This window comes from Paenibacillus sp. FSL F4-0125 (genome assembly GCF_038008565.1).
Classification (GTDB): Bacteria; Bacillota; Bacilli; order Paenibacillales; family Paenibacillaceae; genus Paenibacillus_AQ.
Window position 1 is genome coordinate 3,460,291 of sequence record NZ_JBBOZJ010000001.1, and the last position, 230,686, is coordinate 3,690,976.

Below are 230,686 nucleotides of genomic sequence, written 5' to 3' on the forward strand. Positions count from 1 at the left end.
CCATCGGCGTAGGGGGGATTCCCGGCTTCCTTTCGATATTCCCGAACCAGTGGGGCGTGTTCTTCATTGGCATGCTTATTGTTCTCATTGTGCCATTTGTCGCCACTGTACTCTACGGCCGTTCTGTGGTGGGGCGTTCCGAAAAGAACTCAGCTACAAAGGCTACTAGTACTGTGAGCGAGACAGACAATTTGCACAGCCGCCCTATAGTTCAAGAGTCACAGGACTCCGTGAATATTCTGGAGCTTATTTCGCCGCTCACTGGATCTGCAGTACCATTGGAACAAGTTCCCGATCCCGCCTTTGCCGAGAAGCAGATGGGCGAAGGCATTGCAATCGAACCTTCTGAGGGAAAAGTATATGCTCCCTTTGATGCTACTGTAGCTCATGTGATCAAGAGCAAACATGCGCTTATTCTGGAACATGCCAGTGGTGTACAGGTACTCATCCACGTGGGAATTAATACGGTGTCGCTTAAAGGCAGCGGTTTTACCACCTATATGAATATTGGAGACAAGGTGCAGGCAGGTGAGCTTCTGCTGGAATTTGATATGGAAGCTATCCGTGCAGCAGGTTACCCTTTGATTACTCCAATCATCATTCCTGCAGGTCAGGAAATGATCGAGAAGATTGAAGAGAAGACAGGACCAGCTACGGCTAAACAAACAAGTATCTTGACTATTCATCTCAAGGGTTGATAAAGGTTATATTGGCAAAGACTTTATACTATAGAAAGACAGCCCCCAGGGGCTGTCTTTCTATAAATTTATATGTTCCATGGTACAAATTCCTCTTATATTACTATGTAAAATGGTTTCGTCTTTAGAGGACGACAAAGTCATTTCTTCTTGTGTGCCGTATTCCAATTGAATCGATGCTTCCAAAGGCATGACGTGATACAATAAAGGGCGGTGATCAAAATTGAGAGAAAATAAATATTTGCAAATTTATAATGAGTACAGCAACCAAATTCATTCTGGGCAACTGCTGCCGGGAACCAAGCTGCCTTCCGAAAGTGAACTTGCTGAAGCTTACAGCACTTCACGAGAAACCGTGCGCAAAGCACTGAACCTCTTGTTCCGTGAAGGATACATTCACAAAATCAAGGGCAGAGGCTCCTTTGTGCTTGACATGACGAGAATGGATTTCCCCATTACCGGTTTGATTTCATTTAAAGAGATGTCCGATACACTGGGTACTGCCTCACGGACACTGGTAGACCGGACGATAAGTGAGCCGGCAGGCGCCGCGCTCGCCAGACATCTACAGATTCCACCTGAAACCCTGGTTTGGAAAGTAATTCGTGCCAGAGAGATTGAAGGAGATCGGATCATATTGGATAAGGATTATTTCCGAGCGGATATTGTTCCATTCTTAAGCGAGGAAATCGCAGAAGGCTCACTCTATGAATATCTGGAGCAGAAGTTGGGACTTAAGATCAGTTATGCGAAGAAGCTTATATCCGTTGAACCATCTACAGAGGAGGATCATAGACTGCTCGATTTGAAGGGCTTCTCACATATTGTAGTAGTCCGAAACTATGTTTATCTGGAGAATACAGTGCTTTTCCAATATACCGAGTCTAGACACCGGCTGGACAAATTTCAGTTCGTTGATTTTGCCCGAAGGGTGAGACGGTAAGCTTAAAGAGGGGTATTCCAGTTTGGGATACGCCTTTTTTTTGCGCGGAGTTTTTAAATTGGTCTTAATTGAATGAATTGATTATTTATTTAAAGCTGTCTTCACAGAAACAGAAAATAATCTTGCTCAATACTGTCTTTCCCAATTTCTACAGTTATCCATGTGGTAAAATTAGGATAATTGAATCTTGGGAGGAGAGTACATTGAGACTCGAACTTGTTATAATCATTTTTCTACTGTTCTTAAATATTCCGGTATATAAGGTATTGTTTCGCGTGTTCTTTGCGGATAATGATGATTATAACGAAACAGTTAGACATTCTTTTACACCTAACATCATTTCATTATTCCGAGGAGAGTATTGGAAGGATAGATTGAATACGGCAAGACTTCAGTTTTTTATAATGATTTGCGTCGGGATCGTAGTTTTAGAATATCTTGTTTTGACTAAAATAATTGATATTTTTCGTTAAATAGATCTTAGTTTTGAAACTTCTGCTTTGGGTGAGTAGGAGTTTTTTAGTTATAAAATAGGAATTTGAATTTTTTGCATAAGCACCGCTCAATTATGGAAAACTTCTGTAGTGCGAATAAACAGCATAATTCCATTTTGGGAGGATAGCATTATGACAAATCTGGATCCGCAAGAGCTTCTAAAAAGTAAACATAAGCTAGATGAGCAAAAAAGGCAGTTCACAAATTTTGCTCGAAGTGCTTCCGGCCATGGTGAAGTAGAAGCAGGCCAGGAATTCAGTAATGACCGAGTGCCTGACGATCAAAACCGCATGAAGTCTGTTGAGAACAGACAAGATTGACCTTAGGAAAACTTTAAAAATAAGCCGATCCTTTCTGGATCGGCTTAGCAGATGATTATTACTTTGTAATGTGTTGTTTCAATAAGTATTGAATGCCCGAAGAAATGAATTGTAGTCACGGACATAAATATGGACACTTTGAGTTTGTGTGGAGAAGGTTTATGTTTGGGAGTAAATCAAAGCCACATAGAAATAGATTTCGGAAGAAATAAAGATTAAGGATCATAATCATGCAGATTTCTTTGGAATTGAATAGAAAATAATTTTCTTTTCATGTTTGTCAATTCGATAATGTAAACCCAGACTCTTGGCGATAAGAGAGATCGGTAAATATATTCGGTCATTTATTATTGTTGGAGCCACAGCGAGTTTCACTTTTAAGCCATCATCTCCATATCCTTGTTCTGTGTATGGATTCATACCTTTAAGGTAAGCCGTTGTATTGCCTATTTCAAATTCTAATTTGGTATAACCATCTGTCACTATAATCAATTTGGTATTTTCCTGAGGTTTAATTTTAAAGTGATAAGCATTAAAGAAAGGTGCAGCGGGCAGCAGTGTAGTATTTGACTCATTAACAGCAGTTATATCTCCCGAAATCCTCTGTTTTTTAATGAAGATTTGGTAGTCTACCTCATCTGCAGGAGCTGCTGCCGCAGTTAGGATTGCAAGTGACAAAACAAAGATTGTTTTCATTATGAATCTCATTTTCATAGTTGTTCTCCCTGTTACAAATTAGTTATCCTTTTTACCCACATTTTAACACTATTCTGGCTAGTAATCATTTACAAGTATTTTGTGAAGAGGAGCTCAAATAAATATCTCGACTGTTATTGATAATGGTTATCATTTATGATGATCATTAGAAAGATAACGGAGGGGCAATTATTATGCACAAAAGCAATCAAATATCTCTTTGGGATCAAGCGACGGTCAAGTTATTGGACGTACGCCATATTGAAATGGTACAAGGCGAAACACTTCAAAAGTATAAGATTCCAGCCAACATATTTTTACTATCGATACATGGAAGTGCTCAAGTTCAGTTAGATCAGTCTGAATTTTCTTTTACAGGATTTCAATTTTTGCATAGCGGAAAAGGGGCGACCCTCAATATTGTTCCAACAAGCAAGAAATTTGTTTACTATATCATTTATTACCGTGCATGGATTCATGAAGAGGATCTCTTCCAAACTCAATATTGTTTTACTCCTGATTCACCCATTTTACTTTATAACAAAATTCAAATGATGTATCAAAAATGGAACGAGCAAGAAGAGAGACTCAACATAAAATCACTTTTTTATCAACTCATTCATCAGCAATTAAAAGAGTTACATAGAAAAGAGACTGAGGTGAAACAAACAAGTGTAGCAGTCCAAGTAATCACTTATATCCAAGAATACTACGCGGCGCCCATCACATTAGATTCTCTTGCGGAAGTATTTAATTTCAGTGCTTATCATTTGTCATCATTGTTTAAAGAGTACACAGGTATGAGTCCGATTGATTACTTAATTTGGTTTAGGCTTGATCTTGCAGCAAAGCTTTTATTGACAACAAATGCTTCTGTGGGGGAAATTTCAGCAAGCGTTGGTTATAAAGACGTATATTATTTCAGCAGAATTTTCAAGAAAAGAAAAGGTGTTTCACCTGCACATTTTAGAACAAGAGAGATACAGCGACATAAAGTTGCTGAAAATCCATCAAACTTCCCCACATCCTCTATTTTTGAACACATCGTTCAACCGTATATTAATAATGATAATCATTATCATAATACGGATAAAGGGGAATTACATATGTTTAAAATGACAAAATCTCAGACGACGGCAGCTTTGCTGCTTTGCGGTTCTCTATTATTAAGTGCTTGCTCCAGCGGGACGGGCACAGCTGCGAAGGAGCAAAGTGCAGGGAATGGAACCGTAAATCAAACAAAATCAGAAGAAATTTTGAAAACTCGAATAGTATCTACACCTAAGGGAGATGTGGAAGTACCCGCAGAGCCGAAAAGAGTGGCATCTGATCAATATATGGGACATTTATTGAGATTAGGTATAGTTCCAATCGGTGTAAGAACGTTTATGCTGGATGAAGGTTGGATGGAAAAGGCAGACATTCCCAAAGAAACGATCGAGAAAATTGAAGATTTAGGTAATTTCCCTTTAAACCTGGAAAAATTAACGATGCTAGATCCGGACTTAATTATCGGCTCAATCGATGAGAACATAGAACAATATGAGAAAATTGGACCGACTGTTTTTCTGCCATATTGGGAGGGATTAACAACAGCAGGGCCACTTGATAAGTTTAGGAGTGTAAGCAAGATTTTTGGTAAAGAAAAAGAAGCAGAAGAATGGATTACGGAATACGAACAGAGAGTAGCTGAAGCAAAGTCAAAACTATCCGGGGTGATCAAGGAAGGGGAAACCGTCTCGGTTGTTTCATTTTCAGAAAAAGCAGTGTACGTCTTAGCGGCAAAGGGCGGAAACTATGGATCTTCGACTATCTACAATATGCTACAGCTGCCTCCAACAGAAAATGCAAAAAATATGGCGGAAGGGTTTGAATCGATTTCACTTGAAGTTCTTCCAGAATACTTAGGTGATTATGTTTTTGTATATAATGGCGATGCTGATGCAACCAATAAGGCAATGGAAAGTAACATTTGGAAAGGCATACCTGCAGTGAAAAATGGCTAAGTTTATTTGTATGGTGATAACTATCATGATGAATTCGTAATGGAGGACCCATTTTCATTAGAGCTTCAACTTGATACAATTGTGAATTTATTACTGGGCAATACTTAATAGTTTAATAGATGCGGCATATGATTGAGCGAAACGACTTTTGTCTGTTTCGCTTTTTTACTGTTTATCAGAGTAATTTACAGGATAGAGAAGAAGCTGAAGGTAACTGCATGAAAATGGCAAAAAGTATTGGTATTCTGATAGGAAGTGGAGGCACTCTGAGCCTGTGGTAATCCGGTTCGACATAAGGCTTTGTCCTAAGAGTGAGTTCCATATGGAAGGCGTGGTCGACATCATCCTATTAAAAATTCCAAGTGCAGCTATCAAAAGAAGATTCTAATCAATGGATATTAATGACATTGACATCCAAAGGTTTTTCTAAAATAATAGAATGTAATTAAATACTGGTACCTTTAATTCAGTCCAGAGAGGCTGACAAGGACAGCGGATTTTTATAATCAGCTAAGAATCAGGGCATATTCCGTCAAGGGATGCTCTGTGTCTTCGCGCGGGTTATGATGAACAAAAGAGGCTACTTGTCAGTTTGATTTGACGAGTAGCCTCTTTTGTTTCTGCTTTTTTGGTATCAGGAGACTTTATATGGGGGTATTCTGATGAGTAAACAAGATCAAGAGTTTTCGTGGCAAGCGGTGCCGAAAACGCAAAGAAATCATTTTGGGAAGACGTTTTCCGTCATGTTGGCATTCACTTTCTTTTCCGCAAGCATGTTGGCAGGGGGAACGTTAGGGGTCAGCTTGACATTCATGGAGTTCATTGGAATCGTGCTTGCCGGTAATCTGGCACTCGGCATCTATACGGGAGCACTGGCACATATCGCTGCCAAAACAGGTCTTTCCACGCATTTGCTTGCAAAATATGCGTTCGGTGAAAAAGGATCGTACCTTCCTTCTTTCCTGCTTGGCTTCACACAGGTAGGATGGTTCGGTGTCGGTGTAGCCATGTTCGCGGTACCGGTCGCCAGAGCGATGGACTGGAATGTGTACCTTTTGATCTTCGTGTTTGGTCTCGCAATGACGGCATCAGCTATCTTCGGCATGAAGTCGCTTGTCATTCTGGGTTATATAGCAGTTCCGGCCATTGCTATTCTCGGTGGTTACTCCGTGTTCGAAGGAGTTAACACGCTGGGTGGTCTGCAAGGGTTGTTCGATTACTCACCAACAGAGTCGCTTACCGCAGCAGCAGCATTGACCATTTGTATCGGGTCATTCATTAGCGGCGGAACGCTGACGCCCGATTTTGCCCGGTTTGCAAGGACGTCCCGGCAGGCGGTTACAGCCACTGTCATTTCGTTCTTTCTTGGGAACTCACTTATGTTCCTATTCGGTGCAGTCGGCGCAATGGCTTACAATCTAGCTGATATCTCGGAAGTTATGTTCTTGCAAGGACTGCTCATTCCTGCAATCATCGTTCTGGGGCTGAACATCTGGACGACCAACGATAATGCACTTTACGCTTCCGGGCTGGGCTTTGCCAATATCACTAAAATATCGAAAAAGTTCTTCGTTATTGTGAACGGCATCGTAGGTACAGTATTTGCCATGTGGATGTACAACAATTTCGTCGGTTTCTTGAATGTGCTGGGTGCAGCGATACCGTCCATCGGAGCTATCATCATCGCAGACTATTTTATTGTGAAGCGCAGAAACTATAAACCATTTGCCGACATGACTTTCAAGAATGTAAACTGGATAGCGATGGTGGCATGGGCTATCGGTGTGGCCTTTGCCCAGCTGGCTCCAGGAATAACACCACTCAATGCACTTATCGGAACAGCGGTTGTATACACCGTGTTAATGCTGATCGTTTCTGCGAGAAAATCCAAAGAAAAGGGGAATTTAAATGATTATACAAAACGCAAAATTGCGGGGTAAAGAAGGTTTATGGAATATTGTAGTGAAAGATGGGAAGTTTGAGCTTATCACGCAGTCACTGGAATCAACTGCGAATGAGGAAGTAATTGACGTTAACGGCTCACTTGTGCTGCCGCCGTTCATTGAACCTCATATTCACTTGGATACAACGTTAACAGCTGGTGAGCCGGAATGGAATTTGAGCGGAACACTATTTGAAGGCATTCAGCGTTGGTCAGAACGTAAAGCCTTCCTGACGCACGAAGACGTCAAAACACGCTCTAAAACTGCACTGAAATGGCAGATCGCGCAGGGTATCCAGCATGTACGAACACATGTAGACGTCACCGATCCAAGCTTGACCGCCGTTAAAGCAATGCTTGAAGTGAAAGAAGAAATGGCGCCATTCATTGACATCCAGCTTGTCGCTTTTCCACAGGAAGGTATTCACTCCTACCCGAATGGCGTAGAATTACTAGAAGAGTCGCTGAAAATGGGCGTTGATGTGGTGGGTGGTATCCCACACTTCGAATTTACAAGAGAATATGGCGTCGATTCGATGAAGGTTGTGTTTGACCTCGCTGAAAAGTACGACCGCCTGATTGACATCCATTGCGACGAAATCGATGACGAGCAATCCCGTTTCTTAGAAGTTGTAGCCAAAGAAGCCTACGAACGCGGGCTTGGCTCCCGCACGACAGCAAGCCACACAACGGCGATGGGTTCATACAATGATGCCTACACGTACAAATTGTTCAGATTACTGAAGATGGCTGACCTAAATTTCGTCTCCAATCCTCTGGTTAACATCCATCTGCAGGGACGCTTTGACACTTATCCGAAAAGAAGAGGATTAACTCGCGTCAAAGAACTGCTGGAAGCTGGACTTAATGTATGCTTCGGTCACGATGACATCTTTGATCCATGGTATCCGCTGGGCACAGGCAACATGCTTCAGGTGCTCCACATGGGCATTCATGCTTCTCAGTTGCTCGGATACGATCAAATCGTAAATTCAATCGATCTTATTACGAAAAATAGCGCAAGAACGTTGAATATCGAGGATATGTATGGCATTGAAGAAGGTAAACCTGCCAACTTCATCGTTCTTGAAGCAGAGAACGAGTATGAGACTATTCGTAAACAGGCCGGAGTTCTTTATTCGTTCAGAGCTGGGTGTAAAATCGCGGAAACAAAGCCGCGGGACACTTCGATCATTCTTGAGAACGGTTCGGAGAAGATTAATTTCAATAAATAATGGAATGAAGCATGCGCTGCATCAAGCAAAGCCTGCTTTTTAGCCAAAAGTCCCCTCATGTTAGACAGGGCTATAAGAGATCACGTGATCGTGAACTCTTCCTGCATACATGAGGGGATTTTTTTGATTCTTGTATTTCGGCACAATAGCTTTGCTATAGGTACATTGCAAAGAGAAAAAAGTGTGGAATTTTATAAATATAGGTAGTTATATTCGTTTTTCAGTGAAACTACGGATGATACACTTAAGTAAGCGCTTTCTATTAATGGAATGGAAGAAAGGTGTAAAAAATACTTGAATTAATTTTATTACTAAGTACAAAAACAGGAGGTTACGAAGTAAATGATGACTAAAAAGCTAAGGCCACTCATGATTGCTCTTCTGTTGTTTTTTCAATCGCTTCCTATGGAGATTAGCGCCGCGGCCACGGTATCTGAGTAAAAAATGATATAGCGAATACTAGCCTTTCTGCGAAAGTCGGTGATTTAGGTCAGATAGAAGAACTTTATATCAATAATAACCCTACCAATAAAAACGGAGAGCCTATCAATTTTGTTCTGCCTAACGACACAATCCCTCAAAAAATATCCAGCACCAATGGATGGGCGAAATGATTTTTTCTTATCGCCACTGGTGACAGTGAACAATTCCCTAACAACAGAGAGGGCTTTCTAGAGGTAGATACCCATAAAACGCTTGCAGCCGGCGGATCAACAAAATACTCTGATATCAATCCTAATAATCCCTATATAGCGAAAACAGCCTCTGCGGACGGTAAGAAAGTGGAAGACAACTTTATCGGACAGAACCTGGACTCCACTGCCCAGCGCGTAATGAAAGGTTTTGACGTGAAGTCCGTATTTGATATGGATACCCAAGACGGTTCGATGCTGTGGGAAATCACCGTGAAAAACAAAAGCGGAAAATATATTGAATTCGGTGATATCGGTTTGTCCATGCCTTGGAATAACAAATACCAGACTTTATCTGATACCTATGACGACCGTGTAACCGTGCATAATTTTGCCGGCGCCGACAGCGGGTATGCCTATGCTATACAGCATGTAATTTCCTTCGCCGCTGGTGCGGCAGTCGGTACAAAAGAAGGCACATATACGGTCGAGCTCATTGCCAATGACGGACAGAAAACGGGTTCCGGCCAAGTAACCTTTCAACTGGCAGCAACTCCTGAGAAACTGCCGCCGGAAATTGGCCAAGTGACTGTAACTCAGGATGTTACGAATAACAGTAATCTGGTATTATCCGGCGAGGCAATACCTGATCCAGTTCACAGTGCGGTATTTGAACCTACTTTGTCGTATGCATGGACCGTTAAGCAAAAGCCTGATGGTGCTGGAGAGATTACTTTTGTAGGAGGAGACAAAGCAACGGCATATGCACGCGTCAGTAAGGCAGGCACCTATGTGTTTACCTTCACAGCGGCAGACGAAGATAAGAAGGATAGTAAGGATGTAACGATTGAGCTTAAAGAAGACACCAACGACACTTACCGGGCAATTAGCTTAGTGACAAAGAAAGAAATATCCCCGATACTTCCCGCCCAGGTGAATATTCTATCAGATTACGGATTCATGGAGAGGGAGACTAAGTGGGATGTAATTGATCCTGACAGCTATGCGAATACAGGTGAATTCGAAGCTAGAGGGACAGTCAAAGACAGCGATCTAGAAGTACGAACCACTGTATATGTCGTAAATGCAGGGCTGCAAAACGCAGCGCTGACAGCCACCCCGTCTGCTAGCTTCTCCGGCGGTGACGGGTATCCAGAAGCAATGAATAACGGCACCTGAGCCCTAAAGGCGAGACAACGAGAGCAGAAGCTGCACAGGTTCTGTATAATATTTATTTACATCAATGAAGATAAAAGGGATTTAACAATGAAATGGCTGTCCAATAAGTTCTAAAATGAAAAAGGTACGGAAAACGTGATGTTTTTCCGTACCTTTTTTCTGTTGCAGTTCTTTCCGAATAATAAGAACGATATTCCGGTTTGAACGCTTAGGACGTCCCGGACCAAAACTCCAGTATCACTAAGACTTTTTTCATAGCTTATTTCCAAGATTCGACCTTGTTTTCACCCACTGTATAGGCCCAAAGTATAAATTTACAACACTTTACATAAATATATGTTTTTCTTAATCCTTATGAGATAGCATATTAGACGAAAGCGGTGGACAATTATGGAAAAATCCGCCGATCTATTTCTTAAGGAGGAAGGATATGAAGGAGAAGCATTCAGGTTGGAAAAAGAAGCTGCTAAATAGCATGCTGGTTGCATCTGTTGCCGTACCTTTGCAATTGTTCGCATTCGGAGCCGACTCGGCGATATACGCTGAGGGGCCAAGTGACCCCGCGCCATTTATTGAAGCCAAAGTGGTCAACGAGCATTCAGGCCAGAAAATTCTGTTCGACAATACTCACGCGCAGACGGCCGGAGCGGCCGACTGGGTTATCAACGGTGCCTTCTCCGACTTTGGCAATGCACTTGCGCAAGAAGGCTATTATGTCAAGGAACTTCGTAAGACCACTCCCATTACGCTAGGCGATCTTTCCAGCTATGATGTCTTCGTCGTAGCCGAATCTAACATTCCATATAAATCCAGCGAACAGACAGCCATGGCGGAATACGTGGAAAACGGCGGAAGCATCTTCTTCATCGGCGATCATTACAATGCGGACCGCAATAAGAACCGTTGGGACGGCAGCGAGGCATTCAACGGCTACCGCCGTGGAGCTTGGGATAACCCGGCTAAAGGCATGAGCAACGATGAGGCTGGCTCTGCAGCCATGCAAGGCGTGGTCAGCTCCGATTGGCTGGCGGATGAGTTCGGCGTCCGGTTCCGCTTCAATGCGCTCGGTGACATTAACGCAAACAACATCGTGGCTCCCGAGCAAGCCTTCGGTATTACAGCAGGAGTATCAAGTGTAGCCATGCATGCCGGCTCTACGCTGGCAATCCTCGACCCAACCCGGGCGAAGGGCATCGTCTATCTGCCTAAAACCAACAATGCTTGGGGCAACGCAGTGGACCAAGGCGTCTACAATGGCGGCGGCGTAGCGGAAGGTCCTTACGTAGCCGTGGCGAAAAAAGGAGCCGGCAAAGCCGCCTTTATCGGCGACTCCTCCCCGGTCGAGGATGCCACGCCAAAATATTTGCGCGAGGATACCGGTGCCAAGAAAACGACTTACGACGGCTTCAAGGAAACTGACGATGCTGAGCTCTTGGTGAACACCGTTAACTGGCTCGCCGAACAGGAGAGCTATACAGATTTCACCCAGGTAAGTGGCTTAACGCTGGATCAGCCTACACAATTGCATCCGTTCGAAGAGCCGGCACTCTCCACCGAACCGCAGTCAGAGCCATGGGCCGCGCCGAACGCCGGTTATAAATGGTATGACCGCAGTACCTTCAAGGCAGGTTCTTACGGCGGAGCAGCGGCTACAGCAAGTGCGGTGTACAATTTCACACACCAGACTGTACTGCCGAACGCACAGGATTTCCAGATTCGTGTCAGCGCAGATAATCTGCCTGCCAATACCAGCGTATCAGGCTTCCAATTAGGCATCTACCAGGTGAGCAGCGGAGCCCAGATCGCCAAGATCCAGAACAGCGACGGCACTTGGCCGAGCAGCTATGGTTACAGCGCCAACTTTAGTCTGACATCAGACCTGAATGGCCATGCCTACAAAGATCTGACCGTGCAGATCAAACCGGGTACCACGGCTGCATCTAACCTGCGCTTGCGCCAGAACGGAACGAACCTGAAGACCGATTCGGTAACGCTCGGTAACGTCCCAGCAGAACCGCTTCCGGACGAAGAAGATCCGATTCCGGCGACCGTTTCCATCGGCGAAGCCCGAACCAAAATAGTCGGGTCGTTGGTGACAGTTGAGGGAATCGTAACGACTGAGCCGGGTATTTTCGGCGGGCAAACCTTTTATCTGCAGGATGAGAGCGGCGGTCTTTATGTCTACCAGAGCCAAAGTGGCTACCATGCCGGTGATACGGTCAAGGTAACTGCGTCCACGGCGCTGTACAATTCGGAGCTAGAGTTGACCGATGTTGTACAGATCGAGAAGACCGGCACAGTCGAGCTGCCTGAGCCCGTTGCCGCACCAGCGGTGAACGATACCAATCAAGGTCAGCTGCTCAAGCTTAATGACGTGAAAGTGTCGAATATCATCACCGCAACGCCAAGCGGTTCCTTTGAATTTGACGCCGTCGCCAATGACGGGACAAGCAATCATATCCGAGTAGATGTCCGGACGGGTATCACGAAGGACAGCTTCCCTTATGCGGAAGGACAGAAGCTTAATATTACGGGCGTAGCCGCGATCTTCAAAGGCGTATACCAGCTCAAGCCTAGAAGTCTCGGAGACTTCAGCGTGGTGGAAGCAGAGGCGGCTCCGGTAACGACAGCGACGTTGTCGGTGAATCCGAACGCTGCTGGCTGGTTGAACCAGCCCGCCGAAGTGACCCTGAAGGCCGACTCCGATACAGCAAAAGTTTATTACTCGTTGAATGGCGCCGCACAAGCCATATACAGCACTCCGTTGGCCGTAAGCAAAGACGGACAGAATACGCTGACTTACCATGCGGTTTCGGACAAGGGGAAGGCGGAAGAAACCAAGTCACTGAACCTTAATATCGACACGGGTTCACCGACAGCGGAGCTGACGGAGTCTGGTCATGCGGTCGGCGATGTGGATGAGGAAGCCCAGCTTAAGTTTGTATTGACTGCCGAAGATAACCTGTCTGGCGTAACCTCCAAACAGCTTCTACTGGATGGACAGCCCATAACCGACGGACAGACGCTGAACGCTGCGGAGCTGGGTGCTGGGCCTCATACTGTAAGCTATGTCGTGATCGATGCCGCAGGCAACACTACCGAAAAGAGCTACAAGTTCCAAATTACTGGCGGAGCTGCACTCGCAACTGACAAGCCTGGTCAGCCGGTGTTGTCCTCGAACAGCGGCTACGGTAATGGACTCAGTGAAGGCAACTTTACCGTCACCATGAACCTCTGGTGGGGCAATAACGCTACCAGCTACAAGCTTTATGAGAATGGCACGCTGATCGATTCCAAGTCGCTGAAGGATATATCACCGTCCGCCCAGACGACAAGCACAGTGCTTCACAGCAAGCCGAACGGCAACTATGTTTACACAGCGGAGCTGACCAATAAATATGGCACAACTAAGAGCCAGCCGCTCACGGTGACGATACGCGACGCCGCTCCGGGCAAGCCGGTTCTGGCCCATGACAACTGGGACGGAGACGATTCTTATAAAGTAACGATGAATCTGTGGTGGGGTACTAACGCCACCGAGTACCGCCTTTACGAGAACGGGCAGCTAATTGACACGCAAGCGCTAAACGCCAACACGCCAGCAGCGCAGAGCACTACAACTGATGTCACTGGCCGCGCTTCCGGCATGTATGAATACCGGGCGGAGCTGGTCAATGCAGCGGGAGAGACCTTAAGCGATACCATCAAGGTAACCGTCAGCCGTTAATGAGATGAGCGCTTAAGTCTTGTACGAAGTATTTCAAGGGCTGCATATGTAACAACATATGTAGAATCATACGATTAAAACAACCTAGGGTGCATGCCTTAGGTTGTTTTAGTTTTGATTTCAATGCATTTAGAGATTGCTTTCTTTTTGGCTTGTTCATATTCCGTTCATATTCTCGTCACGAAGAGTACATCTTGGTTGATTACACTTTGAACATGTAGTCAAGGCGGCACTTCAGATACAGGGACAAGGAAGGGAAGAGATGAACGTGGCAAATATGGTGGAAATAAAAACAACGGGGACTAAGAGCCACAAGAAACGAAACCTATGGTTAAAAATAATCGGAGGTATTGTAGGAGCGCTCGTGCTGTTCATGGGCATCGTTTTTATCGTTAATGTTATCAGCAACGGGGTCGAGAAAAAGAAAATCGAATCGTATGGCCAGTATGTCAATGTGGACGGGAAAAAGATGAATGTGCTCATTCAAGGCAGCGGAGATCAAACCGTTGTGCTCCTTCCGGGACAAGGAACCCCGACGCCTGCGCTTGATTTCAAATTATTGATCGATGAAATTTCCCCCAATTATAAAGTCGTGGTGGTCGAGCCTTTCGGTTATGGTTTGAGCGATGAAACCAAGAAAGAAAGAACGACAGAAAATATTGTAAGTGAGGTTCACGAAGCTCTGCAGCAATTGGGTATTAACAGATACATTCTAATGGGACATTCTATAACTGGACTTTACGGAGCATCCTATGTGAACACCTATCGGGATGAAGTTGTTGCTTTTGTCGGCATCGATAGCAGCGTTCCCAATCAACCTGGTATGGATGTCAAATTGCCTATAAAATCGATGCAGTTTCTCAAAAAATCAGGTCTTATGAGATTGGTCCAAAAAGTGAGCGGAGATCCGTATGAATCGCTTGCATTCGATGAGCATACCAAAGAACAGATGCGTTTGATTTCGAATCAAGTTGCGGTCAATCCAACGTTAATGAATGAATTGAGCCACCTCGGTTCCAATTTTAAAAATGGAGAAAAACTCACAATTCCAAATGACTTGCCGTTGCTTCTCTTTGTTCAATCGAATAATGAGCACAATAAACAGTGGATTCCGCTTCATGAGGAGCAAGTCAAACAATCCGCACAGGGAAAAATGATCCCGATGGAAGGTTCACATTACCTGCATCATACAAAATACAAAGAAATCGCCGAAGCATTCAAAGAATACATGAAGCAGATCCAATAGAATGGTTGATAACTAAACTGCGGAGCCGAACTTGGTTCCGTGGTTTCTTTATTTTGACATTAAAAAATACGATATTTAAACCTTATTCCTGGGACATTGGAGTTTGGTATACATAGAGACAAATCTTGGTCATCTCATCAATGGATTTTGTAAAGTCGGATTGTATCCATTTGAGGAGAACATTATAGAGGGCTCCCGCTTTAAAGTATATACGATATATATTCTCTTCGCTTTTGTCCTGAGCAGTAGAGAGCATCATTTCATTCAAGCAATCCAGAATCACATGATCAAACTTCGCGCTTTGAAGAGCCTTGTAGATGCTACGCTGTTGAAAAATAATTTCAAAAAGCACTTTAATAAATTTTTGAGGTTCTTTGGCTTTGCCTGTTAATTCATTGGTGTAAGGCAAGAGTTTTTGATTAATTTCAAAAATAAGCGAATCGACCAAATCCACCAGGATCTCTTGCTTGGAGGAATAGTTATTGTAATAGGCCGTTCGAGAGACTCCTGCGCGCTTCACAATATCGGTGATGGTGATTTTGTTAAACGGCTGTTCCTGGATCAAATAGACTAATGCCGTGCAGATGGCCTCTCTTGTCAAACGGTTGGTTTCTTTATTGGACTGATGCTGAGAGGTATTTGGACTGTATAATTCATGATTTGAGATGACATTTCCCCTCCGTTTGTACATTCTGGTGTTCGTTTCATTGTTTTTCATGAGTCTTTTCAATATGCTAAAACCATAAGGCATTACAAATGTAATGTCAAAATTGTAGTTAGATGAAATAGGAGGGCGTCATGTTAGAAAACTTATATAGACGATTGTCAGCGGTGCTGCTTTTGACCTTAGCACTCTGTGCTACGGTATTTATTGGCAAAGAGACGGTAATCTCGATAGTTACCATTATCTTTTTATTAGCAGAATTAGGCATCTCTTTTTTGCATTTAAAAAAGCGTGAGAAGTTACATGTGGTATTCATTAGTGTGGTGGCGGCGGAAGGGTTGTTTTTACTAACAGAGGAATTTTGGCTGCTTGCGCTTTCTATCCTGCTGCTGATCGTAGCGGGCATATGGAGAGGACTGTTTTGGCAAAAGGAGAGTAGAAGAGTCACTGCGTTTCTAGTGGTTCGAAGAGTGTTATTTAGCCTCGCAGCTCTTATCGTCACTGTACTTTGGGGTATTGGAATCTATGCAAAACCTATTACAAAGCCTGTGGCATTAGCAACGAATGCGGCAGTGACGATCGATGAACATACATTGGATTCTGCAGCAGTAATGCTGAAGGATATTGAGGTAATGAATTCTTTTGGAAGCCGTACAACCGGCTCTAAGGGTCACAATCAATTCATTACATGGCTGGAGCAGCAGGTAACGGATATGCGGTTGAATGTTTATCGTGATCGTTATACCTTTGACCGATGGGAAGAAAAGAGCAGTTCTTTAATGATTGATCAGCAGGAAATTCATGTCTCTTCAGCTTTCCCCTATTCCGGAGAGACTGACGAAAAGGGCGTAACAGGGGAACTGGTGTATACGAAGCGCGGTGAATATGACCAGGCCAGCGGGAAAATTGCTGTCATTGAAATTGAGAATTTTAGAAATTTCCCAAGTGGGATCGTAATGAACATGCGGGATTCATCTCCAATGGAAAGCCAAATTGCCCCAAATGAAGGCGATCTAGTTCTCACTACAGCTTTAAAAGAAGCTAAATTGGAGCAAGCGAAGGAAATGGGCGTAAAAGCAGTTGTTCTAGTCTGGAAAGGGGTCTCCGATGATAAGGTTGCAAAGCAATATGTGCCTTTTACCACCGATTATGCTGGAATCCCTGCGATCTGGGTTAATGAAACGGATGGGCAGAAGGTGATCAGCGCAGCTCAGGAGCATAAAGAAGGTACAGTTATTTTAGAAGCAGAAATACAAAAAAATGCTCCAACAGAATCCTTTTATGTGAAAATTGACGGTAAAAATAAAGACGAAGCGATAATCGTAAATACGCATACGGATGGGATAAATGTAGTGGAGGAGAATGGTGCTGTGGGCATGCTGTCCATGATTCGTTACTTACAGCAGGAGCAGCCGGAACGTACGATGATTTTCGCTTTTGTGACAGGGCATTTTAGATTACCGGATTTCAAAGGGTCTTCTCAAGCAACTTCCACCTGGATGGAGGGACATCGAGAGCTCTGGGATGGCAAGAAAGACCATTTAACAGCTGTAGCTGGAATTACGGTTGAACATTTAGGTAGCATGGAGTGGAAGGACGATATTACGGGTCACTATGGCCCTACTGGACAAATAAGTACTGAATATACTTATGCGGGCAATGAAATGATGGCAGCCATTTGGCTGAAGGCTATTGAAAAGACAGATAGCACACGTACTGTATTATTGCGTGGACATAACAAGTTTGAGTTTGGAGAGAGTCAGCCTTTATTTGAATCAGGTATACCTGTAATTGGCTTCATTCCAATGCCCGATTATCTACTAGTGAATAGTGAAAACAGAGAGATGGATAAGTTTGATGCAAAGCTAATGCATACGCAAATTGTATCGTTACTAAAAGCGGTCAAGCTAGTGGACGCAACGGAGACGACTAAGCTAGGGAAATCAGACGGGTATTCTTTTTTCTATGGCCGAACTAAATGAAGGAAGTTGACTGCATCATAAGTCATAAAACTAAAAGTAAAGGAGAGAAAACTACATGTTGATCAAAAATGTTGAGGACCTTGTATTAGAAGAGTTTACAACTTGCTTTAACGAAGCCTTCTCCGATTATGTCATTCCATTTCAAGTTTCTTCGGAGCAATTAGCTGATAAGTTTGCAGGTGCGGAAGTGAATTATCAGTTGTCGTTCGGTGCTTATGATCAAGATAAGCAGGTTGCATTTGTTATGCATGGCATCGGTGAACATAACGGTAAAAGAACTGCATTTAATACCGGTACAGGAGTCATTCCTTTATATAGAGGGAAAAGGCTAGTCGAACAAATTTATCGTCATGCTATTCCCTTTTTTAAAAAACATCATATTCAAAAATGCTTGCTTGAAGTGATCCAAACCAATGATAAAGCTATAAAAGCGTATACCGCCATAGGATTTCAAATTCATAGAGAATTGGTTTGTTTCAAGGGGCGCATTGATGTAACCCTTCCGGACGATCTTAGTTTTACTTCCATTGCTACGGTTCGACTGGAAGATTTGGATTGGACATCGGTACATTCTTACTGGAATTTCGAACCATCTTGGGAACAATCTGTTCATGCAATTTTACGAAACCCGCATTTATACGATGTGGTCACGATAAGGGAAGAGAATAAGATTTGTGGATACGCGGTAATAAAATCGGCCAACGGAGCAGTTCTACAGTTCGGTGTTTTGCGAGAAAAAAGAAACCGAGGATTTGGACGTTCCTTATTTCATTGGATCGGAAAGAGATATCCAACCATTACCGTCAATAATGTAGACAAAAGAGATAGAAATTCTATACGTTTCCTTCAAGGAGTTGGTCTTGACGTATACATCGAGCAATATGAAATGGAAAAAGATTTGTCATGACGAAGATGACATAGCGATGCCATTGGTAAGCATTACGATATTTAATTCAAAAACACTGATGATTTGAGTCAGTGTTTTTTATATTGAAAAAGGGAGTATATATTACGGATTAGGATGAGAAAATATCGTTTTTCTCTAACATCAAATTAGGAGAAGACTTGTGACATCACATATATACTAATGAATCAATAGCTCCTTCGGGTGATTTTTGTGTTATTCACTGAGTTGTTAGAAAGATTTGTCCCTTTCTTGAACGTTTAAGGATTAAGAGTTTTCTGTGATTGAATTACTTGCATTTTAAGATAAGATGATTTTAATCATTAGGTCACATTATTAATTTGACTGCTCAGTATCAGGTAAATCAGGATCGCCAACTCTTGATTTGTGAAATTTTTCTCTTTTTACATATCAAAGAACGAGGAACGTCATACTAAAACGAATAGGCAACGATGTCACTGAGCCCGGTTAAACCTGATATTGAATGCAGCCCAAGAGTAAGCCGGCCTAATCATAAGCATCAACTTATCACGAAAAATGAACAGAGTTTGAAGGGAGAAGTAAAGAATGGCAATTGATACGGTGCTATGGAGCAGGCTGGTGACAGGCTTGACTCTCGGGTTCCACGTTATTTTTGCGACGATTGGCGTCGGTATACCGCTAATGATCGCTATAGCAGAGTTCATCGGGATCCGAAAGAAAGATCCCCATTATACACTTATGGCGAAGAGGTGGTCTCGCGGATTTGTCATTTCTGTAGCGGTTGGTGTCGTGACCGGTACAGCGATTTCACTACAACTGGCACTGGTGTGGCCGAATTTTATGAAACTGGCTGGGAATGTTATCGCTCTTCCGTTATTCATGGAAGTGTTTGCGTTCTTTTTTGAAGCCATCTTCTTGGGCATTTATTTATATACGTGGGATCGGTTCAAAAATCCGTATATTCATTGGCTGCTGACGATTCCTATTGTCGCTGGGGCAGGCATGTCTGCCGTCTTTATTACGACGGTGAACGGATTCATGAACCAGCCTGGAGGCTTTGTCATGGAAGCAGGCCAATTCACAGCGATTGACCCAGTGCAAGCGATGCTGAATACGGCGACGTTCTCCAAGGTGTTCCATGTATTAAGCTCGGCCTATTTGACAGGAGCTGCCTTGTTAGCCGGGATTGCAGCCTTTGCGATGCTGAGAAAAGGGGTATCCGCATACCACAAAAAATCCTTGAATCTCATGATGGCGGTTGTTTTACTGTTCGGCTTGCTGAACACGTTAGCTGGAGATGTGTCCGCCAAGTTTTTGGCCGAGCATCAGCCGGAGAAGCTTGCAGCGGCAGAGTGGCATTTTGAGACGGGTAGCGGTGTGGATTTGGTTTTAATGGGATGGCTGAATGCAGAGCATGAAGTTCTAGGGGCTCTTCATTTGCCGAAGGTGCTCAGCTTCCTGGCTTTTGGAGACTTTAATGCAGAGGTAACGGGGCTGGAGGAATTCCCCAAGGATGAATGGCCACCGCTTCTGGTTCATTACCTGTTTGATTTAATGGCCGGAATCGGATTTGCTCTGCTCGCGATAGCAGTCCTATATTTCCTGTTTGTGTTCTGGAAAAAGCGCAATGCGCTTAACAAGTGGATGCTTGGCATCATCGCACTGATCGCACCGCTCGCTTTTCTAGCTGTAGAGCTAGGTTGGTTTTATGCAGAGGTTGGGCGACAGCCGTGGATTATCCGTGGATATATGCGTGTAGAGGAGGCTGCCACGACTTCACCGAATGTAAGAATTATATTCTTCGCCTTATTGCTCTTGTACATCGTACTCGGCAGTATGTGTGTAATCGTGCTAAGACGCTTGTTCAACAATAATCCGGCAGAAGGTGAGATGGAGAAATGGATGAAGGAACATCCTAATCCATCTACGGAAAAGGGGGGCACTGAATGATGAGTTACGAAATAATTGGCATCTCGGTGCTCTGGCTGTTCTTGTACGGCTATTTAATTATAGCTTCCATTGATTTCGGTGCAGGATTCTTCGCCTTTTATGCTCGTTTGACTAAGCAGGATCATCTCATTAATCGTCTGATTTCCCGTTATTTATCACCCGTTTGGGAGATCACAAATGTATTTTTTATCTTTTTCTACATTGGCATCGTCGGATTTTTTCCGGATACAGCCTATTATTATGGCTCCGCGCTGCTAGTTCCGGGAAGTATTGCAGTGATTCTTCTTGCGATTCGCGGTTCGTTCTATGCTTTTGAAAATTATGGTTCCAAGAAAAACATAGTCTATCTTTTTTTGTACGGAGCTACAGGCCTGCTTATTCCGGCTTCGTTGTCAGTGGCGCTAACTTTGTCTGAAGGCGGCTTTATTGTGAAGCAGGCTGAGTCAGTTTCTCTGGATTACTGGGCGCTGTTTACCAATCCGTTATCGTGGAGCATCGTTGGACTGGCAATCGTGTCCGTTTTGTTCATAAGCGGCTCATTTCTGACTTTTTACGCATCTCGTGCAGAGGATCATTCCGCGTTGAAGCTGATGCGGAACTACGCCCTGTTTTGGAGCACACCGACGATAATTCTCGCACTGACAGCATTTATCTATTTGGGCCAACACAATGAACGGCATTTTCAAAATATGATGGATTTATGGTGGCTCTTGGCACTTTCCGTTGCTTTCTTCATGATCGCGATGTGGCTGTTATATAACGGACGCCGTTACGGATTAGCTTTCATATGCATCATGTTGCAATTTTTCTGTGCTTTTTTCGCGTATGGGATTGGGCAATACCCTTATATTCTTGATCCGTATATCACGATTCAGAGCAGTGCAACTTCACCAGCAATGGGCTTGGCGTTAGTTGTTGTATTTATCGGCGGTCTATGCCTGTTGATCCCATCCCTTATTCTGGTCTTCAAACTCTTCCTGTTTGATGCGGATTATGTAAAAGGGAAAAAATAAAGCTGATTAATCCATTACGGCATGTTTGAGGGTTCTCTACAAGCCTATATATAAAGGAGGTGTGATCTGTGAAGAGGAAATCCAGTCTGATTTCTCAGCAAATGTCTTCACAAAGGAAAAATATGACCCTCCTCGCGGTCATTTCGCTTGCTCTTGGTACAGCTATTGTGAGTCAGGCAGGGCTGCTTGCTGAAGCAGTCCAAAGGATTTTTGTGGAGAGAGCTTCATTTTCATCGGTTATCCTGTTGCTTGGCATACTTCTGGCTGTTATGGCTGTACGCACACTGTTGTCGTATGCAAACGGTAAAGTTGGTTTGCACATGGCTGCCACTGCCAAGACGAATATGCGAGCGGCTGTGCTGCAAAACTTGACCCACGCTTCCATGCCGTCAACCCTTCGTGGACAGACAGGAGGGAAGGTCAGTATTGCTCTGGATGCTGTGGATGAGGCTGATAGTTATTTCAGTCAGTACATGCCGCGGATGATGGAAGCTGCTATCATCCCGATTCTAATTTTGGTCGTTACTTTTATCCAACATGCTAACACAGGTTTCATTCTATTGTTTACAGCTCCATTCATCCCGCTGTTCATGATTTTGGTAGGGCTGAAAACGAAGAACAAATCTGAAGAAAAATATGCACAACTTGCTGAGTTTTCGGGGACGTTTCTGGATTCTCTTCAAGGGCTGGTGACGTTAAAAATATTTGGACGGGCACACCGTCAGCAACAGAAAATTGAACACAGTAGCCTGAGTTACCGTGATGCCACAATGGGCATTTTGAAGATTGCGTTTACGAACACCTTCATGCTGGAATCGATCGTGATGCTAAGCATCGGCATTGTAGCTCTCGAACTGGCTATCCAGTTGCTCGTTTTCAAATCTATGACGTTCCACACCGCTTTTTTCGTTTTGCTGCTCGTTCCCGAGTTTTACAACCTGTTAAAGAATACGGGAACGGCCTTTCACAGTGGCCGAACAAGTATGGGGGCAGTTCGTAAGGTGGAACAGATGCTTGAAGAAACGGCAGGGGAGAGCATGGACGCGAAAGGCAATGAAGGAACATTAACCTTCGAGGGAATCGACGAGAACGTCAACAAGGGTAGAGTCGACAAGATAAGCAAATTGGAGCTTGCCCATACCAATGATCTTTTAGTTCCTCCATCCATGGAAATTGACCATCTCAGGTTTCAGTATGCGCCAGATTCATTCGAGCTTAAGACGGGTCGGATCCTGTTTAATCCGGGAGAACACATTGCGATTGTAGGTAAAAGCTGTTCCGGCAAAACGACTTTGCTCCATCTCATCGCCGGTTTGCTGAAACCTGCAACGGGAACGGTTCTGGTGAATGGAAGCCCACTCTCACAATACGATGAGTCTTCTTGGTTCGAACATGTTAGCTACATTACACAGCATCCGTATATTTTTGCAGGTACATTTTCTGAAAATATTGCGATTGGTGCTCGTGAGAGCATTTCCAAGGCAGAGATTGAGATGGCGGGGGAGGAAGCAGGACTCGCTGCGCTTACAGCCCAATTGGAGCATGGGTTCGATACCTTTGTTGGCGAAGGAGGCAGGGGTTTGTCTGGTGGAGAGAAGCAACGGCTTGCCTTGGCACGTGCTTTTTTGAAGCGGCCTGCCATCATTCTGTTTGATGAACCTACAGTTGGACTGGATTTGCACACCGAACGGGTACTGCAACGCTCCATTGCCAAACTGGCAAAAACGGCTACGATGATTACGGTGGCTCACCGATTATATACAATTCAACAAGCCGACAAGATTTTATTTATGGATAATGGGGTGTTAGTGGACTCTGGACGGCATGACGAGCTTATGGAGCGCCTGCCTCAGTATGCCGAGATGGTTGATGTTCAGCGGAAAGGGGGAGTATCCTCATGAATGAGCTGGCTGTTCTGACAAAAGCGATGATTCAGGAGCGCAAGGATATCATTCTTTCCATTTTGTGTGGATTTATTGCCGGCATAGCCGGTGTGGCACTCTTTTCCGCGAGCGGGTATGTAATTTCACAAACGGTATTTGCGCCACCACTTTATACTTTGATTGTACTAACCTCAATGGTCAAACTGCTGGGTCTGCTTCGGGCGGCGAGCCGTTATGGAGAACGCTTGTATTCTCACCGGGCGACATTTTCCATGCTTAGCCGTTTACGTACTTCCTTTTTTGCCAAGCTTATTCCTTTAACGCCTGGTATTTTGAACAAGAATCGAAGCGGGGATCTGCTTGCGCGGATCGTTGGGGATGTGGAAAGTTTGCAAAACTATTTTTTGCGAGTTGCTTATCCTCCGATCATGGTCGTCATGGTATTTTTGGCTACGGTGCTGTTTACTTCTACCTTTTCGATCTGGATTGCCGTTTTGTTTGTACTAGGTATGCTGATAACGGCATTCGTTGTACCAGGAATTGTGTTACTCGGGCAGCGGAGAGTACATGGACGCGTTCGTGAGCAGAGGGCGCAGCTGTCCACGGAAGTTACCGAAGTGTTGTACGGTTTCCGAGATTTGAAAGTATACGGGCAATTGGCACAGCGGGAGGAGCAGCTTCAGCATGCTTCCGCTGTATTGGCAACTGAACAGCAACGAGCAGCCGGGCAATTACTGCGCGGGCAATCGATGCACACTTTTGTTACGTTTCTCGTTTCCTGGGGAGTGCTGACGCTCGGTGCCTATTTGATTATGGAAGGAGCGCTTGCAGGCGTATTTCTTGCCATGTTGGTCATGGCATCACAAACCGTATTTGAAGAAGCGACGGCTATGGCCACATTACCCGCCTATAAAGAGGATAGCGAACATGCAGCCAAACGACTGACCGAAACGGTACAAACCATAGATGAGCAGTCTTCGCAGCCAAGCGGCATTTTGTCAGTTAATGATGCTGTTAGGATAGAACTATCTGGGGTTACGTTTCAATATGAAGGGGAATGGAGACCGGCACTTAGGGATATGTCTCTGCACATTTTACCTGGCTCCAAAACTGCGATTGTCGGGCCGAGTGGGTCAGGAAAATCAACAATTATCGAATTGCTGCTCAAACTGCGAACACCAACGACTGGAGACATACGTTTAAACGATATTTCGATAAAAGAACTGGATGAGGCGAGCATTTGGAAAACGGCTAATGTGGTGTTTCAGCAAAGTCATTTCTTCCGGGGAACGATCCGGGACAACCTGCTGCTGAATGGAGAAGAACATGCTGACGAACAATTGTTGGACGTGCTGGCTAAAATGCAGCTGCCCGATACATCTTTGACTGATAGGGTGTATGAAAAAGGGGAGAATCTGTCAGACGGCGAGAAGCAGCGACTGGCTCTGGCGCGAGCGATGCTCCGCAAAGGACGGTTATGGTTTCTGGATGAACCAACTTCATCACTTGATTATGTGACTGAGCAACATGTTTTTAAGCATCTCTACGCACAGGCGGCTGATGATACGCTTCTCTTGATTTGTCATCGGCTTACCGGCTTGGAGGAGATGGACCAGATTGTGGTCATGGACCAAGGCAGGGTTGTCGAAACGGGTTCCTATTCGGAGTTGATGAGACAAAAAGGTTATTTTTATGAGATGAAAAAAATTGAACAGCAAATGATCGGAGAAGTTGATGACTGATGATTTAGTAACCTCAACTTCCCCAAACTCCACCTCTTGTAACTATGTTACTTAAAGAAATCAGAGGTAACCCGAAGGGGAAATATCTCCAGCTTACTTCAGATGAATTCAAACAAAATAACATTTTCTATAGCCCTCGTAAAGGTTTAATAACTCTGCCTATAATTACCACCTTGCCGGGTGAGGGTGACTTTCTTATGCTCGATCTATCCAATTTGAATTTTGGAGAACTTTGTACCGATTGCCGAAAAAGGTTGTTTATCCGCAAAGGTAAAACCGCAATTCAATTTATCCGAGCGTCACTTACTTCGCGAGGCTAGAAAATCGAATGTCTGAGGGCTATAAAATCCTAAAGTTTTTTTAAAAATCATATTTTCTTCTAGAGTCACCAAAACTAACCTACTAAAGAATGACCCACAAGATTATCTTGAGGGTCATTTGTCTGTTCGCATCGTTTGCGACAGGGCCGTTCTTTTGTTTTTCGTAGGCTAGCTTCAAATTGCTATTCTTGCCAAACACTCATAGGGTCCCATGGCTTGATCTGATTGCCTTATTTTCCAGCCAAAAAAGCTTTCATGTCTTCCAGCTTAGCAGGCACCTCGTTCCAAACTGGAAGGGGTGGTAATCTTCGTTTGCTTTTCAATAGGATATCCACTGTAACATACAAGCGTTCTGGCTGAATCCAATGAAGGAAGCGGGAAATATCAATTTGCTTGGTCAGGGACAAGGAATCAATTTCATCATTGTAATGCTTGTTGAACTCGCTGATCAGGTTCAGGAGGTAATCTCTCTGCTCCTTCACGAAGTCCAAGCCGCAGATGGCGCCATGTCCTGGAACAACGATTTCGGGTTTAATTTCATCAATAATGCGATCAAGCACTTTTACCCAATTGAGGGTTCCCTCTTCGCTATATGCCGTACATAGGACCATTTCTGGTTACGCCGGATGAAATCGATAATCCGCTGGTACTGGATGTGGATGTATACATCGGGGAGAGACTGCACTGGAAGGGAAGCACATCCGAGTATGCTGCTCACCCTGCAAAACTGATGGAGGAGGTTCTCAAAGTTCTCACGGCGCTCCCGGGCACGATTATAGGAATGGGGACGGTACCGAATTGCTGCGCAATCGAGACCGAACAATGGCTGTTTCCCTCTGACCGAATCCAGATTACATTTTATAAATTAGACACGCTCACGCAATTGGTGCATGATCATGTCAAGATTACGGAACCAAGCCGCTGTGAAAAAAGAAGCGATTTGCCTTAAAAAACGTTTATCAAAATGATGAACGCCGACCCTGCTGCATATGCAAAACTTGTAGTAGAATAGGATTAACATATGCAAAAGGAGAAATACAATGCAAACTTTAAGTAAGGCATATTGGAAGCTATCATTGAAAGACATTCGGATATCCCGCAATTTGAGAAGCTGTTATAAGAGGACGCGACCGATAATCCGGAAGTTGATCTGCTGAATGTTAGCCAGCAGTACCGTTTGTTTTTCCATAAAAATGCGGACATCATTTTGATTGGCATCCGCGACAAAGGAATGCTTCCCGAATTAGACAGAGCGCTAGCCGATCCGCCGGCGAAGCTTCACTCCTTGCTGGTTGAATATTTTCAACGCTTTCAGAATAAAAAAGTTATAGCCAGACAGGATGAGCGTCTTGTCGCGATGTCTTTTCTCTCGATGTGCTACGGATTTCAGATGAGCGAGCTGATTCACCAGCAATATCAATCCCTACTCGTCACCGAGGAAGAGTTCTACAAGCACAGTGTCTCATTATTTGTTAAAGGAATTTTGTCTTAGTCCTAAGCATTTATTGATTTATTTAAAAATATAGCTAAGCTTATTAAGTTGGAGTATATCTATGAGTGTAAATTTTTCCGCTGATACGGCAGGGTATTATATGTATATGCCGTCTTCCTCTGATGAACTAATTCTCCTTACACCTATGCAAGGGACAGGTATTACTAAGAACGGACACCAATATGAGTGTCCGTTTTATTTTATGAATTAAAAGAAAAGTCTGGATTAATATCATAGACATGAATGTAGTTTTTAGTAATGGAAAATAAAATACGTGGATGCTTTATATAAAAAGTATGACTCATTAAGTTAAGCCCAATATTTATAGGGCTTTTTTTGTTATGCAAGACAAGGAGAAAAATAAGAAATGAGGAGATTGAAAAAGCCCAGTGTGTTGGAATTTTCAAAAGCCTCACTTACTTAATATCTTATAAGAAATTCTTGAAATTACAGAAATTTATCCAATAGGGGGATGCTATTATACAAATACAAATAAAGACGAGGTGATGATATGCAAGCGAAATTGGCAGCGGACGCCATTCCCCTCTCCAAAAAGCGGAACTCATGGATAAGAACGATAAAAAAGTATAAAGTGATGTACGCTCTCTTGTTCCCGGCATTAGTTTACTTTGCCGTATTCAAATACATTCCTATGGCGGGAATCATTATTGCCTTTAAAAACTATAACCTAGCTTTGGGACTATGGGATAGCCCATGGGTGGGATTTAGAAATTTCACAGATTTTATGAACAGCGTTTATTTCTGGGACATCATGAGAAATACGATTATCATATCCCTGTATAAGCTGTTGTTCGGTTTCTCAGCTCCTATCATACTTGCTTTGCTGCTCAATGAAGTTTATACCCAATGGTTTAAGAAAATCGTACAAACGATTACTTATTTACCCCACTTTCTATCATGGGTCATTGTTTATGGAATGATGGTGGCATTATTAGCCCCAGGAGATGGTCTTTTTAACATGATTTTGAAGGAAGCTGGAGTTGAACCCATCTCATTCCTAACGGAACCTGCCTGGGGCAGACTGCTGATCATCTTATCTGAAATATGGAAGGATATTGGATGGGGAGCGATATTGTACCTTGCAGCATTAGCAGGGATCGATCCAAGTTTATATGAAGCGGCTAGAATTGATGGCGCTTCCAAGTGGAGACAGCTATGGCATGTAACACTTCCCGGCATTCGAGGCGTGATGATTCTGATGCTGATCCTAAAATTAAGCCATATTCTGGATGCTGGTTTTGACCAAATATTCATGTTTGCCAACAGCTTTAATCAGGAGAAGATCGACATTATCGACACATGGGTATACCGTGAAGGGCTCGAGCGACTTAAGATTGGCTTGGCTACTGCTGTGGGATTGTTTAAAGCGGTCATCGGATTTGTTTTAGTGTTGGCAGCCAATAAGCTCGCCAAAAAATTCGATGGGCAAATTTGGTGAGGTGGTTATCAATATGATTAATTTGACAATCGGAGAAAAGGTCTGGCAAGCAGTCGTTTATTTTATTCTTATTTTGCTAGCTCTACTTTGCTTACTGCCCTTTCTATATGTGGTTGCTGTTTCAGTGACGCCAGAATCGGAAGTGTTAAGAAGAGGAATTGTTATTATACCAGAATCCTTTACCTTTCTAGCCTATAAAGAAGTATTCATTTCCCATGGTATCGGGCAGGCGTATAAAATTACATTGTTTCGAACGATAGTAGGTACTGCTCTCAATGTGTTCTTTACGGTAATAGCGGCATATCCGTTATCCAAAAAATATTTGCCGGGTCGAAGCCCATTTTTACTATTCATTGTCTTTACCATGATGTTTGGGGGAGGATTAATTCCGACTTATTTACTAGTCCGCTCACTAGGATTGCTAAACAGTCCGTGGGTATTGATTATTCCACATCTCATTAGTGCATTTAATCTGGTGATCATTAAAGGCTTTTTCGAGCAATTGCCTGCTGAAATCGAGGAATCAGCGAGGGTAGACGGTGCAAGTGAGCTTCAGTCTTTATGGCGGATCATTTTACCCTTGTCCTTGCCCGTCCTTTCCACAATTTCCTTATTTTACGCAGTAGGACATTGGAACAGTTACTTCGATGCTATTGTTTATATCAATGATTCCAACTTAATGCCGCTTCAAGTGATCTTGCGCAACATTCTGCTTAACGTCGCAACACAAAGTGCTGATTCGCTTGCCAATACCGGAGCTGTTAGTACGTTCGCTATACAAATGGCAGCAGTTGTCGTGACTACAGTTCCGATTTTGATCGTTTACCCATTTATGCAAAAGCATTTTACCAAAGGTGTACTCTTGGGATCAGTTAAAGGTTAAAAGAAATTCCAACCTGAGTTGTTACGGGGAAACCGTGATAATATAGAAGCAAAGGAGAGGTCATTATGCAACGTAAAGCGATTACATTTGCTATTCTGACAGCAATGGTCGGTGTGGGAACGGTATTGTCAGGATGTGGGGACAAAAAAGAGGTTACATCGTCAGCTACGGGTACTTCACAAGGCCAGTCTAGCCCCTTTGAAACCAAATTGAAAATTTCGATGTTTAACCAAGGAACTTTCAATGCTGCTGCTCCGATTCCTCCCCGTGAAGAAGATATCCAACGCCAAATGTTGGAGAAAGCAGTAAATATCGACTTAGAAATGATGATTCCTCAATCAGGGCAAGCAACGACTAAATTAAATACGCTCATTGCTGGAGGAGATATTCCAGATTTGATTTTCTTGAAGAGCCGGGCTGATCTCGCGCAATATTATGATCAAGGCGTTCTTGCGGATTTGACACCGTATCTGGATCAATTTCCTGAATTACAGAAACGTTTTAGCAACGACTCCTGGGAGGCGATGTCCTATCAAGGAAAAACCATTGGGGTTCCAGGTTATGATAATGTAAATGGTATCAGTCGAAGCTTCTTCATTCGCAATGATTGGCTGAAAAAGCTGAATATGGAAGTGCCAACGACACCTGACGAGTTATTCGAAGTTATGAAAGCCTTTACAGAGAAAGACCCGGACGGTAATGGCAAAAATGATACGTACGGATTCATAGGCGGCATGAATAAAGAAGGCAATCTGCAAACCTACGGCTTCGATAGTTTGATGTGGATGTTTGGCGTCAATCCTCCATCAGCCATTGATGTGAAAGACAATGAACCGGTGTTCCTGTATACCGACCCAAAAATGAAAGAGGCGCTCGCTTATATTAATAAAATGATGGAAGCCAAAGTTGTAGATCCAGACTGGGTGACGATGAATACTCCCGATTTATTGGACCAAAAGTTATTTAAGGGTAAAGTTGGCTTCATGATAAGAGATGCCCGCAGGCTGGAACCGGATTATCAGCAGAAAATGAAAGAAATCAGTGGAGAGGTGCCTGAATGGATCGTCATTCCTCCAATGACAGGTCCTTATGGTGATCAAATTGTAGAGAGAAAATCGTTCCAAGGCAATTCATGGGCCATATCCAAGAAAGCGGATAAAGACAAAATCATTCGGATCTTGTCCATGCTGAATTATCTCTTTACGGACAAAGAAGCATATCCGAATTTCGCATACGGAATTAAAGGGATTCATTGGGATTTGGTAGACGGCAAGATCAAGAATAAAACCTCCGAATTATCAAAGGAAATGAAAGAAAAGTACCTATGGGTTGACCATTATAGAATGCCGCGTCGTGGTGATGATGCTGAGTACTTCAGCTTCCAGAATCCTAAGACGGCAGAAGCATTTGAGAACAATCAGAAATACGTGGCGGCTACGTTGCCCGGGAATTTATTGACTGAAGACCCGAGCGATTCATTGGCAGCTGACCGCCAACGTTACATTAATGAAAGCTTGGTCAAATTTATGACTGGAAAAGAACCTCTTTCTAACTGGGAGAATTTCCTCAATACGTTGGATACCAAGTTTGACATGCAGAAATATAAGGACACAGTAATCAAGCAATTTAAAGAAGCGGGCTTAATCAAGTAAATCAAGTAGAAACGGCTTCGCCGTCCTTTTAAAGGACGGTACCGTTTCGGCGAGAAAGATAAGGAACATTTATGCGCGAAGCATATAAATTCTTATTTTTTAAACAAAGAGAGAGGCTATAAATAGCCCCTCTCTTTATTGAAATATAAGAAAGTATAAGTTTTACTTTATACTTTATCCTTCTATTTTCGAAGAAACGCTTATCGTCCTTAAAAAGGACGCCTAAGGCGTTTCTTCTTATCATATGCTATTATTTGTTTAATACAGATTTAAAAGGAAGATGATAGATGCGAAGAAGAATCAGCTTGCCTTTAAAATTATTTTTTATCGTGTTTGCATTTGTATTAAGCTGTATAATCTTGATAAGCCAATTGTCTTATCACTATGTCCAAAAAGAAATAAGAACCACTGACATTTATTACACCAACCAAATACTTGACAAGGTAGATCAGTATTTCACAGTTAATTTTTCATCCTTCCAGACGATCCTGTTCTCGGTCGAAACATCGGTGAAAGCCAACATCGACAATACAGACGTGATTAAAAAGCAATTAAGAGAGCTGTATGAACTCAACAGTAATTATGTCAGCAATATATATTTGATCAAAAGCGATTTATCCATTCTAGGTGGGAGTACACCTACCCGAATATTTGATGAACCTTTAGCTGAAAGAGGACCTTTGTTTGATGCGGCTGACGAGAACAGAAGGACTACATTTGTCAGTGATCCTTACAAATCTAAATATTCCGGCTGGACAGTTACGATGGTTCGATATCTGAACGATGCTCCGTTTCCTATGGCCATTGCGGTAGATTTGGATCTAAACGCCATTGAAGAAACCTTGTTCAAGATTAATAAAAAAGAACAAATGGATTTGGCTCTAATCACCGCATCGGGAAAAATCATTGCCGGATTTTCGGAAAATAAAGGACCAATGAATATTCAAGATCATACTTTTTCAATCGGGGAAACGTCAGCGGAACAAATTCTTAATACTACAGAAACAAGCCTCCAACTGCATACCACAGATGGTATTCCGGTCTCCCTTCTGAAAAAACCGACTGAAAAATTCAACTGGACCATCATCTCGATCAACGATGAATCACGCTTGAAAGCTGCTTTGTCCAGATTGGAAACCTATTATATCGGGCTTCTAGCTGCAGGTCTTCTCTTAAGTCTATTCATTTCCTTTTTTATTGCCAAATATATAAGGACCCCTCTCTATGCGCTCAAAACAAAAATGAAGCGTGTGGAGAAAGGCCTCCTCACAACTACAATATCGATTAACCGAAACGATGAGTTTGGAGATCTCTCCCGAGCATTCGATCGTATGCTGCAGCAAATTGTGGAACTGATACGGGGAGCGGAGCTACATAATGAACATGAGCGGAAGCTGGAAATCCAAGTGCTTCAGTCTCAAATAAACCCTCATTTTCTGTATAACACGCTTGGTTCTATCAGCAATGTCATACGACTCGGAAAAATAGAGAAAGTAGATGTGGTGATCGAGTCTCTCATTTCAATATTGGAATATGGGATAGCTGATGCTTCTGAGAAGGTTTCACTACGTCAGGAATTGCAAAATGTATCGGACTATATCGCGATCCAGAACATTCGATATAACAGGAACTTCCACTTGATTGAAAATATCGAAGCAGGGTTAATAGATTTTCCGGTTTTTCGAATGCTGCTGCAGCCCCTTGTGGAGAATAGTATCTTCCATGGTTATAACGGAGGGGGGATCGAAGGTCCTATTACTATTCATGCTTACAGGGAAGGAGGCATCGTCATCATAGAAGTAGTTGATCAAGGTGAAGGAATTCCAACTGATATAATAAAACATATTTTGATTTCAGATCCGAGTGATGTAGAAGTGAAACGGAAAAGAATCGGGTTAAATAATATTCATGAACGAATCAGACTTCACTACGGAGAACAGTTCGGGCTCCAAATCTTAAGCATACCTAAGGAAATAACCCGTGTTCGCGCCTTATTCCCAGCAGGCTCGTTTAAAGGAGATGCATGATGGTGAGAGACTACACCTGCTTCATTGTTGACGATGAAGATCTAATCATTCAGAGATTGGAATTGTTTTTTAACGAGCTCTCCCATAGGGATAAGCGATTTCTTTTAGTGGGAAAAGCGAATAATGGGCTGAAGGGGATAGAGGATATCGTAAAGCTTAAGCCGGATATCGTGATATCTGATATCGTCATGCCGCGTATGGATGGGATTTCCATGATTGAGCAGCTAAAGCCAAAGCTTCCCCATACCCAATTCATTCTTTTGACCGCTTATTCATCCTTTGAATACGCCCAGAGAGCTATTCAAGCCAACGTGTTGGAGTACATTGTTAAGGTTCCGCTCAGGGACGCGGATTTGAATCGAGCTTTAGATAAGGCAGCCGGGATTTTAAATGAGGTTAAGAAGAAAGAAGCGGAATTTCAATCATTAAACGTATCCGTGCTTGAAAATAAATATAGAGTCCGCAAGCAATTTTTTAACGAGCTTATCAGAGGCGAAATTCCTTCTCATCGGGCATCGGATTTTGCCAATCGTATGCAGTTCCATTTCTTTCAAGCCAACTATCGCTGCTTCATTGTCGAAATGAATATGTATGAAAGTTTCCGAAACGATTATTCAGCATCTGATCAAAACATCTTGAGATATGCGATTACAAATATAATCGAAGAAACGGTGATGAATGGTGGCAGTGGTGTAGCTGCGGATCTATCCGATAATCGTTTTATTGGCTTTCTTTCCTGGGAAAATAATCGCAGTGATCTGGAAACGGAATATGATTGCCAGACATTGGGGGGGCAGATCGTCTCCCATATACATCAATATTTGAATCAAAGAGTATCCGTCGCTTTTGGAGGTCCGCACCGAGGCTGGGAATCCATCAAACAAGCATACACGGAAGCACAAAATGTGAGTGATGATTTCTATTATCATACCGAGAAAGTAGTAAAAACACCCATGCATCGGTTCCAATACCGCAATGACAAAAAGGAGGACTTTCAGCTGAAACTGGCTGATTTTCTCACATGGGTACAAAGGAAAGTCTCTAAGGAAGAGCTGGAGAAAGAACTCTCTGATTTAAACCAATTTGTGACGAATTATAAAATTCATAAGTCCATCATGGCACCTATGCTTCAAGACTTGTACAGAGACATTACTGCGAAATTTAAATCGGGGAACTCGTTGACCACGGATGTATCAGAGTTTCCCATAAAATTCATGACATTTCGGGAGCAGCTTGCCTATATTGGCGACTTTACCTTCGAATATGTACACGCTGGCCAACTTTTACATCGTATAGAAATCATGAGTGCTATGCGGTTTATAGAGAAAAACCTGAAACAGAGATTAACGCTCGAGGTGATTGCCGAGGAAGTGAATTTAGCTCCATCGTATTTCAGCAGCTTATTCAAAAAAACAATGAACGAGGGCGTTATCAGCTACATCAATCGTAAAAAAATCCTCTTAGCTCTCGAGCTGTTAAATGTTCAGGATTATTCTTTATTAGAATTGTGTGAGGAAGTAGGAATTGTGAATGAAGGTTATTTTTGCAAATTATTTAAAGAATATACGGGTGATACGCCTAAGCAATATCGGATAAAAATGACACGGTATGAATCCAAATAAGGTTGCAAAAAATGTATAAATTTCTCGTGAAATCATGTAAAAAAAAGGGCATCAAAAGGCTTACCATGATAGAAGGATCTAATCATGGAGGTTATCAAAATGGAGCTTATTAAAGCAGATGTAACCGTCGTAGGCGGAGGTATTGCTGGGATATGCGCTGCCATTGCTGCCGCACGTCAAGGGCTGCAGGTTTCACTTATTAATGATCGCCCGGTTCTTGGAGGAAATGCGAGCAGCGAGGTCAGGGTTCATATCAACGGGTCAGCATATCTCGGAAACAGTCCATCCTATTATGCACGTGAGGGCGGATTGGTGGAAGAACTCAAGTTGAAGATTTTTCACTATAATCCGTTATACAACAAGAAGCTTATGCTTTCGCTTTCGGATACGGTCTTGTTGGATATGGTTTATGCTGAGCCTAACATTTCTCTATTTCTGAATACATGCGTGCATGAAACGGGCATGGAGAACGGTAGGATTAAATGGGTGGAGGGTCTTCAATTGGCTTCCGAAAGAAAATTTCGTTTTGAAAGCCGAGCCTACATCGATTGCTCCGGAGATGGAGTTATCGGATATCAAGCGGGTGCTCTCTTCCGGTGGGGGAGAGAAGCGAAGCATGAATACAAGGAAGAATTGGCTCCTGAAATGGCAGACCATTACACGATGGGTGATACGATCCTGTTTCAAGCCCGTGACGTAGAATATTCCGTTCCATACAAAAGGCCTGGCTTTGCATATGATATTACGAAGTTGGCTTTCTTCGATAGCATCAGAAAAGGCTTAAACCATCGGTCTTTACCAAGAAAAATCAACGGGCTTGGCGGATTGTGGTGGCTTGAATATGGCGGACATATGGATATTATCAAGAATAATGAAGACATCGCATTAGAACTGCGGAAATTGGTATATGGGATTTGGGATTATATCAAAAATAGCGGCGAATTTGATGATGTAGACAATCTCATCTTGGATTATGTATGCCCGATTCCTGGAAAGCGGGAATCAAGGCGGTTCATAGGTGACCACATGTTGTCTCAGAACGATCTTACAGCAAAGCCGCATTTCGAAGATGCTGTTTCCGTCGGTGGATGGTATATGGATTTACATGCTAATAAGGGCGTCTACGATGAGGGGCCGGCTACAGCATGGAATTTCGTGCCAGGATTGTACAATATCCCTTTCCGCAGTTTATATTCACGAAATATTCCTAATCTTATGTTCGCTGGTCGCAATATAAGTGCTACCCATGTGGCTTTCGGATCTACTAGGGTAATGGCAACCTGCGGTTGTATGGGGCAGGCAGTTGGAACGGCTGCTTCGTTATGCTTGAAATATGAGATAGACCCTGCGGCCATAGTCGAAGCTCATATGGAGGAGCTGCAGGCGCTGCTGCTCCGAGATGGCCAAACGATTGTAGGGCTTCAAGAGGAATTGAATCCTTACTTCGCTGACGGATTAACTATTCGTGCCTCTTCTCAGCGCAGCTATGATAATCTTCACCCAACCGAAGAGATCCCCTTAGAAAAAGGGTTATGTTTGGTCTTGCCGATTCAGACATCCGTGGCTGAAAGTGTACGGATCAAAATTAAAAATAGGTCCAATCATTCGGAAACTCTACTTGTGAAGCTGTTTGGCGGGGAACGGAAGGAAAACTACATTCCAACCAGCGAGTTGAGAGACTACCGCTTGGTTATTACAGCCGGTCATGACGACTGGATTACGCTAGACTTGAACTGCAAGAAACCGGCTGACGACAAAATCTACATCGTATTGGAGGGCACGGCGAGCCTTGCCATATACGGTAATGAAGAGAAATTGACAGGAGCTGTCAGCTTCCATTATAAGCCGGAAGAGCCGTCCAGGCTGAAGAAATTTAATAAGAGCATTTGCTTTAAGGACCTGATGCCAGCTCAGAATATGTATTTTCCTGAGAATGTCGTCAATGGCTACTCCAGACCTTATGGTCAACCGAACGGCTGGATTTCTGAACGTACGGAAGGACAGGAATGGTTGAATTTCAATTTTGCAAGCCCCAAAAATCTGGACGAAATCCATCTTGTTTTTAATTCGCAGCTGGATTTAGAGCATTTCAACGACCCGATCGAATCCCTTATCCAAGATTATGATATGACCTTGACCTTGGAAGACGGAACCGAGAGGACAATCATAACTCGTGGGAATTATCTCACGTTGAATAAACATAAGGTGGATGCGAAACGTGTAACCCGAATCCGGATTAATTTCTGCGCAACGTATGGTTCGCCTTATTTTGAAGTGTTTGCTGTAAAATTGTTTGCTCCAAAAATTGATAAATGAGGTCAGGTGAAGTAACGATGAAGGAATTATTCCCACGTAATGGGCTCCCCAATATAATTCAGAAATTGGAAAATGGGGATACCGTAACAATCGTCTATTTCGGCGGCAGTAATACCCGTTCTGAAGGCTACAGGGTCATGACGGCGGATTGGCTTCGTGAGAAATATCCTAAGGCGGATATCCGCTCTGTGAATGCAGGCATTAATGGGACAGGATCGGATTTGGGCTGTGCCCGTTTGGAGACAGATGTACTGCGTCATCGGCCTGATCTAGTATTTGTTGAATTTGTCGGTAACGATGGCGGAGATCCCGAATCCAAGTCGCGGATCGAAGGGATTGTCCGGCAGATCCGCAAGCGGAGCCGGTTTACCGATATCCTGTTCGTTTATACGCTGAAGGAGCGGGATGTGGCCTTATTTCAGTCTGGGGAATACCAGAAGGGGGCTCTAATGCAAGAGGAAGTGGCCGACTATTATGGTATTCCTTCGATTCATCTGGGCGTAGCGGTCAGTCACTTGGTGTCGGAGGGAAAACTCGTTTTTACCTCAAGGGAAGACGTGTCCATTTCTGGAGCTGTTGTTTTTACGCATGATTCGATCCATCCGACTATTCCCGAAGGACACCAGATTTACACGGATACGATTACCCGGTCATTTGAGGCAATTAGCGAACTCAGAGGTCATCAGGGAAGGTTAGTACATCACTTACCTCAGAACCCGTTGGTTCCGGCTAATCCTTGGGAATATGCGACCATGCTGTCACTGGATAGTCTCACTAGTTTTTCCACAGGATGGTCTTACATGACGCCCGAGGATTTTGCTTTAGTGCGCGAGTACAATTGGTTGTTCCCGGGCCTATGGCGAGCAGTCGATCCTGGAGAGGCTATTACGGTGCAGTTCGAAGGCACCCATATCGGGTTATTCGATATCGGGGGGCCTGATTCTGGCAGATTGAAGGTGTCGGTGGATGGTGGGGAACCCTTTATTGTCGATCGATTCACACTACACAACGATCATAATCGAAATCAGTATGTATTCTTGCCGGAGCTCCCGAATGGAAAACATACGGTTCGCTTTGAAATCGATACCGAGAAGACAGACAAAGCGGCCGTGTTTGAAGCATGCGGCAATGAAAGAAGTAGAGAGCACGTTAGGCAGCATCCCGATTGGTATGATCAAACGGTGATTCAGCTTGGGAAGTTGTTATTAGTGCAGCCGCCATTATAATTAATCATTAGGCTGTGTACAATTGGTAGACCTACATCATAACTGACTGCAGTTGAGCGGGCAGTTATGATGTAGGTCTCTTTTTTAAAGGACGACAAAGTCGTTTCTTCTTGCTTAAAATCTTATAAGAAATTCTTAAAATTAAAGAAATTTCACAGTTCTGTAACATGCTATGATAAAACCGACAGAGCGGGCTTAGCCAGAAGAATAAGGCTAATTGCTTCTTTACGATCTTTGAACAAAGGAGGGCAATATTATTTTGAAAGCGTTATCAACACAAGGGAGGCTGTGAGTTGTATGATAAAAAGGAAGCTGTTTTTCTTAATCGTTTTCATCGTGACGATATTAGTTCCTTTCAGCCTAGTCGGAATAAGGACCGCATACGCGGAGCCCTTACCGTATAAGACGATTATCATCGATGACGGGAGCATCACGATCAATGATGTTGTGACACCTGATGTGGATAACGAGAATAACGGATATTCAGCTCCAAATTGGACCACAAGTACAGGGGTGAAGGGATATGATAACTCCAGTTCTAAATATACGAGTACAGCAGGCAGAACGATATCCTGGAATCCACGACTGGAAGCGGGAACGGCGAAAATTTCGTTATACAAACTTAACTGGGAAGATAAAGCAGATAGCAATGTGAAAATTGAAATTGTCCACAATGGAACGACGGATGTTCTCTATATGGATTTGCGGCCTTCATTTGGTGCTCCTGCGGGATGGGTTGATTTGGGAGAGTACTATTTTTCCGGAGTTGGTAAAGAATTCGTTAGATTAACTCGGTCTACCAGCACAACCAGCACGATAATTACGCGAGCTGATGCGGTCAAGTTCGAAGGGAATATTCAGCAAAAAGAGCCGTATAAGACGATCATCATTGATGATGGAAGCATCACGATTGATGATGTCGTCACCACTGATGTAGATAACGCAAATAACGGGTTCTCCGCTCCTTATTGGACTACAAGTACGGGAGTGAAGGGATATAATAATTCCAGTTCCAAATTTACCGATGCAGTAGGAAGAAGCATCACATGGAATCCGCGATTGGAAGCAGGGACGGCGAAAATTTCATTCAACAAGCTTGATTGGGCGGATAAAGCAGACAGTAATGTTAAAATTGAAATTGTTCACAATGGGATTACGGATGTCATGTTTATGGATCTGAGGCCCTCGTCGGGCCCATCGGCCGGATGGGTTGATTTGGGGTCCTATTATTTCAGTGGTGATGATAGCGAATTTGTCAGACTGACTCGAACGCAACCTACGACCGGAAAGATCATTACGCGGGCCGATGCGGTCAAGTTTGAAGGGAATATCCGGCAGCAAGCTCCACCGTTGCCTCCGCTGCGCAGCCGTACATTGGCGAATCTCAGTTACACGGAAAAAGGCAGCATCGAGAATGCCAGCTATAAAGCAACCTTCTTTGAAGCAGCTTGGGATGGTGGCAAATCCATCGTTCGTGATATGTTCTACAGGGACACGGATACGGGGAACTGGGTGCCTGTCAATAATGTGGAGGAAAGACTTGAAGAGCAATGGGTCTTATTGGATGGGAATGCGGGGAGTCTGACCAATTACTACGATACGATGAACAAACGCTGGATTACATTCGACGAGATTGATTTCCCTGACAGCCACACGGCGATATTAACAGATTCTTCACATGAAAGCGATTACGATTTAAGAGTGAACTGGTCCATGTCAGGGGAGAAACCTGATGTTTCCTTCGCCTTTACACCTCGCAGGGATGGCAATTATGTCATCGGTTATCAGTCCTTCACAACAGAGCAAATCTCAGGCGTCAATGAAGTGTTAAATGGTTTCAGGTCACATGCCAAAATGGTAGGTTCGGTGGAATCAACAAGCTTAAGGGAGCTAAGCGCTCCGATGAGTCTGGTTGAGAAGAATGACGGTTTGGGGAATCCATTGACGTATGGGGTATTTGTACCTTTGGATGAGCTTCCGGTTGAATTTGAACCGACGGGAGGCATTACCAAACAAAGGCTTGGCATGAGCCTTGTCAACAACGAAGGCAGCGTGCAGCCAATCTTGTATGCTCCTCAATTAGGGACTTATTCGCAAATGACCGCAGAAAACACTTATCAATTTCATATGGGACTAATCGTTCAAAAAAGTAATTTGTATGAGTCCTACGCGGATGTTCTTCGGAATGAGTACGGTTATTCCGCATACCGGGAAAATGTATCAGATCAGTCGCTTACTGATGCGATGTTCAATATGATCGATTTACTAAAGATAGAGCCGCAAGGGGATGACTCTGTTAATTATGTCCCGTCACCCAGCGGATGGTGGAGCCGTGCCAAGGGCTTTATTGACATCGAAAACGAGGATAGTGTTCGAACAAGTTCGAATGCGGTTCTTCTGGGGGCTTACTATTTGACTGGGGATGACCAGCTTTACGATACGAGAGCATTGCCGTCCGTCCAGTATGGCTTATCGCGAAATGGTATAGGCTGGTCGCCGACGCAGAAGCCAGTATACGGTGTACCGTCGTTATGGAAAATGGCAACCTTGCCGTTTGATTATTCAAGCGTAGCCGCTGTCAATCAGATGATGGGAACTTCGGCAGGAATTGGGGCGCTGGCACAGGAAGAGTACCTCGTGCGTGATCCTGACCAGAAAGACCGGGGTCCTGTCATTCAGCCCCTGATGATGTATCGTATGACGGGAGATGCCCAGTATTTACAGGATGCCAAGGATGCAGCCGACAGCTATATCATCCAGCATATTGATACGCCTGCATCCGTAAATGTGAGTAAAAATGAGTTCATTTATTATTATAGTAAGCTGTGGATGGAGATTTTGGAGCTTTACGAGGAAACTCAGGATCCCAAATACTTGAATGCCGCTTATAAGGAAGCCAAACGGTATGCAACGATGTTCGTTGCTCGTCCGGTTCCTGAAGGTACCGTTACGATTCCGCAGCCTGAGACGTATAATTACGCGGAGTCGTTCCATTGGCCGGAAAGTGGTAAATATCAATATCCTCGGATCAAGCTCCCAGAAGATGTAGCCGGAGGCGTACAAGCGGATAGTTGGCTTGTCTCTCCCAATGGATTGACGTTTGAAGCGGGAAGTACAACTGGCTATTATCGGATGAATGCTCAGGAAGCTCCATTCATGCTGAGATTGTCGCTCTATACAGGTGATAAACTGCTGCAGGATATTGCTCATAATTCGGTCATAGGACGATATTCCAGTTATCCAGGTTATTACTATAAGGGCTTCGTCGTTAGCCAACTTGAAACGGAGTTTCCTCTGGAAGGCCCAAGCGGGGCTACATCTATCTATTATCACCATATCCCAGGACAACTTGGGCAAACGATGGATTATCTGATCAGCGAGCAATCGTTGAAATCGAATGGAAGTATTACATTTCCTTCTGTATTTGAAACTAATTTTTTATGGTTCAAATATCACCTCTATGGAAATAAACCAGGTCATTTTTACGGTAATTCCAACGTTTGGCTCTGGATGCCTAAGGGGATAATTCAGACCAACCATCCTCAATTGAACTGGATAACTGGAGAGAGCGGGAATAAATTCTACATCGGGTTAAGCAACGAATCGTCAGCTGAAGTCCAGACTCCGATCGAATTGAATGCGCAAATCATTGGGTTCAACCCGGCACAAGATTATACCGTAACCATCATCCGTGACAATGGCACACCAGAGCAAGCGGTTATGAGTGGCGGAATCATTCAAGCCACGGTTTCAAGCAAGGGAATAACCGCTATCATTGTAGAAGGACTCAACATTGATGTGCCGCTCCACCAGGTCAGAACTGCTGATCCATCGGATGCAAGCTATTTCTTCGATATCCACAGTCCAATAGATGCGGTTAAGGGCATGCTGATCGTCAAGCCCGATGAAACGGTCTACGATGCTTATATACAGGCAAAAACGACAAAACCAGCGACGATCCATTATTCCTTGGATGGCGGGATTACGTACATGACCATTCCAGATACGATTTATCCGATGGAATGGTCGATACGGGTAAACGATTTATCCCAGCCCTTCACTTATTATGTGGAATCCAACGGGAAACAGACCCGCAAGCGGACACTCTATCTGCCTGATCGAGTAACCGAAACTCCAGTTCAACCGGATTGGCAGGAGGGATCATCGATCATTGTGGATAATACGGAGGCAGAGACAGAAGGCGTCTGGATACGGGATACAACGGCTAACGACTATTATTATGATAACTATGTGTATGCCAAATCGACTGCTGGCACAGCAACAAGCAAAATTAAATGGCGGCCTGAGCTGCCGGAAAGTGTTACTTACAGTGTGTACTATAAGCTTCCGCAAATAACCGCTGCCAGTGAAAATTGGGCAACGAATGCCTCATTTACTGTTTATTATAGCGGAGGCTCCGAGACGGTTACCGTAGATGAGACAGCGGCCAACGGGACTTGGGTGTACCTGGGTGCTTATCCTTTTGCAGCAGGCGATAGTGGATATATCGAATTAACCAATAATGCCAACAAGTCACGGGTAGTTGCGGATGCGATAATGTGGGTGGATCCAAACAGTATGCCGCAATTGGAGTCTGCGGTGATCCTGTCGGATCGGAGTGAACTGCAAATGACTCAAACCGCACAACTAAGCGTAACCGGCTATTTGGATAACGGTCTGATTGGTGATCTATCACAGGTAAATGTGCAGTATTTCGTTGATCGAACCGATCTGGCTGAAGTGGACAGTAGCGGTTTGTTGACCCTTCTAAGTCTCGACGGGGAAAAGGATCACATTGTGGTATGGGCCACTGTAACGATTGACGGGGTGACCTTAACAACACCACCTTTGACAATTGCGATCAAGGACTTAACGGTTATTGTCGACAGCACGAATACAACTGGGTTATACACGACAGAAGGGTCTTGGAGCCAAAGTAATTTAGCCGGATACAAAATTGGGGTGAAGTCCCGTTACTCTACCGTTCAAGGATCATCAGCGACGTGGAAAGGCCAGTTCCCAGAGGGGAAATATACGGTCTCCATCTATAAGCTCGTCCATACGACGGCAAACGATAATTATGTCAAAGTGGAAGTGAAGCATCAGTCGGTTACCGAAGTCACGTATATTGATGCAACCGTCGGCTCGTCGGGTTGGGTTAATCTAGGAACGTTCGACTTTACTGGAGACGGCAGTGAGTATGTTCGTTTAACAAGGGTAACTCCGACAACGGTAGATCCGCCAACTCTACCTGCCGATATGATTTATACGAGGGCAGATGCAGTCAAGTTCGAACGGCATTCCAGTAGCCCGGAATTGCTTGCAAATGGGGTGCCAGGTAAACCGACATTATCGAATAATAGCGGTGTTGCGACAGGCTTACATGATGGCAATTATGAGATTACGATGAATATGTGGTGGGGAAACAATGGCACACTGTATAAGTTGTACGAGAATGGCCAATTGATCCAAACGAAGTCACTGGGCGATGTTTCGCCAGCTGCCCAGACTTCCATTATTCCTATTCAAGGTAAGCCGAATGGAACCTATGTATATTCATGTGAGTTATCGAATTTGTATGGAAAGACTTCATGTGATCCACACACCGTCACCGTGACTGATGCGAAGCCCGGCAAACCTGTGTTGTCTAGTGACAACTGGGATCAAGATGGGAACTATAAAATTACTGCTAATATGTGGTGGGGCACGAACGCAGCGCAGTATCGATTATATGAAAATGGCGAGCTTATTGAAACGCAATCTTTATCTTTACAAACACCAAGTGCTCAATTCGCCACTACTCAAATTTCAGGGAAATCTCCTGGTATTTATCAATATCGCGGTGAGTTTATAAATCAAAGTGGAACAACGGAAAGTGATACTATACAGATTATTGTAAAATAAACCTATGAGCTGAGTGGATGAGTACGATCCATTCGGCTTTTTTATTTCTTGGAATTTAGTATTGAACTATAGTATTGAACTATGCAAAACACTTGTAAAACGATGATGTAAGAAGAAATATATTGATCCCCTAGCACACAAAATTGCGAACTAGAACTGTTTTTTTATTAGTCAAATTTGTTCTAATTCAGTCTAAATAAGCGCTTACATTAGGAGTTAGCTAAACTTACAATTATGTCTAACCATTTAAATTTGGAATCTTCTCCTACAACGGGGACGAATGTCACTGCCATAGGCTTTGGTTGAATTTTAGAAAAGGGGGGCGTCATGGGGATTAAAAGACGAAAACCGACAGTGGTTATCTTGTTTAGCGCTCTGATTGTTTTTACATTCCTCGTGTTGGGCTTAACAAACAAAAAGGCGGAACTTCCTGAAAATTGGATATTTACAGTAGATGGATACGCCGTAACTGAGGAAGAATTTCAATTTTATGTAACAGAGCAAAGAGCTATAACGACAGACTATTTCTTCAAAACTTATGGAGCCCAAGTAGATGAGAGTTTCTGGACACGTCAATACGGCGAAAATCATGAAACCCCATCTGAATACGCCAAGAAATCTGCGATGACTGTATTGCTAAAGACCAAGCAGGAGCAATTTATTGCAGACGAGCGGGGGATCGCCCCTTACAAAAGCTTTGATGAGCTAAAAACCGACATGGAAGATGAAAATGTAAAGCGAGCTAAGATGGATGATTCAGGAGAGACTTACTATGGGTTGCCTCAGTTTGATTTATATCAATATATGCAATATTTAAGTGGCGCCCGTTGGCCGGATTTGGTAGAAACCCAGGTTAAAAAAACGAAAATGAGCGAAGCCGAGTTGCAAGTTGAGTATACATCAAGAAGTGCGGAATATGTTCGTGTTGCTGATAAATTAACGGCCGCGTTAGCGATAGCGGGACAGGCTAAGGAAGAGAAAGTGCTAAATCGATTGGATATATCCAAGGAAGATACCGAATCTCTTAAGTTCTGGGAGTCATTAGCTGCTGCTTCTATAGGTGAGACAGTGATCGGTAATTATATGGACGAGGATGTCATTGCCTCATTAATCACAAAACCGGAAATCACCAAGCTAAAACTGGAAGAAGTGAAAGATTCCATTATATACGGATTGGCGGAATCTGACTTACGAGCGTTAATTGCAAATACGGATAAGTTGAAGATCGTGTATAACGGTAAACAATTCAGTGAATTAGAAGTGAACTAGAATAGTTATGTTTTTAAGTTTATAAGAATCTATGTCTATTGAGACTTTCATAGATACAGATTTTTTATAAAAGTATAAATTTATTATTTTCAAAAGGAGGAAATTTTGGGATGATACGATCGAAATGGATGCAAAAAGCTTTGTCGATAGTTACGGCAACGACGTTGGCATTCCCTGGTCTGTTCGGCTTGGCACCTGCATCTGAAGTGTCAGCTGCGGGAGGGGCCGAATCTTTTGACTCTGTTGTACTAGAATTGACACAAGCGGCAGGTCAGTCAGGCAGGGTGAATCTTACCTATAAAGGTTCGCCTTTAAGCAGTCTGGTTAAAGGAGCGGTTATTGACGAGGTGAGTTATGATTCCAGCAATGCGAATCTTTTAACCGTTAATAATCAGGGGAACATTACATTAGCTAGCGGTTATACATTTGCGTCGTCAGGTGCTCCGGGCATCCCGGTGACAATCACGGCCACGGCGAGTTATTACCATGATTCAGATGTGTTATTCATGGAGGACTTCGAGAACAACAATGGTCCGATGACATCAACTGGCAAATTAGGTACGTCATACACGCTGTCCGATGCTCAGTCCCGCTCTGGATTGAAAGCGATTACACCATCGAGTGATACGAATAATGAAAATGTATCCCAAGACGTGGCATTGCCAGCAGGCAGCAATTATAAGATGACGGCATGGTATTTTGACCCGTACCCTGATGAGGAGAAGACAGCGACGGATAGAACTCAATTTGCTATTGTAGATGGCAAAAATGCTACCTTTGCTGGGACCATCTATCAAAGTTCAGAGGCTGATGTTATTCACAATCCGACGAGATATACATGGGCTTATGCACCATCATCAGCGGGTACAGCAGGCAAGCGTTGGAAAGATAGCGGGGCTTTACGCTCCACAGGCTGGCATAAATTCGAGTGGCTCATTACACCGAATGGTGCGACGTTACAAATAGACGGAACATTAATATCCGATTCAGCACAAAGTGATATTTACAAAGCTATGAAAAGCGGTACAACCATACAGCCTAAAATAGCTGGAGGATGGAACAACCAGTCAGGCAACAAAGCTTATATTAATAATAAACATCTAATCGACGATTTTTATGTTGTTAAAGATGTGGCTACAACAACAGGAACCAGAATATTAACATTGAATTTGGTACCTCCTGGTGGATTGCCAAATTTAGAAATACTCACTCAGCCAACAGCGGCAAAAGTGAAACAAGGTGAGACAGCAACATTAAGCGTTGCGGCATCAGCCGCTGCTTCATCTTATCAATGGTATGCATCTGGCGACGAGTCTGGCTTAAACGGCACAAAAATCAGCGGAGCTGATAAGGCGCTATTAACGCTTCCCAATGTGGACGCAGCTTCACAACAAGGTAATTTCTATTATTGCGAAGTGTCTTCGGCAGACGGAATTGTGGTGAAATCCAATGCTGTACCGTTGTTGATAACCACCAATACACAGGTGAATGCGCCAATTAACCCGACGCTTGATTCAGACACGGGCATTTATAGTGGCGCCTCCAATTACGGTGATACCCTTGTAACACTGTTCAAAGACGGTGGACCTGTTGGTTATTATTTATCGAAAAATGGGGGACCCGACCAGCCTAACAATCATGAAAGGCATCATGTCCTGCCCTATGCAAGGGCACTGGGTGTGGGCAACTACACGGTTACAGCCATCGTCATTAATAATGCGGGGGACATCAGTGAAGAAGTTGCAGCATCCGGAATATTAAAGATCGAGAAATTGCCTGTACCGGTAAATGTCAGATGGAACGGCACATACGCTGCATGGGACCGCGTCGCTAACGCATCTGCCTATTCGGTTCAACTCTACAGTAATGGAGTGGCTAAAGGAAGTCCGATTGCAGCAACAAGCAATGATGCGGCTTTGTCCCCGACTTTAAATGATACATTTAAAGTAAAAGCAAACGGCAACGCAACGTCACGATTCTTGGACTCTGATGAATCCGGGGAGAGTGCACAATATACAGCCAACATTGCACTAATTCGCAAGAGCGATACTTTACGGGCAGGAGATAGAACACGGTTAATCGTTGACACTGCTGATGTGTTCGTTGCTGATAACATCAGCTTCAGCCCGTCAGATCAAGACAAGGATAAGATTGAAGTTGATGATGCCGGATTCGTGACGGTTAAGAGAGGTTATGTTCCGACAGGGAACGAAGAGGTCACTGTTCAAGTGAGCGTTGATTACTTCAATAAGGCTGACACTATGTTTTACGATGGATTTGAAGGGGAGAAGAAATTTTCAAATGGTGCGAACGGATATGTTCACAGCGATGTGATGTCCCGTACCGGAGGAAAGGCCGCAACATCAAGCGGCGCCGGTCAGGTGGCTACTGTTCCAGGTACCTATAATTACGCCCCTGCAACCGGTAAAACAACAATCGTTAATGCTTGGTACTATGATGATGGCAGAGCGGCTTCCAATGACCACGCTGTCTTTGGCTTAACCCCATCGTCCAATGAACATATCGCAATAAATTATGGAAATGGAGATGGAGACTGGGCAGCAAATCTGACCAATTACGCAGTCAGACCCGGTTCATCCGGGAGATTCTATCCTGTAGATGTCAAGCGAAGTGAAGGCTGGCATAAATTTCAATGGTTCGTTACTCCAACAGGAACAACCTACAAAATCGATGGACAAGACATTCATAGGCAATCAACAGATGGCGGAAACTTTGATACCCTAGTGAAGAACAATATTTCCAAGATCGATGCATTGCAGCTTGCTACGAACTGGGGCAACAAGCCTGGAACCGTTAAGGATATACAGAATAGGCACTTTATCGATGACGTATATGTTATCGATAGTGGAATAACAGCCCAATCCGGAACAGCTTCTATTACGCTAAAGCTCTTGCCTAAAGAGTATAGTCACTTGGAAGACAGCACATACGTTATTGGTCTGGATGACTATAAAATCACCGTAAATCCAGATTTAACGGATCTAGCTGGAGTGGAGATCGGCACTGTTACTCTACAACGGGATGTAGATTATACAGTTAGTGGTAATGTATTGAAGATTAACAAAGATTCATTTACAAGAAATAATATCATGCCGGGGAAATATACCGTTAGACTTAATCTGAATCCTGCCGAGATCACATTTGAGTTAAACATTGCACCCCTTGAAGTCCGTGATTATTATTTCTCTAATAACGGTGACGATCATGCAGATGGACGTACACCAGATACGGCATGGAAATCAATCTCCAAAATTAATGAATATGTATTTATGCCAGGTTCAACCATTTATCTGGATGCGAATAGCGTATGGAATGAACAAATCAGACTGCGCGGTAATGGTGAGGAAGGAAATCCGATTACGCTTACAAAATATAATACGGCCGACCCTAACCAACGCCCGGTAATTAATGGTGGAGGAACTGGGTCGAGCCCATCAGGCATTTCCTTAAACGGAACCATTGAGTTATATGATGTTAACTATTGGGTAGTCAGTGGAATTGAAGTAACGAACATCGGCAATTCAGCAGGTGATGGCCGTTCTGGTATCGCTGTAATGTCACGGATTTCCAAGCTGGGACAAGGTCAGTTTAATATTCAAGATTATGCTGATGCTCGTATGCAAGGAATCGTCATTCGTGATAACTATGTTCATGATGTTAATGGGCTGCACCAAGCAAATGGAGCAAATAAGGTGTCCGGCGGCATCATTATTAATGGTTATGTAGATATATTGGTTGAAGGTAACAAAACCCTTCGCTGTGATAACGAAGGTATTCGCAATAATGCCTACGGGCCAAGCAATCCAGGGACTAATAACACAGGTATTACATGGAGTAACTCAAGCTACCCTTGGGCATCCAACGCTGTGTTTAGAAACAACTGGGTCTCTAGTTCGGTTGGTGATGGCATTGTCATGTCCGGCGGGAACAACTCCCTTGTGGAACGGAATGTGGTCACAGACAACGGTTACAGCTATTTAAGCGATAAGAGCGGCAACCTGGTTACGAACTGGGGACCAAATAATACAACACCAACATATCTAGGCTCGCAAAACTATGCGGCTGCGTGGATTATGGCAAGTAAAGGCACCATCTTCCGCTATAATGAAGCTGTGGATAACCCTTATCATGCAAGTAATGACGGTATGGCTTGGGACATTGACAACTATTGTCAAGACAATGTGTATGAATACAATTACAGCCGAAATAACTATGGTGGTTGGTACTTACAGATGAATGCTGCCAAGGGTAATATCGTTCGCTATAACATCAGTGTGAACGACGGTCGCAGCCCGGATTTTAACAAGAGCTTTAACAGTCTTATATTACTTGCGGGAGGTTCTTCAACGAGCGAGGAATTAAGCGGCTTATACTATAACAATGTCATCGTCACGCCATTGAAGAATAGCAGTTCGTTAGTGTTTGATCCGACGGCCTCCAACTTGCATATTTATTTCCAAAATAATATTTTTGCCTACACTGGGGCAAACAACCAGGTTGGGCTGAAAGGCGGGGGGACATCAGCTCCATTTGCGGCCGGACGGTTTACGAACAACATAGTATATCCAGCTAATCTTTTTGGGAGCATGAACGCAGGTGGAGGCGGGTACCTAGGTGTAGGCGTAACAGCAACAGACAACCGCTATGTAACGGAAGAGGAACTAAATTCTATATTAAATGATTATAAATCTGCGCCGGAACATTGGATTACCAACAGCGGAACAGTTGATGCCAAGCTTGATTACAGTGCGATGAACGGGTTCCGTCTTGCTGACGGTAATAACCTGGCCTATGGTGCAGGTGCTGAAATTGTAAGCCCATATGTGGATCGGGCGAATGCACTGCCTCATATGACGGAGAGAACAGATTTCTTCGGCAATCCACTTAGCGGCAGAACGCCTTCCATCGGCGCGCACAACCCATATGCGGTAACTTTTGATTCCAACGGTGGCAGCGAAGTTGTGATGAAGTTCGCTGATATGGGCGGGACAATTACTGAGCCAACAGCGCCGGCAAAAGAAAAAGCTGTTTTCGGCGGTTGGTATCAAGATGCAGGATTAAACGATGCCTGGAATTTCGTTGCTGATCCTGTTACAAGCGATATTGAATTATATGCGAAATGGGTTGATGACGCAGGTACGGCGCCAACCATTACGACGAATTCACTTGTGGATGGCAAGGTAGGACAACCGTATTCGGCCGTTCTTACCACTGACGGCGATAAGCCGATCAAATGGGCCGTTGTAGACGGTCAATTGCCATCAGGATTGAGCTTGGATGAAGATGCAGGTGTTATTTCTGGTACACCGGATCAATGGGGTCAATTTACGTTCAAAGTTCAAGCTAACAATGACGCTGGCAGTGACTCGAAATCGTTCAATATAGTGATCACTGAAGATGTCTCAGTTGAAACAGCTCCGGAGATTATCACTAAGACTTTGCCGAATGGCAAAGTTGGACAACCATATACGGTAACATTAGCGGTATACGGCAGCGATCCGATGACTTGGAAGGTCCAGGAAGGAGATTTACCAGTAGATTTGAACCTAGATGAAGTAACAGGCGTAATCTCGGGTACACCTCAAGAGGCAGGATCTTACGAATTCACTGTTACAGCAACGAATGATTTTAGTATAGATAAGCGAATATTCAGCATCGAGATTAAAGAGGATATGCCAGTTGCTACAGCTCCGGAGATTATCACTAAGAATCTGCCAAGCGGAAAAATTGGAGAAACTTATACGGTAACATTAGCGGTATACGGTGACGAACCGATTACCTGGACAGTGAGTGATAATTATTTACCTGCTGGGTTGAATTTAGAAGGAGCTACGGGGGTTATTTCAGGGGTGCCTACTGAACCGGGAACATACAAATTCACTGTTACGGCTTCCAATCATGCTGGCATGGATTCAATAGAGTTAACTATCGTAATTATTGCAAATAATAACGGCGGCGATAATGGCAATAACAATGGCGGAAATTCAGGTGGCCAAAGTAGTACGCCGGTATCGGATCGTATTGATGCTACAATTAAAGAGCAGCTAAAGAAGGGTAATCCTATTGAATTGACGATGTCAACCGGAATAGACGAGCTTGAGATTCAAAGCGATACAATCGGTGCGATTATTAAAGCCGACAAACCGCTAATCGTTACGAATGACACCGTATCTGTTGAATTGTCCCCTGAATTATTGAAGCAATTGAATACAGGAAAGCGGATGAAGGTTGTCATTAATCCTGTAGATAAAGGAGACGCGGTTGTAGGGCGGGGATATGAGTTGAAGATCTTCGCGGATGACCGGGAAGTAAAGGATTATACAGGACTTATACCAGTAACCTTTGATTTGACAAAAGAGAAGTTGTCACCTAACGATTTTAGCATGTTATGCGGTGTCTTGCTGAGATTGAACGGTAACACGGAACGTTTAGGTGGCAATTATGACCATGAGACAGGTAAATTTACCTTCACGGCAAAAGGGCTAGGCTATATCTTTGTTACAACCAAGCCTGAACCTGTGAAATTAGAACTTACTCTAGGAAAGAAAGGGTATAAATTAAACGGAATCGAAATGAGCATGGATGTTGCGTCGATGGTAGTTAAAGGCAGAACTTTAGTGCCACTGCGCTTCGTTGCTGATAGCTTAGGAGCAAAGGTAGGCTGGGACAACATTACGAAAACCGTAATGATTACCATGGAAGGTCAGACTTTGTCGATTGCGATCGGTAAACTTGTACCAGGAATGGATGTACCAGCCGAACTAGTAAACGGTCGTACTATGCTTCCATTACGCTTCATTGTTGAGTATTTTGGTGCAGATATATTCTTCGATAATACTACGAAATCCATTAGTATCAGGAAGTAGTATTCGCTAACATTAGGAGCTACACACGAAACCCTCTAACATGCATTGCAATGTTAGAGGGTTTCGTGTATGTACCGGGATGAGTAAAGCATGTACTAGGATGTACTAAAGTGTGAAGTGAAATGAGCCATATCATCATAAAAACTCCAGCCGTTAAGCTATTACCGGAGAACGATAGTACAATAACACAGTATGTTGAGCAGGCTACCGCAGCTTGCTCATTTTATTAAGCTAACGGGCAGTTTTGTTTCAGAAAGATATGAGTTGTCTACTATGATTCCATTACTGCCTCACCAACAACGATTATATAAGGATATTACAATCGTTTAGAAATGGACAGAAACTGTTATTGTATGATATTAAACATTTTAGAAGGGGGATTTTTCTACTATGCACATCAGATCAAACCATGCAAGAAATCTCAACATTTGGTCCCATAAAGGGATGTTCATTAGCAGAAAAAACGTAGAGAATGCACTTTACGACTACTGCAAATCTGCTATATCTATCAGTTGCATTAGCCAAGAAACGCCCGAGTATTTATGCATAAACGCTTTTTTTTGTATCACAGATCGATCATTAATCATAGTTGAAATCCAACTTCCGCCGGTTAAAAAGATGGGCCGTATACCTTACTGGCGACGACTTCAATTATGCCAAGAGCAAATGGCTTATGTTTGATCCTAACAATCCATCATCAATAAATATGTACCTGTCCGTGGAAATAGGAAAAAATTACTTGCCCTTTGAAAGATTATCTGTTATTTTTGATAGTAACAATATGTTATTAACATAATGATACTAAGTATAATTTATGTTTTTCGCTCTTTGAATGAGTGAAAAAAACGGAGGGATGCAAGATGAAAAAGGTGGCAGGTGGCTGGAATCTGTTCGAAATTTCGTGGTTGGTGCTGTTTACCTCAATTGCTGTCGGGTTTACGGTGATTACAAAGGACTCTTTATTCGGATTCACGGTTTTTATTACCGGAGTGTTATGTGTGGTACTTGCGGCAAAGGGTAACTTAATGAGCTATGTTTTCGGTATGTACAATACTGTCGGTTACGCATATTTGGCCTATATTAACGGTTTGTTTGGAGAGGTAATGCTGAATCTGCTATTCTTCGTTCCTATGAATGTCATTGGATTCTACATGTGGAAAAATAACCGTCAAGAAGACGGTAAGCTGACCATGCGACAGATGGATCTAAGAGGACTGCTCCTCGTTGGGATAGTCTGTGTGATTGGCTGTTTATTACTCGGATTTGGGCTTTCGTTCATTCCGGGACAGAACTCGCCTTACATTGACGCCACTACGACGGTACTGTCTGTTATTGCGACCTTCTTAATGGTTCGAAGGTTCAAGGAACAATGGCTGGTCTATATCGTGTTAAATCTCTTTACAGTGTTGTTGTGGACGATTCGTATGCTGGAGGGTAGCGGAGAAGGCTTACTGATGATTGTGATGTGGAGCTCGTATCTGGTCAATGCAGTTTACGGGTACTATATTTGGAATAAAGGGGCGAAGGAGGTGGCGGTATGAAAACGCTTGGACTAACACTTGGAAAGTTCGCCCCGCTGCATAAAGGTCATCAGTTTATGATCGAAACGGCGCTACAAGAGGTCGATGAATTAATCGTGGTCATTTACGAAACGACGGTCACACCGATCCCGCTTCATGTCCGGGCAAACTGGATTCGCAGGCTTTATCCAAAAGTCCGGGTAATTGAAGCTTGGGACGGCCCGGACGGGTATTCGGATGTTAGGGAGCATGAGATCCGGGAAGAACAGTATATACTCGGTCGACTGAACGGAGAGCAAGTAACGCATTTTTACTCGAGCGAGTTTTATGGCGGGCATATGAGTCTCGCTTTGGGTGCGGTAGACCGGCGGGTCGATGAAGCACGCGAGCGGGTTCCGATCTCAGCGACGATGATCCGTTCCGATCCATATAAGTTCAGGGAGTTCATAAGTGATATCGTGTACCGCGATTTGATTACGAAAGTGGTATTCGTTGGAGCGATGTCGACGGGTAAGTCGACGATCACCGAAACGCTGGCACGGAGATATTGCACGACGTTTGCGAGTGAATACGGACGCGATTATTGGACCGAGCATCAGGTGGACCGCCGAATCGGCTTGGAAGCGTTCGATGAAATCGCGGTGGGACATATCGAGCGAGAAGAACAGGCAATTCTTGCGGCGAACCGGTTTCTGTTCGTCGATACTAATGCAATTACTACGTATATGTTCGCCCTCGATTACCATGGCCGGGCCCCCGAGCTGTTAACCCGGATCGCTCTGGAGAACGCGCAACGTTATGATCTGTTCTTCCTATGCGATGACGATATTCCTTACGACGATACATGGGATCGCAGCGGCGATCAGAAGCGGCATATTTTTCATAAACAGATTATGGCAGATTTGAAGGAGCGGCGGATTCCCTATATTACGCTGCGTGGGAGTCTGGAGGAACGTATACGCAAGGTAGACGAGGTGCTGGCGAAGTTTGAGCCTTATGGAAACTTTTTTGGAGCGTTGAACGGTTAAATCAATAATAATGGAGGCGAACCGACTTGGATTTATTGGATAAGGATGGGCTTACGGAACGCGAATTTTTGGAACAGTACAGGGCAGGGGATTACGATCGGCCTTCGGTGGCGGTAGATATGGTAATCTTCACCGTGACAGATACAGAGGCGGATAGTTATCGCAAACTGCCAGAAAAGGAGTTGCGGATCTTGCTCATTCGCCGTGGAGCTCACCCCTTTCTGGGGAAATGGGCGCTACCTGGCGGCTTTGTCCGGCAGAATGAGACGACTGAGCAGGCAGCAGTAAGGGAACTTGGCGAGGAAACCGGCGTGGAAGACGTTTATTTGGAGCAGCTGTATACGTTTAGTGATATGGGGCGTGACCCACGAACGTGGGTGATAAGCTGCAGCTATATGGCTCTGATCAACAGTGATAAGTTGGAGCTTAAGGCGGGAGATGATGCCGCAGACGCCGCCTGGTTCAAGGTATCCTATAAGCCGCTGCGGGAGCAAAAAGAGCTGATTGAGGACGGATACATCAAGACTCTGGAATGCGAGCTCAAACTAAGCAGTGAAGATATAGAACTTTCGGCGGTCGTAGCGAGGACCATGACAGCGAAGACTTCGTCGACTAGCACGGATTATGAGATCGTATCGAATGACGGATTAGCTTTCGACCACGCTAAAATCATAGCATGCGCTATTGAGCGGTTGCGGGGAAAAGTGAATTATACCGATATTGCACTGCACTTAATGCCGAAGTTTTTTACCTTAACGGAACTGCAGCAGGTCTATGAGGTAGTTATGGATAAAGAGCTGTTGAAGGCGGCCTTCAGGCGTAAAGTGGTTGATCTTGTGGCGGAAACCGATCATTACACCGAAAATGCGGGGCATAGGCCTTCCCGCTTGTATCGGAGAAATTTGGAGGATTAACGATGATTTACAATATTGATGAGTTAAGAAAAGCATATAACGAGGGAAAAAAGTTCAAATTCGTGTTTTTTTGGGGACATACAGCGCCTAAGAACGGGAGCATCGACAAAAGCTGCTTCAGCCAATGGTGGATGTGCCCGTTTACGGTAGAGGGATTGCAGTACTCCTGTGCTGAGCAGTTTATGATGGCCGAGAAGGCAAGGTTGTTCAGTGATGACGAAATACTGGATTTCATCCTTAAAGCTAAACATCCAAAGGAGATGAAGGCTTTTGGACGTGCAGTCCGAAACTTTGACAATGACATTTGGGATAAGGAATGTTACGGAATTGTCAAAAGAGCCAGCTTGGCCAAATTTTCACAAAATCCGAAGCTTGCCGATTATCTCAACTCGACGAAGAACCGTATCCTAGTCGAGGCTAGCCCGCAGGACGGTATATGGGGGATCGGCATGGACCAGTCCAATCCAGATGCAGAGAATCCCGTGAAATGGCGGGGCAGAAATCTGCTTGGGTTCGCGCTGACGGAAGTGCGAGACGAGTTGCTTCGACGTTAGATTTTTACAAGGACGAGTAGAAATGGCTTTTGATTACATTTCCAAAATAATCCATACTTCCAGGTTATTATTGAGTGATGTACATTTCGGATCTTAAACCGTCCCGTCAACTACAGAAAATGTCTATCATTATTGAAAATAAGCAGCTTATGCTTGTGGAAGTCATGATTACTAGCGGAGCGGACCGAATCCGTAAACTTGTTATAATTGTTAAATGAAGCCCCGGAAAATAATAAAAATGGAAACTCATCATCTTGCTGGAATAAACAAATCAATCTTTTCAATTATAAGAAACACTGGTCCAAGGATGCAGTGTTTTTTTACTATGGAATTTTCTTACTTTCATCTATACTGTTCTCGAAAGAGCTCGCGGATTTCTGTAATGTTCTACGGAGTGTAAAACGACCGGCTCAATCAAGATCAGGTTGTTAATAGAATGCAAGGTGAAGCCGCTATTGGAGCAAGTTATTGGTAATTTACCTGATTGGTTAATCTGTCTGATAGTGAACTCAATTTAGAAAGAGGGATGTTACTTGAAAAGAAACATATTATACATTGAAGATAATGAGAAAATAGGCAGCTATCTAAAAGAAGAGTTGGAACAGCGAGGATTTTCGGTTCAGTGGCTGCTTTCTGGTGATGGAGCCGAAAAAGAAGTGAATCAGTATGGAATCGTTATTTTGGATATCATGTTACCCGGTTTGGACGGATTTACTGTAGGGAAACGATTAAAAAAAACAGCTCCTGCTGTACCTATTTTGTTGTTAACAGCTCGAACATCGATAGATGATAAGGTAGAAGGTTTACAATTTGCCGATGACTATTTAACGAAACCATTCCATACGGATGAATTAGTTGCAAGATTAGAAGTTCTAATCCGTCGAAGTGGCGGAACACATTCCGAACGCATTTCATTAGGAAATTATATTGAAGTAGATTCAGAAGCCCAAATGGTATTTGACAAACGCGCAGGAGAAGAAATTATATTAACAGGGAAGCAACATCATATTTTAATGTACTTCTTACGCCACCCTAATCAAGTTTTACCAAAAGAACAAATCTATGAAGCCATCTGGGAAGAAACATATATAACGGGTGATAAAACCTTAATGGTGCATATCCATCGATTACGTCAAAAGCTGGAACGTTATCCAGATTCCCCAGAGATTATTGAAACATTAAAGGGAATAGGTTATCGGGTGAAACTATGAGACAGACCCAATCGTTATTTCGTCGTTTTCTGAAAGTGCATTTTCTATTTATCTTTCTCCCACCAATTGTGCTGATTTTCTTCTCTGCGTTCATTGGGTTTGCTAACCATGGAGAACAACTGAATACGTTAAATCTATTTTATTTTACACTGCTTTTGTTTTGCTTTATTATGGTTGCTTTCGTTGTAATTTCTTGGCTGTTCTTCTTGAGACTTCGTAGACGTCTTACCTGCTTACAGGAAGCCATGTCATTTTCAGCTAATCATAATTCATTTCCTGAGCCCATATCTGTTCAAAGTGATCGGATGGATGAACTTGACCAGTTAGGAGGTTCTTTTAATTGGATGATTCAGCAGCTTGAAGACAGTCGCAAGCGAGAAAATGAAGAGGAATTATTACGACATCGGCTCATTGCGAATTTGTCTCACGATTTACGAACGCCTCTTACCATTTTGAGAGGACATATCACCAGATTAAATAAAGAATCCATAAGTGTGGAAGGACAAAGCTCATTAACAGAGATCAACCATACGATTACAAGAGTCGGTGAATTAATGGATGATTTACTTTCCTATACATTGCTTACATCTGGAAAATATCCCTTTGAGCCTGCTTCAATTGATATCGGACGTTTAGTAAGAGCATCTGTTGCTGCGTGGTATCCTGCATTTGAAGAAAAAGAATTTCAGTTCGATGTTGATTTACCGACAGAAGAGACTTTTTATTGGGAAGCAGATCCAAAATGGATGACAAGAGTTCTGGATAATTTATTTCAGAATATTCTTCGCCATGCAGCAGAGGGGAAATATGCAAATATTGTGGTGGATGTAGAAAAAGAACTGATCATGGTGGCAGACAGAGGTCCGGGTATGGATAACTCTTCGTATGAGGGTGGGGCTGGGATTGGTTTATCGACTTCAAATTATATGTTAAGCAAAATGAAGCTGAAAGCTGAATATAATTCCAATGAAAAGGGTATGAGTGTAGCTATTGGTAGAGCTTAACCTAAAGTTAACCCAGAAGTAAACAGGATGTAACCTTGCTTCTTTATAATTAGAACCATAACAGAAAGGAAGTGTTATGGTTGATAACAATTCATAACTTAGTCAAGCATCGCGGAACTGGGAAAATTTTATCAGGTATCAGCTTTAATGCTAGACCAGGCAGAGTAACAGGTTTTCTAGGACCAAATGGAGCAGGTAAAAGCACAACACTTCGTGTCCTGCTTGGGTTAGATCATGCCACTTCAGGAAGTGCACTAATTAATGGAAAGCCATTCGTAGAATTACATAATCCTCTTGCAACAGTAGGTGCCGCACTTGATGGTTTCGGAGCTCATCGTATGCGAACAGGACGGGCACACTTGCGTTGGATTGCTCGCGCCGCAGGATTGTCTAACTCACGTGTCGAGGAAGTTTTGGAAATAGTAGGTCTAACTAATGCAGGTGGGAAAAGAGTTGGGAAGTATTCTCTTGGTATGGGGAGAAGACTTGGAATAGCAGCTGCGCTACTTGGTGATCCAAAAATATTGATTTTAGACGAACCCGTAAATGGGCTCGACCCAGAAGGAATTCGGTGGATTCGGACATTTTTACGTGAACGTGCTGAGTCTGGAAATACGGTGTTATTATCCAGTCATCTAATGGGAGAGCTTGCAGAGACCGTTGATGATGTGGTGATTATTAAGCATGGAGTCATCGTTGCAGATGGAACATTAGTAGAAGTAATCGGCAACCATTCCACATTGGAGGAAGCTTATTTTGCTCTGACCTCTGAACATGCAGGTGATGTTGTATGAGGATATTCCACTCGGAATTGTCTAAATTGTTCTCCTTGCCGGGTATTTGGCTTGCCTCACTTATTGGAGCATTTGCCCCAGCGGTCGTTGCTGCCTTGGACAGTATAGCACAAAAAGAGGATATTATTGCTGGAGTCAGCACACGTCTACCGGAAGTTGGTTATATTGGATTAGGCTTTGGTGTACAAGGCGTCATCATCCTTGGTGTGCTTGCTGTCAGCAGTGAGTATTTGACAGAGAGCAGCGAATCTGGTGGAGGGCAACAGATTACAACAAGTTTAACTGTTGTTTCATCCCGTCTTCATTTTTTGCTGGCTAAAGCAGGCGCTGTGACCGTAATCAGCATACTGATTTGTATTGTTGCAATTATAACCATTGTGCCAGTTACGCATCTTATTCTTGGTGAATATACTCCTGCATTTGAATGGTCTAGACTTATCGGTGCAGTTTGTTACTGGACATTCACTGCTCTTTTAGCATTTGGGCTTACAATTCTAACGAAGAATGGCATTATCCCGCTTAGTGTGCTCATGATAAATTCATCTGTTGTATCTTTTAGTGTACTGCTTGCTAAGGTTACTAAGTTGGCATTTTACTTACCAGATCGTGCTGGTATAGATATGTTTATGTCTATGAGCGACAGATATCACACACCCTTCACAGGCGGTTTAGTCATGTTTGCCTGGGTAGTCGCTATTTTCATTGCAGCAGCTATTGTATTCCATAGGAGGGACGTTGCATCATGAGTGTCTCATCTAGTAGAAAGATAACACAAATTCTTGGTGCTGAACTGGAGAAATTAGTTACATTACCATTGATATGGCTCACTCTTATGATTACATTTATTCTTAATTTGGCTTTAGCTGCAGCTTTTACTTCTGGTGGTCTACAAGGTACAGCAGGAACGCAAAGTATACTGAATATAGGACTTGCTTCTATGGGATATCTTCAAGCAGGGTTCATTATTCTTGGTATCTTAGCTACTTGTTCGGAGTATACTGGTGGACAAATTCGAACTACTTTAACTACTATACCTTGGCGTGGGTTTCATTTATCCATGAAGCATTTGGCATTGGCGATTATAACCATTCCTGTGGCGTTTATTATTGCTGCATCAGGTGTACTCTATACTTTTATTATGATGAGAGACACAGCAGTAGTGATTGAAATAGACAGAATGATAACAACATTAGTAGGTGCAACAGGCTATCTAACATTAACCACACTTCTCAGTGCAGCTATAGGTGCTTTAATAAGACGAACCACTCCTGCTTTAGTGGTACTACTTGGTTATTATTTCATTGTCAGTCCATTAACGAGAGTTTTTCTACCTACTATTAATAATTATTTAAACTATTTTCCGGATACGGCAGGATCTTATATGTATATGCCGTCTTCCTCTGATGAAATTAGTGTCCTTACACCAATGCAAGGGACAGGTATTTCAATGTTATGGACACTGAGCTTTATTACAGTAGCTATTGTATTTTATCGTAAACGAGATGCCTAATTTTCGGTTTTATCATTTTGAAAAAAATAAGGAAATGAATTACCCCTCTGGATAAAGATTGGCTTAAAGCGATTTATGAAGAGCGAAAGCGAAAAATTAAGTCAGGGAGGACCAAAATGAAACTAAGCCGCGATAAGATAGAATCAGCTTTACTTGAAGAAAATAAATATACTTATGCAATCTTTGCTGACTGGAAGGTTGAATATATTACTGATTTCATAACAGCTGAGCGGACTGGAACCAGTACCGATAATTTTATTGCCTGGGTTAACGAGTGTTTAAATAATTAATATACGTAGCTCTAACAGAAATCCTTTAACCAAACGGGTTAAGGGATTTCTGTTCATTAGTTCTAGGAACAGGAAAAATATTGTTCATTTCCAATCAGTCTTTAATCGATACCCCGATTTAGATGCAGAAGACGACGAGAACTATCCTGTTGGTTTTTTATAACCGAAGAATCGTTGAGCTAACGGGCAGGCTAGCGTAAACAAAATGATCAAAAGTATTAACCATACGTAGTTAATTACATTTGGGGATTAGCGCAATGATTTTCGGCAGCTTCGTTTGGTTTACGAGGGTAGTTTAAAGAAATGTAAATATTTACTTACGAACTAGTGTTCGGTATAATGAACTTAATTCCATTACAAAAAGGAGATGTTGGATATGTATAAACACATTAAAGATTTTGCCGCAACTTGGCAGAATGAAACGGAAGCAACAATGCGGACATTGGAGGTGCTGACCGACGAGTCTCTTGGCCAACAGATAACAAGCGATCATAGAACGCTTGGACGCGTTGCATGGCACCTTGTACAGACGTTGCACGAAATGCCATCTCGGACGGGACTGTCTTTCGAAGGACCGGGTGAAGATATGCCGGTGCCAGCTTCGGCAGCAGACATCGCGTCAGTCTATAAGAGGACCTCACAAGCGCTCCTTGATGCTATACAGTCGAGTTGGAAAGATGAGAATCTGCTTATCATGAGCGATATGTATGGTGATCAATGGCCAAACGGCTTAATGCTGGATATTCTCTTAAAGCATGAGATTCATCATCGTGGTCAGATGACAGTCCTGATGCGTCAGGCAGGCCTTCGTGTGCCGGATCTTTACGGCCCGACAAAAGAGCAGTGGGCCGAGTACGGAGCACTACCTCCAGTAATTTAGAGTAAGAATATCCCATTTCGCCGTATGGCTATAGTGAGATTTACAAGTGTTTTATCATAGAATTGAAAGTGGTGGCTTGAATCATAGACAAGAGGATACCATCGGTCTGAAACTGTTGATTCTATTGAACTAACGGGGAACGCTAGTGGAATAGCGGTTGCTTCGGTAACTGACGATAGAACTGCTGGCTCCTTATTTTGACTTCAGTTGTGAAATGTGGGGATTATCGAATAAATTCCGTCAGGATATATTTGAAGCGACCGCCGCCAGTAATATGTATGGAATGATATTCACATATGTATGGGGATTTGATTTGCAGAGCGATTGGGATTAAATTTGTAAAATATTTGAGGATCAAGGTGCGGATGTCTATTTTGTTGAGCTTGAAGCCGATCTTGAGAAGAGAATAGTGCGTAACAAGACTCCCCATAGACTTGAACATAAACCGACAAAGAGAGATATCACACGCTCTGAACAGGATCTGAAATTGACAATGGAGCAACATCGATTGAACTCGTTAGAGGGAGAAATTAAATAAGAAAACTATTTGAGAATAAACAATACGAAAATCAACGCTCGTGAAGTTGCTGAAATCATAAAAAATAGATTCGCTTTATAACAATTCTTGTTAAATTAACGGGAACGATAGTTCAATCAATACACAAAGGCAGCCGGTCAAATGATCGGCTGCCTTTTCATTAAGCTAATGAGCAGTTTACAGTAACGAGACTGATACATTTTGGATTCAGAAAGCGTCTTTATACTGAAGCAGCAAAAGGAGGGGGGGAGGCTAGCCAGGCAGGAAAGATTGGAACAAATGAAAATTAAAGCTTTCTCAAAGGAGACTTGAGATGAGATTGTTTGAATTATTGCTATATTTATCAAACATCATTTTGTTTGTATTATCAGTCGTATTAAAAAAAGGTCAGCGTATAATTCCAGTATTCGTTGCAAGCGAGATCGCCGCAGTTTTACTGGTCATTCATTGGACGGTGGAAGGATACAGAGTTCAGCTGTTTTTCCCATATTGCATAACGGTCATTTTTTTAGCCATTTCAGGTTACAGTTATTTTAAAAAAAGCAGTTACAAAAAAATCCCTCGATTCCTATTGGGTTCAGCTTATACCGCAATAGCAATCATGCTGGTCGGAACAGCGGTCCTCATGTATGCTTTTCCTGTATTTAAACTCCCTGAACTGACAGGAAAATTCAAGGTAGGAACGCAAACGTTTCATTTTGTGGATACCAATAGAGAAGAGGTTTTTGATAAAGCAAGAGAGGGTAAAAGAGAATTAATGGTTCAGGTATGGTATCCGAGTCAAGCTGGAAGTGGTAAGCGAACTTCTTTTATTCCCGATACGCGGATTTTAAGTTATATGGCCGCGAACTATGGTCTTCCCGGGTTTACTTTTCAACACCTGAAGTACGTATCCAATCATGCATATTCGGAGGCGGCAATCTCTACGGCACAGACTTCATACCCACTGATCCTTGCGAATCCCGGCAACGGCTCTTCCAGGCTCCTCCACACGTCGCAAGCCGAATATCTCGCGAGTCACGGATATATCGTGGCAATGATCGACCACACCTACAACACATTTGCAACCGAGTTTCCGGACGGTCGAATTACGACCAGCACAACCAACGACTTATTCTCAGCTGACCATGATTATCGGACGGAAAGCAGAAATCGCGACAAGTTAGGGAAAGTTTTAACCGACGATGTAGTGTTTGTGCTGGACCAATTCGAGCTTATCCAATCAGGGCAGATTCCAAGTCATCTAAAAGGCTGGATTGATCTCGACCATGTCGGGGTGTTCGGTCATTCTATCGGTGGAGCAACGGCTTATGACGCATCTTACGATCCGCGAATCGCGGTTGGCATAGACCTGGATGGAGGGCTTTATCGTCTACGTGAAAGAGAGAGTCTGCGAAAACCGTTTTTGTTTCTCAACTCAGAAAGCTATTTCGAAAAATTAAAAATGGTGATGGATAACCGGGTCTACACGGATGCAGAAATTAACCGTATGGGCTCAACCAGAGAGTGGGAGAATCAAGTAACGGAAGATAAAAAGTTGGAGCTTGAACGGATGCGCGATACGGTCGAAGAAGGGGGACAAGTCCTCTATGTCGAAAATACGGAGCATTTGAATTTTACCGATGTACAGTTCATTACTCCGATATTCAAAATGCTGGGCGTTACAGGAAAGATTGCTCCTGAAAGAGCAAACTCCGTTATCAACGCTTATATGCTGGATTTCTTCGATATGTATCTGAAAAATCAAGATGGAATCTTAATGATAGGACCGGATAGCCGCTTTCCGGAGGTGAAGTTTCTAACTTCACTATTTTAAATTACTGAACAGCCTACCGAAATTGATAACCCCCTTCATGTAGACAGGTTTTATATAAACCGTTACTGATGGGGAGTTTTTATTTTTATCCAAGAGGATTAAGCTCGTTTTATGTGCAAAAGAGGGTTCTTCTAAGTTTGTTGCCTAGCAGATCGATTCCTTCAATAAAGTCCTCTTTCTTCAAGTTCATAACATCCATTGGCGGGTAGTTTGATCGGAGGTTTTGTCTCCGGACTCCTTGATGGGGACGTTATTAACCTGATTTATGGTATTCTGGCGGTCATCGCCGTGATTCTCATGCTAATACAGGGCAAGGGAACGGAAGAAAACGGGGAGGCGCTTCAATTCAATACCTTGATTGCGATTATATCCTCCTTTATAGTCGGAATCGTTTCAGGTATTGTAGGCGCTGGAGGCGCTTTTATTCTGATTCCGGTCATGCTCACTCTGCTCCACATTCCAGCACGGACGACCATTGCTTCCTCACTGGCGATAGTCTTTATTTCAGCCATTGGCGGAGTGGTTGGTAAAATTTCGGGAGGAACTATACCTTTATGGCCGACACTATTTACAGTCATTGGCAGCTTGATCGGTGCGCCATTGGGATCAAAAATCAGCGCTAAAATAAATGTAAAGGTACTGAGATATGCTTTAATCATGGATCTTTTAGGTGTATATTTAATTGTTTTGCTCTATACTATACCTATCCAGGTATAGTATATATGAGGAGATGACAGTTATGGATTACAATTATCCAAATGAGATCAAAACCCGTTTGCGCAGAATCGAAGGACAGATTCGCGGCGTACTGCGGTTAATGGAAGAAGGCAAGTCTTGTAAAGAGGTCGTTTCACAGTTGTCCGCGGTTCGTAACGCCTCCGACAGAGCGCTTGCTCAAATTGTGGCGGAGAATTTGCAGCAGTGTATTTTAGAAGAACAAGCCAACGGTAATCCCGATCCAGGAAAAATGGTCAAAGAAGCCGTGGAATTACTTGTAAAAAGCAGATAAACACGGGAAGACTAAAGATAATCAAACACCAGAAGGATGAATACAGCATGACTTTTAAAGAAATAAACTCTAGTGACTAGCCAAGCGTCTTAATCAAGGGGAGTCGTTCTCGATGCTCGATGTTCGTGAACTCGAAGAATGAGAGGAAGGCCATGTTGCAGGTGCTAAGCATATTCCGCTCGGTGAACTGACTTTGAGACTGAACGAACTTGACCCTGCACGTGAGACAATCGTGATCTGCCGCAGCGGTAATCGCAGCGGAATGGCTTGTGAGCTTTTAAACGCTAAGGGATATAAAGTTATTAATATGACCGGCGGTCTCCTTGCATGGGCTGACAAATTGGTTCGTGAATAAATAATAACAATCACCAGCAATGAGCAAATACAGAACCCCGTGCCCAGCGCGAGGCTCTGTTTTTAAGCATTTCATTTCTTAGAACAGCGAGCCATTTATCCATGAAGCAGCTCGTCAGCTTGCCGAGCTGCTTCCTCTGGCTGAAATCGATACCCTGCCCGGTCAGGATCATTCGGCGGTTGTAATGGCTCCGGATGTCCTGGCGAAGAAAATTATCGATCGCGAGCTGTAATAACCACAAGAAGATAAATGGAAGGGGATCCGCTCAGACGGAAACTCCGGTAATACTTAATTTGTTTGGATTTCAATCATTTTTTTGCCTTTCTCATGACCTACTATGTTAGATTATTCTAAGTGAGTATAGTTCATGTTCTGATTCTCCTTGTGTAGGTATGAGGTGATAACCTTCAATCTACACGAATCAGTCATGGGCTATTATTTTTGATCAAAATCAGCTTTCTCACTTCATATTACAATCCTTCACATACAATAAATGATATATATTACATACATTATCATGCTTTATATTATATACATTAATAGTTATTTTTATTAATATATGAGAGGAGGTTGAATGTAAACGTCAAACAAGTGGCGATGTGTGAATCATTGAACCTCTTAAATATGAAAATAGACAGGAGTAACATTGATGATTGGTCAAATTAACCCAGAAACTAAAAATGAAACCGCTATCAATAAATCTTATTCGCAAATGTACAGATGGATTCTATCGTATTTAAGCTCATACCGGATTACGTTTACCCTGACTGTATTGTTGGGAATCATTATTGCAATCATTGAGCTATTATTACCAAAATCCCTACAGATCTTCATTGATAAGGTGTTGCCTGTACGAAATCCGCATTTTATTATCTACGCTATCTTCAGCTTGGTGATATTGGTCTTCGTCAGCATTCTTCTATCATATAAAAAAAATACCATGGAAAGAAGCATGCAAGAGTATATTGCAAGAGATATTCAGTACAGTGTCTATCAAAAAATAAAGGGCATGGGATTTTCTTATTTTGAGGAACATCCGGTTGGAGAAAGTATAGGTTTATTACAGACGGAGGTAGATTCCCTTCAAAAATACTACAGGGAGCTGCTCCCAAAATACATACGTACTGGACTGTTCAGCGCCGTTTCGATCCTCTTAATGAGCACGATGAGTGTTCGCCTTACACTTATTCTTATCCCAACGATCCTTATTTACCATTTGTTCGGTTCCAAATTGGATCAGAAAGTATCCGATTACGGGAAACAGTGGGGAGACCAGAGGGTTCATTTGTATCAGACCGTCTATGAGACCTTGTCTTCTCAGTTGGAACTCAAGATTAATTCAGCTGAACTGTGGGGCAACCGTCGGAGTGAATCTGCGGTTCTCCTGCATAACCAAACATTGCTACGCTCATTTTCTTACCAAAACCTCCGGACGTCACTCCGACGTTTAGCACAATATGCCGGCGCTATCGGAACTATGCTCTATGCCGTTTACCTTCATAACTCCAACATCCTGACCGTAGGTGAAATTTCTGCTTTTTTGCTTTACTTTTTTATAGCTATGCAGAATATGACCGCCTTTATCGTTTTAACATCCGAGCAACGAACGATGCTGAAGCAAATCGAACGTTTATATTCTCTTCATCAGCTGGAACCTGAAATTACAGAGGACAAGAGTCCCTCTGTGATAGAACAGGTTGCAGGGAATGTAACATTTAAGAATGTTAGTTTTGCGTATAAAGGTAAAGCTGACGTGTTACAAGAGATTTCAATGAATATTAAAGCCGGGCAACGAGTTGCTATTGTTGGCCCTAGCGGAGAAGGAAAATCTACCTTATTGAAATTGATTCCTCGGTTTTATGACATTAAAGAAGGCTCAATTACCATTGATCAGGTCGACATCAAAAGGTGGCCACTTTGGAAGCTGCGAGAAGAGGTGGGTATTATTTTTCAAGAAACTTACCTGTTCGGCTCGACGATCAAAGAGAATATATTGGTCGGAAAACCTCAAGCTAGTGACGAGGAGGTGGTAACTGCTGCAAAAGCGGCTGCTGCCCACAATTTTATCATGAGCTTGCCGCAAGGCTATGACACCCTGGTAAAGGAAAGAGGAGTCATACTCTCAGGAGGGCAAAAACAAAGAATATCCCTTGCCCGTTTATTTTTAAAAAGCCCTTCGATTTTGCTGATGGATGAAGCCACTGCCGCTTTGGATAATATTAATGAAGTAGAAGTAACGGATGCCATAGGGCGTTTGATGAAGAACCGAACCATGATTACAGTTGCCCATCGAATCTCAACGATTAAAGATTATGATGTTATTGTTTATCTAAGGGGCGGAAAGATCGTTGAATCAGGAACCTATCAAGAATTGATAGATGCGTGTGGTGAATTCTTCCAACTTGTTAAGGGGCAGGGGGACATGGCATGAAATACTTCAAATGGACATGGACATATCTAAAGCGGCAGAAGCTATTGTTGGTCCTAATACTGGTTCTAACCGTTATCCAGATCATCACTCAATTTGGAGGGAACTTTTACCAAAAACAGTTAATTGACGATGTAATTGTTAAGGGAGATATGAATCTCCTCCGTTCAACAATCTTGATAATCGGTGTGTGCTATCTTCTGCATGCCTCATTGACATTTCTAAGTCCCTACGTATCCCTTCAAAATTATTCTAGACTTCGTCTGGACATGTCTGGATGGCTCCTGCGTTATATCAATCAGGTGTCAATCCTGAGAATCCAACGAGAACGTATTAATGATATGGTGAGTTTGTTTTTATGGCAACTCCATCTGGTTCCATTCGCTTTATCAGATCGCCTCTGGAATTTTATTCAAAATTTGACGTTAAGTCTTGCATTGATTATTTTCATTGCATGGGTCAGCCCCAAAATGCTATTCATCTGTATTCTTACTGCGATTATTTATGTATGGCTGGGATACTTCTATGGAATTAAAACAAAAGAAGCCCGGAAGAAGGTTTGGGATGCCCGTTATAAATTAGGGGTCTGTTTGGAAGAGGGGGTATCTGCTACCAGAGAAATTACAGCCTATAATCTGGATGAATGGGACTCGTCACGATACAATAGCCTATTTAAAGAATACTACGATCATAGCATGCAAGAAGTCCGGACTAATAATAAAAAGCTCATATGGAGTAAGGGACTGGAATGGGTCACGTTACTCTTCATATTTTTCTATGGCGCTTATATGGTCTATAATGGCCAAATGTCGATAGGTGTCTTTGTAGTCACTTATATTTTTGGAACGCAATATTTATCAACGGTCCTTGCTTTATTCGATTCGGGAACCGATATAATAGGTCATTTAACGCATGTGGAACGAATTATGAAATTTACCGAACAACCCATTGAGAAATCGGGGGAGCGGCGTCTTAAAAGCGGTGTACAAACAATATATCTTGATAAGATTACATTCCGCTATCCGGAACAGGAATCAGATGCTTTGCACGAGATTGAGTGCGAATTGCCTATAGGGAAGACCATCGGAATCGTCGGCGGAAGCGGATCCGGAAAATCAACCCTGGCTGGTATCCTCTTCGGGCTGCATGACCCTGGGGAAGGCAACGTTCTTGTAAACGGTATTCCTCTGAAAGAATGGGATTATGATGATTGGAAAATGAATACGGCCATCGTACTTCAAGAGCCCTATCTGTTCCATGACACCCTCCGCCAAAACCTGGTAATGGGGCAAGAAATAAGTGATGAAGCCATTATGCGGGTGCTAAAAATAGTTCAACTGGAATCTTTTATCCACTCTCTATTGAATGGGCTCGATACAATTATTGGTGAGAGAGGGATTACACTCTCAGGTGGACAGCGCCAAAGAGTGGCTCTGGCTAGGGCATTGCTGAGACCTTCAGAAGTCTTGATTCTGGACGAAGCGACATCCGCTTTGGATTTGGAAACGGAAAGAAAATTTCAAGCTGCATTGAGACAAGAAAGGCTCGGAAAAACCACAGTCATTGTTGCACATCGTTTATCCACGATTCGAGATGCCGATCTTATATTGGTTATGGATAATGGGCATGTGGTCGAACAAGGTGGACATAGTGAGTTAATGGCTTTGGGGGGATATTATCGGAAGCTTGTGGACACTCAAGAGAATATCTATCAAGATTAATGCCAAGTCGACAGATAAAAATATGTTAAGCGCATTAAACTATCGCGTCATAGATCGAGTCAATCAGCGCTAATTTAGTTAACAAAGGTTGGAAATCAACCGAAAGAAAAAGATCGAAGGGTTATTGACAGGAAGATATTGTTAACTATAAGCTTGAATAAATATTATCAAAACGCAAATATTGGGAGTATTAAGGGATATACCTGTTGCTCAGAGAACTGTCGGGAGGTGTGAGACAGTGTACAGGTTCCTCAACTCACCCATGAGTGATAAGACTGAATATTATTAAGTCTTATCGGCTAACCTCCGTTATCAGGTCCAAAGATGATTCGTTGTATTCAAGCACGAATCAAGAAGAGTGGTACCGCGCTTGGTAAAACCTAACGCCTCTTTGTAGGCAATAGGTTTTTTTCTTTGGATTTTAAATTGAGAATAAGGGAGCGTATACTAAAATGATGTCTTCAAATGATTGTTTTATATGCCGCAAACATAATGGTGAACTTAAAGTGAATGGTGGGTGCATTTATGAAGATGAATTTGTGTATGTGGGACACATTGGATCTAATGAACCTTTAATTTATTTGGGTTACCTTATAGTAGATTTAAAGCGGCATGCAGCTGGCTATGGTGATATGAACGATGATGAAGCACGTGCTATTGGCTTTATTTTAAATAAGTTAGGTAGAGGATTAAGAGACTCAGAAAACGCTGAACATGTATATAGCTTTGTACAAGGGGATGCTTTTCCTCATTTTCATATTCACCTTATCCCAAGGTACCCTGGCACACCCAAAGAATTATGGCATCCAACAAATATCAGAAACTATAAAGAAGTACATGGTACAGTTAATCAAGTAGAAGAAGTCTGTTCCCGATTGAGAGGTGTTCTTCAACGTGAAATCGAATAGTTTAACAGATTTAAACTGGATTGGTTCTGAACAAGCATATCTCAATTTGCCATCAGTAGAGAAATTTCAACACATAACTATCGGTAGGTATGGTGGAAACATTGAGAGTGGAGCACATAAAAATGAGGATGGTTTATTAGTTTGGCAAAGCATTTCATGGGAGTTTGTAACATTAATTGATGCACATAACTCTTGTGATAGTGCAGAATTGATTATTGCCACGCTAAAGGAAGTAGAAAATTCGATTAAAGAGATTCTCGATTCAAAAATCGATGTTTTGTTTGATCAGATTGAAATATTACTACTCCAAATATTTAAATCGGATAGGTTTATTGATAAATGTCGTTCCTTAAAATGGTGAAGCATCTTGCTTAATCTGTATTCGAAAAGAGAACGTTCTTTGGTGGTTTTCCGTTGGTGATTGTCAGTTGTTTCTAATTCATGATGATTTAGAAAAATGGGGTCAAGTGAGTTTAAACCAAAGAAATTTTTTACGAATGGATAGGTAAAGTAAATACGTTCGAAAAGGTAGTGCCAAGTTATTCTCTTGGACGTAGGGAACTTAGAACAGGAATCAATTATATATTGTTGATTACAGACGTGTATCTTGATGCAAAAGAAACTACAATTTCAATTCCTGAGCTTTACCGCTCGGAGAGCTTGGTTGTATCCTTTCTGAATAGCTTACATTGTCAGCAAACCGTGGATAGTACTACATTAGTACATTGGGCTATAAAGAATGAGCTAGATGCAGCATTTCCTTCAAATTGTTAATGCCATGGATCTGGAATATAAGCAAGCCCTAGGTTATACCCCAGACACATAAAAAGTGGCTTTCAAATCAAGAGGTATCATACTGCTTAATAAAACATAAAACAATTGTCTCCCAGGAATGATTGTTTACGGTAGACCGAGAATACGGTAGACATGATCTTAACGTTTTGCTATCGAACATTTACTTACCAAAAGGCCCTTAAAACTGTACTCAGTGGTTGTAGAAGGGTCTGTACTAGTGAGAACCCAACAGATCATCGGCAGTCTTAATACTGAAGATTATGATAAGTAGCTTTTTTTGCGTTGATGAGCACTCCAGTTTTATTCTTTGTAGAATCATGAGCTATCGGGAAATTTGCGCAACCAATAATTAATGTTTTCGAATTGGTATTTATAGACGCAGCAGGGATAAGTGTTCAAAGATTTGATCCCTATATTCTAGAAAGTTCACTTGCAGATAAAACAGACAACCCGAAAGTGTTGATTTTTGACGTTACTAAGGGGCAATGGTATATTTTCAATGATACTGCGCTTAATTCTATTACTAAATTAATGAATTCTGCTGAACAAAATAATTTAATTAAAAGTACTGAAATTAAATTGTACTTAATAGGGATATATACACTTATTTCTTTCAAAAATCTTCAATTAATATATAAAAGCCACTGTGACTCTCAAAAGAGGGATCGACAGTGGCTTTTATATTGGTAAGTTAACGGAACGTTTTAAACCGATAGACTATCAACAACAGTTGCATTTCGCTAACATTTACATGTATACGATTCGCTAGGCTATAGGAGATAGAGATAACTTGAAACGATAAGTGCAACTCAATTGATCCCTTAGCCGTTAATGGACAGAAACATGGTTTTATTACCGATTTAATATTCATCAATTAAACTTATAATTAATTACCTATTTCCTAAGGGACAAGTATATAGTCACAATGACGATTAAATGGATGTCTAATGAAAGGTTATACTTAACGTTGGGGCAACTTTTACTCCTTGATTTCTTTGTCCTTGCCGCCGATATTAAATCCTAACTTTCCATTATATTTGCCTACCTGTCCGGCAACACCTAATCCTGCTCCTTGACCGCCGCCGAATTGTGCCTTGGCCTGGGCGCCGAGACCATTTTCGCTACCAAGCTGTAAATGGGTTTGCAGTCCCGCGCCTTGACTGAACCCCAAGTGTCCTTCGGCATCAGCACTCATACCGTACTCTCCTCCGACCTGCGCCCCCGTATGAAAACCTGCCTCTTGACCGCCACCTATCTGGGTTTTTGCCTGAGCCGCAATCCCGTACTTGCCGAAGGACTGGGCTTCGGCAATGAGCCCTAGACCCTCGCTGCTGTCCAGATGAGTATTGCCTTGCGCATGGATTCCATATGAAGGAGTGCCCATATGGCCGCCCGCATACATACTCATGCTACCTAAGGCTAAATTTCCGCCAGCATTTAAACCAATGCCGTGTTTACCACCTACTTTTCCTCCGGTATTTAGCTCAATTCCATGTCCGCTGCATACATTTTCGTTCTTATAACCATTTAAAAGTTCTTTTTTGGTGTTTTCGCTGTCTGAGGGTAGATCTGCCAGAATGCTTTCTGAACGGAAGAGATGGTAGTAATGAGAGTAGGGGAAAGGATTGTAACGGGTAAAGTAGGGGGATACGGATGGATTAGCCTGGCTGTTTGGATATTTGTTCCCAAAGGTCATCTGGGATACCTCCATTATTCAATTTATTACAACAGCCTATTCATGGATGAGTTGAAGTGATACCCTTCCTAAGTAAACCGTACGAATTCAAGGTTCGCAGCCGATGTACAATAACAACCGATTACAGTGATGCCTAACATAATGGCGAAAATACTGTATCCAACTGGTTTCGCAGAAATGAAAGCTATTGAACAGCTCATTCATATGAGCAAAGTGGATTGGACCGTCGTACGAATCATTAATCCAAATGTAAATAAAGAAGGGAATGGTTATGCGACTTCATTCGGTGATACATCGGGCAAATTTAACGTTTCACGTAAAAACGTAGCAGCTTGCATGTTTGAAGCATTACGAAAAGATAAATGGATTAGCAAAATGCCAATTGTTTATAACAAATAGGAGGAAATGAATTTGACAATTTTAGCGTGGATTATACAAGGGTTTTAGCCATAATGTTAGGGGCAGGTATAGGAAAGGTTTTTGGTTCAAAAATGCATATTGAAGCTTTAAAACAATGGCGTCTGCCACAATGGTTCCGTGTTTTCACAGGAATTATTGAATTAGGTGCTGCAATTCTTTTAATTATTGGTTTTTGGAACAAAACAGCTGCTATCATTAGTGCAGCGATTTTAGTAGCAGTAGGAATTAGTGGTGTCATTACACACGTTCGTGTTAAGGATTCAATGAAAGCAATAGCAACGATTTTAGTAATAGGTGTACTAAGCACTTATTTTACTACTAATCTTAGTTTAAGTAGAGTAACATATGAACTTCGAATTTGGTGTATAGGATTAAACCGAATGATCGTCCACAGTTACAGGAAAACAACCGAAACGATAAATTCAAGTTTGAATCCACGTATAAAAAAATGAATATGTGGATTTTTCTTTCTGCCGCATGTCACAAAGAAGGAGGGGTTTAAGTTAAAGGGCAATGATAAATTTGCGCAGGATCGAAGGACAGATTCGCGGCGTGCTGCGGTTAATGGAAGAAGGCAAGTCTTGTAAAGAGGTCGTTTCACAGTTGTCAGCGGTTCTCAATGCCTCCAACAGAGCGCCTGCTCAAATTGTGGCGGAGAATTTGCAGCAGTGCATTTTAGAAGAACAAGCCAAAGGTAATCCCGATCCAGGAAAAATGGTCAAAGAAGCCGTGGAATTACTTGTAAAAAGCAGATGAGTACGGGAAGACTAAAGATAATCAAACACCAGGAGGATGAATACAGCATGACTTTTAAAGAAATAAACTCTAGTGAACAAGCCAAGCGTCTTAATCAAGGGGAGTCGTTCTCGATGCTCGATGTTCGTGAACTCGAAGAATGGGAGGAAGGCCACGTTGCAGGTGCTAAGCATATTCCGCTCGGTGAACTGACTTTGAGACTGAACGAACTTGACCCTGCTCGTGAAACAATCGTGATCTGCCGCAGCGGTAATCGCAGTGGAATGGCTTGTGAACTTCTAAACGCTAAGGGATTTAAAGTTATTAATATGACCGGCGGTCTCCTTGCATGGACTGACAAATTGGTTCGTGAATAAATATTAACAATTACCAGCAATGAGCAGAAACAAATCGACGTTTGGTTAACTTCCAGACCTCCCATTTTTCAAATTATGCTTTAGGGGATAACGAAATCAAATTCAATGATGTTGCACCGGGCAACTGGTATTCCGGTGCCGTTGACTACTTGGCGGCGAGAGAGGTGGTACAGGGTGTAAGCAGCTATGTGTTTGCACCTGAGGCCCAGGTGAAGCGGGAATACTCACGGACTTGGGTAAGGAACTGAGCCCAAGGGCTGCCGCACCCAGGAAGAGGCAGCACAGATTGTATATAATTGCATTAAATAACAAGCTGAATATCCGTCCGCCAGGAATCTGCTGGAGGACGGATATTTGTGAGAGCTGATCAGAATAGACCCGGACGTAAAACCGATCCTTTTATGAGTATGACAATGCCGGAAACCGGACGAAGATGGCTGCCCCTTTTCCATGTATGGAATAAATCAGTTAAAGAGGGTACCCCGAAATGGGAAGATAACCCAAAAAAATAAGACAATTATTCCTGCTAAGTTATATAATATAAGAGGAAAGCAATATGCTGCTTTTGCTACCTGCGACCTATTCATGAAATGTCTTAGCAAAATTGGTAGATGCTTTACTATTAATAATTAAGCGGGGATAAGGCTATATGAAACGAAAGAGTTGGATTTATTCGCTAATGCTAGCAATTATAGTATCGGTTGTATATGGGGCTGGCAGTATTTATGCGGCTGCACGGAACATCACCGACATTGTCAAAGTGACCAAACCTGTTGAGATAAGAGTTGGGGAGTGGAAGTCATACGAAATAGCCATTACTGACTGGACCGATGCAGACGTTACGGAACATGACTTCACTCCAATCTCTTCAGATGAGAATGTTGTCAAGGTCGTACGAAAAACGCAATGGGTTTCTGAACTTCATGCAATAAATAAAGGGAATGCTACCTTAACTGTCAATATTGGAGAAAAGTTTGAACCTTATGTATTTACTGTTCAAGTGGTGGATGATTATACAGTCATTCCTGAACCAACTAAGCCGGTAGTTATAAAGGAACCTACACACGAAGAAATTATGTTACAGGATCTGGAAGATTACATTGAGCAGTTGCAGCCATTAGGAAGCTATGAAAAGAAAGCCATAACTACGTTAAATCAAAATAGACTCCTGAACGATTCAACCAGAAAAACACTCTTTCTTACTTTAAACAATACTGTATTGCCCAATTATACTAAATTTGTATCCGGGTTGAAAAATCTCAAAGCTAATAATGTAGAGTTGAAAGAAATACATACCTACTTTCTGGCAGGAGCAAAACTCCAACTGGAAGGGCTCACTATAATGCGGGACAGCTTGAAGACGACCAAAATAAATTGGTCCAAATTTAATGCAGGTGAAAAAAAGAAGGCAGAAGGAATTAAGCAATTGAACAAATCCGAAATGCTTCTTGACAAGTATGCAAGTAAATATGTCAAATAAATATAATAATGAACAGAACCCTTAAAGTGCTTTAAGGGTTCTGTTATTTTTTTGAGGGGCCTGTGTCAAATATATAGACCGTTAAGGCATGTCAGCAGGGAGCTGGGGCACGAATGCTTCAAGAATGTAGATTATGTCTTAAAGATAAAGTTCTTATAAATTCTCACATCAGCACAAAAGATAACTTCAAAATGGCTTTTAAATACCAAGAGGTTAAAGGTAAGAGCGCTAAAAGTATAAACTTTAAGATGTATTATGAGAATACAATCAACACAAGAATCACTGAATATCTATGCCCCAATCATAGCTTAAGAAAAAAGAAAGCTATTTCAAAAATGAAATCCTATGTACCAGCACGGATATCCATTGATTATCCAAAAAATTATGAACTGATTATTACGTAAGTTCTTATATAAAGAAGCATAATTATTGAAAACTACTCCAGTTGAGGTGTTTTTTATGGAAGATGATGAATGTTCGAACTGAAAACGGTACTAACTCAATAAAGGTTTACCAAGGTCTAGTTCCTGCTGCATATGCCACAGGTTTTTTAATGATTTGACATGCAACTAAATTATTGCATATAATGAAAGTATGGACAAAGTATTTAAAGCACTTGCCGATGGAACTCGCAGAGATTTACTCGACCTCTTGTTCGTAAATAATGGACAATCCTTAGGAGAACTTTGTAAACAAATAACTATGACTCGTCAAGCTGTTACGAAGCACCTTCAGCTGCTGGAAGAGGCAAACCTTATAACTGTCGTTTGGCAAGGCCGTGAGAAGCTGCATTATTTAAATCCGATACCTATCGGGGAAATTTATCAACGCTGGATCGGCAAGTTTGAGCATCACCGGATTGAAGCATTAAACACACTAAAGCAAGCCTTAGAGGAGGGTTCTAATCATGAATAAAACTTCATTCGTTTATACGACTTACATCGCAACTACTCCTGAGAAGCTTTGGCAAGCCCTAACTAACAGTGAATTCACCAAGCAGTATTTTTTCGGTCGTGAAATCATCTCAGATTGGCAAGTTGGCTCCAGCTTTAAATTGATGGATAAAGATAAGGTTGATCATCATGGTGAAGTTCTTGTATGTGAGCCCTATCGTTTACTCACAGTTACCTGGAGCGTCAGAGACGTTGAAGGGGAGCGATTCTCCAAAGTTACATATGAATTAACACCTATGAACTCTACTGTAAAATTGACTCTCAGTCACGATGATATATTAGAGAAGGATGGATTTAATAATGGCTGGCCTTCCATTCTCAGCAATTTAAAGAGCCTGCTCGAAACAGGCAAAACCCTACCAGCCTTTTAGTTTAACATTGGTTTAGACTAAACCTCTGGAAGTCCCGGCTTGACGAGTGTAATCGTGGTAATAACCACGGCTGACAACGTCTGCAATGACGAGGGCGTCTTTAGGGGCGCTCATCGAAGTGCAGTTATCACTCTGTTACTGATACAATTAGAACTAAGATGAGGTGAATCAATTGGAGCTGAATCAAGCGAATTGCTCAGTTAACCATGCTGGTGCATTTTCGAATTTTGGAAACGTCACGGAAGGAATGCTAAAAGGGAAAATTTTTCTAAAAGATTCCTTAAAACTTACGAGCATGGAAGTTTCACTTAATAATCTTCCCCCAAAGGCAGAAATCCCCTTCTATCACAAACACCAAGAAAATGAGGAACTCTACATCTTTCTTAAAGGACAAGGTCAATTTCAAGTCGACGGAAATGAATTAGATGTGTTCGAAGGAACTTCAGTTCGAATTGCTCCTGACGGAGTGAGGGCATTGCGGAATACGTCCGCTTCGGAAGACCTGTATTTTATCGTTATTCAAGCCAAAGAGAACAGCCTTACCCAATGGGTGGAGACAGACGGGGTAATACTTGAGCATCCTGTCGAATGGAGGAAGAGCGTTGTTTAACTAACCGATTATGAAAACCGGATTCTTTTTAGAATAAAGGGTCCGGGTTTTTCATGTAATGAATTGCTTAGCGTACGATTTTTCCGTTACGTGAGGTGACCCCTAAATAGAAAGTTCCATGCTTGAGTTCAGCTCTGTTAGTAATATCACTAACTGTGATAGCATCCGCACCTTTTATTAGTTCCAGAAGAGAATCAAAACTAATATGCGAATTTTTATTACTGTCACATATCACTGGAAGGAAGGGATTTAAGTTTAATGGACAATGATAAATCAAGGGATCTGTATTAAATGTTTGTTTGTGACACAATGACATTAGAAAGCATGTAAATAAAGGAGCTATGCAATCTTCAAGACATATGTACAAAATACGGGTTTTGTGAGTAAGTAGTATGTAAAATAATTTAACCTGTGTACAGTGATTAACTTCCCCACCTTTATTGACACGAAACGTACCTCTTAAAATTGAATGACACAAAGTTTTCTATATTATAAGAAATCTAATGAATTAGTTGCTTTCTCTAAAAGAAGGCTCAGTTTATTTTTGAACCTTCTTTTTTTAGAGAGGTAATCCTTGTGTTATTAATCTACGTTAGACAATGCTTTTTTAATTAACTCATAATTGATAGCGCCTTGATAGATCTCTTGAATAATGCCTTGAGAATCTATTATAAAAGATGTAGGATAAGCAACTACTTGGTACTTGCTACTCACAACGCCCTCACTGTCCAACGCAACGGGAAAACTCAATCCAAATTGTTCAATAAAACCTGTTACATTAGCTGTTTTTTGTTCCGTATTGGTTAAATTCACAGCCAAAACCACTGTATCATCCTTGTAATCAGTATAATACTTTTCCATATGGGGCATTTCAGTTCTACATGGTGGGCACCACGTAGCCCAGAAGTTTAGTATTACTTTTTTACCCTTGAAATCAGAAAGCTTTACTGGCTGTTCTTCCAAATTCAGCAGCTCAAAATCCGGGGCTTCGTTACCCTTTTTTATCCCTACCACCTCGATAGATTGCTCCTGTTGGATGTTATACGATTGACCTGATTGATTCTTCTTGTAATCGAATATCCCCCATGTAAATAATAATATAATCACTATGAGTGCAAACATATTTTTCTTCATAATACACCCCTTTTTAATAAGTAAATACTGTAAACTGGGCGAAATAGGCGCTTAATTTCTGCAATTGCCCCGTGAATAACAACAAGCCCATAACAACGAGGATCCAGCCGTTAATAACGGATAGCAAGGGTAACCAACGATTAATTTTTTTTAAGATTCCCAACGAATAAGTCAACATGATGGATAACAACAGGAAAGGAATCCCTAATCCGATGGAATAAACAAATAATAAAAACATTCCGCTATACATCGTCTCTGTCGATCCAGCAAGCAACAATATGGAGGATAATGCTAGTCCTACACAGGGAGTCCATCCTGAACCAAAGGCTAGTCCCAATACAAAAGAGCTTAAATTCCCTTTCTTTGATGTTCCAGTATTGCCCCATTTCTTATTTACCATGAGAAAACGAAGTGATAGAATTCCGGCCATTTGCAATCCAAAAACAATGATAAGCAGACCGCTTATTTTCTCAACCACTTCTCTATTTCCCGCAAAAAATTGACCAATGAAGCTAGCAGATGCTCCCATAACGACAAATACTACACTGAATCCTAGAATAAAGCTGATGGATCTTGTTAAGAGTAGTTTTTTCTCTACGTTGATTTTGTTGTCTTGTACGAAGGATCCAGTCAAATGAGATACATAGGACGGAATCAGTGGAAATATGCACGGAGAAAGAAAAGAAAGCACCCCTGCTATAAGAGCAACAGCTATTGTTGGACTATTCATTCAAGAGCCTCCTTTTTCCTTATTCATTACGTTGTCTGCTATATAGGAAATGATGAACAAGATAAAGAATAGAATTTGTTCCTTTGTAAACCCCAAAACAAATAGTTCTCTCTCATTCTTGGTAAATAATATACCTATCATCCCCAAGCTAATCCATTCGATAAATTGATTGACAACTACCGAATTCCCTACTGCCTCTTTCTTCTTGAAAAGAAAAACAGCAAACCCAATATTCATTGAAAAATACAAGCTGTGAAATAGTGAATTAGTATTATCTGTGAAAATAAGGAATAAATGATATACACTACTGCTAACTATCCATCCAGTACCCAACACATCCAGATTCATCATGATAGAAGTACCGTCCAAACGTGTACGGATCCCTATAAATATAATCGAAATCACAACAGCCAAACCAATTCCTTTATTACCTCCATTAAAATAGAGAAGTGACAACGGTTGTTGGAACGTTGACATCGGATCAAATAGAACAATACTAAATTTCCATACAAAAAAACCAATAATGAGTGCAGTAAAATAGGTACCACTTATATCTTCCTTCACATCTGCCTTGCTCAAACGATATTTCAAGGCCATGTAACCAGCGAAAGTCGATAACATTAACAAGAGGATTTCAACATTTATCAAGAATGGACCTAATGACAGAAATTTTATAACTTTATCCTCCTTTTATCTCAAGAAGTTCCTGATCAAAATGTAAACATCGTTATGAAATGTATATAAAAAGATGACGCTGTACAATACAGGCGTCACCTCCTTCAAGTTTCCTATATTTCAAAAAAATCTCATTAAGAACTAGATAGTAGACTCACTTTTAGAATAAGTCAATCCATATTTTAATAGCAGTAGCTAAAATCAAAATTGCTAAGATAGCTTGTAAAGCTTTCGTATTCATTTTTTTACCGACTTTAGCTCCCAGTGGTGCCGCCAGAAGACTAGCAATAACCATAATAATTGCTGGCCAGTAATCGACTTGTCCTGTCATTAACTTACCAATACTTCCTCCTATTGAGGAGATAAAAGTAATGGCTAAACTCGTTGCAATCGTCATCCGCGTTGGAATTTTAAGCACAACCAGCATAATGGGCACAAGTAAGAATCCACCTGCAGCTCCAACAACACCAGACCCTACACCAACAATCAACGCTAGAACTACGGCTAAAGTTTTATTAAATGTTACTTTATCCAATGGAATATCATCTATTTGTTTTTTAGGTATGAACATCATAATTGCCGCGACTGTAGCGAGGATCCCATATACAACATTTACAGACTGCTCTGATAAATACGACGAACCAAAGCTACCAATAAAGCTTCCAAGTAATATAGATCCACCCATATAGATGATCAGTGACTTATTGAGGTAGCCACCTTTACGATAAGCCCAAACGCCAGCAATTGATGCAAACAATACTTGTATCGCACTAATACCTGAAACCTGATGTGCTGTAAAGGCTGCTATTCCAAATAGTGGTGGGATATATAAGAGCATTGGGTACTTAATAATCGATCCTCCAACGCCAAGCATTCCTGATACGAATGAGCCGATAAAACCAATTAAAAATATAACAACAATAAATGTGATATCCACACTTTCCCCTTCTTTCTATAACGATGGCGGGCTTCGATGATCGAAAACCCGCCTAAAAGAACTACATTACGCTTTTTTTATATAAAATTTGAATACACCAGCGTCTTCTGATTGTTCTAAAATAGTATGTCCACCTGCATTTGCCCAAGCTGGAAAATCTGAAAGTGCACCTTTGTCCGTCACATGAATCTCTACTACTTCACCTGAAGCAACGGAATCCATTGCCTTTTTTGTTTTAACGATTGGCATAGGACATGCTAGTCCTTTTGCATCTATTATTTTGTCGACTTTCATTTAAATAACCCCATTTCGTTTTTTTTGGAAGCTGCTTAGATCATATTAATGAATTAACGAACTGCACAACGGTTTGGACCAATTTCCATTTCGGTTTGTTCATCATAATCCGGAGTGATTTTCCCCATATTCACTTGACGAATTTGTTGATAAGCATTCGGTTGTGGTGGCAAATTATCAGTTACTATACTGCGGAATTCACTCTCATCTTCAATATTCAAACCATGATTATCAGACAGCAAATCACCTAATCGTTTGGCAACCGTCCCGTCTTCATTCAATTCATCAATGATCATAAAATGTGCTGGTAGAACAATTAAGTCCTCTGCTAGTTCTCTATAACGGCGATATAATGTTTCACGAAGATCTCCTACCCAATCCTCCGCAAGACCAGCAAGGTCAGGACGACCAATGGAATCGATGAATAGAATATCACCCGTCAATAGATACTTATCGTCTACTACAAAAGAAGTTGATCCGATCGTATGACCTGGCGAGTAAAGTGCACCTACATCAATGTTAGAAGCACCGATTTGAACCGTTAATCCATCCTCAAGAGGTGTGTAATCGAACACGACTTCTTCTGCATCTTTCGAAGGCAAGTAGTATGTTGCACCCGTAGCCTCTGCAATAGAACGCCCGCCTGAAATATGATCAGCATGTAGATGCGTATCGAATACGTGTTTTATTTTTACATTTTTTTCTTCTGCAAAGCTTGTGAATACATCTGTAAATCTGACGGCATCAATAAGTGCTGCTTCACCCTCAGAAATTACCATATAGGAAAGACAACCTTTTCCAAGACGTACGAATTGATATAATTCACCACTACCAGAAAGATCAGCTACTTTTATTGGCTCTAAATAACTGCTCCAAGATTTCATACCGCCTTCTAAATAACTAACAGATAGAGCAGCACTCGCTTCATTCAACATATCAGCCACCATAATCGAGGAGCCTTCTTTAGCACAAACAACTAAAATATCTTTGTCGGTTGGAATTTGAGGTAAAATACCCTCTACACCATCTAATAATTCGAAATAAGGAATATTAAGATATTCGAATTGATGTCCCTCAATTTTCCAGTCTTCAAATGCATCTGCATTACGTACGTCCAAAATGAATAATGATTGATTTTCAATTACTTTACGAGCAACATCTGCTGCTGTCCATTTCATTACTGTCATCTTTAAATACCCCCATAGGTATAATTTTTGTTATTTTTTTAGTGAGAGAATAGATCCCTCACTAAGTTATTGCTTTTATTCTAAAAAGTTAATGATGGAGCTGCATCTTTGGCAAATTCAAGGAATGTAACGGCTCCACCCACTTCAATACCCTCTACAAAGTCATCCTTTGTTAGACTCATAACATCCATAGTCATCTGGCAAGCAATGAATTTTACACCCAGCTCTTGTGCCATTTCAACTAATTGGGGAATCGCTGGAACATTCGCTTTAGCAAATCCTTCGGCCATAAATTCTTTACCAGCTGGCATGGAAAGCCCGTGCATTCCTTGCTTATGAATCAAATTTAGCCCTTCAAATGTGAAGAAAATTGCTACTTCTTTTTCTGAAGCTGCTGCTGCTGTTGCGATATTAAATACTTTATAGGCGTCGAATAGACCACCGTTACTTGCGATAATTGCTACTTTGTTTGACATATTTAACCCTCCATAACTTATATTGATGTTGTTAAGTCGCCAGTCCAACCTGTCATACCTGGCAAGACGTTATACACTTTTTCAAATCCATGGTTTGCAAGTTTTTGTGCTGCGAGATCACTGCGTTTGCCCGTACGACAAATCACATAAATTTCTTGATTTTTATCAAGCTCATTCATACGAGATTCAAGTTCACCCATTGGTATTGAATTTGCGCCTTCAATATGACCAAATGCATATTCCGCCTCTTCACGTACATCTAGAATATATCCACCATTTGCTGCACGCGATACTAACTCTTCATTATCTATGATCTGCTCATGTGTCTTTTCTACCATTGCGTCATTTGAACATTTACGAATGTAATGATATAACACATCTCCATCTTCTGTTGTACCAATATATTGATGACCAACCGTTTCTGACCAAGCTGCAAGATCAGCTTTAGAACCTTTATCTGTCGCTTGTACCTCTAAAATTTGACCATCTTCTAAATCGTTCATTGCCTTTTTCGTTTTCACGATTGGCATTGGACATGCTAGACCTTTTGCATCTAACATAACATCCGCTTTAACTGCCATTCTAAAACCCTCCTAATACTCTTTGGTATATTTTTGAATGATATTTTAAAGCTATTCAACTTTACCTTTAAAGGCCAACATACCACCGACCATATTTGTAGCGTCATAGCCGTGATGAGCTAGAAATTCTGTAGCTTGCCCACTACGCCCACCCGAACGACATATGATGATATATGGTGTATTTTTGTTTAACTCTTGTAAGCGAAACTCAAGTAAACCTAATGGAATATTGATAATTCCAGGAATGTGATCTTCTTGTACTTCAGCCACCTCACGAACATCGAGTAGATTTAGCTTTTCCCCGTTTTTTAGGCTTTGTTGAACTTCTTGAACGCTAATCTCTTTCATACCCCTCATCCTCTCCACGCATTCATGCCACCACGGACATTCGTAACGTTACCATATCCTAATTTTTTTAATTGTTTACATGCTTGATTACTTCGCATTCCACTTTGGCAAATGACGACTATATCCTTACCTCTAGGTAGCTTTGACAAGTCAGAACCAAGTGGAAAATTTTTAAACTGAACAATATGACGACGACTGTATTCACCTGGAGTTCGAACATCGATAAATACTTTATCTTTGTCAGTTAATATCGTCTTCAGCTGCTGGGCTGTAATCGCCTTTACGCCTTTTGATGGTAACTTGCGCCAAATAATAAATAACATGAGGATACCAACAACAATTGCTGCCTCCATTATTCTCCTCCCTAGCCGATAAATAGATTGACATTTCCATTTTCTGCATCAGCCAGATATGCTGCTACACCCGCATACTGAACACCATCCAATAGTTCTTCTTTTTGTAAACCTAATAAATCCATCGTCATCGTACAGGTTATTAGCTTAATCTCTTGCTCCTGAGCCATATCAATGAGTTGTGTTAATGTCAATGCATTATGCTTTTTCATGACATGCTTGATCATTTTCGGACCCATACCAAGCATTTGCATTTTGGAAAGGCTTAGTTGTTCAGCGCCACGTGGCATCATCATACCGAACATTTTTTCTAAAAATCCTTTTTTCACTTCAACTGGTGATTGTTTACGCACTGCATTAATTCCCCAAAATGTGTGGAAGATAGTTACTTCATGATCATAAGCCGCAGCACCATTTGCAATAATATAAGCAGCCATCGCCTTATCATAGTCTCCACTAAATAATACAATCGTCGTTCTTTTCTTTTCCATTTCGCGCTCCTTTACCCATACTGGTATAGGTATAAATTTACTAAAAATATAAAGCCGAAAATTATCGGCTTCTTACGAGTAGATTAACTGCTTCTTGGATAGAATCATTCATTATAGATTGGTCGCCTTCCGCATTTTGCACACATTCTACAAGATTTTCACTTACAATGACACCAATCGTATGATCTAATCCAGATCTTACCGCGGAAAGTTGTGTAATGACTTCTTTGCAATTTTCACCTTCATCCATCATCCGTAAGATGCCTCTTATTTGACCTTCCATACGTTTGACACGATTTATCACTTTGCTGTCGTATGTCATACACACACTCCCTTCTTTATTAATATTCGCTAACGTTCTTACAAAACTTATTCTATACCCCATGGGGTATGAAGTCAACAGCTATTTATCTAAAATTTGAACTATGTAAAAATTGGTTTACACCCGGTAGGATTTCATTGATTGGATCGCGGAGTACGTTAACTCTAGCTCTTTCAAATCTTCTAGTGCCCCCATCGTACTCATCGTTGCAATATCGTCGATGCCTTTACAATGCAGCACTGCTTAATTGCTTCAGATCTTCTTTCATAAAAAGAGTGTACCAGACGGAAAAAATGTAAATTAACCATATTCTACGTGAATAGTCACCTTTATTACTCTTATGCTGATTAAACATCTCTTCGACGATATTCATATTAAAGATTTCTTCAATACCGCTATAGCGTATTTGCTCAAACATTATGTCCGAAATTGGGGTCTTAAGCCAATCACGAATCGGTACGGGAAATCCTAATTTTGGGCGATTCACAATAGCATCCGGAACGATTCCTTCCATAGCTTTACGCAAAGCAAGTTTTGTTGTTTTGTTGCCAATTCGATTGGATACAGGAATTTTACTAGCTGTTTCAAAAACCTCTTTATCTAAAAACGGTACTCTTAATTCTAACGAATGCGCCATGGACAGCTTATCTGCTTTTGACAAAATATCGCCAGGTAACCAAAAATTCATATCAATAAACTGCATTCTTGTCGTTGGGTCTAGGTGCACCGTCTTATCATAAAAAGGCTTAACGATATCCGTGGGATGTAAAAAGCTATTTTGAGCGTGTATCGATTCGTGGAGCAAGTTCATCTTTCCGCTTTTGTTAAAGATATTAGCATTACCGAAAAAGCGTTCCTCTAAAGGTGTCAGCCCCCGAAGTAAATAGTTCTTTCCATAAAAATGATACGGATATATAGACAATGATTTACGTAACGAATCCTTTATGAAGTTGGGCATCCATGTGATGGGTCTTAAAGCATCTGGTTCTTTATAGATTCTGTATCCTCCGAATAATTCATCAGCACCTTCCCCTGATAGGACAACCGTTACATGTTCTTTTGCAAGCTGATTAAGATGATAGAGCGCAATGGCGGAAGGATCCGCGACAGGCTCATCTAGATGCCATACAGTCTTCGCTATACTCTCAAAAAAGTCTTTTGCCGATAGGATATGGAAATAATGATCTGTCCCCAGCTTGGCTGCGGTTTGATTGGCAATGATCGTTTCATTGTTCACCCCTTCAAATCCAATCGAAAAGGTTTTGGTTGACTCTTCTGCTTTCATCATTGCAGCTATAGCTGTGGAGTCAATTCCACTAGATAAAAAACACCCTCTATTCACATCACTTTGTAAATGAAGGCTTACTGACTCTTTCAATTTCCACTTAATTTCTTCCGCATAGTCTGCTAAAGATCGTTTTACCGGATGAAAATGGGGCTCCCAATATTTCTCGATCTTCATTTCACCCTCCGAGTTAACAAATACACGCTCTGCAGGTCCTAATTTATGAATATGTTCAAACATCGTATCCGGTTGCGGCACATACTGAAAAGTTAAGTAGCTAAATAAACTTTGATACTGTAGCTTTCTTGGCACCCCTTGCACTGCAAGGATGCTTTTGATTTCCGAAGCAAATAAAAGGTTATTCTCATCTTTGTAATAATAAAAAGGCTTGATGCCAAAATGATCTCTAGCAGCAAAAAGAGTCTGTTCCTTAAGATCCCAAATCGCAAAGCTAAACATTCCGCGTAAATGATGGACACAGTCCTTGCCATATTCCTCAAATAAATGCACGATAACCTCTGTATCTGATTGCGTTTGAAAGTGGTGTCCCTTTTGCTTAAGCTGATCTCGTAGTGTCTTATAGTTATAGATTTCACCATTAAAAACAATCCAAAGGGTACGATCTTCATTCGTCATCGGTTGATTGCCATCACGTAAATCTATAACGGATAATCTACGAAAACCGAGCCCAATCCGAGAATCGAGCCATACACCCTCATGATTAGGACCTCGGTGGTTCATTGCCCCTGTCATTTGTTTTAAGGTTTCTTCATGTGGGGGTTGTCCATTATATTTTAATATTCCTGCTATTCCGCACATACGATTGTAGTCCTTTCTATACTAAAGATTAAGGTTTAGAATGCCCACAATTGCATTGATCAATCATCATTTTTTATTGCATGTCATTCATATAAAAAAACGTCGACGATTCATTAAATGAATCATTCGACGTTTTCTCGTTCATTCTTATTTTATTTCACTCATGAAACTTCTGAAATTCTCCGCAATTTCTTTTGATCGAGTATGGTGCAAATAATGATCGCCTTCAAGCAGCATCATCTTCCCATGTAGAGAATCTTTGATCTGTTCTTCATGTAAAGCTTCCCAGCCTTCAACATCCGAATTATCTTTTACTAAGAAGAACATTACAGGTAGATCTTTGGGGAACTTTAAAGTTTCAGCGGCATTGAAGTTGCTCGGGAAATGATCTGCTTCGCTAATGATGTTTGGGTTCATCATGTTTTTAAGCGTAATCATTCTATTTTGCTCTTTGGTTTCATCATCAACACCTGGTGGTGTAATGATTTGATCAGGAGCGAGTTTTACCAGCAATCTGAAGATGCCTGATTGTTTAAGTGATTTTAAGGCTGCAGTTGGTAGCTCCTCGCCTGCTCCCTGTGCCGGTACACTGCTGTCAATCCCCACGAATGCACTAACTTCGTTTTTGTATTTGTTCACATAGTCTAGACTGTAAATGCCGGATATAGAGTGCCCCATCAGAATATAACGGTCTATATTTAATTGTTGCAAGCATTCATGTACTTCACTCACAATATTTTCAATACTTCGTTCTTTTTCAGTGATATCACTTAATCCATAACCAAAAGGCTCAATGACAACCACTCTGTAAAATGGAGATAACTCGTCAACTAATGGCTTAAAATCAATACCTGGCGCTGCAGTTCCGTATCCTGGTAATAATACGACCGTCTCTTCACCATTTCCATGAATCGTGACGTTCATGTTCTTCCCGTCTACAGGTACAAGCTGGCCATAGGGCTCGATTTTACCTTTCTCCAATTTGTTGCAGATCACATTAACTGTAAAAACAATGGCTAGAAATAGCACTATAGCTATGGCTATTACTCCAATTGCTTTAAGTAAAAAGAAAAATGCCTTTTTCATCTGTTAAATCCCGCTCCCCCACTTATTTATTTCTTCTCATCTGTCCATTTCATTGTAGCAATGCAGTCTTAGATCCTGTGAAACACAAGATTAATTGGACCTTAACTTTCAGCATCAGCTAACGAAATTCAATTAAGCTTCCGTTAAGATATCAGTTATAATTATGTTCCCTATTCCGTTCATGGATAACAAAAAAACACCTTTAGAGATTCGCTGATTAGCCCAAGGGACCATTCAACGATATTCTAAAGGTGTACATTCACTTCATTAGATAAGGATTAGTTCAAGCTTTCTTTACGTGATAAACGAATCTTTTCAGGCGTAACATCATTTCCCTCAGGATCTACAATCGTCACTCCTGAAAGACTGTTACGAACTTGTCCACGTATTTCACGTAGGTAATCTTCACGCAAAGCGATCTGCTCGACCCATTCACTTTTTGTCAGGCCTTCTTCACGTTCTTTCCTGGCTAGTTCATTAATACGAGTCAAACTGTTAATCATCTATATTCCTCTTTTCTAAGTTTTGATTAGCTTGCTAATGGATGTGATGCGCAGTTCCAGGTTAAGATAAATTATTCGCCATTTGTTTCATAAGCCTTCTTAATAATAAACGTTCTTCGGGTAGAATTCCTGTTAATAATTTATCCAGTTGTTTATTCCATATACCTTCTACAGGCTCACACAGATTACGTCCGGCTGAAGTTAGATACACTCGGCTTACTCTGCCATCTTCAGAATCTCTTTTTCGAACAACAAACCCATGATTTTCAAGTGATTTCACCATATTCGTGATCGTTGGTGGCTCACAATTCAGACTTTCACTTAACTGTATCTGTGTCATTCCATCTGATTTCCATAACCGGCATAATAACTGTTCTTGACCTACATGAAGATTATATTCTCTAAGCAGCGCAGCATAATCTCTACGCATTTCCGCTGAAATTATATCCAGTAGTTCTCTTATCTCATCTTCAATCACAGCTTGTTCCCCCGAGCCATTTCACAAATTAATTAGCAAGCTAATTATATCATGTTTTTAAGAGGATTTCAAAGGTTGACGATCTTTTGCTATCCCCACCAACGAATCCTCTTTAGTTTGGCACTTTATGGTATAGAAATGGTCTTCAATTACTGTTTTGCGGAAGCCGTACTTCAAAGATTGTCCGTACCACACTGCTATGCGCAGAGACGGTCCCATTATGCTGCTCTACTATATTTTTAGTAATAAACAAGCCTAGTCCTGTACTTCCTGTTGGATGTGTTCGTGCACGATCACCTGTGTAAAACATATCGAAAATACGTGGCAGCTCTTCCGGTTCAATACAATTTCCATAGTTAATCACTTCAACAACAACCTCGTTAATGTCCAAGTAACCGTGAATATCAATAAATTGACCATCGCTTCCGTATCGGGCCGCATTTGTAAGGAGATTCTCAAATACACGTGCTAATAACTCCCCGTCACCGTAAATCTTCAGAGGCTGTGTCATATCCAATCTGGAGGTGAGCCCGTTTTTCTCAAAGACTGGATATAATTCTTCGTTTAATTGTAAGAGAAGCTCACTGAGATCAATCGATGATTTCTCAAGCTTAAGCTTGCCGTAGTTCATTCTTGTAATTTCAAACAGTTCATCGATCAATTTTTCTAAACGCTGAGATTTGGTATAAGCAATCGTCGTGTAATGTTTGGTCTGTTCAGGAGTTAATTGATCGTCCTTCAAAATAAAATCCAAATAGCCGATAACCGAGGTTAGGGGTGTACGCAAATCATGCGCCAGGTTCAACACGAGTTGATCTTTACTGCTCTCGGCAATGTCTCCCCGCTCAATGGCTTCTTGCATATTCTCAATGGCTAGATTGAGATCTTGTCCAATCATCCCAAATTCATCTTTGGAGGGAATATCGACTCGTTCTGTGAAATCACCTGACGCAAGCTGATGAATTCCCTTCGAGATCTCCTTAAAGTATCTTGCATACGGCTTAGTGAATAAGAAGAAGAATAAGATGGCTAATGGGACAAAGATAATTAAAAATGTATTCACATCTCCAATATCTCTTATTACATAGCGAACTTTGGTTAGTGGATTCTCAAACTTCACCTCAGAGTGATAATACCGCTGGAGCGCTTTATAGATTAAAAAGGTTATTCCGCCGGATACTAGCATACTGGCAGCCAGCAGCATTATCATTTTTGTACGAAAACTATAAATCATTTTAGGCATTGGATGTATACCCTTCCCCTACAGTATTTATCTTTGTAGTGATAATGGTATATGAATTCAATCTAAATCTCAAATCATTAGAATCAGAAATCCTTTTTTTCAAAAATCCGCAATGAAATAAGATAAGAACAACTAAGTAAGAACAAGTAAGCCAGTCCTAGTATGATATAAAGAATAAAGCTAGACTTCACACCAAAACTCTGCCAGTTCTCTAGGTCAGGAAACCATTGAATCAAACTTCCGATCACGTTCGGACCAACCATTATAATCATCATAAATACGAGATTAACAACTTGCGTGCCTTTAGCCCCTAACCAGTAATGAATCGGTAAATAAAGCATGGCGAGGAGTGGAAAAATAGATATCGCAATACCAACCTCTTGCCAAAAATAAGGAGTTACTTGTTTACCTGTCATAATAATCAGAAGATACGTAAAAGCAGTTGCTGACAGCCCAACAAGCGCATATGGAAGGATTGAGAAGTATTTGGCACGGACAAGCTCCTGTCTCCGTACAGGGAGATTAACGAGAAACCGTTGCGTCGATTGCTGAGTATCCATAGAACAAGAGCTGATCAATAACAGCATAGGTGGTATAACCGTAAATAAACTGAAGCTATGATAGTTCGAATAAGCTATAAAGATAAAGAAAGGGATTAGCAGCATCAGAAATTTACGCAGAAGAATGAAGTCTTTTTGAACAAGATAAAATGAATGATACACTTTAAGTCCTCCTTAGCTTATAACTCTTCCTTGCTAAACAATCGTAGTGAAATCTTATATGAGAAGTACAAGATGAATAGATAAACAATCCCTATCAAACCCATCGAAACCAGATGATCTTGCAGCTTTAAATGGGTTATTGTTGAGAAAACTGATGAATTTGAGAGTGAAGATCCAGCGTTTAAGGTGGTTATCGTTATAACTACATTAAAAAGGATATTGAAGTAATAGTTTTTGTAACCAAGCCAATAATGAATCGGTAAATAAATAGACGCAGTCAAAGGAATCATAAGTAAAGTTAAAGATACCCCTATCCAATAAACCGGGCTAATGGAATATCCAAATGAAGGGGAAATTAGAAACAAAGCTAAAGAGCAAATCAAACCAATGAAACAATAAGGAACAATTGATAAGTATTTAGCCAAGACAATATCTTGCCGTCTAACTGGCAACCCTATCACAAACTTTGTGTTGTTATTCTGTGCATCCATAGAACAGGAGTATACGAGCAACAGCAAAGATTGAAATGTAGCAAACATGCTGGAGTTATCCAGTTGAACATATGCGATGAACAAGATACTTAAGAGAAAGATAGGGATGAAATTCCGCAGGAGGATAAAGTCTTTTCTAATCAGCAAAAAGAGATTAAACATACGAAGCGTTTCCCTTTACCGTAAAATACATGATTTCTTCCAGGGTAGGTGTTTCGCATATGGCATGATCTCTAAAGAAGCGTTCCCCTTCTGAGCGATTGTTCAGAAGACCCTCGAAACCAACCTCCGTCTCTCTAAGCCCAATGAACCATTTTCGTACATCTCGATCAAGTAATTCCTTGTTACCTTTTATCAGCATGTATTTGTTAGGTAGAGATTCTTTCATCTCAGTAAAAACTAGTCGCCCCTCATTCACAAAAACAATATAGTCCGCGATCCGGTCCAAATCCGTCGTATTATGCGTGGAAAATAGAATCGACTTCTTCTCATCCTGAATATGCTCACTAAGCAGATCCAGCAGTTCTCTTCGGAATATAGGATCAAGACCTGCAGTAGGTTCATCCATAATAAGTAGATCTGCACCATGTGATAAGGCAATGGCGAGCGAATACTTCATTTTCATCCCTTTAGAGAGTTCTTTAATCTTTTTCCGCGGGGAAAGCTTAAACATTTCTATGTATTTCCTATAAGTCTCTTTATCCCACTGACTATAAAAGGGAGCAATCATCTTACTCATCTGATCGATGGTTAATTGATCGTAAAAGTAGTTCTCATCAGAAACATACCCAATTCGATCTTTGTACTTTGCATTTTTTATGGATGTTTCTTTGCCAAAAATCTCGATGCTTCCTTGGTCGGGTTGTACCATACCCATCATCATTTTAATTAAAGTTGTTTTTCCGGCTCCATTCGGTCCTATTAGCCCCGTTATATATCCTTCCTTAATACCGAACGTAAGTTCGCATAGGCTGAAATGACCATATTTTTTAGAGATTTGATTCAATTGAATGACTTCTTTCATTCTGTCTCCTCCTCATAAAGCAATTTCAACATCTCACTAAACTCAGCAAAATCAATCCCTAACATTTTACTCTCGTCGATAATTTCCTTCATTTTGTTCTCCATGATCCGTAGCCGTTGTTCCCGAATAAACTCCTGATCTGCACCAGAAACAAAGGAGCCTTTTCCCACAATAGAATTGATAAGGCCTTCTCTCTCCAGTTCTTCGTAAGCTCGTTTCGTTGTGATTACGCTAATCTGCAGCTCTTTGGCTAACAGCCGAATAGAAGGTAAAGGCGTACCTGAGACTAACTCTCCTTGCAGGATCATCTGGCGGATCTGACTTACAATCTGTGCATAGATGGGTTCACCGGAAGTGTTGGATATTAATATGTTCATGAACTCTTGCCCTCACTCCTAGTTTATGTGTAATCAATGTATATATGTAATATATACACTATACTCATTGTTGTCAATGATCTTTCAAGTCAACAAAAACAAGCCGATTCCCATGATCTCAGGATCAGCTTGCTTGTCATTCAACGTGTCTAATCATCATCACATCAACCCAGCACTTCTTAAAAATCGGCTAACAATATCTATCTGATAGCGAATACGAAGGTCACGATCAAGACTCCAGCAGGTTTCCACAGTAAATGCCTTCGCTCCTAAAATACGAGAGACGGCTGCACGCGATGATCCGGGACGCTCTCGTAAACGGATATTAAAATGATAGGATGTATTAGTGATCGTACGGTTAATGTCTTTTATGATACGTCTTGCTGTAGCCGTACCTTGGCTCCCCGGCTTAATGATGATAGTCTGACCGAGCCGCTTAAGATTTCTTTGAGACAAACCATTAGCTTCATGGAGATCAAGGTACCAGGTAGGCCGATAACGCCGTACTAATTGAAGCAAGGCTACGGATAACGGATGTTTGGCAGATGCATATGGAGTACGTGGAAACGTTCGGTTCAAATCCGGTACGCCTCGAATTCGTTTGCGATAAGCTTTTTGATTCATGAGAGGAACAATTATAAGAGTCCCCCTGTAAATATATAGTTCTCCTTGTCTTAAGCGATTCACGAGGTTTTGAGCGGCACGAATGCTTGCCGTTTCATTCCCGTGTATGCCGGACACCACCATAAACACAGGACCAGGGAGCCCGCCTCTGATCACATAATAAGGGGTGGCATGGGATGTGGACGATGCTAAAGTATAACTCTCAATGATCATCACGCTTCACCTCCGCATTTAGGTGTCCATATATGTGTATTCCGATGTCCCCCAGTTGTCCTAGACAGATAAGCAAAAAAAGCCTGATTTCTCAGGCTTTAGACTTTAAAATTTTAGAAATATGCATTTTATTTATACGCGGGCAACCAGTCTCCATGAGCCGTGATCAGCTCATCACACATATTCGTAATGTCATCCATCGACAGTTCCGCGGCAGTGTGCGGATCGAGCATAGCTGCGTGATAAATATGCTCTCTCTTATGAGTAATCGCTGCTTCGATCGTTAACAATTGTGTATTAATGTTCGTACGATTCAGTGCGGCGCACTGTGGAGGCAGATCTCCGACGAAGGTTGGAGTGACTCCACTGCGGTCTACAAGGCACGGAACTTCTACACATGCTTCTTTCGGAAGATTGGTGATAAGACCTGTATTCATAACATTACCACCAATTTTGAAAGGTATATTCGTTTCGATGGCTTCCATAATGTAGGACGCATATTCATGCGAACGTTCATGTACAAGCTCTTTGTTATTTACTAATTCTTCACGCATTTGCTGCCACCGTTCAATTTGTTCTACACAGCGGCGTGGGTACTCGTCCAGTGGAATTTGAAACCGTTCAATAAGCTCAGGGTAATTGCGTTTAATAAAATAAGGATGATATTCTGCGTTATGTTCCGAAGACTCTGTAATGTAATAACCAAATTTGAGCATCATTTCATATCGTACCATATCCCCGTGGTGCTCTTTCTGCTTCTCGGCAGCGCGTCGTTTGATTTCCGGATATAAATCCTCTCCGTCCTTCGTAACCTCGAGTAGCCAAGCCATATGGTTAATCCCGGCAATCTTAGCCTGTACACCAGTCTGATCCAGTCCTAGATGCTCAAATAAGCCTGGAATACAATGCTGTACACTATGACATAAACCCACAGTCTTTACACCACCATAAGTGTTCATCACATTAGTCAGTACTGCCATTGGGTTCGTGTAGTTCATAAAGAGTGCATCTGGGCAAACCTCTCTTACATCTGCAGCAAAATCAAGCATCACAGGAATAGTACGCAAATTGCGGAAGATGCCGCCAATACCAACCGTGTCTGCAATCGTCTGACGCAAGCCATATTTTTTCGGAATTTCAAAGTCTGTAATGGTACAAGGGTCGTAACCCCCGACCTGAATTGCATTAATCACATATTTCGCTCCACGCAATGCTTCTTTACGATCTGTATAAGATTTCACAATACAAGTGCTGCCACTACTTTCTTTTATATTACTCAGCATATTCTCGGAATCTTTTAGGCGCTGAAGATCAATATCAAATAAGGCAAGCTCAAAGCCTTGAAGGGCTGGAGTTCTCATGCAATCTCCTAAAACGTTCTTCGCAAATACAGTACTACCCGCTCCGATAAATGTAATTTTCGACATATAAAATAATCCTCCTTAAATAGTGAGTTGTACGGTCACGACTTCGCTAATGACTGCGACAACCTTGATGGATTTTCCTTATAAACACTAGAATATCAGAGGGTATCCAACTCTCTCTTCACTATTCACTATAAATGAGAGCGATCTCAATGAGTATGGAGAAATACAATTCATATATGGATATTTGTTGCATTTAAGTGGTCCATCCTATAATCTAAATGTAATTCAAATCACGTATAGGAGGTCAGAAGCAAATGGCTTCAGAGCATTATCATTTCACAGCAGGGTTTAATCTTGCTCCTGATGAAATCGACCTAACTGTATTGTTTAGCGGAGAAGGTAACCCGGTCCCGGGACATAAGATGGGGCCTTCTGTTCACGATTACTTCCTTATACATACCGTATTGGATGGAAAGGGGGTGTTTCAGAGTGGAAGTAAATCTCATGTATGTGGTACGGGAGATACCTTTGTTATTTTCCCAGGGGCATTATTCAGTTATCAGGCAGACATGGAACAGCCTTGGACTTACGTATGGGTCGCCTTGCAAGGGGATGCCGTTCAACAGCTATTAAAGGAAGCGGGGATTACACCGGATAAGCCGTTAATACACTTAGATAACCTAATAGAGATACATAACTTGTATGAACATATTCGATTTTCCTTTCAACAGTCTGCCTATCCAAGGTTGGAAAGTTTGGAGGCTTCTGGGTGGCTGCGCCTTTTGGTGCATAAATTCGGTCTTGCGAACATATGTTCGCTCACCCCTAAATCCGCACAATTACCGGATGTTATCGACCGTCAGATCAATCAAGCGATCCGCTGGATCTCTCTCCAATTTCATCAACAGATCAGTATCGACCACATGGCGTCCTCTCTTGGTTATCATAGGGCACACCTCTCTAAGGCCTTTAAGCAAAAGATAGGAATGTCACCCAAGCAGTATTTGTTAAAGGTTCGCATGGATAAAGCAAAGGAACTGCTTGGAGGAACGCTCACCATCGACCAGGTATCCTCCTCGGTCGGTTTTAATGATGCGTTATATTTCTCCAAGCAGTTCCGTAAGTGGAGCGGTATGTCCCCCAGTGAATATCGAAGCCATCTTCGATCTGGCACATGATTGCTTATGGGTTATTTCATGGCTTTTGATAAAATCGAGGTGACAAACGCTGTCTTTCCTTCACAGTAAGCATCCATATCGTAGCGATGTTGTTCTGCCAAACGCTGTTTGAGCTCTGCGTACGCTTGACGCGCAGGCACATTCGAACGAAGATAGTCTCTGAATGCGATATGCTCCAAGTACCCTTTTCCATTCTTAGGGCATACATACAGATGATATTTCATAAATTCATCCGCTTGACGTCTTTTGAAGGCTTCTCTGCCCTCTATTCCCAAGTTCCCTTGATGTTCATATCCATGCAGTTGTAATCGTTCAATGATTTGTGGGAATACTTCGTAACTATCCATTACAAGATCAAGATCTATGATAGGTTTAGCAGCGAGTCCTTCAATGGAGGTGCTGCCCACATGTTCAATTGTAATAATGAGATCTCCGACATAAGATAACAACTGATCTCTAATTTGATTGAACTCTACCTTCCACTCTGGATCATACGGGACAACTTCTACGATTTTCGTCTTCTGAGCGATGCTCATACACCTCCTGCGTTTAATGCCTTCTTCTCAATTACTCTATATACTACCCATATGCATATAGCGGCTACAATTAGCATTCCACCCATCAAGCAAACGCCACTCCAGCCCCAATGCTGCCATGCAAAGCTTCCAAGTGTTGATCCAATAGCTCCACCTGTAAAAGTGCTAACCATAAACACAGTATTTATTCGGCTGCGCGCAGCCGGCTCAAGTGCATAGATCCGTGTTTGGTTACTAACCTGTGACCCTTGTACTCCAAGATCCAGAATAATAACACCGGCAATCAGGCTCCAGATTGTAAATCCAGCTAAACCGAAGAATCCGTAAGCAATCAATGTAAGCAACAGCAGAATACCTACAATCTTCTTAGGAGCAATCCTGTCGGCTAACCTCCCGATAAATGGAGCACCCGCAGCACCTGCTACACCGATCAACCCAAACAAGCCTGTGATAGAGCTACTATAGTGGTAAGGTTCTCCTTCTAGAAAGAAAGCCAGTGAAGTCCAGAACACGCTGAAGCCACCAAACATACAAGCACCAATCAGTGATGCTTCACGAAGCGTCGAATATCTGCGAATCAAATTCCCCATTGATTTCAGTAGATCCGTATAGGATGAATTATTTTCTGGTTTCACCTTTGGAATTAGTTGGTATAAGATAAGGGATAACAATAGCATTATAACTGCAGCAATCCAGTACATCGCTCTCCAGCCGAACATATCGCCTATAATTCCGGATATTGTTCTTGCCAGCAAAATGCCAAAAAATAACCCGCTCATTACGGTTCCAATAACTTTACCTCGTTCTTCTGGCAAAGCGAGCTCTGCTGAGAGCGGAATGATGACCTGCGGCACCACCGTAGTTATGCCAATAGCAAAACTGGCGATATACATCCAGACTAGGTTTTGGGCTGTGGCGAAACCAACCAGTGACAGGGATACAGCAATTAAAAGTCCCGAAATTAATGTTCTTCGTTCACGAATGTCGCCTAACGGAACAAAGAGTAACATCCCAAGCGCATAACCGATCTGAGTCAGCATCGATACATATCCTACTGCGTTAGATGAAGCTTGAAAAGTTCGTCCGATATCGGCTAGAAGGGGCTGATTGTAATACATATTTGCGACGCTTAAACCAGATGCAATGGCTAATATAAGAATGAATTGCTTGGTTAGGCCTCCTCCTAAACGAACTGCAGCGGGTGTGATAGATTGTGTCATGAAATTCTGTGCCTCCGATTACGTATGCTGCATCAAACAGCAAGCTTTATTTTCCTAATACATTATAGCAGTCACTGTCAAGCTAACGTCTTTCAGCGATTTAATAATCATCCCCAGATACATTATCTACATAAGTACAATATAAAGTGAAGTACATAGAGCGAGGAGTAAATAACATGAATCAGAATGACCGAATTTTGCTCAAATTGCGCAAGGAACCATTGAAGAATGTCAGTTTGTTAAAAATGATAACCTCTTTTCAAGAAGTCATGAAGACGCATCTGGTAGAGCAAGGAGATCAATGGGGCGTTTTATTGCTTCTTCCTGCCTCAGCCTACGCATATGATCATAGAGTATATCCTCAAGCGGATTACATCGTATTTATGGATTACAGCAGCCCAGATGTATTTCCGGCTCTATTTCATCTGCTGCCTTCGCAAGCAAAGTTTGTTTTTAAACTGCAAGATCTGAGGTACAGGGAGGCATTATCTTCACATTTTTCAATGGAGAAAGTCCGAGGGTTCTACTCATATAGTACAACGGAGGGACAAATCTTTCCGAAAGACGAAGAAGTTGTTATCAGTCATGCGGTTGATGACAGATTATTCCCGCTGTGGGCTGCTAATCATTACACTAAAGACGAAATAGACAACTATTTTCAAACTGGTGCTTTTTCCGTGTCAATCTTCCTTGGGAACAATCCAATCAGTACTTGCTTAGCGTTCCGTAATGAAGAGACCATTTGGGAAATCGGTGCAGTACATACTTTAGAATCCGCTCAAAGAAATGGGTACGCGAAAAAGGTGGTCCGAACAGCCCTACAAGAAACATTAGAACGTGGGTTTATTCCACGTTATCATGTGCTTGAAACCAATCATGCGTCCATCCGATTAGCTGAATCCATTGGACTCGTTCCTTGTGTACAGCTTGAACACTGGATTAACTACATCCAATAACTTGCTTGATTGGAGGTGATTTGAATGAGCTACCAACCGAACGAGCAACAAAACTATTTCCCACCGCCGCCCCCACCAACGCCAATGAATGGCAAGTCAATTGCCGGATTCGTGCTAGGTGTCCTCTCCATAATGGTTCCTTATATCGGATTTTTGTTAGGGATTGTAGCAATTATACTTTCTGCCCTCTCCCTAAAGGAAATCCGGATACGGTATGAGCAAGGAAGAGGTTTAGCTATCGCGGGTTTGGTATGTGGTATTGTCGGCACTCTACTTTACGCCATATTAATTTTACTTTTTCTTTTGTTTGTATACGCAGCAGCCAGTTACCCCTCTTACTAATCCACACATAAAAGGATCTCTGTAGCCCACCGATTGGCCGTTGAGATCCTTTTGCTTAACCTATGGATAATTTAGTATGCGCCTTTGTGAAGCTGCTGACGATACTCCGTCGGAGTTAAGAGGAACCGCTTGCGAAACATCTGTGTAAAATGTCGCATGTCCTGATATCCAATACGTTCAGCGATTTCTGCCACCTTAAGCTTCGAGTTCACTAACAGCAGCTTCGCTTGCTCTAATCGTAAGGATGTAACGTACTCCTTATACCCCTGACCCGTTTTCTGTTTGAATAATTGACTGAAGTAGACCGGATTCAAAAATACAACAGACGAAATCTTTTCCAAACTGAGGTCTTCGTAGTAGTGTTCCTTTACATATTGCAATGCGATGTCGATGGCTTTTTCACCGCTTCCTTTTGCAGGCGCTAAATCCAATACTTGCGAATTCGCTGCCTCTCTTAAGCTCGTTACGATCTGTGGGACAGAATTTATATCATAGCTTAGTCCGGAATGAATCATTTGGAAGGGTATCTTTAAATATTGCTTCAAATATGTCCGCCCATCATCGAGAAAAGCTTCTAATCGCGCCTCTTCCCTTAAGGTGATTAAGCCCAGCAAACTTTGTCGGTCGTAGCTGACCACAAACCCGCTCCCGTCCCGTTCTATCAGCTCAGTTAACACATTCTCAACAATAAAATGTTCTATTCGAATGTTTTTATCACCCGCATCCATTTGCAGCAAAATCAAATAGAAATATTGATGATCTTCTATCAATTGACTGATATCTAAATTACCTAGATTAAAGCCAGATGCGAGTCTCTGAAACACACCTTCTCTTAAAAATTTCAGACTTGACCTTAATCGGTCTTCATCTTTAATGAGCTTGCGATCCTGCTCAATTTCTTGCGTTAAGTTACTGATAATCTCAAGTAGCTTGCTTTTGCCGATCGGTTTAAGTAAATAATCTCTCGCCCCAAGACGAACAGCCTCCTGCGCGTAGGCAAACTCACTGTGAGCAGAGATGACTACCCATTTGACATAAGGATACCTCCGCTTAGAAATCCTCATGAACTCCAAACCATTCATACCGGGCATAAGGATATCTGTTAAGACGATATGAATGGAGTGTTCCTCCATAATCTTGACAGCTTCTTCTGTTGATGCTGCAACATGTACACAATAATCTGGATAAATACTTCTTATAGTACGCTTGATCCCTTCGCGGATCACCCGTTCATCATCAGCTATGAGAATGTTCACGACTACGCTCTCCTTCCTGCGGAATCGGCAGCACGATAGCAACCTCGGTTCCCTCTCCAGGTAAACTTCGAATCACAAGCCCATAGGATTCTCCGAACATATGCTGGAGCCGCTGATGTAGATTCTGAAGACCTATCCCCATTTTTCCATTTTCTTTCGTTGATGGCCGATCCAAGGATTCCACTAATGCGTTCAGCTTCTCTGCATCCATACCTTTGCCATTATCCTGAACGACGATGTTCAGTACTCCATCATCTTCAAGTGTTCTCACCTTCAGAATGCCTTGACGGTCGAGTGATTCCAAACCATGTTTTACAGCATTTTCAATGACTGGTTGTACAGTCATCTTGGGAAGGCGGACTTCTAGCCATCGTTCATCTATATTTATATCAATCCGTAGACGACCTTCCAGCCGGATAGAAATAATATTTAGATAGTGCCCGATTTGTTCCAACTCTTCTCGTAGCGTGACTTCTACGTCAACTTCCCAATGACTGCTGTACCGAAACATAGAAGATAACGAGAGCACAAGCTCGCCTAGCTGCTCATTCCCTTCCTCATCCAGCATCCAATAAATCATATCCAGAGTATTGTATAGAAAATGAGGGTTCACTTGAGATTGCAAGGCATGAAGCTCAGCATTCTTCTCACTGACGGAAGAAAGTTTTACCCGCTCGATTAGTTCTTCGATCCGGCGAACCATCCGATTAAACGAAGCAACAAGAATATTAATCTCCTGATAAGATGAAACATTCACCATTCCCCGGAAATTACCGATCTCTACTTGCTTCATCTCTCGAATCACCTTTTTAAGCGGCAAAGAAATCGTTCGTGAAACAATAGAAGCTATCAAAGTAGAGACGAGAATAAGGATTGAAAATACAATGAACAGATACCGTTTCATCTCTACCAATTCTACATTTAGGTCGCGATTAGGAGTGATACTAAGCACCCACCATCCAGAGAAGGAAAGTTTAGAAGCGACAAGCAGACGATTGGCTGTCTGTTCGACCACAACATTCTGGGAGTTCTGCAAAGACGGTAGCTGAGTTAAATCAGGTTCCTGATCTTCGGCAGAGGATACGAATCGCCCATCCTGCGACATTAAGTACACCTGGCTATGCTCACCCAGCTTCACATTATCAAGCGCATCTAGAACAGGCTTCGGATTCGTCTCGTACAGAACAATGCCAATTGGTTTATGTTCATTGAGATCGTAAATCTGACGGCCGAAGGCAAACACAGGACTATCCTCCACTTGATCGATAAGAGAATGTTCATAGACGCCGAGCCAGACCATTTTACCGGAGGAAGCCTGCAGCTGATGGTACCAATCTTCCTTCATATAATCGGGATCAACCACATTCATATAGTTCCCGTAATTATAGATCTTACCTTTATCTGTAATGACATGGATACCAACAAGATCATCCCGAGAATAAAATATAGCGCCGAGAATATTTGTAATCGTCTGTTCATTGATATAGGCTACAGCGGGCTCATTGCTTGTTTCATTTATCAGACGTATTAATTCAAAGTTATTGCTGAGTGATTTAGAGAGACTGTCATACCCCTTGTACAGCAAGCTGAATAGATCCGCCGTCTGAGCGACATTTTTCTGCGACAAATCGCTTATTTTTTCATGAAACTGTACGGTTGTCCGGTTGTAATAGAGTAGACTCACAATTAATAGAATACTAGACATACAAAAAAGAAACAGCAAAAACAATCGATGGTGAATGGAATGAAAGCTATTTCTCAAAAAAGGCTTCCCTCCTCCAACTCATCTGTCCTGCTGCTCCTTCATTATAATTCCATTTATATGTTTTGCAATACAATATTAGCCTTTTACTGCCCCTGCTACCATTCCTTTTGTGATCTGGTTAGATAAGAAGAAATAGATTAAAATGACGGGCAACGCACCCATCACTAGAAATGCACCGATATTCCCATAGTTTACAGAATACTGACTAACGAACGTGTAGACGCCAAAGGGCAAGGTTTTCAATTTCTCGGAGGAAATGAAGGTTGCCGCTAAGATATACTCATTCCAAATGTTAATAAACGTTAGTATACATACTGTCATGACCGGCGGTATAGAGACCGGAAGAATAATCGTGCGGAAGATCCGATATACGCTCGCCCCATCGATAAACGCCGATTCTTCGATTTCATGCGGAATACTCTTCATAAACCCACTTAGGATAAACACCGCTATAGGCGTTGAAAAAGCTACATAAGGCAATATGAGCGACAAATGCGTATTTAGAATATGCATATTTTTGAAAATGATCATCAATGGCAGCAAAGTGGCCTGCATGGGAATCATCATTCCCATTAAGAATATCGTCATGACCAAGTTGCCGTAACGCCAACGAAAGCGGGAGATCGCATAAGCTACCATCGAGCTAAGCAGAATGACGAAGATCATTGTTACACCGGTAACTATAACACTGTTGGATAAATACTTTAGATAACTACCGGCTTTATAAGCTTCGCTATAGTTATGCCACTGAAATATTTTAGGAAACGAGAAAAAACTTCCTCCCAAAATCTCTTCATTGGTCTTTAAGGAATAGAGCATTAGCCATAGAAGAGGATATAGCTGGGTAACGACAGGAATCGCAAAGAGAAGATACACGAGTCCTTTTTTAAAATATAAGAACGTATTAGTTTCACGGAATACATTATTCTTATATTTCTCGCTTAAACGCTTACCGTCCTTGTAAGGACGCTTTGGGCGTTTATGCTTGACATTCCGCATGATCGTGCACTCCTTTGCTAACTGAATTTTTTCTCAAGCTTGTTAAAGATTGTATTAATGCCAGCAGTAAACACAAGACACAGAATAACCAAAAACGAAGCGATCGCACTGCCATATCCATATTTAAAAGATAGGAATGAACTGTTGTACATATGTGTGGAAATCACATCTGTAGCATGAGCTGGTCCACCGGCTGTCATAACCATAACAAGATCAAAAGCCTGCAATGACCCTATAAATGCGAGTACGATAGATATTTTAAAGATTGGAATAATCAGCGGAAAAGTGATATATCGGTCGGCTTTGAATCCGTCTGCCCCATCAATCTTTGCCGCTTCATACAGCTCATCCGGAATATTTTGAACCCCAGTATATTGAATCAGCAAATGGTAGCCGAAATATTGCCAAAGAGATACTGCATAGAGCGCGAACATCGCAATTTTAGGTTCTGTAATCCAATTGTGAGTCCAGCTATCTAGTCCAAGTGAGATCAGAACGCCGTTCAACATCCCTCCCATGGAGACCGGATCATAGATCGTTTTCCAGAGCTGCCCAATGATAACCACTGACAAAATAACCGGCGTAAAGTAAATAGAAACTAAAGTGTTTCCTTTTCTCACATACCGATTTAGAAGAATAGCCATCAGCAAACAAAATGGAATTTCCACCATAGAGGCAACCGCATAGAGCAAGGTCCTCCTTACGGATGGCCAAAACACTGGATCATGAAAAAACATTTCTTTGAAATTAGCAAGTCCAGCAAATGTTTTCGTAGTCGTAATTCCGTCCCATTGCAGCAATCCTGTATAAAAGGATACTAGGATAGGAGCAAACACCAAGCACACATACAAAAGCAGGCAAGGTAACACGAAGACGGCGATTGTGCGCGTTGGAACCTTTAGTACCTTCATTATTTCCGCCCCCTAGAATGTAAACACGATGCGAAGAAGCGTTTAAGCACCCTCGCATCGCGTTTTCAAAACCTTCTTATTTATTAGCTTCAAATGCGGTTTGATGTTCTTTAGCTACTTGAGCGGAATCCACTTTTTGAACAAAAAGATTTTGGATACTGCTGAGGTGGACTTGTGCAGTAGCTGGGTTCATGGTGTTGTCAAAGGCCAAGTCGCCACCTTTAACCTGATTGAACAATCCTGAAATGTTGATCGCCAGATCCGAATATCCTGCACCTTTCAGGTCTCCATCCACTTTTTGACCAATCCCTACAGCATTTTTAAGTTCAAATTGTTTTTTAGGAAGATTCAGAGTGAAGAAATTCAAGAAATCTTTCGTTTCTTGTAAATGCTCACTGTTCGCAGAAATCGCAAAGGCGCTACCTGGTGCGAGCATGAATTCATTTGGATCCCCTTTACCATTGACGCTTGGGAATTGGAAAGCTCCTGCTTTTCCAGCCACTGAGGAAGCATCGATTGCGCCTGTTTCCCATGAACCGATAACCCACATAGCAGCTTTACCGGATTTGAAGATATTACCGCCTGCATTAGCATCAATGGAAGTTGCTCCATCAGGGAATGCACCTGCTTGCACGAGGTCTTGGAAACGATCTACAGCTTCTACGAAAGCAGGATCTTCAAATGTTTTTTTGCCATCAAGCACATCTTGAAGGAAACCAGGTCCTCCATTAGTGCGAAGCAGGATATTCATGAACAAGAATGAACCCGTCCAGGAATCTTTTTCACCGATCGCGATTGGCGTAATGCCCTTTGCTTTCAAGGTTTTTACATCTTGGAGTAATTCATCAAATGTTTTAGGAGTGTCTTTGATTCCCGCTTGCTCGAAAAGTTCTTTATTATAGTAGACTACCTCGATGTTATTACCATCTGGCAGTGCATACACATTGCCGTCAAAGCTGTAGTAATCAAGCAGACCGGATTGATAGGTGTCTTTCAGTCCATTTTGATCCAGCATGTCATTTAGGGGAGCGAACAGCTTAGCATCAACGAAAGGTTTCATTTGCGCAGCCGGGTTAACAATCGTAATATCAGGAATTTCTTTAGAAGCGGCTTGTGTTTTCAATTTGACCTTTTGCTGGTCCGTATTTAAAGTGTCCAGTTCGATGTGAATATTAGGATTCTCTTTTTCATATTGGTCAACTAATTCATGAAGCATCTTATAAGAAGGCGTGGCTGGATCCGGGTAAATATTTTGAAACGTAATCGTGACCTTCTTACCGCTATCGGTTTTTGTAGTTTCGGCATCTGGAGCTTTCGTAGCTGTATTCCCTTTCGACTCTGTAGCGCCTTTACTCTCGTTGTTGTTTGAATTTCCACACGCTGCCATACTTAAAACCAAAGCTGCTGATAATGCAATTGTTGAAGTTGCCTTCATTTTTTTGCTGACCATTGTTTGACGCCCCCTGTTTTCGTTATAGGCTAATTATTGTACTGTTAAGCGCTTTCAACAAGGTGTCAAATTTAAGATAAATGGTTTGTTTTTTCTAGAAAAATACAATATATGTCCGAACATAACGAAACACCCGTTAATTCGGGTGCCTCGATTAAACCTATTTTCGATATTCTGTCTGAAAATTCGTTCAATCAGATGTTGAACCAAAATCGGTAATCTTAAGTTTTAAATCAAAGGTCACTGGAATCCGAGTAAATTCCTCGTCCCAGTGATCCTTAATCTGTTTCCAGACATGCGGCTTTTCAATGCTGTACCAATCACCGAATCCTGCTACATCCACTTTGTAAGTAGATTGCATTTTGCGGATAAGTGCATGGATATGTTGGGTTAATTTCTCTTCGAATATCTTTTCAAGCTCTTTGAGGTAAACAACATTCGAAGAATGCTCATCCACATCCCAATTCTCAATTAGTCGTCCAGTGGACTCAATCGCAACATGAAATGATATTTTCTTATCATCGGTCTCATTCAGCGTAATCTTGCTCTTAACGGATTTAATCTCATAAGTAATCGAGTCATTCGACTGATCATATGCTTTGATGCTCCCGCCGTTTATATCCCCTTTGATCCAGGCAATACTCTCCACATCATGCTGGTCAAGATTGCCGATCCAACGACCTGTATCTCCCTTGATAATACCGGCTCCGGAAAATTCGATCTCCCCTTGTGCCTCCACAACGTTCTGCAACACAAAGCTTTGCTTGGAGTACATCAGCGCATCTAGATTCGATAACGTTATCCCCTTCATAACTTTACTAGTTCTAAAGTTGTTACGAACCATCTCGGCCAGTCGAAAGGAAGGAATCTCCTCCTCGGTTGTCATAAGCGTATCGGACGCACGCCCTTGGCTAAGAAATATGAGACAGCTGGGACGGATATCGTTATCTCGCAGAACAAAGTCCATTAACCGTCTGATCTTCTCCTGCTGTACTAGCTCCTCTGATATGACTATAACCTTGAGATGATGACCTATAATCGGGCGATTCTTACGAATAGAGAACTGACGAAATACTTCAAGCAGAGAATCCCCTGTTTCTGAAATATTGTTATAATGGGTTTTGGATGTTTCCCCATCTTTACCGGAGTTTCCGATTGTTCTTTCAGGCACAATTTGTACGGTTGCCGTAACTTTATTATGCTTTTGGTAGCCTCCTCCATGTTCCTCGAATTCCTGTTCGAGCGCCTCAGGTTCCCCCTTGTCAAGCGCCAATCCTGTATAAACACTCAGATCTTCAATCTCTTTACTGCTCCAACAACCAGGCTGTGTAAGCAGAATCACGAATATTAATAGTAAGTGTATAACCCTCTGTCTAAACATTCTGCTTGAGTCCTTTCTTCCTGATCAGTAATACAATCGACAATAATAGTGGCAACAATATAAAAATAAGCACACCCATATAGCCTATCGAATCACCAAGACTGAAGACATCATTGATACGTTGTGGGATCATCGTGCAGATGAAGATTACGGGCATTAAGGCGAACATTACCGGATGGATCTTTAAATTGAACACCTGTGAGATTCCAAGTGACGCATTAAAGAAAAAACTGCAAAAATTGCAGAACATCTGCATCAGCCATATGACTAGCAACGGAAATTCAAATCGTTCAAAAAAGAAACCTGAAATTTCAAAACTCCGTACCAAATCTATCGTAGGCCAGGTACTGGTGATTACGGAATTGATGGACAGACCTCCAATAACCATCACAACAGTAACCAAATACAGCACCAGCGGGATGCAGAGTCCGACCATCATCCCTTTAACCGCTTCCTGCGGATGCTCCATAAAGGCAGTTATAGTCATCACAACCTCACATCCCGTAAAAATCAGGATACTCGACTTCATCCCCCGGACGGCCGGCAGAAGGCCTTCACTCATAAAAGGACGCAGATGATGGATATCAAATATTCTGGTGCTTAAAATAAAACAAATGATCAGGATAAAGATACTGATCGGAAACACAATTTGAAACACACGGGCTATAGAATTAATCCCACCATACACTAAATAAGTGCCAACCCAGATGAATGGCATCACTATCGCCCAGATTGGAGTGCCTTCCAAAAGAAAGAACAGCGTCACTTCCGCCAGTACACGGATTTCGAAGCCTGCAATGACTATAAAGTACAGAATTAACAGTGAACTCAGCACACTGCCAGGAAGCTTTCCAACAATTTTTTTGGAATACTGAAAAACAGTTTTTCCTGGGAATTGCTGACTAAGCTTCACCATAACCATAATTACCATAAACACGACGACACCACCCAGCGCCACAGAAATCCAGGCATCGGGTGTCTGCACGGCCTTAACAACACTTCTCGGCAAGGTCAGAATTCCGGCACCCAGCATCGAATTCGTCAATACTATGGCAGCCTGCGAGGTTGTGATCTTGTCATCCGTACGTTTGAACACTGTGGTCTCCCCTCTGCTCCTGATAAGAATACATTTTCTAGGATCTGCGCTTTTTCTTTTGGGTCTTCAGCATCTCTGGTCTTCGCTTCATGATGGATAACGGCGCACGGACGAATAAATCCTTCCAGTCACTTCCCCGGAAAGGCGAGATAGGGGTGATGTAAGGAACCCCGAAGCTTGAAAGTCGAGTCAGATGACTGCAAATCAGCAGAAAAAACAGGATGGTTCCGAACATGCCCAGGACCGCCGCAAATAACATGCCTGCGAATCGTAAGATTCGGAGGGTAATGCCGGCACTGTACATCGGTATGGAAAACGAAGAGATCGCTGTCACGGCTACGACGATTACTAGAAAGGGACTTACGATACCGGCCTGTACCGCGGCATCTCCAATGATCAGACCTCCGACAATTCCCATTGCCGGACCTATGGGCTTCGGCAGACGAATTCCAGCTTCACGTAAGATTTCAATAGAAATCTCCAGAATCAACACTTCAATTAAAGCAGGAAAGGGTACACCTTGGCGTGTTTCGATAATGGAAATCGCCAGTTGTGTAGGAATTAGCCCCGGATGAAAGGAGATAAAAGAAATATACAGCGCCGGGGCTAACAGAGCCAGAAATGATGCGCAAAACCGTAGCACCCGTAATAGTGTTCCTGGAAACCAGCGCTCATAGTAATCCTCGGGAGACTGCAAAAGCATACTGAACGTCACCGGAACAATAAGTGCAAACGGTGTGCCATCAAGCAAAATGGCAACTCTTCCCTCTAATAAGGAGGCAATCACACGATCGGGTCTTTCCGTGTTCTGTGTTTGCTGAAACGGACTTAAATAATCATCCTCGATTAGCTGCTCTACATAACCAGATTCCAGAATGAAATCCATATCAATTTTGTTGATGCGGTCCTTCACTTCCTGTAGCAGATCAGGATTTACAATGTTTTTCATATAAGCGATAATCAGATCCTTCTTGATTTCGCTACCTACTTTAACCCTTTTCATTTCCAGATTCTTATTGAGCCCTTGTCGCCGCAGCATAGAGGTATTCTCACTGAGTACTTCAGTAAAACCAATCCGTGGTCCTCGCAGTAAAGCCTCCGAAGTCGGCTCATTAATCGAGCGCACAGCCCCATGTGGAAAGCCCACCAGAAGCATCTCTCGCATACCTTCAACAATCAGTGCGGTATATCCAAACAGGACAGACTCCTGTAGATGGTCCAAATCTCTGGCATCACTAAGCTGAGCCAGCGGGAGCATATTCTGTTTCATGAAGGTGTATATTCCTTCTGAAGCCTGCATTTCACCGCCAAACATCAGATTTTGCAACACCTGTTGATTGATTAGTTCTTCATCCTGCATGCCCTCCACATAGACCAATGCGGCACGTGCCTGAATACCTTTGACTGTAAATTCACGGAAATGCACATCACTGTTTCCCTCCAATGCCGTTCTTATCACCGCTAGGTCGGCATCGTAATTTTGGGTAAACATTGTAGTCTTAGGCTGCTGTTGATTTGCTTCCCCGTTGCCTGTCTTCTTTGGCTCTGCATCCTGAGCGTTAGCTCCTGACTCCTTGGAGCGTCCGCTTCCAACATAGAAATACAAATACTTGTAAAGGTAATACACCCCTATTGGAAAGAGCAGCGTGATCGCCGCCTGCATAAAAATTGTCCAATCCGGAATATAAGAGACTATTTTAGACCACATCGCAATCATCCTCTAATAGGAATCTTTTTGGTACTATTCTCCGTCCGCTAAATTTTTATACAACTTTTGGAATAGCAGGAAAGTCTATATCGATGCGAAGGGTAAATATCCTGAGGGTCTGAACATAAAGAGACGCCCACATAAGTGGGCGTCTCAATTAAAATGCTTTACTATATTTACTGTGGTTGCCGCCATTGTTTTAGCACTTCAAGCAGCCCAGGAACATCTAGTCCATCCAAGGAAAAAGCTTTGCGAAGCAATTCATGTGGGATGAACTCATCATACTTTCCAAGGTAGGGTGCCTCATCTGGAGATAACAATGATAAAGGATCTGAGGCAGCCATACTTTCAGCAATGATTTCCGCTTCCAGCGTTTCTGCATCTGTTTTACCTGCAACCACCATATAATAAGGTTCCATCGGCACGATAGATCGAAGTCCCTGTGAGCTCTTCAAATTGTTCTTGAGAAGGCGCTCCAGTGTGCGGAACTGCCGACTACCCGCCCATGGCAGAATAAACATCGAATCTCCACCTGCGGGCATAACGGAGCGTTCAAGCAATCCACTCTCCTTCGCTAAACGGCGGGCTCGTTCAAGACGCGCAGCCGCACTCGGAGCTAAATACGGATATAAAACAGTAGCCCCTAAGACTTCGCGGATTTTGGTCATGATACGTGTATGCACATCTCCACCCGCTCCAAGCCACAGCGTATCCACTTTACCGCGTGAAGTTTTAACATAAACAGCTTTATGGCGATTATCGACCTCTTCTACCTTCCAAAGCTTCCCTGCCAGAGTAAAACAATACCCTGGCGGTGGTACCGTTGTAATAGATCCAATCTCCTCTGTTCCGTTATAGACAACATGCTCCTCATCGTCTTTGAACACTGCGTAGAAGCGGAAATTATTCACTATCTTTTCTCCCGCCATCCCAATAATCAAGCTGCCTTCATCCATCTTCTCGATTTGCCCCATGCCCAGCATATAAGTCATGAAGATGTCGTAATCCGCGGGATCAATACTATTGAAGGAAGGCAAACTCAGAACAGCCTCCTTTAAATTCTCCGGCTCCGCCTCCCCCATACTCTTCAATATGCTCATCGTCTGATGGTATAACAGCCCAACTGGCAGCTGGCGCACCACCAGTGGTTCAACCCACTTCTCGCGCACATATAGCTCTATAACCGCTATCGCTCGAAGGAGCGTCCAAGGCATCCTTGCCGGAAGCTGCGCTTCCTCATCCTCTTCCTCGGGCGTGACAAAGATCATCTCGGATGCGGCGTCACCGCGCCTGCCCGAGCGACCGAGTCGCTGCACAAAGCTTGCGCAGCTATAGGGAGCGCCGACCTGGAGCACCCGCTCCAGCTCTCCTAGATCAATGCCCAGCTCCAGCGTCAATGTCGCTGCCGCAACTGCAGGTCCGGAGCCTTGCCGCAGCGCGGCTTCCGTCTCTTCGCGGAGCATCGCGGAGATGCTGCCATGGTGAACGTGAAAAACATCCCGTTCCCCACGCTTCGCGGCCGTTCTCCGCAGCTCAAGAGTCGCCGTCTCCGCATCCGAGCGGCTATTCGTGAAGATCAACGCTTTCTTAAGATGCGTATGATCGTAAATGAAATCGTAGTAAGACTGCTTCGCGCGTTCTAAATACTCTGCCTGCACTTCATCCCGTGCATCCGGGAAAGAGAAATGCTCCACACTTAAACGGAGCTTACGCCCGCCCTGTGGAGCGGACACCTCTACGCTCTCCCGCGTCCCTGCCGCCAGCCACTCCGTCACCGAAGCATAGTCGCTAAGCGTAGCCGATAGACCGACTCTGCGCGGATGACATCCCGCCATTCGTGAGATTCTCGCCAGCTGACTCAGAACCTGAATCCCCCGATCAGCACCCATAAAGGCATGCACCTCATCAATGACTATGTAACGCAAGTCATGGAACAGCGCCGGAATAGCATTCGGGCGGTTCATCAATAGTCCTTCAAGCGATTCAGGGGTAATCTGTAGCACGCCGGAAGGATTCTGCACCAGCTTCGTCTTATCGGCTTGCGGAACATCCCCATGCCAGTGCCACACCGGAATATTGCCTTCACGGAGCAAATCGTTCAGCCGTGTAAATTGATCGTTAATCAATGCTTTCAAGGGAGCAATATATAGAATACCGACCGAACCGGAAGGACGTTCATATAACTCAGTAAGCGCTGGAAAAAAAGCCGCCTCAGTCTTACCTGAAGCAGTACCCGAAGCAATCAGTAAGTGATGCGGCGTATCAAACAGCACTCGGCAGGCATCCACCTGCGCCTCACGCAACGTCTCCCAGCGATTCTTATAAATAAACTCTTTAATGAAGGGAGCCAGCCTATAAAACGGATTATCACTCATAATTCAAACTCCGCGAGGAATCCATCTAACTCATTTTGCTCAGTATCAGCAGGTTTAGAGGTTCGTTCGCCCACTAGCTTCTCGAATGAAATCTCCGGATGCTGGTGCAAAGTGTGAAGTAGGTCCATGAAATCACGCACCACTTCACGCGGAGTCAGGAGCTCGTCTGCCCCTAATCTTCCCACAGCTTCTTCCATAAAATGAACCAATTGTTCCTGTGTTAACTGTGCTTCATAACCATAATGTAGCGCATGAATATCTCTAAGCTTTTGCAAAAGGATTAGGATTTCTTCATGTGAGAGCATGTCCAGTGCAATAATAGGTCCAGTGAAATTATTCAGACCTGCTGCACCGTATCTTCCTGCAACTAATCTAGAACGCAGCGCTTCATAACTAAATAATCCACGCCGTCCATCCTCCACAAACTGCGGAGTCCCTCCTATAAAAATCCCCAGGCTTTCTGCCTTGCCCTGCATCGTATCGTTGAACATCGTAAGCAGCTTCTCATAATTACTCTGACGTGAGATGCTGTTCGTGATTTTGTAGAGATTGACACCTTCGTCTATAAACAGCAACAGTCCCTTATAACCAATAGCAGAAGTGAATTCTGCCCACAGCTTCATATAATCATACCAATTATCATCATCAATAATCACGCCAACACCAAGTGCTTTTCGTGCTTCTGTTCGAGTGGCGAATTCACCTCGCAGCCAGCGCAGGGAATCCTGCTTCAAATCGTCGTCAGCGAGCTTATGTGCATTCCAATATGAAGCCAGCACTTTGGCAAAATCAAATCCATGCACTAAACCGCGCATTTCGGAGGCTACAGCATAGATCCGTTTCTCAACTTCATCACCAAGCTGGGGGTGATCAGGGCCGTATTCATTCTCCTGCATCACAGACTGCTGAAGCGTAATGATCCATTTTTGCAAAATAATCTCCAGAGCGCCTCCATCTGGACGCGTCCGGGTAGACAAATGACTCATCAGTTCTCGATATGTAGCAAGACCTTGTCCTTTTGTTCCCACTAATCTTCGTTCAGGGGAAAGATCCGCATCGGCTACTACAAAATCCCGATCCATCGCATAATTACGGATCATCTGCAAAAGAAAGCTTTTGCCGCTACCGAATTTGCCTGTAATCAGCTTAAAGGCCGCTCCACCCTCTGAGATATTGTCCATATCTCTCAAGATTGCTTCAATCTCTGGCCGACGACCAACGGCTATATGTTCTAGTCCGATACGCGGAACCACACCGGCTGTCAGTGAATTAACTAGCGCTGTCGTCATACGTTTAGGAATTTTCAAAACGTCCATCTAAAGTTCACCCCATTAAATATTAAGCAGATAAATTTTATATTCCTCTGCAATTTCTTCACCATCTATGATCAAATCACCTAGAATGTCCATTGCGATGTCATTGATCTCATCAATCAAGAGCTCTGACATTGTGCCGTTTACAGCCGCTAGCTTCTGTATGGTTTGTGTTCCATCCTCGTTCATAAGCGCAAGGAGCGCTTCATGCTGGAGTGGACTTAAAGCCTTAGCGAACTGCTCCCACTCCGTATCTACGTTTGCAGATTGAATTTCTTCTATCGTTAATTCAGGCTCAAGAGACTGGAGCGGTACAATGATTTCATCCTCAATATCTTCAAATTCTTCTTTTCGTACTACTTCTTCAAGCTCGGATTCCTCATTAGTAATCTCAAATCCGCTATCCTCAAGTTCCTCCAGCTCATTCATTTCCTCAACCGTAAGCATGGTTCTTACAATCTCGGAATCACTTTGCAGTTTTTCAAGCTTCTCACGGTCAATGACCACTGCTGGGCCCTTATCCTCCTGTTTCTCTTTCTCAAACTCCCGCTTCAGGAAACGAGTGATTAGGTCATCCATATCCGCATCCACGTTAACCCCTTTGAGTCGACCTCGATATCCCATCAGTTCCCGTAATTTATTCTCAGTCAATCGGAATAGCCTTGTAATCAAACTTCGAAGCGGTGGAGATTTACTGATACGCACAACCGGTATAAGTACAGAATAGCCATATAGCGAAATATCATATACGGCGCTACGGAATAAATAACGCTCCCGCATCACTGAAGGTCCAGGCGGGAACATTTCAACCAAATTCGATCCATGTTTCCGCGTAACATAAGCGTTGATTAATGCCACTACCTGCGGAATATATCGTTCGAGGGCTTCTTTACCTTCCCCCATATAAAACTTCGATTTACTAATATCGTAGTCCGACATTGCTGTTAATACCGTAAAGGTTAGCTGCTCAGGAGCTACAGTAAGACATCTCTCTAATTCTAGCTCTGCCAGATCACCGGCAAGACCGCGTGAACGAGCAACGATTAAAGATAGAGGCACATCCAAATGATGAACAAACGAGAAGTCCGCAATCCAACCGCCCAAATATTGATCTAGACGTTTATAATTTTCTCGATAAGCTTCCCAGATTTGACTGAGCTGCTTATAGCCATCATAAGGATCTTTCCAACCTACACCATTAATAAGCTCATACACATGAAGAAATATATATGAAAGATCCGTTTTTGGATATCTACCCTGTCTAACTTCGTTACGCCAATAAAAATACCATCTACTTTGTGTGCCTGTCATATGACCATACGTGGGCCAGTAACTCTTAAATGGAACAAATAGTGCCGAATCCTCGGTTCTATGTTCCAATTCCTTCGCTCGTGTTACAAACTGACCTTCGGTTGTTGTCACAGGCTCCGGGGTGTCAGTCTCTAGATCCCAGAGCTGTAACTGCAGAGAAGGCTCAGAAGATATTTTGGGCTTCTCTTTATTTGCAGAAGATCTCTTAGGCAGCGCTGATTCTGATGAATTTCGCGGGGGTATCGGAACATTTTGTTCCGTACTTTCCCAGACTAGTTCCGTGAAATGAGGCTGATTCCTATCCTTACTCATGTTCGATCGCTCCGTTCTTAATAAAAGAAGGACTAACGTAAAGGGTTTCCACTAATATATTACTTCCGATATGTTAAAAAAAACGGCCCTGTTCACAACTGTGAAGGAACCGTTTTGTTCTTATTAAATATTAGCATTGTTGATAGATTAACATCAAGTATGTAATGAAGAATTATCCTCTACAGAAGCTCCGTTCCCTTTGTCTCTTTTCCTAGGAAGAGCACTGCTAATGCACCGATAATAATCGTTACAAAAAACAACATAAAGATCGAGCCAATTGCTATAGATTTACCTACCAGCACCCCTACTAGCAAAGGGGCGATGATACCACCAATCCGGCCAAAGGAAGTCGCTAAACCAGCCCCTGTTGAACGAATAGCTGTTGGGTACAACTCTGGTGTATAAGCGTACATACCGCCCCATGCTCCGAGATTAAAGAACGATAAGCAAATCCCCGCAGCCATTAGCATACCTTCTGTAGTCGCATTACCAAACCATGCAGCACTCACAGCAGTGAACAGCATATAAATGACTAAGACAAACTTACGGCCGAACTTCTCGATGAAATAAGCGGCAGTAAAGTAACCAGGCAGCTGAGCGAGTGTCATGATAAGCACGTATTCAAAGCTTTTAACCAAGCTAAAGCCTTTAAGAACCATAACTGTAGGTAACCACAGAAACATGCCATAATACGAAAACACCACGGTAAACCATAAAATCCACAGCATAATAGTAGAACGACGATACTCCGGTGACCATACTGTTGCGATACGTTTTTTCAAGGACACAGGCGCCTTCTTAATCTCTGCAAACTTCGGTGAATCGTCTATTGCTCGTCTTAAATATAGCGCATACAGAGCGGGAACAGCGCCAATACCGAATGCTACACGCCAGCCATAATCAGGAATGACGAAAAATGCAATTAATGCAGAAGCGATCCATCCAACCGCCCAAAAGCTCTCCAGCAGCACAACCGCACGGCCTCTCTCACGGGCAGGCATACTTTCAGACACTAATGTTGAGGCGACGGGCAACTCCCCGCCAAGTCCAAACCCAGCGATAAACCTGAGTACACAGAGTATTCCGAAGCCTGTAGCAAAAGCCGACAATCCACTTGCGGCCGAGAAAATCAGGAGTGTCCAGAGAAGTATAGGTTTACGTCCAAATCGATCTGCTAATATTCCTGCCGCCGCGGCACCTACAGCCATGCCCACGGAGTTAATACTTGTCAATATACCGATCTGCTCCGGTCCTAGACTCCAATCCTTGGCTAAAGCCGCGACAACAAAAGAAATCATCCCGACGTCCATCGCGTCGAACATCCAGCTTAAGCCTGCGCTGAAGAGTAGTTTCCTTTGCTTCGGATTCCGCAGCAGTGTCATTTGATTCACTTCTAACCCCCCTTATATCCAACATCTCTCTAATAAAACTTACTTTTGATTGTTTCACTTATACATTTTAAAATTGTAGCGTTCAAAAATCAAGAAATAAAGCAGCATTAAAGTATTGTCTGGCAAGCGATTGAAAATAACAGGTCTGAACAGCTATCGTAGCTATCAGCAATATATTGCGGACAGATTCTCTCTGAGATCTAGTAAGATGCGTCAGACGATTGATTACACGATCTGTGGAATTTCTAAGCAGGGAATCCTCTTTCCATGAAAACTCTTTATGCAACAGTTGATCTACCTTGCATTGCGTTTGTATAGTCGGATTACTCTTGATCTCCTCAAAAAGTCCAGCATATGCATAATACAGTTTTGCCGGTTCTATGAGATCATCATCGTCTCGATCTGGCTTTAAGAACATTAATCGGAATAGCTGACGGATACTTTCGAAATTAAGGGCAGATTTGAGATCATCGATCATAAATAGAAGCGCCGCCTGATTCACTGAATACTTCTTTCCTTCTCTTGGAGAACCGAGATACTCCTTAAAGTCACGCTTTACCCAGTTCTGCATAGTTGTCACAGTCAACGTGGAATACTCTATAAGATGGCCTAATGTAGCAATTTCACCAAGTGAAAAGCCTTTAACATTATCGCCCTTAATGATCTTTTGTAAAATGGGTGGAACATCTGTAGATAAAAAAGCGGGTAACGAAGTCCCCTTTTCTATTTCATCAAGATGAAATTTAGTCCATGCCTCTTGGAGGATATTCAGCGGTTTCCGGTCTGATAATCCGGTCAATGAGAGCAGAAGACTGGACATCTCCACACGAGTCAATGCAAATGATTCCATATCTGTTTCCCTCCACCATTTGATATTTCTCTGAAAAGTTCGTAGAATAGTTCATAAGAACTCATAATATGAGTATAACCTATTTTAGGAACGAAAGGGATGGTAAAGATTATATGGGTATAGGACTTAGTTTGACGTTGGTGGCTATTTTGATTATTTTAACCGCTTTTTTTGTAGCAACGGAATTTGCATTGGTGAGACTTAGAGGTAGCCAGATCAGTCAAATGGTGATCGATGGAAAGAAGAATGCGTTAGCTGTACAACGGGTTTCCGCTAATCTTGACGGGTACTTATCCGCGTGTCAGCTCGGGATTACGATCACTGCTCTGGGTATTGGTGCATTAGCAGAACCGGCATTTGAGCAACTGCTCCTTCCGGTATTCGACTGGGCTAACATTAGTTCAAGTGTGAGTCACCCTCTTGCTTTTGCATTTGCATTCATTATTGCAACATTCCTACACGTCGTTGTCGGTGAACTTGCTCCGAAGACGGTAGCTATAAACATTCCGGAAAGAATTGGTCAAATTACATCACCGCTGATTATTTGGTTCTACAGAATTTTGTACCCACTCATTTGGTTTATGAACGGTTCCGCAAATTTGCTTGTTCGCCTTTTCGGGATGAAGCCTGCCAGTGAGCATGGAGACGCACATAGTGAAGACGAGATTCGTTTGATCTTGTCCGAGAGCTATGAAAGTGGAAAAATCAATAAAGCTGAATATGGCTATGTAAACCGTATCTTTACTTTTGATGAGATGTTGGCGAAAGAAATCATGGTTCCACGAACCGATATGGTATGTCTTTTCACCAATCATTCATTGAAAGAAAATTTCGAGATTATCCGCAAGGAACAATATACTCGTTTCCCGGTTGCAGAGGGCAGCAAGGATAATATCATCGGAATGATCAATACAAAACAGCTTTATTTGCAATATGATAACAATCCTGATTTTGATTTCAAAAGCTTGATCCAGCCTGTCCTGACCGTATCTGAGGTAACACCTGTTAAGAATCTTTTAACACGTATGCAAATGGAGCGGGTGCATATCGCCCTGCTGCTTGATGAATATGGCGGAACGTCTGGACTCATTACAATTGAAGATATTTTAGAAGAAATCGTTGGTGAAATTCGAGATGAATTTGACGGTGATGAACGCAGAGAAGTTGAGAAAATTAGCGATACAAATTATCTGTTCGACGGTAAGGTGTCTCTAATTGAGGTCAAGGAACTCACCGGTCTTGATTTCGAAGATGAGGAAGTGACTACTATTGGAGGCTGGCTATACAGCCATATCCCAGATCCAGCCGTTGGTAAAAGTATTGTTCATGACCACGTAACCTTAATCATTCGTGAGATGAACAGATATCGTGTACGCAAGGTTGAAGTCATCATTGAGACTACAGAGAACACTGAATCTTCAGAGTTAGAGCATTCATAAGCTCTTAAACATAAAAAAAGGGTAGAGTCATCAGATTAAATCTGATCCTCTATCCTTTTTTCTTGTACCAGAATCTTACTCATGTAATATTCATCTACCCACTGGCCATCAATCATAAGCGATTTTCTTTTCGTCCCTTCGATCTCAAACCCATTTTTGAAATAAAGAGAGATAGCCAGCTCATTATGTGCCATGACTGTTAGCTCAAGTCTAACAATCTCAGTATCCCTAGCCCATCTATCCAACTCTCGGAATAGAGCCGCGCCGATTCCCTGACCTTGATATTGTTTCAGAATGCCAATGACTATGTACGCACTATGGCGATTGCGTCTAACACTTCCACCTCTAATCGACATAAAACCGATCAAAGAGTTATCTACCTCTGCACCAATAAGGATTGAAGTATCTGCTGAAGCGAGGCTTTCGATCATCTCTTTGACCTGATGAAGACTTGATTGTCGTTCGTCAGGTTCTAATAACATAAATTTCGTTTCCTGATCCAACTGATGCTGCAGACGAAGTAATTCCTCTGCATCCTCTGGAATCAGCACTTTAAGGGTAACCATCATCTCATCACTTCCAATCATAAATAGCTATAAGTACTTTTTGAACAGCTTACTGGAGCTGCTATTGTATCCAAGATGTTCGTAAAATTGATGTGCATCCTCCCTTCTGACCGCACTCGATAACATGATCTTAAGGGCTCCCCTAGAGGTGGCTACATGCTCAGCGTATCTCATTAATTTTGCACCGTGTCCTTTCCCTCTCACCTCTTGTGCTATGATAACTCTTTCAATGACAGCAAAGGGTCGATCGTCACATAAAGCATCCATACACAAATGAAGATGAAGCGTCCCAACAATAATTCCTTCTTCTTCGCACACATAAAGAAAGCTATCCGTATTCTCAGCGATCCGCTTCAGTCGTTCTGGTGACACTTGAATAGCTGTTTGCTCAGGTAACAACATTCGATAAAGACTTTCAATATACACAGCGTCTTCAGGAACAGCCTCTCTTATCATCTGTCTATTCCTTTCTTACTCAATTTAACAACGACAGACCATGATCACATTCCCATCAGGATCTTTAAAATTAAACCAATGGTCATGCTCGATATCTGTAAGAATCTCACCACCATTTGCTTTCACATAATCATAAGCAGCATCTATATCTTCAGTATTTAAATGAAAAGAGGGAATATTAAGAACGGATTCAGAAGTGTAAATTTTGCTGTCTAATACGATTTCCGGTCCCTGCATGGGGATCACGTATAAATGCCCGAATAATACTTCACCATCCAAAGGTAACCCAAGTAATTGACAATACCATTCTTTAGATTTCTCAATATCCTTTACCGGAATAAAAACCGCACCAATCTGATTCAGAATCGGACTTATCACCATTAAGAAAGCCTCCTCTTTAAGTTTGCAGAATAGGGTGTTATTCTAGAATAATTCGATAAAATATGTCAATTACCTCCCTCCCCTTAGGGAAGGTCTGGTAAGTTATGTTATAATTTTGTGAGCACTACTCTAATTTCACGTATGACAGGAGAATTGAATTGGCTAACCTGAACTTCGGTGGATTGAAACTAACTCCACCTAAAGTCTTATCACTAGGATTTGTAATACTTATCACCGCCGGAACTATATTGCTCAGTCTCCCGGCCTCTTCAGTAGAAGGGAAAATTTCTTTTATTGATGCATTATTCATGGCAACATCGGCAACCTGTGTTACTGGTTTGGCAGTCATTGATACAGGGACACAGCTGACTACCTTTGGACAAGTTGTTCTACTCGTATTATTTCAGTTCGGTGGGCTGGGTTTTGTAACAATGGCTACATTGATTACTTTGGTCCTTAATAAACGAATATCCTTAAAAGAGCGAATTCTTATGCAAGAATCCATGAACCAAAATTCGATGCAAGGTATTGTACTGCTAATCCGCAGAGTGCTGATTTATTCCCTTGTTATTCAGCTTTCGGGTGCCTTTTTGTTTACCTTAAGGTTTATTATGGACATGCCTTTTGGGAAAGCTGTCTATTATGGAATTTTTCATAGTATATCTATCTTTAATAATGCAGGCTTCGACCTGTTTGGTGACATTCACGGACCCTTTAGCGGACTTACTCGGTATGTTAATGATCCTATTGTTAACTTTACCTCGATGGCCCTCATATTCCTTGGAGGGATCGGATTTATCGTCCTATCCGATGTGTTGGACTTTCCTAAACGCAAAAAGCTAACACTTCATTCAAAGGTTGTTCTTTCAACCTCTGCCATATTGATTGTCATTGGTGCTGCTCTATTTTTCTTGTTGGAGTTTAATTCTACGCTTAAGCCGTTGAGTGCAGGTGGGAAGATGATGGCCACCTTATTACAAGCGATAACGCCACGTTCAGGCGGTGTCACCACGATTGAAATACCACTTTTGCGGGAATCAACACAATTTCTTATGATTATGCTAATGTTCATAGGAGCTGCGCCTGGGTCTACTGGTGGGGGAATTAAGATTACTACATTCGCTATTCTGGTGGCTGCGGTATCTGCAAGGTTACGGGGTAAAGAGGATATTGTAATGTTTCGTTACCGGATTGCTAAAGAAAATGTCTATAGAGCTGTGACAATGACATTAATGTCTCTGATGCTAGTTGTCATCGCTACGATGTTGTTATCCGTAACAGAGGAGGCTGATTTCCTTGCCGTACTCTTTGAATCCGTATCGGCATTCGGGACTTCCGGTCTCTCCATGGGACTTACACCAGAACTGACTACTGCGGGTAAACTGCTCATCATTATTCTAATGTTTCTGGGTCGGACAGGTCCGCTTACTCTAGCTTATGCACTCAAGCCTAAGGGAAGTAAGGAACTTTACCGCTATCCTGAAGGAAAGATTACTATCGGTTAAGGTGTGATGTAACCAGCGGCAATCAATATTGCCGCTGGTAATCACATCAACAATTCAATGTTTTACTCTTCGACAATCTCTTGTTTATCTAGTGCTGCATCAAGCAACTGATTGTATATATCATCATCATTCTCAAGCAGCGCGTCAGTTTCTAAGAACTGCTCTTCGCTTCCAGGTTCATCTGCAAAGCTTAGGCTGTAATCCCATTCCGTTCCTCTTGTACTGAAAAAAGTAATCTCATATGGAGCCTTATGGTTTTCGAGAGTGAATATCGTCCTCCCTACATAGCTTTTATCCTCTTTACGGCTCATTTCAGCACTTACGATCTCTAAATTCATCCGCTAATCGTCCTTCCTTTCATCAAATCATTTCCTCTCTCAGTATAGCATTGAAATGAATGTAATTCCTCCATTTACACTGTAAATTCCATGTAATTGACTTTTTTCATCCGGCGGTTAATAATTTAGTACAATACTTATTTAGTACCAAACTATTAGCAAATGGAGGAAATATCGATGACTGATTTCGAAGCAAAGCTTAGTAAATATGCAGATCTAGCTGTGCAAATTGGGGTTAACGTTCAACCAGGACAAATTCTAGTGGTGAATGCGCCGATTCTTGCAGCAGATTTTGTTCGTATGATCACCGCTAAGGCATATGCGATTGGAGCAAGCTTGGTGAAGGTAAACTGGAGTGATGCGAGCATTACACGCCAGCAGTTTGAACATGCTGCTCCAGAAGTGTTCACTGAACCTCCTACTTGGTACGCAGGTGAAATGACCGAACTCGCCGAGAAGGGTGCGGCTATTCTTAACGTGATCGCGGAAGATCCTGATGCACTTAAGGGCATCGATCCCGTGCGCATTTCCAATTATCAAAAAGTTCGGGGAGCCGCACTCACCAAATATCGTGAAATGCAAATGTCCGACAAAGTTAGCTGGAGTATTGTTGCAGTACCATGTCAGGCATGGGCAGATAAAGTATTTCCGGATGTTCCAGCTGAAGAGCGTGTAAGTAAACTTTGGGAGGCTATTTTCCACACCGTACGCCTTGATCGTGAAGATCCGGTAGCTGCATGGCAAGAACATCTCGACACCTTAGATCAAAAAGCAAATGTACTCAACTCAAAAAAATATAAAAAGCTGCATTACATAGCACCTGGTACGGACCTAAGCATCGAGCTTCCAGAAGGCCATATTTGGGCACAAGGAGACAGCATTAATGCTAAAGGTCATTCTTTTGTAGCCAATATGCCTACCGAAGAAGTATTTACTGCTCCCCTAAAGACTGGTGTAAATGGCACCGTACGAAGCACAAAACCTCTTAGCCATGGTGGCAATATCATCGATGGATTCTCTATTACTTTTGAGAACGGACGAATTGTAAGTGTTAGTGCAGAGCAAGGCCAAGAAGCACTAGAACACCTCATTAGTATGGATGAAGGAGCAAAATACCTCGGTGAAGTTGCATTAGTTCCTCATAAGTCTCCTATCTCTGAGTCCAATATTCTTTATTACAATACCTTGTTTGATGAGAATGCATCCAATCACCTAGCAATAGGTATGGCTTATGCTTTCTGCTTAGAAGGCGGTAAAGATATGACTCCTGATGAACTGATTGCACATGGATTGAATAATAGTGTCACCCATGTGGATTTCATGATCGGTTCAGCGGAGATGAACATTTATGGTATCTCTGCTGATGGAACCGAAGAACCTGTATTCCTAAATGGAAACTGGGCGTTCTAATTATTGCAACTATGAAATAAAAGACTAGAGATATTGGGAGGAGTTGAGACTATGTTGGATTTCAAGCAAAAACTTGAAAATTATGCGTTGCTGGCAGTGAAGATTGGTGTAAATATCCAACCTGGGCAGACCCTTGTTGTAAATGCCGACATCGTTTCTGCAGAACTAGTACGTCTTGTGGTACGAAAAGCCTATGAAGCGGGTGCGAAACTCGTCAAGGTTAATTATAGTGACGAGGTTGTTACGCGGACACGTTATGACCTTGCTCCCTCCGATTCCTTCTTGGAACCGCCGCAATGGCAAGCGGATGAATTGGAAGATCTGGCTAAAAAGGGGGCTGCATTTCTTTCAATAACTTCAACGAACCCAGATCTATTGAGCGGTGTTGAAGCAGGAAGAATTGCGGATAATCAGCGGATCTCCGGACAGACATTAGCTCCTTATCGTGAACTGTTAATGGGGAATCACGCGAGCTGGAGTATTGTAGCCTTCCCATCACCATCGTGGGCGGCAAAGGTATTCCCTGAGGCAGCACCTGATCAGCAGATTGATTTGCTATGGGAAGCTATCTTTAAAGCCACACGTGCGGATCAAGTTGATCCTATTCAAGCCTGGAGTCAACATTTAGAGGGTCTAAAAGCACGTTGTGTTACATTGAATGATAATAAATTCCGTAAGCTGCATTATACAGCGCCAGGAACCGATTTGACGATTGAGCTTCCTGCGGGGCATATTTGGTGTCAGGCGGGAGCTGTTAATGGTAAAGGTGTTCCTTTCCTCGCCAATATCCCAACTGAAGAAGTATTTACTGCCCCACTGAAGTCTGGTGTGAACGGTAAGGTAAGCAGCACAAAACCGCTTAGCTACGGGGGGAATCTTATTGACAACTTCACCCTCACCTTTGAGAACGGTAAAGTAACGGATTTCACAGCTGAACAAGGTTCAGAAACCCTGGCTTCCCTGATCGCGTTAGATGAGGGTTCAGCTTATTTGGGAGAAGTCGCGTTGGTGCCTTTCCACTCCCCGATCTCAGAGAGCGGTATTCTATATTACACTACGTTGTTTGATGAGAATGCATCCTGCCATTTGGCGTTAGGTGCAGCATATGCCTTTACCCTTCACGAGGGGACGACAATGACCAAAGAACAATTGCAGGAAAAAGGAATGAACCAAAGCCATACACATGTTGATTTTATGATGGGATCACCTGAAATGAGCATAGATGGTATTAAGGATGATGGAACAACCGTACCTATCTTCCGTGACGGCGATTGGGCTTAGTTTGTTCGCTTAAATTAATGTATAAATAAAATGCTAAACAACCTGCTTGGTTCCTCTTCCGAGGACAAAAGCAGGTTGTTTTTTTATTGCATACTAGATATCCAGAAAATAAATAGTCCAAATTTGAATAAAAGTTCGATAATTGTTCACACTATTGTTGATTTCCGTTCACAAATATGTCACAATACAGTTAAGGATTGAATTTCCAAGGAGGGGATTATCATGTTAAGAGATCCAATATCCAATGAAATTGACAGCGTTGAAGAAGAACAGCTAGAAATTCAAGCACCGGTGGATTCAAGAATTGTTGCATCTAATGCAATCAAATATACCGCCTATGTTATGCTGTTTTTCGGATTCTTGTATTTCCTGATTGCTTACTTGGCACCAATGTTGGAACAATAATGTGATGGATATGACTTTATTAGAAAACGCTTACGGTTAATCACTCTCATGGGAGTAGTGATTAACCGTTTTTATTGACTACAACATCGTTTCTTCTTATTTCCGTGAGAATGCTTTGTTCGTCCATGCCATTGCTGAAGGCGACCATATGTCACTCATTCCGGATTGTAACCAAGCAACAGCCTCTCCTCTGTCACCCTCAAATGTGGAAAGTCCGTTATCTTCCATCCAATGACTTACGGTCTCAAACGAGGTGCTACTCCAGCCATTTTTCTCTCCTTCTGCATTTTTGCGTTCTTTTACACCTGATATAACGATGTCTAGTGAAGCCTGGAGCTCCGAAACCGCATTATCGAATGCCGTCTTCATTTCTTTAGCTTTCATATTAGCTTCCGCACGAAGGATACGCGTATCAATCCCTTGATGTTCACGGATAATTTGTAGTAAGGCAACTGCTTCTCTGCTTGCCAATCCGTCATTATATCGTTCTTCTATAGATTTATTACTGCCTAAAGCTGCCACAAATGCTGGAAACCAATCTCTAGAGACTAAGATAGCTTTTTTCTTAACAAACTTTCCATATCCGGCTAGACCTTCACCAGGAAACCTTACACGCCATGACCACGGATCTAGCTCTGATCCTGTATGCCAATTCTCCGCTTTCGTTAATCCGTTTAAAGATGGGTGCTCAGGAATCAGGGTTGCAAGCGGCAATATCCCAATCTTGGCGACAATTGCTGCAGCTTCTTCAAAAGTGGTGACACTGCCTTCTTCAAATCCCTTATACATCACTTCATCATCTCCTATGTACTCCATTAATTTGACTTCATATTTCCTATCCCAGCAATAAAAGTGCTGATGAGCCGAGATAGGCTTACATTCGTATCAAGAGGCATTCCAAAACCGCCTTTTTGCTCCAAAGAGGCAAATCCATGCAGAATGCTTCGTAACCCGCGTACGGCATGAATTACTCCTTCCTCGCCTAATTGATAATCCTTCATCACATGAATGATCAGCTGCAAAATATGATCACTTGCCGTTTCCAGCTCCGTATTTGCCTGTTCAGGGGCTCGCAGCGTTGTCTCGTATAATCCTGGTCGGGCTCGTGCAAAGTCCACATATGCTCGCCCCATCGCCTGTACAGCGTCGTCTCCACTAAAGCCTTTAGCGGCGTTGTTTATTACATTGGAAAGCTCGTCTAGTCCATAAATCGCAAGTTGTGTGCGCAATTCCTGTAGCCCGTTAATATGATTGTATAAAGACGGAGAACGAACACCTAGTTTGTTAGCCAATGCGGCTAAGGTTACGGCCTCTATTCCTTCATGATCGGCGATTTCTGCTGCTGCAATAACTAGCGTACGACGATCTAATCCTGCTCTAGGTGACATTTTAATTACTCCTATCTTGAATCATTTGTGCTTTGTGAATAGCCTTCTCCATGGTTTGTACTGGGTTCCTAAGTAAGTCTCCATGTCCAGTAGCCAGTATAGTCGGGGGAGCCTCTAGAAGCTTAATCGCACTTTTTAATGCTTGTTCTTTACTCCAGGTTGCCATAGCCGGTAACGGAAACCAAGGAATAACGGTGCCTGAAACTGCGGTTCCTCGGAAGGTTTGAAATGCATCTCCAACGATAACAGCGCCGCTTCGAGAATCAATGAAAGACATAGATCCAGGAGTATGACCAGGAGTTAGAATTGCTGTTAATGAACCTATGGTATCTCCGTCATGGAGCAATACATCTGGTCTCGTTGTTACCTTCTTGGGCACGCCTCCCTTTATAGGAGTCTGAGGTTCTCCCTCACGAAGTGAACGATCTCCGCGTAGCAATGCCGCATCCCTTTCAGAAATGTACACCTGAGCGTCTGGGAGCTGCTTCTTCAGCTCATCCAGTGCACCTACATGATCGTCATGCGCATGCGTTAATATAATACGAGTGATCTTCTTATCTAATTTCGTTGCGGTATCTATAATTCCTTTTACACTGAACGGCATGGCTGCATCTATCAAAGTCAATTCATTCTCTTCCTCAATCAGGTAACAATTCACAGGAAACACTCTTGGCATCCAAGTCAGCTGTAGCAAAAAAGCTTCACGTGTTACTCTCATCATAACCCCTCCACAAAACTAATGGTATTAGCTTGAATATAAACTAATCATATTAGTTTAGCAAGAGCGAATGATACATTCTTCTAACCATGTAGATTTTTCTCTGTACAAACACTTTTACAAAAAACTAATCAAGAAACCCACGAACACCATCATAAACCCATGTGTACAAGACTTCTGAATTCAGTAATAATCAGCTCATCCTAAATCCTTGACCCTTTCAATCTTATTCCTCCCAAAAAATATCGTTTAATGATCGATCTAATGCCTTGCATATGGCTATGCACAATTTAAGTGTCGGGTTATAGTTCCCGGCTTCAATCAGGCCAATCGTCTGTCTAGTAACCCCTACTACTTCTGCTAACTGTTCTTGGGAAAGATCTTTTTGTACACGAGCCAGTTTCATCTTGATGTTCTTGTTCTCCCCCACGCCAATTCCTCCTTATGTAGATTCATCCATTTTACCCAATTGTAATCTATACCAATCATTGTGTACATTATATATTGCTTCTAACATGCTGACCGATATATCTACACGATTCAATATCACAGTTTCTTCGACGAGTTCTAAGCAACAAAAAAAGCACCCCTTCGGATGCTTTAGACATATATTCCGTTGAAAATTTCTATTCAAATACCGTATAGTCTCCTGCTTACTCCACTACATCGTTCTCTGGATAGCTATCAATGATCTGCAGTAGTTCCGAAGCATCCGTCCGTGGACGGCTGTCTGGCACGGTTTCCGGATATCCGGCATGAATCATGGCAATTATTTTCTCACCTGGCTTCACGCCAATTTTGCTGCGGAAATCAGGATTATTGATATAAGGATCGGTCTTCCAAATCGTGCCCACGCCCTGTTCCCAAGCCGCTAGCTGAAAGTTCTGTACAAGTGCGGAAGCTGCTGCAAAATCCTCATCCCACTCTCTCTGCCGAGGATCTTCAGGCATCACCACAATTAACGTTAAGGGAATATTTGAGATATATTCTTTTCGCTTAGCAGCCACTTCAGGATCAGAAAAAGCACGTTTCACGAAAGCAAATGCCGCTTCAGCCAAGAACTTTGTACCATCACCTTGAAAAGCAATAAATCTCCACGGCTCACGCACCCCATGATTGGGCGCCCATACCGCTATATTTAACAATTCCTCTAATAGACCTTGTGGCAGTGGATCTTTTTTAAAAAGCTTAATAGAGCGTCTTTCTTTTATTACTTCAGCTACGCTATTCTTTTGAGTCGGTTGAGTTTGTGTCATGAGATCCACTCCCTATAGTAATAATGATAATCATTATCATTAATGATACAGTATCTATCTGCCTTTTGCAAATAATAGAAACAAAAAAACACCGTTCCCTAAGGAACGATGTTGAAAGGCTTCAGCCGAAACGACCCATGATATATTCTTGTGTCATTTGATTCTCAGGATTAGTAAAGACTTTATCCGTCTTATCGTATTCTACAAGAGATCCCAGATAAAAGTAAGCCGTATAATCAGAAATTCGTGCAGCTTGCTGCATGTTGTGCGTCACAATTACAATGCGAAGCTCTTCTTTTAACTCCTTGATGAGCTCCTCAACTTTACCAGTAGAAACCGGATCTAGTGCGGAGGCTGGTTCGTCCAAGAGTAGAATTTGTGGGTTAACTGACAACGCTCTTGCAATACAAAGACGCTGCTGTTGTCCACCGGACAAAGCTAATGCTGAATCTTTTAAACGGTCCTTCACTTCATCCCATAATGCTGCTTTACGAAGGCTGCTCTCTACGATCTCATCAAGTGCTTTTTTTCCTTTAACACCATGGTACTTAGGTCCAAAGGCGATGTTATCATAAATGGATTTATAGAACGGATTCGGCTTTTGCCAAACCATCCCGATCTTCTGACGCAGTTTGATCACGTCTGTTCCAGGAGCATTAATATCAACGCCATCGATCCAGATGCTTCCTTTGGTTGTTGATCCGGAGATTTCGTCATTCATACGGTTCAGTGAACGAAGAAAGGTTGATTTACCGCAGCCGGATGGGCCGATCAGTGCAGTAACCGTATTTTCAGCAAAAGGAAGACTAATCCCCTTTACTGCCTCATATGTTCCATAAAAAATACTCAGGTCCTCGGTTTGAAAAGATTCACGCACTGCTGTTGCCGACGTTCCCATCGATTACTCCTCCTACATCTCTACTTTAGTTTTTAGGAATTAGTTCATTCTTTTTGAAGCTGTAAGCTTACGATAAATAAATCTACCGAAATAACGTGCTGCCAAGTTAAAGATTAACACCATAATTACAAGTACTGCTGAAGCTCCCGCTGCAATTTGCGCGGCATCAGGAGCAAGACCTTCACTATTTACCTTCCAGATATGAACAGCCAGTGTTTCAGCTGGACGGAAAGGATTCAGTGGTGAGTTTGGACTAAGCGGATTCCAGTTGGTGAAATCTAGTCTTGGACTACTCATTCCTGCAGTGAACATCAACGCGGCTGCTTCCCCAAAGACACGGCCAGCGGACAAGATAGTACCGGTAATAATGGTTGGTAATGCTACTGGAAACAACACGGAGGTTACGATTTTCCACTTGGACAATCCTAGTGCAAAACCAGCCTCTTTTTGTTGCTTCGGAACACTTCGGAAAGCTTGCTCAGTAATCCGAACCATCAGCGGTAGATTAAAGACCGTCAATGCCAGTGCTCCAGAGATTAAGGAAAAGCCAAGATTAAAATAGTTAACGATCAGCAATAGACCAAACAAGCCGACTACGATTGAAGGGAACGATGATAATACCTCAACAATTAAGCGAATAAAGCCGGTGATTTTCCCTGGACGAGCATATTCAGCCATGTAAATACCGGCACCCAGTCCAAGAGGTACTGTAATTATTAGCGTGAGTACCAAAAGGAATAAGGAGTTGAATAGCTGAGGGCCAATTCCTCCACCTGCTCGAATTTTTTGCGGTGCAGAGAATAGAAAATCCCAACTAATGTGACTAAGACCTCGAAAGAGGATATATCCTAATAGACCAACCAGAATAGCTACGATGAGCAATGCGAAAAACACAATAAGGCTAGTGGCAATTTTATTTACGGTTCTCGGCTTCAAATCTTATTTCTCCTTTCAAGCAGTCTCACAAAGAAGACAAATACAAAGGTCATCAGCATAAGAACCAGTGCCATACTCCACAGAGCATTATTGTGCGCAGAGCCCATGGTTGTGTTCCCCATTCCAAGCGTGATTACACTCGTCAGGGTAGAAGCTGATTCAAAGAGTGATTTTGGTACGAATGGCGCATTCCCAATAACCATCTGTACAGCAAGGGCTTCACCAAACGCACGTGCCATCCCCAGTACAATACCAGTCATAATAGCAGGAAACGTTGTCGGAATAATCACTCGAGAGATCGTCTGCCACCGGGTGGCACCAAGCGCATAGGAGGATTCCTTTAAATTTTGCGGCAATGAAGCCAGCGCGTCTGCAGCCACGCTTGTAATCGTCGGAAGAATCATGACCGAGAGCACAAGCGCGCCTGCAGCTACCCCGATGCCTTGACCAGGCAGGTTGTTGCGTAGAAACGGTACAATAACACTTAATCCGATGAAACCATACACAACTGAAGGGATACCTGCCAACAGCTCGATTACGGGCTGAAGCAATTTTTTGCCCCATCCTGGGACAATCTCAGTCATGAACAGCGCAGCGCAAAGGCTAAGTGGACTAGCAATCAATGCTGCAAGAAGAGTAACTAAGAAGGATCCAGTGATAAACGGAAAAGCACCAAAGGATGGCGTATCTGCTTCAGGTGACCACTTTGTTCCGAATAGAAAATCAGTAACGCTAACATCGCCACTTGTGAAAGTTGAAATACCTTTAGACGCCACAAAATATACCATCGATACAATGATTGTTATCAATAGCAGTACACAGAAGGACATATATGTACGTCCCACAAAATCTTCAATATGATGTTTCTCGATGCGTGAGTTCTTTAGTTTCACCCTCAATTGCTCCCTCTTTCTAAAGTGAAAAGAGAGGCAGATGTATCCGCCTCTAATCACTTGAGATTCTAATCCTTACAAATTACTTAGAAGTAAATTACTTAGTTGTAACATTTCCTGCAACGTCACGAGTAACTTGCATTTTTACTGCTGGAATGTATCCAAGCTCAACGACTTCACCTGTTTGTACTTCGTCTGTCAAGAAAAAGTCAAGGAATGCCTTTACTGTTTCATTTGGTTCGCCGTTTGTGTACATGTGCTCGTAAGCCCATACTGGATATTTACCAGAAATAACATTGTCTACAGATGCTTCTACACCATCAAGGCTAAGTGTTTTGATTGAATCATCAAGGTATGAAAGAGCCAGATAACCGATAGCCCCTGGAGTTTCTCCGATCATTTTCTTAACAGTACCGGAGGAATCTTCTTGAATCGATCCTGGGATATCTTCAGTTTTAGTTCCAAGTGCAAAGCTTTCAAAGGTTGCGCGAGTACCGGAGCTGCCTGGACGGTTGATGATTTGGATTTTTTGATCCGCTCCGCCAACTTCTTTAAAGTTTGTAACTTTTCCTGTGAAAATATCGATAAGCTGTTGCTTAGTCAAGCTGTCCACACCAGCATCCGGATGAGTTACTGCTGCGATCGCTACTACTGCTACTTGATGATCTACAAGAGCTGCTGCTTTTTCTGCATCTGCATCTTTTAGTTTTTCTTCTGCGAATACGTCAGAGTTACCGATATCTACTTGTTTCTCAGCTACTTGAGTAAGACCAGTACCACTACCGCCGCCTTGAACCTGAATGTCCACACCAGCATTTTTATCCATGAAATTCTCGGCTACCAGCTCAACCAATGGTTGTAGTGCTGTTGAACCTGAAGCTAGAATCGAACCACTTATTTTAGCGCCGCTACCTTCATTTGTAGCTGCAGCGTTTCCTCCCGTGTTGTTTGCCCCACCATTACCGCAGGCCGAAAGTGCCAGTACGCTTGTTAAAGCCAAAGTCATAACCCAAGATTTTTTGAATTGCATTGTTTTGTCTCCTCCTAAATGTTTTGTTAGCACGGCTTCCTCATACAGTTCATACGGAACTGGCTTCGAAAGCTTTAACATGGTGTTGTGGAGCTTTGGCCCCCATATGCTTGTTTACTGTAAAATTGCATTGTACGCATATGTTATTGTTGTTGTCGGGAGCTTCTTGGCCCCTCTGACTCTTCTTATTCTAGAGCTCGTTCGTTAGAGAAACTTCTTAACTTTGTAAAGCCAACGATAAAAATACCAATATAAACTATATATATGTATAGATTTAATCTATAATGGACATATAATTTGTTATTCAACTAAGCTTTGTGCGGAGGAAAGTCATGAATATTATGAAATTAAAGATCGTTATCCTACTTGAAAAATATAAGAAAGTAACCGATGTAGCTGCTGAGTTAGGCCTTAAACAACCCACTGTATCTTTTCATATGAAGAATCTAGAGAATGAATTTGGAACACCTTTATTCCTATATCGAAGTGGAAGAGTACTACTCACAGATGCAGGTCGGGCCCTTTATCAATATGCACTTAAGATTGTCTCACTTACGTCTGAAGCTGAACGCACTGTTAAACAGTTTGCTTCCCCTTCACAAGGTACATTAAAGCTGGAAGCAAGTTATATTCCTGCAACTTATATTTTACCTAAAGCGATAATCCAATTCATGAAACAATATCCGGGGATTAATAATTCCATGACGATCCAAAGTGATTCTTTGTTAAAGGAACGACTCCGAAGCCGAGAAATTCAAATGGCTATTTTACACACTTCTGATTGGTATGATGAGTCCTTTAACTTTCAGCTCATTGTCCGCGACGAGCCTGTGCTCATTTTCGCACCTGGTCATCCATTCGAAACTATAGAAAAATTAACACCGGAACAGATCGCACTTGAACCTTGGATTCAGCATGAGGTTGGCTCTTGTTTACGGGGATTTGCAGATCAATGGGCAGAATTAAATCATTTTCGTTTATGGAACCGATCCGAGTTGAACTTACCTGAGACCCTAAAGAAGCTAGTCAGTGAGGGGGGTGGCGTAGGAATTTGTTCTAAAGCTAGTATTGAAGCAGAACTTGAATTAGGTCGTCTTTCTTATGCTCCTCTACCGGGAGTTTTACCTGAGAGCGGTGGTTTTGTTCTGGCGTGGCGAAAAGATCATATATTAACGCCGTTACAGCAGTCTTTTGCCGACATATTAAATAACTTATAGGACCTTATACTTTAACAAAAGAGAGAATCCAAAGCCTTAACGGTTTTGGACTCTCCTTTTTTTATTCTATAAAAGGAAACATTAACTTTTCATTCTCGGTTGTATACATATTTTCCTTTGTAATGAATTCGGAGCCTGTATCCATAACAGAATCTACTTTATGACCTGAAACGGCTTCAAGTGCAGTTTTCACGGCCAGGTACCCCATGGTAAAAGGTTTTTGAATCACCGTGCCCAGCATAATTTCCTTCTCCAGCAAATGAACCTCACTACTTGAATTGTCGAACCCCACCAGCTTCACTTTTGATTTTAAGCCCAAATCCATAATTGCCAGACCCGCTCCTAATGTAGATGGCTCGTTTAAGCCAATGATTCCCTTCAGTTGCGGCTGATTCTTCAGAAGTTCAACAGTTAATTGGTATGCCTTCTGTGAAGAACCGTTGCTAAAAAGGGTATCGTGCACATGATCTACTCCATTCTGAGATAAAGCATCACGAACCCCCTTCTCCCTCTCAATAGCGGTAGCGGAGCCTGGTACAAAATTCATAATGGCGACTTGATCGTCGCTATGAATATTTCCAATCAACTCCTGCGCTGCTTTACGTCCTGCTTCGTAATTATCTGTGGCGATAAAGCTTTCTGATACACCGCCGTTAAGTCCTGAATCCACCGTAATAAGAGTGATGCCAGCAGCCTTAATCCGCTCTGCAACCGGAACGAGACGATAATAGTCGGTAGCAGCTAAAATAATGGCATCGGGCTTCTCCTCAATCGCCTGTTCCAGCAGTTGAATCTGCTTATCCACATCTAGCTCGGTATCTGTTCCAATCGTATGGACATCTGCACCGAATTCCTTGGCTGCAGTCGCCACACCTTGTTTCATTACCTCCCAGAATTCAATACTGGTGTCGATAGTCTTAGGAACGTAGATAATGGTTCTGACTTTTGGATCAAGCTCATTCGTAAACATACGATAACCTACCCACCCGAGCGCTATTATGAAGAATAACAATAGAGCGGACAGGCCTATTTTCGACCATAGTGAGCTCATGGATTCTCCTCCTCATAGAGCGCAGGAATTCTTAAAGTGACCGTCGTCCCTTCTTCCATTTCACTTTCAAAAGACAAACCGTAATGATCTCCGAAATAAAGCTGAATGCGATGGTTCACATTCGCGACACCTACTCCACTACCCATCCTGTAATCTGCTTTTTGAAGCAGTAACTTGCCCATCTGCTCTGGATTCATGCCTACACCATTGTCAATTATCTGAATGGTAATATCGTTGTGCTCTCTTTTCCCCCTAATCAGGATGTGGCCTTGCTCAGGATTATGTTTTATCCCATGATAAATCGCATTTTCAACTAAGGGTTGAAGGACTAATTTCAATATACTGCATTTAAGAATATCTTCCTGCAGCTCTATTGAATAAGTGAATTTATGGCGATAGCGCATGTTCTGAATCGTTAAATAGTGCCGAATATGTTCTAGTTCTCGTGCGATCGGGATCAATTCCTCACCCTCACCAATTGTAGAACGCAGCAGCTTCGACAATGATGAGGTCATTTCTACCACCTCCTCCATCTTTCCGGTCTCTGCCATCCAGATGATTGATTCTAGGGTATTATACAAAAAGTGGGGCTTAATCTGTGCTTGTAGTGCCTTCAACTCACTCACACGCTTCATCTCTTGCTCCATCACAATCTGACTCATCAACTCTTTAATCTTCATAATCATCAGGTTAAATGTTCGGGCGAGCTTGCCAATTTCGTTCGGGCTCTCAATTTCCACACGAATGTCGAACTCTCCGCGTTCAGCTTTTTTCATGTTTATTTCTAGATTCTTAAGTGGCTTAGTTAGTGCGTACGAAAGAAGTACAGATATAGCCATGGCAAAGATGAGACTTACAGCTCCCCATAAAGCGGCGGTCCCTTGCATCTGCTGTTTGTTAGCAACCAGATCATCCGGATAGGTCACCCCTACAATCTTCCAGCCAAAGCTGGTTGTATCCACCGTGTACAGCTTCTGTTCGTTCCCAGTGTTCACTGTAACCGACCCGCTTTTAATCCCAAGAACGGTTTCCAATTGCTCAAACTTAAGCTGCGAGTAGATCAGCTGCTGTTGAGGATGATAGACTAGGCTCCCTGACGGATCTACGATGAATACATAACCGCGTTTTCCCAGTTCGATTTGTTTGCACAAATTGTTAATAACGCTGTAATTAAGATCTACAAGCAGCACACCCTGTCGATCTGCTTCCATTTCTGAAAAGGTATCTGATAGCTTTCTACTGATCGACACTACCCATCGGTATTCATCCTGAAATAAGTGCTGCACATGTGAAGAGGAGACAGCCACTCCCGTCTGGTTCAAAGCTTGCTGATACCACTCTTGAGCAATCAACTCAGGAAGCGGTTTCAAAACCGCGTCCAGTCGATCTGAAACCGTTATCCCCTCCGAGCTTGCATACACTATAGAAGAAATGTCGGTGCGGGATTGGACGACAGATCGAAGATATTGGCTGGCTAACTGCTTATCTTTGACTTTCCCTTCTTGTCCCGAACTCGAACCTTTTACATATCTCTCAAGATCACTACTAGTTAATACCAAAGCAGCAATACTCTCCATGTTGCTAATATAATTCTCGATATTCAGTTTTACTTGTTCTATTAATTGTGAAGTATAGGCTACGGAATTCCCCATGACGGCAGCTGAGGAGAGTCGGTATGAGGTATAGCTCAGAACTATAGTTGTGCAGAGAATAAGAAGGGAAAAAGAAATAGCGATATTATTATGAATACTTCGACTTCGGAAGAAGCGATGAGGGTTCATAGAAGGAGATTCTCCTTCTGTCGCTGTCTATATTCCTTCGGTGTGATCCCAACATTACGTTTGAAAATCACACTAAAGTACTGAGGATCAGCATAGCCAACTCTAGCAGCGATGTCATAAGTCTTCAACTGTGTGACGGTAAGGAGCTCTTTAGCTTTTTCCAAACGGAGACGAGTCAAATACTCAATAAAAGTCTCTCCAGTATGCTGTTTAAAAGTCGCACTGAAATAACTGATGCTCATAAAAATATGGCTGCACAGCTCATTAAGTGAAAAGCTGTCATTACAATAATTCTCCCGAATATAAGCTTCTGCTGCTTTCATCTGAGAGGTTCTGACGGTTGTTCTTTGTTCCGATAGCTTGAGTATCAGCTCATGGCAAGTTCTCTCCAAATAATTCCTAGCTTCATCTAAAGTCTTAAGGGCTGCAACCTCAGCAAACATATTATGCGAAACAAGCTCTGTATTTGGGAATCCTATATCGACTACATAGTTCATTAGAGAAACGAGCATTTGGTAGATGCTACTGCGGCAATCTTCTATAGAAGAGCTGTTGCTCTTTAGCTCCTGAAACCACTTTGAGAGGACCTCCGAGATCGCTGATGCTTTACCGGTCTTCAACGCGGATATGAATTCTTTTTCCCATGAAGAGAAATGTGCTTGATCAAATCCTTTGCCAAACTCAAGATCCTGTATGGAGATAACCTTATCTATGCCTAAAAGATATCGATATTCTATGGATGAAATCGCTTCCTGAAAGGAGTGTGGAATTTGCTGCAAGCCAGCATATTTTCTACCGATGCCGATGGTTGCCGTCAGTTTCAAATACTTGTTCAAGCTGGTTTGTACTTGATCCGCAAGAAGTTGTGTTGTGACTTCGATCTCCTCGGAATCCCCTGATAAAATCGCGGCGAGTTTACCATCTCTCGTCTGAAACACCACACCGCCCTGCTCCTTTTCAAGTTGTTCCTGCACAATGTTAAAAGCGGCAAAGCGTAGCAGCTCCGCCTCTGAAGCAATATCCAGGCTCCGATTCTCAATTTCTATATCTATTACGATTGCAAGGTTAACCGCACCCCGCAGCTGTATATGGAAATAATTCATTTTATTTTCGATCTCTTCATTTCTCATTCGAGTAGTAACAAGCTTCTCCAGAAATCGTTCGCGTAACAAAGGAAAGCTCTGATTTAATTGCATGCGAAGCTTAGCAATATTGGCCTTTTGTAAATGCTCTTCATCTAAATCCTGCTTCATTTTGCATAGATACTCGGCAAACTCGCGAGCATTAATCGGTTTTAACAAATATTCAGTCACCTTCAAAGATATAGCCTGCTTGGCGTATTCGAAGTCTTCATAACCAGTCACGATAATGACCTTCATGTCCCGGTATCTTTCCATTACAGCTTTGGCCAATCCTAGTCCATCCATAAAGGGCATGCAAATATCTGTAATAATCACATCCGGTCGATACCGCTCTACTGCATCAAGAGCATCTCTGCCGTTATCGAAATCTCCAACAAGTTCAAAACCATGGTTACTCCATGCTATCTTCTGTTTAATCCCCTCACGAACCTCATCTTCATCATCAACTAGAATAATCTTATACATCCAACACCTCCTCAGCTATGAATTCATCGAATACTTATAATGTAAAAGTTTACCTTTTGGGATAAGCATAATAGAGGTTGCCTTCTTGAGGCAACCTCTATTATTAATCTCTTCTATTCGTACAGCAGAGGTTTGATCTCATCGGAATCTATATTGTTCTTATCGTACCAGTGAAACCCGGTGTCAATATTCTTTTCTACGGTTTCCCCTTTAATCGCCTGCACAGCTGCCTTCACCGCTTGATAACCGATACCAATGGGATCCTGTGTAACAGCGCCGGCCACAACACCACTTCGAATAGCATCCATTAACTGTTTACCGGAGTCAAATCCGATGACCACAATCTTTCCACCCATTTGCAATTCATTTACCGCATTAGCCACACCTACTGCAGATCCTTCGTTTGAGCCATAGATCCCTTTTAGGTCTGGATTTGCCTGCATCATCGCCTTTGCAAGATCCGTGGACTTCAACTGATCTCCACCGCCATATTGCGGTTCTAAGACTTCAATATCGGGATATTTCGCTTTCATTTGTTCTAAAAAGCCATCACGACGCTGTTGACCTGTGCTGCTCGTTTGATCATGTACGACTAGACCTACTTTACCCTTCTTGCCGATCAACTCAGCCATTTTATCAGCTGCCAAAGCTGCTGCCGCTTTATTGTCAGTCGCTGCTGTTGCTACAGGAATCTCGCTATCTACACCGGAGTCAAAGCCAATGATTGGAATATTGTTTTCCTTTGCCTTTTCCAGATATGGAATCGCTGCTTTGCTGTCTAGAGCTGCTAATGCGATGGCTGCCGGTTTCTTGTCTAGCGCCGTCTGTAGCATCTCAATTTGTTTATCTACCTGACTCTCGTTTTCTGGTCCTTCAAACGTAATCTCAACATTAAACTCCTTCGCAGCCTTCTCGGCTCCTTGCTTCACCGCTTGCCAGAATTGATGCTGGAAGCCTTTTGAAATGACTGGGATGTATGGTTTGTCTGAACCGGAAGCACTTTTTTTGCTATCACTGTTGTTACAAGCACCTAGTAAGGTAGTAGCCAGTAACAAACTGGCAAGCAAGATAATCCCTCTTCGACGTTGTTTCATTTAATCTTCCCCCTCGTCATTTGTTTGTATATCACTCCGTATGGAGATAATACCTCGTTCACTGCTTCCGTCGGCGAAGAATATCAGCATATACTGCTATGATGATGACAACACCGACAATGACTGTCCGCCATTCCTGAGCAACGGACATAATTTGTAAGCCATTCGTCAGTACACTCATAATCAGCGCACCAATAATCGTACCTAAAATTGAACCTACGCCCCCACTCAAAGATGTGCCTCCAATAACGACAGCTGCTATAGCTTCAAGTTCATAACCAGTGCCAAGTGACGGCTGGGCTGAATTTAGTCGTGATGCCATCAAGATACCAGCAATTCCGCTGAAAATTCCTGTGATAGTATAGATAACAATCTTCCATTTGACCGTATTCACACCTGATAGGCGAGTTGCTTCTTCATTGCTGCCAAGAGCGAAGTTATAGCGTCCAATAATCGTCTTCGACAAAATGATACTTGCGATAACCCCCAGCAATAGGAAGATAATGATGGTATTCGGAATGCCTGGGATCATCTTCCCCATTGCAATCTTGGCAAAAATCGGATCATCATTGAAATAAATCGGCTTGGCACCCGTTATAACAAGTGATAATCCTTTAGTGACCATCATGATTGCTAGAGTGGCGATGAATGGTGGAATATTCATCTTCGCCACCATTAAGCCACTTATAAAGCCGCATAGTGCACCAGCTAGAATCCCGCCTACAATTCCGAGCGGAACGGGTAGACCCCAGAATGTAATGATGACACCAACCATCACAGAGGAGAAGGTCATCACAGTACCCAAAGCAAGGTCGATTCCACCCGTAATAATTACAAAGGTTGCTCCTAGTGCTAATACACCAATTACAGCTGTAGAGACGAGGATCCCGACTAAATTAGAAAATTGAAAAAAGTTACTTGATGCTATTGAAAATACGATGACCAGTATGATCAAACTTGCGAATGCTAACAATTTTTGTTTAAACCCTGATTGCGCCCCGGCTTGCTTAGAGCCAATAGACTGACTAATCCCTTTATCTGCGATCTTCATGACCTTGACACCTCCGATAAACTCTTGAACGATTATGAACGCATCGTCGCATATTTCATTATCGCTTCTTGCGATGCTTCTTCTGCGAGTAGTTCACCAGTTATACGTCCTTCACACATAACAATAATGCGATGGCTCATTCTTAGAATTTCTGGTAGATCTGAAGAGACTATAATGATCGCCTTTCCCTCACTCGCTAGCTGATCAAGCAGCTTATAGATCTCACTTTTCGCTCCTACATCAATACCACGTGTTGGTTCGTCGAAGATCAACACATCGCAATCTCTCGTTAACCATTTCCCGATAACTACTTTTTGCTGATTGCCACCGGATAAGAATTTGACTTTTTGACTTACACTTGGAGTCTTAGTTGCTAGTGCTTCCGCATGCTGCTCCGCGGACTTTCGCATCTCCCGTTCTCTCATCCATCCGAATACATTACGGAATTTATAGAAGGAAGCAATTGCATTATTCATGCTAATGTCCATATCTACAAGCAATCCGTATCGTTTGCGATCTTCAGATAAATAACCGATGCCATGCTGCACCGCTTGATGAGGCTGTCTTATACGAACCGTATTTCCATGTAGCTTAATCTCACCCTTATCGATAGGATCAGCCCCAAATACGGCACGAACAACCTCAGTACGTCCAGCGCCCATTAACCCAGCGAAGCCCAGAATCTCACCTTTATTCAGATGAAAGCTAATATCTTTTAACAACTGTCCACTGGATAGATTTCTAACCTCTAATACGACTTGCTGTGTCTGCAACGAAACCGTTGGCTTCGACGTTTGATACAGTTCACGGCCAACCATCATGCTGATAATTTGATCAATCGATACCGAATCCGTCCGAATGGTATCCACATAACAACCATCCCGCATGACTGTAATGCGGTCTGTGATCCGTTTCAACTCATCCATGCGGTGAGAAATGTATATAATCCCTACACCTTCTAATCGTAATTTCTCGATCATCCGAAACAATTCGTTAATTTCCGTATCTGTCAGGGCTGCAGTTGGTTCATCCATGATCAGTACCTCCGCATTGAAGGACAAGGCTTTGGCGATTTCCACCATTTGCTGATTAGCGACCGTCAGGTCTGAGACCAAGCTCTTCGGATCCAGCTTTAGATTCATTTGATTAAACAATTCCTGCACTTTACGATTTAACTCCAGATCATCAACGAACCATTTCAGTGCCTTCCGCGGCTCACGGCCAATAAATATATTTTGGGCCACTGTAAGATGCGGCATTAGATTCAGTTCCTGATGAATAATACTGATCCCGAGTTCCTGTGCAGCGCGTGTATTGACAATCTCCACCTCAGATCCCTTGTACCACATCTGACCCGCATCCTTGGAATACACCCCTGTTGCAATCTTCATCAGGGTAGACTTCCCTGCTCCATTTTCACCAACTAAGGCATGAACTTCCCCATGCTTCAGCTCAAATTGACATTGATTCAATGCATGAACACCTGGGAAAAATTTATCAATCCCCGTCATTCGTAGTAATACTTCGTCCATTTCATAACCACCTCAAATCCTTTATGAATGCTTTTCCGTAAAGAAACCGCTTTCAAATATTGAATGTAAAATTATTGTATTACCTATACGTTTCCAATGTAATGGAATATTCTCCGTAAAAAAGTTTAAAAATTTATGTTTTAAACATGAAAAAACGACTGCGCCGTCCTCTCAGGGACGATGCAGCCGTTTCTACGAGAAAAATAAGGTTATTGTAACGTGTAAACACATACTCTTACAGGTTCTGACCATTACCAGCCACCAAGGTGAATGTCTTTGGTATTCCTTTATCATAAACATCAGAGGATAGATTGGGTTCTTCGATCAATTGGCGGATCACAAGCCCGGAACTGGCAGCAGCTGTTACAATTTCTCCAAGCGTCCAGCGACGCCAATATACCACGCTATGCTCCTGTTCGCCTGCTGGTTTGCTTGTTGAAGGCAAATACTTAGAGTATGAGACTCTTTTTTCTTCCAATGTCGTATCGAAGTAGTCACCGCTGACTTTGTGTTTGCGAACCTTCGCTGTAGAACCCTTCGAGGATATAAGCTTAGTCGTCACAGGATGGAAATCGCGCAGAACAAAAATCCCACCAGGAGAAAGTAAATGGCGGACGGTTTCCATAAACAGAGCAAGGTCGGTAAAGTAATGAACAATCCCTAACTCCGCAAATACGATATCATATGAACCATCCAGTACGTGATCTGGAAGCTTCAGAACATCCGATACGATATAGTTAAGCTGAACACCCGCTTCTTGTGCGAGATCAGCAGCATAACGCGCATTAGCCTCCGAGAAGTCGGCAACAGTTACGTCCGCCCCGAGTAATGACAGAGCGACTGCCTTCATTCCGTTTGATCCCATGAGATTCATCATCTTTTTACCCTGTACATCTCCAAAATAAGAAGAGAGCGGGTACAGCTTTGCACTTGGTTCCTTGATTAACTTGGCCGCTGCCTCTGACGGTGTACCAAATCGAGCAACCCAAGCTGTGTACGTGTCTTCGTTCCATAGTTCCTCACTTGTTGGCGAAGTGCCTTTTCCAGGATGCAGTTCTAAATTTTGATCTTGTTCTTCCATACCTTGCGACCCCTTTATGATTAAAATATCTGTTATGAAGCATTCTGAATGGCATCTGCCACCTGAATTGTTTTCTTTCTTCCAGCGTACAAATATACGCCCAGTCCAAACATAACCAAAAGTCCACCTGCCCATTGAAGCGCAGTTAATTGTTCACCCAAGAGCAGATACGCAAGGATACTTGCCCCCACTGGTTCTCCTAAGATGTTCATAGATACCGTAGTTGCGGATACATACTGAAGCAGCCAATTAAATAAAATATGCCCGAACACCGTTGGAACCACTGCTAGCAAAACGAAGATTCCCCACTCATTCGCAGGATAATTAAAAAATGAAATCCCCATGAACAGATTGTATATGGCAAACACACCAGCCGCTGATAAGAAGACTATCAAGCTATACAGGTATGAGGGCATGCGCACTACAAGCTTTTGACCGATAAGCATATGCACAGCGACCGCTACTGTTCCACCAACCGATAACAAATCACCTTTAAGATTATCTGCAGAGATACCAATATCTCCCCAACCGATAAAAACTACTCCGCCAATAGCAATACTCAACCCTAGAATAGCAGACACAGCTGTTTTTTCCTTATACAAAAAATAAACGCCCAGCATAATAAACACGGGCTCCAGCGCCATGATCATTGTTGAACTAGCTACCGAAGTATACTTCAAAGAGCCCATCCAAAGCAAAAAATGTAGCGCTAGCATAGTGCCTGAGAGCACTAGCATGATCCAGTCTTTTTTACGAAGCGCGAACGCTGCTCCGCTGTATGGTCTTGCAAAAGGCAACATCAGCAGCGAGGTGAACAACAGCCGATACATTCCTTGTATAGATGCTGGTGCTGCAGACCACTTGATAAAAATGGCAGAAAAAGAGATGGCCACAATCCCAATCAACATAAAAATTGGAATAGGAAGTGGCGGTGTTTTAAGCTTCACATGGTACGCGTCCTTTCACTATCTTAAGTCACTTATGTTAATTTAACGCAGACCGTGAAAAAATGCATCTATTTTCATCAGATTTCACTAAAAAAAGCATAAGCAATGTCATTTCTGACGAGAGCTCATGCTTCTTAAAGGCTAAGGTTTCAGAACCACCTTGATGCAATCCTCTTTTTTCTCACTAAAAATGTCATAGCCATGCTCCGCTTTGCTGATAGGCAAGCGATGCGTAATGATATCTGTAGGATCAAATTTATTCTCTTTAATCATCTTATAAAGCAAAGGCATATAGTGAATCACTGGAGCCTGTCCCATTTTTAAAGTAATGTTGCGTTCAAATAGATGACCCAGAGGGAACATATTGTAATTAAGCCCATAAACTCCTACAAGCTGAATAGTTCCGAATTTACGTACGATATCCGAGGCCATTCTAAATGCACTGAGTGAGCCTCCCTGTAGCTTCAGAGTGGTTTCCACTTTCTCCAAAGCAGATATTTTGGCATCCAAACCAACACAGTCAATAACTACATCTGCGCCCCCATGTGTTATCTCCTTCAAATGAGCTTCAATATCCTTAATCTCTTCAAAGTTATAAATTTCGACATTATTGGTCAGCTTCGCATGCTGCAGACGGTAGCCAATATGATCAACCGCAATGACTCTTGAGGCGCCTTTGATCCAGGCAAATTTCTGAGTAAGCAGTCCAACAGGCCCGCAGCCGAGAACAATGACTGTATCCCCTGGCTTCACTCCGCCGCTTTCGACTCCCCACCAAGCAGTAGGCACAATATCAGATAAGAAAAGAATTTTCTCATCTTCCATTTCTGCATCCTCAGGAACGACAAAAGGGCCGAAATTACCATAAGGAACCCTCAGTAATTCGGCTTGCCCTCCTGCAAAGCCCCCATAAGTATCGGAATAACCCAGATATCCTCCTGTGTCCTTGGCGTCATTAGCATTGTCGCATTGACTCTCCATCTCATGCTGGCAGAAGTAGCATTGACCACAGGCTACATTAAAGGGAATAATGATCCGGTCGCCTTTCTTGACTTTAGTTACGTCTGGACCGGTCTCCTCAACAATCCCCATGGGCTCATGACCAATAACATAGTCATCATGCATACCTGGAATTTCACCGTTAAAAATGTGCAGATCTGAGCCACAAATCGCTGTAGAAGTAATTCGAACAATAATGTCATCCTTTTTCTCAATCTTCGGATCAGCAACCTCTTTAACTTTCACTTTCTTCTTCCCTTGGTAGGTTAATGCTTTCATGCTGTTAATCCGCTCCTTTGGAAATGGTATAGAGATATAAGGATCACGCCTTCTATGTTATATCCCTAAGCCTAGCCTCTTATCCGTGAAGAAGCGGAGAATACATCATAAGCGCATAATTATCCGTTACAGCTTCATCTCCAACCAGCTCTCCGGTCCGTGTAAATACTTTTCGACTAATCTTGTTACTGCGGATATACCCTCCCCATGGTTCTAAGCTTATCCGATGATCACTTTCGTACACCTCATATTTATAAAGGCACTGCTCATTGCATCTCCATTCCCCATGCAAATGACTGTCATCCAGCCAGAGCTTTAATTGATACGTTTGATTCGTGTTATTCTTCACTTGAAGATCCAAATAATTATAAGAACAGGTAGCCCCGCTTCCAAATGGCTGTGTGCGCTGTTCATCTGGAAATACATCATAGCTGTGCCGATGCCGTTCCGTAACCGTAAGAGGAGTATGCAGTGTCATCCAGTAGATCAGATTAGACAGCTGGCATAGCCCCCCGCCAACTCCAGAATGAAAACCGCCATAATGTAGAACCATACCTTCCAGATAACCTTTTCGCTTACTGGGCTTGCCGATGCTTCTCCAATAGGAAAACGTCTCCCCCGGCCGCACCATGAGTCCATCCAGTTTCGCGATCGCCAGCCGTAAATTTGTTATTTTATTATATTGAAGCACCATATCTACATTCCGAAGACTACGTAATAACGGTGTAGCGTGAGTCATTGCCTCATAAGATAAAATATCACTAGTGCGCTGCTTCGCCATCTTGCCGCGATCAGTACACCATTTCAAGTATCTTTTCCAAATAAAATATCGCTTTCCGGCAAATAGTCTAAGTCGAGAACGCTGAATAGGTTTCATGGCAACCTGTGGGGTATTCATCTAGAACTGAACCTCGCTTTCAGCTCGTAACTGGGCGAATCTACCTCCAATTACCGCATTATGATGCTTAACGATCTCTCTACTACTCAGAACCCCATTATCAAAGGTGCTATGAGCATCTGAAACCAGCACACTTTTATATCCCATGCTATATGCACGTCTTATCGTTGTATCTAGACAGAATTCACTTTGCATCCCACAAATCACCAGATTCGTGATCCCGAGCTTCTGTAGCTCATCTTGCAACACGGTTTGGTGAAAAGCATCCCAAGTAGGCTTCTCCACAATAACTTCGCCTTCCTGCGGTGTGATACGGTGACTGATCTGCCATGTGGGCGTACCTTTTGTGTATTCCTCATCTTCCGTATGTTGAATATAAACAATTGGAGTACCTGCCACCCTAGCCTTATGCTGAAGGGAAATAATTCTCTCCATCACACCCTCTTCATCGTACAGCTTTTGATCAGGATAGGAGAACATAGCTTCTTGAACATCAATGATTAACAGTGCCGTTAAATTTCGCATTAGGTACCTCCTATAACTTTTATGAAAATCATACCAGATTATGGGACATTCTATCTACCTTTTTAAAGACTCAACTCAACAAAAAAAGGGCATCTGCTATGCAGACACCCCTTACATTTCAATCCTTTTTACTTGCCACGCTTATTATGCCAGATTAAAGCATGCAGCTGTGGCAGTACACGCACTCTATTCATTTCAGGGTCTAAGATTACTTTATTAAACAACCATTCCAGCCTTCCCAAAAGTCGAGCAGAAATGTCTCCTTCTTCAGTGACATCATCATTCCCAGGCTGCAGAAAAAGCTGCACATTGGGATATCGCTGGTGAATGTCTTTTGCATAATCAAAGTCCTTATCGTCAAACACAACGACTTTTAGACTGTGTGTGGAACGGCCCAGATTCTCCATCTTATTCATGATGTTATCTAGCATTTCCCAATTCGTTGTCATCCCTGAGCTTGGCGGCTTCGGACTAATGGTCAGCACATCCACGTCATTGAACCATTCCTGCCATTTACTGCCCTGAGTTTCTATTGCAGCTTGTATCCCTCGCTCATGTAGCAGGTTAATAAAAGTGCCCATCCCATCACCAATTAAAGCAGGATTGCCGCCTGAAATCGTAACACAGTCGAAATTATCTCCAGCTATAGCTATAAGTTCATTCATAATCTCATCCGAGGCCATCATTCGAACCTTATCCTTAGCCGTACCATCCCAAGTAAAAGCGGAGTCACACCAGCCACAGCGATAATCGCAGCCATAGGTTCGGACAAACATAGTCTTCACACCAATTACCGCACCTTCACCTTGAATGGTCGGACCGAAGATTTCAATTACAGGAATCTTACTCACAGTCACAGCCTCCATACAAGCGGTAAGATGGTCCATCCTCAGGGATATCTTCAGCGAGCACTTCCGCCCAAGAGGTTGGTGTCTCCCATAGCTTTACAGCGTACAAGGGCAGCCCCGCTTGCTTAAGCTTGTAAGCTATATATGAAGACATATTCTCAACGGTGGTCCGGAAAGACAGCAAAGCTACTTTGGAACCCGTATTCGTTAACGTCTCTAACACAGGTTCATTTCCCATAGCGAGAAAAGCATGATCTAGACGCTCCACAAGGCTTTGTTGCACTGTTGTTTTGATATCGCTGAAATCAATTACAAACCCTTCGTCCGAATGGCCTTCCGCGGTCATAGGTTTGCCCTTAAGCACTACTTCGAGCTTATACGTATGACCGTGCAGGTTACTGCACTTCCCTTTGTGACCCACTAACTGATGCGCCGCGTCGAACGTAAATATTTTGCAGACTGAGACCTCGTTAAGCATTAAGAACGGACCTCCGTTCTTTCCGCCTCATATTGTTCAAGTCCCCGCTGACGTAATAGACATGCTGGACAAGTTCCACAACCTCTGCCAATTATGCCGTTATAACAGGTCAGTGTGTGTTCGCGAACATAATCAAAATAACCCAGTTCATCGGCCATCTTCCACGTTTCTTTTTTATCCAGCCACATCAGCGGAGTGTGTATTGCAAACTCATAGTCCATAGATAAATTCAGCGTAACATTCAATGATTTCACAAAGACATCACGGCAGTCCGGATATCCGCTAAAGTCCGTTTGGCAGACTCCAGTAACAATATGGGAATAACCTAATTGTTTAGCTAATATTGCGGCAAAAGATAAAAATAACAGATTTCGACCGTCCACAAACGTACTAGGAAGCTCATCGCCTTCGCCAGCCACAATATCAATATCCTGCCGTGTTAAAGCATTTGGTGCCAGCTGATTCAGCAGTCCCAAATCAAGAATATGCTGTTTTACATTAAACTTAGCTGCTATTTCTGTAGCAACTTCGATTTCAGCCGCATGACGCTGATTATAGTTGAAGGTAACTACCTGCACTTCCTCAAAATGCTTCAATGCCCAAATCAGGCAAGTGGTGCTATCTTGGCCGCCGCTGAATACAACTAGTGCTTTTTTATTCATCTTAATCTCTCCTTATCAACTTATTGGGATTAGCGGTTGTCCACTTTTTCCGGATAGAGGTCGTGATTGATCAAGCGGTGCTCCGCCATCGCCTCATACTTCGTACCCGGTCTTCCATAGTTGCAATAAGGATCAATAGAAATGCCTCCACGCGGAGTGAATTTGCCCCATACCTCAATGTACCGTGGGTCCATCAGTGAGATCAGATCATTCATAATAATGTTGACACAGTCCTCATGAAAGTCACCATGGTTACGGAAGCTGAATAAATACAGCTTTAATGATTTGGATTCCACCATCTTCTGTTCAGGAATATACGAAATATATAGTGTGGCAAAATCCGGCTGGCCTGTAACAGGACATAAGCTAGTAAACTCAGGGCAGTTGAATTTAACAAAATAATCACGCCCAGGATGCTTATTATCAAATACTTCCAGAATGTCTGGATCATAACCAAACTTGTACTGCGTTCCCTGATTACCAAGCAAAGTGACTTCTTGCATTTCCTCTTTTAATCTTCCTTCTGACACGACAAAAAACCCCTCTCTTTTCCTTCGGCCTTGGCCGGTAATGGAAAGAAGAACGAGATTTCGAAAACTTGGCTCCACTAAGAAGAAACGGAAGCAACGTCCGGGTATGGACAGCATCCGCTTATACGGTTTAATATACTCTTAGTTTTTTATAGAGGGAGTTCGCGAACCTCTCCTGCACAATCCGTGCAGACTTCTTCTTTAAGCATATTGCGTCTTGAACTATACCATGGGTGGCCTGCTCCTGACAAGTTCTACTCTTTCTCGATCTTCCAAATCCAAACTGAAAGCACCGCAATCCATATGAGCAGCAGCAGACTTTCTACAGGTAATATCCCTTCTCCATTAAGAATACTGTTCAAATTCTGGGTGATTTCAATACTCGGCAAAGCTGCAAAGATTGGATAAGTCCATTCTGGAAGAGCCAAGTAAACAGAAGCCACCAAGAAAAAAACAACCATAAAAGCAGAGCTGATGGCCGAGCCATTTTTGGAGGAACTCACCTTTAATCCGATGATAATTCCAACTTGTACAAAGATCATTCCACCCAATAACATATATATCAACGCAGACAATACATCTATGTTCAACCCTTGATTAAGTATATAAACTATCAGCTGTGAAAATAACGAAAAGACAAGAACAGAACCCGCCTTAGCAGTAATGATCTGACCTCTGCTTAACGGTGAGATCAACAGTGCATCATAAGTTTTACTCTCTCGTTCCTCAATTAATCCTGGGCCGGTAATCATGATTCCAACCATTACTTGTGCAAACAATATCCAAGTAGAAAGAAGCATGAAATCTAGACCGCTCTTGTCCACTACAGTGATGATTATTTTAGCCATAAATATAGGCAACACAATTAGAATTACAGTCGCTGGATTACGTAGTATATCCTTACATTCATGCTTAAACAGCTTCCATAACGGATAACTCAACTTAACTCACTTCCCGTCAAGGCAGCAAATACATCTGCCAGAGAAGCCTCTTTACTGTGCATACTTATCATTTGATGATTAGACATTAGCTGATAAATATGATCTTTTGTAGACGCTTCTGCTATCGGCCAGGATTTCATAATCACTTCTCCATCCTGCTGATATTTCACTTCAATTTCTGGTTTACCATACATGGTCTTAAGTCTATGGGGTTCATCAAGTGCCACCAATGCACCAGCGTGCATGATCCCTACTCTATCGCTTAATTCTTCTGCCTCGTGCATATCATGCGTTGTTAAGACAATAGTTGTGCCTTTATCTTGAATACTCTGGATGTGATTACGAATGAGTGAGGCTGAATTTGGATCTAATCCACTCGTAGGCTCATCTAAAAACAACACTTGAGGCTTATGTAATAATGCTCTGGCGATTAGGACACGCTGCTTCCAGCCTTTGGACAAGCTACTTACCTTAGCTTTTTCCTTATCTAACAGTTGAAGAATTTCCATGACTTCATTCACCCGACTGGCTGCTACCCTATACAGGTCAGCGAACAGCTCTAGATTATCTCGGATAGAACAACGCATATACAGATTGGGAAGCTCGAAAACAACGCCAATTTGGGCATGAATTTCTTTTTTATGACGTAAAATATTCATGCCATTAATTAAAATTTCTCCGCTTGTAGACTGAAGAAGACCCGTCATCATTCGCATCGTGGTCGTCTTACCAGCACCATTGGGACCTAGAAACCCAAAGACTTCTCCCTTCTCCACTGCAAAAGTTATTCGATCAACCGCACACCTGTCCTGATAATACTTGGAGACCTCAGTTAGCTGAATCAAATGACACTACCCCCTTTTTCGAATAGTTAATATCTATCCTTATTCTGGTTGTAGAGGATTATCTCTGCTGTTGCTATTCTGTAACATTCGCTATAGCTTAGCACCATCCTTTGTTCATTTTCACTCAGATGTGGCAAAAATATGGATTCAAATCCTACAAAAAGGGTAACTTAAACCTAATAATCTTTGAAGTAAAGGTGGGATCATCTTATGGAACAAAGCATACAGAAATTGATGGACTGGATTAACAGTCATGTAAATGAAACCATTGTTATTGAAAAGAAAGAGCTTCGTGATCTGGATAAAATTCATTTTAATCTGGAGGCCGTTGAGTTCCGGAGTGCGGAGGATGTTATCGATGATTATCTAGGGAGTGCATTAATATTAAAAGGATTTGGCAGTACTTTAAACGCTGATGGTGAGCTAGTATCTCTACCACATTCCACCTATGACTTAGCTATTGACGGGCTTCGTATTGAGGATATAGGTGATCTCAAGGCGGAAATAACTACAGATAGAGCTAAATACACCCTATCAGTGGATTGAACCATAAGTGATAACAGCAAAAGAGCCCACAGTAATCTGCGGGCTCTTACTAATTAGAGGTTATTCTTCTCCAATGATCTCCACTTCAGTTTCCAGCTCCACTCCGAATTTATCCTTCACAGTCGATCTTACATGGTGAATTAACCCGATGTAATCACTGGCAGTTGCATTATCTGCATTTACAATAAATCCTGCGTGTTTCTTGGATACCTCAGCACCACCGATTCTTGTTCCCTGTAAGCCACTCTCTTGAATTAACTGACCCGCAAAACGACCTGGAGGACGTTTAAAGACACTCCCACAGGATGGATACTCAAGCGGCTGCTTCGATTCACGCAGGTAAGTAAGTTCATCCATTTTCGACTTGATGGCTAACGCATCACCAGAAGTCATAGCAAAATTGGCCTCAAGCACGATGTATTCACCGCTTGCGAACACGCTTTTTCTATAACCCCATTGCAGCTCATCCCCTCGCAGAGTCACTAATTGTCCGCTCTTAGTTATAGCCAGCGCGCTATGCAGTACATCTTTAATTTCTCCGCCGTAAGCACCTGCGTTCATGTATAACGCTCCACCAACCGTTCCTGGAATACCGCAGGCGAACTCAAGACCCGTAAGCTCCATTTCCAGCGCATATCTGGAAACATCAATAATCTTGGCGCCGCACTCCGCATACAAGAGATTATCACGAATTCCCATTCCGGTCAGTCCTGCCGTTTGCAGAACGATCCCACGCACGCCTCCATCACGGATAATCACGTTAGAGCCGTTCCCAAGTACCGTAAGGGTTATCCCATTTTGTTCAGCATATGTAACGATCTTTTGAATTTCATCATAAGTAGCTGGTGCCGCCAAAATATCAGCTTTGCCGCCCATTTTGGTATACACGTAATCTTTTAAGTTTTCATGACTCTTCACTATTCCTGCAGTCATTAATTGCTCTAGGTCATCTTGAATTTTGTCAATATTCATGTTTCATGCTCCTTTAACCATGTGAAAATGATGGTTCTTTGATCTATTTCAAGTAGTGGTATCATGGAATTGTAGGCAACCACAACTGTAACAACGAACAGGCTCCCTTGTCAATGACGGGAGCCTGTTCGTTGTATGATTTTCAATAATGTTTACACCGCTTTATAGGCTGCAAGCTCGTAAGGAAGGCACAGCGGCACACCGGTGCGTGGATCTGGCACAATATCCGCCTCAATTCCAAACACTTCCCGCAGTACATCTGGTGTCATAACTTCAGTAGGTGAGCCTTCACTAACCACAGTACCGGACTTAATAGCTACCATATGCTGCGCATAACGAGTAGCATGATTCAGATCATGCACTACCATAATAATGGTACGGCCTTCTTCCTCATTCAGCTTTTGCAGAAGCTGTAGAACTTCAAGCTGGTGCGCCATATCTAGAAATGTTGTTGGTTCGTCTAGGAATAGAATGTCTGTTTCTTGTGCCAATGCCATTGCGATCCAAGCACGCTGACGTTGTCCTCCGGACAAGCGGTCAATCGGACGGTCATGGAAAGGCTCCATCCCTGTAACAGTGATCGCGTTAGAGATAATGCTGCGATCCTCCGCTGTCATTGTGCCGAATCCTTTTTGATGCGGGAAGCGACCATAGCTGACAAGTTCAGAGACCGTTAGTCCGTCTGGAGCCGTTGGGTTTTGCGGTAAGATCGCAAGCTGACGAGCTACCTCTTTCGTAGAAAAGTTATGGATCGATTTGCCGTCCAGCATCACGCTGCCGCTCTTAGGCTTCATGATCCGGGCCATAGTTTTAAGAATTGTAGATTTACCAGAGCCGTTAGCGCCCACTAGTGCGGTGATTTTTCCAGTAGGGATGGATAAGTTCAAACCTTTAACAATTGTAGCCTCTGCATACCCAATACTTAATTCTTCTGTATTCAAACGTTCTGACATGTTAACCACTCCTTAAAAGTTTATGAAGCTATGCTCCTAGAATGAACTACAGAATTTATCTTGCTTCGTAAGAAAGAGCTTAGTTTTACGCTTTTGATTTGGCGAGTAAATACAAAAAGTAAGGTGCACCAATGATCGCAACCACGATGCCTGTTGGAACTTCTGCAGGCTGCAGCACCCATCTTCCGATGGTATCCGCAGTAATCATAAGGAGTGCCCCTGTCAAAGCACTAGCCGGTAATAATACCTGATGACGGGGTCCCACAAGCTTGCGGGCTAGATGTGGTGCAATTAGACCAACAAAGCCTATCCCTCCGCTTACAGCGACACAGGAGCCGGCAAGTGCTACTGCTGTTACCAGAAGGAGAATACGTTCCTTCTCCACGCGCATTCCAAGTCCTAATGAAGTATGATCTCCTAGATTCAATACATTAAGAATCTGCGCCTTATAGAAGGCGAACGGTAACAGAATCGCTATCCAAGGCAGCAGCGCAAGGACAAATCTCCAATCGCCACCCCATATTTTCCCGGCGATCCAAGTCGCTACAAATTGATAATTATTAGGATCAAGCCGAAGGGCCAACACAAGCTGGCAAGCATTGATTCCGGCAGCGACCGCAATCCCGATAAGGATCAACCTTGTTGGAGACAGACCATCTGCTTTCCGATATGCAAGAATATAGATTAAAGCGGCGGTTAAGCTAGCTCCTCCAAGCGCTAAAAGCGGCAAGACGAATACCGGAGCTGCTGTTGTAGCCGGAAAAAACGAGATAAAAATGATTACCGCAAAACCTGCACCCGCACTAATGCCCAGCGTAGCCGGTTCAGCAAGTGCATTCCGAGCGAGACTTTGTAAGATACAGCCTGACACTGCAAAGCCTGCTCCAACTAACAATGAAATAACGATGCGAGGTAATCTGAAATCAAATAAGATTAGCTTTTGCTGATGAGTTCCATCTCCCAGCAGTGTATGTAATACCTCCCGGGGGGATAGACGCATAAATCCTGTATTCATACTGACAATAAATACAACAACGATCAAAATGGCAAGCAGCGATAACACTGTAATGGCGCGTGTGCGGCGTTCTTTTTCATTAGGAGAAAGGGTTAATCTGTGCATTACAGCTCCCCCTTACGCTTACTCGCTAAGTAAATAAAGAAAGGTACACCGATGATGGCTATTAAAGCGCCTAGCGGCGTTTCATAAGGTGCATTTATCATTCTAGCGGCGATATCCGCAAAGATAATCAATAAGCTCCCTAGAATCGCCGAGCAAGGAATAATCCAGCGATAATCTACACCAATGAAATAACGTGTAACATGTGGAATAATTAGTCCTATAAAAGCAATCGGGCCAACCATTGAGACTGCACTTCCGGCAAGAACGACTACAACAATCATACATGCCAACTGCACTAATCTTGTCCGCTGCCCCAGACTAACGGCAACTTCTCTTCCTAAGCTGAGCAAAGTGACGGACCGCGATAATATCATCGCTGCGATTAATGCCACGAACACCCAAGGAAAAACAATCTTGATCTGAGTCCAGCTTGCCCCACCCATTCCGCCAGCCAGCCAGAAGGCAATATCCTGGGATAAGTTAAAAAGAATAGCTATACCCTGACTCACAGCAACCAGTAATGCACTTACCGCAGAGCCTGCGAGCGTTAAACGTAACGGTGTAAGGCCATTAAAAGATAGCGACCCGATTCCGAATACGATAAATGAGGCTACAGCGGCACCTATAAAACAAAACAACATAAGTGAAGTGAAAGAGAGCGAAGGTGCAAAAGCAAAAACTATGGCCAGCGCTACACCTGCTCCCGCATTCAAGCCTAACAGACCTGAATCCGCCAGCGGGTTTCTTGTCATCCCTTGCATGATTGCCCCTGCTACTGCGAAGCAAGCACCGACCATAGCACCTGCTATCGCGCGTGGAAATCGCAGTTCTCTTATCACCTGATGCTGCTGTAAATCTGGATTGAAATGAAATATTGCTTCCCATACCGTAGCTAGCTTGATATTTGCCGCACCCACCGAGACTGAAAGTGCCAGTCCAAAGGCAATAGCAGCAAGTCCAATCACTAGAATACCCATTGCAGCTGCCGGTCGGGTATGTAGAGCTTTTTTTGTATCATTTTTATTGCGATGAGCGAAATCTGAGGGTGAAACCATGAGTCGTCTCCTTAATCGATAGTTACATTAGTCTATATGATAACAACAATCATTCTCATTATCGCAAAAAAAATTAGGTTGTACAATTGTAGGAGTAGTTTTTCCGTAATATGGGAATGGTTTATAAAAAAATGGTGCAGATCTTAGTATCCTAAGATACTTGATCTGCACGCCCTTCCCCACCAAAAGATCAGTCTCATTCATGGTGAATTACGACTTTTTATTTCACAAGACTTTTTAACACATCATCAATAATTTTACCGCCAGCGTTCGCACCACTGTATAACCAGCTGCTTGTTGAGCTCATTTCATGCACATTACCAGCTTTTACAGCCGGGATACCTTTCCAAATTGCACTGTCCAGGATCTCCGAACCCTCAGTCTTATCACTGTTTACAAGAATAATATGATCTGCCGTCAGCTCAGAAAGCTTCTCTAGTGAGATTGGATTCCAAATAGCTCTTGTGCCAACAGGAATTTCTGTTACTAAGTTAGGCAGCGTTACACCAAGGTCTGTGTATAACACAGCACCACTACTGCGTGTTTCATCTACAATATAGAAGTTCTTTTGTACCAACCATAAAATCGCCACGGACTCTTGACCAATAGCTCCTTTAAGCTCTTCTTTCGCAGCAGCCGCTTTGTCTTCATACTCTTTAATGGCTTTCTCTGCTTCAGGGGTCTTGTTCAGAATTTCACCAATCTTGAGCAGCGATTTACGCCAATCTTGATTTAGTTCATCCCCAATCACATAAGTCGGTGCAATCTTATTCAGTTGGTCGTAGATACCGTTCTGTACAGAAGACTCCGATGGGATGAGAATAAGATCCGGAGCAAAGCTGGTTACTGCCTCGAGCGGAAGATCGTAGCTAATGGTAGGCACATCTTTCAATTCAGCGGCCAGATAATCCTGAACACCATTCGGTACGGACCATTGTGCTACTGGAGTCACACCCAGAGTTACCAGAGCATCCTCCAAATAAGAACCCAGTACACGCGTTGGATTAGCCGGAATCGTTACTTCATGCCCCATTGCATCCGTTAACGTCTTAGGCGCTGCAGGAGCTTCTGTGGCTTCAGCAGTAGGTGCTGCTGTAGGCTCTGATCCTGTGTTTGATGCGTTACCGGAATTATTATTACCGCAAGCGGATAAAAATAGCACCATCACCATTAATCCGACCATCGTTAATTTCATGCTTCCAAATCTTTTTCTGTTAAACCAAAACATCTAATACCCTCCTAGTGTGTACAAGCTATGTTTTCTCAAAGATGTTGACTGTCTCTATCTCACTTTTAAATGATATTGATTCTCATTCTCTATGTCAACATATAAATTTTAAATTTTGTGGATTTGTAACAATTTCCTTCTTTAAAATACAAAAAAGGCTATATTCCGAACGTTCCGGATATAGCCTCTCCTTAAGGGTTCACTATTTATTCAAATGATAAGGGACAGTCGCTACCACAACATCTTTTGAATTCATTAGGTAAGAACGGATTAAAAAGCTGGTCTGATTATGAAGTACAGCTTGCCACCAATGCTTAGTGATAAATTGTGGGATCAGGATCGTGATATGATCCGTTGCTGCGGTCTTCCACTCCACTGTATCAATAAATTTCAGTAACGGACGAATAATACTGCGATATCTGGAACGGAGTACAATCAGGCGTACACCTGGGTTCCATTCCTCCCACCGTTGCTCCATCTTTTGGATGTCCTCTTCATCAAATCCAACATATACTGCTACAACATTATCCGTTAAAGACTTGGCATAGCTAATGGAATGCAGTACAGCACGTGTTACACCGGCAACAGGGACAACAACCGTGCTGCCTTTAATCAAAGGTTTATCTGTACTTGGACATATACGAAGCTCATCAGCAATATTCAAATAGTGCTTGTGGATACGGTAGAACACGAACATTACAGCAGGTAAGAAAATGAAAGCCATCCATACGCTTGAGAACTTAGTAATGATAAAAATAAGCGTAATCGTCAATGTAGTCAGCATACCAATGGTATTTACAACAAATCTTTTTTTCCATCCCGCTGGTTTGGTTTTAAACCAATGAACCATCATTCCTAGCTGAGACAATGTGAAAGGAATGAAGACACCAACCGCATAAAGAGGAATCAGGCTTTCTGTATTTCCGTGGAATGCAGCTACAAGCAGAGCTGACAGAACACCTAGAAAAATAATACCATTGGAGAAGCCTAGACGGTCACCACGAACCATAAAAGCATGCGGCATATATTTATCTTTTGCAAACATAAATGCAAGCAGCGGGAACGCTGAGTATGCCGTATTAGCCGCCAAGAACAAAATTACTGCTGTGATACCTTGAATGAAAAAATATAAAGTTCCGCGACCAAAGGTCGATTCAGCGATCTGAGAAACAACTGTGGCCTTTTCGTCAGGCACTATGCCGTACCAATACGCCAGGAGTGTGATGCCTGTGAACATAAATCCAAGTATAACTCCCATGACCATTAAGGTCTTGGCTGCATTCTTTTCTGCAGGTGCTTTAAAGTTTGGAATAGCATTAGATACAGCCTCTACACCCGTAAGAGCTGAACAGCCAGAACTGAAGGCTTTTAATAGTAGAAACAAACTAACATTAGAAACAGCAGCGCCAATTTCAGGGACATTCGCATGCACGCCACCTGCTGCATATTTAATAATACCGGAGATAATCAACACTACAATCGACACCACGAATAAATACACTGGGATTGCGATGAATGAAGCTGATTCTGTAACTCCGCGAAGATTAATTAAAGTAAGAAGAATAATAACGGATACTGCAATAAGAACGGTGTGATTATGAAGACTTGGAAAAGCCGATGTGATCGCATCCGTCCCTGCCGACGCACTAACAGCAACGGTCAGAATGTAATCCACTAACAAAGACCCTCCTGCTAAAAGCCCTGTCGGAACACCAAGATTACTCTTGGCAACGATGTAAGCTCCGCCTCCCTGAGGATAAGCGTAGATCGTCTGCCGATAGGATAAAATCAAGATGGCCAGCAGGCCCAATACGGCTAATGCAATTGGCAGGGAATACCAGATGGCAGTAAACCCTGCAGCCACTAGTACAATCAGAATTTGTTCCGTTCCGTAGGCTACAGACGAGAGCGCATCAGAAGACAGGACAGCCAGTGCTTTAACCTTGGATAACTTTTCATGATCGAGTTCGTTCGACTTCATCGGACGCCCGATCAATAGTCGTTTTACCTTGCTTACCATGGTGGATACAGTTCCTTTCTTTGGGAGCTGAAACGGAAATTCCGCGCGCTGTTTTCATTGGTGGATTTCATAAATGCAGACACTAAAAATAGCATACGGAAATGATCCGCATGCTATGCATGGTCATTATCCCACCTTTGCTTACGAGGTTAGCTGGCGGATTCGGGCTGTGGTATAGCCCTACGGTTTAAGTCCAATCGACCCATTCCGATTCACCCCATTGGCACGAATGCCAAGTTTGGTTCCCCCGTTTTTCCTAAGAAAATTCAGCGCATATTCAACTTCTCACAAGGTCTAATATTAGTCTACAAAGTGGTTACAGTAAAGCGTTGAAAAAAATGAAAAAAGAATGAAAAAACATCCAGTAAGCGCAAATACAGCGTCTTATTGGATGCTCTCTTTCATTCTCTTCAATTATCCCTCTGGATCGTGTTTTTAATCACTTTTCACATTTTTTCGGATCACTTAAAGTTAAAAAATCAAAATCCTAAACTTTCCTCTGTATCTAACTCCATCACTTCTTCTTCCTTACGTCCGTACCAAAGTAAAATACTAATTAAAGCAAAAGCGATTAACGCAAGGAATGGTATCGTAATGAATCCAAAAAAGTTCAAGTAATCCTTATTACAAGGAACACCAATTGTACAAGGAAGAACTTTACTTAACGCAGGAATTTTCTGTTCCGCATAATGATAGATCGAGATACTGCCACCAATCAAGCTTAGTGGAAGTACATAAGGGATAATCCGTTTATCCCCTCGAAACGTTGCAATTCCCAAGAGGAATAACTGAGGATACATGAAAATTCGCTGGAACCAGCAAAGCTTACAAGGTTCATATTTCAATACTTCGCTCAAATACAAGCTACCGGCAACAGCAACTAAAGAGACGAACCAGGCCAGATACAGGCAGTTACGCTTGCAAAAAGATAGGAACTTTGTCACTTTGCCTCCACAGCTTTTGCGGCGTCATTAATTTCAGTTGAAATCGCTTCAATGTTAAATGGATCCGCAGTCTTTACTCCATTGATGTAAAGGGATGGCGTTGTAGTTACCCCTGCTTCAGTAGCTAGCTGCATGCCCTTATTTAGGTCATCTGCATACGTACGATCCTTGATATCTTTACGTAGCAGTTCGTAATCGATAGCTAACTTCTCTTTCTCCGCAAGGCTTACTAAGAAATCTTCAGTTGCCCATTCTTCGCTCTCATCACCTTGCTGTGCATATACAGCATCGTAGAATTTCCAGAATTCATCTTTATTCTGATGATATACAGATAATGCAGCAAGTGAGGCAGTCTCAGAATCTGGACCAACGAAAGCCATATTTACAAAGTAGAGCGCTGCTTTTCCCTCGTTGACAAAATCTTGAACAATCTTCGGTTTAACTGAAGTTGCAAATTGGGAACACGCTGGACATTTTAAATCACCAAATTCAACAATTTTAACAGGTGCATCCTCTTTACCGACTCTAGGTAGCTCACTGTAATTGAATTCCACTGGTTCTCCCGTAGTGGCATTTTTTGCGGCATCTTTCGAAGCTAACATAAACAATCCAACAAAAATGATGACTACTAAAGCAATGGAACCAATAATTAAAATTCTCGTCTTCTGCTTTTGTTGCTCCTGTTCTACCCGCCGTTTCTCTTGTTTGCTTAGCTGGGGAACGCTTGTACTTTTATTAGGTTTACTCAAGGAGAATTCCTTTCTGTCCTCTGTGGACTAATGTAGTTTTTATCATATACATTTAAAATTATATAATTTTTAATCTCTTTTTGGCAAACAATACTGTAAATACACTGTAAAAAAAGACACAAGGCTACAGCCCTGTGTCTTAATAAATATAAATAAGTTCGTTATGCACCAGCTTCTTCAGTCAATAGCTGTAACTTCAGTAGCTTAATTCGAGAAATCCGCTTATTATCCGTTTCTTCCACAATAAACAGATGATCATCAAATTCAACAGACTGCCCTTTTTGAGGTGGATTAACCTCCAGTTTAGAATACAGCCAACCGCCTATCGTATCATAATCCTCTGTATCCATGTGGAGACCCAAAAGATCATTGATCTCTTCAATAAGCATCAAGCCGTCGATGGAGTGTTCATCCTCCCCCAGCTTCTCAACACCAGGACGCTCTTCATCGAACTCATCCTGAATTTCTCCTACAATTTCCTCCATGATATCTTCCAGTGTTACCATTCCCGATGTTCCACCATACTCATCAATCAGAATGGCGATTTGTGTCTTCGCACGCTGCATGACTTTCAGCAGAGCACTAATCTGAATAGATTCTGGTACGGTTAGTATAGGACGAATTAACTTATTATAGCTTTGTTCACGATCCCTAATTAAGTCCTTGATATGAATGAAGCCAAGAATGTGATCCTTATCTCCATCACAGACTGGATAACGCGTCCTCATTCCATCAAAAGCAATTTCAAGATTCTCTTCCGTTGGAAGATGATTATTCAGGCAGATCATTTCTGTCCGAGGAATCATGATCTCACGGGCCATCGTATCCACGAATTCAAAAATATTGTCAACTAGAGCCATTTCGGTATTATCGATAAAGCCGCTTTTATTACTTTCTTGCATGATAATACGGATCTCTTCTTCCGTATGCGCCGTCCCCAGCTCTGAAGCAGGGGCTAAACGGAAGATCCGTAATAAACCGCGTGCTAGCCCATTTACGATCCATATCACTGGATACATGATCTTGTAAAACACATTCATCGGTCCAGATGTTAGCAAGAGGACAGATTCAGCCTTGTTAACAGCAATAGTCTTAGGTGCAAGTTCACCTAGTACGATATGCAAGATAGTGATAAACATTAGAGCAATAATCAAAGATACAACATTAACTGCGGTTACTCCAAAACCTATACTTCCTAATAATGGCCCAACAAGGTTAGCTATAGCTGGTTGACCCAGCCACCCTAGCGCAAGCGAAGCCAAAGTAATACCAAGTTGACAGGCGGATAGATAACCTTCCAAGTTGCGTACGATGCTTCTCGCTTTTAAAGCTTTTTTACTACCTTCTTCAATAAGGGTATCAATTCTACCACTTCGTACTTTTACCATTGCATATTCGACTGAAACAAAAAATCCGTTTAACAATACCAACAGAATAATAAGACCTACGTGTAATATACCGGGTAAAGGGTCGCTCAATTTATAATCCTATCCACCATTCTCCGTACGGGTGGATAGGCCCACCTCCTTCGTTTTTTCAGAGTATTGGCAAGAAGCTTGCCAGTTGTTCCTTTCAGTATCAATTTCCCAATGGTTTCATCTCCAGTCTGGAATCACGTTTTTGAATATATACTTTATTATATTAATATATTGGGGCAAACCGCAAGCATGCGTGTCCTTTCGAAAAAAAATGGGTCTTTATTCCCCTTATTATTCCAAAATATCTGTCTGTATAAAGAAAAACCCCTCACCGTTAAGTGTTGGGGTTCATCCACAAATATTAGGACTTGATTAGCGACAGTTTCTTGTTGTAGGAGGATTACCGATGACACCAGGGTATTGATAAGTAAGGGGTTCATCAAATGTAGCATAATCAAAATAAATCATAAGTAATACAGTACGTTGACCAGTTACTGGGTCACTAATAATAATGTGGTCACGGCCCGCAGCTTCCAGCACACCCTTGTAAACTTTGGCATTCCACTCTTTGTTATTTTCGTAAGTAAAATAAAATGTACCTACTTTGCCTAAATTCAGTCTGAAGATATTTTCGATATACGATTGTTCAAACTGTTGAGGTGGGTTTTGAACTACAACCCCTCCTGGTGTCATCGGACTTCCGCTGCTAACTTGTGGCGGCATGCTACCCATGCCTTGCATCCCTTGCATGCCTTGCATTCCTGTAGACATTGGCATTTGCATACCTGAAGAAGAAACACTACCAATAGTATAAGTGACGGGACGGTATGGTTGAACGATCATTTAATGAAACCTCCTAAATGTTTATCGGAGCAGTTGCTCCCTTTGGACACCAAAAAATTTAAAACTAGCTTACTGAGAGAATTACTCATAAGTTGAGTAATTCTCTTTGCACAGTTCCCCTGCTAATTACCAATAAATACAGCTGGGCAATCTTCTCCAGTCGGAGTAAAGAAGCAATGAGCTTTAAAGCGGCCTGTGTTTTGTTGGTTATACCAGGTTGGAGGGCAATCCCCTACAGGACGGAAGAACCATAAAGCATTGGTCGCTGGCCAGGTTCTTTCACCTGCAATTGCACGTTTAGCAAGACGGATGTCTGCTTCTCTCGCTCGTTGATAGAAGTAGCTTTTTTGCGGGGCTTCGAATCCTCCTGGACTTTGATAGACCATGTCATTCACAGTACGAATGTTCAAAAAATCGAGGCAATTGCCAAGAATCCGATTGACACCAACATTGCCGACCATAAGCATGCCGAGATCTCCATCTTCCTCAGCTTCTGCTCTCATCAACCGCGCTAGCACCTTCACATCTTCCGAGTTCGTTTTGATGACGGCCACGCTGTCTCCTCCTTGGGGTCGCTTTTTGCTTGCAACCTCGTTCTTAACTGCATGCTGTATTGTATGTGCATTCGCCTAACTGGTGACAGCTCACGCCTAATTTTACAGTCGATTACTTTCTGCATCATTCTTAATAGTCGCAAATAAAAATCCATCTCCCTGTTCCACTAAAAGGAAAAGGGGGATGGATTAAGAGTTAAAGTATGCTAATGGCTACTCCGCAGTGGAATATTGTGGCTGTCGCTCAAATCCGTGATATCTTGTTCCTTGATAGGTAAGCATGCCTTTATCGCCTTCTGCACTCATTCCATATTCATGACCATCTACTTTAAATTCTATTCGATTGCCACCATTCAATTCGTACGTTAAGTAGTACGTTGTACTTGTACGACTTGAACCATTATCTTCTTGAGTCTGCTGCTGCCTTATTTCACTTCGTTTACTAACGATACGGGCAGGAATGGTTAGCATGGGTGAGCTATTGTTCCGGCTCCATTGAAGCAAACCCCTGCCTACTGATACTGCAAGAATACCAACCATTACAATGAGAAATATTGGCATCACTGTTCCAGAGAAATCAAACATCCATGAAAGATCCGGGCCCATTCCCATGACATTTTCCCCCTTCATACCCATGTAATTCCGACTTTTCCTTAGCTTCAGGCACTTCTGTACATGTATATGCCTCTTCTAGTTAAGAAAGCATTAAATTAATGAGACTTCATGCAAAAAGACCACTTCGTTTTCTTAGAAATCAAGAAATGAAGTGGTCTTTTAATCATAGTTTTGAGTGATCAGATTAAGCATGAACGAGGTCTAGCAATTGCTTCGTTTCGTCAGTCTGATCGTCTAACATTCCGTTATCTGCCCAGCATGCTCTGCATTGTTCTTCTGTTTCACACAGGTGAGCGTCATCACAGTTGTAGCAAAGTTGCAGCAGGTTTCTTGTCATATAATCTGTTTCAAAAGTTTTCATTGTAATCTCTCCTATTCGAAAGTTGAGTTTGTGAAAATTTGAACTTGTTCTATGTGTTAAATATATCACACGATCATTTAAATGTCATGTGATTTTTTTCACATCTTTAAAGAAAATTTTAATTAAGTTTTTTCCTTATATTCAATTAATCAAAAATTCGTAGTTTTGGGAATTAATCCCTTATACACAAAAAAAGAAGCTGTCTCAAAAGTAGCGTCCGCCACTTATGAAACAGCCCCTCTTCACTTTACATCACACGCCAACTAATCCCACCATTAGTGGTTTGTAAGAGTAGTGAGCGTTTTTGTTCTTTTTTCTCAATCAAAAGCCAACCGACCTCTGGAGAAATAAACTGCATTTTAATCGTCTCAGGATATTCCTCAAGCTTTGACTGCAGAACATTGCTCTCCTTGAGGGGGAGCCAAGTGTTCCCTTGGTTAACGGTGTGGTAAAGGGTGTCACCGAGGATGGCCCAACCGACTTGCGAATTCAGAAATGTAGGAGCACTCTGATGATTTCCTTCGGTTGAACTCTTTAATTGAAAAAGTGTAAATTTCCAATTATCTCCACCATTAGCTGTAAAGTAACCGTGGTAAGTAATCGTCTTATCTTTTTGGCAGCCCACAGACATCCAGCCATTAGTTTTACTAGCATCGAAGAACTCTGGTTTGCCAGTAATCACTCTGTCACAGCTTTCGAGTTGTTCATTTACCAAAAAAGGTGATCCCGGATTCCAACTCTGACCACCGTCCTTAGTCATAAAGATCTTTGGAAGAGCACCTGTCTGCAGGGTCACAAATCCCTCTACACGGTTCTTAAATATCATTCCAGTACTTATACCTGTGAACGGAATCGAATGATTCGGAAGGTTCGGATTATATTGTTCATTCTGCATCACTTCTTCCCACGTGGCACCACCGTCTGATGTTGAGTAAAGGGCCTTGCTCTCCCTGTTAGGAGTAGCTTTCGAAGAGGTCATCAGCCATCCTTGGGTTGGAGAATTAAAATAAACGGAAGATACATCATTATCATCGCCTAGTGATGAGATCTTCCAACTCTGACCACCATCCGTGGTTCGCAGCACAATGTTCTCTGTCGTACCAAATGCACTTCTTATAATCCAACCATGATTAGGGTCCGTAAAAAAGATGCCTTTTCCATAGACGGGCGTGGAAAGGAACTGTACATTTGGGGCTGGAGAAATATTAGCCCATGTCGATCCATTATCACGGGTTATGTACAAACGAAGCTCATTTTTTGTAACACCCCAGACCATGCCCACTGTCTCGCTTAGCAAATGAAAGCCCGTAATTCTTGTTTGAACCTGATATTTCGGGGCACTCTCATTATTTGTATTGTTATCAGGTGGTGTAATCAGAGTAATCGTTTGTCCTTCTTCCGGTGCTTCTGTTGGCTGTGGCTGTGGAGAAGGCTCCGGTGGTGGTGAAGAACATGCCGAGACTATCCACGCTAAAAAAAATAGCATCAGAAACATTCTTAGTGTTTTCAATCCAGCAGTCCTAGATGTCAATGCCCTCTCTCCTCTCTTCGATTCTTATTTATGATTCAACTTACTATTACGGTAGCCATATAAAAAATAGATCAGAAGTCCAAGAGCCGTCCAAATAAGAAATCCAATCCATGTCTCACTTCCTAGATTATACATCAAAAATCCGCACGTTGCCGCACTTAGCAAGGGAATGAAAGGTACCCAGGGTACTCTGAACCCTCTTTTCATATTAGGGTGAATATACCGTAAGGCAATTACACCCAAAGAAACGACAAAAAAGGCAAACAGTGTTCCAATGCTTGTTAAGTTAGCCAACCGATCCAAAGGTATGAATCCAGTTAATACTGCTATAATGATACCAACCATCCATGTACTACGAATAGGCGTTTGAGTTTTAGCATTGATCTTAGATAATCCTTTTGGCAAAAGTCCATCCCGTGAGATTGCAAATATCAGTCGAGTTTGACCGAACAGCATCACAAGCAGCACTGTGGTCATTCCTGCAATAGCGCCTACCGAGATTAGACCGGCTATCAGATCCTGATTTACGACGCGAAGCGCATAAGAAACAGGATCACTTACATTGAGGTCCGTGTAAGGAATAATACCCGTTAATACGAGTGAAACTAGAATATACAATACTGAACAAATAGCAAGAGATGAAATAATTCCTATTGGCAAATCCCGCTGTGGTCGCTTTACTTCTTCTGCTGCAGTCGATAATGCATCAAAGCCTATGTAGGCGAAGAAGACCGTTGCCGCACCATTCACGACACCTTGAAAGCCAAACGGTAGGAATGGAGTCCAGTTTTCTGGCTTAACATAGAAGAATCCCGTTACGATAAACAAAAGCACCACAGCGATTTTGATAACTACCATAATGGCATTAAAACGAGCAGTCTCTTTAGTTCCCCGTGTCAGTAAGTAGGAAATTAGTAAAATGATAATTACTGCTGGTAAATTAATAACGGTACCCGCTTCCGCATTATAAGCCCCAGATAGTGCTGTAGGAATATGTATCCCGAATCCCTCTAAAAGACCCTGTAAATAACCGGACCACCCACTGCTTACTGCCGCTGCTGCAACGCCGTATTCTAACACAAGATCCCAGCCTAAAATCCAAGCGAGTAATTCTCCAAATGCTACATAACTATAAGCATAGGCACTTCCGGAGACCGGGATGGTCGATGCAAACTCTGAATAACAAAGGGCTGATAGCACGCACGCAAAAGCGGCTAACAGGAATGAAATCACAAGCCCAGGACCAGCGTGTTCTGCTGCCGCTACGCCTGTCATTACAAAAATACCAGTACCGATAATCGCTCCTACACCTAGCATGGTTAGATCTAGTGCACCAAGTGTTTTGTTTAACTTGGTTGCACCCGAGTTTGAAGGTACGATTAACGTTTTTTTGCGAAATAAATCCATTCTTACATTCTCTCCTGTCTAGTCTTGTTGTCAAATTGTTTAGAGAATTTCTATTTAGTATGCCCAAAATGGGGTAATGAATTAAATAAGACCTGCTTGAAAACAATAACGTTAGCGATTATGATGGACAAGATTAAATACCAAAAATTTAAAATACTGAGGAGATGAAATCATGCCCCCGAAACCCAATCGAGTCGTAGTCATTGGTACTGGAGCAGTTGGTACAACAACAGCCTATACATTATTGCTACGGAGACGTATGCCTGAGCTCGTACTTATTGACGTTAATCAAAAGAAAGCACTTGGAGAAGCGTTGGATATGAATCACGGCATGCCTTTTGTTGGCGGTGTGAAGCTATGGGCTGGTACATATGAAGATTGCCGTGAAGCGGATATCATCATTGTTACGGCCGGTGCATCACAAAAACCGGGTGAAACCCGGATAGATCTGCTCCGCAAAAACATTTCAATTTTCCGAGATATCGTTCAAAAAATAACAAAATACAATCAACATGCGATACTACTTATTGCTACTAACCCGGTAGATATTTTATCATATGCCACTTTAAAAATAAGCGGATTTGATCGCAGAAGAGTCATTGGTTCCGGAACAGTGTTGGATAGTGCACGGTTTCGCTACCTGATCGGCCGCCATAAAGAAATTGATCCTCGCAGTATTCACGGACAGATTATCGGGGAACATGGAGACTCAGAACTTCCAGTTTGGAGTCTAGCGAATGTAGCCGGAATCGATCTTGGTTTTGATGAAGCAGAACAAAATGAAATTTTCGAGGATACTAAGAATGCCGCTTATGAAATCATTGATGCCAAAGGCTCTACCTCTTACGCAATAGCACTAGCACTTGATCGAATTGTAGTCTCCATTCTGCATAATGAAGGTTCTGTGTTGAACGTATCTACTTTATTGAATAATTATAATGGCGTTTCGGATGTCTATCTTGGTGCCCCTTGTATCGTAGATCGATCCGGTGTACGAGAAGTACTAGATCTTCCACTAAATGAGACAGAAAAGGCTTTATTCCAGAAATCTGCCGAGAAGCTTAAGGCAGAGATTGCTAAGCTAGAACTGTAAGCAAGAATTGGGGCTGTCCCGAATGTCATGACTCATGACTGGGATAGTCCCTTTTTCATGAAGAAAATGCACTTTTAATTCTATCAAATCTGGACTTGCAATTTCGACATGGCTTCTTCCTTCTCCCGGCTCGTGATATGCGTGTAAACCGTTGTAGTCTGAATAGAAGAGTGTCCGAGCAGTTCCTGAACCGTTCGCAGATCCGCCCCTTTTCGTAACAGCATGGTAGCGAAGGAATGTCGAAGCTTGTGGCTGGAATATGGTCGACGTTGTGCAGCAGGCACATCCTTTTGGAAACGATCGAAGGTGTCCGCAGCGATTTGCTGTATACCACGAATGGACAGCCTGCGTCCCTTTTGTGAAATGAACATAGCCTCTTCTTTACTGCGCCAAGGTTCTAGCCGTTCTTCTATTGCCAGATCGAGAAAGGGGACCACATCCTCTGGAATCGGTACATTACGCCATTTACGTCCCTTACCAAACACTCGAAGTGAATGCCTTTCTACATTATAATCACTCAAATTCAGCGTGTGGACTTCCCCCACCCGAAGCCCCATATAGGACATGAGTAAAAAAACTGCTAAATTACGGCCTTTGTACTTCCCGTCTATAGAAGATAAAAATCGCCCCAGATCACCTTCATCTAAATAGACTGGCTCACGATTGATCTCTGTCTTAGATTTCTTGATCCCAGCTGCTGGATTGGTCAGAAGTAATTCCAGTTCAATTAATGCCTTAAAAAAACAGTTAATAGAGGCATGCTTCCGGTTACGAGTAGCATCACTTACTCCACGTTCACGCACAGAAGTAAGAAAGGAAATAACATGTAACTTCTTTACCGATTCAAGCTTTTTTCCATTTAGACTTTCTAAAAACTGTCTTACATCTACTAAATAGGATTTCTGCGTATAGGGAGTGTAACCGGCATCCTTCATCCAGATTAAAAAAGCCTCAAGCCCCTCTTCGTAGTCTTCACTCCACTCATTCATGGCTTCGAGCCTCCCTTGATTTCGACAATCTATTGTACCATAGAATAGCTACGAGATTTATACTTAAGTATTCCATTTTTCAGCGTGCTTTTGTACAGTCTTTAAAAACTCTGTTAATACAGGTGATTTCCATTTCTTATGATGATAGGCTATTTGAGTAGCCACACGCTGCGATTCATCATTCCAATTTAAACCAGCTAACTTTCCCTCCGCTAATTCATTGTTCACTGTAATCATTGGAATAAAAGCGATACCTAGCCCCGCCATAACACATTGCTTGATCGCCTCAATACTCCAAAACTCTAACGTAGGGTCAGGAAATACCCCATGACTATTTAAATGATGTTCAAACAAATTACGGTAGCTACAACCGGTTTCCGTATGCAATATTGTTACTCCCTTAAGATGAACCGGCTCTACCTCTGAAAGACTCATTAAGGGATGATCCGGCGGAGCGATCAGGGTCATTTGTTCATGCACCAGTGTTTCTATATTCAGATCTTTATCTTCTGTCTCTGGTTGCAGTAGGAAGGCCAAATCCAATTCACCGGATCGAACCAAATCCGTTAGCTCCCAGCAGGCCCCAGGTTTCAGAAGAATTTGGACCTTTGGATATTTCACTCGAAACTCCTTGATAATGCCTGGTAAGCGAAAAGCAGCCAGAGATTCAGGTGCACCAATTCGTAAAGACCCTGTTAGCTCACTCTCGGAGCGAAGAGCATCTTGCGCTAGAGAGTGCATTCTAGAGATCTCTTGAGCGAATGGGAGTAGACGGCGGCCTGCATCGGTTAAGATGATCTTTTTACTGATCCGATCGAATAAAGGCTGACCTATTTCAGTCTCTAACGCTTGGATCTGTGCGGTAATACTGGATTGTGCATAATCAAGCTTCTGTGCAGCGCGTGTGAAGCTACCCGTCTCCACTACGACTATAAAGGTAAAAAGATGACGTGATTCCATACGTGCCCCCTGAATAATAGTTACCCATCGGAATTTCGAATGGATACTATTCAAAAAATCTGTTTTTCCAATGGATCTATTATCTGCTACTCTATAACAAAAGACAATGAAAGCAGGATTAAAAATCATGAAAGATTCAAGTTCAACCACTTTACGAAGAAACATCGGCATGCCTCAAGCCATAGCTCTTTATATCGGCGCTGTATTGGGCTCGGGAGTCTTAATCGTTCCCGGACTGGCTGCAGAAATGGCAGGTCCCGCTTCATTGCTGGCATGGGGATTTATGACGCTGTTGATTTTGCCAATGGCCTTATCGATGGGCCTGCTCTCTGCCAAATTTCCTAACGCAGGAGGCGTGTCCCACTTCGTTACCCTTGCTTTCGGACCTAAAGCCGGATCTTTAGTGGGCTGGTTTTTCCTAATGTCCGTTCCGATTGGTGCGCCTGTCGCTGCGCTGACCGGAGCTGGTTATATGACAGCCGCAATGGGCTGGGATGAACCTGCGAGAATTACTATCGCTGCGGTGATGTTGGCCATTGGGCTAATTACAAACTGGATTGGCATGCAAGTGGCGGGAAAGGTACAAATTGCTGTAGTGATTGCGATTGTAGCTGTTCTCGTCTTCTCCTTTGCTACTGCGCTTCCTCGGATGGAGGTTGAACACTTCACTCCCTTTGCCCCACACGGATGGATGAGCATTGGACAGGCTGCAGCAATCCTATTTTGGTGTTTTATTGGTTGGGAAGCTGTCTCACATCTCTCTGAGGAGTTCAAAGATCCACAACGTGCTGCAGTTAAAGGTGTGACCATCGCTGCTATTATTGTTGGTGTTTTATATTTCTTATCCGCTTTAGCGACGGTTGGCACACAAAGCTACCTTAAAGGTGGGTCGAGCACTTCACTTGTCTGGATCATCAGCCAGCCTCTTGGACACTGGGGAGGATTTATCGCAGGTCTTACAGGTCTCTTCATCTGTACCGCCACCATTATCGCTTATGCCGGTGCGGCCTCGCGGGTGGCTTATGCGTTATCGCGTCAGGGCTATGCACCGCAATGGATGGGGAGACTATCCAAATCCTATCATACCCCTATCGGTGGGATAGCTTTCCTGCTCCTCTGTTTTGTAACGGTCATGTCACTATACAGCAGCGGATTGATATCCATCACTACTTTGATCCAGTTTCCGAATGCGACATTTATCCTGACTTATATCGGAGGCTGTGCTGCGGGGATACGCCTACTTAAGGGAAGTAGATTAGGCGTAACGATCAGCTGGATCTCTTTTCTAGCTACCGCTGCCGTGTTTCCTTTTACGGGCTGGGCGATAGGCTATCCGTTACTTATTACTTTGATGTTTATTTTGATCTTCCGTATTAAACATAAACAAACGGTTGCCGGAATAAGGGATTTAAAAAGTGAAATTCATGAGGATCAGCGAAAAGTATTGTAAGGCTCATGATCATCTGTTTGAATCTTTTTTTGACAGTGTGATTCAACGCAATCCATCAACACTCATTGAGATGCAAAATACATGAATGAATCATATCGTTTCAGCATTCGTTTAGATGGTTATGGAATGAAGAGGGTAAACTATACTATTACCAGACAAAGGAGACGATACATCATGTCAAATCAACCAAAGATTATTCTTGAGCCAGCAGCGCAGAAATTTGCCGATGATAATTCCAAACCTCCGTTCCTTCCTGATCTTGGACCAGAAAAAGGCCGAGAAACGGTAGATTCTGTACAATCCAGTGAGATATATAAACCTGAAGTTGAAATTGAAGATCTTATGGTGCCAGGAGGACCTAATGGTAATGTTTCCATAAGAATTGTTCGGCCCCCTAGCTCCTCTTCGGCGTCGTTGCCAGTGATCCTTTACATTCATGGTGCTGGCTGGGTGTTTGGTAATGCACATACCCATGACCGCCTGATCCGTGAACTAGCTGTCGGAGCGGAGGCTGCTATTGTTTTTCCAAATTATAGCCTCTCTCCAGAAGCTAAATATCCTACAGCAATTGAAGAAATCTATGCTGTTCTGAAATGGATCACTGAACAGGGAAGTGATCATGCCCTTGATGCTAACAAGCTATCCATAGGTGGTGATAGTGTCGGTGGAAATATGGCAGCCGCCATTACGCTTATGGCTAAAGAACGCAGTGGCCCGAAGATAGGGAAACAACTTCTGTTCTATCCGGTAACGGATGCCTCCTTTGATACCGAATCCTATCATGCGTTCGCCGAAGGATATTTCCTACAGCGTGACGGAATGAAATGGTTCTGGGATCAATATACAACTGACTCAGCGGAGCGGAATCAGATCACAGCCTCCCCGCTTCGTGCCAGTGTAGAACAGTTACGCGATCTGCCTGAAGCTTTAGTCATAACGGGTGAAGCAGATGTTCTACGTGATGAAGGTGAAGCTTATGCTGCCAAATTACGTGAAGCTGGCGTCACTGTCACAGCAGTTCGCTTTCAAGGGATCATACATGATTTTGTGATGTTAAATCCTTTAGCAGAAACCAATGCCAAAAAAGCCGCCATCAAGCTGGCGACTACCTGGCTTCGTGAAGGCTTCTAAAACTAATAAGTCCATCGACATTTTCTACATGAGGGAGTGTCTCAAAGGCCATGAAATGGCTTCTGGGACACTTTTTTTGATGAATACTTACGTTGACGGTCGATACCTTCTACATTGAATGCCAGACAGTTCTTCTATTGACTCTTAACCATCCTTAGGGGACACTTTCGTGACTAAAGTTCCCTCCATCGTGTAAAATATTTACTTATGGGACACCGATTTTTTCATTAGTTAACATAATTATGTTTATGTTAACTAATGCTATAAGAAACAACAATTACGCCCAACAGTTACGAGGAGCAGGCAATTGGCTGGCTGCAAGATCATTTCGAGACCTCTTTGCTTCTAGAGCTTATAGATGCTGTTACGCCTCATCTTTTGAAGCTAATTCTCGCTTAAACTCACTCGTTCGACTCTCCAAATGAACAGAACCGCCATTTCCAATCTGAAAGGTCGTACCGGACCCAATCGATAAAATTCTAATATATTGCATATTAATCGTTGAAGCCTCGGAATCATTCAAAATCTCAACTTCATCTTCATTCACTTGCTTCGACCATGCCGTGAGTGGGATCTCTAAGGGTGAAGCCTCTCTATTATTGCTGTTAATCTCTTTTATGTTATATAGGTAATTTTCTTTACTTCCCACGAATTTGGACTGAATCCGCTCTACAGATCCACATAAAAAAATCGAACTGTCAGACAGATTATTGATATACACATCTAGTATACGTGAAGCGTGCATTTATTCACTGCCTTTTTGGACTTGATCTGGAGCACTGGGAGCATACTCGATCACGCTGTCAAACGCCGAAGAACAGTTAATCGTCTGGGTATCCCCTACTAAAAATACCGAAGAACCTGATATCGAAACCACTTTTACTGCGTTTACATTTATTTCTCTGTTAATCACGGTTACTTTCATGCGGTTCCCGCCTTCCAGTTATGTTTATTTCCAAATGCCGCTCTATCGCCGTAACAATATCTCGTTTGATTTGTTCTACAATAGAAGCACTTTCCTCTTCTGTGTATCCGCGCCCTTCCTCTGAGGTAGGCAGCTGGCTCACATAGTCGTTAATTCGGCCATCCATCTGATTCAGCAGATCCTGAGTTACCATTTGGATATAGTTCTCATCAATACTTAAGTTCTGCTCTTTTTCTAAACGTGAAAATTGTGAGGGTACCTCCTCTTGCACATATTTCAAAATCTCTGGACGAATTTTATCCGATAATGCGGTTGTCCCTCCCTCCTGCTCTCCGATAGGTTTACCGTTGATCATTGCTTCATCCAGATTATTTCCCTCATTAGGTGTTATGCCTATATTTAAAGTGCCTTCCAGCTTCTCGATTTTCAATTGTTCAAAATGATAATTTATAGGACCTATACTTGCAGTTTTATTATTCTTCATGCTGTCAATGTCACCTTGTAAATCTTGGATCTGTTTCTCTAGCAGTTGAATCTTTTCAGCCTGCACTCTTAATGCATTTAAGACTTGCTGAACATAATACGGGTGCATACAACCCCCTCCTATGGTTTATTGTATGCGAAGGATAAGAGCCTAATTCTAGCGTGTATATAGTTCAGTTGGCGGAGGCAAGCGTACAAGAGGCGAATCACTTACCCCTGGTGATGGTGCAGGAGGAGATTCTGGAACGTCACTAGATTGATAACTATTAGACAAGGCATTAATTCGGCCGGAAGTGCCGATCTGCAGAACCGATGAATTAGAGATCGTACCAATTTTTAGATGATTGACCGATATGCACTGATATACCGTAATTTTCATGTAAACCCACCCTTAAGGAGGCGATACTTGATCCACCACATCTGAATCCATCGTGTTCGTACTGCTGGCTGCATTATTCGTAATGTTTGTACCTATGGAGTCACCTATCGAGAAGGAGTTGGCACCGGCATAGATTTTGGAGTTACTGCTCAAGATGACGGATGCCGTATTTCCTACTAAAACTGTGGAACTAGGGCCCACGCTGTTAATTTTAATGTTGCCGATGATTGAAACCACCAAACCACTCCTCCTTTCAGAATGATAACCTATTCTATGTAGATATTCGCCCAGATGTCACTGAATAATTCATACGACCATACAATAGATAAAAAATGAAGGAGGTTCAGCGTTCATGAGTCCAAATAAATCGAACCCTTTAGATTGGATGAACGAAGATCCCTTTTTTAAGAAAAAACTATCCTTAAAGTCGCTTGAAGAGCAATGGAAGCTGGATCCCAGCCAGATCGATGGTTATGTTGAAAAAATAATTAAAGAAGCTACCGCAGCGACCTCTTCGTCATTTACGAACGAAACCTCAAGTCTGCAATTTGAGCATCTAGACACACATAATTACTTGATCACGAAAATTCGTATTCCAAGTGGAATTCACCCGGAAAGTATTTGGGCACAAATTAACAGAACACAAATCAAATTAAGCGGTCTCGGAAAAGATCGTAGCGAGATCATCCCACTTCCCATTCCAGTCAATCCGGATCAGAGCAGAGGCACTTATAAACAAGGCTCATTACAATTCAGAATGCTGAAAATGTCAGCAGGTAAATTTAGGGATATCGATATCCGTTATTTATAAAAAAATCCTTATAACCCCTCCTTTTTGCTCGTCCAAGTGGTGATCTTTTCTCAAAAAAAAGCTTTAAAACTAAAACAGCGTATAATTTAAGTTATGCGCTGTTTTTTCAGGGCGTTTTCCGCCCTTTTTATTCTCAATTTTATCTACAATCACAAAGGAATTTATAAGCTTTATTCTCCGAACTTTAAGGTTCCCTCGCTCATAAGATAGGGTATCAATCGCAAAGGTGGGCTATTTATGTCCAAAAATAAACGCGGTAAAGCGCTCTGGCGCATGCCATCCCGAGGTAGAGGAACATGCCCGATCTGCGGCAGTACTCGCATTAAGCTTTTATACATCGGAAAAGGACTCTCTGGCGAAAAGGTTAACGTGTGTAAGAAATGCGAGGGTAAACAAGTAACTAACAGTAACTGAACAAAATTGTTCAGAGGATCTCCTGTCATCATTATTACAAGGCGAACGGATTACTAAAAAAGTGCAATCCTGTCATCGAACCTCGATGAAACTGAATCACACTTTGCTTAGTAATCCTCTACTTCAAAAACCTATGGGAGTTCTATACGATACCGTCTTTCCTCACTTACTAAATTGAATCCGACAGATTCATAAAGATGCAATGCAGAATCATTATCTGTCAATACCATTAAACAAGCTTCTTCAAGTCCATGTGTTCTGAAATAGTTTAACGCTTGTACAAGCATGTACTTAGCAATTCCAAATCTTCTCCACGGCTCTAGTACAAAAACATTCTCAACATACCCACCTTTCTCTTCCTGCCATACCATCAAGCTGCCTACAACCCTCTCCCCTTCTCGAACAACCATAGAGTTCCAAAGCGGATTTTGCTTAAACTGAGATAGTCGTTCTTTCCCAAGTGGGGTTTCTGGCCAAATCTCAGCTTCTAATTCTAAATAATGATCTTCTTCTTGCGGCGTCTCCATCATCCAAGTTGCAAATTCAAATTCCTTTTTCAGTTCAGGTACAGTGTAGGATGTATTAAGATTATGATTCATTTTAAATAAGCTATTGTATTGACAGAAGCCCTTTTCTTTTTCAAAAAATAACGTATTTGCGATCTCCGATGCGTTATTCCCCACACATAACGTCGTTTTATACTCTGCTGGTAAAGTTCCCTTTAATTCAAATGCTCTCAAAAGGAGCGTTTGATACAAACTATCCAATAGATCATAATCTTCTTCTCGTTCAGGTATTGTTTTCAAATTCATATAGATCGAATGTCTGCTTTCATCTGAGCGCCCAGGCGGCACAATATTTATGATCTCTACTTGACCTTTGGCCACCATTTTCCCATTTTCAAAGGCGCAGTACACATTCTCCCAGTTTTCCTCATCACCAACCCACCAAAAAACAGCATTTCCCCGCGAAGTAACCGAGTTATATAACTCACCCAGTAATGGCATGTCCCCTTGTTCAAAATGACGAATCGTTAATCCTTCTGATGAAAGAAGCGTAGATTTTGTCAAAACAAAACCTCTTTTCAAATGAATTTATATTTATACATCAAGGTTAGCATACCTCATCCAATTTCACCTGTTAATTAATAGTTATAATTAATTCTTATATACCGTAACATTTATCGAGTGAACCCTGTCTTACTTAGATAGGGGGACTAAATGATGAAGAGACGTTTTTTTATAGGCATTTCTATATTTTCAATGGGTATTGTAATAGCTTTAGGGATCGGTACCATATCAAATCTCCTAACTCCATTTAAGAGTTTCTTGCTCACTGTAGATAATCAGTCGGATGATGAAATTAGCTCTATTGAAATAGGTTTAATCCATACGGACTCCAAGGAATTATTTATAGATCACATCAAGAAAGGTGAAACGAAAAAGTTCAAACCTACACTGAGCTTAAGTGGTGAAGGTTCTATATACCTTAAATATACTGACGCAAAAGGACAATCCACCCAAGAAATGGTATGTGGCTATACAGAGTATCTATCTGGTTATTCAACTGTCACGATTACTAATAAGGGCACAACTATAGTTCAGCAATGTAATTAAATCCTTTCTTCTAAGGGGCCCTCCCAAAAACCATGAAATGGATGCTTAGGAGATCACTTGTTTTTGGAGTCGGATAGACGGTTGCGCTACATAAGGACGCTCCGCGAACGGTCCGTTGTTCCAATCGCTGTTGTGTCCAGATTTTTTAAATTTCCCTTTGCGGTTAAAATCGGGACACAAAGGCGACCGCTATCGCTTTTCCATACCAAGCCCAGGAAATCCTGCGAAGCGAGGAAGGCTATGCTTTGTCCGTACGCCGAATGATAGAACCAGAGAGTGCGTTTGGACAACTAAAGAACAACCGGAGCTTCCGGCGGTTTCTGCTTCGCCGCATGTATTCGAAGAAAATAAATTAGTAGACTGAATAATGTCCCTTTAAATGGCCACTGGCGAACACATTCTTGTCGTCGGCATACCGATCGCGGCCCGTCCCGTTGCTGGCGCGCTGCTCAGCCGTTTGCTAATCGCCATGCCACTCTACAACTTTATTTTTCGAGTCGATACATACCCTCTAAGCCTGTCAACATATAACGAACGATGGATATAAATCTCTTCATTGCAAAAGAACGAGAAAAAATCTAATGTAATCTCACGTGAAAATAAGCCCACTACGCCTATACGGTTGTGGGCTTCGCTACTTAATCTTACTTGTAAATTGAAGTATCAAGCGGAATAATGAACCCGCCGTCAACAGCTTGTGTCACATTTATCGCGATGTTCTTTACTCCAGAAATATCTACCTCAATCGTCTGGAGATCACTATTAGGTGAAATCTTCTCTACTTTTTTAAGGAGCATATTCTTGTCATTATCCCTAATTTCAAGAGACTCCACTTCCTTGCCGATTGCAGCGAATTGCAGAACAAGCTTCTGATATTTGCCGTTAGGGCTGAGCGCGGTATATTTAATATTGGAATTAGGTGCGCTGTACAGTACTTCATTATAATTCTTGCTGCCGTATTTGGTCAGTGCAGGGTCCTTGGTATACAGACTCGTGTTAAAATCCTCCTGCTTCACGGGAACGCCTGCCTGCTGTTCGCCAATAATCACCTCTTTGGCTGTCCCGTCATAATTCACCGGAACATCCAGAAGCTCAGAAACAGATCGTACCGGAAGATACGTAGTTCCTTTATAAGTAATGGGAAGTACCGCTTTGCCATTGCCATCTTTGAGAGGGGTAATCTCCCCGTTCACTCTGATTTTTAAATCTCCGTTTAACAACGCTTTAATTTCTTGGAGCTGCGAGCTCGCGAAAGCACCTGTGCCCATACCCACTAAAAGTATCATGGTACCGCATAAAGTCGTAACAACCTTCTTCTTCATTTCTGTTTTCCTCCTCTTGGGATTTCTTCAAATCCAGGTACTCCGCAAACAACGGTTATTTGAGGGATAATCTCTCTGAAAGATGACGCTTCATGTGGGATAGTCTCTGCGTTTTTGGAGTTGAATATTTTACCATATTATATCACAAATCTGTCTCTTTCAATTTTTGAATAAACTGACTCACTCGTTTTTTTGTGATGTAGCCGGTTACTCATTTAGACCTTAACCAGTCGGACGAGCGTATCCTTGCTATGGTTCTGTTTGAGCATATAATCTCGCCGCCCTCCTGGCTGTCCACCCCGGTGCATCCAAAAGAATCAGGAGCTCGAGCTGCAGGCTCGCTGTTCAGCCGTTTGCTAATCGCCATGCCAGTCTACAGTTTATTTTTCGAGTCTAATACTTTATTTTTTTCTGACAGCAAGGAAAAAGTGACGCTTGAGGTCGGTTGACTTTCACTTACTGTGACCAAAAACAAAGAGCAGCAATTCTCCAGTGATGGGAGAATTGCTGCTCTTTTGACCTTTTTGCGGATTAAAAATGGAGAGTGAGTGTCTCTAATCGTAGAAAACCTACTTTTGGGATTTGACCGCGCAACACTTCAACGTTATGCATTCCCCGGAAGATTTAATTGCCAGGTCACACCAAATCGATCTGCTACCCAACCAAATTTCGGACTAAACGGATAGCTTCCAAGTGGCATTAGGACCTGTCCACCTTGTGCTAATGATTCGTAGACCCGATCAATTTCAGCTTCACTCTCACAATTTACATAGAAGGATATCGCTGGCGTAAAGGTGAACCCATGCTGAACATAGCTATCTATACACATAAATACTTGTCCATGTAAAGAGAAAGAAGCCTGCATAACACTACCTTCAGGTCCTGCTTCGTTCGCTCCATAGCGCTTAACGCTAATAACTTCAGAATCATCAAATAAGGTAGTATAGAAATTCATAGCTTCTTCTGCTTTCCCTTCGAACATAAGAAAAGTCATTATCTTTTGATTCGTTTCCTTCATATTTGCCCAGCTCCCTGTTGTGATTTAATTTAAATCATCTCATATCATTAACGCTTTCATATACTTTCAAACGGGCATACACGGTTTCGAGAACCGGATACGCATCTTGACCCGGCAAAGCCATCGCTAGAAGAGCACCATGCAGATGATCTGCTTCTACTGGTAATTGCTTATGCATATCCCGATGCATGGATGAAGTAAATTCGGGCAACACAGAAAGCATCTTTTGCATCGTGGAAGCTGTGTTTTCCGGTCCCACAGGCATTCCAGCATTTTGAGCCAGGCTCACAATCTCTCGCAGAAGTCGCTCATAGATAGCACGTGCCTTTGGAGATCCTAAAATAGGTCCAACTGAGCTATCCATTAAGGTTGTAATCCCACTTAAACTAGCTACAAATATATATTTTTGCCACACTTCACGCTGAATGTCAGAACTTAATGTCACTGTGAAACCAGCATTATCCAAATGGCTCAAAAGCAGCTGTGTTCGTTCTGACTCACCACCTGCCCATTCACCAAAGACAATACTATGGAACGAACTGCTTTGAACGATAGTACCTGCTGAATCTAGAGTTGTTTCTATATAACAAAGACCACCCAGTACATGTTCCGAACCAAAACGATTCTGCAAAATGCTAAATTGATCATAACCATTGAGGAGCGGGAGGATAACTGTATGTTCATCCATGTAGGGTTCGATGTCATTCATCACCTGAGGCAAATGGTATGCCTTGACCGCTATAATAATGCAGTCGAAAGGTTCTGTTTCTTCCCCATTAGAAATCGTTCGTACAGAAGTCTGAAAATCACCATGAACACTTTTTACGATCAACCCGTCTGCTTTTAACTGAATCTGTTTGGCAGTACGAACAAGAAAAGTAACATCTTCTCCTTTTTGAGCTAAACGCCCCCCGAAATATCCACCTATAGCTCCTGCACCCACGATAAGAAATCGCATGATAATCTCCCCTTTTTTTCCTTAATTTGAACAAACAAAAAGACCTTTTAGCTATTTGCTAAACAGGTCCGAAAGGCAAAAAAAGAGTCAAGTATCGACCGTTCTTTTGTCTCGGTCCTTACGGATCAGAGCAAAATCCAACGAGTTCACCTCCATGGCTACAAGTATATTCCTATTCATATCTCAAAACCTATTAGAGCACCATTCGATGATTTAATCGATACAGCCTCCCTGGAAAGTATAGCAAAAGAAAACATCCCTGTACAAGCATAAACGCCATCGACGTCCCTACTCTTCTTAAAGACTAGTAGTTTTGATCCACAATTTTGAGATATCCAGAAATCCGAATGAGCTGGTGTGAAGACCAAACAAGCTTTGATTTAGCTGCGCTTTTTTATTCATATGACAACCATATAGCACCCAATAGTTGTCCCTAAGCACACCTTCTGCTTGATTCAACAATTTTATTCTGTTCTCCTTAGGGGATTGCGTGAAATCAGTGAGTACCTCTGAGAATAACAAGATCTGGTCGTCTCTCAGCAGAGAAAATAGATAATTAAGTTTATTATTAAAGTAGTTAACCATCCCCCACTGCCAATCATCTTCTAGAACCTCTTCAGCAAGGAGGATTTCGGCGGTGTTCTTTATGTCTGCTGAGTTAAATTCATTGAATAAATATAGTTCAATTTGCAGCCCTACTGAAGCCGCTCGTGCTTGAAGCCACAGTGCTTCTTCTCGCTCTTCTTTTTTATCCTTTGTAGCTAAAGTTAAGATTTCTCCCTGATAGCCGCTTGCTACTAGAAGTTCTCTCGCTTGTTCCAAGGCAGGCTCAACAATGCTTCTCTTACTGCTCTCCCAAGGTAAAAAGCTGTCAGCAGGAGTACTACGGTTCCCTCCTAACTCCTTAATTAAAGTCTCTCGGCTGTAAAGAATTCTCATGGCCTGCCGAAAAAGTTGATGTTGATGAGCTCCTTCCTTATGGAAATTGAACAAGAGATACCGGCATCCCAAAGCAGGGTAGTCAATACTGTGGTTGCAGATGATATTAGGTAATAAACCCTCCTGAACGAAGTCTGGTAGTTCATACAATCGTTCACTTGAAGATTGTTCTGGCAAATACCAGATTTCTACACGATCTAGTAGCGGACGTATACCGTAATAATAATCAAATGCCGCGAGGACTAGCACATCTTCATTTAGATCTAATAAACGATAGGGCCCAGTTCCGCTCACCTCATTAGCGAGATCTACATCATAAGGAAGAATCGACATATGAATACAGCTGAACATGTGTAGAAAAAAGAGATTGGGACGAGACAGCTCAAACCGGATCCTGTGATCTCCTTCAAGCTCTACTCGTTCTATATCTTTGTATAGGCTCAATGCTGGACTGTTCAAATCTATAAGGCGTTGAAATGTCTCTTTTACGTCTTTGGAGGTCATTATCCTGCCGTGATGGAATCGCACACCTTTACGGAGATAAAAAATATAACTTGTACAATCTTCATTGGCTTCCCACATATGAGCCAGGCCAGGGAGAAAAGTATCACTTCCTGCATCATAGGAAACTAATGTGCTATAAATTTGTCCGAGTAAATAGGATTCAAACGCGGTGTATACATAAGCTGGATCTAGCTCTTCCATATGCCGGTTACGTGTAATTCGCAGGACGTCCAACCCTGATGTTGACTCTGTTTCACTACGGAAGCCCATCTGCTTATTTAACACCATTAATAACCGTTCCTTTAATGGATCACTAACTTGGCCACGACTTAATAGCTCTATAGCTTGCTTAATCTTCCCCTTACTAATGAGTTCCTGAAAGCTGTCCTCCAGCACCTCTTCAATCGTTCGAAGAAAAGTTAACTGCGAGATATTTCCACGCCCTCTTCCTGGCTGCCAATGTATAAACCCCTGCTCTTCAAGCTTTCGAAGAATAAACTTTACGTTACGAGGAGTGCAGCACAGAATCGTAGCCAGTCTATCTATGGTGACAGGAATAGCTTTTCCTATATCTATTGGGGATGGGATGGCTATTGCTAAACATAAAAAATGATTACTTATATGGTCCACGATCGTTCACTCCTTTAAAGGTGAAACACTTTAAGTAATTCTTACACTTTTACTTCCCCCTTTTATCATTATAATTATACATATATCAGCAATGAATATGCAGTACTAATATTATAGCTATCAGATTAGGAGACCTTTTCAATTATGAATCAGCATCTAAGGCATGTTCATCCACTAGCATGGACTATCATTATCGGTACGATGTTCGGACGTTTAGTAACTTCTATGAGCATTCCGTTCTTATCCATCTATTTAACCCAGGTCCTTGGAGCTACCCCCACTCAAACGGGAATTACCGTAGCCGTCAGCTCACTGGCGGGCGTAATGGCTAGCTTCTATGGAGGATACATTTCGGATATTGTAGGCCGCAAAATCGTCATGCTAATCTCCGTATTTGGCTGGGCAGCAGTATTCTTCGGATTTTCTGTTGCGCAACATCTGTGGGTATTCTTCTTGGTCAACACCTTGAACGGATTATGCAGATCCGTGTTTGAGCCCACTTCACGGGCGCTTCTATCCGATATTACTCCAGCTGAAAGTAAGCTGCTTGTATTCAATCTTAGATATGCTGCGATCAACCTTGGTGTTGTCTTTGGTCCGATTATTGGAGTGCAGCTCGGTTCTGCCGAGTCTACGTTTCCCTTTATGATCGCTGGGATTGTATATGTTGCATACGGCCTTGTATTATTCGTCCAATTCAAGTTGCATCATTCAACCATGCAGAGTCATACTCAAGCTGAACCACCACGTTTACTTGAAGCCTTGGCAATAACCGGTAGAGACCGTGTCTTCTTGCCAGTTCTACTCGGTACTATCTTTTGTGTGCTTGGATATGGACATTTCGGCTCAACTATGGCGCAATATTTAGCAATGAACACCCATTTCACAAATGGTGGGCAATTATTTTCATATATGTTGTCACTCAATGCCATTACAGTGCTCGTGGTACAGTATCCTATCGTACGTACTGCTAGTAAGTTCTCACCGATTGTTCCTTTGATTCTTGGAAATATATGCGTTGCACTTAGTCTTCTCTTAGTTGGTTTGGCAGAAGGTGTAGGCCTTCTTATGTTCAGTGTTGTTCTGTTTACAATAGGAGAAGTACTACTCTTCACGATGATGGACATGTTAATTGATCGGATCGCGAAGCCAGAAATGAAAGGTACGTACTTTGGAACGATTGGATTTAACAATTTAGGGAGTGTAATCGCGCCTATCTTCGGTGGTGTACTTTTAGATCATTATGGAGCCCAGAACGGCCTGACGATCTTCTTACCACTTGCTCTAACCACGGCTATAGGACTTCCTTTTCTAATCGTAGCGCACAAGAGGCTTACTGCTAGAGAGAAGTTATCTCTTGGTGTTGACACTAGCGCATAAATGGCTAATCCAATAAACTTAAGGGATATTTTGGAATCATCTATTATTAGTTAACATATTAATTATTATGTAAACCTTTAAAATCCGTTGAACTTTTTCACAATAAGAGCGGGACCGTTTCACTGCAGAACATGCAATCGAGACGGTCTCTTTTATATAAAATGACTTTGCTAATTATAAACCCCCTGTATCAAATTCACCTGTTCCTTCACATATTGTCTCAGTTTCAAAGGTTCCACAATCTCGGCTTGTCCAAGTATCCCCCAAACATTCGTACATGCACTTTCATAGCTATACATATTTACAGTAAGGGTTATTTGATCGCCTTCCTCTACCCTATTCATGATCTCCAGCCCGTGTATTGAAGCCACTCGGCTCTTATTCGTTCTAATCAATACTGGGTAGATCTCTTTCTCTTTACAAGCTTGTTTAAATTCCCTCTCCTGCTGCTTCCAGTGCCCTTCTAAAGAGAAGTCCTGAGGGATAGCATACTCTTCCTCTATAAGCTGTGTAGTGGCGATTCTCTCACATTTAAACGTGCGGATTTGTTCGGCTTCTTCACAGTAGGCAATAAGATACCACTCTTCTTTTTTCACAACTAGACCATAGGGCTGTAATTTCCTGTTTGATATGACTCCGTTAATCTTGTGGTACTCAATCCATAGTTTATGAGATCTCCATACGGCAGCTCTAATCGATTCCAGACAAGGGATTTCTAAACGTTCTGACCACCACGGCGTATCATCGAAATAAAACCGCTTTTGTGCCTTCTGGATATCTGTCTTATAGGAAGCGGGTAATGTTTTTTCTAGTTTCAGCAAGGTTGTCTTAAGCTTTAATCCGGAATGAGTATGACCGCCAGTATGGATCCCCATTCCAGTTAGATATAGATTGATTACATCTTCCTCATGAAGCTGACTTAAGTTAACTGTATACCCCTTCATTAAGGAGATGCCACCATTCGGTCCCGGTGTGGATAACAGTGGGATTCCAGCTTCAGCTAGTACATCAATGTCTCTATAGATAGAGCGTACGGAAGTTTCCAAGGCTTGAGCTAGGTCATTGGCCTTCATCTTCCCTCTTGATTCCACTAATAATAAAATTGCGATTAAACGGTGCAAGCGCATGGGATCCTCCAATTTTTTCTTTTTTATAGTATACATCATAATTCCTGCCAAGCTGTTGTCAACAATAGAAGGTTATGATTAGTTCAATACAATAAAGGAGCTGATACATATGAATATTGGCGTATTGGGGACTGGATTTGGAGCTTATCATGCGCAGTTATGGACAAAAATGGATCGAGTAGACAAAGTAATTATCTATGGTAGAAACGAAGCGAAGCTGCAAGAGCTAAAACAATCTTTAGGCGTTGAAATCACTACTAATATTGACGACATAATGCTTGATACCACCATCGATGTGATTGATATCTGTTTGCCCTCTGCTTTACATAGGCAATATGCTGTCGATGCACTTAAGTATGGAAAACATGTATTCTGTGAGACACCGGTTTGCTACAATTTAGAAGATGCCTATGGGATGAAGGAAGCCGAACAATTATATGATTCGCGAATCCTCGTCAACCAGTTTATTAAATTCGATCCTGCGTACAAATATCTATATGAAGTAACCACTAAGGAGAAATACGGAAAGCTCTTATCCCTCACCTTAAAAAGAGAAACGCCTCCCTTGTGGGGAGACCTCGGTCTACATGCCATCGCAACCAATCTTATGATTCACGAATTGGATTTTGTGACCTGGATGATGGGGTCTACGGAGCCGCACTCTGTTTGGGGAACTGATGGTGGTAAAAGTGATCAAGCCTTAGTCCGTGCAACTTTTCAACAACCTAATGTATCCGTTGAGATCGTTGTTTCTTCACAGATGCCTACCTCGTATCCTTTTTCCGTGGGTTATGAGGCTTATTTTGAACGAGGCAAGCTTGTCTATCAAGAAAGTGACCACATGAATGGATCAATCGAGAGCACATTAATTGAATTTACCGCTTCAGGTAAACAGGAGCTTTTGTCAGAACCAGCTAATCCCTATGAAAAAAGTTTGGAGCATGCACTCCACTGTCTAGAGAATGGTACTTTATCAGAAATTGAGTTTGACGCTGCCTTGCAAGCAATAGAATTAGCCATTAGGATTGGAAAAAAGCTTGTATAAATGGATCAAGGGGTGTTATATCCTTTTTCATGGGTTTTATTTGTAGGGTGAGTTGATGTATATGATTTATGATAGTGTCTGGGGTGAGTATTGGAATTTGAATTATCTATTGTGAATTTTTCATATGATGAATTGACAGAATTATTGTGAGAATATAGTCTTTTTTAAAAACGGTTATATGCTTCAAATTTAGGTAGCTAATGATTATTGGAAGCAGAAATACGAAACAGTTAACATATTAATTATTATGTTAACTGTTTTTAAGAAGTTTACTCTCCACACACTTTCACCTTTTTTTTATCGCAAGTGCAAATCGCTCTATCGTCTCTTTGGATAACCCATTTACACTCATACTCTTCCCTTTTACCATTCGCAGAACCAATCGATCTATTAAAGTGAACTTCTCTTCATAAATCTCATCTCCGAACACTTCTTTTGTAATTGATTGGTCATACAGCTTCTCTGGAAATGAAGATTTCAATTCCTGTGCGGCCTGCTCCCCCTTCGCTCCTGCACAAATAAACAATCCAACGCGCTTCTTACTTAGTTCATTTTGATATTTTGAAGTAAACTCCATCATTTGTTTTTGTATTTTCCCATAATAAATAGATCCACCTAAGATAACCGTATCATATCGCTCTAATGCCGGCTCTTTAGCAAGCATCAAATTGACTACTTCAGTCTCTTCACCCAACTGATTTTTCAATAAATAAGCCGCTTTCTCTGTACATCCATATTTGGAAGTATAAATAATAATTGTCTTCATTCTAATCACTCCCCTTCACGATCTGATCTTCCTACTGTGTTAAAGGTGCACTTATTTACCTGTTTGCTATAGAAACCATTGAATCCAAATAACAAGAAATGAGTGCTTCGACCTGTTCTTCAGGCAAATCCTTTTCTACAATCAAACGCATAATTAATCCGAAAGCAGCACTCCATATCACTTGAGCAGTGAGCTCTATAGAAGATTCCTTATGGAGTTCTTTCGATCCGAACCTAGATAAACATAGGCAGAGCATACCAATCGCTTTACGCTCCTGAGCAGCTCCCTTGAATAGAACAGCTGTGTAACTAAGAACAGCCGGTGTATCGTTCAGCATTACATTACGGTACTCTACACTTGTGGAAAGGGTCATCCTGATCCATTGCTCAAGCGATTGTCTCAAAAGCTTATCTGGTGGCAGTTCATGCTCCGCCTTGCGCTGTACAGACTGAAGCTCGGTGACCATATCTGTATATTTTTGTTGCAAATATCTCACCACAATTTCATCTTTACCCTGGAAGTAATGATAAATAATTCCCGGTGAATACTCGATTTTCTCTGCAATTTTGCGAATAGAAAGCTTCTCAATACCTTCTTCTGCAATCAACAAAGCCGCGGCCTGTAAAATCCTTTTCTTCATTTTCTCACGTTCACGCATTTGCCGTTGTTCCTTAGTCATCTTAACGTCTCCTTATTATTTGAACATCGTTTAATTATTGAACACTGTTAAATATATATAAGTTCTTTTATTATTTTCTATATAGTAAGTCACACACAAAACCCGCCCAGTTAATGTAATATCCAGACATAAAAAATCCGCCAGTCCATATAGACTGACGGAGGAACCCTTATTCATGAAGTTAAAGGATTACAGACAAAGAGTTTTAGTGATGATAACCAACAGGATAAACAGAACCAGAATTGCTCCTGTGGAAGTAAATCCACCGTATCCGCCTGCGAATTCGCCCATTTTAACTCCTCCTTTGTAATTGAGTACATCATAAGATATGCTAAATCCCCATCTGTGCTTGGGTGAAATGAACAAAAATAACCCAAACATTCCTGCTGAGATCGTTGGGTTATTAATTTAGTTAACATAATCATAATTATGTTAACTTGATGTGTTTTTAACTTAACTATCATAAGATAACCATTCATTTAGATTGACTTCAATACCATTGTTTTCTTTTCAATTGTTAACTCTATTATTATTTAATGTGTTGAAGTATTGGCTCGGATTGCCTTGAGGCGGATTATAACGTTCTTGAAATTCTCCATTTGTGTACTCCCCAATCACTCTTTGCCAGAAATTACGAGCAGGCGTATTCGCACGTACCTGTGACACCTTCCAATCACCTGGGTACATGTCAAACAACTTATGTGCAGCCCAGGTTCCCACTCCGCTCCGGCGATATTTCTGCATTACAAAAAACTCTGTCATATAAAATTGCCCTTCGGGATTGCGCAGCAACCGTTCTACCAAAGCAAAACCAGCAATATGCTCGTCCACTTTGAACAGATATGCAAATTTATTGTCTCCACTACTCCAAAATGATTCTAATCCCGGATAGGACGGATATATTCCATCTTGGTCAACATCAAGCTCCAGATAACGGGTGAAATCATATAAATAAAACTGCATAAGTTTGCTTATCGTCTGTTTCCGCTCTCTGGGAACCAGCTCCATTCCAAGTTCCATTAGGTGCACCTCTGCCATTTATGTTTACTTCACATCATATAACTTAGTTCCTTTAGGAGCAAGTTCCCCCCTTTTAATTAACTCTGATCAAAGCCCATAGGGCTAAAACATGATAAGATAGAAGGAAGAAATTATAAGAAAACTATGGAAAAAGGTGAATCACATGAGCGTTCAAAAGAACGATGACCGTAAAAAACTGGATCTTAAGCTACCTCTCATGCCTTGGTTCGTTCAGCAGTTCATTGACTATAAACGTCCTGATCTATCCCCCTCCACCCTCCTGGAGTATATTCGGGACTATGAGTCCTTTTTCGGATGGCTACGTGCTGAAGGTCTCTCTCAAGCCAGCTCCAATACAGAGATCACACTACTTGAATTAGAAACCCTGCATATGGATAGTATTGTTGGATATCGTCTGCATCTCACAACCCGTGCAGAGGGAACAAATACACGTGTAACCGTATCTCGTAAACTGTCTGCATTACGCTCATTATTTCATTATTTAAGTCAAATCGCTGAGGACGAGAACTTCTATCCTTTGCTTAAACGAAATATTATGGCCAAGGTAGAAGTTAAACGAACGCATAAGCCTAAGGATACCGCTGCTAAATTAAAGGGCAAGATTCTAGAAGATGAAGAACTGCTGGAATTCGTGGGTTATATTTTTGAAGGATATGGACGAGATGTTGAAGGAAACAAGCAGGCTTATTATTCTTTTCAATTAAATCGTGAACGCGATGCCTGTATTGCCAGCTTAATTCTTAATTCTGGCCTCCGGGTATCTGAAGTAGTTAATCTGAACGTGGATGATCTGGATATTAACAACAAGCTACTCTATGTCACTCGAAAAGGGAATAATGATGAAACCTTCAAAACCCCTGTTTATTTTCGTGAACAAGCAAAGGATGATTTAGCTCTTTATCTAAACCTGCGTCAATCCCGTTATAAAACACCAAAGAGGGAAAAAGCATTGTTTATCGCTTTGCCCAACGGACGTCAAGAAGGTAAACGTATGACCAAAAGGGCCATTCAAGAAATGATTATTAAATACGCAAAACGTTTTGGTAAACCCTATTTAACGGTACATAAGCTTCGTCACTCTTTTGCTACAGACTATTATCTGCAAAATGATATTTATAAAACAAAAGAACAGCTCGGGCATGCTTCCACAGAAACAACCGAAATCTATGCTCACCTCACAGACAAAACGATGTCTGAAGCGATTGAACGTCGTTTGGATAGTTAATTTTTCGCAAAAAGCCGGCCATACCTCCTCCGATTTTATGGAAAAGGTGTGGCCGGTTCTCTTTTTACACGGTTTAGAAAGACTGATCGGATTAGCATTATGTTGAATCATTGGCTTTTCTATTGTGAATTTTTCATATGTTGAAATGTTGTAAATAATATCGTTGGCATATTAGTTCATTAGCTATTTCCGTTCTATTGTTAATGTAAAGAGTACATTTCATGTTTATCCTATCCGCGAATTTCTCCAGGAAGCTTGATAATAGTTACTTTAGCTCCCGCATATATTCCATTTTCCTCAGGTGGAACAACTATCAGACAATCGCTATCCTTGATCGTGACCGTCACAGAAGATTCGTCGATAGCTGCTGGAAAGGCATAAAGACTACCATCCCGGATCTCTAGTCGTGCTCTAACAAATCGGGTAAAGTTATTCACTCTATTATAATCTGCACCAAGTGTAGCTCTCCATTCAGGCAAGAAGGGTTGTGAGGCACTTTGCATTAATCTGATAACCGGACGTGCGAACAATTGAAACCCAACGAAACAAGCACCTGGATTACCTGATAGGGCTAACAGCAGCTTTCCCCCTCTAACAGCAGCAGTGGTAACGCTCCCCGGACGCATCGTCACTTTATTAAACAACATATCTCCACTCTGTTCACGTACCAAATCGCCCATAATATCATAATCACCTACCGATACACCACCCGTTGTGATTACGAAATCATAAGTTTCCAGCGCCATCTGCACTTTACTTCGGGCCAGCTCCAGATCATCCACAATGGATCCCAGCATCACTGGCTCCCCGCCCGCCTCTTTAACTAAAGCCTCGAGCATCGGTGAGTTGCTGTTTCGAATTTTCCCGGGCTGTAACGGTTCATGTACCTCTAGCAGCTCTGTTCCTGTCGCAAAGATTGCCACCTTAGGCCGACGATAGACTTTCACTGTATGTATACCAAACGCTGCCAGAACAGCGATATCCCCCGCAGAGATTAATCGTCCCGCTGGCAGCACTAGCTCGCCAGGACTTAACTCCAGCCCCATCGGTGTGATATTAGACTTCGCTTCCTGCTTCTTACGAATACCAACGAAAGTCTTTCCATCCTCCACACGTGTCTCCGTTACTTCCAGCATTACTACAGTATCTGCCCCTGACGGAACTTGTGCTCCTGTCATTATTCTTGCTGTTGTTCCCGAAGTAATATCTACAGATTGCACAGCGCCACATGGAATATTGTCCACCATTTCTAACCATACGACTTGTCCATTTACACAGAGATTCGTATCCGCTGCGATAATCGCATATCCATCCATGCTTGAACGGTTAAACGCTGGGAAAGGATGCGGAGCAATTACTTCCTCAGCTAAATAGCGACCACAACACTCATTTAACGGGACCTTCTGTGGCTCTAACGGATTAGCAAATTTAATTATTTTAGCTTGTGCCTCTTTTACTTGAAGTGCTCTGCGCTGAAATTTTTGATCCTCCATACAAATGCCTCCGCTCTAAATCGTCCATTTTTCAGTATAATAGGTACTATTTTAACATGAGACATCCTGAAGATAAATGAATTGCGGAAACGGCAAAATCCTTTACCTATTTCAACTACAAAATTGCACAAAAAAAGATGCGATCAAAAGATCACATCTCCTACGACTCATTTCTAGGATGCTCTAATTACCTTTACATCACCAGGAATTACTTTTTCTCCTTCATAAAGCATGAACCGTCCATGTTGCCATTCCACACGCAGAAGCCGAGAGTCGTCTGACTGATATTGCCATACATGCTGTTCTCCACCATTCATAAAAGGGGTTTGGCCAGCAACAGCAACATATCCTTCATACTCTTCCTCCAGAAAAAATGTATAATCATCCAGTTCAAGAGTTGTTGGAACTTCAGCAGGATTATCTAAGCGCCCATTGATAGGTTTATACAAACCATATTGTAGCTGTTCCCGCTCCTCAATATGCAAATAGGCAATTTGACTACCATCTCTTAACGTCAGTACTACTGCGTTTCGTCCACGATTATGAGTTCTGCCGGTTACCTCGTAGGTAACGAGTGATACTTCACAGATGTCTCCGGGAGACAAATTAAGCATACTTTTCTGTACTTCCTGAGGCACTGGTTTGGAGAAAAGATTACCTATACGTTTCCATATACTCAATTTGATCATTCCCCCTACATAAATGCAGAAATAATTAAAGCTCCCGTAATTTGCAGTGAGCCTGATAATAAGCCGTATCCGATTTTGCCAAGCTGTGTCCCATGATCCAGGTCCAGATTCCCCCATTTAGCTAAGAGAAGACGGACTGTTCTTTCCAATATAAGCAAAAGAAAAAAAGATACAATCGAGACCAGCAAAGCATCTGGCAAACTGTTAGATGCAGCTATCGATGACGATAAAATGAATGCCTGTGCTAATAGCTTCATCACAAAACGTGTAGTAACTGCCATATTTCCAGCCTTTAACTCTTCTAGATCATTGTATCGAGTGAAAAGTGAATCCACAAACATTAGCACAAACAGTAACACCGCACCGCTCACCGTCCACACGACCATGGACACCAGGATATGGAAATCCATTCAAATAGCCCCCGCTTATTCATTTTGCATGCCTGTCATAAGCATAGATAAAGCGAAGTGGAAACGATATTCCTGTCTCCCCTTCGCCTGTGAACATCAGCCGTGAAACGGCTAAGATCAAATGTTATTGCTTCTCATATTGTTTCATCAGAGCAGCCAATTCATCTTCTACTGCTTGATCTTTGTTCAGCTTCTCGAACTCATCATCAAGTGATTTGTTGCCCGAGCTCATTTCGTTGCTGGCTTCTGCTTGAGCTTCAGCTTGCAGCATTTTTTCTTCCATACGCTTCAGACCAGCAGATGCGGAATCAGAGCTGAAGCCGCTCATCGCTTTATTAATTTCAGTTTGAGCTTTGGCAGCATTATAACGAGCGACCAAGCTTTCGCGTTTGTTCTTCATTTGAGTAAGTTGCTTGCGCATTTCGTCAAGCTTCCCACGAAGATTATCCGCAGAGGCTTTGTTTTGATCGAAGCTAGCTTTGTATTCTACCAATTTAGCTTCAGCAGCCTTTTTCTCTTCCAGAGCACGGCGAGCGAGATCAACATTACCAGCTTGAGCTGCAGCATGTGCCTGTTGTGTACGTTTGTTAACAAGCGCTTCCTGTTCTTCATACAGCTGCTTAAATTTCTTTTCAATAGCGATTTGAGCCGCTACCGCTTTTTCTGCATCTTCTAAATCTTCGGTCATATCACGAATGTACTGATCCGTCATTTTAATTGGATCTTCTGCTTTGTCAATAATCGCATTCACATTAGACATCGTTAAATCGCGCAATCTTTTAAATATAGACATGGTTTCATTCCTCCAAAAGATAATTTAAAAACTCACTTGATATCTTTTACGCAGAATTGCCAATCCCGTTTCAAATTTGTTGCGCTAAATATTGATTAACTTTATTATTTACAATTTCTACGACTTCCATAATGCCTTCTTTCGTGATCTCGTCGTAATGAATGCCCATAACAACTGTGACCGTCTTGTTCAGCGCCTCCGCTACCTTGACCGCAATTGATTCGCTTATCGTGTGCTCTTTATGGTGAGGAACCGCAGAGGTTTGCACCTCAACCTGCTCTCCATTTAGATAAGCCGTACTTGACGCTCCGATATGATGAACGCCACCACAAATTACGAGCAAGAGATCACGTCCGACAGCCGTCGCCGTCAGCTCAATATCATCAGGATTAATCTTGTTAGAAGCCAATAGTATCTCCTCACTACTCTACTTTATATAATGCCACGTATTTCATTCAAGGATTGAATATTTTCTTGCACCATGAATTGCTCAAGCTCTTCAACAAGCTGACTGCCCGCTCTTAAATTCATGAAATTGTAGGTTCCCACCTGAATTACCGAAGCACCTGCCATAATAAATTCAATAATATCAGTAGCTGTGGTGATGCCCCCCATTCCGATCACCGGAATAGATATGTTCTGAGCAACCTGATGCACCATGCGCAAAGCCACTGGCTTAATCGCTGGACCGGACAGTCCCGCATACAAGTTATTAAACACACTGCTTCTCCGTCTTACATCAATCTTCATACCGGAAATAGTGTTAATCAGAGAGACGGCATCTGCTCCCTCTTCCTCACACATGTGCGCCATTTCAACGATATTCTCAGCACCTGGAGACAGCTTTACCGCAAGTGGCAGCTTAGTAGCACGTCTAACAGCTTGTACTACTTTTTGAGCTTCAGAAGTCTTGATCCCAAATGCGATTCCACCCTCTTTTACATTTGGACAGGAAATATTCAACTCAATCATATCAACAGCTGTTTTACCTAAGCTTGATCGCAGATCAGCATCACGTTGGATCATTTCTGCTCCAAGTACGTAATCTTCAAGCGTCCCGCCCCCAAGATTCACCAAACGAGCGGTATCGAGTGTTTCCCAATAAGAGCATTCTTTTTCCAAGAACGCAGATACACCAGGATTCTCCAATCCTACACTATTCAGCATACCAGAGGCTGTCTCATATACTCGAGTGCCAGGATTACCTGCTTTTGGATGGAGGGTGAGCCCTTTCCCTGAGATTCCACCTAGTAAAGATACATCATACAGCTTTCCGTACTCACGACCAAAGCCGAATGTGCCTGAAGCCATTACAATCGGATTCTTAAAATGCACGCCTGCAATTGTTGTGCTCATCTTAGTCATGGAAAATCACCTCCTCTGAAAGGAACACAGGTCCGTCTGCACAGGCTTTTCGTTGTCCATCACGACATGAAACACTGCAGACAAGACAAGCACCAATACCGCAAGCCATTCGGTTCTCTAGAGAGAGGTAAACTTTTGTTTTGCTGCCTGCCTCTTCAGCTGCTATGCCTTTAAGCTGTGCAGCTTTAAGCATTGGGTGCGGACCGCAGACAAAAATATGATCATATTGACTAAAGTCTACACGATCCAAAATAAATCCGCCTACATCTACTGTAAGCTCGGCAGCCAGTGGACGAAAGGCTTCTGTCCGATAAGCCTCCCGACTAAATCCTAGAAAGACATCACAACCGGGGAGCTGCTTTGCACAATAATATAGCGGCGCTATTCCGATCCCACCACCGATAAGTGCAACCTTCCCTTCTACCTGCGGGAATCCCGTACCAAAAGGTCCTTCAAGCTCCACAGAATCACCAGGAGTCAAACGAGAAAATATCTCTGTACCTTCCCCTACTACGTGATATAAAAATTCAATACTATCTTCGTTCACTTCATGTATACTTAACGGTCTGGAAAGGATGGGATAAGCTCCCCATGCCCGTAACATGTAGAATTGACCCATTTTACCGCCACTATTCGTTTCAACCTTAAGGTGGTACACTCCGTCTGTTAGCCTATCGTTACTTAAAACCATCCCCACGTTATCAAGCTCCTTCAAATTTTATCTTTATTAAGATTGCCTTAGAAGGAACATAAAATCTGTGACAAACTTCACATTCAAAGCGAGCTATCCTTTTTTCCAGATCCCACGTTCATAAGGTTTGGGTACGTTATGAACGCCTCCAAGCGATTCTTCCGCATGTAAAGCCCAATATGGATCACTCAACATCCCACGGCCAACTGCTACCAGCTCCGCCCGTTCTTCCGCGACAATGGACTGTGCCTCAGAATAAGATTCAAGCCGCCCTACTGCAATTACTGGCACCTGTAATTCACTGCGGATAAACTCTGCCAGATCCACTTGATAAGCAGGTCCGGCATTGGGCCCGCCATTTGAACCTATTGGACCTTCCCCACCTGAAGAAACATGGAACATATCCACACCAGCATTCTTATACCGGCGGCAAATATCCAGGGCATAATTAGCATCATATCCGCCCTCTACATATTCCTTAGCAGATATTCTCATAATCAATGGCATGTCCACAGGAACTACTTCTCGGACAGCTTTAACTACCTGTTCTCCGAACAGCGCAGGATCTTGGCCATATTCATCTTTTCTAATATTGGTCAATGGTGAATGAAATTGGTGAATTAAATAACCGTGTGCACCATGAATTTCAACCGTATCAAATCCTGCCTCCACAGCTCTGCGCGCACCTTCACGAAAAGCCTCGATCAACTCTGAAATCCCATCCTTAGAAAGAGCCTGTGGCGTTTTAGATTTAGAATCAAAAGGAATTGCTGATGGAGCTACTGGCGGCTCTGCATCCACGGCTTTCCGTCCAGCATGTCCTAATTGAACAGCGATTTTTGATCCATACGCATGCACACCATCTGTGATTCTACGATAAGCTTCAATTTGTGAATCACTCCAAATCCCTGTATCTCGATTAGTGATTCTACCGTCTGGATGTACGCCAGTCATTTCCACGATAATAAATCCTGTACCGCCAATAGCACGGCTTACATAATGAACATAATGCCAATCATTAGGGATGCCATCCTCTTTATCCACCGAATACTGGCACATAGGTGGCATAACAATACGATTCTTCAGCGATAACCCCTTCAATTCATACGGTGCAAACAAATCAGACATTCATGTCTCCATCCTTCCGTAATCTATAATTGACTCGGGAATTCCCCGTTCTATTAGTATACACGCATTAGTTCCTTCAAGAAATCTTAACCAATACTGTATTGTTATCAGCATAAATCTACCCATCTATGGAGATAACAATTAAGAATATGACGGTGATCAGGTAGTAAAGGAGGCAGATGGGGATGTATTTTCAACGGAGAGGTCAGAAACTGCTTGTAATATTAGGAACAATCATAACTCTGCTATTCCCAACCTATTCTTCAGAGGTTGCGTCAGCGCCTGCGCAGAGTCAGAAAACTCCGCAAAAACAAACACAAAGCGCACCCGTTTCAGACGAAGATAAGGCAATTTCAGCTGGTAGCGCTGCTACAAATAGTTCGACGCTTAACAACAACAAGAACACTAAAGGTCTAACGTTAAGTCAGCTATTACACAAATATCCAGAAACTTTTAAGACAAGTGGACCTCGGAATAAAGTCATCGCACTTACTTTTGATGATGTTCCTGATCCAAGATTTACCCCCCAATTGCTAAACATCCTAAAAAAATATCATGTCAAGGCAACCTTCTTTGTGGTGGGAAGTAGAGCAAAAAAACATCCAGCATTGGTAAAAAGGATGATTAGAGAAGGTCATGCGATTGGTAATCACTCGTATAACCACCCTCAGTTTGTGAAATTAGAGATGAATGATTTTCGAACACAAATCATTAAGACCGAAAATATTATACAAACCTTGGCGGGATATAAACCTCGTCTAATTCGCCCACCCTATGGGGACATCAGTGAACAACAGTTAAAGTGGGCAAAAAATCATGGCTACACGCTGGTGAATTGGAATGTTGACTCTTTGGACTGGAAGGGACTTTCCAAAAACCAAGTTAGAAATAACATTCTAGCTCATATTGGAAGAGGAGCGATTATTCTTCAACACGGTGGAGGCGGTCCTGGTAGTCAACTACAAGGAACGATTCAAGCCTTGCCTGAAGTAATCACTATTATGCGCAAACGGGGTTATACATTCGTTACTGTTCCTCAATTACTACAGGTGTCCAAAAGTAAATAAAGTATCCCCACAAACATAGACTTAATGATATTTTCTAAAAAAAACGGAGGTAGCCGCTAAGGACTCCCTCCGTTTCCTATTTATCTTTTTAGAACTTTTCATATCTCATATTTATCTATATAAGTCTTTCTATTTTTATCTCTCTATTTAACAATGTATAATTGTACATATTGATAACCAAAAGATGATACAAAGCTTTGGCTACCAGGGATAAAGATATCTATACGATTACCCTTTATAGCACCGCCCACATCTGTTGCCGTAGCTAAGAAAGCATCTTTAGGCAATCCATCATGTGAATGACCTGTTACCAACACTTTGGTACCGAGTGGAATCACATTTGGATCAACTGCAATAGTACCAAGCTTGAGAGGATTTCCGAAATAATCTACAGCACCCCATCCGCCGTTCTCACTGCTTGCTGAAGAATAAGCTGATGCTTTAACTTGAATCGTTTTGTCATAATTAAAGGTCTTACCCCATGCTTCAACTGTTTTGGTCCCTGAGTTTACATTCAGATTTGGTGTAATCACTGGTGAATTGTCAGTTGTAGTTGTGGTTACGGACTCAGCCTGCATTTTACTAGGTATCGTAATCTCAAGACCTTCGTAAATATTAAGTGCTGCAACGTTTGGGTTTGCTTTCATTAATTCATTCATACCTACATTGTATTGCTTGGATAAAGTATAAAAAGTATTGCCTTCTTTAGCGATATGAACGCTGTCTGCATGTGCTGGTACAGCATGCAACAATGCACTGATTCCCATTACTGCAGCAAGGGCTTTAATTGTTCTGAATTTGTTCTTCATAATTGCCTCCTCATTAGATGGGCGTGAACGGTATGACTTCCGTATACGCTCGTGTACATTTTGAGTACCTATGTACATCCTGTGTGATTTCTTGGTGTGTTGTGGTCTTTTGTAAAACTGACAGGACTTAATATATCACAATTTTGTAACCTGTGCCTATGTAATTGTTACCATTACGAAATATCAAGTTTCAATTTTGTCATCTTTTCAGATTTCAGTTAACATATTTTTTGTTATGTAAACTTCGTATAAAGATTCATGCACCTTTTTTTTAAAAATATCATATAAATTTCCCGAAGATTTTACATAGCGTTAACATTTCATGCTTTATCCAATAGTAGAATGATAGAATATGATAAATAGATTAGATATAGATAACGAATCATATTTGGAGGTCTCATGAATACAGAAGAGAATAAAAACAACCAAAGCAGTCCAGCCACTGCTTACCTCAATAGAGATTTGAGCTGGATCGAGTTTAACCGACGCGTGCTTAAAGAAGCGCAAGACCCAGATAACCCGCTTATGGAACGCGCTAGATTTCTGGCTATTGTCTCAAGTAATCTGGACGAATTTATAAGTGTTCGAGTAGCAGGAATTCAAGATCAAATCCGGGCGGGGTATACGAAAAAAGATTTCACTGGCTACACCCCTTCCGGGTTGTACAAACGTCTCATAAAGAGAGTTACCAAAATTGTTGCCGATCAATACCGGATTTTCCGTGATATTTCACGGAGCTTGCATAAAGAAGGAATCGTTTTTGTGGATTATGAGGATCTAACTCATGCACAGGAACAGTCCATAGAACAATATTACCGGGATATTATCTATCCTGTACTTACACCAATGGCTGTTGACCAAAGTCGACCGTTTCCACTCGTTCATAGCCAATTCATCTATTTAGCAGTAGTTCTTACTCGTAAGAATGGCCTTGAAGAGGAGCCTTTTTTTGCAATTCTGCAAATTCCATCAAATCTGCCGAGATGTATCCCTCTTCCGCACCGATCAAACAGTAAGAAACGGCAGTTCGTATTTATAGAGGATGTCATTCGTCATCACATTCAAACATTATTTAGTGGTTACGAGCCTGTGGCTGTTAGTGAATTTCGTTTGACCCGCAACTCTGATCTCACGATCGACGAAGAAGGGGCCGAGGATCTTCTAGAGGAGATTGAAAAAGAACTTCGCAAGCGTCGTCGCGGTGTCCCAGCAAGACTTGAAGTACAAAAAGGCATCCATCCTTATGCTTTGGAACAGCTGCAAGCTGAGTTTGAACTGGAGGACTTCGTATTCGAAATTGAAGGTCCGCTAGATCTAAGTTTCCTTCGTAATTTCGCCGGAAGTATTAAAGGCTTTAGTTACTTAAACTATCCAAGCATTGAGCCCGTCTACCCTGCTGAATTTGAAGAAAATGAGGATTTCTTTGAGGTATTGCGTGAGAGGGATGTCCTGGTCTACCACCCTTACGAATCCTTTGACGCGATGACAGACTTTATCATTCAAGCCTCAGAGGATGAACAGGTGATGGCCATTAAGATGACTTTGTACCGGGTTAGTGGAAACTCTCCGCTGATCACTGCACTCGCTAATGCTGCTGAATCCGGGAAACAGGTAACTGTGGTTGTAGAGTTAAAGGCCAGGTTTGATGAGGAACGTAACATCGCTTGGGCTCGCCAACTCGAAAAATCCGGATGTCATGTCGTTTATGGTTTAGTTGGACTCAAAACACATGCCAAAGTTACTTTGATCGTCCGTCAGGAAGGTCAAGAATTACGTCGTTACGTGCATGTAGGCACAGGAAACTACAATGACAGTACCGCCAAAGTATATACGGATCTCAGTCTATTTACCGCTCAAAGCGATATTGGACTCGATGCTTCTGAGCTATTTAATCAAATGACTGGTTATTCCGCCAATTTTGACTGGAACTCCTTTATTGTTGCTCCGACGAATATGAGTCTTTCCTTACAAAAGCTGATGCACCGTGAAGCGGAGCATGCTGCAGCTGGCAGACCTGCACGTATCATTGCCAAAATGAACTCTCTCTCCAATCAACAAGTCATTGACGATTTATATGGTGCTGCACAGGCCGGTGTATCTATCGATTTAATCGTTCGGGGAGTTTGTTGTCTTCGTCCGGGGATTGAGGGCTTGAGCGAGAACATTACGGTTCGCAGTATTGTCGACCGCTTTCTGGAGCATTCAAGAATTTACTATTTTGAAAATGGCGGAAAGCCTGAGGTATATTTATCCAGTGCAGACTGGATGACAAGAAACCTAACCCGCCGGATCGAGCTGATGTGCCCAGTCAAAGACAGCAATATTCGTAAACAGATAGTTAAGATTCTTGAACTATCCCTTAAAGATAATGTGAAGGCCAGCTTCTTACAGCCTAACGGATATTACGAGCAACCAGACGACAAAAAGGCCCCTTTCCGGAGCCAGTTCGCAGCTATGGATGTTACACGTTGGAAGGGAACCCGAGTTTTACCTTTACCGCCCAAGCATTCTTAAATGCCTTTAAGGCGTTCTCAATGTCCTCTAGACCGATCAGAAGTGCTGAGGCGCCCTCAAGGTCCAGATGAAGTGAATTGCCGTGTAGATTAGCTTTCAAGTCACTTACAATCCCGATCTCGGTGCTGTCCAGTGCAATACTTAGCTGAACAAGCGATCCGAGCTTATGAATCCACTCTTCGTCGGAAGGCAGTAAAATGTCCTTATACATTTGGGACAATTTCTGCTTCCGGCTTTTTGTGCTATACGAGGCAATCATCGCGCATAGGATAAGCTGACGGTGTGTTAGCCCACGAATCGGTGAATTCATTAGCCAATACAGGGTATGACGTTTGGATTGATAATAGTTAATGTTAGATCCCGTTCGATGCAGCATGATGGATACATAAATCAACATCTCATGTTCAGCTTTATTCTCCTCATCCTTGAATGCATCAAACAGACTTAGCGCAAGCTTGTTGATATGATCCAAATACCGCTTAGAGGTACGAATATCAAACCGAATGATCGTATTTAAACTGTATTCAAGCGCACTATCTCGCACTGGTTGCTCCGGCTTCAGTAGATCATGAAGCATGCCTTCTCTAAGCCCTTCACCGCTGATTACAGCCTGGCTAGCACCAATATACTGATATACCGTATGGAAAATAATTAACCCGGATACAATGATATCTGCTCGGCTCTTAGACAGCCCATCTAAATCTTTACGTTTATCGTAAGGCATTGAAGGTAATGTGTTCATAAAATGCTCAATCGTCTCACTAGCCATGGTGTAACCATGCGAGTTAGGTAATGAGTATGCTCTCATTTTTTGATCCAGTTTGCCTAAAGAACGCACCGTCCCTCCCAGTCCAAATAACGGAAGACCCGCTGTTGCGTTAAGCCAATCATGTTCTACCAATCTCCCCAGAACAAAAGTCTCCAGCTTGTGAATCTGATCTCCGTTCCAGTTACCACCTTGTCCGAACATCAGGTTTGTATTCACCGCTCCAAATGGAAAGGAAATGCTATGTTGATAACGGCGTCCGCGAAAAAGTGTGATTTCAGTACTGCCGCCACCAATATCTATGACATAACCATCCTCAACATTAAAAGCGTTTATGACTCCTAAGAAGCCAAAGTAAGCTTCCTGATGACCACTTATAACCTCTATTGGAATCGCAGAAGCTTCTGACAAGAAAGTAATAATTTCATTAGAGTTAGCTGCGTTTCTGATTGCCGCTGTAGCACCCGCACGTATAGTCTCCACTTCAAAAGCATTGCAGATCTCCTTAAACTGACGCAAGACAGGAATAATGGTCTCCATATCCTTCTGCTCCAGTCGACCTTCCTTCGTAATCTTCTCACTAAGACGTGCAGAGTACTTACACTCCTTGATGATCTTATAGCCTCCCTCCGGCGTTGTATCATAGATTACAAGACGTATGGAGTTAGAACCAATATCGATAATGCCTATCCGGCGCAGATCATCTCTCATTATGTATGTACTCCTTTTCAAGTTGATTGACCATCTATTATACATGGTTTACATAAATAAATGAACTCAGTCCATTATATCCTCAATTAACGCAACTGTTAAAAAAATAAAGCGGCGCCCGGATAACTTGTCCGAGTGCCGCTGCAATTTAACTTATTATAACACTTTACTTAAAAAATCCTGCGTACGTGCATGTTGAGGATTCCCGAAGACTTGAGCAGGTGTACCCTGCTCTACAATGACGCCGCCATCCATAAATAGAATACGGTCGCCCACTTCGCGGGCAAAGCCCATCTCATGCGTAACAATGACCATTGTCATCCCATCTTCTGCAAGCTTCTTCATAACCTCCAGCACCTCACCGACCATCTCTGGGTCAAGTGCTGAGGTTGGCTCGTCAAAGAGCATCACATGGGGCTGCATCGCCAGCGCACGGGCAATCGCGATCCGCTGCTTCTGTCCTCCGGATAGCTGAGCTGGATAAGCATCCTTCTTATCTTCCAGCCCTACGGTTTTCAGTAACTCCATTGCAAATTTATCTGCTTCAGCCTGCTGCTGCTTTCTCACCTTAATAGGTGCGAGAGTAATATTTTGCAGAACTGTTTTATGAGGAAAGAGGTTAAACTGCTGAAATACCATCCCCATCTTCTCACGTGTGACATTAATATCATGTTTTTTAGAGGTAATCGATTCACCTTCAAACGTGATTTCGCCACCTGTTGGCTGCTCCAGTAAATTCAAGCAACGCAGGAAGGTACTTTTACCCGATCCACTCGGTCCGATCACGACGACGACCTCACCCTTATGAATCTCCAAGTCAATCCCTTTGAGAATTTCCAGCTTCCCATAATTTTTTTGCAAGTTCTTAACGGCGATCATCGGTATTCAGCCTCCTTTCCAATCTGCCAAGGATCTTGGATAGCGTAAATGTCAGTACAAAGTACATAAATGCGATTATTACCAGTGGTGTCATACCATCGTATGAAATCGTTGTAACCGTACGGGCTTGAAACATCAAATCCGTAACGCCGATAAAAGAAATAATCGATGATTCCTTGATAATGGTGATGAATTCATTTCCGATTGCCGGAAGAACACTTTTCAGTGCCTGAGGGAGAATAATATGACGCATAGTCATCCCTTGCTTCATTCCAAGCGAACGGGCTGCCTCCATTTGTCCGCGATCTACCCCCTGTATCCCAGCACGGAAAATCTCTGCAAGGTAAGCAGAACTGTTAATGGATAAAGTGATTGCCCCCGACTGAATCGGTGTAAACTCAATACCGAACGTAGCCAATCCATAGTGGATTAGGAAAAGTTGTACAAGCATAGGCGTGCCACGAAGGAATTCTACCCAGGCTGTTGCCAAGAAGCGAAGCACACCCCATTTGGACATACGCAGCAATGAAACGATAATTCCTAGAATAAAACCAAAGAAGACACCCAGAACGGCAAGTAACAAAGTATACTGCAAACCGGTCAGGAAAAAATCACGATAATCATAAGCCATTTTAAATAAAGTAATATCCATAACCTATCCTCCCATCTCCAAAAAAATAGAAAATAGCTATTGCCGCTATTTTCTGTATACACATACAATTTACTTTAGCAGACTTAAAAAATATCCGTTGTTTCTTTACTTCGTGCTATCTGCAAGCTCACTAGCTGCCGTCACATACTCATCAATTTTACCTTCTGAGTTTAAACGTGTCAGTGTGCTGTTTACTTGATCCAAAAGCTCTTTATTGCCTTTCTTAATACCAATTGCATAACCATCGTCTTCAACTTCCGGCTTAGCATCAGTAATTACAAGACCAGGAACATTCTTAACGAATGATTTGGCGACAGGTCCTTCAATGATAGCAGTATCTACACGATTGGATTGCAATTGTAGAACGATTTCGGAGATTTTACCAAGAGAAGTGATCTTCGCTCCCTCGATCCCTTTAGCGATTTCTTCTTGAATTGATCCAGTCTGCACACCAATTTTCGTACCTTTTACAGCGTCCATAGTGGCGTATTTATCTTTATCTGCTTCGCGCACAACAATGGCTTGTTCAGCTTTGTAATAAATGTCTGAAAGGTCAACTGCCTTTTTACGTTCTTCAGTTGGGCTCAGTCCAGAAATTACAATATCTACTCTTCCGCTGGACAATTCGTTTAGCAGTGAATCGAATGGCAAGTCCTTAATTACAAGTTCAGCGCCCATATCAGCAGCAATTTCCTTAGCAATATCGATGTCGAAGCCCACGATAGTATCTTTACCGTCTACTACTTTATGGAATTCGTATGGAGGAAAATCAGCACTTGTTCCCATTGTAAGCTTCTTAGTAGCCCCACCGGAATTAGCATTACCAGTTGCAGCGGTATCATTATCATTTTTATTTTGACCGCAGCCTGACAACAGACCTACCGCTAATATCATACCTAAACCAAGTTTACCCCATTTGTTCATTTCTATATCTCCCCTATTCTTATGAAAAAAATCCAAGTTGTCTCTTTGACCGACTTATTATAAATCAGAACGCATGAATATGCAAAGGCATAATTGTGACAATAACTTCCTTTTAATGGGTTTCAAAGCAAATGATTCATTGTTCAGAAAATAATTATTCAACATTTATTCAAATTTTATATAATTTTATACATTTTTACTATTCCCTAACTTAACCAAATCATGCGGCTAGATCTCCATTATTCCCATAAAAAAGAGTACTCCTGAAGTATGAGTCAAACTTCAAGAGTACTCCTTATTAAACGGTTAGAGAATAGGATAAACCTTTAATCCGTAATTTCATTATAAATATCAATGTACTGCTGAGCGGATACATTCCAGCTGTAATCGCCAGCGAACGCGTTTTTCGTAATCTTTTTCCAGTGTTCAGGCTGCTTAAATAAAGAGATCGCCCGGCGAAGCGTAAACATCATATCGTGGGCATTGTAGTTGCTGAATGTGAAGCCATTACCTTCCCCGGATTTTTCATTGTAAGCTTGGACAGTGTCATTTAAACCACCCGTTTCCCGAACTACTGGTATGCTTCCGTAACGCAATGCGAGAAGTTGACTGATCCCACAAGGTTCAAACTTGGAAGGCATGAGAAAGATATCGCTAGCGGCATATATTTTGCGTGAGAGTGCATCATTAAACAGGATTTGTGAAGATAACTTTGTCGGATAACGCCAAGCTGCCTCCTTGAACCACCGCTCATAGGACTCATCCCCCGTTCCCAGCAGAACAAATTGAATGTCATCATTATAGAGTAGCTCATCCAATACTCGAGTAAGCAGATCTAAGCCTTTGGAATCCACAAGACGAGTAACCATGGCAACCATAGGAATATTAGCATCCACAGGTAATCCTAATTCCTCTTGCAGGGCTAGCTTGTTCTCCGTTTTCTTAGCCAGATTAGAACGATAACGTGTAACAAGACTTGTATCTGTTGCAGGGTTATAACTTTTCGTATCAATCCCATTCACAATACCGCTTAACACATCCGCTCTCGCATTTAACAATCCATCGAGCCCATAACCATAATATGGGGTCCGGATTTCTTCTGAGTAGGTTGGACTAACGGTGGTGACACGATCGCTGTATACAATGCCACCTTTTAAGAAATTCACATTCCCGTAATACTCCACGCCTCCAAAATAACTGCTGTCGAGACCTAATAGCTCCCCAAGCACCTCATAAGGAAACACTCCCTGATACAACAGGTTATGTATAGTAAATACACTTCGCATTTCGCTGTAAAATGGATTGTGTCGATAATGTCCCTGAAGCAGCATTGGGATCACAGCCGCATGCCAATCATGGCAATGCAAGACATCAGGCTGAAAATCAATAGCCGGCAGGCACTCCAGCACCGCACGATTATAAAACGCGAAGCGTTCACCATCATCCATATATCCGTAAATTCCGTCCCGCCCAAAATAGTACTCATTGTCGATAAAGTATACCGGAATACCGTCATAAACCATATGTTCGATCCCACAGTATTGATTACGCCAGCCGATTGGCACATAAACTTCCGTTAAATGTTCCATTTTCGAAGTAAACTTTTCAGGAATCCCACGATATTTAGGCAAAATCACTCGTACATCCACCCCGGCACCCTTCAGCGCTTTAGGTAATGCCCCAATGACATCGGCCAGGCCACCCGTTTTGATAAATGGATGAGCTTCAGCTGCGGCAAATAAAACTTTCATGATTATTTCCCCCTTTAAAGTGTACGGATTCTCTATACTTGCTTTGAACTATTGCTCATTTGCCTCTTTACTCTTACCCACTCGTGCTGTTTTCTTAAACACTAGGAAGCTAAGAGGCGGTAATGTTAGCTCTATGCTGTTCACCTGATTATGCCATTCCAACTTTTTGCTCTTCTGAGGTGCATTGTGTATACCGGAGCCTCCGAATGCTACATCTTCCGAGCTAAAGATTTCTTCATAAGTCCCTTGACGTGGGACACCTATACGATACTGTTGACGCTGGGCAGGTTGAAAATTGATAATAAACAGTAAGGTATCTCCAGGCTTCTTACCTTTACGCATATATGAAATTACGCTTTGCTCATTGTCATCTGCATCAATCCATTGATAACCCTCTTGAGAATGGTCAAGCTCCCACAGAGCTTTCTCCGAGCGATACAATTTATTAAGAGCAGCAGTATAGGCTAGCATGCCGCGATGGCTCTCATAGTCCAGCAGCAGCCAATCCAACTGTTCCTGATCCTTCCATTCGATAAATTGACCAAATTCTCCCCCCATAAACAGGAGTTTCTTTCCGGGATGGGATATTTGATAACCAAGCAGCTGCCTAAGTCCTGCGAACTTTTGTTCATAAGAACCCGGCATTTTATCGAGCAACGACTTCTTACCATGTACAACCTCATCATGCGATAGCGGTAATGCATAATTTTCGGCATAAGCATAACATATTGGGAACGTTAATAAATTATGATGATATGGACGCCCCCAGAAATCATGTTCTATGTAGCCCAATGTATCATTCATCCATCCCATATTCCATTTGTAATTGAAACCTAGCCCACCTTCATGAGCGGGTGCAGTAACTCCCGGCCAAGCACTGGATTCTTCTGCCATCATCAATGCTTTAGGAAAATACTGAAATATCGCTTTATTCAGGTTCTGAATAAACTTAATGGCCTCTAAATTCTCAAGACCACCATTCACATTCCGCCGATATTGATGAGCCTGCTTTTCAAAATCGAGACGAAGCATGCTGGTAACCGCATCTACACGCATCCCGTCAATATGATAATACTCAAACCAAAAGAGTGCGTTTGAGATGAGAAACGAAGAAATCTCTGGCTTGCTGAAATCAAAGGAAAGAGTTCCCCAGCCTGGTTTTTCCGCCAACATCGGATCTGCATATTCATAAAGGGGTGAACCATCAAACATTCTTAAACCGTGAGCATCCTTTGCAAAATGAGCCGGAACCCAATCCAGAATCACACCTATTCCAGCTTGATGCAGATGATCGATTAAATACATCAACTCGTGGGGTTCACCATATCGACTCGTCGCCGCGAAATACCCCGTTCCTTGATAGCCCCAAGATAAATCGTATGGATGCTCCGCTAGCGGCATAAACTCAACATGGGTATAGCCCATTTCCACCAAATAAGGAATTAATAATTCACTCATTTCTTTATAGCTGTAAAATTCTCCGTCTTCTTTTTGACGCCAAGTTCCAAAATGCATCTCATAAATGTTCATCGGTTGATGATATGGAGCTTTACTTTTTCTCCGCCATACCGCATCTCCCCATCGGTAACCACTGAGATCCGTAACAACGGATGCAGTCGCCGGGCGAACCTCAGCTTTGAAGGCAAATGGATCAGCTTTAAGGAAGCTTGAGCCATCACTGGCAACAATCCTGTATTTGTAAAAAGTTCCCGGCTTTATTCCCGGAAAAAAACGACTCCAAAATCCTGAATCGGGTATCTTATATAACGAGTCCATGTCCTGTGTTCCATCCCAGCCGTTATGATCACCAGCTAGTCCTACATATGTCGCATGAGGAGCCCACACGGTAAAGCGCACGCCCGTAACGCCTTCTTCAGCGGCAGTGTGCGCACCCAGCATAGAATAGCTGCGATAATTGGTGCCCTCATGGAACAAATAAATATCAGCAGCTGACGGAAGGGTATCGATTGTTGCTATTTCAGCCAATTCTACACCACCTTTTTTGAATGCTTGTACCTATTACATTAACCGAATATTACCATTTTGAAAATGATTTGATGTGAAAACAAAAGATTTTCTGATAAAGAAATATTAATTGTAATTTTTCTTTTTACACAGCAATATACTTCACCTATGTCGTTTCAAGTGCTTGTCGTAAGTTTATATTACAAGCATTGACAAAATAATGGGAGGGATAACAAATGAATAACAAAAAAGATTGTATCGCCATGCTCTTGGCAGGAGGGGAAGGCCGCAGATTGGCTCCCTTAACTTCCAGTATGGCTAAGCCTGCAGTCCCTTTCGGTGGACAGTACAAAATTATTGATTTCCCACTAAGTAATTGTGTAAATTCCAAAATTGATACAGTAGGTGTCCTGACACAGTATGAAGCTGAATCCTTGCATGAGCACATCGGAGAAGGTGAACCTTGGGGCTTACATAGTCAAAAGGACAAAGGCGTCACCCTGCTTCCTTCCGGTGTTGAAGGCAGAGATAGCTATACAGGAACTGCTGATGCGATTTATAAGAACATTGAATATATCGATAGCTGCAATCCAGAACATGTACTCATTCTATCCGGTGACCATATTTACCATATGGATTATCGGAAAATGCTAGAATATCATGTAGGGAAAGCTGCAAAAGCAACCATCTCCGTAATGGAGGTACCGTGGGATGAAGCCAGTCGTTTTGGCGTAATGAACGTAAATGATGAACTAAAAATTTCTGAGTTTGCAGAAAAACCTAAAGTACCTAAAAGTAATTTGGCTTCCATGGGTATTTACCTGTTTGAGTGGGCTTATCTGAAGGAGCATTTGTTGCGGGATGCAGCTAATCCGAATTCCAGTCATGACTTTGGTAAAGATGTTATACCAACGATGCTTGATCAGAATGATGATTTATTCGCTTACCGCTTCAAAGGATACTGGAGAGATGTTGGAACTGTGGGTAGTCTCTGGGAAGCTCACATGGACCTTCTGCAAAAAAATAATGGCATGAAGCTCGACAAAGCACATTGGCCGATGTACAGCCGGAACCGCCGGACTAAGCTTGCTGTCCATAAACCACGTGTTCAGATCCCATCAACGGACTCACTCGTGAATGAATTCTGCACACAAGAAGGCAGCTTACAACGTTCTGTAATCTTCAACGGTGTAGAAATCGGAAAAATGAGCCAGATTAAACAAAGTGTTATTATGCCTGGCGTCCGCATTGGGCGTGGAGTACAGATTGAAAATGCCATTATTGGCGAAGGTGCAATTATTAAGGATGGGACTGTCATCAAGGGAAGTATAAATAATATTGTAGTCGTTGGGCCTTATGAAACCGTAGCTCCAAAGCCAGCGGTTCGAAACCAACCCTCCCGTCTATTTCAGGATGTTTATGAGAAGACAGGACGTCTACGGGAAGTTCTCCCTTCATAAAAACCATTATATAGATAAATACTGTATCAAGCAAAAACGCCTTCGGCGTCCCAAATGGACGGTAAGCGTTTATGCGAGAAATATAAGGATAATGTATAGTATGAAAGTTATACATTCTTATATTTATAAAAAGGGGCTGTTGTCCTGGTCGATCATGACCAGAGCAACAGCCTCTTCGGTTGTTAGAGGTTTATCTTATGAATTTTGAAGTGCTGTCCATTCTCTATCTAACATGCTCATTTCCACACAATCTACATATTTATCCCCAAACAGCGCTGCCTCACGTTGAACACCCTCACGCTTAAAGCCCACGGCTTCGTAAGTTTTCAAGGCAACGGTGTTGAAAGCAAACGCACCCAGGGAAAGTCTATGCATCCCCAAGCTCTCAAATCCGATCCGAAGCATTTCATTCATCATCCTTGATCCAAAGCCTCTACCCTGACAATCTGGATCTACAACTACCCTACCTATTCGTGCAAATCGATTAGACCGGTCTATGGTTGAAAAGCTGATATGACCCACTACCTTTAGAGTAGCTTCATGCACCGCACAAAAGATCAAGCGGTCAGAATTCGCTGGATGATTAGCTCCACTCAAATACTTAGTAAGCTGGTCATCGTCAAGAGGGAAGGTTAGTGATGGTCCGGCCCACTGCTTCAGATAATCAGGTGATACACTCCATCGTTTCAAGTGTTCAAAGTCCGATTCAGACATAAATCTAAGAATCAGACGATCGGGATCAGGTGTCTCCTCAAAATGCTCATAAAGGTTCACTAAACGACCATTTCCCATATCGTTAGTGCCCATGTAATGAAAACCCATGGTTTGATAATAACGATTGAGTTTAATGTTGTGTGCGACGGTATCAAATCTGAGTCCTCTGCACCCTAATTCTTTAGCTAGCACCACAGCATACTTAAGCATATGCTTCCCAAGTCCCTGACTGCGGTGTGTACCCGCTACAGCCAGCCTATGCAAATAAGCATAGGCGTCGTCATTTTTATCTCCCCAGTATTGAGGGTCAGTAAATTGTAACGTGAACATTCCAACTACAACATCATCGTCAAGCGCAAGATAAACATGCCTGTCGTTAAAATAGCCTGCAATATCAGACTCATTGAATTGTCCTGGAGTCCATTGTTTAATCCCGTTTAGCTCCATCCAATTTGCTGCTTCCTGCAGTAAACTTAAGATATCACCTGTCCGGTCGGGTTCTCCGCGAACAATCCTAATTGAGTTCCCCAAGACATCCATTTCCATACCTCCTAGACATCTGAATCAGGTAATATAGCTTGATTTGGCACTACTTGATCTGAAACGACCTCAGGTGGTTTCTCAGTAAGTGGTAAGATTACGGTAACTTCCGTCCCTTTTCCAAGCTCACTTACCATATCCAGTGTCCCATTATGAAGTTCTACAATCTGCTGTGAGATCGCTAACCCCAAGCCAGTTCCCCCATTGAGTGCATCCACTTGAAAGAATCGGTCTTTAACTCTGGAAATATGCGCTTCACTAATCCCAATTCCACTATCACGAACCATGATAGCAGTCTCAGTTGAGGACAGTCTCTTCGCAGACAATTCTATACTGGAGTCCTCATGGGAAAACTTCACAGCATTATCTACCAGATTCAAGAACACTTGCTTTAGACGATTAGCATCGCCTTTAACATAGATCCCATCTTCACATTCCAGAAGCAAGTGGATACGCTTCTTCTCCGCCTTAGCCCAAATATTCAGTATCGTCTCCTGAAGTAAAACTTTCACGTCAACAATCCCAATGGATAGCTTCATTTGGTTCTGCTGCAGCTTTGAAAAGTCGAGAATCTCCTCCACTAGACCAATCAGTCGTTCACTTTCTTTAGAAATAATACTTACACCAAGCTTCGTCTCCTCCGGATCATAGCCGCCAGAGATCAATGTCTCACTCCAGCCCTTGATACTCGTAAGTGGTGTTCGTAGCTCATGTGAAATAGAAGAAATAAAATCATCCTTAATCTGATTGCTTCGCACAATTTCTTGAGCCATATAATTCAGCGTTGAAGCTAAATCACCAATCTCAAACTTGTAATTCCCCTTAATTCGCACATTAAATCTGCCCTTAGCCATCTGGGCTGAAACTGCTGTAATGTTATTGAGCGGTTTTACGATAGAATTGGCAAGTCCGAAGCTGAATACGATAACAACAGCCAAGACAGCTGCACCTATTCCAATCGACAGTAATGTAAGATTAAGCAAGTCGTTGTTAATGCCTTCTAGTGAAGTAAGATACCTTAGAACATACGTATCACGACCGTGAATCTGTAACATTTTAGATACAGCCATAACGCTCTCGTTAGTACCACTCTGGCGCCCTACCCAGCGGCCAATACTGCCTCCTACTGCTTCTGGGACGTCACTGGTTGTAATCGTACGGTCAGGCTGAAAACCAGTTGAACTGGTAATCATATCCCCATTCAGGGTCAATACTTCCAGTTCGGTATTGTTCAGCGAAAATCTATCCAGCAGTTCTTGCAGCTGGTTCGAATTGTTATCGCCACCTAACTGATATTTATGGTAGAACGTCTCTGCCATGGTAATGTGGTTTTTTATCTTGCTATAAACACTGTCATAATAATACGTTCTGATGGCAAGCAAGAAGATAACTTCTACAAGGAGAAGCGCCAAAAAAACTACAAGAATGTAGTGTAGAACGATTTGCCTGCGCATCCCCTTCTTAATCATTGTACTTGGCCTTTCCATCTATATCCGTGTCCCCATACCGTTTGCAAAAATTCTGGCTCCGACGGATTATTTTCTATCTTTTGGCGCAGACGACGAATATTCACATCCACAATTTTGGGATCACCCATATACTCCTTACCCCACACATGATCCAGCAGAAGATCGCGGCTGAGTGGTGTATTTTCTTTTTCAAGAAAGAATTGAATTAATGAAAACTCCGTTGGCGTCAGTTCAATCGCTTCATTGTCACGCTTGAAATGTTTGGAAATTAGATCCAGGGTGAAAGGACCTGAAACAAAAGAGACCTTCGCTGACTGTTCACGATGAACGTTCACTCGACGCAGCAAGGATTGAATTCTAGCTATCAGTTCTGTCGGGCTGAATGGCTTACTGACATGGTCATCAGCACCTACGGATAAAGCATACACTTTATCTTGCTCTTGAACCTTGGCGGTCAGAAAAATAATACCCAAACGTTCATTGGTTTCTCTAACTCGTCTACATACTTCAAATCCATCAATACCTGGAACCATTACATCCAATAGGGCGATATCAATATCAGGAATCGTGGTTAACTTGTGAAGGGCTTCATGCCCATCCGCAGCCTCTATCACTTCGAAACCATTACGCTTCAAGTTGATAACAATAAAACTACGAATAGACTCCTCATCTTCCAGTATCAGTACTTTACTCATCTATTCCCTTCCTTTCTATAGGGGAAGCAATTTTATTACTTCCTTCCGTTGTTGTACTTTGTTCTAACTTACCGCGGTAGGCGATAACCTTAGCTGCATCACGTGCAAGAAGATCCCAACCGTCATTCTTTACACGGTCCCATTCAGAAGGAGAAAAGAAAGCAACCTCCGCAACCGTCTCACCGGTATCAGACATGATGAACTTAAGGTTCTCATCCAAAACCGATTTCGTATCAACCGTCACCTTCTCATGCCATTCTGGAGAAAAATTAATATTGAATCGATCCGATGGATCATGATATAGCTGGGTTGTGAAGGTCAGACCGTCTTTTCCATCCCATTTATAATAGGAGGTAAAGTATGGAATTTCAGCTGGATCGAAATACTCCCACCCTTTGGGTACCTCAAGTAATCCAATTTCAATAATGCCATCATGATCAATATCTTCGCTTGCAATCCGACGATCTTTATAAGTCCGCGCATCACCTGGTAAAACCACACGCAGCTTATTATTCTCCATAAGAACAATCGAGGAATAAGCAGATTGAGAATCCACTGCAGCATCCAATACGATTCCTTCTTTATCCTCCGAGATTTTTCCTGCAACAATATTGTAATAATTGTTAAAATAAGGGTCTATATCATCAAGTTTATCGAGAACCTTAAAGCCATCATCATTGTACTGATAGATTGAAATGGTCGAAAATTCATTCCTTTTAAAATAAACAACGGTGATGTCTTCAATTCCGTCTCCGTTTAGATCATCAATCATATATTTTGTATACGGATGTGAAAGCAACTCTACCAATGAACCGCTGGAATAGCTATAGACCACTAGCCCCTTTTCTTCACCTCGTGAATATCCGGTAACAATTTCAAGCTTCCCATCACCCGTCATGTCCTTTATATCAACCGACTCCAGCACAGTTCCGTCACCATCGAATACAAGCTTCTTGACCCAGGTGTCGCCTTGTTTCTCCAAGATCATCCCGTGAATCTCTACAGCTTCTCCAGGTGTCTTATAGAACACTAGTGTCTCCATTATTCCATCCTTATTGAGATCCTCAGTAAAGATGGTACTATCCTCGTCATTGGTCGGTCGAATCAACGTGGACCCCGCTGGCTTAAGTGAATTAATAGCAGCCATAAGTGTTGCTTTGTCAGCAGACAATTGTGGGGATTTCATCTTAGAAACAGGATCACTGATGAAAGTACAACCCGACAGAACGGATAACGTCAGCGTTGCGGCTACAAAGCACCTAAGACTTCTCATATTCAACTTCATCACTCTTTTCCTTATCCGTGTCCAAAATTTAAAGATTTTCACGTTCTTGGAACGTTAATCTACGCCCCTTTATATCATGCTTAATTCTGCCATCTTCTAGTACCCAAAGACGTGTAGCAAAACGTTCGGCTAATTCTATCGGAAGTACAGTTATAACCGTAAGGCCGGTTTCTTTACACAGCTTCCGCAATGTTTCCAACACATTCTCTGCGGATTTAGGATCTAATCCCGTTACCGGCTCATCCGCTAAAATCACTTTCGCACCATGAGTCAATGCTCTCGCAATTGCTACACGCTGCCTTTCACCACCACTAAGTTGGCTCGCCTTCATCTTCGCCTTATCCAGAAGGCCGAGGGCATCCAATTCATCCATTGCACCCATATAATCATCTGAACGTACCATCCCAGTAACCATTCGCCATAAAGGCGTTTGCGCGGACTGGCCGATCAGTACATTTTTCAATGCAGTACGGTTCGGATTGAGCTCTGCATTCTGCTCCAGGTAAGCCCACTCGCGGCGGATCTTTCTTTTACCTGTAAAGGCACTCGCCATAATATCTGTACCGTCTACTCTAAAATTCCCTCTATCCCATTTCTCACGCAGCGCTAAACAACGCAGTAAAGTGGTCTTACCGCTCCCGCTAGCTCCAAGTATTGCTACGAACTCACCCGGTTCTAATTGAAAGCCTATATCCTGTAGAACTGGGTTTTTATCTTCCCCAACTGCCTTGGCTAAGTGTTCAACTGTGATCATAGTTCAGCCTCTCCCTGTCTTTATCTATAATCTATAGTGTACTCTGAAAGCCAGATGAATTTCCATGCGAGCACTCGTTCTTATCTTACCTCAAATTTTTTGCCGTGGCGAGAAAAATAACCCAAGCAATCCGAACATGATATATAAAGCGCCCATCATGCCGAAAATCCCCCCGCCCCAGCCGACTTGCATGAGCAAACCACCGATACCTGGACCTATAATACTGCCTATACTGAAATGAAAGGAAGCAACCACATTTGCAGCAGGCAGTAAATGTCGTGGTAAAATATCCGCAGCTAAGCTTAGCCCTAATGAAAAAAAAGAACCTACAAGACCACCTGCAATCATCAGCAGTACCATAGTCACTTTAAAATGGTCTCCTGCTAGCGGCAGCAATGCGAAGGCAATTCCGCCTCCAATCCCGGTTAGAATCAATACCTTCATTCGACCATAACGGTCGCTCCAGAGCCCTAGTGGGAATTGTAACAACAGTCCCCCTATACCTGCAAAAGGCAATAAGGCTGCAATTTGATCCGTGCTGTAACCGATCCGGAGGCCATACACTGGAAAATTACTGTTTAAACTCGCCTCCATGAAACCGTATAAGAGTGCTGGAATTAAAGCGAACCAGGCTAAACTGTAACAACGTCCAAAACGGCGTACCTGACTCTCTCCACTCTCAACTTTATCTGGGCGGGAATCCGGAAGCATTGTAACGGCAAGTATTAGGACTAATAAAAATAGAAATGCTAGAACTAAAAAAGGTGTTGCCTGACCAAATCGCAGCAGGCTAATTCCCAGCGGTCCCAAGCTAAAGCCCAGGCCATAGGACATCCCGTACAGGGATAGATTTCGTCCGCGATGCTCGGCAGGCGTCATTAGCAGTACCCATAACTGTGCGGCATAATTGATAGCTGCATCACCAACACCTACAAGCAAACGCAATACAAACCATATTTTGATGCCAGGAAAAAAGGGGAACAGAAGTAAGCTTACTAAGACTAGGCTGATCCCGCCAGCAATCAATTTTTTGAATCCAATCGCTCCGAGAACTCTTTCAGCGATCAAGGTCATTCCGAATGATCCTATGTATAGAGCCGCTGCATTTAGTCCATTAAGCGAAGAGGAAACTCCTTTCTGCTCCAATAGAATGGATAATACGGGAAGCAGCATTCCTTGGCTGAGTCCAGCCGCTATGGTAGCGGTAATAAGAATCATGAAATTCATTTTGCTGTTACTGCGAATAGATACTCTTGGCCGGTCTGACACAGATGATATCCCCCTAAAATTAATAACGCTAATTTGATCTAACGCCAATTGGCAAACACCGAACATTATAGTGGACAACCCTCTTCAAAACAAGAGATAATATGAAGATGTTACGGATTTCCTGGGGGTGCATGAGACATGGAGTACGAATTAAAGATCGACGTATCGCCGGTGTATGAACTGCTAGACAGTTTTATGTTATATGTAACTAGAAAATGGATCTCCAATTTAGATATTGGTCCCCACTGGATAAGTGATGTGGAAGATCGCATTTCTTCTCATAAGGTAACAGCTTTAATGCAAGCCGCTGAGTGGCCATTTACGGATTATGATGTGCTGTATGCCTGGGTTTACATTCGAGGACCTGCAACCTCAGTGCTGCATTTCTTCGATGATCTGGATTCCGCTTCCATAGAAGAATGTTATCAGCAGATTGCTCCCCTCATTCAAGAGTTTACGATTGAAGATGCATTGCGGATCCGGAACAGCTATAGTCCACTCTTGCGTCTCTGGTACGAACAATACTTCCGCCATGTGGAGCACAAAATTTTACCGCTATTAATTGAAGATGCTTCTGAGAAAAAAATGCTTGAAAGCAAAATGGACCCCATTTCTTTAATTGAATACGCATCAGGCGGTGTAGTTTTCGAGGAGATTAAGGATCTAAAGACGATTGTATTATTGCCAACTGTTCATAATCGTCCGATTAACACCTACTGCTTCTACAAAACTATGGTGATTGTACAGTATCCTGTAGATGTGCCTTTAGAAGACGAAAATGAACCCCCTATGGTGCTGTTGCGCATGACTAAGGCGCTTTCCGACCCCACCAGACTTCGGTTACTCCGCTATGTCGCACATGAACCAAAGTCATTGTGGGAAATGCAATCCGATCTCAATCAATCCAGAGAAATGCTCATGCACCACCTTATGATTCTACGAGTAGCCGGCTTACTCCGCATCCATTTAAGAGGTGAACAAGACGAACGCTTCAGTATTCGTCCAGATGGCGCCTCAGAGCTTCAAATGTTCCTAGAGTCTTATATTTACCTATAGACCACTATACAGATACAGATCCAAGGAGTGAGAGATATGAAATACATGACACAACAGGTGATTTTCGATCTAGATGATACACTGGTTCACTGCAACAAATACTTCGATTTGATTTTAGGGCAATATTTTGAGCTGATGACAGATTGGTTTAATGAATTTGGCCCGAGCACGAGTGAATTACGCAACAAACAAATAGAAATTGATGTGCACACGGTCAACACAAGTGGTCTTGCCAGCGATAATTTCCCTAAATCCCTAATCGCTACCTACCGTTATTTTTGTGCTAAATATAATCGCCCGACAGACCGTTTTCAAGAACAGCAATTACACAAGCTCGGACTAAGTGTCTACGACCAAGAAATCGAAGCTTATCCCGGCATGGTTGAAACGCTCGATACGTTGAAGCAGGACGGTCACCATTTATTCCTGTACACAGGTGGAGACGATACGATCCAACAACGTAAGATAGAGCAAATGAAGCTGGATGCTTACTTTGATGATCGGATCTACATTCGTCAACATAAAAATGTTGAGGCACTTGAAAATATTTTGACTACACAAGGGTTTGACCGCAAACGTACCTGGATGATTGGTAACTCGTTACGGACAGATGTACTCCCTGCAGTGACCGCAGGCATTAACAGTATCTATCTAAAGCAACAGAATGAATGGAGTTACAACCTTATAGAACTGGAGCAAGAGATGCAGCAAGCTGTGAAGACCATTTCCTCCATCCATGAGGTGCCTCCTGTTATTCGTACAGCTACCCTGCAGAAACTCTAGGTGCTACGTAAACTTAGACATTGTTACAAATGACATATCCATTCTATCTCTAGGATGATTATACTATTTTTGTATAATTCCCATATGAGGTAGGAGATGAGATATGAACAAGAACGTGAAGTCCAACCATTCTCGAACTAACAAACCAATGCTTCCCATGCTCTTAGGCGTAGTAGTAGTTATCCTTGTCGCTGTTATTGTCTTTATTCTGAATGACAAGACGGACAGTACTGATGGACTACCTAACTACACCGATGTGAAGGGGAGCATTGTTGTTGACGGGCTGAAATATGAAAAGCAACCTCATCTTGGTAGTCCTGATGCCAAAATCAAAGTTATCGAATTCGCAGATTTCAAATGTCCCGCCTGCAAAAATTGGACAGAGAAATATCTGGATACTTTTGTTAAGGACTATGTGGAGACCGGAAAAGTTGAACTCTTCTTCATGAACTTTGCCTTCTTGGATCGAGATTCCTATCTAGCGGCAAGTGCAGGTGAAGCCATCTATAAGCAAAGCAACGAGAAGTTCTGGGAATACCTCCATAAGCTATATGCCAATCAAGGTGATGAGAGCAAAATATGGGCCACACAGAAGTTCATTCTAAATTTCGTCAAAGATAACATTGAAGGCATTGATTATGCACAATTCGAGACAGATCTCAAGAATCATACCTACATGTTCGACGTCAAAGAAGACTTCAAAATTGCGGGATCCTACGGGGTTAATGGTACACCTAAATTTATGGTAAATGGTGCCCTACTTCCAGACTCCTCCTATGAAGGGCTAACTGCAGCGATTGAAGCGCAATTAGCTAAAGCTACTGAATAATTAGCGAATAAAAATGGTGTCTCTGCCACGTATCCAACATGGCTGAAGACACCTTTTTGCCGTACATACATTCTTTCCGATCGGCTATGACTCTACTGCTAGTTGGCCCGTATCCATATTCTGAAGCACTAATTTGCCTTCAAGTGGCGTACCGTCTTCGCTGGTTAGCTTTAGCTTGCCCGTCCGACCTTTCTCAATCAAGGCTTTCACTTGCGCATCCGTGAGTGTACGACCATGGTTCTCTTTCCAGATCACGAATTTGCAGCCTTCCTTGTAATGAGAGCAGCCGTAGCCTTTTTTACCCATAAAAATCATACCACCACAGCCGGGACGTGGACAGTTTCCGATAATTTTAGGCCCTGAATTTGCAGCTTCCGCTTCGCTACTTGCCTTACGTTTTCGCGGTGCCGCAGGTTTTTCAGTGGTTTTACGGGTTGTGCTTGCACCGCCTCGACCTTTAGCACCTGTATTGACAGAAGGCGTTTCCCCTTCAAAAGAGGTTTTGGACGCCCGAGATTGTACTCGTACTTTATCGACGATCATACAAGCGAATCTTTTTACATTCTCCATAAACTGTCCGTCCGACGCCGTTCCTCTGGAGATTTCGTTCAAGCGGCGCTCCCATTGTCCGGTCATTTCAGGCGAAGTTAACAGCTCAATACCCGCTCCACGTATCAGCTCAATAGCTGTGCGTCCTTTTTGCGTGATGGCAATTTTTTTACCTTGCATTTCAATATATCCTACATTCTTAAGCCGTTCTATAGTTGCTGCGCGGGTAGCCGGAGTTCCTAGCCCTGAATCCTTCATGGCATCACGAAGCTCTTCATCCTCAATCTGCTTGCCCGCACTTTCCATCGCTCTAAGCAGCGTACCTTCTGTATAGTGCTTTGGTGGCTGTGTATCTTTCTCTTTAACGACAGCATCACTACAGATCACTTCATCTGCTGGAGCGATAGCGAACGGTTCATTCACTTCAATTTCTTCGTCTTCCTCATCATCCTTGTTTTTACCTTTGGACGACTTGGCTTTATCCTTTTTCTGGTCGGCATAAATGACCTTCCAACCTAGGCTTAACAATTCCTTGACTGTGGTTTTGAACTTTTCGTCTTCTACCTCGGTCATCACGGTATGCACTTTATACTCCGCTGCCGGATAAAACTGAGACAAAAAGCGCCGTACAATCAAATCATACAGCTTTCCCTCATCTGCACTAAGTCCTGATGCTTTACGATATGTAGGCAAAATCGCGTGGTGATCTTCCACCTTCGAGGGGTTACAGATGAATTTATTCCCTTTATGAACCAGATTGCGATTCGCACCCTTCACCCATTCATCATAAGCCGTCCCTTGCAGCGCTGATAAGGTCTTATGCATCTCAGGAATATTCTGTTCGGTAACATAGTTGGAGTTCGTCCGCGGATAAGAGATCACCTTATGCTTTTCATATAATGCTTGAGCAATATCGAGCGTCTTTTTTGCGGAAAATGCGTACTTTCCGTTCGCCTCCCGCTGCAGCAGCGTTAAATCATACAGCTTATTCGGATACTCTTTCGTTTCCTTGACCTCGTAGGAATCAATCCGGCCCGGTTTTCCTTTGACCTTGGCAGCTAGCGCTTCCGCCTTCTCTCCATCAGTCAGCCGATCTCCCTGCCACATCCCTTTATAGGTCATTTCATTCTGAGTAAAATGTCCCTCCACCTCAAAAAACTTAAGGGAGGAGAACGCCTCAATTGTCTTCTGACGATCGTAAATCAGCGCAAGCACGGGCGTTTGAACTCTACCCACGGACAGCAGCACATTATGCTTTGTAGTAAAAGCACGTGATCCGTTCATACCAATGAGCCAATCCGCTTCACTGCGTGCTTTTGCCGCTTTCGTTAGATTCTCATATTCCGATCCATCCTTCAGCTCCTGAAATCCTTTGCGAATAGTCTCTGGCGTCAAATCCGAGATCCATAGTCGCTTCACAGGATGCTCCAGCTTTAAATGGCGTTGAATAAGTGAAAAGATATGCTGCCCTTCTCGCCCCGCATCGCATGAATTCACTAAAAGGTCACTTCGTTTCGCAAGGTCTCCGATTACCTTCAGCTGATCGATCGTCCGCGCATTAGGCACCAGTTTGAACTGGTCTGGAATAATGGGCAGATCATTAATGTTCCACTTTTTGTATTTAACATCATAAGCATCCGGCTCGGCCAAACCGATTAGATGCCCTATTGCCCACGTAATAATGTACTGCTCCCCTTCAAGATAGGAACGGTAATTTTTGGCCTTCGGTTCTATTGCGGCGGCGATATTCCGCCCCATATCCGGTTTCTCCGCAATAATGAGTGTCTTCAAAAACAATCGCTCCTTACCTTTTCGTTCTTAAGTCCAAAATGCGTCCAGTATTCTATTATAACATTAACCTCGGATTTTTTTAATGGATAGGTTAGAAGGCTATTAAAATTCAGACTTCACTTAGTCTTTTCTATGAATTAGAATAGTTTGGTAAACTCTATTATAAATCGGAGGAATCAAACCGTGCCCGAGAATCACAAATTCACAGAACCTTTTACGGACAGAAACGGCCACTATCTTAAAGCAGAATGTGAGAACTGCTTCGGTTTGTGCTGTGCCGCCTTGCCTTTTTCAGCTTCAGTTGATTTTGCTATGGATAAAGCAGCCGGCCAGCCGTGTCATAACCTACAATCAGACTTTCGCTGTGGTGTACATACAGATTTAAGAACACTAGGATTTCGTGGTTGTACGGTATATGACTGTTTTGGCGCTGGGCAAAAGCTCTCTCAGGTTACCTATACTGGTGAGGACTGGCGAACGAATCCAAAAACTGCGAAGCAAATGTTCGAGGTATTTCCGGCCATGTGGCATTTACACGAATTGTTATGGTATCTAAACGAATCTTTAAACTTAGAAGTCACCCATACTATCCATGTTGAGCTGCAAGCAGCACTCGATGAGACGGAACAACTCACTTTACTTAACCCTGAATCCCTACTAAAAGTAAATGTTGACGCTCATCGAGCAAAAATAAATCTGTTGCTGCTGCAAGTCAGTGAACTTGTACGTACTGAAGCTCGCCGTAAACTAAAAAAATCTTCGAGAACTTTCAGCCGGGGTGCCGATCTTATTGGTGCTAACCTCAAAGGTGCTGATCTCAGAGGCGCCAACTTACGTGGAGCCTATTTAATTGCTGCAGATCTTAGAGATGCTGATCTTAGAGGTGCCGATCTCATAGGAGCAGATTTCCGTGATACTGACCTTAGAGGCGCTAATCTAACTGAAAGTATTTTTCTAACTCAAGCTCAGATTAATGCGGCGAAAGGCGATGACTATACAAAATTACCGCCAGCACTCTCCCGCCCTGAACAATGGTATTAGGTTTGAGTTATAGAAATTAATTCAGCTGTGAAAAGATCGCTTGGATACGAGTAACTGCTTCGACTAACTCTAGGACCTCTTTTCCTGCTGTGTTTCTTTCTAGATACTCCACCCTTCCCTGTGTTGCTTCCTTACCAACCACTAGCGTTACAGGTATACCAATCAAGCTTGAATCCTTAAATTTAACGCCAGCACGTTCATCCCTATCATCCAGCAGCGTCTCAATACCGAGCTTAGTAAGCTGAACATACAGAGCCTCTGCAACTGCCAGTTGCTCCGAGTCCTTAACAGACATTATCAAAATATGAACCTGATAAGGTGCCAATGCAACTGGCCACATGATTCCTTGATCATCATGATTCTGTTCTACAATCGCTGACAATAGACGTGAGATCCCTATTCCATAACAACCCATGATCATAGGCTGACTTTTGCCAGAACGATCTAAAAAGGAAGCTCCAAGCTTCTCACTATATCTGGTACCTAATTTAAAGACATGCCCAACTTCTATTCCTTGTTGAAAATGCAGCACGCCATCCTCGCATTGTGGACAAGCTTCACCTTCTGTTACATTGCGGAAATCCCCCACATGTTCAAGCCCAAAATCTCTACCCGGTACAACATTACGAAAGTGATAATCTTTTTCTCCTGCTCCCGCAATCCCTTGGGTCATTCCAGACACTGTAGCATCAACTAGTACAGGTAGTGTCAAACCCACCGGCCCCACAAACCCACTCTCTACACCCGTTAAGGATTTCACAGCATCATAGTCAGCAAGCTTAATCTCCGTCGCACCTAAATATTTACTCACTTTTATCACATTTACTTCATGATCTCCTCGAACCACTACAGCAAAGAATTGTCCGTTTCCTTCATAAATCAGTGTCTTCATCACTTGTTCTGGCTGGATATCCATTTCCTGCTCTAATTGATCAATAGTACGAAGATCAGGGGTGTGGAATTTCTCTAACTCAGATAATTCGAAGCTCAATTCTTTCTTATTAGACTGTATGGCTTCTGCCTGTTCCAGATTCGCTGCGTAATCACAAGAGGAACAAACAGCAATCGTATCCTCCCCGATATCAGCCAGTGCCATAAATTCATGGCTTCCTCCTTCCCCACCAATCGCACCAGAATCTGCATGTACAGCTCTGAACTTCAGTCCACAACGCTTAAATATTCGATGATAAGCTTCGTACATTTGGAGGTACGATTGATCAAGTCCTTCTAAGCTTATGTCAAAAGAGTACGCATCCTTCATCAAGAACTCTCTGCCTCTTAGCAATCCAGAACGTGGACGCCGTTCATCTCGGAACTTAGTCTGAATCTGATAAACGGTAACAGGAAGCTTACGATAAGAGCTGATCTCATTTCGCACAAGTGAGGTTACTACTTCTTCATGCGTTGGACCGAGTATGAATTCCCGCTCATGACGATCCTTAAAAGTCATCAACTCCTTACCATATACATCATAACGTTCTGATTCTTTCCATAGTTCTGCAGGCTGCATGGATGGCATTAGAATTTCCTGAGTTCCAGAATGATCCATCTCCTCTCTCACAATCGCTTCTATCTTCCGCAGAACCCGCCGTCCAAGAGGTAAATAGGTATACACTCCCGCAGCTAATTGGCGGATATACCCCGCACGCAGCAATAACTGATGACTGATTGTCTCCGCCTCGGAAGGCACCTCACGAAGAGTTGTTAATAATAAATTGCTTTGACGCATATTGTCTCCCCCTTAAATCATTTCTCTAAATGCAAAAAAGACACATTCGTCAGGGACGAATGTGTCGTGATACCACCCTTATTCAACTGCCAGATCAACATGCGATCCATTCTGATTTGGCAATCCTCAAATCGGATAACGGTCGATTCCGGTAGCGGGTTAGTAGATATTATCGCTACAGCTACCAAGGCAGGATACCATTCACACGTGTTTGAGGAACCTTTCACCCGGTGGGTTCCCTCTCTGTTCTAACGCTTTCTGAATCGTAGATCCTTGGTCAATGCTTTTCTCATGTGAATAATGTATTTAATTTATATGATACTGATATTTACGTCAAGCTTCTCTTTATTAAAAAGCCGTTACTCCAGCAGATAAACTGCTGGAGTAACGGCTTTTTAAACAATTATTATCCTAATCCCTAAACAAGAACGGTTGACCCCATCAAGTATTTATCCACTTCACGTGCAGCTTCGCGACCTTCGTTGATAGCCCAAACCACCAAGCTTTGACCGCGGCGCATATCACCAGCAGCAAATACTTTGTCTACATTCGTATTGAATTTACCATAACGTGCTTTCACATTTGAACGACGATCTGTTTCAAGATCAAGCTCTTGAACAATATCTTGTTCTGGGCCATCAAAACCAATGGCAATGAGAGCAAGTTGAGCAGGATATACAGCTTCGGTGCCTGGAACCGGCTGATAGATCTTACGACCTGTCTCATCCACAATCCGGCGGATTTGGACGGTGTGAAGTTCTTTCAAATTCCCCTCTTCATCACCAACAAATTTAGTGGTCATGATAGAGAACTCACGCGGATCATCCCCAAAAATGGCTTTGGCTTCTTCTTGTGCATAATCCAGCGTGTATACATTCGGGAATTGTGGCCAAGGATTAGCTATCGGATCACGTTGTAATGGTGCTTTTTCATGCGTGCCAAATTGAGTGATACTGCTGCAGCCGTGACGAAGCGCAGTGGCAACACAGTCAGAACCTGTATCCCCACCGCCCAAGACGATCACGTCTTTACCTTCAGCGGACACATAGTTGCCATCCTCAAGATTGGAATTCAAATAGCTCTTAATCGTACCATTTAAATAGTCCATAGCATACATTACACCCTTAAGCTCACTACCTTCAACGTTAAAGCGGCGTGCCTTTGTAGCTCCACCACACAGAACGACTGCATCATACTCATCAACAAGCTGCTGAGCAGGAATATCCTTGCCAACCTCAGTATTCACTACAAAATTAATACCTTCAGCGGCTAATAAATCTACACGACGCTGCACAACTCTCTTATCGAGTTTCATAGTCGGAATGCCATATGTGAGCAGACCGCCGATGCGGTCACTGCGTTCAAATACAGTTACAGTATGTCCAGCCTTATTAAGTTGTGCAGCTGCTGCGAGTCCAGCAGGCCCAGAGCCTACGATTGCAATCTTCTTGCCTGTACGTTTCTCTGGAGGATTAGGTACAACCCAGCCTTCTTCAAAACCTTTATCAATAATAGCTAGCTCAATGGTCTTAATGGTTACCGGCTGTCCAATTAGACCCACTGTGCAAGAGCCTTCGCAAGGAGCAGGACAAATACTCCCAGTAAACTCAGGGAAATTATTCGTCTTATGCAGGCGTTCCAATGCTTCTTTCCAGAGTCCGCGGTACACCAAATTATTCCACTCTGGAATTAAATTGTGAACTGGACAACCTGAGGTTCCTCCAGCCATATCAATTCCTGTATGGCAATAAGGCGTTCCGCAATCCATGCAGCGCGCTCCTTGTGTCTGAAGCTCGTCCTCGGATAAATGATGGTGGAACTCCTCCCAGTCTTTTACCCGCTGCTCAGGATCCCGATCCCCTGGGAGCTGCCGTTTATACTCCATAAAACCTGTAGGTGTAGACATGTTTACGTTTCCCCCATCCGTTCTCTTCGTGTTGAAGTATAGTACATTGTAGCATATTGCGGCTTCGTATGGTCGTGAGCAGCGCAATGAAGTACCTGCACATTCTATACCTGTAGATTATCATTTCTAATTTTAATTATAGTAGCACTCATTACTTTTGCACAGTAATGGATTAATCTACTGTTTTTTTGTACTATTTCACATGTTATGTCAGAGAAAACGTTTTATTGCTATTCCGTACGTTCATAAACAAGAAAACGGTATTCATACGGATTCTTCTCATCACGTATTCCCTTCTTATTGGAAATCTCTTTCCACACACTCCAGTCAATATCAGGAAACCGGGTATTCCCTTCAAAATCCTGTTCAATTTGGGTTAACAACAACTTGTCAGCATAAGGTAACATCAGTTTGTAAATTTCCGCACCACCGATCACCATCAGCTCATCGTCTTTTCTACCCTCTCTGAGAGCCTCCTCAAGCGTGTTTACAACCTCTGCGCCTTCAGGAGCATAATCTGTATCTCTTGTCATGATTAAGCTTGTTCTGCCCTTCAGAGGCTTCCCTCCAAGCGAATCCCACGTTTTGCGGCCCATAAGCATTCTCTTTCCTAGTGTCTCCGCTTTGAAATAAGCGAAATCCAGCGGTAAATGCCATGGCATATCATTATCTTTTCCAATGACATGATTGGTGCCCATTGCCCAAATTAAGGTAATACTCACGAAACACGCTCCTTCCTGCCTATAAAGATCAAATAATCTTGATTTATGACAATTACGTTATACTGCGATCGGCGCTTTAATCGAAGGATGCGGATTGTACCTTTCAATAACTAGGTCTTCCAGCTCGATATCAAAAAGTGATTTCTTATTTGAATTAATAACCAATGTAGGTAATGGTCTTAAGTCTCTTGATAATTGCTCTTTAACTTGTTCAACATGATTTGAATAAATATGTGCATCACTAATGCTATATACAAACTCGCCTACTTCTAGACCACACTCATGTGCTATTAAATGAGTAAGTAATGAGTAAGACGGGATATTGAAGTTAGCTCCAAGAAAAGAGTCCGCACTGCGTTGCAGCAAGTGACAGCTTAATTTACCATTTGCAACGTAGAACTGGAACATAACGTGGCAAGGTGGTAACGCTGCTTTACTCCCTTTTGCCCCAGCATTTATAACATCCTCCGGGTTCCATGCGCTAACAATTAATCGACGGGAATCAGGGTTTGTTTTGATCTGATGAATAACATCTTGTAATTGGTCAATGGATTCACCTGTAGAAGATGTCCAATTTCGCCATTGCTTACCGTAAACATTCCCTAGGTCACCATGTTTCGCTGCGAACGCATCATCTTCTAAGACACGATCACAAAATGCTTTCATCTCTGCTTGATAAACTTGATTGAAATCTTCATCAATTAAACAACGATTCCCGAAGTCTGTCATATCTGGACCAGTATATTCATCTGATTCAACCCATCTTTTGAAAGCCCATTCATCCCAAATATGATTATTGTTTTTCAGGAGATAACGGATGTTTGTGTCGCCTTTAATAAACCATAATAATTCACTTGCGATTAAGCGGAACGGTGTACGTTTTGTTGTAAATAGTGGGAAGCCTTTTGATAAATCAAATCGCATTTGATAACCAAACACACTAATTGTACCTGTTCCGGTACGATCTTCTTTTGTCACACCGTTATCTAAAATATATTGTAAAAAATCCAAATAGGTTTGTTCTAACTCATTCGTCAATTTACTGCACCTCCGTAATATTTCACCTCATATATTATATCTGAAAAATCCGATTTTTGTAGGAGGTAAGATATTTTTTAAATTTATTTAATAATATGAGGAGTTCACTACTCCGATATCCTTAACTCTACTCTAACCCCATACGCACGAAGTGAGGCTTGTCCACCTATAGGGAAAGTAATCATAGGAGATGTATGCCCAAAGTCCACGTCCGCAATGACAGGAATATCTGATAACTCTTCTTTCGATGTTATGATTTTGGTCAACAAGTTCTTATTCATGCGTGATCCTTGTTGGAATCTGCCAATAACCATTCCTTTGACATACTGAAAATCTGGTTGATGAATCAGCGATTGTAAATCCCTATCAAAGGTTACAGGAGATGATTCATAATCATCCTCGAGAAATAGAATCGAATTTTTCAAACTAGGCATATACTCCGTTCCCTGCAAAAGATTTAACGTACAAAGGTTCCCGCCGATAATCGTCCCTTGCGCTTCTCCATCATTGATAATGAATGGACCTTCATTTCTGATAAACACACGGTTCTCCTGATCCAAATACCACTCATCATCACTCCAATGCTTCGAAGGCCCCACCAATATTTCTTTATTATCCATCATCAGCTTGCGGAAATATTGGGTGGTATATTCATTGTCGTGGAGCATTGCGAAGCTAGAAAAATGTGGTCCGGAATATGTAACTAATCCTGTTTTAGCATAGATTGCATTACTTAAAGCAGTAATATCCGAATACCCGCATAATCGTTTAGGATGCTCTGCAATGATGGAATAGTCGATATAACGTAGCAGTTGATTGCTATTAAAGCCACCAATAGTCGTTAGAATCCCTTTAACATTTGGATCTAAAAAGGCTTCGTGTAAATCCTCTATTCTAGATTCAATCGAAGAGGAAACAAACTCATCCTTCTCAAAGGAATTTACGGAAAATGATATCCGAAATCCTAATTGCTGTAGCTGCTCTTTGGCAATTTTCCTTTGTTCAGCAGCAATTAATGACAGACTTCTGGCAGGTGAGATGATCCGCAACTCATCACCAGGCTTTAACTTATTGGGTTTCATCATTTGTCCTCCCTATATAAGTTTTTTAAATACGGATGATTGATTTTTATAGTGTATTCGCTCAATTTGCTTCATCTCCTCCCATTATATCTATTTTCAAAAAAAAGTGAAAAACTCAAAAAGGCGAAACGCAAATGCGTTCCGCCTTTTTTGTGCCTGCTAGAGCAATTGGGTAGAGAAATTATTTCATTACGTGAATAGGATGACCTTCAACGAGTTCAGCAGCTTCCATGACGATTTCGCCAAGGGTTGGATGCGCATGAATAGTCAAAGCGATATCTTCAAGTGTTGCGCCCATTTCAATTGCCAAACCAAGTTCAGCGATCAAGTTAGAAGCTTCGATACCAACGATTTGTGCACCAAGCACAAGGTTGTTTTCGGAGTTAGCAACAATTTTGATGAAACCTTCTGGGCTGTTCAAAGATACGGCGCGGCCATTCCCTGCGAATGGGAACTTGCCAGCTTTCACTTTGTAGCCTTTGTCTTTTGCTTCTTTCTCTGTCAGACCTACGCTAGAGCACTCAGGATCTGTAAACACAACTGCTGGGATGACTTTGTAGTCAACAACAGATGTAAG

216 protein-coding genes, 5 pseudogenes, 2 riboswitches and 1 other annotated feature (2 of these 224 running past the window's edge) are annotated in these 230,686 nt (G+C 42.4%); of the genes and pseudogenes, 88 read left to right on the top strand and 133 right to left on the bottom strand.

Going from position 1 to position 230,686, the window contains the following annotated elements; all coding sequences use genetic code 11:
- The 4 genes from treP to NST74_RS15235 form a co-directional block, all read left to right on the top strand.
- Positions 1-698: the 3' portion of a PTS system trehalose-specific EIIBC component gene (gene treP / locus NST74_RS15220; RefSeq protein ID WP_341112972.1), read on the top strand. The gene continues 1,273 nt to the left of window position 1, outside the view; the window shows 698 of its 1,971 coding nt (coding positions 1,274-1,971); its start codon lies beyond the left edge, outside the window; it ends in the stop codon at positions 696-698.
- Positions 699-921: 223 nt separating this feature from the next.
- Positions 922-1,641: a trehalose operon repressor gene (gene treR, locus NST74_RS15225; RefSeq protein WP_341112974.1), complete on the top strand. Its 720-nt coding sequence runs from the start codon at positions 922-924 to the stop codon at positions 1,639-1,641.
- A gap of 203 nt (positions 1,642-1,844) precedes the next feature.
- Positions 1,845-2,114: a hypothetical protein gene (locus NST74_RS15230; protein WP_341112976.1), complete on the top strand. Its 270-nt coding sequence runs from the start codon at positions 1,845-1,847 to the stop codon at positions 2,112-2,114.
- Between the two features lie 153 nt (positions 2,115-2,267).
- Complete coding sequence (locus tag NST74_RS15235; RefSeq protein WP_042127876.1) at positions 2,268-2,456, top strand: hypothetical protein; 189 nt, start codon at positions 2,268-2,270, stop codon at positions 2,454-2,456.
- 228 nt (positions 2,457-2,684) lie between these two features.
- On the opposite strand, the gene NST74_RS15240 is transcribed toward NST74_RS15235, so the two are convergent.
- The gene (locus NST74_RS15240; protein WP_341112979.1) at positions 2,685-3,170 is read right to left on the bottom strand and encodes a copper amine oxidase N-terminal domain-containing protein; all 486 of its coding nucleotides are present in this window, start codon (positions 3,168-3,170) and stop codon (positions 2,685-2,687) included.
- 176 nt (positions 3,171-3,346) lie between these two features.
- Between NST74_RS15240 and NST74_RS15245 the strand changes: the two genes are divergently transcribed.
- The 6 genes from NST74_RS15245 to NST74_RS15270 all read left to right on the top strand — a co-directional run bounded on the left by NST74_RS15245 (position 3,347) and on the right by NST74_RS15270 (position 15,119).
- Positions 3,347-5,158: an AraC family transcriptional regulator gene (locus NST74_RS15245; protein ID WP_341112980.1), complete on the top strand. Its 1,812-nt coding sequence runs from the start codon at positions 3,347-3,349 to the stop codon at positions 5,156-5,158.
- 662 nt (positions 5,159-5,820) lie between these two features.
- Positions 5,821-7,098: a cytosine permease gene (codB, locus tag NST74_RS15250; RefSeq protein ID WP_341112983.1), complete on the top strand. Its 1,278-nt coding sequence runs from the start codon at positions 5,821-5,823 to the stop codon at positions 7,096-7,098.
- Positions 7,067-8,335 (top strand): cytosine deaminase, encoded by a 1,269-nt coding sequence (locus tag NST74_RS15255; protein WP_341112985.1) that lies wholly within the window; start codon positions 7,067-7,069, stop codon positions 8,333-8,335. The genes codB and NST74_RS15255 overlap by 32 nt, the downstream gene beginning before the upstream one ends.
- A 782-nt stretch (positions 8,336-9,117) precedes the next feature.
- The gene (locus tag NST74_RS15260) at positions 9,118-10,146 is read left to right on the top strand and encodes a hypothetical protein (protein ID WP_341112986.1); all 1,029 of its coding nucleotides are present in this window, start codon (positions 9,118-9,120) and stop codon (positions 10,144-10,146) included.
- A 430-nt stretch (positions 10,147-10,576) separates the two neighbouring features.
- Positions 10,577-13,873: a chitinase N-terminal domain-containing protein gene (locus NST74_RS15265; protein ID WP_341112987.1), complete on the top strand. Its 3,297-nt coding sequence runs from the start codon at positions 10,577-10,579 to the stop codon at positions 13,871-13,873.
- A gap of 262 nt (positions 13,874-14,135) precedes the next feature.
- Positions 14,136-15,119: an alpha/beta fold hydrolase gene (locus tag NST74_RS15270; protein ID WP_341112989.1), complete on the top strand. Its 984-nt coding sequence runs from the start codon at positions 14,136-14,138 to the stop codon at positions 15,117-15,119.
- 82 nt (positions 15,120-15,201) lie between these two features.
- Here the strand turns inward: NST74_RS15270 and NST74_RS15275 are convergent, their stop codons facing one another.
- Positions 15,202-15,837, bottom strand: coding sequence for a TetR/AcrR family transcriptional regulator (locus NST74_RS15275; protein ID WP_341112992.1), 636 nt, complete (start codon positions 15,835-15,837; stop codon positions 15,202-15,204).
- 80 nt (positions 15,838-15,917) lie between these two features.
- Between NST74_RS15275 and NST74_RS15280 the strand changes: the two genes are divergently transcribed.
- The 6 genes from NST74_RS15280 to cydC all read left to right on the top strand — a co-directional run bounded on the left by NST74_RS15280 (position 15,918) and on the right by cydC (position 25,239).
- Positions 15,918-17,765: a hypothetical protein gene (locus NST74_RS15280; RefSeq protein WP_341112993.1), complete on the top strand. Its 1,848-nt coding sequence runs from the start codon at positions 15,918-15,920 to the stop codon at positions 17,763-17,765.
- 55 nt (positions 17,766-17,820) lie between these two features.
- A complete protein-coding gene (locus NST74_RS15285; protein ID WP_341112994.1) occupies positions 17,821-18,672 on the top strand; it encodes a GNAT family N-acetyltransferase in 852 nt (283 codons plus the stop codon).
- 564 nt (positions 18,673-19,236) lie between these two features.
- Positions 19,237-20,601, top strand: coding sequence for a cytochrome ubiquinol oxidase subunit I (locus NST74_RS15290; protein WP_341112995.1), 1,365 nt, complete (start codon positions 19,237-19,239; stop codon positions 20,599-20,601).
- The gene (locus tag NST74_RS15295; protein ID WP_339286590.1) at positions 20,598-21,614 is read left to right on the top strand and encodes a cytochrome d ubiquinol oxidase subunit II; all 1,017 of its coding nucleotides are present in this window, start codon (positions 20,598-20,600) and stop codon (positions 21,612-21,614) included. Before NST74_RS15290 ends, NST74_RS15295 begins: the two co-directional genes overlap by 4 nt.
- 68 nt (positions 21,615-21,682) lie before the next feature.
- A complete protein-coding gene (cydD, locus tag NST74_RS15300; protein ID WP_341112997.1) occupies positions 21,683-23,515 on the top strand; it encodes a thiol reductant ABC exporter subunit CydD in 1,833 nt (610 codons plus the stop codon).
- Positions 23,512-25,239, top strand: a complete 1,728-nt coding sequence (cydC, locus tag NST74_RS15305) for a thiol reductant ABC exporter subunit CydC (protein ID WP_341112999.1) — start codon at positions 23,512-23,514, stop codon at positions 25,237-25,239. The genes cydD and cydC overlap by 4 nt, the downstream gene beginning before the upstream one ends.
- A 550-nt stretch (positions 25,240-25,789) precedes the next feature.
- Here cydC and NST74_RS15310 read toward each other — a convergent pair.
- Complete coding sequence (locus tag NST74_RS15310; protein ID WP_341113001.1) at positions 25,790-26,119, bottom strand: hypothetical protein; 330 nt, start codon at positions 26,117-26,119, stop codon at positions 25,790-25,792.
- 32 nt (positions 26,120-26,151) lie between these two features.
- On the opposite strand from NST74_RS15310, the gene NST74_RS15315 reads away from it, so the two are divergent.
- From NST74_RS15315 to NST74_RS15485, 36 genes and pseudogenes are all read left to right on the top strand, one after another.
- Positions 26,152-26,508 carry a fumarylacetoacetate hydrolase family protein gene (locus NST74_RS15315; RefSeq protein ID WP_341113002.1) on the top strand — a complete coding sequence of 119 codons (357 nt, stop codon included), beginning with the start codon at positions 26,152-26,154 and terminating at the stop codon, positions 26,506-26,508.
- Between the two features lie 228 nt (positions 26,509-26,736).
- Positions 26,737-27,051: a hypothetical protein gene (locus NST74_RS15320; protein ID WP_341113004.1), complete on the top strand. Its 315-nt coding sequence runs from the start codon at positions 26,737-26,739 to the stop codon at positions 27,049-27,051.
- A gap of 61 nt (positions 27,052-27,112) precedes the next feature.
- Positions 27,113-27,262, top strand: coding sequence for a hypothetical protein (locus NST74_RS15325; RefSeq protein WP_341113005.1), 150 nt, complete (start codon positions 27,113-27,115; stop codon positions 27,260-27,262).
- Positions 27,263-27,562: 300 nt separating this feature from the next.
- Positions 27,563-28,510 carry an ABC transporter permease gene (locus NST74_RS15330; RefSeq protein ID WP_341113007.1) on the top strand — a complete coding sequence of 316 codons (948 nt, stop codon included), beginning with the start codon at positions 27,563-27,565 and terminating at the stop codon, positions 28,508-28,510.
- A 13-nt stretch (positions 28,511-28,523) separates the two neighbouring features.
- Positions 28,524-29,393: a carbohydrate ABC transporter permease gene (locus NST74_RS15335; protein ID WP_038589742.1), complete on the top strand. Its 870-nt coding sequence runs from the start codon at positions 28,524-28,526 to the stop codon at positions 29,391-29,393.
- 65 nt (positions 29,394-29,458) lie between these two features.
- Complete coding sequence (locus NST74_RS15340; protein ID WP_341113008.1) at positions 29,459-31,045, top strand: extracellular solute-binding protein; 1,587 nt, start codon at positions 29,459-29,461, stop codon at positions 31,043-31,045.
- A 287-nt stretch (positions 31,046-31,332) separates the two neighbouring features.
- Entirely contained in the window at positions 31,333-33,072 is a 1,740-nt protein-coding gene (locus NST74_RS15345; RefSeq protein ID WP_341113009.1) for a sensor histidine kinase, read from the top strand.
- On the top strand, positions 33,069-34,694 hold the full coding sequence (locus NST74_RS15350) for a response regulator transcription factor (RefSeq protein ID WP_341113011.1): 1,626 nt from the start codon (positions 33,069-33,071) through the stop codon (positions 34,692-34,694). Before NST74_RS15345 ends, NST74_RS15350 begins: the two co-directional genes overlap by 4 nt.
- Before the next feature lie 84 nt (positions 34,695-34,778).
- On the top strand, positions 34,779-37,010 hold the full coding sequence (locus NST74_RS15355; RefSeq protein ID WP_341113013.1) for an FAD-dependent oxidoreductase: 2,232 nt from the start codon (positions 34,779-34,781) through the stop codon (positions 37,008-37,010).
- A 17-nt stretch (positions 37,011-37,027) separates the two neighbouring features.
- Positions 37,028-38,236, top strand: a complete 1,209-nt coding sequence (locus tag NST74_RS15360; protein WP_341113015.1) for a GDSL-type esterase/lipase family protein — start codon at positions 37,028-37,030, stop codon at positions 38,234-38,236.
- Between the two features lie 297 nt (positions 38,237-38,533).
- Positions 38,534-43,456, top strand: a pseudogene (locus NST74_RS15365) (golvesin C-terminal-like domain-containing protein); the annotation flags it as partial.
- A 111-nt stretch (positions 43,457-43,567) separates the two neighbouring features.
- Positions 43,568-44,140: pseudogene (locus NST74_RS29995) on the top strand (chitinase N-terminal domain-containing protein); the annotation flags it as partial.
- A gap of 327 nt (positions 44,141-44,467) precedes the next feature.
- Positions 44,468-45,409 carry a hypothetical protein gene (locus NST74_RS15370; protein WP_341113017.1) on the top strand — a complete coding sequence of 314 codons (942 nt, stop codon included), beginning with the start codon at positions 44,468-44,470 and terminating at the stop codon, positions 45,407-45,409.
- Positions 45,410-45,519: 110 nt separating this feature from the next.
- Positions 45,520-52,296: a stalk domain-containing protein gene (locus NST74_RS15375; protein ID WP_341113018.1), complete on the top strand. Its 6,777-nt coding sequence runs from the start codon at positions 45,520-45,522 to the stop codon at positions 52,294-52,296.
- Positions 52,297-53,156: 860 nt separating this feature from the next.
- On the top strand, positions 53,157-53,837 hold the full coding sequence (gene pnuC, locus NST74_RS15380; RefSeq protein ID WP_341113019.1) for a nicotinamide riboside transporter PnuC: 681 nt from the start codon (positions 53,157-53,159) through the stop codon (positions 53,835-53,837).
- Positions 53,834-54,844 (top strand): AAA family ATPase, encoded by a 1,011-nt coding sequence (locus NST74_RS15385; RefSeq protein ID WP_341113020.1) that lies wholly within the window; start codon positions 53,834-53,836, stop codon positions 54,842-54,844. The genes pnuC and NST74_RS15385 overlap by 4 nt, the downstream gene beginning before the upstream one ends.
- Positions 54,845-54,870: 26 nt before the next feature.
- Entirely contained in the window at positions 54,871-55,758 is an 888-nt protein-coding gene (locus tag NST74_RS15390; protein ID WP_341113022.1) for an NUDIX domain-containing protein, read from the top strand.
- A gap of 2 nt (positions 55,759-55,760) precedes the next feature.
- The gene (locus NST74_RS15395; protein WP_341113023.1) at positions 55,761-56,312 is read left to right on the top strand and encodes an NADAR family protein; all 552 of its coding nucleotides are present in this window, start codon (positions 55,761-55,763) and stop codon (positions 56,310-56,312) included.
- A 533-nt stretch (positions 56,313-56,845) separates the two neighbouring features.
- Positions 56,846-57,523: a response regulator transcription factor gene (locus tag NST74_RS15400; RefSeq protein ID WP_341113025.1), complete on the top strand. Its 678-nt coding sequence runs from the start codon at positions 56,846-56,848 to the stop codon at positions 57,521-57,523.
- Entirely contained in the window at positions 57,520-58,527 is a 1,008-nt protein-coding gene (locus tag NST74_RS15405; RefSeq protein ID WP_341113026.1) for a sensor histidine kinase, read from the top strand. The genes NST74_RS15400 and NST74_RS15405 overlap by 4 nt, the downstream gene beginning before the upstream one ends.
- Before the next feature lie 71 nt (positions 58,528-58,598).
- Positions 58,599-59,321: an ABC transporter ATP-binding protein gene (locus tag NST74_RS15410; protein WP_341113028.1), complete on the top strand. Its 723-nt coding sequence runs from the start codon at positions 58,599-58,601 to the stop codon at positions 59,319-59,321.
- Positions 59,318-60,067 (top strand): ABC transporter permease, encoded by a 750-nt coding sequence (locus NST74_RS15415; RefSeq protein WP_341113030.1) that lies wholly within the window; start codon positions 59,318-59,320, stop codon positions 60,065-60,067. Before NST74_RS15410 ends, NST74_RS15415 begins: the two co-directional genes overlap by 4 nt.
- On the top strand, positions 60,064-60,831 hold the full coding sequence (locus tag NST74_RS15420) for an ABC transporter permease (protein ID WP_341113031.1): 768 nt from the start codon (positions 60,064-60,066) through the stop codon (positions 60,829-60,831). Before NST74_RS15415 ends, NST74_RS15420 begins: the two co-directional genes overlap by 4 nt.
- 116 nt (positions 60,832-60,947) lie before the next feature.
- Positions 60,948-61,121, top strand: coding sequence for a hypothetical protein (locus NST74_RS15425; RefSeq protein WP_341113032.1), 174 nt, complete (start codon positions 60,948-60,950; stop codon positions 61,119-61,121).
- 376 nt (positions 61,122-61,497) lie between these two features.
- Positions 61,498-62,001: a DinB family protein gene (locus NST74_RS15430; protein WP_341113033.1), complete on the top strand. Its 504-nt coding sequence runs from the start codon at positions 61,498-61,500 to the stop codon at positions 61,999-62,001.
- A gap of 169 nt (positions 62,002-62,170) precedes the next feature.
- Positions 62,171-62,620, top strand: a pseudogene (locus tag NST74_RS15435) (shikimate kinase); the annotation flags it as partial.
- A gap of 232 nt (positions 62,621-62,852) precedes the next feature.
- Positions 62,853-64,355: an alpha/beta hydrolase family protein gene (locus tag NST74_RS15440; RefSeq protein WP_341113034.1), complete on the top strand. Its 1,503-nt coding sequence runs from the start codon at positions 62,853-62,855 to the stop codon at positions 64,353-64,355.
- Positions 64,356-64,553: 198 nt separating this feature from the next.
- Positions 64,554-65,072, top strand: coding sequence for a sulfite exporter TauE/SafE family protein (locus tag NST74_RS15445; RefSeq protein WP_341113036.1), 519 nt, complete (start codon positions 64,554-64,556; stop codon positions 65,070-65,072).
- A 22-nt stretch (positions 65,073-65,094) separates the two neighbouring features.
- Positions 65,095-65,364, top strand: a complete 270-nt coding sequence (locus tag NST74_RS15450) for a metal-sensitive transcriptional regulator (RefSeq protein ID WP_042127950.1) — start codon at positions 65,095-65,097, stop codon at positions 65,362-65,364.
- Between the two features lie 157 nt (positions 65,365-65,521).
- Positions 65,522-65,719 (top strand): annotated as a pseudogene (locus NST74_RS15455) (rhodanese-like domain-containing protein); the annotation flags it as partial.
- A gap of 649 nt (positions 65,720-66,368) precedes the next feature.
- Positions 66,369-68,150, top strand: a complete 1,782-nt coding sequence (locus NST74_RS15460; RefSeq protein WP_341113039.1) for an ABC transporter ATP-binding protein — start codon at positions 66,369-66,371, stop codon at positions 68,148-68,150.
- Complete coding sequence (locus tag NST74_RS15465) at positions 68,147-69,868, top strand: ABC transporter ATP-binding protein (RefSeq protein ID WP_341113040.1); 1,722 nt, start codon at positions 68,147-68,149, stop codon at positions 69,866-69,868. Before NST74_RS15460 ends, NST74_RS15465 begins: the two co-directional genes overlap by 4 nt.
- A 168-nt stretch (positions 69,869-70,036) precedes the next feature.
- Positions 70,037-70,262: a binding site (T-box leader), on the top strand.
- Positions 70,263-70,320: 58 nt separating this feature from the next.
- The gene (locus NST74_RS15470) at positions 70,321-70,776 is read left to right on the top strand and encodes an HIT family protein (RefSeq protein WP_052414613.1); all 456 of its coding nucleotides are present in this window, start codon (positions 70,321-70,323) and stop codon (positions 70,774-70,776) included.
- Positions 70,763-71,137, top strand: coding sequence for a hypothetical protein (locus NST74_RS15475; RefSeq protein WP_341113042.1), 375 nt, complete (start codon positions 70,763-70,765; stop codon positions 71,135-71,137). The genes NST74_RS15470 and NST74_RS15475 overlap by 14 nt, the downstream gene beginning before the upstream one ends.
- 170 nt (positions 71,138-71,307) lie before the next feature.
- Positions 71,308-71,550 carry a hypothetical protein gene (locus tag NST74_RS15480; protein WP_341113044.1) on the top strand — a complete coding sequence of 81 codons (243 nt, stop codon included), beginning with the start codon at positions 71,308-71,310 and terminating at the stop codon, positions 71,548-71,550.
- Between the two features lie 384 nt (positions 71,551-71,934).
- Positions 71,935-72,261, top strand: a complete 327-nt coding sequence (locus tag NST74_RS15485; protein WP_341113045.1) for a hypothetical protein — start codon at positions 71,935-71,937, stop codon at positions 72,259-72,261.
- 289 nt (positions 72,262-72,550) lie between these two features.
- Here the strand turns inward: NST74_RS15485 and NST74_RS15490 are convergent, their stop codons facing one another.
- Positions 72,551-73,282: a hypothetical protein gene (locus tag NST74_RS15490; protein WP_341113047.1), complete on the bottom strand. Its 732-nt coding sequence runs from the start codon at positions 73,280-73,282 to the stop codon at positions 72,551-72,553.
- A gap of 162 nt (positions 73,283-73,444) precedes the next feature.
- Between NST74_RS15490 and NST74_RS15495 the strand changes: the two genes are divergently transcribed.
- The 9 genes from NST74_RS15495 to NST74_RS15530 all read left to right on the top strand — a co-directional run bounded on the left by NST74_RS15495 (position 73,445) and on the right by NST74_RS15530 (position 78,213).
- Positions 73,445-73,666, top strand: a complete 222-nt coding sequence (locus tag NST74_RS15495; RefSeq protein WP_341113050.1) for an NAD(P)H-binding protein — start codon at positions 73,445-73,447, stop codon at positions 73,664-73,666.
- A gap of 26 nt (positions 73,667-73,692) precedes the next feature.
- Entirely contained in the window at positions 73,693-74,139 is a 447-nt protein-coding gene (locus NST74_RS15500) for a DoxX family protein (RefSeq protein WP_341113051.1), read from the top strand.
- A 61-nt stretch (positions 74,140-74,200) separates the two neighbouring features.
- A complete protein-coding gene (locus NST74_RS15505; RefSeq protein WP_341113053.1) occupies positions 74,201-74,443 on the top strand; it encodes a metal-sensing transcriptional repressor in 243 nt (80 codons plus the stop codon).
- Between the two features lie 47 nt (positions 74,444-74,490).
- A complete protein-coding gene (locus NST74_RS15510; RefSeq protein ID WP_341113056.1) occupies positions 74,491-74,799 on the top strand; it encodes a rhodanese-like domain-containing protein in 309 nt (102 codons plus the stop codon).
- Positions 74,800-74,840: 41 nt separating this feature from the next.
- The gene (locus tag NST74_RS30000; protein WP_445668141.1) at positions 74,841-75,047 is read left to right on the top strand and encodes an S-layer homology domain-containing protein; all 207 of its coding nucleotides are present in this window, start codon (positions 74,841-74,843) and stop codon (positions 75,045-75,047) included.
- 431 nt (positions 75,048-75,478) lie between these two features.
- Positions 75,479-76,279, top strand: coding sequence for a hypothetical protein (locus NST74_RS15515; RefSeq protein WP_341113057.1), 801 nt, complete (start codon positions 75,479-75,481; stop codon positions 76,277-76,279).
- 594 nt (positions 76,280-76,873) lie between these two features.
- The gene (locus tag NST74_RS15520; protein WP_341113059.1) at positions 76,874-77,194 is read left to right on the top strand and encodes an ArsR/SmtB family transcription factor; all 321 of its coding nucleotides are present in this window, start codon (positions 76,874-76,876) and stop codon (positions 77,192-77,194) included.
- Positions 77,187-77,603 (top strand): SRPBCC family protein, encoded by a 417-nt coding sequence (locus NST74_RS15525; RefSeq protein WP_091177033.1) that lies wholly within the window; start codon positions 77,187-77,189, stop codon positions 77,601-77,603. The genes NST74_RS15520 and NST74_RS15525 overlap by 8 nt, the downstream gene beginning before the upstream one ends.
- A gap of 163 nt (positions 77,604-77,766) precedes the next feature.
- On the top strand, positions 77,767-78,213 hold the full coding sequence (locus NST74_RS15530; RefSeq protein ID WP_445668142.1) for a cupin domain-containing protein: 447 nt from the start codon (positions 77,767-77,769) through the stop codon (positions 78,211-78,213).
- 582 nt (positions 78,214-78,795) lie between these two features.
- Here the strand turns inward: NST74_RS15530 and NST74_RS15535 are convergent.
- The 24 genes from NST74_RS15535 to NST74_RS15645 all read right to left on the bottom strand — a co-directional run bounded on the left by NST74_RS15535 (position 78,796) and on the right by NST74_RS15645 (position 96,033).
- Positions 78,796-79,347, bottom strand: a complete 552-nt coding sequence (locus NST74_RS15535; RefSeq protein ID WP_341113061.1) for a TlpA disulfide reductase family protein — start codon at positions 79,345-79,347, stop codon at positions 78,796-78,798.
- A gap of 13 nt (positions 79,348-79,360) precedes the next feature.
- Positions 79,361-80,077: a cytochrome c biogenesis CcdA family protein gene (locus NST74_RS15540; protein ID WP_341113063.1), complete on the bottom strand. Its 717-nt coding sequence runs from the start codon at positions 80,075-80,077 to the stop codon at positions 79,361-79,363.
- Complete coding sequence (locus tag NST74_RS15545; protein ID WP_341113064.1) at positions 80,078-80,725, bottom strand: hypothetical protein; 648 nt, start codon at positions 80,723-80,725, stop codon at positions 80,078-80,080.
- Between the two features lie 187 nt (positions 80,726-80,912).
- Entirely contained in the window at positions 80,913-81,689 is a 777-nt protein-coding gene (locus tag NST74_RS15550; protein WP_341113065.1) for a sulfite exporter TauE/SafE family protein, read from the bottom strand.
- Positions 81,690-81,755: 66 nt separating this feature from the next.
- Positions 81,756-81,983: a sulfurtransferase TusA family protein gene (locus NST74_RS15555; protein ID WP_042128044.1), complete on the bottom strand. Its 228-nt coding sequence runs from the start codon at positions 81,981-81,983 to the stop codon at positions 81,756-81,758.
- Positions 81,984-82,036: 53 nt separating this feature from the next.
- Positions 82,037-83,170: an MBL fold metallo-hydrolase gene (locus tag NST74_RS15560; RefSeq protein WP_341113067.1), complete on the bottom strand. Its 1,134-nt coding sequence runs from the start codon at positions 83,168-83,170 to the stop codon at positions 82,037-82,039.
- Between the two features lie 80 nt (positions 83,171-83,250).
- The gene (locus NST74_RS15565) at positions 83,251-83,646 is read right to left on the bottom strand and encodes a DsrE/DsrF/DrsH-like family protein (RefSeq protein WP_341113068.1); all 396 of its coding nucleotides are present in this window, start codon (positions 83,644-83,646) and stop codon (positions 83,251-83,253) included.
- 17 nt (positions 83,647-83,663) lie between these two features.
- A complete protein-coding gene (locus tag NST74_RS15570) occupies positions 83,664-84,227 on the bottom strand; it encodes a sulfurtransferase TusA family protein (RefSeq protein ID WP_341113069.1) in 564 nt (187 codons plus the stop codon).
- Between the two features lie 51 nt (positions 84,228-84,278).
- Positions 84,279-84,575: a rhodanese-like domain-containing protein gene (locus tag NST74_RS15575; RefSeq protein ID WP_341113071.1), complete on the bottom strand. Its 297-nt coding sequence runs from the start codon at positions 84,573-84,575 to the stop codon at positions 84,279-84,281.
- 5 nt (positions 84,576-84,580) lie between these two features.
- Positions 84,581-84,928 (bottom strand): rhodanese-like domain-containing protein, encoded by a 348-nt coding sequence (locus NST74_RS15580; RefSeq protein ID WP_341113073.1) that lies wholly within the window; start codon positions 84,926-84,928, stop codon positions 84,581-84,583.
- Between the two features lie 11 nt (positions 84,929-84,939).
- Positions 84,940-85,419, bottom strand: coding sequence for a DsrE/DsrF/DrsH-like family protein (locus NST74_RS15585; protein WP_076120549.1), 480 nt, complete (start codon positions 85,417-85,419; stop codon positions 84,940-84,942).
- A gap of 61 nt (positions 85,420-85,480) precedes the next feature.
- Positions 85,481-85,741, bottom strand: a complete 261-nt coding sequence (locus tag NST74_RS15590) for a metal-sensitive transcriptional regulator (protein WP_341113074.1) — start codon at positions 85,739-85,741, stop codon at positions 85,481-85,483.
- A 117-nt stretch (positions 85,742-85,858) separates the two neighbouring features.
- Positions 85,859-85,981: a hypothetical protein gene (locus NST74_RS15595; protein WP_341113076.1), complete on the bottom strand. Its 123-nt coding sequence runs from the start codon at positions 85,979-85,981 to the stop codon at positions 85,859-85,861.
- Complete coding sequence (gene asnB, locus NST74_RS15600; protein ID WP_341113078.1) at positions 85,968-87,845, bottom strand: asparagine synthase (glutamine-hydrolyzing); 1,878 nt, start codon at positions 87,843-87,845, stop codon at positions 85,968-85,970. Before asnB ends, NST74_RS15595 begins: the two co-directional genes overlap by 14 nt.
- 147 nt (positions 87,846-87,992) lie before the next feature.
- Positions 87,993-88,931: an alpha/beta fold hydrolase gene (locus NST74_RS15605; RefSeq protein WP_341113080.1), complete on the bottom strand. Its 939-nt coding sequence runs from the start codon at positions 88,929-88,931 to the stop codon at positions 87,993-87,995.
- Between the two features lie 278 nt (positions 88,932-89,209).
- Positions 89,210-89,434, bottom strand: coding sequence for a DUF896 domain-containing protein (locus tag NST74_RS15610; protein WP_042128064.1), 225 nt, complete (start codon positions 89,432-89,434; stop codon positions 89,210-89,212).
- Between the two features lie 61 nt (positions 89,435-89,495).
- Positions 89,496-89,912, bottom strand: coding sequence for a MarR family winged helix-turn-helix transcriptional regulator (locus NST74_RS15615; RefSeq protein ID WP_341113082.1), 417 nt, complete (start codon positions 89,910-89,912; stop codon positions 89,496-89,498).
- 145 nt (positions 89,913-90,057) lie between these two features.
- Complete coding sequence (locus NST74_RS15620) at positions 90,058-91,155, bottom strand: HAMP domain-containing sensor histidine kinase (protein ID WP_341113083.1); 1,098 nt, start codon at positions 91,153-91,155, stop codon at positions 90,058-90,060.
- 83 nt (positions 91,156-91,238) lie between these two features.
- Positions 91,239-91,877 carry an ABC-2 transporter permease gene (locus NST74_RS15625; protein WP_341113084.1) on the bottom strand — a complete coding sequence of 213 codons (639 nt, stop codon included), beginning with the start codon at positions 91,875-91,877 and terminating at the stop codon, positions 91,239-91,241.
- Positions 91,878-91,894: 17 nt separating this feature from the next.
- Positions 91,895-92,530 carry an ABC-2 transporter permease gene (locus tag NST74_RS30005; protein WP_445668143.1) on the bottom strand — a complete coding sequence of 212 codons (636 nt, stop codon included), beginning with the start codon at positions 92,528-92,530 and terminating at the stop codon, positions 91,895-91,897.
- Positions 92,523-93,392, bottom strand: a complete 870-nt coding sequence (locus tag NST74_RS15630; protein ID WP_341113085.1) for an ABC transporter ATP-binding protein — start codon at positions 93,390-93,392, stop codon at positions 92,523-92,525. The genes NST74_RS30005 and NST74_RS15630 overlap by 8 nt, the downstream gene beginning before the upstream one ends.
- On the bottom strand, positions 93,389-93,769 hold the full coding sequence (locus tag NST74_RS15635; protein ID WP_042188506.1) for a GntR family transcriptional regulator: 381 nt from the start codon (positions 93,767-93,769) through the stop codon (positions 93,389-93,391). Before NST74_RS15635 ends, NST74_RS15630 begins: the two co-directional genes overlap by 4 nt.
- 159 nt (positions 93,770-93,928) lie before the next feature.
- The gene (locus tag NST74_RS15640) at positions 93,929-94,606 is read right to left on the bottom strand and encodes a succinylglutamate desuccinylase/aspartoacylase domain-containing protein (protein WP_341113086.1); all 678 of its coding nucleotides are present in this window, start codon (positions 94,604-94,606) and stop codon (positions 93,929-93,931) included.
- Between the two features lie 128 nt (positions 94,607-94,734).
- Positions 94,735-96,033 carry an alpha-glucosidase/alpha-galactosidase gene (locus NST74_RS15645; RefSeq protein ID WP_341113088.1) on the bottom strand — a complete coding sequence of 433 codons (1,299 nt, stop codon included), beginning with the start codon at positions 96,031-96,033 and terminating at the stop codon, positions 94,735-94,737.
- 254 nt (positions 96,034-96,287) lie between these two features.
- On the opposite strand from NST74_RS15645, the gene NST74_RS15650 reads away from it, so the two are divergent.
- Positions 96,288-97,151 carry an AraC family transcriptional regulator gene (locus NST74_RS15650; RefSeq protein ID WP_341113089.1) on the top strand — a complete coding sequence of 288 codons (864 nt, stop codon included), beginning with the start codon at positions 96,288-96,290 and terminating at the stop codon, positions 97,149-97,151.
- Positions 97,152-97,162: 11 nt separating this feature from the next.
- Here NST74_RS15650 and NST74_RS15655 read toward each other — a convergent pair whose 3' ends face one another.
- Entirely contained in the window at positions 97,163-97,687 is a 525-nt protein-coding gene (locus NST74_RS15655; protein WP_341113091.1) for a GrpB family protein, read from the bottom strand.
- Positions 97,684-98,907, bottom strand: coding sequence for an MFS transporter (locus tag NST74_RS15660; RefSeq protein WP_341113093.1), 1,224 nt, complete (start codon positions 98,905-98,907; stop codon positions 97,684-97,686). The genes NST74_RS15655 and NST74_RS15660 overlap by 4 nt, the downstream gene beginning before the upstream one ends.
- Positions 98,908-99,083: 176 nt before the next feature.
- On the opposite strand from NST74_RS15660, the gene NST74_RS15665 reads away from it, so the two are divergent.
- Both NST74_RS15665 and NST74_RS15670 read left to right on the top strand, forming a co-directional pair.
- Entirely contained in the window at positions 99,084-99,863 is a 780-nt protein-coding gene (locus NST74_RS15665; protein WP_341113094.1) for a GNAT family N-acetyltransferase, read from the top strand.
- A gap of 24 nt (positions 99,864-99,887) precedes the next feature.
- Positions 99,888-100,205 (top strand): DUF4190 domain-containing protein, encoded by a 318-nt coding sequence (locus NST74_RS15670; protein ID WP_341113095.1) that lies wholly within the window; start codon positions 99,888-99,890, stop codon positions 100,203-100,205.
- Between the two features lie 71 nt (positions 100,206-100,276).
- Here the strand turns inward: NST74_RS15670 and NST74_RS15675 are convergent, their stop codons facing one another.
- The 13 genes from NST74_RS15675 to NST74_RS15735 form a co-directional block, all read right to left on the bottom strand.
- A complete protein-coding gene (locus NST74_RS15675; RefSeq protein ID WP_341113097.1) occupies positions 100,277-101,461 on the bottom strand; it encodes a response regulator in 1,185 nt (394 codons plus the stop codon).
- Positions 101,442-103,223: a cache domain-containing sensor histidine kinase gene (locus NST74_RS15680; RefSeq protein WP_341113099.1), complete on the bottom strand. Its 1,782-nt coding sequence runs from the start codon at positions 103,221-103,223 to the stop codon at positions 101,442-101,444. Before NST74_RS15680 ends, NST74_RS15675 begins: the two co-directional genes overlap by 20 nt.
- Positions 103,224-103,301: 78 nt before the next feature.
- Entirely contained in the window at positions 103,302-104,225 is a 924-nt protein-coding gene (locus NST74_RS15685; protein ID WP_231573787.1) for a carbohydrate ABC transporter permease, read from the bottom strand.
- Between the two features lie 17 nt (positions 104,226-104,242).
- On the bottom strand, positions 104,243-105,136 hold the full coding sequence (locus tag NST74_RS15690; RefSeq protein WP_341113101.1) for a carbohydrate ABC transporter permease: 894 nt from the start codon (positions 105,134-105,136) through the stop codon (positions 104,243-104,245).
- Positions 105,137-105,212: 76 nt separating this feature from the next.
- Entirely contained in the window at positions 105,213-106,586 is a 1,374-nt protein-coding gene (locus tag NST74_RS15695; RefSeq protein WP_341113103.1) for an extracellular solute-binding protein, read from the bottom strand.
- A 190-nt stretch (positions 106,587-106,776) separates the two neighbouring features.
- The gene (locus NST74_RS15700; protein WP_341113106.1) at positions 106,777-107,967 is read right to left on the bottom strand and encodes a Ger(x)C family spore germination protein; all 1,191 of its coding nucleotides are present in this window, start codon (positions 107,965-107,967) and stop codon (positions 106,777-106,779) included.
- Positions 107,960-109,063 carry a GerAB/ArcD/ProY family transporter gene (locus tag NST74_RS15705; protein WP_341113109.1) on the bottom strand — a complete coding sequence of 368 codons (1,104 nt, stop codon included), beginning with the start codon at positions 109,061-109,063 and terminating at the stop codon, positions 107,960-107,962. Before NST74_RS15705 ends, NST74_RS15700 begins: the two co-directional genes overlap by 8 nt.
- Before the next feature lie 37 nt (positions 109,064-109,100).
- Positions 109,101-110,771 (bottom strand): spore germination protein, encoded by a 1,671-nt coding sequence (locus tag NST74_RS15710; RefSeq protein WP_341113112.1) that lies wholly within the window; start codon positions 110,769-110,771, stop codon positions 109,101-109,103.
- Between the two features lie 176 nt (positions 110,772-110,947).
- Positions 110,948-113,146, bottom strand: a complete 2,199-nt coding sequence (locus NST74_RS15715) for a DEAD/DEAH box helicase (RefSeq protein WP_341113115.1) — start codon at positions 113,144-113,146, stop codon at positions 110,948-110,950.
- Positions 113,143-114,462: an ATP-binding protein gene (locus NST74_RS15720; protein ID WP_341113117.1), complete on the bottom strand. Its 1,320-nt coding sequence runs from the start codon at positions 114,460-114,462 to the stop codon at positions 113,143-113,145. The genes NST74_RS15715 and NST74_RS15720 overlap by 4 nt, the downstream gene beginning before the upstream one ends.
- Before the next feature lie 15 nt (positions 114,463-114,477).
- Positions 114,478-116,082 (bottom strand): TerB N-terminal domain-containing protein, encoded by a 1,605-nt coding sequence (locus tag NST74_RS15725; protein ID WP_341113120.1) that lies wholly within the window; start codon positions 116,080-116,082, stop codon positions 114,478-114,480.
- Positions 116,083-116,261: 179 nt separating this feature from the next.
- Positions 116,262-117,464: an MFS transporter gene (locus tag NST74_RS15730; protein WP_042132220.1), complete on the bottom strand. Its 1,203-nt coding sequence runs from the start codon at positions 117,462-117,464 to the stop codon at positions 116,262-116,264.
- A gap of 91 nt (positions 117,465-117,555) precedes the next feature.
- Entirely contained in the window at positions 117,556-118,323 is a 768-nt protein-coding gene (locus tag NST74_RS15735) for a DUF1836 domain-containing protein (RefSeq protein ID WP_042128106.1), read from the bottom strand.
- Positions 118,324-118,436: 113 nt separating this feature from the next.
- Between NST74_RS15735 and NST74_RS15740 the strand changes: the two genes are divergently transcribed.
- The gene (locus tag NST74_RS15740; RefSeq protein ID WP_076120528.1) at positions 118,437-119,762 is read left to right on the top strand and encodes a hemolysin family protein; all 1,326 of its coding nucleotides are present in this window, start codon (positions 118,437-118,439) and stop codon (positions 119,760-119,762) included.
- Between the two features lie 35 nt (positions 119,763-119,797).
- Here the strand turns inward: NST74_RS15740 and NST74_RS15745 are convergent, their stop codons facing one another.
- The 3 genes from NST74_RS15745 to NST74_RS15755 are packed head-to-tail and all read right to left on the bottom strand — an operon-like array spanning position 119,798 to position 121,165.
- Entirely contained in the window at positions 119,798-120,349 is a 552-nt protein-coding gene (locus NST74_RS15745; RefSeq protein WP_341113125.1) for a GNAT family N-acetyltransferase, read from the bottom strand.
- Positions 120,350-120,355: 6 nt separating this feature from the next.
- Entirely contained in the window at positions 120,356-120,784 is a 429-nt protein-coding gene (locus NST74_RS15750; protein ID WP_341113126.1) for a GNAT family N-acetyltransferase, read from the bottom strand.
- A 24-nt stretch (positions 120,785-120,808) separates the two neighbouring features.
- Entirely contained in the window at positions 120,809-121,165 is a 357-nt protein-coding gene (locus tag NST74_RS15755; RefSeq protein ID WP_375103045.1) for a VOC family protein, read from the bottom strand.
- Positions 121,166-121,323: 158 nt separating this feature from the next.
- On the opposite strand from NST74_RS15755, the gene NST74_RS15760 reads away from it, so the two are divergent.
- Positions 121,324-122,670, top strand: coding sequence for a TrkH family potassium uptake protein (locus tag NST74_RS15760; protein WP_341113127.1), 1,347 nt, complete (start codon positions 121,324-121,326; stop codon positions 122,668-122,670).
- A 62-nt stretch (positions 122,671-122,732) separates the two neighbouring features.
- On the opposite strand, the gene NST74_RS15765 is transcribed toward NST74_RS15760, so the two are convergent.
- The gene (locus NST74_RS15765; protein ID WP_341113128.1) at positions 122,733-123,008 is read right to left on the bottom strand and encodes a hypothetical protein; all 276 of its coding nucleotides are present in this window, start codon (positions 123,006-123,008) and stop codon (positions 122,733-122,735) included.
- Between the two features lie 177 nt (positions 123,009-123,185).
- On the opposite strand from NST74_RS15765, the gene NST74_RS15770 reads away from it, so the two are divergent.
- The 3 genes from NST74_RS15770 (at position 123,186) to NST74_RS15780 (ending at position 126,104) form a co-directional block, all read left to right on the top strand.
- Positions 123,186-124,418 (top strand): aminopeptidase, encoded by a 1,233-nt coding sequence (locus NST74_RS15770; protein ID WP_341113130.1) that lies wholly within the window; start codon positions 123,186-123,188, stop codon positions 124,416-124,418.
- Between the two features lie 51 nt (positions 124,419-124,469).
- On the top strand, positions 124,470-125,699 hold the full coding sequence (locus NST74_RS15775) for an aminopeptidase (protein WP_341113131.1): 1,230 nt from the start codon (positions 124,470-124,472) through the stop codon (positions 125,697-125,699).
- A 222-nt stretch (positions 125,700-125,921) separates the two neighbouring features.
- Positions 125,922-126,104, top strand: coding sequence for a hypothetical protein (locus NST74_RS15780; RefSeq protein ID WP_042128123.1), 183 nt, complete (start codon positions 125,922-125,924; stop codon positions 126,102-126,104).
- A gap of 96 nt (positions 126,105-126,200) precedes the next feature.
- On the opposite strand, the gene NST74_RS15785 is transcribed toward NST74_RS15780, so the two are convergent.
- The 9 genes from NST74_RS15785 to NST74_RS15825 all read right to left on the bottom strand — a co-directional run bounded on the left by NST74_RS15785 (position 126,201) and on the right by NST74_RS15825 (position 133,223).
- Positions 126,201-126,893 (bottom strand): AlkZ-related protein, encoded by a 693-nt coding sequence (locus NST74_RS15785; RefSeq protein ID WP_341113133.1) that lies wholly within the window; start codon positions 126,891-126,893, stop codon positions 126,201-126,203.
- A gap of 26 nt (positions 126,894-126,919) precedes the next feature.
- Positions 126,920-127,492, bottom strand: a complete 573-nt coding sequence (locus NST74_RS15790) for a TetR/AcrR family transcriptional regulator (RefSeq protein ID WP_341113135.1) — start codon at positions 127,490-127,492, stop codon at positions 126,920-126,922.
- A 1-nt stretch (position 127,493) separates the two neighbouring features.
- Positions 127,494-128,210, bottom strand: coding sequence for an MBL fold metallo-hydrolase (locus NST74_RS15795; protein ID WP_341115901.1), 717 nt, complete (start codon positions 128,208-128,210; stop codon positions 127,494-127,496).
- Positions 128,211-128,436: 226 nt separating this feature from the next.
- On the bottom strand, positions 128,437-128,616 hold the full coding sequence (locus NST74_RS15800; RefSeq protein ID WP_341115902.1) for a helix-turn-helix transcriptional regulator: 180 nt from the start codon (positions 128,614-128,616) through the stop codon (positions 128,437-128,439).
- A gap of 247 nt (positions 128,617-128,863) precedes the next feature.
- Positions 128,864-129,466 carry a nitroreductase family protein gene (locus NST74_RS15805; RefSeq protein WP_341113136.1) on the bottom strand — a complete coding sequence of 201 codons (603 nt, stop codon included), beginning with the start codon at positions 129,464-129,466 and terminating at the stop codon, positions 128,864-128,866.
- Between the two features lie 121 nt (positions 129,467-129,587).
- Positions 129,588-130,364 (bottom strand): phosphate ABC transporter ATP-binding protein PstB, encoded by a 777-nt coding sequence (pstB, locus tag NST74_RS15810; protein WP_042128132.1) that lies wholly within the window; start codon positions 130,362-130,364, stop codon positions 129,588-129,590.
- A gap of 39 nt (positions 130,365-130,403) precedes the next feature.
- Positions 130,404-131,300 (bottom strand): phosphate ABC transporter permease PstA, encoded by an 897-nt coding sequence (gene pstA / locus NST74_RS15815; protein ID WP_042128135.1) that lies wholly within the window; start codon positions 131,298-131,300, stop codon positions 130,404-130,406.
- Positions 131,297-132,199, bottom strand: coding sequence for a phosphate ABC transporter permease subunit PstC (gene pstC / locus NST74_RS15820; protein ID WP_042128137.1), 903 nt, complete (start codon positions 132,197-132,199; stop codon positions 131,297-131,299). Before pstC ends, pstA begins: the two co-directional genes overlap by 4 nt.
- 91 nt (positions 132,200-132,290) lie before the next feature.
- Positions 132,291-133,223 carry a phosphate ABC transporter substrate-binding protein gene (locus NST74_RS15825; protein ID WP_341113137.1) on the bottom strand — a complete coding sequence of 311 codons (933 nt, stop codon included), beginning with the start codon at positions 133,221-133,223 and terminating at the stop codon, positions 132,291-132,293.
- 332 nt (positions 133,224-133,555) lie between these two features.
- Between NST74_RS15825 and NST74_RS15830 the strand changes: the two genes are divergently transcribed.
- Positions 133,556-134,440 carry a LysR family transcriptional regulator gene (locus tag NST74_RS15830; protein ID WP_341113139.1) on the top strand — a complete coding sequence of 295 codons (885 nt, stop codon included), beginning with the start codon at positions 133,556-133,558 and terminating at the stop codon, positions 134,438-134,440.
- A gap of 61 nt (positions 134,441-134,501) precedes the next feature.
- On the opposite strand, the gene NST74_RS15835 is transcribed toward NST74_RS15830, so the two are convergent.
- The 17 genes from NST74_RS15835 to NST74_RS15915 all read right to left on the bottom strand — a co-directional run bounded on the left by NST74_RS15835 (position 134,502) and on the right by NST74_RS15915 (position 151,589).
- Complete coding sequence (locus NST74_RS15835) at positions 134,502-135,491, bottom strand: substrate-binding domain-containing protein (protein WP_341113140.1); 990 nt, start codon at positions 135,489-135,491, stop codon at positions 134,502-134,504.
- Positions 135,488-137,143, bottom strand: coding sequence for a cache domain-containing sensor histidine kinase (locus tag NST74_RS15840; RefSeq protein ID WP_341113142.1), 1,656 nt, complete (start codon positions 137,141-137,143; stop codon positions 135,488-135,490). The genes NST74_RS15835 and NST74_RS15840 overlap by 4 nt, the downstream gene beginning before the upstream one ends.
- A gap of 125 nt (positions 137,144-137,268) precedes the next feature.
- Complete coding sequence (locus NST74_RS15845; protein WP_341113143.1) at positions 137,269-138,879, bottom strand: response regulator; 1,611 nt, start codon at positions 138,877-138,879, stop codon at positions 137,269-137,271.
- A 113-nt stretch (positions 138,880-138,992) separates the two neighbouring features.
- Complete coding sequence (locus tag NST74_RS15850; protein WP_339286712.1) at positions 138,993-139,973, bottom strand: ABC transporter substrate-binding protein; 981 nt, start codon at positions 139,971-139,973, stop codon at positions 138,993-138,995.
- A 58-nt stretch (positions 139,974-140,031) separates the two neighbouring features.
- A complete protein-coding gene (locus tag NST74_RS15855) occupies positions 140,032-141,024 on the bottom strand; it encodes an ABC transporter permease (protein WP_042128147.1) in 993 nt (330 codons plus the stop codon).
- A gap of 32 nt (positions 141,025-141,056) precedes the next feature.
- Positions 141,057-142,556, bottom strand: coding sequence for a sugar ABC transporter ATP-binding protein (locus NST74_RS15860; protein WP_339286713.1), 1,500 nt, complete (start codon positions 142,554-142,556; stop codon positions 141,057-141,059).
- Positions 142,557-142,791: 235 nt separating this feature from the next.
- Positions 142,792-143,637 carry a class I SAM-dependent methyltransferase gene (locus NST74_RS15865; protein WP_339286714.1) on the bottom strand — a complete coding sequence of 282 codons (846 nt, stop codon included), beginning with the start codon at positions 143,635-143,637 and terminating at the stop codon, positions 142,792-142,794.
- A 32-nt stretch (positions 143,638-143,669) separates the two neighbouring features.
- A complete protein-coding gene (locus tag NST74_RS15870; RefSeq protein ID WP_341113147.1) occupies positions 143,670-144,584 on the bottom strand; it encodes a DMT family transporter in 915 nt (304 codons plus the stop codon).
- A 141-nt stretch (positions 144,585-144,725) separates the two neighbouring features.
- Positions 144,726-145,862: a zinc-dependent alcohol dehydrogenase gene (locus tag NST74_RS15875; protein WP_076283791.1), complete on the bottom strand. Its 1,137-nt coding sequence runs from the start codon at positions 145,860-145,862 to the stop codon at positions 144,726-144,728.
- Between the two features lie 79 nt (positions 145,863-145,941).
- Entirely contained in the window at positions 145,942-146,760 is an 819-nt protein-coding gene (locus tag NST74_RS15880; protein WP_341113150.1) for a VanW family protein, read from the bottom strand.
- A complete protein-coding gene (locus tag NST74_RS15885) occupies positions 146,761-147,285 on the bottom strand; it encodes a cysteine hydrolase family protein (RefSeq protein WP_341113152.1) in 525 nt (174 codons plus the stop codon).
- 128 nt (positions 147,286-147,413) lie between these two features.
- Positions 147,414-148,136 (bottom strand): 7-carboxy-7-deazaguanine synthase QueE, encoded by a 723-nt coding sequence (queE, locus tag NST74_RS15890; protein ID WP_341113153.1) that lies wholly within the window; start codon positions 148,134-148,136, stop codon positions 147,414-147,416.
- Positions 148,129-148,611: a 6-pyruvoyl trahydropterin synthase family protein gene (locus NST74_RS15895; RefSeq protein WP_341113155.1), complete on the bottom strand. Its 483-nt coding sequence runs from the start codon at positions 148,609-148,611 to the stop codon at positions 148,129-148,131. The genes queE and NST74_RS15895 overlap by 8 nt, the downstream gene beginning before the upstream one ends.
- Positions 148,611-149,273, bottom strand: a complete 663-nt coding sequence (gene queC, locus NST74_RS15900; protein WP_445668144.1) for a 7-cyano-7-deazaguanine synthase QueC — start codon at positions 149,271-149,273, stop codon at positions 148,611-148,613. The genes NST74_RS15895 and queC overlap by 1 nt, the downstream gene beginning before the upstream one ends.
- A gap of 29 nt (positions 149,274-149,302) precedes the next feature.
- On the bottom strand, positions 149,303-149,776 hold the full coding sequence (gene queF, locus NST74_RS15905) for a preQ(1) synthase (RefSeq protein WP_036687775.1): 474 nt from the start codon (positions 149,774-149,776) through the stop codon (positions 149,303-149,305).
- Between the two features lie 162 nt (positions 149,777-149,938).
- A riboswitch (PreQ1 riboswitch) is annotated at positions 149,939-149,982 on the bottom strand.
- A gap of 75 nt (positions 149,983-150,057) precedes the next feature.
- Positions 150,058-150,744 carry an ABC transporter permease gene (locus NST74_RS15910; protein ID WP_341113158.1) on the bottom strand — a complete coding sequence of 229 codons (687 nt, stop codon included), beginning with the start codon at positions 150,742-150,744 and terminating at the stop codon, positions 150,058-150,060.
- Positions 150,741-151,589, bottom strand: a complete 849-nt coding sequence (locus NST74_RS15915) for an ABC transporter ATP-binding protein (protein WP_341113161.1) — start codon at positions 151,587-151,589, stop codon at positions 150,741-150,743. The genes NST74_RS15910 and NST74_RS15915 overlap by 4 nt, the downstream gene beginning before the upstream one ends.
- 210 nt (positions 151,590-151,799) lie before the next feature.
- Between NST74_RS15915 and NST74_RS15920 the strand changes: the two genes are divergently transcribed.
- Positions 151,800-152,135, top strand: a complete 336-nt coding sequence (locus NST74_RS15920; RefSeq protein ID WP_042128166.1) for a hypothetical protein — start codon at positions 151,800-151,802, stop codon at positions 152,133-152,135.
- 60 nt (positions 152,136-152,195) lie between these two features.
- Here the strand turns inward: NST74_RS15920 and murB are convergent, their stop codons facing one another.
- The 15 genes from murB to NST74_RS15995 form a co-directional block, all read right to left on the bottom strand.
- A complete protein-coding gene (murB, locus tag NST74_RS15925; RefSeq protein WP_042128167.1) occupies positions 152,196-153,107 on the bottom strand; it encodes a UDP-N-acetylmuramate dehydrogenase in 912 nt (303 codons plus the stop codon).
- Between the two features lie 152 nt (positions 153,108-153,259).
- On the bottom strand, positions 153,260-154,060 hold the full coding sequence (locus NST74_RS15930; protein WP_042128168.1) for an ABC transporter ATP-binding protein: 801 nt from the start codon (positions 154,058-154,060) through the stop codon (positions 153,260-153,262).
- A gap of 85 nt (positions 154,061-154,145) precedes the next feature.
- Positions 154,146-155,180 (bottom strand): FecCD family ABC transporter permease, encoded by a 1,035-nt coding sequence (locus tag NST74_RS15935; protein WP_341113165.1) that lies wholly within the window; start codon positions 155,178-155,180, stop codon positions 154,146-154,148.
- Positions 155,180-156,235: a FecCD family ABC transporter permease gene (locus tag NST74_RS15940; RefSeq protein ID WP_341113166.1), complete on the bottom strand. Its 1,056-nt coding sequence runs from the start codon at positions 156,233-156,235 to the stop codon at positions 155,180-155,182. The genes NST74_RS15935 and NST74_RS15940 overlap by 1 nt, the downstream gene beginning before the upstream one ends.
- A 220-nt stretch (positions 156,236-156,455) precedes the next feature.
- Positions 156,456-157,463, bottom strand: a complete 1,008-nt coding sequence (locus NST74_RS15945; protein WP_341113168.1) for an iron-hydroxamate ABC transporter substrate-binding protein — start codon at positions 157,461-157,463, stop codon at positions 156,456-156,458.
- A gap of 202 nt (positions 157,464-157,665) precedes the next feature.
- Positions 157,666-159,483 (bottom strand): APC family permease, encoded by a 1,818-nt coding sequence (locus tag NST74_RS15950; protein WP_339286735.1) that lies wholly within the window; start codon positions 159,481-159,483, stop codon positions 157,666-157,668.
- 123 nt (positions 159,484-159,606) lie between these two features.
- A riboswitch (cyclic di-AMP (ydaO/yuaA leader) is annotated at positions 159,607-159,765 on the bottom strand.
- Positions 159,766-159,962: 197 nt separating this feature from the next.
- Positions 159,963-160,427 carry a disulfide oxidoreductase gene (locus NST74_RS15955; RefSeq protein WP_042128176.1) on the bottom strand — a complete coding sequence of 155 codons (465 nt, stop codon included), beginning with the start codon at positions 160,425-160,427 and terminating at the stop codon, positions 159,963-159,965.
- On the bottom strand, positions 160,424-161,176 hold the full coding sequence (locus NST74_RS15960) for a DsbA family protein (RefSeq protein ID WP_076120498.1): 753 nt from the start codon (positions 161,174-161,176) through the stop codon (positions 160,424-160,426). The genes NST74_RS15955 and NST74_RS15960 overlap by 4 nt, the downstream gene beginning before the upstream one ends.
- Positions 161,177-161,337: 161 nt before the next feature.
- Positions 161,338-162,654, bottom strand: coding sequence for a hemolysin family protein (locus tag NST74_RS15965; protein ID WP_042128180.1), 1,317 nt, complete (start codon positions 162,652-162,654; stop codon positions 161,338-161,340).
- A gap of 312 nt (positions 162,655-162,966) precedes the next feature.
- Positions 162,967-163,377, bottom strand: a complete 411-nt coding sequence (gerQ, locus tag NST74_RS15970) for a spore coat protein GerQ (RefSeq protein WP_371916527.1) — start codon at positions 163,375-163,377, stop codon at positions 162,967-162,969.
- Positions 163,378-163,559: 182 nt separating this feature from the next.
- A complete protein-coding gene (locus NST74_RS15975; protein ID WP_042128184.1) occupies positions 163,560-163,991 on the bottom strand; it encodes a cell wall hydrolase in 432 nt (143 codons plus the stop codon).
- A gap of 213 nt (positions 163,992-164,204) precedes the next feature.
- Positions 164,205-164,597 (bottom strand): DUF2500 domain-containing protein, encoded by a 393-nt coding sequence (locus NST74_RS15980; protein WP_341115904.1) that lies wholly within the window; start codon positions 164,595-164,597, stop codon positions 164,205-164,207.
- Positions 164,598-164,790: 193 nt separating this feature from the next.
- A complete protein-coding gene (locus NST74_RS15985; protein WP_341116030.1) occupies positions 164,791-164,943 on the bottom strand; it encodes a hypothetical protein in 153 nt (50 codons plus the stop codon).
- 271 nt (positions 164,944-165,214) lie between these two features.
- Positions 165,215-166,498, bottom strand: a complete 1,284-nt coding sequence (locus tag NST74_RS15990; RefSeq protein ID WP_341113172.1) for a WD40/YVTN/BNR-like repeat-containing protein — start codon at positions 166,496-166,498, stop codon at positions 165,215-165,217.
- A 24-nt stretch (positions 166,499-166,522) separates the two neighbouring features.
- On the bottom strand, positions 166,523-167,905 hold the full coding sequence (locus tag NST74_RS15995; protein ID WP_341113174.1) for an amino acid permease: 1,383 nt from the start codon (positions 167,903-167,905) through the stop codon (positions 166,523-166,525).
- Positions 167,906-168,077: 172 nt separating this feature from the next.
- Here NST74_RS15995 and NST74_RS16000 point away from each other — a divergent pair, with 172 nt between their 5' ends.
- Positions 168,078-168,998 (top strand): L-lactate dehydrogenase, encoded by a 921-nt coding sequence (locus NST74_RS16000; protein ID WP_042128188.1) that lies wholly within the window; start codon positions 168,078-168,080, stop codon positions 168,996-168,998.
- 83 nt (positions 168,999-169,081) lie between these two features.
- Here NST74_RS16000 and NST74_RS16005 read toward each other — a convergent pair whose 3' ends face one another.
- The gene (locus NST74_RS16005; protein WP_341113177.1) at positions 169,082-169,987 is read right to left on the bottom strand and encodes a tyrosine-type recombinase/integrase; all 906 of its coding nucleotides are present in this window, start codon (positions 169,985-169,987) and stop codon (positions 169,082-169,084) included.
- Between the two features lie 63 nt (positions 169,988-170,050).
- On the bottom strand, positions 170,051-170,947 hold the full coding sequence (locus tag NST74_RS16010) for a LysR family transcriptional regulator (RefSeq protein ID WP_341113179.1): 897 nt from the start codon (positions 170,945-170,947) through the stop codon (positions 170,051-170,053).
- 127 nt (positions 170,948-171,074) lie between these two features.
- Between NST74_RS16010 and NST74_RS16015 the strand changes: the two genes are divergently transcribed.
- Both NST74_RS16015 and NST74_RS16020 read left to right on the top strand, forming a co-directional pair.
- Positions 171,075-172,397: an APC family permease gene (locus NST74_RS16015; RefSeq protein WP_341113181.1), complete on the top strand. Its 1,323-nt coding sequence runs from the start codon at positions 171,075-171,077 to the stop codon at positions 172,395-172,397.
- 174 nt (positions 172,398-172,571) lie between these two features.
- Positions 172,572-173,528, top strand: a complete 957-nt coding sequence (locus NST74_RS16020; protein WP_341113183.1) for an alpha/beta hydrolase — start codon at positions 172,572-172,574, stop codon at positions 173,526-173,528.
- Positions 173,529-173,892: 364 nt separating this feature from the next.
- Here the strand turns inward: NST74_RS16020 and NST74_RS16025 are convergent, their stop codons facing one another.
- The 5 genes from NST74_RS16025 to NST74_RS16045 are packed head-to-tail and all read right to left on the bottom strand — an operon-like array spanning position 173,893 to position 175,552.
- Positions 173,893-174,273: a hypothetical protein gene (locus tag NST74_RS16025; protein WP_341113184.1), complete on the bottom strand. Its 381-nt coding sequence runs from the start codon at positions 174,271-174,273 to the stop codon at positions 173,893-173,895.
- A complete protein-coding gene (locus NST74_RS16030) occupies positions 174,274-174,453 on the bottom strand; it encodes a hypothetical protein (protein ID WP_042128202.1) in 180 nt (59 codons plus the stop codon).
- Complete coding sequence (gerPC, locus tag NST74_RS16035; RefSeq protein ID WP_341113186.1) at positions 174,434-175,045, bottom strand: spore germination protein GerPC; 612 nt, start codon at positions 175,043-175,045, stop codon at positions 174,434-174,436. Before gerPC ends, NST74_RS16030 begins: the two co-directional genes overlap by 20 nt.
- Before the next feature lie 48 nt (positions 175,046-175,093).
- On the bottom strand, positions 175,094-175,315 hold the full coding sequence (locus tag NST74_RS16040) for a spore germination protein GerPB (protein WP_341113187.1): 222 nt from the start codon (positions 175,313-175,315) through the stop codon (positions 175,094-175,096).
- A gap of 12 nt (positions 175,316-175,327) precedes the next feature.
- The gene (locus NST74_RS16045; RefSeq protein ID WP_036687577.1) at positions 175,328-175,552 is read right to left on the bottom strand and encodes a spore germination protein; all 225 of its coding nucleotides are present in this window, start codon (positions 175,550-175,552) and stop codon (positions 175,328-175,330) included.
- 115 nt (positions 175,553-175,667) lie between these two features.
- On the opposite strand from NST74_RS16045, the gene NST74_RS16050 reads away from it, so the two are divergent.
- Positions 175,668-176,126, top strand: coding sequence for a hypothetical protein (locus tag NST74_RS16050; protein ID WP_341113189.1), 459 nt, complete (start codon positions 175,668-175,670; stop codon positions 176,124-176,126).
- Between the two features lie 237 nt (positions 176,127-176,363).
- Positions 176,364-176,540: a hypothetical protein gene (locus NST74_RS16055; RefSeq protein WP_341113191.1), complete on the top strand. Its 177-nt coding sequence runs from the start codon at positions 176,364-176,366 to the stop codon at positions 176,538-176,540.
- A 131-nt stretch (positions 176,541-176,671) separates the two neighbouring features.
- On the opposite strand, the gene NST74_RS16060 is transcribed toward NST74_RS16055, so the two are convergent.
- Entirely contained in the window at positions 176,672-177,610 is a 939-nt protein-coding gene (locus NST74_RS16060; protein WP_341113192.1) for a GNAT family N-acetyltransferase, read from the bottom strand.
- 150 nt (positions 177,611-177,760) lie between these two features.
- On the opposite strand from NST74_RS16060, the gene NST74_RS16065 reads away from it, so the two are divergent.
- Entirely contained in the window at positions 177,761-178,156 is a 396-nt protein-coding gene (locus tag NST74_RS16065; protein ID WP_341113194.1) for a hypothetical protein, read from the top strand.
- 206 nt (positions 178,157-178,362) lie between these two features.
- A pseudogene (locus NST74_RS16070) lies at positions 178,363-178,485 on the top strand (transposase); the annotation flags it as partial.
- Positions 178,486-178,800: 315 nt separating this feature from the next.
- Here NST74_RS16070 and NST74_RS16075 read toward each other — a convergent pair.
- The 4 genes from NST74_RS16075 to NST74_RS16090 form a co-directional block, all read right to left on the bottom strand.
- Positions 178,801-179,478, bottom strand: coding sequence for a stalk domain-containing protein (locus NST74_RS16075; RefSeq protein WP_341113195.1), 678 nt, complete (start codon positions 179,476-179,478; stop codon positions 178,801-178,803).
- 604 nt (positions 179,479-180,082) lie between these two features.
- Positions 180,083-180,496 carry a VOC family protein gene (locus tag NST74_RS16080; RefSeq protein WP_341113196.1) on the bottom strand — a complete coding sequence of 138 codons (414 nt, stop codon included), beginning with the start codon at positions 180,494-180,496 and terminating at the stop codon, positions 180,083-180,085.
- Between the two features lie 34 nt (positions 180,497-180,530).
- Entirely contained in the window at positions 180,531-181,454 is a 924-nt protein-coding gene (locus NST74_RS16085; RefSeq protein WP_341113198.1) for a ketopantoate reductase family protein, read from the bottom strand.
- 297 nt (positions 181,455-181,751) lie between these two features.
- The gene (locus NST74_RS16090; protein ID WP_341113200.1) at positions 181,752-183,527 is read right to left on the bottom strand and encodes an ABC transporter substrate-binding protein; all 1,776 of its coding nucleotides are present in this window, start codon (positions 183,525-183,527) and stop codon (positions 181,752-181,754) included.
- Between the two features lie 144 nt (positions 183,528-183,671).
- On the opposite strand from NST74_RS16090, the gene NST74_RS16095 reads away from it, so the two are divergent.
- Positions 183,672-184,907: an MDR family MFS transporter gene (locus NST74_RS16095; RefSeq protein WP_341113201.1), complete on the top strand. Its 1,236-nt coding sequence runs from the start codon at positions 183,672-183,674 to the stop codon at positions 184,905-184,907.
- Between the two features lie 170 nt (positions 184,908-185,077).
- On the opposite strand, the gene NST74_RS16100 is transcribed toward NST74_RS16095, so the two are convergent.
- On the bottom strand, positions 185,078-186,034 hold the full coding sequence (locus NST74_RS16100) for a helix-turn-helix transcriptional regulator (RefSeq protein WP_341113202.1): 957 nt from the start codon (positions 186,032-186,034) through the stop codon (positions 185,078-185,080).
- A gap of 109 nt (positions 186,035-186,143) precedes the next feature.
- Between NST74_RS16100 and NST74_RS16105 the strand changes: the two genes are divergently transcribed.
- Positions 186,144-187,079 (top strand): Gfo/Idh/MocA family protein, encoded by a 936-nt coding sequence (locus NST74_RS16105; RefSeq protein WP_341113204.1) that lies wholly within the window; start codon positions 186,144-186,146, stop codon positions 187,077-187,079.
- 286 nt (positions 187,080-187,365) lie between these two features.
- Here the strand turns inward: NST74_RS16105 and NST74_RS16110 are convergent, their stop codons facing one another.
- From NST74_RS16110 to NST74_RS16125, 4 genes are all read right to left on the bottom strand, one after another.
- Positions 187,366-187,845, bottom strand: a complete 480-nt coding sequence (locus NST74_RS16110) for a flavodoxin domain-containing protein (RefSeq protein WP_341113205.1) — start codon at positions 187,843-187,845, stop codon at positions 187,366-187,368.
- Positions 187,846-187,900: 55 nt separating this feature from the next.
- Positions 187,901-188,524, bottom strand: a complete 624-nt coding sequence (locus tag NST74_RS16115) for a TetR/AcrR family transcriptional regulator (RefSeq protein ID WP_341113207.1) — start codon at positions 188,522-188,524, stop codon at positions 187,901-187,903.
- Between the two features lie 189 nt (positions 188,525-188,713).
- Complete coding sequence (locus NST74_RS16120; protein WP_197069683.1) at positions 188,714-188,815, bottom strand: sporulation protein YjcZ; 102 nt, start codon at positions 188,813-188,815, stop codon at positions 188,714-188,716.
- Positions 188,816-189,034: 219 nt separating this feature from the next.
- Complete coding sequence (locus NST74_RS16125; protein WP_076118673.1) at positions 189,035-189,544, bottom strand: GNAT family N-acetyltransferase; 510 nt, start codon at positions 189,542-189,544, stop codon at positions 189,035-189,037.
- A gap of 163 nt (positions 189,545-189,707) precedes the next feature.
- Between NST74_RS16125 and xerS the strand changes: the two genes are divergently transcribed.
- Complete coding sequence (xerS, locus tag NST74_RS16130) at positions 189,708-190,790, top strand: tyrosine recombinase XerS (protein WP_042128231.1); 1,083 nt, start codon at positions 189,708-189,710, stop codon at positions 190,788-190,790.
- Between the two features lie 230 nt (positions 190,791-191,020).
- On the opposite strand, the gene NST74_RS16135 is transcribed toward xerS, so the two are convergent.
- The 8 genes from NST74_RS16135 to NST74_RS16170 all read right to left on the bottom strand — a co-directional run bounded on the left by NST74_RS16135 (position 191,021) and on the right by NST74_RS16170 (position 197,359).
- On the bottom strand, positions 191,021-192,283 hold the full coding sequence (locus NST74_RS16135) for a molybdopterin molybdotransferase MoeA (RefSeq protein ID WP_341113210.1): 1,263 nt from the start codon (positions 192,281-192,283) through the stop codon (positions 191,021-191,023).
- A 173-nt stretch (positions 192,284-192,456) separates the two neighbouring features.
- Positions 192,457-192,963, bottom strand: a complete 507-nt coding sequence (locus NST74_RS16140; RefSeq protein WP_341113211.1) for a DUF4178 domain-containing protein — start codon at positions 192,961-192,963, stop codon at positions 192,457-192,459.
- Between the two features lie 14 nt (positions 192,964-192,977).
- Positions 192,978-193,382, bottom strand: coding sequence for a DUF350 domain-containing protein (locus NST74_RS16145; protein ID WP_042128236.1), 405 nt, complete (start codon positions 193,380-193,382; stop codon positions 192,978-192,980).
- Between the two features lie 124 nt (positions 193,383-193,506).
- Entirely contained in the window at positions 193,507-194,175 is a 669-nt protein-coding gene (locus NST74_RS16150; RefSeq protein ID WP_042128238.1) for a PspA/IM30 family protein, read from the bottom strand.
- 70 nt (positions 194,176-194,245) lie between these two features.
- On the bottom strand, positions 194,246-194,584 hold the full coding sequence (gene lpdD, locus NST74_RS16155; RefSeq protein WP_341113213.1) for a prenylated flavin chaperone LpdD: 339 nt from the start codon (positions 194,582-194,584) through the stop codon (positions 194,246-194,248).
- A gap of 23 nt (positions 194,585-194,607) precedes the next feature.
- On the bottom strand, positions 194,608-195,540 hold the full coding sequence (locus tag NST74_RS16160) for a dihydroorotate dehydrogenase (protein WP_341113214.1): 933 nt from the start codon (positions 195,538-195,540) through the stop codon (positions 194,608-194,610).
- Positions 195,533-196,237, bottom strand: a complete 705-nt coding sequence (locus tag NST74_RS16165; protein ID WP_156114818.1) for a dihydroorotate dehydrogenase electron transfer subunit — start codon at positions 196,235-196,237, stop codon at positions 195,533-195,535. Before NST74_RS16165 ends, NST74_RS16160 begins: the two co-directional genes overlap by 8 nt.
- An 87-nt stretch (positions 196,238-196,324) precedes the next feature.
- The gene (locus tag NST74_RS16170; RefSeq protein ID WP_341113216.1) at positions 196,325-197,359 is read right to left on the bottom strand and encodes an NADH:flavin oxidoreductase/NADH oxidase; all 1,035 of its coding nucleotides are present in this window, start codon (positions 197,357-197,359) and stop codon (positions 196,325-196,327) included.
- Positions 197,360-197,544: 185 nt separating this feature from the next.
- Between NST74_RS16170 and NST74_RS16175 the strand changes: the two genes are divergently transcribed.
- A complete protein-coding gene (locus tag NST74_RS16175; RefSeq protein WP_341113218.1) occupies positions 197,545-198,426 on the top strand; it encodes a polysaccharide deacetylase family protein in 882 nt (293 codons plus the stop codon).
- A 143-nt stretch (positions 198,427-198,569) separates the two neighbouring features.
- Here NST74_RS16175 and NST74_RS16180 read toward each other — a convergent pair whose 3' ends face one another.
- Positions 198,570-199,235: a 3D domain-containing protein gene (locus NST74_RS16180; RefSeq protein ID WP_076118682.1), complete on the bottom strand. Its 666-nt coding sequence runs from the start codon at positions 199,233-199,235 to the stop codon at positions 198,570-198,572.
- A 399-nt stretch (positions 199,236-199,634) separates the two neighbouring features.
- Between NST74_RS16180 and ppk1 the strand changes: the two genes are divergently transcribed.
- Entirely contained in the window at positions 199,635-201,749 is a 2,115-nt protein-coding gene (ppk1, locus tag NST74_RS16185; protein ID WP_341113219.1) for a polyphosphate kinase 1, read from the top strand.
- Here ppk1 and NST74_RS16190 read toward each other — a convergent pair.
- The 6 genes from NST74_RS16190 to glgB all read right to left on the bottom strand — a co-directional run bounded on the left by NST74_RS16190 (position 201,697) and on the right by glgB (position 209,418).
- Positions 201,697-203,226 carry a Ppx/GppA phosphatase family protein gene (locus NST74_RS16190; RefSeq protein WP_341113221.1) on the bottom strand — a complete coding sequence of 510 codons (1,530 nt, stop codon included), beginning with the start codon at positions 203,224-203,226 and terminating at the stop codon, positions 201,697-201,699. The genes ppk1 and NST74_RS16190 overlap by 53 nt on opposite strands.
- Positions 203,227-203,382: 156 nt before the next feature.
- Positions 203,383-204,105, bottom strand: coding sequence for an amino acid ABC transporter ATP-binding protein (locus tag NST74_RS16195; protein WP_042128251.1), 723 nt, complete (start codon positions 204,103-204,105; stop codon positions 203,383-203,385).
- Complete coding sequence (locus tag NST74_RS30010; protein ID WP_042128253.1) at positions 204,092-204,757, bottom strand: amino acid ABC transporter permease; 666 nt, start codon at positions 204,755-204,757, stop codon at positions 204,092-204,094. The genes NST74_RS16195 and NST74_RS30010 overlap by 14 nt, the downstream gene beginning before the upstream one ends.
- Positions 204,758-204,862: 105 nt before the next feature.
- Complete coding sequence (locus NST74_RS30015) at positions 204,863-205,681, bottom strand: transporter substrate-binding domain-containing protein (RefSeq protein WP_042128255.1); 819 nt, start codon at positions 205,679-205,681, stop codon at positions 204,863-204,865.
- A 326-nt stretch (positions 205,682-206,007) separates the two neighbouring features.
- A complete protein-coding gene (glgA, locus tag NST74_RS16205) occupies positions 206,008-207,432 on the bottom strand; it encodes a glycogen synthase GlgA (protein WP_341113223.1) in 1,425 nt (474 codons plus the stop codon).
- 48 nt (positions 207,433-207,480) lie between these two features.
- Complete coding sequence (glgB, locus tag NST74_RS16210) at positions 207,481-209,418, bottom strand: 1,4-alpha-glucan branching protein GlgB (protein WP_341113225.1); 1,938 nt, start codon at positions 209,416-209,418, stop codon at positions 207,481-207,483.
- A 215-nt stretch (positions 209,419-209,633) separates the two neighbouring features.
- Between glgB and NST74_RS16215 the strand changes: the two genes are divergently transcribed.
- Positions 209,634-210,857, top strand: a complete 1,224-nt coding sequence (locus NST74_RS16215; RefSeq protein ID WP_341113227.1) for a glucose-1-phosphate adenylyltransferase — start codon at positions 209,634-209,636, stop codon at positions 210,855-210,857.
- 195 nt (positions 210,858-211,052) lie between these two features.
- Here NST74_RS16215 and NST74_RS16220 read toward each other — a convergent pair whose 3' ends face one another.
- The 6 genes from NST74_RS16220 to NST74_RS16245 form a co-directional block, all read right to left on the bottom strand.
- The gene (locus tag NST74_RS16220; RefSeq protein ID WP_341113229.1) at positions 211,053-212,111 is read right to left on the bottom strand and encodes a GNAT family N-acetyltransferase; all 1,059 of its coding nucleotides are present in this window, start codon (positions 212,109-212,111) and stop codon (positions 211,053-211,055) included.
- Between the two features lie 11 nt (positions 212,112-212,122).
- Positions 212,123-213,580, bottom strand: coding sequence for a sensor histidine kinase (locus tag NST74_RS16225; protein WP_076118689.1), 1,458 nt, complete (start codon positions 213,578-213,580; stop codon positions 212,123-212,125).
- Complete coding sequence (locus tag NST74_RS16230) at positions 213,577-214,275, bottom strand: response regulator transcription factor (protein ID WP_042128265.1); 699 nt, start codon at positions 214,273-214,275, stop codon at positions 213,577-213,579. Before NST74_RS16230 ends, NST74_RS16225 begins: the two co-directional genes overlap by 4 nt.
- Positions 214,268-215,560, bottom strand: coding sequence for a hypothetical protein (locus NST74_RS16235; RefSeq protein ID WP_341113231.1), 1,293 nt, complete (start codon positions 215,558-215,560; stop codon positions 214,268-214,270). The genes NST74_RS16230 and NST74_RS16235 overlap by 8 nt, the downstream gene beginning before the upstream one ends.
- A gap of 28 nt (positions 215,561-215,588) precedes the next feature.
- Positions 215,589-216,314, bottom strand: a complete 726-nt coding sequence (locus NST74_RS16240; protein ID WP_341113232.1) for a phosphonate ABC transporter ATP-binding protein — start codon at positions 216,312-216,314, stop codon at positions 215,589-215,591.
- 90 nt (positions 216,315-216,404) lie between these two features.
- Positions 216,405-217,559 (bottom strand): MFS transporter, encoded by a 1,155-nt coding sequence (locus NST74_RS16245; protein WP_341115906.1) that lies wholly within the window; start codon positions 217,557-217,559, stop codon positions 216,405-216,407.
- Between the two features lie 162 nt (positions 217,560-217,721).
- Between NST74_RS16245 and NST74_RS16250 the strand changes: the two genes are divergently transcribed.
- The 3 genes from NST74_RS16250 to NST74_RS16260 all read left to right on the top strand — a co-directional run bounded on the left by NST74_RS16250 (position 217,722) and on the right by NST74_RS16260 (position 220,251).
- Complete coding sequence (locus NST74_RS16250) at positions 217,722-218,639, top strand: ArsR/SmtB family transcription factor (protein ID WP_076118692.1); 918 nt, start codon at positions 217,722-217,724, stop codon at positions 218,637-218,639.
- Between the two features lie 36 nt (positions 218,640-218,675).
- Positions 218,676-219,422, top strand: coding sequence for an HAD family hydrolase (locus NST74_RS16255; protein ID WP_042128270.1), 747 nt, complete (start codon positions 218,676-218,678; stop codon positions 219,420-219,422).
- Positions 219,423-219,525: 103 nt separating this feature from the next.
- Positions 219,526-220,251, top strand: a complete 726-nt coding sequence (locus tag NST74_RS16260) for a DsbA family protein (RefSeq protein ID WP_341113233.1) — start codon at positions 219,526-219,528, stop codon at positions 220,249-220,251.
- Positions 220,252-220,335: 84 nt separating this feature from the next.
- Here NST74_RS16260 and NST74_RS16265 read toward each other — a convergent pair whose 3' ends face one another.
- A complete protein-coding gene (locus NST74_RS16265) occupies positions 220,336-222,591 on the bottom strand; it encodes a type IA DNA topoisomerase (protein WP_341113234.1) in 2,256 nt (751 codons plus the stop codon).
- Between the two features lie 183 nt (positions 222,592-222,774).
- Between NST74_RS16265 and NST74_RS16270 the strand changes: the two genes are divergently transcribed.
- Positions 222,775-223,632 (top strand): pentapeptide repeat-containing protein, encoded by an 858-nt coding sequence (locus NST74_RS16270; RefSeq protein ID WP_341113236.1) that lies wholly within the window; start codon positions 222,775-222,777, stop codon positions 223,630-223,632.
- A gap of 16 nt (positions 223,633-223,648) precedes the next feature.
- On the opposite strand, the gene NST74_RS16275 is transcribed toward NST74_RS16270, so the two are convergent.
- The 6 genes from NST74_RS16275 to lpdA form a co-directional block, all read right to left on the bottom strand.
- Positions 223,649-225,361 carry a proline--tRNA ligase gene (locus NST74_RS16275; RefSeq protein ID WP_341113238.1) on the bottom strand — a complete coding sequence of 571 codons (1,713 nt, stop codon included), beginning with the start codon at positions 225,359-225,361 and terminating at the stop codon, positions 223,649-223,651.
- A 418-nt stretch (positions 225,362-225,779) separates the two neighbouring features.
- Positions 225,780-227,267, bottom strand: a complete 1,488-nt coding sequence (locus NST74_RS16280; protein WP_341113240.1) for a glutamate synthase subunit beta — start codon at positions 227,265-227,267, stop codon at positions 225,780-225,782.
- A gap of 230 nt (positions 227,268-227,497) precedes the next feature.
- Positions 227,498-227,989, bottom strand: a complete 492-nt coding sequence (locus NST74_RS16285) for a dihydrofolate reductase (RefSeq protein WP_341113241.1) — start codon at positions 227,987-227,989, stop codon at positions 227,498-227,500.
- Positions 227,990-228,046: 57 nt separating this feature from the next.
- Positions 228,047-229,027, bottom strand: a complete 981-nt coding sequence (locus NST74_RS16290; protein WP_341113242.1) for a thymidylate synthase — start codon at positions 229,025-229,027, stop codon at positions 228,047-228,049.
- Positions 229,028-229,134: 107 nt separating this feature from the next.
- Positions 229,135-230,109: a S66 family peptidase gene (locus NST74_RS16295; RefSeq protein WP_341115907.1), complete on the bottom strand. Its 975-nt coding sequence runs from the start codon at positions 230,107-230,109 to the stop codon at positions 229,135-229,137.
- Positions 230,110-230,290: 181 nt separating this feature from the next.
- Positions 230,291-230,686, bottom strand: partial view of a dihydrolipoyl dehydrogenase gene (gene lpdA / locus NST74_RS16300; protein ID WP_042128286.1) — the final stretch only. The gene runs 1,017 nt beyond the window's last position; 396 of the gene's 1,413 nt are visible here — the last part of the coding sequence; the start codon falls outside the window, past its right edge; its stop codon occupies positions 230,291-230,293.

What these genes read in the sequence shown, in the direction of transcription:
- NST74_RS15235 (WP_042127876.1), top strand. Translation starts at nt 2,268, where the DNA reads ATGACAAATCTGGATCCGCAAGAGCTTCTAAAAAGTAAACATAAGCTA.
- NST74_RS15240 (WP_341112979.1), bottom strand. Translation starts at nt 3,170, where the DNA reads ATGAAAATGAGATTCATAATGAAAACAATCTTTGTTTTGTCACTTGCA.
- NST74_RS15245 (WP_341112980.1), top strand. Translation starts at nt 3,347, where the DNA reads ATGCACAAAAGCAATCAAATATCTCTTTGGGATCAAGCGACGGTCAAG.
- codB (WP_341112983.1), top strand. Translation starts at nt 5,821, where the DNA reads ATGAGTAAACAAGATCAAGAGTTTTCGTGGCAAGCGGTGCCGAAAACG.
- NST74_RS15255 (WP_341112985.1), top strand. Translation starts at nt 7,067, where the DNA reads ATGATTATACAAAACGCAAAATTGCGGGGTAAAGAAGGTTTATGGAAT.
- NST74_RS15265 (WP_341112987.1), top strand. Translation starts at nt 10,577, where the DNA reads ATGAAGGAGAAGCATTCAGGTTGGAAAAAGAAGCTGCTAAATAGCATG.
- NST74_RS15270 (WP_341112989.1), top strand. Translation starts at nt 14,136, where the DNA reads ATGAACGTGGCAAATATGGTGGAAATAAAAACAACGGGGACTAAGAGC.
- NST74_RS15275 (WP_341112992.1), bottom strand. Translation starts at nt 15,837, where the DNA reads ATGAAAAACAATGAAACGAACACCAGAATGTACAAACGGAGGGGAAAT.
- NST74_RS15280 (WP_341112993.1), top strand. Translation starts at nt 15,918, where the DNA reads ATGTTAGAAAACTTATATAGACGATTGTCAGCGGTGCTGCTTTTGACC.
- NST74_RS15285 (WP_341112994.1), top strand. Translation starts at nt 17,821, where the DNA reads ATGTTGATCAAAAATGTTGAGGACCTTGTATTAGAAGAGTTTACAACT.
- NST74_RS15290 (WP_341112995.1), top strand. Translation starts at nt 19,237, where the DNA reads ATGGCAATTGATACGGTGCTATGGAGCAGGCTGGTGACAGGCTTGACT.
- NST74_RS15295 (WP_339286590.1), top strand. Translation starts at nt 20,598, where the DNA reads ATGATGAGTTACGAAATAATTGGCATCTCGGTGCTCTGGCTGTTCTTG.
- cydC (WP_341112999.1), top strand. Translation starts at nt 23,512, where the DNA reads ATGAATGAGCTGGCTGTTCTGACAAAAGCGATGATTCAGGAGCGCAAG.
- NST74_RS15315 (WP_341113002.1), top strand. Translation starts at nt 26,152, where the DNA reads ATGCCGTACATAGGACCATTTCTGGTTACGCCGGATGAAATCGATAAT.
- NST74_RS15325 (WP_341113005.1), top strand. Translation starts at nt 27,113, where the DNA reads ATGAGTGTAAATTTTTCCGCTGATACGGCAGGGTATTATATGTATATG.
- NST74_RS15330 (WP_341113007.1), top strand. Translation starts at nt 27,563, where the DNA reads ATGCAAGCGAAATTGGCAGCGGACGCCATTCCCCTCTCCAAAAAGCGG.
- NST74_RS15335 (WP_038589742.1), top strand. Translation starts at nt 28,524, where the DNA reads ATGATTAATTTGACAATCGGAGAAAAGGTCTGGCAAGCAGTCGTTTAT.
- NST74_RS15340 (WP_341113008.1), top strand. Translation starts at nt 29,459, where the DNA reads ATGCAACGTAAAGCGATTACATTTGCTATTCTGACAGCAATGGTCGGT.
- NST74_RS15345 (WP_341113009.1), top strand. Translation starts at nt 31,333, where the DNA reads ATGCGAAGAAGAATCAGCTTGCCTTTAAAATTATTTTTTATCGTGTTT.
- NST74_RS15350 (WP_341113011.1), top strand. Translation starts at nt 33,069, where the DNA reads ATGATGGTGAGAGACTACACCTGCTTCATTGTTGACGATGAAGATCTA.
- NST74_RS15355 (WP_341113013.1), top strand. Translation starts at nt 34,779, where the DNA reads ATGGAGGTTATCAAAATGGAGCTTATTAAAGCAGATGTAACCGTCGTA.
- NST74_RS15360 (WP_341113015.1), top strand. Translation starts at nt 37,028, where the DNA reads ATGAAGGAATTATTCCCACGTAATGGGCTCCCCAATATAATTCAGAAA.
- NST74_RS15370 (WP_341113017.1), top strand. Translation starts at nt 44,468, where the DNA reads ATGGGGATTAAAAGACGAAAACCGACAGTGGTTATCTTGTTTAGCGCT.
- NST74_RS15375 (WP_341113018.1), top strand. Translation starts at nt 45,520, where the DNA reads ATGATACGATCGAAATGGATGCAAAAAGCTTTGTCGATAGTTACGGCA.
- pnuC (WP_341113019.1), top strand. Translation starts at nt 53,157, where the DNA reads ATGAAAAAGGTGGCAGGTGGCTGGAATCTGTTCGAAATTTCGTGGTTG.
- NST74_RS15385 (WP_341113020.1), top strand. Translation starts at nt 53,834, where the DNA reads ATGAAAACGCTTGGACTAACACTTGGAAAGTTCGCCCCGCTGCATAAA.
- NST74_RS15395 (WP_341113023.1), top strand. Translation starts at nt 55,761, where the DNA reads ATGATTTACAATATTGATGAGTTAAGAAAAGCATATAACGAGGGAAAA.
- NST74_RS15405 (WP_341113026.1), top strand. Translation starts at nt 57,520, where the DNA reads ATGAGACAGACCCAATCGTTATTTCGTCGTTTTCTGAAAGTGCATTTT.
- NST74_RS15415 (WP_341113030.1), top strand. Translation starts at nt 59,318, where the DNA reads ATGAGGATATTCCACTCGGAATTGTCTAAATTGTTCTCCTTGCCGGGT.
- NST74_RS15420 (WP_341113031.1), top strand. Translation starts at nt 60,064, where the DNA reads ATGAGTGTCTCATCTAGTAGAAAGATAACACAAATTCTTGGTGCTGAA.
- NST74_RS15425 (WP_341113032.1), top strand. Translation starts at nt 60,948, where the DNA reads ATGAAACTAAGCCGCGATAAGATAGAATCAGCTTTACTTGAAGAAAAT.
- NST74_RS15430 (WP_341113033.1), top strand. Translation starts at nt 61,498, where the DNA reads ATGTATAAACACATTAAAGATTTTGCCGCAACTTGGCAGAATGAAACG.
- NST74_RS15440 (WP_341113034.1), top strand. Translation starts at nt 62,853, where the DNA reads ATGAGATTGTTTGAATTATTGCTATATTTATCAAACATCATTTTGTTT.
- NST74_RS15450 (WP_042127950.1), top strand. Translation starts at nt 65,095, where the DNA reads ATGGATTACAATTATCCAAATGAGATCAAAACCCGTTTGCGCAGAATC.
- NST74_RS15460 (WP_341113039.1), top strand. Translation starts at nt 66,369, where the DNA reads ATGATTGGTCAAATTAACCCAGAAACTAAAAATGAAACCGCTATCAAT.
- NST74_RS15465 (WP_341113040.1), top strand. Translation starts at nt 68,147, where the DNA reads ATGAAATACTTCAAATGGACATGGACATATCTAAAGCGGCAGAAGCTA.
- NST74_RS15470 (WP_052414613.1), top strand. Translation starts at nt 70,321, where the DNA reads ATGATGTCTTCAAATGATTGTTTTATATGCCGCAAACATAATGGTGAA.
- NST74_RS15490 (WP_341113047.1), bottom strand. Translation starts at nt 73,282, where the DNA reads ATGGAGGTATCCCAGATGACCTTTGGGAACAAATATCCAAACAGCCAG.
- NST74_RS15495 (WP_341113050.1), top strand. Translation starts at nt 73,445, where the DNA reads ATGAAAGCTATTGAACAGCTCATTCATATGAGCAAAGTGGATTGGACC.
- NST74_RS15505 (WP_341113053.1), top strand. Translation starts at nt 74,201, where the DNA reads ATGATAAATTTGCGCAGGATCGAAGGACAGATTCGCGGCGTGCTGCGG.
- NST74_RS15510 (WP_341113056.1), top strand. Translation starts at nt 74,491, where the DNA reads ATGACTTTTAAAGAAATAAACTCTAGTGAACAAGCCAAGCGTCTTAAT.
- NST74_RS15515 (WP_341113057.1), top strand. Translation starts at nt 75,479, where the DNA reads ATGCTAGCAATTATAGTATCGGTTGTATATGGGGCTGGCAGTATTTAT.
- NST74_RS15520 (WP_341113059.1), top strand. Translation starts at nt 76,874, where the DNA reads ATGGACAAAGTATTTAAAGCACTTGCCGATGGAACTCGCAGAGATTTA.
- NST74_RS15525 (WP_091177033.1), top strand. Translation starts at nt 77,187, where the DNA reads ATGAATAAAACTTCATTCGTTTATACGACTTACATCGCAACTACTCCT.
- NST74_RS15535 (WP_341113061.1), bottom strand. Translation starts at nt 79,347, where the DNA reads ATGAAGAAAAATATGTTTGCACTCATAGTGATTATATTATTATTTACA.
- NST74_RS15540 (WP_341113063.1), bottom strand. Translation starts at nt 80,077, where the DNA reads ATGAATAGTCCAACAATAGCTGTTGCTCTTATAGCAGGGGTGCTTTCT.
- NST74_RS15555 (WP_042128044.1), bottom strand. Translation starts at nt 81,983, where the DNA reads ATGAAAGTCGACAAAATAATAGATGCAAAAGGACTAGCATGTCCTATG.
- NST74_RS15560 (WP_341113067.1), bottom strand. Translation starts at nt 83,170, where the DNA reads ATGACAGTAATGAAATGGACAGCAGCAGATGTTGCTCGTAAAGTAATT.
- NST74_RS15565 (WP_341113068.1), bottom strand. Translation starts at nt 83,646, where the DNA reads ATGTCAAACAAAGTAGCAATTATCGCAAGTAACGGTGGTCTATTCGAC.
- NST74_RS15570 (WP_341113069.1), bottom strand. Translation starts at nt 84,227, where the DNA reads ATGGCAGTTAAAGCGGATGTTATGTTAGATGCAAAAGGTCTAGCATGT.
- NST74_RS15575 (WP_341113071.1), bottom strand. Translation starts at nt 84,575, where the DNA reads ATGAAAGAGATTAGCGTTCAAGAAGTTCAACAAAGCCTAAAAAACGGG.
- NST74_RS15580 (WP_341113073.1), bottom strand. Translation starts at nt 84,928, where the DNA reads ATGGAGGCAGCAATTGTTGTTGGTATCCTCATGTTATTTATTATTTGG.
- NST74_RS15585 (WP_076120549.1), bottom strand. Translation starts at nt 85,419, where the DNA reads ATGGAAAAGAAAAGAACGACGATTGTATTATTTAGTGGAGACTATGAT.
- NST74_RS15590 (WP_341113074.1), bottom strand. Translation starts at nt 85,741, where the DNA reads ATGACATACGACAGCAAAGTGATAAATCGTGTCAAACGTATGGAAGGT.
- asnB (WP_341113078.1), bottom strand. Translation starts at nt 87,845, where the DNA reads ATGTGCGGAATAGCAGGAATATTAAAATATAATGGACAACCCCCACAT.
- NST74_RS15605 (WP_341113080.1), bottom strand. Translation starts at nt 88,931, where the DNA reads ATGAAAAAGGCATTTTTCTTTTTACTTAAAGCAATTGGAGTAATAGCC.
- NST74_RS15610 (WP_042128064.1), bottom strand. Translation starts at nt 89,434, where the DNA reads ATGATTAACAGTTTGACTCGTATTAATGAACTAGCCAGGAAAGAACGT.
- NST74_RS15620 (WP_341113083.1), bottom strand. Translation starts at nt 91,155, where the DNA reads ATGCCTAAAATGATTTATAGTTTTCGTACAAAAATGATAATGCTGCTG.
- NST74_RS30005 (WP_445668143.1), bottom strand. Translation starts at nt 92,530, where the DNA reads ATGTTTAATCTCTTTTTGCTGATTAGAAAAGACTTTATCCTCCTGCGG.
- NST74_RS15630 (WP_341113085.1), bottom strand. Translation starts at nt 93,392, where the DNA reads ATGAAAGAAGTCATTCAATTGAATCAAATCTCTAAAAAATATGGTCAT.
- NST74_RS15635 (WP_042188506.1), bottom strand. Translation starts at nt 93,769, where the DNA reads ATGAACATATTAATATCCAACACTTCCGGTGAACCCATCTATGCACAG.
- NST74_RS15640 (WP_341113086.1), bottom strand. Translation starts at nt 94,606, where the DNA reads ATGATCATTGAGAGTTATACTTTAGCATCGTCCACATCCCATGCCACC.
- NST74_RS15645 (WP_341113088.1), bottom strand. Translation starts at nt 96,033, where the DNA reads ATGTCGAAAATTACATTTATCGGAGCGGGTAGTACTGTATTTGCGAAG.
- NST74_RS15650 (WP_341113089.1), top strand. Translation starts at nt 96,288, where the DNA reads ATGGCTTCAGAGCATTATCATTTCACAGCAGGGTTTAATCTTGCTCCT.
- NST74_RS15655 (WP_341113091.1), bottom strand. Translation starts at nt 97,687, where the DNA reads ATGAGCATCGCTCAGAAGACGAAAATCGTAGAAGTTGTCCCGTATGAT.
- NST74_RS15660 (WP_341113093.1), bottom strand. Translation starts at nt 98,907, where the DNA reads ATGACACAATCTATCACACCCGCTGCAGTTCGTTTAGGAGGAGGCCTA.
- NST74_RS15665 (WP_341113094.1), top strand. Translation starts at nt 99,084, where the DNA reads ATGAATCAGAATGACCGAATTTTGCTCAAATTGCGCAAGGAACCATTG.
- NST74_RS15670 (WP_341113095.1), top strand. Translation starts at nt 99,888, where the DNA reads ATGAGCTACCAACCGAACGAGCAACAAAACTATTTCCCACCGCCGCCC.
- NST74_RS15685 (WP_231573787.1), bottom strand. Translation starts at nt 104,225, where the DNA reads ATGCGGAATGTCAAGCATAAACGCCCAAAGCGTCCTTACAAGGACGGT.
- NST74_RS15690 (WP_341113101.1), bottom strand. Translation starts at nt 105,136, where the DNA reads ATGAAGGTACTAAAGGTTCCAACGCGCACAATCGCCGTCTTCGTGTTA.
- NST74_RS15695 (WP_341113103.1), bottom strand. Translation starts at nt 106,586, where the DNA reads ATGGTCAGCAAAAAAATGAAGGCAACTTCAACAATTGCATTATCAGCA.
- NST74_RS15700 (WP_341113106.1), bottom strand. Translation starts at nt 107,967, where the DNA reads ATGTTTAGACAGAGGGTTATACACTTACTATTAATATTCGTGATTCTG.
- NST74_RS15710 (WP_341113112.1), bottom strand. Translation starts at nt 110,771, where the DNA reads ATGTGGTCTAAAATAGTCTCTTATATTCCGGATTGGACAATTTTTATG.
- NST74_RS15715 (WP_341113115.1), bottom strand. Translation starts at nt 113,146, where the DNA reads ATGAGTGATAATCCGTTTTATAGGCTGGCTCCCTTCATTAAAGAGTTT.
- NST74_RS15720 (WP_341113117.1), bottom strand. Translation starts at nt 114,462, where the DNA reads ATGGACGTTTTGAAAATTCCTAAACGTATGACGACAGCGCTAGTTAAT.
- NST74_RS15725 (WP_341113120.1), bottom strand. Translation starts at nt 116,082, where the DNA reads ATGAGTAAGGATAGGAATCAGCCTCATTTCACGGAACTAGTCTGGGAA.
- NST74_RS15730 (WP_042132220.1), bottom strand. Translation starts at nt 117,464, where the DNA reads ATGACACTGCTGCGGAATCCGAAGCAAAGGAAACTACTCTTCAGCGCA.
- NST74_RS15735 (WP_042128106.1), bottom strand. Translation starts at nt 118,323, where the DNA reads ATGGAATCATTTGCATTGACTCGTGTGGAGATGTCCAGTCTTCTGCTC.
- NST74_RS15740 (WP_076120528.1), top strand. Translation starts at nt 118,437, where the DNA reads ATGGGTATAGGACTTAGTTTGACGTTGGTGGCTATTTTGATTATTTTA.
- NST74_RS15745 (WP_341113125.1), bottom strand. Translation starts at nt 120,349, where the DNA reads ATGATTGGAAGTGATGAGATGATGGTTACCCTTAAAGTGCTGATTCCA.
- NST74_RS15750 (WP_341113126.1), bottom strand. Translation starts at nt 120,784, where the DNA reads ATGATAAGAGAGGCTGTTCCTGAAGACGCTGTGTATATTGAAAGTCTT.
- NST74_RS15755 (WP_375103045.1), bottom strand. Translation starts at nt 121,165, where the DNA reads ATGGTGATAAGTCCGATTCTGAATCAGATTGGTGCGGTTTTTATTCCG.
- NST74_RS15765 (WP_341113128.1), bottom strand. Translation starts at nt 123,008, where the DNA reads ATGAATTTAGAGATCGTAAGTGCTGAAATGAGCCGTAAAGAGGATAAA.
- NST74_RS15770 (WP_341113130.1), top strand. Translation starts at nt 123,186, where the DNA reads ATGACTGATTTCGAAGCAAAGCTTAGTAAATATGCAGATCTAGCTGTG.
- NST74_RS15775 (WP_341113131.1), top strand. Translation starts at nt 124,470, where the DNA reads ATGTTGGATTTCAAGCAAAAACTTGAAAATTATGCGTTGCTGGCAGTG.
- NST74_RS15780 (WP_042128123.1), top strand. Translation starts at nt 125,922, where the DNA reads ATGTTAAGAGATCCAATATCCAATGAAATTGACAGCGTTGAAGAAGAA.
- NST74_RS15785 (WP_341113133.1), bottom strand. Translation starts at nt 126,893, where the DNA reads ATGTATAAGGGATTTGAAGAAGGCAGTGTCACCACTTTTGAAGAAGCT.
- NST74_RS15790 (WP_341113135.1), bottom strand. Translation starts at nt 127,492, where the DNA reads ATGTCACCTAGAGCAGGATTAGATCGTCGTACGCTAGTTATTGCAGCA.
- NST74_RS15795 (WP_341115901.1), bottom strand. Translation starts at nt 128,210, where the DNA reads ATGAGAGTAACACGTGAAGCTTTTTTGCTACAGCTGACTTGGATGCCA.
- NST74_RS15800 (WP_341115902.1), bottom strand. Translation starts at nt 128,616, where the DNA reads ATGAAACTGGCTCGTGTACAAAAAGATCTTTCCCAAGAACAGTTAGCA.
- NST74_RS15805 (WP_341113136.1), bottom strand. Translation starts at nt 129,466, where the DNA reads ATGACACAAACTCAACCGACTCAAAAGAATAGCGTAGCTGAAGTAATA.
- pstB (WP_042128132.1), bottom strand. Translation starts at nt 130,364, where the DNA reads ATGGGAACGTCGGCAACAGCAGTGCGTGAATCTTTTCAAACCGAGGAC.
- NST74_RS15825 (WP_341113137.1), bottom strand. Translation starts at nt 133,223, where the DNA reads ATGCAATTCAAAAAATCTTGGGTTATGACTTTGGCTTTAACAAGCGTA.
- NST74_RS15830 (WP_341113139.1), top strand. Translation starts at nt 133,556, where the DNA reads ATGAATATTATGAAATTAAAGATCGTTATCCTACTTGAAAAATATAAG.
- NST74_RS15835 (WP_341113140.1), bottom strand. Translation starts at nt 135,491, where the DNA reads ATGAGCTCACTATGGTCGAAAATAGGCCTGTCCGCTCTATTGTTATTC.
- NST74_RS15840 (WP_341113142.1), bottom strand. Translation starts at nt 137,143, where the DNA reads ATGGGGAATTCCGTAGCCTATACTTCACAATTAATAGAACAAGTAAAA.
- NST74_RS15845 (WP_341113143.1), bottom strand. Translation starts at nt 138,879, where the DNA reads ATGTATAAGATTATTCTAGTTGATGATGAAGATGAGGTTCGTGAGGGG.
- NST74_RS15850 (WP_339286712.1), bottom strand. Translation starts at nt 139,973, where the DNA reads ATGAAACAACGTCGAAGAGGGATTATCTTGCTTGCCAGTTTGTTACTG.
- NST74_RS15855 (WP_042128147.1), bottom strand. Translation starts at nt 141,024, where the DNA reads ATGAAGATCGCAGATAAAGGGATTAGTCAGTCTATTGGCTCTAAGCAA.
- NST74_RS15860 (WP_339286713.1), bottom strand. Translation starts at nt 142,556, where the DNA reads ATGGACGAAGTATTACTACGAATGACGGGGATTGATAAATTTTTCCCA.
- NST74_RS15865 (WP_339286714.1), bottom strand. Translation starts at nt 143,637, where the DNA reads ATGGAAGAACAAGATCAAAATTTAGAACTGCATCCTGGAAAAGGCACT.
- NST74_RS15875 (WP_076283791.1), bottom strand. Translation starts at nt 145,862, where the DNA reads ATGAAAGCATTAACCTACCAAGGGAAGAAGAAAGTGAAAGTTAAAGAG.
- NST74_RS15880 (WP_341113150.1), bottom strand. Translation starts at nt 146,760, where the DNA reads ATGAATACCCCACAGGTTGCCATGAAACCTATTCAGCGTTCTCGACTT.
- NST74_RS15885 (WP_341113152.1), bottom strand. Translation starts at nt 147,285, where the DNA reads ATGCGAAATTTAACGGCACTGTTAATCATTGATGTTCAAGAAGCTATG.
- NST74_RS15895 (WP_341113155.1), bottom strand. Translation starts at nt 148,611, where the DNA reads ATGCTTAACGAGGTCTCAGTCTGCAAAATATTTACGTTCGACGCGGCG.
- queC (WP_445668144.1), bottom strand. Translation starts at nt 149,273, where the DNA reads ATGAATAAAAAAGCACTAGTTGTATTCAGCGGCGGCCAAGATAGCACC.
- queF (WP_036687775.1), bottom strand. Translation starts at nt 149,776, where the DNA reads ATGCAAGAAGTCACTTTGCTTGGTAATCAGGGAACGCAGTACAAGTTT.
- NST74_RS15920 (WP_042128166.1), top strand. Translation starts at nt 151,800, where the DNA reads ATGGAACAAAGCATACAGAAATTGATGGACTGGATTAACAGTCATGTA.
- murB (WP_042128167.1), bottom strand. Translation starts at nt 153,107, where the DNA reads ATGAATATTGACAAAATTCAAGATGACCTAGAGCAATTAATGACTGCA.
- NST74_RS15930 (WP_042128168.1), bottom strand. Translation starts at nt 154,060, where the DNA reads ATGTCAGAACGTTTGAATACAGAAGAATTAAGTATTGGGTATGCAGAG.
- NST74_RS15935 (WP_341113165.1), bottom strand. Translation starts at nt 155,180, where the DNA reads ATGCACAGATTAACCCTTTCTCCTAATGAAAAAGAACGCCGCACACGC.
- NST74_RS15940 (WP_341113166.1), bottom strand. Translation starts at nt 156,235, where the DNA reads ATGGTTTCACCCTCAGATTTCGCTCATCGCAATAAAAATGATACAAAA.
- NST74_RS15945 (WP_341113168.1), bottom strand. Translation starts at nt 157,463, where the DNA reads ATGTTTTGGTTTAACAGAAAAAGATTTGGAAGCATGAAATTAACGATG.
- NST74_RS15950 (WP_339286735.1), bottom strand. Translation starts at nt 159,483, where the DNA reads ATGGTAAGCAAGGTAAAACGACTATTGATCGGGCGTCCGATGAAGTCG.
- gerQ (WP_371916527.1), bottom strand. Translation starts at nt 163,377, where the DNA reads ATGCAAATGCCAATGTCTACAGGAATGCAAGGCATGCAAGGGATGCAA.
- NST74_RS15980 (WP_341115904.1), bottom strand. Translation starts at nt 164,597, where the DNA reads ATGGGCCCGGATCTTTCATGGATGTTTGATTTCTCTGGAACAGTGATG.
- NST74_RS15985 (WP_341116030.1), bottom strand. Translation starts at nt 164,943, where the DNA reads ATGACAAGAAACCTGCTGCAACTTTGCTACAACTGTGATGACGCTCAC.
- NST74_RS15995 (WP_341113174.1), bottom strand. Translation starts at nt 167,905, where the DNA reads ATGGATTTATTTCGCAAAAAAACGTTAATCGTACCTTCAAACTCGGGT.
- NST74_RS16000 (WP_042128188.1), top strand. Translation starts at nt 168,078, where the DNA reads ATGCCCCCGAAACCCAATCGAGTCGTAGTCATTGGTACTGGAGCAGTT.
- NST74_RS16005 (WP_341113177.1), bottom strand. Translation starts at nt 169,987, where the DNA reads ATGAATGAGTGGAGTGAAGACTACGAAGAGGGGCTTGAGGCTTTTTTA.
- NST74_RS16010 (WP_341113179.1), bottom strand. Translation starts at nt 170,947, where the DNA reads ATGGAATCACGTCATCTTTTTACCTTTATAGTCGTAGTGGAGACGGGT.
- NST74_RS16015 (WP_341113181.1), top strand. Translation starts at nt 171,075, where the DNA reads ATGAAAGATTCAAGTTCAACCACTTTACGAAGAAACATCGGCATGCCT.
- NST74_RS16020 (WP_341113183.1), top strand. Translation starts at nt 172,572, where the DNA reads ATGTCAAATCAACCAAAGATTATTCTTGAGCCAGCAGCGCAGAAATTT.
- NST74_RS16025 (WP_341113184.1), bottom strand. Translation starts at nt 174,273, where the DNA reads ATGCACGCTTCACGTATACTAGATGTGTATATCAATAATCTGTCTGAC.
- NST74_RS16030 (WP_042128202.1), bottom strand. Translation starts at nt 174,453, where the DNA reads ATGAAAGTAACCGTGATTAACAGAGAAATAAATGTAAACGCAGTAAAA.
- gerPC (WP_341113186.1), bottom strand. Translation starts at nt 175,045, where the DNA reads ATGCACCCGTATTATGTTCAGCAAGTCTTAAATGCATTAAGAGTGCAG.
- NST74_RS16040 (WP_341113187.1), bottom strand. Translation starts at nt 175,315, where the DNA reads ATGAAAATTACGGTATATCAGTGCATATCGGTCAATCATCTAAAAATT.
- NST74_RS16050 (WP_341113189.1), top strand. Translation starts at nt 175,668, where the DNA reads ATGAGTCCAAATAAATCGAACCCTTTAGATTGGATGAACGAAGATCCC.
- NST74_RS16055 (WP_341113191.1), top strand. Translation starts at nt 176,364, where the DNA reads ATGTCCAAAAATAAACGCGGTAAAGCGCTCTGGCGCATGCCATCCCGA.
- NST74_RS16065 (WP_341113194.1), top strand. Translation starts at nt 177,761, where the DNA reads ATGATGAAGAGACGTTTTTTTATAGGCATTTCTATATTTTCAATGGGT.
- NST74_RS16075 (WP_341113195.1), bottom strand. Translation starts at nt 179,478, where the DNA reads ATGAAGAAGAAGGTTGTTACGACTTTATGCGGTACCATGATACTTTTA.
- NST74_RS16080 (WP_341113196.1), bottom strand. Translation starts at nt 180,496, where the DNA reads ATGAAGGAAACGAATCAAAAGATAATGACTTTTCTTATGTTCGAAGGG.
- NST74_RS16085 (WP_341113198.1), bottom strand. Translation starts at nt 181,454, where the DNA reads ATGCGATTTCTTATCGTGGGTGCAGGAGCTATAGGTGGATATTTCGGG.
- NST74_RS16095 (WP_341113201.1), top strand. Translation starts at nt 183,672, where the DNA reads ATGAATCAGCATCTAAGGCATGTTCATCCACTAGCATGGACTATCATT.
- NST74_RS16100 (WP_341113202.1), bottom strand. Translation starts at nt 186,034, where the DNA reads ATGCGCTTGCACCGTTTAATCGCAATTTTATTATTAGTGGAATCAAGA.
- NST74_RS16105 (WP_341113204.1), top strand. Translation starts at nt 186,144, where the DNA reads ATGAATATTGGCGTATTGGGGACTGGATTTGGAGCTTATCATGCGCAG.
- NST74_RS16110 (WP_341113205.1), bottom strand. Translation starts at nt 187,845, where the DNA reads ATGAAGACAATTATTATTTATACTTCCAAATATGGATGTACAGAGAAA.
- NST74_RS16115 (WP_341113207.1), bottom strand. Translation starts at nt 188,524, where the DNA reads ATGACTAAGGAACAACGGCAAATGCGTGAACGTGAGAAAATGAAGAAA.
- NST74_RS16120 (WP_197069683.1), bottom strand. Translation starts at nt 188,815, where the DNA reads ATGGGCGAATTCGCAGGCGGATACGGTGGATTTACTTCCACAGGAGCA.
- NST74_RS16125 (WP_076118673.1), bottom strand. Translation starts at nt 189,544, where the DNA reads ATGGAACTTGGAATGGAGCTGGTTCCCAGAGAGCGGAAACAGACGATA.
- xerS (WP_042128231.1), top strand. Translation starts at nt 189,708, where the DNA reads ATGAGCGTTCAAAAGAACGATGACCGTAAAAAACTGGATCTTAAGCTA.
- NST74_RS16135 (WP_341113210.1), bottom strand. Translation starts at nt 192,283, where the DNA reads ATGGAGGATCAAAAATTTCAGCGCAGAGCACTTCAAGTAAAAGAGGCA.
- NST74_RS16145 (WP_042128236.1), bottom strand. Translation starts at nt 193,382, where the DNA reads ATGGATTTCCATATCCTGGTGTCCATGGTCGTGTGGACGGTGAGCGGT.
- NST74_RS16150 (WP_042128238.1), bottom strand. Translation starts at nt 194,175, where the DNA reads ATGTCTATATTTAAAAGATTGCGCGATTTAACGATGTCTAATGTGAAT.
- NST74_RS16160 (WP_341113214.1), bottom strand. Translation starts at nt 195,540, where the DNA reads ATGACTAAGATGAGCACAACAATTGCAGGCGTGCATTTTAAGAATCCG.
- NST74_RS16170 (WP_341113216.1), bottom strand. Translation starts at nt 197,359, where the DNA reads ATGTCTGATTTGTTTGCACCGTATGAATTGAAGGGGTTATCGCTGAAG.
- NST74_RS16175 (WP_341113218.1), top strand. Translation starts at nt 197,545, where the DNA reads ATGTATTTTCAACGGAGAGGTCAGAAACTGCTTGTAATATTAGGAACA.
- NST74_RS16180 (WP_076118682.1), bottom strand. Translation starts at nt 199,235, where the DNA reads ATGAAGAACAAATTCAGAACAATTAAAGCCCTTGCTGCAGTAATGGGA.
- ppk1 (WP_341113219.1), top strand. Translation starts at nt 199,635, where the DNA reads ATGAATACAGAAGAGAATAAAAACAACCAAAGCAGTCCAGCCACTGCT.
- NST74_RS16190 (WP_341113221.1), bottom strand. Translation starts at nt 203,226, where the DNA reads ATGAGAGATGATCTGCGCCGGATAGGCATTATCGATATTGGTTCTAAC.
- NST74_RS16195 (WP_042128251.1), bottom strand. Translation starts at nt 204,105, where the DNA reads ATGATCGCCGTTAAGAACTTGCAAAAAAATTATGGGAAGCTGGAAATT.
- NST74_RS30010 (WP_042128253.1), bottom strand. Translation starts at nt 204,757, where the DNA reads ATGGATATTACTTTATTTAAAATGGCTTATGATTATCGTGATTTTTTC.
- NST74_RS30015 (WP_042128255.1), bottom strand. Translation starts at nt 205,681, where the DNA reads ATGAACAAATGGGGTAAACTTGGTTTAGGTATGATATTAGCGGTAGGT.
- glgA (WP_341113223.1), bottom strand. Translation starts at nt 207,432, where the DNA reads ATGAAAGTTTTATTTGCCGCAGCTGAAGCTCATCCATTTATCAAAACG.
- NST74_RS16215 (WP_341113227.1), top strand. Translation starts at nt 209,634, where the DNA reads ATGAATAACAAAAAAGATTGTATCGCCATGCTCTTGGCAGGAGGGGAA.
- NST74_RS16220 (WP_341113229.1), bottom strand. Translation starts at nt 212,111, where the DNA reads ATGGATGTCTTGGGGAACTCAATTAGGATTGTTCGCGGAGAACCCGAC.
- NST74_RS16225 (WP_076118689.1), bottom strand. Translation starts at nt 213,580, where the DNA reads ATGATTAAGAAGGGGATGCGCAGGCAAATCGTTCTACACTACATTCTT.
- NST74_RS16230 (WP_042128265.1), bottom strand. Translation starts at nt 214,275, where the DNA reads ATGAGTAAAGTACTGATACTGGAAGATGAGGAGTCTATTCGTAGTTTT.
- NST74_RS16235 (WP_341113231.1), bottom strand. Translation starts at nt 215,560, where the DNA reads ATGAAGTTGAATATGAGAAGTCTTAGGTGCTTTGTAGCCGCAACGCTG.
- NST74_RS16240 (WP_341113232.1), bottom strand. Translation starts at nt 216,314, where the DNA reads ATGATCACAGTTGAACACTTAGCCAAGGCAGTTGGGGAAGATAAAAAC.
- NST74_RS16250 (WP_076118692.1), top strand. Translation starts at nt 217,722, where the DNA reads ATGGAGTACGAATTAAAGATCGACGTATCGCCGGTGTATGAACTGCTA.
- NST74_RS16255 (WP_042128270.1), top strand. Translation starts at nt 218,676, where the DNA reads ATGAAATACATGACACAACAGGTGATTTTCGATCTAGATGATACACTG.
- NST74_RS16260 (WP_341113233.1), top strand. Translation starts at nt 219,526, where the DNA reads ATGAACAAGAACGTGAAGTCCAACCATTCTCGAACTAACAAACCAATG.
- NST74_RS16275 (WP_341113238.1), bottom strand. Translation starts at nt 225,361, where the DNA reads ATGCGTCAAAGCAATTTATTATTAACAACTCTTCGTGAGGTGCCTTCC.
- NST74_RS16280 (WP_341113240.1), bottom strand. Translation starts at nt 227,267, where the DNA reads ATGTCTACACCTACAGGTTTTATGGAGTATAAACGGCAGCTCCCAGGG.
- NST74_RS16295 (WP_341115907.1), bottom strand. Translation starts at nt 230,109, where the DNA reads ATGAAACCCAATAAGTTAAAGCCTGGTGATGAGTTGCGGATCATCTCA.